Below are 167153 nucleotides of genomic sequence, written 5' to 3' on the forward strand. Positions count from 1 at the left end.
GCTGGCTATACAACTTAAACGAGGGCAACAGAGCCTCTCCAAAGGCGACTGCCTTCGCAGCGATCACATGCTCTAAAGGGCCGCCCTGAGTGCCGGGGAACACGGCTTTATCGAATTTCTTAGCGAACTCAGCATCACGGCAAAGAATTAAGCCGCCACGGGGGCCGCGCAATGTTTTGTGCGTGGTCGTCGTCACAACATCGCAATGGGGAACAGGGCTGGGATGAACACCCGCTGCTACAAGCCCGGCGATATGGGCCATATCTGCCAGCAGATATGCGCCCACCTCGTCGGCGATCGCACGAAAGGCAGCGAAATCGATGATGCGGGGATAAGCGGAATACCCACACACAATCAGTTTTGGCTTCTTCTCAAGAGCCAACGCGCGGATCGCCTCCATATCAAGGCGCTGGGTTTGCTTGTCCACGCCGTACTGAACGACGTTGAACCACTTACCGCTGACGTTGACCGGAGAACCATGGGTGAGATGGCCCCCATGAGAGAGGTCGAGACCCATGATCGTGTCGCCGGGCTGGAGCAGTGCCAGAAACACAGCAAAGTTCGCCTGTGCACCACTGTGAGGCTGAACGTTGGCCCAGGCTGCACCGAACAACTGCTTGGCACGCTCGATCGCAAGCTCTTCGACCGCATCAACATGCTCACAACCGCCGTAGTAGCGCTTGCTCGGCAACCCTTCGGCGTACTTGTTGGTGAGCACGGAGCCCTGAGCTTCCATCACCGCCCTCGACGCGAAGTTCTCGGAGGCAATCAGCTCGAGATGAGTCTCCTGACGCTTCTGCTCCTGATCAATCAGACCGGCAATGGCCGGGTCGGACGATGCCAGAGATGCATTGATCGGGGCCGAAGCGAAATCCGCCATGCGTCGCAATATTGCTTTGCCCAAATCGTAAGCAACGAGCCCTGCAGTGACGTGACATGACAGGACGTGAGCAAAAAAAAACTGCCCTGAGGCAGTTTCACAAACGCGCCTGGAGAGATTCGAACTCCCGACCCTCTGATCCGTAGTCAGATGCTCTAATCCGCTGAGCTACAAGCGCTTGCGTCACACCATCTGACCCCACGAAGGTGCCGTTCGTCAACTGCGGCACATCCGCGCGCCAGAATCGTTGCACTGCAACGACACTTCCCAATGCCCATCCGCTGGTACGGCACCGGTGACAACACAGATCCCTTGTACAGGCACTACAGCCGGATTGTGAATTTCACGCTGCATGCGGGGGCTTTCGTCGCACTCAGCAGCGGTCTGTGGTTTGTGCAGTCCATGCGACATCCCTGGAATCACCTGGATCTCTTCACTGAAATCTGGTTTGTCGCCCTGTTGATCCACCTAGCTGTAGTGGTCAAGCAACGTCCTCCTGCGGATGCGGACAGCCGTGAATCCTGACGGCACGATGGTTCAAGACACCTTCTCGCCATGACCCTGGATGCAGCTGACCTGAAAGACCTCTCTGCAGCCCTGAGTGAACGGCTCTATCTACAGATTGCTGGCTGGCATCTCTACCTCGGAGATGCTGGCTTAGCGGAGACTCTGGCGATTGAATGCAGTGCTCTGCTTGACCAGGGTCCAGCCGTCTGCGCTCGACGCGCACTTGAGGCCGTGCAAGTTCCCATCGGTGCTGGAAGCAGCCGACTGCCGTTGGCCCGCTTGTTGCCGTCCTCGCAACTTTCCGAGCTAGAGCAGATTCTCGAGGACCACTGCCGATAAGGTTGCTGACCTTCAGGGAGTGAGCGTGCTCATCATCGAGGTCACCAATGCCCGCGACGTGGTGCGTCAGCGCATCGGTCGCCTGGGTGAGCGCCTAATCGGCAAAGTGGTCGATCCGGAAGCACAAGTAGAAAAGGCTCTGATTCAGGAGATCGACACTGCTTTCCGGGAGTTCGGAATCGAGGCAAGGATTCTGTCCGTGCAAGGCCCTCAGTTGGTGGGACGCCAGCACATCGAGCTCCCCATCCAGGTTCGTGAAGAGCGAGAGGTACGTCTCAACGACGCCTAAAACGGCTGGCAATCCCACGGCTGATCTCGCTTACCTCAGGGACAGACAAGGCCTGAGCGCACAGCACAAACAGCAGCAATCCCAACGCACCGGAAAGACCCACCTGGAACAGTCGGCCAACGAAGTTCTCGGGCCAGGCAAAGCCAAGGCTGAGCGCCCAGGCCGCCAGTCCTGCGGCCACTGCCGCAAGGATGAGCTTGAGTGCGTCGAGCCCCCACTCACGCAGCGGCAATCCACCCAGTCGCTTCTGCAGCGCCAAGAGCAATGCAAGACAGGTGAGCAGATTGATCAGAACAGTGGCCAGAACCAACCCAGGAGCCCCGAGATTGATCGGGAACTGAGGCCCCCAAGGGGAAGGGCCACCCACAAGCGACCAGTCAAAAAGCACATTGAGGCCGATCCCCGCCATGGAGAGGCGGAAAGGGGTTGTTCCATCGCCAAGTGCATAAAAAACACGAACCAGCACATCCCGGCCGAGATAAGCCGGCATGCCGATCCCGTAAGCCATCAGCAGACCGGTCACCAGCTGCACTGCCTGCTGATCAAACGCGCCACGTTCATAGACAAGGGCGACGATGGGCGTCGACAGAGCCAGAAACAAGGCACCAAGCGGCAGCATCGAAGCGGTCGACAGCATCAGTCCCTGCCGGATCCTGGCGATCAGCGGCAGCCGATCTTCGGCAGCTGTGAGTCTGGAGAACGTGGGCAGCAATGGCACCAACAAAGCATTGGAGATCAGGCCCAATGGGGTCTGAACCAACAGATTCGAGTAGCTCAGGCCTGCTGCCGCACCAAGGATGCCTGAAGCAAAAAACATGTCGGTGAACACATTGATCTGCAGCATTCCCGAAGACAACGTGGCGGGTCCCATCACCCGCCAGACCTCGCGCACGCCGGGATGACTCCAGTCCCAGGACAGACGCAGGCTCGCCATTCCCTGACGGGCTAGGGCAGGCAGCTGCAGCAACCACTGCAGCAAAGCCCCGACCAGTGTGGAGAGTGCCAGGACCACGCCACCCCAGAGGGCATTCACAGGCAGGGCGATCTCGGCCCCGAGCTGCCACCACAGCAAGCCCACACCAAGAACGAGAGCCACGCTCGACATCAGCGGTGAGATGGCGGGGATCCAGAACTCATCGGCGGCATTCAGCGACCCGAAGCCAAGTCCGATCAGACCTGCCAGCAGTGCCATTGGAGCCATCACCTGCAACTGCGCCACGGCAATCTGATGGAGATCCGAGGGCAATCCAGGACCCACAAGCGTGATCAGTGGATCGGCAGCGAGCACCAACACCGCAGTGACCATGAGCAGCAAGGCACTCACGGTGGTGTTGAGGGTGGCCAGGATATGGGCCCCTTCCTCACGCGGCCGGCGGCTGAGCACACTGACCATGGCGCTGTGGAAAGGGCCGTTGATCCCTCCCAGAAGAATCAGCAGAAAACCGGGAAGGATGTAGGCGTAGTTGTAGGCGTCATAAGCCGCACCAACTCCGAACGCCGCAGCGATCACCAGCTGACGGATCAGCCCTCCAGCTTTGCTGAGCAAGGTGCCATAGGTGACCACCAGAGCGATGCGCTTGAGAGATCTCCCCATCGATGCCTGCTGAACCATGCCGTCAATAAAAGAGATCTTCGGACCATCGCCAGGCACCATGGCGCCAGTCAGCCCGCCTCCATGACCGGCACCCCTCTGCTTGAGTTCACTCCTTTAACGGAAGGAGTGCTGATCAAGCGATACAAGCGCTTTCTCGCCGATGTGGAACTCAAGGACGGGTCAGTGGTGACGGCGCACTGTGCCAACACCGGACCGATGACCGGCGTGCTCCACCCTGGAGGTCGGGTAAGGATGAGATACGCCCCTTCCCCCAAGCGCAAACTGGCCTGGACCTGGGAACAGGCGGAAGTACCAAGCGCTGATGGGACCTCCTGTTGGGTCGGAATCAATACGGCTCTCCCCAATCGGCTGATCAGAGCCGCCATTGAGGCCGGTTGCCTGCGCAACGCCCTTGGGCCGATCGCGGGGATCCGCGCTGAAGTGCCCTACGGCGAGAACCGCCGCAGTCGTATCGATCTGCTGCTCACTCCCGAAGAGGAGTCCCATGATCCAAGACCGATCTACCTGGAGGTGAAAAACACCACCTGGTGTGATGGTGCGCTGGCTCTGTTCCCCGACACAGTCACCGAACGGGGACAGAAACACCTGCAGGAGCTGATGGCTGTACTGCCTGATGCACGTGGGGTGCTGGTGCCCTGCCTGAGCCGCCCCGATGTGTCGTGTTTTGCCCCGGGGGACAGCGCTGATCCGCGCTACGGCGAGCTGTTCCGTGAGGCATCCAATGCAGGTGTTGAAGTCTTGCCCTGTGCCTTCAGCTTCGAAATCGATCGAATCCTGTGGGAGGGCCAGCGCCCTGTCCAGGCCAGCCAATCAGCGATTCGGTAGCAACGGCGACTCGGGAAGTGTTCACTATTGAGCAATTTGGCGAAGTCTGATGGTCTCTATCAAGACTGTCTGAACTGCAGTTTCGCTTTCTTTCTATGACAACTGCTCTGCATCCGCCATCGCGGCGGCGCAAAGCGCGCCTCCAAGAGGCAAGCCTGATCGAAGGCCCAATGCTTCTCCTTCAGAGCATTCGGGGCTTCAAATCCAATCGCTCAATGCTTTGGCTGGGCTGCGTGCCCTTGGCCTTATTTGGGCTTGGCATCTTCAACCTTTCGGCACGCGCCGCCGAGATGCCAGCACTCAGCGCTCAGTTTCTTGCCAACAATCTCTGGCTTCTGGTCGCGACCATTCTCGTGATCTTCATGAATGCTGGCTTCGCAATGGTCGAAGCAGGCATGTGTCGTCAAAAAAATGCCGTCAATATCCTCGCCAAAAATCTCTTTGTCTTCGCACTTGCGGTAACCGCTTACTGGTTCTGCGGTTATTCATTGATGTACGGAGATCCAGTTGCAGCCGGATGGCTTTACTTCAACAGCTTGTTTTTTGACCCAACTGTCACTCCCGAGATCATTGCCTCAGATGGTCTTGTCCCGACAGTTGATTTCCTGTTCCAGGCTGCCTTTGCCGGAACTGCGGCGACGATCGTTTCCGGTTTGGTCGCTGAACGGGTCAAATTTGGTGAGTTCGTGATTTTTGCGCTGGTTCTCACAGCGGTCATCTATCCGATCTCTGGCTCATGGCAGTGGAACGGAGGCTGGCTGTCTGAGCTGGGCTTCATTGATTTCGCAGGCTCTTCGATCGTTCACTCCGTTGGCGCCTGGGCAGGCGTGGTCGGAGCGATGTTGCTCGGACCCCGTATCGGCAAGTACGTGAACGGCAAAACCCAGGCGATGCCTGGTCACAACATGGCCATTGCCACACTCGGAGCTCTCATCCTCTGGATTGGCTGGTATGGATTCAACCCAGGATCCGAGTTGGCGATGGATCAGTACGTTGCCTATGTGGCAGTCACCACAACATTGGCTGCTGCAGGGGGAGCAATCGGGGCAACCGTGATCTCAACCCTGACATCGGGCAAGCCTGACCTCACCATGATCATCAACGGCATCCTTGCCGGCTTGGTGAGCATCACCGCTGGTTGCGGCAACATGACCATGGTCGGCTCCTGGGTGGCCGGTCTGATCGGCGGCATCATCGTGGTGTTTTCCGTTGCAGCTCTTGATGCAGCAGGAATTGACGATCCAGTTGGTGCATTTTCAGTCCACGGCGTTTGTGGTGTCTGGGGCACCGTTGTGGTCGGACTCTGGGGTATCAAAGGCATGTCTCCGGAAGACTTCACTGTGGGAATCGGCCTTTTCAATGGCGGCGGTTTCTCACAACTGGGCATCCAGGCACTCGGTGCAGGTGCTTATGCCATCTGGGCTCTGGTGACCTGCTGGATTGCCTGGAGCGTGATTGGCGCACTGTTCGGCGGCATCCGCGTGACCGAAGAAGAGGAAATCAATGGCCTCGATATCGGTGAACACGGTATGGAGGCGTATCCCGATTTCGCCTCTGCTGGCAACTGAAGTCCGCCTGAAGGACTCTGTACCCCGGTCCACAGGGACCGGGGTTTTTTCTTGGTTTGGTCAGTACGGGCATCAGCAAAAGACAGCTCCCACCCACAGCCCATAGAGTCACTGCCATGGATACCCACGCCTTCAAGCGCTCTCTTCATAATTCCGACCGCTACAACCGACGTGGCTTCGGGCGCGCTGAAGAGGTGGCTGGAAGCCTGGAACAGGCCTACCAGAGCAGCCTGATCGGATCCATCCGTGAAAATGGCTATCAACTCAGCCACGGACGGCTGAACGTTCGATTGGCCGAGGCCTTTGGTTTCTGCTGGGGAGTTGAGCGCGCCGTTGCCATGGCGTACGAGACGCGCAAGCACTATCCGAGTGAACGGCTGTGGATCACGAATGAAATCATCCACAACCCTTCGGTAAATGATCATCTCCGCAAGATGAATGTCCATTTCATCCCTGTCGACCAGGGAGTGAAGGACTTCTCTGGTGTGGAATATGGCGATGTGGTGATTCTTCCTGCTTTCGGGGCCACCGTGCAGGAAATGCAATTGCTCAATGATCGTGGCTGCCACATCGTTGACACCACATGTCCCTGGGTGTCCAAGGTTTGGAACACCGTGGAAAAGCACAAGAAGCATGTGTTCACCTCGATTATTCACGGGAAGGTGAAACACGAAGAGACTCTCGCCACCAGCTCCTTTGCCGGGACATATCTCGTGCTTCTGGATCTGGAGGAAGCTCAGTTCGTCGCTGATTACATCCTCGGGAACGGTGATCGAGACAGCTTCATGGCCCGTTTTGCCAATGCCTGTTCCCCTGGCTTCGACCCGGACCGAGACCTGCAGCGTGTCGGTGTCGCCAACCAAACCACCATGCTGAAAAGCGAAACAGAGGAAATCGGCAGGCTGTTCGAACGCACGATGCTGACCAAGTTCGGTCCTATCCAACTGAACGAACACTTTCTGGCCTTCAACACCATCTGCGACGCAACCCAAGAGAGACAAGACGCGATGTTCTCCCTCGTCGACGAACCCCTTGATCTGATGGTCGTGATCGGCGGGTACAACTCCTCCAACACCACCCACCTTCAGGAAATTGCCATCAGTCGTGGAATCCGTTCGTTCCACATCGACACACCGGAGCGCATCAGCGAGGACAACAGCATCGAGCACAAACCACTCGGCGAAGACTTAACCCGTGACACCGACTTTTTACCGAGTGGGCCGATCACGGTTGGCATCACGTCTGGAGCTTCAACCCCTGATCGGGTTGTAGAGCACGTGATCCAACGCATGATCGCCATCAGCGACGCAGATTGATCGCCGCGAAGCTTTAAATTGATTTATCACAGCAATACCCCCGATCGGGGCTCGTCCGTCCTGCTCTTGTCGAGACCATCCGACGAAGCCCTACGTCACCAGGAAGACGTGGACCCACAGGTGCGTTGCTATCGCAGCCACTTCAGTGACCGCATGGAAATGCGGGCGGATCCCGACACGATTGCGACATATCTGGATCAACACCAGGGTTGGTTCCGCAGGTGTGCGTCGCCCATGGAGGTCGAAACTCTCGATCCCCAGGCTTACGCGCTGACCCTTGGACGCTTTGGGAATTTCGGCTTCGAAGTGGAGCCGACCATCGGCCTACGACTGCTGCCGCGCCAAGAAAGGAGTTACGCGATTGAAACTGTTGCTCTTCCAGATCACGATCCAGCTCTGGCGAAGTTGTACGACGTTGATTTTCAGGCCAATCTGAGCCTGATTGACCAGCCCATAAACGACTTGAAGCATGATCAAACATGGGTGAACTGGTCTCTTGATCTCACCGTCTGGATTGCACTCCCCAAAGTGATCACCATGCTCCCCAACGGCCTAGTTCAGTCCAGTGGCGACCACCTGCTACGCCAGATCGTGCGCCAGATCTCACGCAGACTGACCTGGAAAGTCCAAGAGGACTTCCACGCCACTCATGCACTGGCATGCCCTCCACGACGAAGGGCTGCTTTCTAACAGTTGAAATACCATGATCAGCAGCAATTATTGACCAAACCGACGATAGATAATACGCACTAAATATTACCCGAGCATTCAAAAATCTTCATTCAAACACTTCAAGCTGCGCGACATTCACTGAATGCTATTCATTCTTAAAACATGCAATCGTCTTCGCCACTGAACGAAACCAATCGAGTATGAAGCCCTGAATCTCCCATAAAGGGCTCTCAACAATCCCTGGTTAGATGGCCTGATTTGTTGCAAAATGTGAAAACGGCAATGTGTTATCTTTCCTTTTCATCAGCCAATCAACAATGGCATTGTCAGGATTTGAGATTGCCGTGGGCGGCATCACTTCCATTCCAGTGTTGGGCGGCCTGGTATTACTCGGCTACAAAGCTTTTGGTGAGAAAAACCTTGATACATCCAAACTAAAACCCAAGAAACCAGCAGCTGCTGACAAAAAAGCCGCTCCCGCAGCTGACAAAAAAGCCGCTCCTGCTGCTGACAAAAAAGCCGCTCCCGCAGCTGACAAAAAAGCCGCTCCCGCAGCTGACAAAAAAGCCGCTCCCGCAGCTGACAAAAAAGCCGCTCCCGCAGCTGACAAAAAAGCCGCTCCCGCAGCTGACAAAAAAGCCGCTCCCGCAGCTGACAAAAAAGATGGTTCAACAGAGGAATGAATGCCATCCAGGCAATTCCTCCTTGGCTTATCCATGCAGTATCTTTTAAATCAGAAGACGCTGATTAAGGCATTAAAAAAAGAGATAAATTCATAAAAACTACGATTCAAGTCGCCATAAGTTTATAGCGATTTGCATTCTCCAATCTCCACTACCGATTAAGCCATTCACGGGACAACCGTGATCATTGGATCGCACTGAGGACAAAAAAGATGCATGAATGAATTCATTGGCGACTAAGATTAAAGTGCAATGATGCACAATCATGGGTGACTGGAGTCAGCAGCTTCTGGAGCTGAATTTCCAAAAAGAAAAAAAGGAAGATGGTTCGACCTCTTATACGCTCATCACTGGACATCGACGAGACTATTACTGGACAAAAATCACTGTGAAGCAGGTAGGCTCACCGACGCCCGATGCATGGCAAGTGACCTGCGCAAGATCAGAGATTAGAATTGGCCTCTGGAAAATTCATAATACGACTCAAGACATCAGCGTCGTCGTTCACACAAGTGCTCAAAAAATGATCGAAGACATCAATTATCAAATAAGCCTGAAGCCAAGCTTTTTGTCAAAAATCAGCAACTGATCCTAAACCGAGGCTTGATTCACCAAAGAGAACTCGATGATCGCGTGGCTTTTAGTTTGTCAAAATGACTGTGAATTAAGAATCAGTTCATACGGCCTGAGATAACGCTGGCTAAACACAATGAAAGGATGCCTGTTGATCCATGAACATCGCAAAACCAAACGAGAGGCCAACTCTCAATCCAAATGAGATCGATCAAGCCATCAGCCAGGCTGATCTCAGCGACATTGAATGTGAAATTCTTGAATACATACGGTATATCGGGGTCTTCAATGAACTCAGCCTGAAGAAGGCGTTATCGATGCCATCTAAGCCACCCGCTTTATATCGATTATGCAAGGCATGCGAAAAGATTGGCGATCAACTCCCTGATCAATTTAAAATGATGATGGCTTGGTCAGAAGAGCAAAGCGATGACAACATCGCTTGGCAGGGAAATTTAGTTTGCGCAATCGCGTATACATGCGACGGTACTAAATTACAACCCGAAAATGCAACGTCTCTTTATCATACTTTTGCAGTTCATCAAGAATTATTCAACGGACTAGAAGCTGATTGAATAAAATGCCATTCACAGGAGGCAGCTGTATAGTAAGTGACAATACATTGTTAAATACTATTTGATCAAAGCCTCAGGGCGAGAAAAAATAGTGTTGATAGGTTTCTCTATGAAATTTACGATTGTCTTTGCATCAGCGACTGGTCATACGGAAGACATTGCTGAGAGGCTCGACCAGCTGCTTCCAGATTCTGAGCTGAAAGAGCTCAGTGATTTGCAGGACATCAAAGATATTGAAGCCTGCGAGGCACTGATCTGCTGTACTCCAACTTGGAACACAGGCTCAGATGTCAAGCGGTCAGGAACAGCATGGGACGAACACATTGAACAGATCCCAACCCTCAATTGCTCAGGAAAACCTGTGGCTATCGTTGGTCTTGGAGATTCAGCAGCATTCAGCAAATTTTTCTGTGATGCAATGGAGGAGCTTTATACAGCCTTCCAAAAAGCTGGTGGCAAGTCGATTGGTCATGTATCAGGTGAAGACTATATTTTCGATGATTCAAAAAGCATGATCAACGGGATGTTTTGCGGGCTTCCGATTGACGAAGACAATGAATCAGAAAAAACGCAAGATCGCCTGGAATCCTGGTGCAAAACAATTTTAGAAGAGTCCAATAAGTGATATAACGAGCATTTGCTTTAAATATTTATCAATTACTTATACCGGCCAATTACATTACAAGATACAAGGTTGTTTTAATCTCGAAGTGTATAAAATCATTCAATTTGCTTACTCTGAAAAGACATACAATTCACTGGAAGTCCAGCAATGATGCTGACCAGTACAGGCGTCATCACCATGGCAACGATCAGAAGTCCAATCGGTTGCGGTGTTGATTCGCGCGTTGCCTGGAATAGTGCCAGCGCACAACTGCTCACATACAACAAAGATATCAAAAACGGCTTTAGCACTTGAACATTATTTCGATTGAAATCAATTCTATGACACCTGGGAAAGGGTGCGAGCTGTCGCCAATCCCAACCCTTAAACGACAATTGCCAAGCCCGGATGCATGGCTCAACTCAATTCGACTTCGACAGCAGGGGGAAAGTTAACTTTAATAAAGCGGCCTGAACTACACTTAGTCCCAAATCAAAAGAGTCCTAGGCTTAATCTTTTTACGGGGATTCAAGCAGCCGATTACTCCTTTGCCAATAAAGAATGGACAACCTTGCGGAGAAGAAGCCGCCAAAATAAATCAACCTCAAGTGACCAATGGTTGAACCGAATTGGGATTATTTCATCAACGCTCCATTGGACCAAGGAACCATTCGGTTTGAAACGAAAACCGAGAGAGCTCTGCACGCACGAGTTGTTGCAGCAGAAGCCAACTGGATGGAAACCAAAACCTGCGAACAACTCAGTATTTATTGGTCTGCCAGAAGAGATCTAGATGCTTTTCGAGAAGGGCGGCAACAAGCAAAGCAAAAGTGATTCCGCTCACCAAACGCAGATCAGCACGCCTTGGTTCAATTGAAAAAAAGAATTGAACCCATCAATCCATGTAATATAAATAACTTAAATGAACAGCATAAGCTACTTGACCTAGTTATTGTATAATAAGAAAATTACCTCAAGGCTTCGATGTATCAAGACTATACGGCAATTGCAATCCTGTTATTAACAGCAGTACCCCTACTGGCTGTTGCTACAACCGTTTTCTTTTACGTTAGAAGTAACGATAGAAAAACTCCTCTTACCCGAGAAGATTTTTATCGTTGATGCCATCAACATCAATCAATCTCTTCAGCGGTTAGTCCAAATTCTGTTCATAATTTGCATACCACTGACAGCTTGCCAGAGAAACAATGTGAGCATTCCCATGTTCAACCCGACATGAGCTTTGCGCGCCACAAGATTGCCACGTTGCATTAAGGGTGAAAGAGCGGAAGCTGCTGCAATCATTCCGGTCATCACAAGACCAACCAATAAATGCGGACCTACAAACAGCTTGCCGTTGTTCAGATAGGTCACCGCCATTCCACTCAGCGTCCCGAAAACCATCACGGCCATCAGAGCGCTGCCCCAGAGATAGTGCCTCTGAGCGAATTTTCCTTTAACGAGAGCCTTGCGTTGCTCGGAGGTCCCTGTACGCACCTTCTTGGCCTTGATTCCCAAGTACATGGCGTAACCGCCTGCGGCAAGCAACAGCCACATCATCAGCGGATGCACGAAGTTGAGGCCAAAAGACAGGGACTGAGGCATCAAAAATCACACGACTGGTCGAAGGCTAAAACTGCAGCCCTCAGGTCGTGGACTCCCTCAACCTCCCGACGGTTCAGGTCATCAGTGCAGGAAGTGACGACGCCCAGTCAGAAGCATCGACAAGCCGAGTTCATTGCAGGCCTGGATTGAATCCCCATCACGCTTGCTGCCGCCTGGATGGATGACAGCCGTAATTCCATATTCTGCAGCCAGGCGGACCGTGTCGTCGAAGGGGAAAAAGCCATCACTGGCCAACACCGCACCCCGGCTGCGCTCACCGGCGGCTTGGAGGGCGATCTGCGCCGAACCCACCCTGTTCATCTGGCCGGCTCCTACTCCGAGGCTCTGACCTTCGCTGGCGACGACGATCGCATTGGAACGAACGTGGCGTACTAATTGCCAGGCAAAACAGAGATCTTCGCGTTCCCTTGCGGTAGGAACTCGTTCAGTTGCCACGGTCCAATCATCCGCACTAACCGGCTGATCATCAAGATCCTGCACAAGGACTCCACCAAGAATGCTGCGCACATGGTCGTGGCCAGCGGAATCAATCGAATCTGGGGAGAGTTCGAGCAAGCGCAGATTGGCTTTGGCGGCGAGGATCTCCCGCGCTTCGGGCGAAAACGCCGGTGCAACGACACATTCCAGGAAAAGACCCGTGAGTTCACGGGCAGCGGTTGCATCAACACAACCGTTCAAGGCCACGATGCCTCCAAAGGCGCTGACCCGATCCGCATCTAAAGCCCGACTGAGTGCGGCAGCAGTGCCATCACCCATCGCCACCCCGCAAGGGTTGGTGTGTTTCACCACAACAGCTGCAGCGCGACTAGCGGGGTGACGACCCGTGGTGCCATAGCCAAATTCTCGGACCGTTGCCAAGGCAGCCTCCAGATCCAAGAGGTTGTTAGTGCTGAGTTCTTTGCCTTGCAATTGGATCGCTCCACCCCAGCCCGACTTGGCGCTGTACCAGCTGGCGTGTTGATGGGGGTTTTCTCCGTATCGCAGGCGTTGACGCAATGGCAAAGCTTCGAGCCAGGGAAGATCTGCCGCAGTTGGATCGTCTGTGTCACTCAGCTCCGGCCTGACCTGCATCCAACGAGTAATTGCAGCGTCGTAAGCCGCCGTATGCGCAAAAGCCTCCACGGCAAGCTGGCGACGAACAGCATCCGAAAGTGCCCCACCTGAAGCATCCAGCGCTGCCAAAAAGCGGTCGTACTGATCCGGGGCAGTGAGCACAGCGACATACGCGTGATTCTTGGCAGCGGATCGCACCATCGTGGGACCACCAATATCGATGTTCTCGATGGCGGTGTCCCAGCTCACCGCTGGATCAGCCACCGTCTCCCGGAACGGATACAGATTGACGACCACAACATCGATCGGTGCGATCTCCTGAGCGATCAGATCGGCTTCATGGCTGGGATCGCCACGTCGGGCAAGGATGCCGCCATGAATGCGAGGATGCAGCGTCTTCACACGTCCGCCAAGAATCTCGGGCGCGCCGGTGTGATCCGCCACAGGAGTTACAGGCAGACCAGCCTCCTTGAGGACCTTGGCTGTCCCACCGCTGGAGAGCAACTGGTAGCCGTAGCGGTGATGCAAAGCCTCAGCGAGAGGCACCAGTCCGCGCTTATCGGACACGCTCAGCAGCGCAGTGGGAGCCATGGCAGCAGGACAGGAATGAGACCTTGGGCCAACCTACGCAGCAGCAGGTCAACCAGTTGATGCCTGATTCAGTGATTCATGCCGGTCGGGAACCTGGACGCATTCGCCTGGTGCTTCTGCATGGCTGGGGGGCAGATGCCGAGGATTTGCTACCGCTTGGCGATGGGCTGGCGGCAGCAGCAACAGTTCCTGCGGAATGCATTGGACTGCAGGCACCCGAAGCTCACCCAAGCGGTCAGGGGCGCCAGTGGTACGGCCTATTCCCGTCTGACTGGCAGGCCGTGCCGTCAGCAACGCAACAGTTACGCCATCGCATCGAAGAACTCGACCTGGAGACGATTCCTCTCTCTCAAACGGTTCTGATCGGTTTCTCCCAGGGAGGTGCCATGGCCCTGCACGTGGGTTGCAACCTGCCACTAGCAGGCGTGATCAGCTGCAGTGGCTACCCCCATCCGGGATGGCAACCACCGTCGACCCGCCCACCTGTGCTGCTCCTACACGGCCAGAATGACGACGTTGTACCGGCTGCGGCAGCAGAGCGGCTGCTTGCACTCCTCAAGCCGGGATCCAATGAATGCACCCTGAAAACCTTCGCCGGTGGACACACCATTCCACTGGAAGCTCAGGAAGCCATGGCTGAATCGATCGTGTCCTGGCTGAAATAACCCAACCAGGACAACATCTCGCCTGATTAAACGAAGGCGTATTCGTACTCTTCCATCTCTTCCCAGTCGTCGGAAGACAGTTCCAGACCTTCAAAGATCACTTCTTCGCCGACGCGGTCGACGATCGTGCGCAGAGAAGGGAAGAGAAAGTGATTTTCCTCCGCATACTGGGCGCTGAACAAGCCCTTTTCACCCCAGAAAAAACGGTCGGTGGTGTGCTCATTGCGACGCACATTCAACAACGCTGGAGGAACAAGACAGCCTTCAGCGATGAAGCGGCGGGCCGCTGTCACGGGCTTGTGTTCACCGGTTTCAAGATGGAACGTGGCCACGTGGGCCAGAACACGCTGACCGGCAAGACGGCGGCGGCTAATCCGCTTGCGCTTCTTAGACATAAGGTTGCCTCCCGCAGACGGGAGCTGAGAGGTGGACTGAAGGGAGCTGTTGGGCTGAGCCGTTGGATGAGCAATGTCCTGATCGATCCGCAAGGGAAGAACTCAGGTCATCAGCGTTCGGACTGCGGAAATCCGGTGAAGGCCGGCTCGCAATAAGACACACTCCATTGCTCGCAACGACAAACGTCGACGTCAACAGGGGATCATCAACCTCTGCTGTAACCTTGGTGGCACGGAAAGCGCAACCTCAATTGGAGCAACGAAGGAGCAAGGCCTCCCAGGGGCCGTGCTATCGGTCGCATCTCCGATCTTAAGACTTTTTCCCAATTTGGCAAGCAGTCCAGATGCTGTACCGCACGACCGTCTGTATTCCGTGATGCAGTTCGGCTGATGCAACTGTCCGATCGGTTCCTAGAGCTGGCGCAGCAGCAGCTGCAGTCTCTTGCGGTCGAGACGGCCATGGCGCGTCTTGCCCTATATGTCACCGATCGTGAACAGGGCTCCACTCCGACCCTGACGCTTGTGGCTCAGTGGCCTCTCGACTCAGCACTGCCGCCAGCCATTACCGAAGACCCCAGCCTGCGCAGCGTGGCTCAGGAACGTCGCTGGTACCCCTTGCGCCACGAGAACATGCTTCTAGGCGTGCTGCGTGCCGAGCAGCAACCGCTACCAGGCAGGCCCGTCGACCATGACCCTCGCCTGCAGATCTGCGCGGAAACGCTCGCTTGCATTCTCGGTCTGGAACAAGATCGCCGAAAGCTTTACCACCAGCTGGACGAGCAACGCCAGCAACTGAACCTGGTGGTGCACCAGCTGCGCAACCCATTAACCGCTCTGCGCACTTACGCCCAGCTTCTGCTGCGTCGGATCGGCCCAGACGATCAGCAGCGCTCATTGGTGGAAAGCCTGATTCAGGAGCAGGATCAACTGAATCGTTATCTCCAGTCCCTGGACCGGATCGGCCAGGGCGAGCTCAGGTTGGAGGCTGATGCGTCCACACCTCTGCTGCTACCACCCGTTCCCGTAGATGCTCCTGACCTGACCGTGGCTGACGTGCTCAATCCTCTGATCCAGAGGGCTTCTGCCACAGCAACCCTGCAAAACAGGCCCTGGCATGGCCCTGATCAGTGGACTGCCTGGACCCAAGCCGCTCGACCGGCTGCCGATGCCGTGATGGCTGAAATCGTGGCCAACCTTCTGGAAAACGCCTTCCGCTACAGCCCGCCCGGCTGCGCACTAGGCCTGAAGCTCTTGAACCATGCCATCTGCGTCTGGGACGCAGGCCCAAGCATTCCCGCCACGGAGCATGAGCGCATTTTCCAGCAAGGAGTACGCGGCAGCAGCAGCACCGATCGTCCAGGCTCTGGACTGGGTCTTTCGCTGGCCCGTCGCCTGGCGGAAAACCGCGGTGGCTCACTGAACCTTCACACCGAACCGAAAACGCTGGATGCAGATCTGCCTGCGCAGGGCAATGCCTTTCTGCTCAAGCTGCCGGCAACAGAGCAGGAACAAGCAACGCAAAACCCAGCAGCGTGAGCGTTTCGCAGATCATCAATGTTGCGCCATAGCTGTCGCCGGTATGTCCCCCCAGACGCCGGCCCAGCCACTCAGCAGGACAAAGAGCTGCACAGGTCCCAAGCAACGCAACACCGGCCCAAGCGATGAGTAGCCGAGGCTCTAGCCCCCATACCAGCAGGCCTGTAGCAAGCAACAGCAACAGGGTCGGGTTGCCTTCACGCCAACCACCCCAGTTGCTGCGATGGAACGCCGCAGTCCCCGTGTCCTGCTGGCGTAGGTAAGGGAAGCGGCCCATGGCCCAAAGCGGCGAGACCCTCGCGAAAATCGCGGAGACCACCAGGGCCGCAGGAGCGAACCGACCCAGCTGAACCAGCGCTGAAAACTGAAGCAGCAGCGCGATGAACGCCGCCTGAACCCCACTGGCCCCGACACGGCTGTCATCCATGGCCTCGAGACAACGACTGTTCCCGGCAGCCAAACCGTCGGCCGTGTCCATCAGTCCGTCCAGATGAAGCCCACCTGTAAGCCAGAGACCAAGAGCCAAGACCGCAGGAGCGATCGCCACAGGTGGCCAGTTCAGAGCACTGAGCAACAGCCAGAGGGCTGCCATCAGCCCACCGATCACGGCTCCGATCCAGGGAGCAAAACGGGCAATGCGCTCGAAACGGGGTAAGGGCCATGGCCCGCCAGGGAGCACTGAATAAAACACCCAGGCACCGGCCAGATCACGCAACCAAGTGGGAGAGGCAGACCGCAGAGCAGCGCAGATCAGGGAGTTCACTCACCGTAGGGTCATAGGTCGGGCGGAGGTGCGCGTGTTCGACTTCAAGATCAGCGCTCACTGTTCGCGCACGGAAGCACGCTGTGCAACCTTCTCAACCCCGCATGGAGTCGTCGATACGCCGCGGTTCATGCCGGTGGGGACCCTGGCCACCGTGAAGGGGGTCAGCACGGACCAGCTGGCAACCACCGGTGCCCAGATGGTGCTGTCAAACACTTACCACCTGCATCTGCAACCAGGCGAGGCGGTTGTGGAGGCCGCGGGTGGGCTGCATCGGTTCATGGGCTGGAACGGACCGATACTCACCGATTCCGGTGGATTTCAGGTCTTCAGTCTTGGCGATCTCAATCGCATCGATGACCACGGCGTGGATTTCCGCAATCCACGCAACGGCAGCCGCATCCTGCTGACCCCGGAGCGATCGATGGAGATCCAGATGGCACTCGGGGCGGACGTGGCCATGGCCTTCGATCAATGTCCCCCTTATCCAGCAACTGAGAACGATGTGGAGGAGGCCAGTCGTCGAACCCATGCCTGGCTGGAGCGCTGCGTGAGCGCCCATCAGAAGTCCGATCAGGCCCTATTCGGCATTGTGCAGGGAGGATGTTTCCCACACCTGCGTGACGCCAGCGCCAGGGCGGTTGCCGGCTTCGATCTGCCGGGAATTGCCATCGGCGGAGTCAGCGTGGGCGAGCCGGTGGAAGACATGCATCGGATCGTGCGCCAGGTCACTCCCCTGCTGCCGAATGATCGCCCTCGCTATCTGATGGGGATCGGAACTCTGAGGGAAATGAGCGTTGCCGTCGCCAACGGGATCGATCTGTTCGACTGCGTCTTGCCGACACGGCTTGGCCGGCACGGCACAGCCCTGGTGGATGGGGAACGCTGGAATCTGCGCAACGCCCGTTTCCGCCACGACCACACACCGCTGGATCCAAGCTGCCCCTGCCAAGCCTGCCGTCAACACAGCCGCTCCTATCTGCACCACCTGATCCGCAGTGATGAGCTGCTGGGGCTAACCCTGCTCAGCCTGCACAACCTCACGCATCTGATCCGCTTCACCACCGCCATGGGGCAGGCGATCAAGGACGGCTGTTTTTCAGAGGATTTCGCTCCCTGGGAAGAGGACTCCCCGGCTCATCACACGTGGTAGCGTCCGCTCATTGACCGTTTTCCGCCGGGATGGCTGCTTTCTCACTTGATCTGCTGGCCCAACTTCCAGAGGCCTATCAGGCTTTCGGTCCGCTGGTCGACATCCTCCCGATCATTCCTCTGTTTTTCCTGTTGCTGGCCTTCGTCTGGCAGGCCTCCGTCGGTTTCCGCTAAAGCGTTCAGCGGTGTCGCTTTCCGCGACAGAGCACCGACCAGGCGAAGTGAGGCAGTGCGAGATAGCGCCTCCAGCGGCTTGGGTCTTGCAACAGTCTGTAAAGCCATTCCAATTGCAAACGGCTGGTCCAACCTGGGGCACGTTGCTTCAAACCTGACCAGACGTCAAAGCTGCCGCCGACGCCCATCCAAAGACCAGGCAGCTGGACGCGCATTCTCTGAATCCAAATCTCCTGCAGTGGCACCCCTAGTGCCACAAGCACCAGATCAGGGCTAAGTCGCCGCAACCTTGTTTCAAGCTCCGGCCAGGCACTGGCGTCCTGATATCCGTGTTCTGCGAAGACCAACTGCAGTTCAGGGCTCTGTTGAGCAAGGCGGTCACACAGCCTGTCCATCACTTCAGGCGACGCTCCGACCAGTGCAACGCGCCACCCATGGGCTTCGGCGTAATTGAGCAACGACCAGGCCAGCTCGATTCCTGGACTGCGTTTCACCCTGACGCCCTGGCGAGCGAGAGCCCAGACCACCCCTGCCCCATCAGGAACCACCAGATCCGCAGCGCGGATGACAGCACCCAGGTCGATGTTGCGGCGCGCAAGCATCGTCATCTCTGCATTCAGCGTGACGATCTGACCTCCACGCTCCGCATGCAGGCCGATGGCTGCGGCTGCGACATCCCTGCAGGCATCAACGGGAATATCGAGAACATGGCAACGACGTTGATCGCGCGGACCCGTTGTCAGTACTTCCATCCGCGTGTCCGCTGCACGAGAGAATCTAGATCCGGTCGCGTTAGCCACCATGGTTCTGTCGAACCCGACCCGTGAAGAGGATCAGCTGCGGGCGCAACGACTGACACAGCTCGACCGCTCCATCGAGCGAGTGGTGCTGCAGCGACAGAACCCGATCAGTGGGCTGCTGCCTGCCAGTACGGCCCACACCGTGCATGGCAATTACGGTGACGCCTGGGTTCGCGACTGCATTTATTCGATTCAGTGCGTCTGGGGGCTGGCGATCGCCCACCGGCGCCAACAAGGCAGCTGTCAACGTTGCTGGGAGCTCGAGCAGCGCGTCATCGACCTGATGCGCGGATTACTAAACGCCATGATGCGTCAGGCCGAAAAAGTGGAGCGCTTTAAAAGCAGCCTCGATCCCCTGGATGCTCTGCATGCGAAATACGACAGTGCCAGTGGATCCCCGGTCGTTCCCGATGATGGATGGGGGCATCTGCAGCTGGATGCCACATCACTGTTTCTGCTGCAGCTGGCCCAGCTGAGCTCCAGTGGTCTGGCTGTCATCCATAACCATCACGAAGCATCCTTCATCCAGAACCTGGTGTACTACGTGGCCAGGGCCTACCGCGTTGCCGATTACGGGATCTGGGAGCGGGGCGACAAGGGCAATCACGGCCTGCCGGAACGAAATGCCAGTTCGATCGGCATGGCCAAAGCCGCACTGGAGTCACTTGACGGGGTTGACCTCTGCGCGTCCCACGGAGACGGAAGCATGCAGGTGCTGATTCCCCACGGTGCTGTGGTGCGTCTGAGACGAGCCCTGACGGGGCTGCTGCCGCGTGAATCAGCCAGCAAAGAAGTCGACAGCGCCTGCCTCTCGGTGATCGGCTACCCCGCCTGGGCGGTGGAAGACCGGGCGCTGGTGGAGCGCACCAACAGGCGGATCAGGCGCGAACTGGGAGGTCCCTACGGCTACAAACGCTTTCGCAGGGATGGTCATCAAACGGTGGTGGAAGACATCACCCGGCTGCACTACGAGCGTGAAGAACTGGCCACCTTTGAAGGAATCGAATCGGAATGGCCACTGTTTCTCGCCTACGAATTGGTCACCGCCTGCTTCGAGCAGCGCTGGGACGAGGCCAACCTCTGGCGTGAACGTCTGCAGGCACTGCAGGTGGAACGCGATGGAGAACGACTGTTCCCAGAGCTCTACCTGGTGCCCGCCGAACAGCTGGAGCTGGAACGGCGGGCACCAGGGAGTCAGCGCCGCATTGCCAACGAAAACATGCCGCTGCTCTGGACCCAGAGCCTCGCCTGGATTGGAGAGATGCTGCTGGATGGACTGATCAAGGCGGAGGATCTTGACCCCTGCGGACGGCGACTGCCCGCCATGCTGGGAGCCGAAACAGTGTTGGTGTCGCTGGTTCCTGCAACTGATGCCGTCGCGCGACAACTCCAGACGCTCGGGTTACCGGTCAGCGATCCTGAAGCCGCTGACCTACCAGTGCTGCCATCTGAGGCCCTACGAGAACGGTTAGGCAACGTTGGCGCCGACGACGCCTTGGGTCTCAGCGGTCACCCACCACTGCGACCGGAAACAGCGGTGACGGCTCGCCTCTATCGCCAAGGCGAACAAAAACTGGCTTTTCTGCCGGCAGTACTGGAGGAGGGCACGTTCTTTCTCAGCCATGACCCACGACAGCTGATCGAAAGCATCATCAACGAGCTGCATCTACTCCAACGGCATTGGCAGGGCCAGGGAGCACCCCTGCTACTGATCCCCGTGCAAGCCGCTCTGCTGGAAAGACACCAAACGCTTCTGCTGGAACTCACCCAACGCCTGCAGAGCGGCAGCGTCGAAGACGTTGCTGTGGATTTCGCTGATCTTGAGACCCTGGCCAGCAAAGCCCAGTGGTTAACACTGCCGGATAAGAGAGAGAACACGACCGAGCCTGACAAGGCAGAACAGGCAGCTGAACTGCTGCAGGCCTCCACAGACCTGAGTGACCTGACAGCGGCCCAGGAGCAGGAACTGGATGACATTCCCCTGGAAGAGCTACGCCAGAGGCTGTGGAGCAGCCATTCGCTAAGGGAACAAGCGGAAGTCCTGGAGCTGTTGACGCAACGACTCGGTCAGCAGGCCATCCTCAGCGGACCCAAGGGAACTCCAGTTGAGCTGTCTACCCTGCTGCAGGAGATCTATCGCCGCGGCCTCAGCCAGGAGGACTGGAACGTGGCCAGACGCTGCGCCGGGGCAATGGGTCTGGTTCATCCTCAACTGGAAGACGCACTCACGGACCTGCTGAGCCGCCAGAAACAGGTCGTGATCGGCCGCAACTACAGCAGCGACTCCCGGCTAACCAGTCCTGTCTCCAGCCAGTCGATCGCAGCACTGATCGAGCGCACCTGTGGCAGTGACGGACGCGAACGGATGCTCCAGCAGGAGTTGTTGCTTGCACTGGACGGGATTGCCAGGCGCGAACCGAGCATGATCCGAGGCTCTCTGACCTTCCAGCTCGGGCAGCTGCTGCTGCTGCTGACCTCAGAGCTGGCCGCCGAGAAGCAGTGCAGTCAGGACGAAGCCTTCGAAGCCCTGTGCGATGAACCTCCTCACCGCATCAGCCTGCGCCTGCGCACGGTGCTGGCCGACGTTGACCATGCCAGAGCCGCACTGCAACGTCGGGAACTGTTGCACCTGAGCGGCAAGGTGCAATGGAACATCCCCGAACCCCTGGATGAAAGCCCCAGCGGTAGCGACTGGCTGCAACACCGGATCCGCCTGGGCTCACTGCAACAGGTGCCCAAAGAGTTTTATGCGGGGATCTGGTCACTGCTGCACCACTGCCGTGGGTTGGTGATCGGCGACAAACTGGAGCGCCGCAACCGTCTGACCAACGCGCTGGTTCGCGAGAAAACCCCGGGCGAACGCAACTTCGCCATTCAGGTGGAGCATCTGCTCAGTCGCATTGGAGCTCCGGAATACCGGCAGCTCTGCACGGAAAGCCTGCTCTCGCTGATGGCCTTTTCAACCGCCAATCCCGACATGCGCTTCGACGACGACATCGCCCTTGATGTGGTCATCGGCCACGCCGTGAGAGTGGGCTGGAGGAATCGTCATCCCGAGCAGAACACCGTGGACTATTCCCAGCACAAAGCCGCTGCCTGGGATCAGTTCTACCGGTCATCTCCGGCCGAATGTCGGCAGTGGCAGATCGAAGCCCTGAGGGAACTCGCGGATCAGGAAAGACTGCACTGATCCCAATCAGATGGGGGTCTCGATCGCAACACCAACGCCGGGCTGCTCCACAGCCTGTTCAATCAGATCAGCCAGTCGCAGGGCTCTCGAAGCCTGCTGACCATCGACAGCAGGAGTCTCTCGTCCACGAACACATTGCAAAAAGTGTTCGAGCTCGGCATACAGAGGCTCAATCGAGGTGGTGCTCACCTCCTCAATGAAGCCGTCGTTGCGGTAGAGCAGCTCTCCGTGATCCGCGGAATACCACTCGTGGGCCCGGCGGTGAATGTGCAGGTTGTGATTGAGGAAGTCGGTTTCAACAAGGCTGGCCCGGCAATGCGCACTGAGCGTTCGGATCTTGCGATGACTCATCTTGCTGGCCGTGAGACTGGCCACCACGCCGTTTTCAAACCCGAGCGTGGCGTTGACGTAATCGATCGGGCCCTCTGAGCTGCGACCACCCGCCGCCGCCAGTTGCACCACCGAGGAACTGGCCAGCTCGAGCACCAGATCCAGATCGTGAATCATCAGATCAAGCACCACGGACACATCGTTGGCCCGATCGGCATGGGGGCTGTGACGACGGGCTTCGAGCACCACCACCTCTTCGTTCGCCACCACCTTGGTGAGCTCACGGAACGCGGGATTGAAGCGTTCGATATGGCCCACCTGAAGCAAGCGGCCCACTCGGCTGGCAGCATCAATCAGGGCAGCGGCCTCCTCCTGGCTGGCGGCGATCGGCTTCTCGATCAGCACGTGAGAGCCGGCCTCCAGGCAAGCCAGACCAACGGAGTGATGCAGGAGGGTCGGCACCGCGATGCAGACCGCCTCAACCTGCTCGAGCATGGTGCGGTAATCAGAAAACCAGCGACATCCAAACTGCTCGGTGGCCAGAGCCCCACGTTGAGCGTCAGGGTCGGCAACACCAACCAGATCCGCGTCCTTGAGCAGGCTGAGCACGCGCGCGTGATGCCAACCCATGTTGCCGATCCCGATCACGCCGACCTTCACCGGAACCATGGCGTCGGTCATCAGTGGGCCTGCACGAACCGGCTGATTATCGGTGATCAGTGCAATGGGGAGTGAATTACATCAATCCCTGGTCTGGATTGTCGGGGTCAATCGGCGAATCCGGCTCCTCAATGAGGACCAAAAGCACCCTCACAATGCGGGGACCAGCCATAGCAACAATCTCGAACTGGATGTTGTGATGGCGCAATGCTTCGCCCGGTGAAGGGATGTGCTGGAGCCGTTCCAGCAGGAAGCCGGCCAAGGTGTGATGGTCACTGGCTTCCGGGAGATCCAGCTGCAGCTGGCGATTCAGCTCAACAATCTCCAGATCTCCGGCAACAAGCCAGGTCCCCGGCTGGCCCTCCATCGGCACCAGGTCTGGTTCATCGGTTTCATCGTCAGGTTCATCGCCAACGATTTCTCCGGTGAGGTCTGCTGCGGTCACCAGGCCCTCCGTTCCGCCATGTTCATCGACCACCAGCAGCAGCGGGTTACCCGAGCGGATGATGGCCAGCAGATCAGCAAGGTTGCTGGTTTCCGGCACCGTCTGCGCAGGCATCAGGTAGGGCTCAAGCCAGGAGTCTTCGCGCAGCTCCCCTCGAGCGATCGGCTCGGCAAGACGCCGCAGATCAAGAACTCCCCGCACATCATCCAACGACTGACCGATCACGGGGAAGCGCGCATGGCGGGTGCGATGCACCGCGTCCATCAGCTCAGCGAAACGCACCTCAACGGGGAGGGTGACCATGCCGGATCGCGGCACCATCACCTCACGGACTTGAGTGTCATGCAGAGCGAACACACCCTCGAGGATGTTGCGTTCGTCGGGTTTGAGACCGGTCACCGCGCCACTCTCGATCAGGGTCTCCAGCTCGCCGGCCGTGAGGGCAGGAACTGGTGCATCCCAGCGGTGGGTGAGCCCTACGAATCGCAGCAACAGCGAAGCCAGGCTGTCGAGTGCCGACAACAGTGGACTCAGCACCCGGATCGCGCCCTCGAGCACAGGTCCAAGCTGCAAGGCAGCGAACTCGGGACGGCTGAGCACCCAGGCCCGTGGAAGCAAGCCGGCAACCAGGGTGGCCAGCACGACCAGCAGCAAAAACCAGGCGAGATCCCACCAGCGGCCAGCAGTAACCTCCAGGGGCCACCAGCGCTGACCAAATCCACGACCGATCCAGCCCAGGGCTACCAACGACAGGCAAGCCCCGAACTGTGTCATCAGCAGAGCAATGCGCAGATGCCGCTGCAGTCGCTGCACCGACTGGGCACCAGGGCGGCCCTCCTCGCTGAGAGCCTGCACCTGACTTGGCCTGAGCCGCAGGAGAGCCACCTCAGCAGCTGAAAACAGAGCCGGAAGAACCAGCAGCGCGATCAGCAGCAGGGTGCGCATTGGAACCAAACGATGGGGGTCGCGGGGATCGAACCCGCCTTAGGCGAATTATGAGTTCGCTGCATTCACCAGATTGCTAGACCCCCCTGATCCGTGGATTTACCACAGGGCACGCACCGGCTGAAAGGCATCCTCGCCCTGAATGAGATCAGGGGATGGGCTGCCAATGTCTTCGGCAAGGCTGCCACTGAAGCCGTTGGGAATATCAACCGTGCGCCAGGGAATCGGATCACTTTGATCCTCAAGCAGCATCGTGTAGGTGTTCTCGACAGCAGTCCCGTCCCAAATAATCGTCTGATCAGGGAAACCGAATCCCATGAAGCGGTTGCCCTGAGGCCCGGCAACAGCAATGCCCAGCAGGTCCGTGACCTGGTGCAGGAGATCCACACCGCTGGCATAAGGAGCTGTCCAGCTGTAGAAGCGCTCTTCCATCAAGGCTGAAGTGCTCTGCACCGGCCCGCAACGGGTGACCTCAACCGGTGATGGAGTCACATCTCCTGCAGAGATCGCAGTCGAAGGAGCCTCCAATGTGGTGGAGCAGACCACCGGTCGAGCCACTGCAGCTGCCTGAAACGAACTCAGTGACAGAAGCAGAAGCAAAGTTCTGAATCGAAGCCTGTCCAAGGGAGGAGGCACCACTGAGCGCAAACTAGGCAGAGGATCCGCGAAGCACCAGCCCCATGCCCGTCAATTCCGACCCATCAATGGATCGCCAGGTCCTGCTGGACCGACTGGCCCGGGAGGCTTATCGGCACGGGCAGTTCACCCTCGCATCGGGTCGCAGCAGCGAACACTATGTGAATTGCAAACCGGTGGCCCTCAGTGGCAGCGGCCTGGCACTGCTCAGTCCCGCCATGCTGGCCCTGGTGGACAACGATGCCGCGGCCGTTGGAGGGCTCACGCTTGGGGCCGATCCCCTGGTGAGCGGGGTGGCCATGGCGGCAGCGCAGCAGGGCCGTGATCTGAATGCACTCATTGTGCGCAAACAGGCCAAAGGCCATGGCACTGGTACCTGGCTAGAAGGCCCATTGCCTGCATCAGGTGCCTTAGTCACGGTTCTGGAGGACGTCGTCACGACCGGTGGGTCCTCGATCCAGGCTGTTAACCAGCTGAAAGAAGCTGGATATTCCGTTCGGCGCGTGGTCACCATCGTGGATCGTGAAGAAGGTGGTCAGGAGGCCATGGATCAAGCGGGCCTGGAACTGGTCAGCCTGTTTCGACTGAGCGAGGTGGCTGCCAGAGCCAAGGAGCTTGAACAGTGATAAGCAGGGATCAGAACGCAACAGCATTGATCTGGGATGCGCTATTCCCCCTCATCCGTCTTGAGGGTCAAGGATGCAGCAGCTTTCTGCATGGCCAGACCAGCGCCAGGGTGGATGGCTGCGCCCACGGCGATCTGATCAAGGCCTGTTGGCTCAATGCCACAGGCCGCGTGCAGGCCCTGCTTGAAATTCGCCTGGATTCGGCTGGCGCCGATGTGCTCGTGCTCAACGGAGACAGCAGCAGCGTCGCTGGCGGGTTTGATCGGGTGATCTTTCCCGCAGACCAAGTGCGGCTGGGAGAGCAGCGCCAGCAACGCCGGATGCAACGCCTTGAGACTGGAAAGGCGCCCGACTTCACCCAAGTGATCTGGCTGAGTGAAGCCAGAGAGCCACCGACCTCCTGGGCAGAACTCAGAGCCTGCAACGCCACAGAACTGGAATGCTGGCGGAACAAGCAGGGCTGGCCGCTGGGAGATCAGGAGCTCACTGGCGACACCAATCCCTTTGAACTGGGTTTGTCCGATTGGGTCGAGCTGAACAAAGGCTGTTATCTCGGACAGGAAACCATGGCCAAGCTGGCGTCCCGCGGTGGTGTGAAACAGCAGCTGCGATGCTGGCAAAGCACCTCTGAGATTCAAAAGGTCCTGAAAAGCGGCGATCAGCTCAAGCTGAATAACTCGCGTGCCGGAATTATCACCAGCGTTTCCAAAGACACGGCAACAGGGAGCAGTTTCGGCCTCGCCCTGGTCAGGCGTCAGGCGCTCGGCGCGGAAACACTGCAAGCGGGAGACAGTGATGTCGAGGTCTCCATCGCACGACCCAGCGCCTTCTGCGACCCGCCCGCTCGAGGTTGAGAGCGACTATCGACTTCGAACATCCATGCAGCCACCGCCCAGGTGGCCAAACCATCATCGCGGTTGTAGGTGAAGATCCAGCGCAGAGCCTGGACATGCCCACGGTCTTGTGGTCCGGTGCCACGCCACTGCCTCCACCAGAGCAGCGCCCTTGCACCATCCACCCCAGCCTGACTCCAGCTGAATCCAAGCCAATCGGCGACTGTCTTCAACCCATAACTATTGAGGGGAAGTCGCCAGTGAGTGCGCAACCGGGCATGCACATCGACCAGCCTGCAACGCAGGGCCTGTCGGTCCTCATCACTGACGGCCTGGCGTTGGGCCATCTTGCACAAAGCCAGTGACTCCGTCTCGCCGTAGTGCAAGACGGGCCAGCCCTCATAACGGTTCAAAAATCGCTTGATGCGTTGCCAGCAACGCCTCTCACCATGCTCCTGCATCATCAACAGAGGGTGATAACTGGCTCGATCAAGAGCCCAGCGGCCGTCGGGATCCCGGGGTAGACAGACAAATCCATGCAGAAAGTCATCACGGGCATCCGGGTCTGATTCGATGTCATAGAGCAGTACCCCAGGCGCATTCCTTAGTTCTGGCAAGGCGAAGGAATCGGCCAGAGCCTGCGCCTGCCCATCCCGCTGGGCTCGAGCCTGAGCTACGAGGGGAGCCGCCACGGCTCCGTGTTGCTCTCCAAATCGCTGCAGCTGCTCCGCCAGACGATGCGGATCAGCATCAGCAAGTGCTTTTAGGCCATCAATCCCCAGCTCGAGGAGCATCTCCCGTCGCTTGGCGCCAATACCACTGACCTCACTTAGATGTCCAACCCGGCGGGCCTCGGCGTTGCACACACCTCGCCAGCTACACAACGAACACTTACGGCGGTCAGAGGCAAGCGGAGGTGGCTCGGCCCGCTCCAGATCAGATGCCAATTTGCGCAGTGCCTCATCCAGCTGACGCTGCAGGGACTCACCGAGAGCAACAGTTTCCTTCTCGAGGTAGCGGCCTGCTCCCGCCAGAGCCAGCCCGTCCTTGACAGGAGCGTCCTGAAACAGAGCGAGCAGACGAGCTGCCAATGCCAGCTGCAGTCGATGCTCCCTGGTGAGTCGTCGCCCCTGCCTGGCCAAGACGGGGCGATACATGTAATCACCCCAGCGACTGCGTCCGGGCTGGCGCTGCAGCAGAGCTGGATGCGCCTCGATGCTGTATCCCTCTGCAGTACGCCCACGCAGCCTCAGTCCCACCACACCGACTTCACCCCGCTCGCAGGCAGCGAGCCCATGTCCAGGCTTGTGCGGCAATAACGCAACAAAACTGCGTTGCTGATCATCAAGCTGGAGGGTGCGGTGGGCGGTGTAAACCCTCTTGCCCTGATCACCATGGCGATCGAGCCAGGCCCGACGCCGGCAGCGGGACCAGCTGCGCAGCAGTCGGTCGGTGAGTGGCTTGTCAGCAGAAGGGGTGTCACCCATGGCCCGAGGTTAAGGCGGCCAACTGCTAAATCCAGATGGACTGCAGGCATGCCATGGCGTCAGCTCCCCTCCCTCTGAGCGCAGCTCCGATCCGTTTCGGCACCGACGGATGGCGAGGAATCCTCGGGGTGGACATCACCGTGGAGCGGTTGCTGGCAGTGGCGGCGGCGGCGGCCCAGGAGCTCGCCCATCAAGCACCGGATCAACTCAACAGCAAGACGGTGGTGATCGGCTACGACCGCCGTTTCCTGGCACCGGAACTTGCGGAGGCGATCGCTTCTTCCGTGCGCGGGGTTGGCTTGGAACCCCTACTCACGAGCACTCCTGTTCCCACACCGGCATGCAGCTGGACCGTGGTGCAGCGACGGGCAATGGGAGCCCTTGTGATCACGGCCAGCCATAACCCGCCCGAATGGTTGGGTTTAAAGATCAAAGGACCGTTCGGCGGATCCGTGGACGGCACGTTCACTGCCGCGGTGGAGCGGCGATTGGCTGCAGGCAGCATCAACGTGCCGGTTGCGGGAGAGCTGCCACGCTTTGACGCCCGCAGCGAACACCTTGAGGGGCTGCGAACCCAGCTGAATCTGGGCGCCATCAGCTCTGGGCTGAAGGCCATGGGCCTGCGGGTGATCGTGGACCCGATGCATGGCTCTGCGGCAGGTTGTGTGTCTGATTTGCTCGGAACCGATGCCGAGGGCCTCGTTTGCGAGATGCACAGCCAGCGTGATCCTCTCTTCGGTGGCTGCCCTCCGGAACCGCTCGCTGCTCACTTGCAGGAGCTGATTGCTGCGGTTCAGACTTCCAGTCGAAACGGGCAGCCAGCAGTGGGTCTGGTCTTCGACGGTGATGGCGACCGCATCGCAGCAGTCGATGAGCACGGTTGTTTCTGCAGCACCCAGCAACTGATGCCACTGCTTATCGATCACCTCGCCGGAGCAAGGCAATTGCCTGGAACCGTGGTCAAAACCGTGAGTGGCTCCGACCTGATGCGTCTGGTAGCGGAGGACCATGGCAGGCAGGTGCTGGAGCTTCCTGTGGGCTTCAAATACATCGCAGCCGAGATGCTGGCGGGTGAGGTGCTGATCGGCGGGGAGGAGTCGGGAGGCGTTGGCTTCGGCATGCACCTGCCTGAACGCGATGCACTGTTCGCCGCCATGCTCGTGCTGGAGGCTCTCGTTCAGGGAGGCAAGCCACTGGGAGCTCGAATGCAGGCTCTGCGTCTGCGCTGCGGAGGTTCGAGTCATTACGACAGGCTTGATCTGCGCCTGGCCGATATGGAGTCCCGCCGACGCCTGGAGCATCTGCTGTCAACCCAGCCTCCGGCTGAAGTCGCAGGACAGACCGTATCGGAAGTGATCACGACGGACGGTGTGAAACTGAGGCTTGGACCTAGCCACTGGTTAATGCTGCGCTTCTCCGGCACTGAACCCCTACTCAGGTTGTATTGCGAAGCACCCGACAGCGATCGTGTAGAGGCTGTGCTCGCCTGGGCCCGCAGCTTTGCCGAGAGCGCTTGAGCATGCAGACGCAAAACCTGGTGATCGCCAGCGGCAACTCCGGCAAGGTGCGGGAATTCGAAGGTCTCCTCAGCGGACTACCACTGATTGTGAAAGCACAGCCTGAAGGGTTAGAGATCGAGGAAACCGGTAGCACCTTCACCGCCAACGCCCGCATCAAAGCGCTTGCCGTGGCTGCAGAGACCGGGGAGTGGGCTCTTGCAGACGATTCCGGTCTAAGCGTGGATGCTCTGGAGGGAGCTCCAGGTGTTCACTCCGCCCGCTATGCACCCAGCGATCCAGAACGGATCGCACGACTGCTGCAAGCGCTCGAATCTGAAGACAACCGCACCGCCCGCTTCTGTGCAGCCCTCTGTATGGCGGCACCGGACGGCACGGTTTTGCTCGAAGTGGAGGGCCAGTGCAAGGGATGGATTACTCGATCACCGAGGGGTGATCAGGGCTTCGGTTACGACCCGATTTTTGAAGTTGAAGGCACACAAAAAACGTTCGCGGAAATGTCTCTGAAGGAGAAAAAAGCCCACGGTCACCGTGGTCGTGCTTTCAGCTTGCTGGAACCACGCCTGCGCCAACTGCTTTCTCAGCAGTGAAACCCGTCAATGCACGGATTGTGACGAGGTGCTGACAAACAGTTCCTGTACGGTGTGATCTGTCGCTGACGAGGTCGATGGCCATCGCCATGACCACCGGTTACAGCGCACAGACTGAAGGCGCTCTGCTTTGCATCGAAGCCGCCTCAGACTGGGCCCTGACTTGTGTTGACCAACTTGCTGCCGCTGACAGCCATGTCCTGATCGATTACGGAGCTGCCGATGGCGGCACGGCCGTGGGTCTGTGGCACCAGGTGCTGGATCGCCTGCATGCCAACCAGCCCCAGGCCCACCTCACCCTGATCGGCAATGATCTGCCCAGCAACGACAACGTTGCCCTGGCTGAAAATCTGGCGCTGCAGATTCCGCGCACTCCCAAGCCCACCGTGTTGGTGAGCGCCCGCAGCTTCTATGAGCCATCGGTGGGTCCGAACACGGTGAGCTTTGGCTTTTCCGCCACCGCGATGCACTGGCTAAGCGAGTCGCCAGGACCGCTGAATACCCATACCCACGTGCTGGCATCCGGTGATGCCGATGCTCTGCAGCGTTTCAAGGCGCAGGCGCTCAAAGACTGGACTTACGTTCTGGAATTGCGCAGCAAAGAGCTGAAAGTGGGTGGACGCCTGCTGACGGTGAACCTGTCTCGCGATGGAGAGGGTCGTTACCTCGGCCACAACGGCGGTGAAACCCGCAATGTGCACGACCAGCTGCATCAGATCTGGAAGAGCCTTGCTGACGAAGGCGTGATCACTGAAGAGCAGTACCGCAAGGGAACGGTGCTGAACTTCTACAAGTCACCCGAGGAGTTCATGGCGCCGCTGAAAGATCAGAGCTCGGCGCCTTACCGCAATGGTCTGCGTCTGGTGGATGAGCGCACGGTGTACGTCAAGTGCCCTTACCGCCGCCGCTGGGAGGAGAACGGCGATACGACAGCGTTCGCCGCTGGACTGATGGCCACGATCCGCAGCTGGAGCCGACACAGCTTTGCCAGCACTGCTGGAGATGCCGTGGCAGATGAGGTGTACAAGCGCCTTGAACAACGCATCGCGGACGCCCCTTCTGAGTGGAGCCTGGATTACGTGGAGCACCACCAAATGATGGAGAAAGTGGCCTGATGACAACCACAACCCGACCCGCGCCGGATGTCTCGGTGCTAGCTGAACATGTCTCCGAGCATCTGTCGGTGTTCGTGGTGGCCGAGAACACCGATGCGCGCCGCCCGGCCAACGGCGGCCTGCGTCTGCTCAATTACCCCAGCGATGAGGCCTGCATCGCCGATGGACAGCGACTTGCTGGGCTGATGACCCACAAGCACGACCTCTATGGCACCGGTTTTGCCGGCGGCAAGATCGTGGCGCGCGCCGCCGAACCGGAGGCGGTGAAGGACGAACTGATCAGCATCACCGCAGAGCTTCTGGAGTCTCTCGACGGAGCCATGATCACCGGCTGTGATCTCAATACCAGCCTGGAGGATATGGAGCGCCTGACGGAGCTCACTCCCCACGTGCTTGCAGCCGTCGGGAGTCCTGTGGATGCCAGCGCAGCAACAGCTCATGGAACCCTCGGCGCCGTTGAAGCCGTGCTCGAATCGACCCTGGCTGACGCGAAACCTGGCCGCGCGCTGGTGCATGGCTGTGGCGCCGTCGGCGGCACCGTGGCTCGCGTGTTGGTTAAACATGGCTGGACAGTGTTCACCGTAGATCTCAGTCCAGAACGTGCAGGCTTCCCTGGTGCCACTCCTCTGCCTCAGGACTGTCCCTGGTGGGAGCTGAAGCTGGATTTGCTGCTTCCCTGCTCGATCTCAGGTCTGATCAATGCTGAAATCGCCTCTGCCCTGAGGGTCAAATCTGTTGTTCCAGCAGCCAATGCTCCGTTCCAGAGCACTCAGCTCGCCGACGACCTGCGTCGCCGCGGCATCCGTGTGCTGCCGGATCCATTGGTGAATGCCGGTGCCGTGATCGCTGACTCAATCGAGCGCTTCTCACCCGACGCCTGGAAAGGTGCAGGCGCGGAGGATGTCTACGCCTTCGTGCGCAGCGAGGTACGCCAAAGAGCAACTGACTACCTGAATCAGCGCGATCAGGGCCTCTCGGTTGGAGCAGCTCTTGTGGAAGTCACCGCCGAACGGGAGACCGATCCGATCGGGCTCAGCTTCGGAGACGTGGCATGAGCTCGGCCGCTCTTCCTTCCAAGGCCTCGGTGGTGATTGTCGGCGGTGGCATGGCTGGTCTCAGCTGTGCAGCATCCCTGGCTCGTCGAGGCATCACTGACGTAGTGCTGCTCGAGGCCAAAACTCTTGCGCACGCCAAGGCCAGCAGTTACGGCGAAACCCGGATGTTCCGGGAGATGTATTCCGATCCCGTGCTCTGCCGTCTGGCTCAGGAGGCCAACAGGCTCTGGCGTGAGGAAGAGATTCACGCAGGAGAACAGCTGCGCGAAACCCATGGGTTGCTGTTTTACGGCGAAAGCTGGGATGAGGAAACGATCGAAGGGTCGATCCCAGGGGCCCGCCGGGTGATGGACGAACAGGGCATCCCATATGAGGCACTGAATGCCGATCAGATTTCAACCCGCTTTCCTCTGAAACCGAAAAGCGATTTCACCGGACTGTTTGAGCCCACCGCTGGGGCAGTGCGCAGCGACAAGGTTGTTGCTCACTGGATCAGCACGGCCCGTCATGCCGGCCATCAACTGGTGGAACACTGCCCGGTGGCGAACCTGGATGCGGACGGTGGTGGCGTCACTCTCGAGGATGGCCACCACATCGCCGCAGAACAGCTGGTCGTGGCCTGTGGCATCTGGAGCCAGCTGATGCTGGCTCCGCTTGGACTCGCGCCAAAACTCGAGGTGTGGCCGATGCTCTGGGCTCATTACACCGTGGACCCTGCATTGGCGGATCGTTATCCGCAATGGTTCTGCTTCCAAAAGGAACGCGGCGATGACGGAGGCCTGTATTACGGCTTCCCGGTGCTCAGCCACACCAGCGACGGCCGGCCACGCATCAAGGCGGGAATCGACTGGGCACCCAGGGAGCTGCGTGTCGCAGAACCCAATGCCATGACCACCGAGCCACCGGCAAGGCTGGTCGAACTTCTCGATACATTCCTGTTCAACGAAGTCGAAGGCGTCCAGGAACGGGTCGAAACTGTGATCAGTCCCTACTCGATGGCCAGCGACGTCAATTTCGTGCTGGACCGTCTAGGCCCAAAGCTGAGCCTGTTTGCCGGTGGCTCAGGCCAAGCCTTCAAATTTGCGCCCCTGATCGGCGACTCGCTGGCACGACTGGCCAGCGGTGAAACCCCTGCTGTGGATCTTTCCTGCTGGAGTCACCAGCGCGAAGCCGTCAGCGCCTAAAGCCCCTCTCGCCCAGAGATCTCCCTTGCCCGACCCATCAACCCTCCAGGACGGCACGACTGAAACCAGCGCGTGGTGGCAACGCAAGCCCCTGTGGATCGGCGCAGGCCCGCTGCTGGTCTTTCTGGTGGTCGCAGCCGTTGACCTCAAACTGGCGCAGCATTTCACCAGCTCAGGCAAAGCCATTGTGAGCAACACTCTCGGCGGCCTCTGGCAGTGGATGGTGCTGCTGCTGTTTGTGATTGCCATCATGCTGGCCATTAGCCCGATCGGGAGCTTGCGCCTGGGAGGAGCTGAAGCCAAACCAAGCCTGAAGTTCTTCGACTGGTGTGCTGTGCTGATTTGCACGCTGCTGGCCGGTGGAGGTGTGTTCTGGTCTGCAGCCGAACCGCTGTTCCACTTCCGGGATCCCGCGCCCTATTTCGTTGGAGTCGAGGGATCGACCGCAGCTGCGGTTGATCCCTCTTTGGCCGTGAGCTTCCTGCACTGGGGATTCCTGGCCTGGGCTCTGGTGGCAACAACGGTGACGATCACACTCTCGATCCAGGAGCAACGCGGCGAAGCTTTGCGACCACGCACGCTACTGGTTGGCATTCTTCCCAGCCGCTGGGTGGAAGGTCCCCTGGGAGACCTCGCGGATGGCCTCTCCGTGGTGGCGGCCATCGCAGGAACCGTGGGACCGCTGGGGTTCCTGTCTCTTCAATTGAGCAACGCCGCAGGGATGCTGCCTGCTTTCACCGACAGCGCCGGGCTCCAGTCTTTGGTGGTGGTGCTGCTAACTGCAGTGTTTGCTACTTCCACCGTGAGTGGAATCCAGCGAGGCATCAAGTGGCTGTCTGAGCTGAACGTCTGGCTGACCCTTGGTCTTGCCGCAGCTCTGCTGCTGCTAGGCCCAGGGCTTTGGCTGATTCAGCACTTCATCAGCGCATTCGGGCTCTATCTCACCAACCTACCGCGCATGGCTCTTGCCCCCAACAGCAGTCCAGGCAACTGGGTGAATGGCTGGACCGTGTTCTATTGGGGCTGGTTCCTCGGCTATGCACCGCTGATGGGTCTGTTCACGGCAGGGGTGAGCCGCGGCCGCACTCTGCGCGAACTGGTGCTGGCAGTGGCCATCCTCTGCCCGATCGTGACCAACATCTGGTTCACATTGCTCGGCGGTTCTGGCATGCAACTGGAAGTCGCCAACCCCGGCTCCATCAGCGGCCCGCTCACAGCCAGCGGTGAGTCGGGAGCACTATTGGCGATTCTCGGCCAGCTTCCCCTGTCCTGGCTGCTGATTCCTGTCGGCCTTGTGTTGGTGGTCCTGTTCATGGCCACCAGTGCCGACTCCATGAGTTATGCCGCAGCCATGGTGGTCAGTGCGCAGCGGACACCACCAACCCTGCTGCGGTTGTTCTGGGCTCTAATGATCGGCAGCCTCACCCTGGTCTTGCTGCGCATCGGCACCAGCCTGGGCGACAACACCTCGATCAATGCCCTGCAGGCCTTCATTGTTATCACTGCTGTGCCGGTCACTCCCCTGGTTTTACTGAGTCTCTGGACGGCACCACGTCTGGCCTGGAAGGAATGGCGCCAGCGGCAGCCGGCTAAGAGCTGAAACTGATCCAGCTGGCCATCGCAACGCCAAACAGGGCCAGTGCGCCATAGATCAGCAGCACCAGCGACAGGTCTCCCTGAGGAGAGGCCTGAAGAATCAACCCAGACACGATCGTCATCAGCCCGCCCATCACTGTTCCTGAGGTGTTGACGATCGAAACGGTCATCGCCGTCTGCCCGGGAGGTGCAGACGCTTCCGCGATCGGGAAGGCCAGCACGGACGTACCGATGCCAACACCAAAGCTGAAGGCAGGAAGCATCAGAACCCCCTGCGGCAGCGAGGTCTTGATCAGCAGCAACAACGAGAGCAGCGTGATCACGGTGCCAGTTAGAAGCAGACCACCACGTTGCTGAGGGCGTCCGCCGAAAGCCCCGCTGGCCACCATCCCCACCACAAGGCCAATCGACATGATCAGGGTGAGACCTTCCATCAATGAATTGGGCCAGCCCCTCAGGCTTGAGAGCAGGCCGTACTGCGCCATCCCGAACACGAAGCCAAGCCCCCACGCGTAGAGCAAGCAGCACTGAATGAGGCGATTCACTCCTGCCCTGGTCCATCGCTGCACACGCATGTCCTGCTCTGCCGTTGGCAACTGAGCCGGCGCGCGCCGGCGGCCTCCGAGCAGAAGCATCGGCAGGGCCACCATCAGGGCCACTGAGAGCCCCTGAAACAACACCAGATCACGCCAGTCGGAGCGACCCAGTAGCAGGGGCACCACGGCCGCCAACGCGGCGCCGACGCCCAACAGGCCATCGGTGAATCCCATCGCCAGAGCGAAGCGATCTGCTGGCAGGCTGCGTCGTGCCAATACCGCCGATGCCGGGAACGCCACCGCACAGGCCATGCCTGTGCCGATCCGCGACAACAGCAGCCCCTGCAGGCTGTTGCTGCTGGCAAACACCAGACTGCAACAGGCAGCGGCCAATGCAGCCAGCAGCAGCCAAAGCTCGACCTTGCCCCGGTCAATCAGGCGACCAACGGGCACTTGCACCAGGCCATAGGGCAACAGAAAGCTGCCGGCCACCAGCGCCACCCCTCCTGAATCCAGACGCAGATCCGATCCCAGGGAACCCTCGAAATACTGAACGCTGGATTCCACCCACACCAGCCAGACTACGAACAACAGGCTCGTGACCCAGAGCAGTCGATCGCTGCGTCTTGCTTCCATGCCTGACTGCCGACAGCTCAACGTCAGTGTGGGTAAAAGGCTCAGTTAAGGCAGTAATCCAAGGCAAGACTGAGGCTGGCTTTGGGCAGCGGCGCTTCCTCCGGCCTGAACCGAGGTGAGGCATTGACACCCATCGCCGAGAGGCTTGGACTGGCATGACTGCGTTGATCGATGCGCAGCAATACAACGCGACGAAGCCCCAGGGCAGATGCTGTTCGCTCTGCCTGACTGTGACCGCGCTGCAGAGCTTTCTCAAGCAGTTGGGCTTGCAGACGATCCTGGCCTTCAGCGGATGTCAGGGACGTCATGCCCTGGAGTCGAACACCCGGCAAACGGCCTGCCCGCTGAATCAGGGTGTCGTAGTTGCTGCGACCAACTGTTCCAGTGATGGTCGTTGCAGCCCGGTAGCCGCTGGATGGCTGAGAACCGGTCATGGCATAGGTGCTTGGAGAGGGAATCACAAGCCGTCCGATGACCAGGAGCTTCAACTCCTTGCGCAGCGTGGCCAGACGCCCACCGAGCTGTTCCAGCCGGCGGCGCTGGTCGAGGCTTCTGCCTCGATGCGCAGATTGAAGCGAAAACGGTCCGTGCGGCTTTCACCGCTCTCGCGCACATTCAGCTGCAAAAGGGTGCCACGGCAGACAGGACCCTGAATCTCAGCATTTGCCATACGCGGAAACAGGGCAGCCGACTGCAACAGCAACAGTGCTGCGAATGACGACATGCCTAGTGGTTTCAGTGCAGAAGTGATCACAAACCTGAGAGCAGACAGACCTTGAGTCGCTGTCTAAGTCAGGCGCCGCCGCAGAACCTTTCCAAACCATAATCAGCGCCGCTTCAGACACCACCAAATCCGACTGATTCAGCGGGCATCCACCCAGCTGCCATGGAGGCCGTGGGGGATTGCCAACGGCAGCTCGAACAACGCAAGCTCACGCAGGTCTGCAGCGTCAAGGATCACAAGATCGGAACCTTCCCGATCACCGTTCCACACCAGTTCCAGCACCCAGCCATCGTCTTCAGCGCTGGCACCAGGCCTGGGAACCATCAGTGGCTCACTCACAAAGCCGTGGGGCACTGCGCTCCAGATTTGGCGCTCGCCGCTGACCAGGTCAAGCTTCTTGACCACCTGAAGCGGATCATTACCCTGCTCACGCGCTGCGGCGGCCATCCAGGCGAAGCGACAGGGCAACCCCTCTTTGTCGGGATTCACCATCGCGAACTCACAGCAGCGTTCGCTCAGACGGGTGGTCTGCACCGTGGCGTTCTGCAGGTTGATGCGGCACTGCTCAAGCAGCCCCTCAGGGATCAGATCGAAGTCAACAGCGGCAAAGTCGACATCGGGACCGATCGAGGGGAAATCGCTGTAGTAAATGCTCTCCACCACCACATCTCCCTCCTGTTCCCAGGCGTTGAGGTGGTGAAACACAAAGCCCTCGGGTGCATCCACAATCCGCGGGGCCTCGCCGGCATGGGCACCACTGTCACGTGGAATCAACCAGAACTTGGCCTGACCATCTGGCTTGGACTGCAGACACTGGGCCGCACCTTTCTGGCCAAGCACAAAAGGCAGAGGGTTGAAGTCGATCGCGTTCTGAAGGAACACCGCCCAGTTGGGTGTGATGGCGAAATCGTGCAGGAAGGCGAAGCCGTTGAAGCTGTCACGACGATCGCTGAGAAGATCTCCTGCCTTGATCCCGGCGGCAGAATCATCTTCGGTGGCGAATTCCATCAAGCGGATGGTGCTGCGAGGGCCGGTATTGACCCCGAAGGTGACCATGCGCGGCCGATCATGATGACCAGGATCAAAGCGAGGATGGGCACTGAAGGCCTCGCCTTTCTTCAAAACACCACCCAAAAGGCTGATGCCGTGGGTCTCGAGGGTTTGGGGGTCGAGTGCATGGGGTTCAGCAGCTTCCCAGAGCGCGAGCAGTTGGTCGCCAAGCTGCACAACGCCGGTATTGGCGATGTTTTTCAACCTCAGATCAAAGGCATTGGCCAGCGGACCTCCGGGTTTCTGGCTTCCAAACACCCCTCGGTAAAGCACCTTGCCGGCCGCTTCCTCGGCCTGCCAACCAGCGGTGCGCACAAACCGATTGGTCAGCGAAACCCCCTCAGCATTGAACTGAATCGCAGTGATCATGCCGTCACCATCAAAGGGATGGTGCACGCGCTGACCGTCACGCTCCAGCAGCCCAGGGCCATTGCGGTAAAGGGTTCCAAGTAGCTCGGAGGGCACCTCGCCCCTCGCCGGCTGAAGCGCAACATCGGTGAGCTCCTGCTCCACATTGCGGAAGGCGCTTGCCCATTCCGACCGGTTGAAACGTTCAGTGGCGGGAGCGACGGTCACGGAGAGCAACTGCTGTGGTCCCCATCCTCTCGTAACGGACTGTGAAGCGCGGCGAAGACTCAGTTCGCTCCAGCCTGCTCGAGCACACCCTTGCTGCTGGGAACCGCGCCAGCGCGCCGGGGGTCGATCTCCGTCGCCATGCGCAAAGCCCTTGCGAAGGCCTTGAAACAGGCTTCAACAATGTGATGGGAATTGGTTCCATCCAGCTGACGGATATGGAGGGTGAGGCCGCTGTTATTGACCACCGCAACGAAAAATTCCTTGACAAGCTCGGTGTCGTAGCGACCAATCTTCTCTTTCGGAATCGTGAGGTTGTACGAGAGATGGGGTCGACCGGAGCAATCGAGCACGACCTGCACCAGCGCTTCATCCAGCGGCGCGACGAAGTGACCGAAACGCACGATGCCGCGGCGATCACCTAAGGCCTGTGCCAAGGCCTGGCCGACAGCAATGCCCACATCTTCATTGGAGTGGTGATCATCGATATGAGTGTCACCCACCGCATTGATCTCCAGATCGATCAGGCCATGGCTGCTGATCTGATGGAGCATGTGATCTAGGAAGGGCACGCCGGTGCTGGCTTGGCACTTGCCACTGCCGTCTAGATCCAGGCACACCTTCACATCGGTCTCACCGGTGACTCGATGGATCTCACCCGTACGCATGCTGTTCAGCTCCGGAGGCGGCGACTTCGCTGTTCCGATAATGCCGAAACAGACGGCGCAGACCAAGGTCCATCAGCGCAGAGTCACATGCCGTTAATGCAGTAGCCGGCATCCACATAGATGGTTTGGCCGGAAATACCGCTCGACAACTCGCTCAGCAGGAATGCAGCGGTGTTGCCCACTTCCGTCTGTGTGACGGTGCGGCGCAGCGGTGCTTTCTCCTCCACGTTGTGAATCATGTCGAGGATGCCGCCAATCGCGGAGCTGGCCAGAGTTCGAATCGGACCTGCACTGATGGCATTCACCCGCACCTGCTTGTCGGGACCGAGCTCAGCGGAGAGGTAGCGAACGGACGCTTCCAGAGCGGCCTTGGCCACACCCATCACGTTGTAGTTGGGGATGGCTCGTTCAGCTCCCAGATAAGTGAGCGTGACCACGCCGGCTTTCTCACTGAACAACGGCTTGGCATGACGGCAAAGGGGAGCCAGGGAATAGGCACTGATCTCGAGTGCTCGGGCAAATCCCTCGGAGCTGGTGGCGCTGTAATCACCGATCAGCTCTTCCTTGCCGGCGAACGCAAGGCAATGCACCAATCCATCGAGGACGCCCCACTTCTGCTGAATCTCTGCAAAAACGGATTCCATCTGATCGGAATCCTGAACATTCAGAGGCAGAAACAAGGAGGGGTCAAGCGGCGCAGTGAGCTCACGCACCTTGGTCTCAAAACGACCTTTGTCGTCTGGCAGATAGGTGATGCCCAGTTCGGCACCCGCCGCTTTGAGCTGCTGCGCGATGCCCCAGGCAATCGATCGATTGTTGGCGATGCCGGTAACGAGGATCTTCTTGCCCGTGAGATCGAGAAGCATCGGACCGGATGTTGCTGAACTGTTGGGGGATTCTCCACCATCCCCGACCCGATCTCCCAGGAATGGTCGCGTTTGAGCCATTGGATCGACAGGATGACACCCTGAAATCCATCGTCCGGTGTCCCCGCAACCCAGCCCAACTTCTCTGCCATGGCCTGAACGGCCTGGAGACCTTCCCAGAGACCTTGCGGACCGCAAAGCCCTCGATCGCCTGCTAACTGAACAGTTTCGAGAAGCAGGAGGAAGGCTCAGCCCGCTGCGCGGAGGTCGAGACGCCGCAGAGACAACACTGAGCCGGATCGACCCCCGGCGTTACACCAAAAGCCGCAATCACCTCAAAGGCGCAGTAACAGGCCTATCCCCTTACATCCGCCACGGTGTGCTCAGCCTTGCGGAAGTGCGTGACGCCGTTTTCCAGCGCATTCGCAGCCGCGACGAGGGAAGCAAGTTGATCAATGAGCTGGGTTGGCGCGATTTCTGGCAGCGGATGTGGCGCGACCTCGGCGATGGCATCCACGACAGCCAGGAAGAGCTGAAAACCGGACATGATCCTGCCTCCTATGCCCGAGAGCTCCCTGAAGACATTCGCGCGGGACGAACAGGCCTGGCCTGCATGGATGGATTTCAAAGCGAACTCACCACCCGTGGCTGGCTGCACAATCACGCCCGCATGTGGATGGCGGCTTACGTGGTGCATTGGCGGAAAGTGCACTGGAAGGCTGGCGCAGACTGGTTTCTGGAGCATCTTCTTGATGGAGATCCTTCCAGCAACCATCTGAGTTGGCAGTGGGTGGCCAGCAGCTTCAGCCACAAGCCCTACTTCTTCAACAAAGGCAATCTTGAGCGGTTTAGCGATGGCCAGTTCTGCAGGAGCTGCTCCAGCATCGAACGCTGTCCATTTGAGGGCAGTTATGAGCAGCTGGAAGATCAGCTGTTCGCAAGCCAAGGCGCCATTCGTGATGTTCCCGCCAGACGCAACCGCAACCAGCAGCTACGGTCAGGCCGACAACAGGGTCTGATTCGAAGCGGTCACGCGGCCATGGCCCGACCCAAGCGATAAACCATGCCTCTTCAACGACCCGTCATCTGGGTGCACGAGGAAGCCCTCGGTACCAGCAACCCGGCGCTTCTGGAGCAGCCGGATAGCCCAGGCGTCTTTGTCTTTGACACTGAATGGATCAAGGAAGCCTGCATCAGCCGCAAACGACTTGGCTTTCTGTACGAAAGCGCCCTGGATCTACCCATCACCCTGCGCAAGGGCGATGTGGTCAAGGAAGTGATCGCCTTCGCCGAGCGTCACAACGCCGATGGCATCTTGAGCAGCCTGCCCGTCGACCCTCGCCTGGAACGCATCGCTGCAGCCATCGAAGAGCACTACCCACTGGAACTGCTTGAACCAGACCCGTTCGTGACCATGCCGCGACCACCACGGCTTGGACGTTTCAGTCGCTACTGGCGCGAGGCTGAACCTGTGGTCTGGGAAGGCTTCTGAGCGTCACCAAGGAGTTCCTCCTCAAGCCGCTTTTCTTCGGCGGGATCCCTCAGTAGATCGCGCCGCTCATAAGCCGGCAGCTCAACAGGCCTCAACTCCGATGCATCTGTGGGGGGGAGCGTCCAGCGCCAGCGGGCTTCTGGAGCACGCTGCTGACAGAGAGCTTTTAACTGCTTCTGCAGAGCGCGACGCACGTCGCTGCGACGCACAGCAGCGAAAAATTCCTCACGCGGCACTAGCCCTGCACTGAAAGGCGCTGTGCCGTTGCCGTTGAACAGACGTGCAGCATCGGGGAACCAGCGAGGTGAACATTCCGCTGGATCGTCCGTGTCGGTTTCCAGAAAGAAATGAAGACCGAAGCCGTCGGGCTGACTCACAACCGCCAGGCCGTCATGGGGCATCTGCCGCGGCAGCGGAAACACTTTCCAACTGGTTCTCTGTGGTCCCGAACAAGCCGTCAGCACCAGAACCATCGTGACACCTGAGATCCGACCTGCCTTGGCACGCCTGAGCACGCGTTCTTTGCACCGGGTGGCCGGAGTCTGAACCAGGATGAAAGCTGACGCACCATTTGTTGCTCGTTCGCCATGGCTCTCACTCCCTCGACCATGCTGCCCCTTGGCGAGGTGCTGCCTGCCTTCCAGTTGCCCGTGGTGAGCGGAAGCTTGAGGGATGGCACTGACGCAGCCACTCTCAGCAACAGCGAGCTGCCCGCACAACCGCTGCTGGTGATGCAGATCTGCGCACACTGCCCGTTTGTGAAGCATGTGGAGCCCGAGCTGAGCAGGCTCGCCGAGGACTACGGCCCAGCCGTGACCCTGCTGGCCGTCTCCAGCAACAGCCTCACCACCCATCCACAGGATGGTCCCGAAGGCCTGCGTCATCAGGCAAAACAGCAGCAGTGGCGTTTTCCCTATCTGCTCGATGAGCAGCAGAACCTGGCCAAAGCCCTCAAAGGCGCTTGCACGCCGGAATTCTATCTGTTCAGCCCCGATGAGGCAGGCCTTCAGACCTTGCGCTATCGGGGCCAGCTCGACGGCAGCCGCCCAGGAAACGAGGTGCCATTGGATGGCCGCGATCTGCGCAGGGCAGTGGATGCGGTCCTCAATGACCAGCCTGTTAACCAGGAACAACAACCATCTGTTGGCTGCAACATCAAGTGGCATCCCGGACAAGAGCCACCGTGGTTCGGGGCACCGGCTTAAGGTGCCACCCATGCAGGTGCCTCCCTTCAGCCTCAGTCAGCAGCTCGCCGACCTGGGGCCGGAACTCGATGAAGCCGCGCTGCGTGTGTTGCGCAGCGGGCAGTACATCGGTGGCACTGAAATCCAATCGTTTGAAACGGCCTTCGCGGCAGTGGTCGGAACTGCCCACGCTGTTGGCTGCAACAGCGGCACCGATGCCCTGATCCTGGCCCTGAGAGCCCTTGGAATAGGAGCCGGTGATGAAGTGATCACAGCCTCCTTCAGCTTCTTTGCCACAGCTGAAGCGATCAGCGCTGTAGGTGCGACGCCGGTGTTTGTGGATGTGGATCCACGCACTTACCTGATCGATCTCAATCAAATCACTGCTGCGATCACGCCCTCAACCAAAGCCCTGATCCCAGTGCATTTGTTTGGGCGGCCTGTCGACATGACGCGGTTTATGGCAATCGCCAAAGATCACAACCTTGTCGTTGTTGAAGATTGTGCTCAAGCCACCGGGGCGAGTTGGAACGGACGACCCGTCGGCAGCTGGGGCGATATTGGCTGCTTCAGCTTTTTCCCCACCAAAAACCTTGGTGCAGCTGGTGATGCCGGAGCTGTGACCTGCCACGACGCAGCTCTTGCTCAGCGCATGCGCGAGCTCGCGGTGCACGGCATGCCCCGCCGCTACCTGCACACGGAGCTCGGTTACAACAGCAGGCTGGATGCCATGCAGGCCGCAGTGCTCAACGTGAAACTGCCCCGGCTGAACCAATGGGTAGAACGCCGCCGGCAGATCGCCCAGCGCTACCGCGAAGGGCTGCAAGATGTGCCAGGCCTGCTCATCCCCGATTCATCCGCAGGCAACGGCGATGGCTGGAATCAGTTTGTGGTGCGTGTCACGGTTTGCCCAGCTGACATCTCCTCCAACGCCAACCATCCCCCCAGTGAGTTCGGACTGCCTAGCAGTCATTGCCGCGATTGGTTGAAACAGAGCCTGCAGGAGAAGGGTGTGAGCACGATCATCTACTACCCCATTCCCATCCATTGCCAACCGGCCTACGCCAATCAGCATCAAGGCACCCGTCTGCCGGTGACCGAACAGCTCTGTAGCGAAGTGCTGAGTTTGCCGATCTTCCCGGAGCTCTCCAGCGAACAGCAGGAACAGGTGATTGCCGTGCTTCGCTCGCTGCTCATCCAAACCGCTCCTCTGGATTCGCAAACCTGCAGTGTTGCGGCCTGAACTCAAGAACGGATGGTGGCGTACAGCTGCTTGAAGTGGGCCTGCTGTTTCTTGTGATCAATCAAGAGCTCCGGGTATCCGCGACGCTCCAGTGCACCGATCTCACCACTGAGCAGATCCTTGGTGTTCACATGGCGCAGCTCAGGTAACCAGTGACGGATGTAGTCAGCTTCAGCGTCGAACTTTGATGCCTGCGTCGCGGGATTGAAAATTCGCAAGGGCTTTGGATCCATCCCACTGCTGGCACTCCACTGCCAACCGCCATTGTTGGCCGCAAGATCGCCATCCACCTCCAGCTCCATGAAGGCCCGCTCGCCCCAGCGCCAGTCGCAGATCAGGTCTTTGACCAAAAAAGAAGCGACGATCATGCGACAGCGGTTGTGCATCCATCCGCTCTGATTGAGCTGACGCATCGCTGCATCGATGATCGGCATCCCTGTTTGGCCCTCTCTCCAGAAGCCAAACCACACTTCGTTGTTCTCCCAGGGGAAGCGTTGCCATTGCTCGCGGTAAGGACCATCAGCCAATTCGGGGAAATGGAACAAGGCCTGCTGGTAAAACTCACGCCAGCCCAGCTCCTGCTCCCAGACCGTGATCGCATGCTCCTGTTCATCACTGCGCACGATCTCCTTGGCGCTCTGGGCAGCACACCAGGCCTGCCTGGGACTGATCGTGCCGACACTCAAAGCCGCACTTAAGGATGAGGTCCCCTGCTGCCCAGGGAAATTTCGGTCAGGCTCGTAGCCAAGCAGAGGCCCTTCAGCAAACGTTGCCAACTGATCCGCTGCTGCGATTTCTCCAGGGCGACAAGGACACAAGTCGGTGCCAGCGAAGCCATGGCTGCTGCGCAGACGCTCAAGCTCGGACTGTCCCTGGGAACAAAGCCGACCAAGGTCTCCTTCTGCAGAGCTGATCTGCTGAAGCTGGGACTGGTTTAAATCCTGCAGGCCTTCTGGAGCTGGTGTAATGCGTGGGGCGAGCCTTTCGACCTGACCACGCCAATTGCGCAGAAAAGGTCCATACACGCGGTAAGGGTCTCCTCCGCCGGTTTTGAGAGACTCCGGCGCCACCAGCAGCTGGTCCCAGTCGACCAGCAGCTTGCGCCCATCGGCCTGCAGGGCCTTAGCCACCTGACGGTCTCGCTCGCGGGCATAGGGCTCAACATCACGACTCCAAACCATGGTGGGTGCGTCCAGGAGGGCCGCCAACTGAGGTAGCAGCTCAACCGGATCACCAGCCAGCACCAGCAGGCGACTCCCGGCCTGACGCCAGCGCTGTTGCAGTTCGACCAGGCTTTCCACCAGAAACCACAAACGAGCGGGTGCCATCGGCGGCAGCTGGGTTGGCGGCGTGATCAGATCCGGATCGAGCACATACACGCCCGTGACAGCCTGGCCCAGTGCCACGGCCGCCTGAAGACCTGAATTGTCCGCCAAACGCAGATCGCGGCGGTGCCAGAACAGCGTGCGAGAGGTATTCATCGGTGGTCGCGAATTCAGAAACCGAGCAACTGCTTGGCCCGATACCAAGCGGTCACGCTTTTGCCATCGAGCCACTCCTCGCCGGAACTCAGGCGAGCATCCAGTTCGGCAGGACTCATCTGCAGAACCTCGAGATCTTCATCGTCATCTCCTGCCGGGGGGTTCTCCAGCACCGTGAGATCTCTGGCCAGGAAGCAGTGAATCACCTCATCGGAATAGCCAGGGCAGGGGAGCATGGGACCAAGGGCATCCCAGCGAGCGGCGCTATAACCCGCTTCCTCTCCGAGCTCCCTCTTCATCGACTCCAAAGGATCTTCTCCTTCCTCCAGCGTGCCGGCCGGGAACTCCAGCAGCCTGGCCTGAACAGCAAAGCGGTACTGACGCAGCACCACCACCTTCCCCTCATTGGTGATTGGCACAGCCAGTGACGCGCCTGGATGCTTGATGATCCCAAAGCTGCCCTCCACCCCCATGGGCAACCTGATGCGGTTGCGCTCGAAGCGGACTTTGCGTGCATCCAGGGCATCGATGGTCTCCAGCAGCTCGTAGGGCTCTGGAGCCGGCAGCGGGGCCATGGCTTCTCACGACAGTGGGAACCAGCATGGCGGGTGAGCGTCAGGATCGACGGACGACTTTCGCTTGTTTCCGCATCGCACTGACTGATCAAGCACGGCTGGAGCAGCCGCAGCTCCTGAAGGCCTTCGCGCGGGAGGCGGTCTGGCGACATCTCGCCTTGCAGACCTTGCTGAGCGTGCTCAGCAGCCTGCTGGACATCGCCGGACTTGGGCTAGCCGTCAGCCTCTTGCTGAACTCATGAACGGAGTCCGCTGCATCGGCTAGGTCTCAGCCACCTACTGGAAAGACAGGAAGGCCTGGATACCCGCATGTCACTCGCCCAGACCCCCTTCTCCGGCGGTGAGATCCATCGACTTGGCTTGTTACGAGCCTGGCTGCGGAGCCGACCGGTCGAAGTGCTGGATGAGCCCACAGCATTTCTTGATGCCAGCGCCAGCCAGCTGGTGCGAGAGGTGATCGCTAAACGTTCGCGAGAGCGACTGGTGCTGATCAGCAGCCACGACCCAGCTCTGATCCAACAAGCTGATGGGGTGATCGACCTGAGCTCTTCATTGCTGAAGATCTGACGCAGGACACCAGTCAACTGATCGCTGCATGGCTGCCAGCAAGGGCTCCAGAACAAATTGGCGCAGGTGCAGACGAGGGTGAGGCAGTACCAGCTGCGGATGATCCAAACGCCATTCCCCCCAGAAAAGGAGATCCAGATCGAGAGTGCGCGGACCCCACAGCAGTTCCTGATCTCGATCACGGCCAAAACATCGCTCAAGCTGATGCAGCTCTGTGAGCAACTGCAACGCCGCAGCCTCGGAGGCGGAGCGCTGTACACCTGCGCAGAGCACCACGGCATTGCAGTAAAACGGCTGTCCGGGTGGCCCGCCCACTGGAGCCGTCTCCATCAGTGGCGACCAAGAGCAGCGCATCTCTGCTGATGCAGCCCTGCCCCAGGAGATCAAAAGCTGCTCCAATTGAGGACGCAGCGTGATCAGCGTCTGGCGAGGCACACCTGCGGCACTGGGCAGGTTCGCCCCAAGGGCAATGGCAAGAGACTGAGGCTGATCAGCGAGACTGGCGCTCACGCGCAGGGCTGGCAAACATTCATGGTTTCAGGTGGAGGGGTCGCTAGCGGCATGGCCAGCACAGCTGCTCAAGAACAGGCGAGCCGTGCCTTCCCACTGGCAGCCATCACTGGCCATGGAACGCTGAAACTATCCCTAATGCTGGCAGCGGTAGACCCCGGCCTGGGGGGCGTGATCATCGCCGGCGGCCGAGGCACCGGCAAATCCGTTCTGGCACGGGGCCTGCATGCCCTGCTGCCACCGATCGAGGTGCTGGATCAAGACAGTGCAGATCTCCCTGCAGGACCGGGGCTCAACCTCGACCCGACCCGACCCGAGGAATGGGATGCGAGCTGGCGAGAGCGGCTGAACAGCGAGCCTCCCTCCAAGGTGATTCCCGCTCCCTTTGTACAGGTGCCGCTGGGCATCACCGAGGATCGACTGGTCGGTGCCGTGGATGTGGCGGCATCACTGGCCAGCGGCAGCCCTGTGTTCCAACCGGGGTTGCTCGCAGAAGCTCACCGAGGAGTGCTGTACGTCGATGAGCTCAACCTGCTCGATGACGGCATCATCAATCTTCTGCTGGCCGCGGTGGGTGCCGGCGAAAACCAGGTGGAACGGGAAGGCCTCAGCCTCAGCCACCCCTGCAGGCCACTGCTGATCGCCACCTACAACCCCGAAGAGGGCAACGTCCGCGACCACCTGCTCGACCGCTTTGCGATCGCCCTCTCAGCCAATCAGTTGGTGAGCACCGAGGAACGCGTGGAAATCACCAATGCGGTGCTGAGCCATGGCCAGTGCAGCCGCAGTTTCTCCGAGCGCTGGAAAGAGGACACCGATGCTCTTGCCACCCAGCTTCTACTCGCTCGTCAGTGGCTGCCGGACGTGCGCATCAGTCGTGAGCAGATCGAGTACCTCGTGACCGAAGCAGTTCGCGGCGGCGTGGAAGGGCACCGATCCGAGCTTTATGCCGTGCGCGTCGCGAAAGCCCATGCGGCCCTCAGTGGCCGTGAACAGGTCGAAGCAGACGACCTGCAGGTTGCTGTGGCCTTGGTGATCGCGCCGCGTGCATCGCAACTGCCACCGCCAGATCAGCAGATGGAGCCACCACCGCCACCGGAACCCCCTCAAGATCAGAACCCACCGCCGCCGGAGGCAGGCGAGCAGAACCCGGAAAACCAGCCCCCTCCGCCACAAGGGACTGATCAGGATCAGAACGACCCGCCCGAGGAGGACTCCAACGACAACAGCGACGACGAAAACTCAGATAATGACGAGTCGGATCAGGACGAGGCACCGCCTTCGGTCCCCGAGGAGTTCATGCTCGATCCAGAGGCAGTCTCGATTGATCCCGACTTGTTGCTGTTCAACGCTGCCAAGAGCAAAAGCGGCAGCAGCGGCAGTCGTTCGGTGGTGCTCAGCGACAGCCGCGGCCGCTATGTGAAACCGATTCTGCCCAGGGGTCCTGTGCGGCGTATCGCCGTGGATGCCACGCTGCGCGCAGCGGCGCCTTATCAGAGGGCAAGGCGCGAACGCCAGCCTGGGCGCAACGTGATCGTTGAGGAAGCCGATCTGCGGGCCAAGCTGTTGCAACGCAAAGCCGGAGCTCTGGTGATCTTCCTGGTGGATGCCAGCGGTTCCATGGCCCTGAACCGCATGCAGAGCGCCAAAGGTGCTGTGATTCGGCTGCTGACCGAGGCGTATGAAAACCGCGACGAAGTGGCGCTGATCCCCTTTCGAGGCGACCAGGCCGAAGTGCTGCTGCCGCCTACACGCTCTATCACCGCAGCGCGCCGGCGCCTGGAATCGATGCCCTGCGGCGGCGGATCACCGCTGGCCCATGGACTGACCCAAGCAGCCCGGGTTGGCGCCAATGCCCTGGCCACAGGAGATCTGGGCCAGGTGGTGGTAGTGGCGATCACCGATGGGCGCGGCAACGTGCCGCTGAGCACCTCACTGGGCCAGCCTGAACTGGAAGGTGAAGAGAAGCCTGATCTCAAACAGGAAGTACTGGATGTAGCGACGCGTTACCGAATGCTGGGCATCAAGCTGCTGGTGATCGACACAGAGCGCAAATTCATCGGCAGTGGCATGGGCAAAGACCTGGCCGAAGCCGCCGGTGGCAAATACGTGCAACTACCCAAAGCCAGCGATCAGGCCATCGCTGCCATTGCTATGGATGCGATCAATGCAGTGACCTGACTCTGGACACCTACTTCGATCCACCGGTCTGTGCCGGGTAGACCTCCTCGAACAAGGTGCCGAGCCCGATCATCACGCTGCGCAAGCTCTTCATAAATCGCGGGTCATCGGTTAGCTGTTCGATGTCGCCACCAACCGAGTCGAGGCGAGCTGTGAGATCACGGGCATTGGTGACGGTCTGCTTCAGATCACTGACTGTTTCTGGGTTGTCGATCGCTCCTGCCAGGTTGTTGATGTGGGCAGCTGCATCGGCAGCCTCAGCCGTAGCCCTGTTGAGATTTTCAATGGTGGGCTTGGCTCTGGCCACTTCAGCGCGCAACTGGTGGACCAGCGTGTCGACATTTTCAGCCGCCACATCAGCTGTATTGAGAAACTTCGAAGCATCCTGACTGGTGATCCCAAACTGCTTGGTGGACTCCACCAGTGCTGGGATCAAGTTTGACTTCTGAGCTTCATTGAGCAGCTGCTCCAGGGAGGCTGTCACGGAGGAAAGACTCGATGCTGACTCTCCTGAGATTGTTGCGCCGTTACAAAGGATTCCGCTGTTGCGGCAACGGCCTGATTTCGGCTTTGGCGCATTCTTTGGAAGCGGTGCACCGCTGGTGACCAACTCGACCTGTGAATCACCTCCAAGAAGTGAAGCCGAGGAGACCGCCGCCTTGACGGGCAAGGGCAGCTGCAGATCGTCGGCATTGATCTCAAGCGTTGCCTTCACCGACATCGGAGTGACGTCGACGGATCGAACCGTGCCAACCATGATTCCGCGGAAAGTGACGGGCGAGCGGGCAGCCAGTCCTCCGGCATTGGCGAAGTCTGCGGTCACAGTCCAGGACTCCGACCCCAGACGCACTCCTCTGAGCCACAGCATGGTGCCTGCAAATCCTGCGATCGCTCCAACGATCGAAAACCCAACCAGGGCTTCACGGACACTACGTCGCATAGCTCAGTGGTCAGAGGGCTGCATCGGTCCGCGCAGGTTACCCGTCCTGAACTGAACGACGTAGGGGTTGTCGGTGGAGCGATACTCATCGACAGTTCCGTCCCACTGGAAACGGCCTCCATAGAGCATCACAATCCGTTCAGCTGAGCGCTCAATGGTGCTGTGTACGTGACTGACCACAACTGAGCAGCCACGGGCCACGGTGGTGGTCTTCACGATCAGATCTTCGATACGGGTTGATGCAACAGGATCAAGCCCTGCCGTCGGCTCGTCGTAAAGCAGCAGGGGCATCGCCCCCTCTTCGCGATCGGGATCATCAATAAGAGCCCTGGCGAAGCTCACCCGTTTCTGCATGCCACCACTGAGCTGGCCGGGATATTGATCCGCCACATCATTCAGCCCAACAGCCTCGAGACACTGCTGAACCCGCTCACGGATCTGGTCAGGGCTCATGCGCCCGAGGCGCATTAACAGAAAGCCGACGTTTTCCTCAACCGTGAGTGAGGCCAGCAAAGCAGGGTTCTGAAACACCAGTCGTACGTCGGCTGGACGGCGCTGATCGAGACGTAGGTATTCCTGCAGTTCGCCAAACAGGCGGAGCTCCCCGGTCGTCGGCAACTGAAGTCCTGCCAGCAGCCTGAGAACCGTGGATTTTCCCGCTCCAGAAGGGCCAACAACGGCAATGCGCTCTCCCGGCTGCATCGAGAGCGACACCTTGTCCAAAACCGGCTTAGAACCCCACTGCATCGTGAGGTCACGCATCTCCACTACTGGAGTCTGGGTTGCTGGAGATGTCGGTTCCAGCCTGGTCTGCACGGGGCTTTTGCGCGTTACGCGCCCATCTTGCCTCGTTTGCACCAATGAGGATGGCCATCGGGACCAACTTCCGTACAGTTCCCTCATCGCAAGGGAAGCGACGACCCTGGCCCCGGATTGCACTTGACCAGCCCTAGCCACCGCGGACGCCGTCAACGGATCCGGGCCATGCAGGCAGCACGGCAGCGTGATCTAGTGCTGCGCTCCCGCCGTGCAGTGCGTTGGCTGCAGCCAGGCCTGGTGGTGAAGCGCTGGCTGCTCACCTCAGGAATTGGACTGATGTTGGCGCTGCTGGGCGCTGCCGTCTGGGCCGATTTACAGCCGATTTACTGGATGCTCTGGGCCATCCAGGAATCCCTGAGCTGGATCACTCGCGTGTTGCCGAGGGGAATTACCGGGCCATTGGTGCTGTTGGTGGGCGTCGGCCTGCTGCTTTGGGGGCAGAGCCGCAGCTTCGGCTCCATCCAGCAGGCCCTGGCCCCAGAAAAAGACACCGTATTGGTGGATGCACTGCGGGCTAAAAGCCGCCTCAACCGAGGGCCAAACATCGTCGCCATCGGCGGCGGCACCGGGCTATCGACGCTGCTGAGTGGCCTCAAGCGTTACAGCAGCCACATCACGGCCATCGTCACCGTGGCTGACGACGGTGGCAGCAGCGGCGTGCTGCGCAGGGAACTGGGAGTGCAGCCACCCGGCGATATCCGCAACTGCCTGGCCGCTTTATCCACCGAAGAACCACTGCTGACCCGTCTGTTCCAATACCGCTTCTCTGCCGGAGGAGGCCTTGAGGGTCACAGCTTCGGCAATCTGTTTCTTTCAGCGCTCACCGCCATCACTGGCAGCCTGGAAACAGCAATCACCGCCTCCAGCCGGGTTCTGGCGGTTCAGGGCCAGGTGGTGCCCGCCACGAATGTGGATGTGCGGCTGTGGGCGGAACTCGAGGACGGTCGCCGCATAGAAGGCGAATCGGCGATCGGACAAGCACCGAGCCCCATCGTTCGTCTGGGCTGCCTGCCGGAAGGCCCACCAGCACTGCCGAGGGCTCTTGAAGCGATTGCACAAGCCGATCTGATTCTGCTGGGCCCAGGCAGCCTTTACACCTCACTGCTGCCCAATCTGTTGGTACCTGAGCTGGTGAGCGCCATCCAACGCAGCCGGGCACCCAGGCTTTACATCTGCAATCTGATGACGCAGCCCGGAGAAACGGATGGACTGGATGTGAGCGGACACCTCAGAGCCATCGAAGCGCAACTGGCCTCTCTAGGCATCAGTCATCGACTGTTTGACGCCGTGCTCGCTCAAGAGCCCATCGGGGAATCACCACTGATCAAGCATTACCGCTCACGCGGAGCTGAGCCTGTGACCTGCAACCGCCGCGAACTGGAGGTTGAGGGTTATGACGTGATGGAAGCACCACTTCAAGGGAGCAGACCCACCGCGACCCTGCGTCATGACCCTCGCAGCCTTGCCCTTGGAGTGATGCGCTTTTACAGAATGCACAAGACTGAAAAAACTTCGACGACGAGCTAACTCACTTCATTTAAATGTCTAAATTTAAAAATAAAAGTCTCTTGATTCGCGCTCAATAGGCGTCTTGCATCTCATAAAAATCAGGCTGGACGTAGTCCTTCCTTAAAGGCCAACCGGTCCAATCCTCAGGCATCAGCAACCGCTTGGGGTGGGGGTGTCCTTCGAAGTTGATCCCGAACATGTCGAATGTCTCACGTTCCTGCCAGTCGGCTCCTCGGAACAGTCCATAAAGGCTGGGAATACTGGGCTGTCCCTCTCTGGATAGGAACACTTTCAGGCGCACTTCGCGCAATTGATCCACACGTCCATCGGCAACTTCTGCCATAGCAATGAAGTGATAAAAGCTGACCAATTGTTGGCCGGGTCCTTCGTCATAGCCGCCCTGGCACTGGAGATGATCAAATCCGTGGCTTTTAAGAGCCGCGGCAATCACGGGGAGAAACAATGCCTCAACGCCGATTTGCTCAACTCCAATATGGTCGGGATCCAAAACAGCGTGGTCAAAGCCTTGCTCACTGAGCCATTGACTGACCGGGCCTGGCTCTGGACCAGTCGCAACTGGAGAATCTTTTTTGGTGTCTTTCTCTGGAGTTGGGCTCATGACTCCTCAGGGATCTGGACGGGTTCGGCTGTTTCAAGCGCGGGCATCGGTAGACCTGCGCCAGGCTTCAATGCAGCCACCTGGGTTTCAGCACGCAGGTAAGCCCCAGTGACGATGGGCTCAACCTGGGTCATCGCATGCTCAACCGTGCAATAGCGATGGGTCTGCATCAATAAACGACGGTCGGCGACAGATTCATTGGCCACTTTCTTGCGCAGCTTGATCACCGCATCGAAGATCGCTTCTGGTCTTGGTGGACAACCAGGCAAGTAGAGGTCAACGGGAATGAGCTTGTCCACGCCGCGCACAGCCGTGGTTGAGTCCGAACTGAACATGCCGCCGGTAATTGTGCAGGCACCCATGGCAATTACATATTTCGGCTCAGGCATTTGCTCATAAAGACGCACCAACGCAGGTGCCATCTTCATGGTCACCGTCCCAGCGACGAGCAAGAGGTCAGCCTGGCGCGGTGAACTCCGCGGTACGAGACCGAAACGATCGAAATCGAAACGCGAGCCCAGCAAGGCTGCGAATTCGATGAAACAACAGGCCGTCCCGTAGAGAAGTGGCCAGAGACTGCTCAGTCGAGCCCAATTGTGCAGATCATCCAAGCTCGTAAGGATGATGTTTTCGCTGAGGTCCTGGGTGACCGTCGGCACGCCATCGGCAGCTCCAGCCACAGGACCGCAGCTGGATTCCCTCAGGTCGCGGACTGCCTGAATCGAGGGGGCTTCTCCAGTTGTTGCAGGTCGTTCGATCGATGAGGTCATGGGATCAGCTCCACTCCAGGGCGCCCTTGCGCCAGGCGTACGCCAAAGCCACCACGAGGATGGCGATGAACACCAGCGCTTCTATGAAAGCCAAAATACCTAGTCGGTGGAATGCAACGGCCCAGGGATAGAGGAAAACTGTCTCCACATCGAAGATCACGAAGACCAGCGCAAACATGTAGTAGCGAATGTTGAACTGAATCCAAGCTCCGCCAATCGGCTCCATGCCCGATTCGTAAGTGAGTTCTCGCTCACCGACCTGACTCCGCGGCGAGACAAGCTTGTTAGTCACCAAGGCGAGCACGGGTACTGCCCCAGCAATCAACAGAAAGCCGAGGAAGGCGTCATAGCCCGGGAGCACAAACATTTGGGCGTAGCCGATCTACGTGCCAGTCTGGCATTTGCAGCCTCTGGCTGACGTTTGGCCAGCTGACGTCGATAGAGTGACCCCCCTTAAGGTCTTTCAGCGGTGAGCGACGAAATCCAAGCACCGCAGGACCCTGCGAATCCGACGATTGCTGCTTCAGAAGAGCAGCAAGTTCCTGAAGAGAATGGTTCAGATGAGACCTCAACAGAGGTCAAGGTGCGCACCCCAGAAAAAACACTGGCGGAACAAGCGAGTGATCCACTGACGCACCGTTTCGAGTGCCGAAGCTGCGGATTCGTCTACGACCCTGAAGAAGGAGTCAAAAAATTACGGATCGAATCTGGCACCGCGTTTCAGCAACTTGATGCTTTCACGTTCCGCTGTCCGGTGTGCCGCAGCAGAGTTGGTGCTTTCCGAGACATCGGACCCCGCTCGAAGGCCAGTGGTTTTGAGGAGAATCTCGATTTCGGTCTGGGTGTCAACCGTTTAACCCCGGGGCAGAAGAATGTTCTGATCTTTGGCAGCCTGGCTCTTGGATTCGCCTTCTTCCTCTCGTTGTATTCCCTGCGTTAATGACTGAATGATCGGCGCAGAGACTTTTGCGCTGAACTTCTCGTATTGCTCCAAGCCTGCATTCATTTTCAAATCGGCATGAATTCCCTGATCAAATCTCTGGCCCAATTGGCACTTGTGGTCTGCATTGGCTTCGGGCTTGGCGGCTGCGTGACCACCAAAGTTCCAACCGCCACTGCCAGCCCCTGGCAGGTGATTGATCTGAACACCCAGGCCAATCCCCTGGATATCGCTTTCACCAGCACCGACCACGGATTTCTGGTGGGAAGCAACCGCCTCATCCTGGAGACCAACGATGGTGGTGCGAGCTGGAACGAGCGCAGCCTTGATCTGCCGGAGGAAGAAAACTTCCGACTGATCAGCATCGCCTTTGATGGCGATGACGGCTGGATCGCCGGCCAGCCTGGACTGTTGATGCACACCACTGACGGGGGGCAGAACTGGACGCGCTTGTTCCTGGATACCAAGCTGCCAGGAGAGCCGTACCTCATCACAGCACTAGGACCGAACAGTGCAGAACTGGCAACCAACGTGGGCGCTGTGTACCGCACCAGCGACGGTGGTGGCAGCTGGGACGCCGAGGTGAGCGATGCAGCGGGTGCAACCCGTGATCTACGCCGCAGCCCTGATGGCTCCTACGTGAGCGTGAGCAGCCTGGGGAATTTCTACGCCACCTGGGATCCAGGACAACCGGTGTGGCAGGTTCACCAACGCGTGAGCAGCCAACGACTGCAGAGCATTGGCTACCAGCCCAACGGCAAACTCTGGATGGTGGCTCGTGGCGCTCAGATTCGCTTCAACGAAGACACCGCCGACAACGAAAACTGGAGCAAGCCGATTATTCCCATCACCAATGGCTATGGCTATCTGGACATGGCCTGGTCCGACGACGGAGCGATCTGGGCCAGTGGTGGCAACGGCACCTTGCTGGTCAGCCGCGATGAGGGCAACAGCTGGGAGCGTGATCCAGAAAGCGTTCAAGCCCCAACCAACTTCACGCGCTTTGTTTTCGACGACACGGACCTTCAACAGCATGCGTTCCTACTGGGTGAGCGCGGGTTGATGCTGCGCTGGTCAGCGTCGAGCTGAGAACGACTGTGGCCGCTTGGCGAACAACGCTCTGTAACCAACTGGTAGGTCCCGGCGCGGTCGCTGGACCCCTGCCCTTAAGATCACTGAGCTGTTACACCCGAAGTCATGGCCGCCGGCTCAACCGGGGAACGCCCGTTTTTCGAGATCATCACCAGTATTCGCTACTGGGTGATTCACGCAATCACGTTGCCTTCCATCTTCCTTGCTGGATTCCTGTTTGTGTCCACAGGCCTGGCCTACGACGCTTTCGGAACCCCACGCCCTGACTCGTATTACCAAGCCAGTGAGAGCAAAGCTCCTGTGGTTGGTCAGCGCTTCGAAGGCAAGTCGGATCTTGACTCACGCCTGAAGTAAGGATTTTTTATGACTCAAACCCCTACCTCTTCAAAGCCCCGCGTTTATCCGATTTTCACGGTGCGCTGGCTTGCTCTTCACACCCTGGGAGTTCCCGCGGTGTTCTTTATTGGCGCTTTGGCCGCCATGCAATTCATTCGCCGCTGATTCCCCAACAGTTCTGAGACACCATGGAGCGCAACAAAAATCCCAATACCTTGCCGGTTGAACTCAACCGGACCAGTCTTTATCTGGGTCTTCTGTTTGTGTTTGTCACAGGCATCTTGTTCTCCAGCTACTTCTTCAACTGAGGTTTGAATCATGAGTGGTAAGAAATCAGGTCTTCCCGACGGTCGTATTCCCGACCGTCTTCCCGATGGACGCCCAGCGGTTGCCTGGCGTTCACGCTGGACTGAAGGAACATTGCCTCTTTGGCTGATCGCTACTGCAGGAGGTATGGCTGCAATCTTTGTTGTTGGATTGTTCTTCTACGGTTCTTATACGGGTGTGGGCTCTGCTTGACAAGATTCCATACAAATACATTTTTCAACCGACTCTCGAGTCGGTTTTTTTACGCCCAAAAAATTAAGTCCGGGACTATTTAATATATAGAGAAAATCAAACTCCGTGATAAACCCGATACCACTGAGCAAAACGATTTACTCCTAATTCGATTGGTGTACTTGGACGAAAACCCACCCAATTCTCAAGGGCTTGAGTATCAGCGGCAGTAGCAACAACATCGCCAGGCTGCATGGGGTGAAAATCTTTGACTGCTTTGCGTCCGAGTGCCTCTTCCAGAACTTCAATGAACCGCAATAACTCTGTGGGTTGGCTGTTACCAATGTTGAAAACTCGATGGGGCGCTGCAGCTGTGGAGGGATCAGGCTGAAGAGGATCAAATTCGAGATTCGTGGTCGCAGGCTTATTGCAACAACGCATGACTCCCTCAACAATGTCGTCGATAAAAGTGAAATCGCGCTGCATCTTGCCGTGGTTAAACACCTTGATGGGCTCACCAGCAAGAATCGCCTTCGCGAACAGCATTGGCGCCATATCTGGACGGCCCCAAGGGCCATACACGGTGAAGAAGCGCAAACCAGTTGCTGGAAGACCATAGAGATGGCTGTAGGTGTGGGCCATAAGTTCGTTGGCCTTTTTGCTCGCCGCGTAAAGGCTCACCGGATGATTCACGGGCTGACGCTCATGAAAAGGCAGGTTGCGATTGCCTCCATAGACCGAGCTACTTGAGGCATACACAAGGTTCTCCACGCCGTGATGACGGCAACCTTCGAGGATGTGGCCAAAGCCAACCAGGTTGCTCTGGATATAAGCGGCTGGATTCTCCAGTGAGTAACGAACACCGGCCTGTGCCGCAAGATTCACCACTACACGCGGACGTTCTGCTGCGAAAAGAGCCATCAGCTCCTCACCAGACTCAAGTGCTAACTCCTCAAAACGCCAAGCGCCTGAAGGAGCCGCAGCATTGATGCGCGCAAGTCGGGATCGCTTGAGAGACGGGTCGTAGTAACTGTTGAGGTTGTCGATGCCGACCACCCTCTCGCCACACTCCAGCAGCCGCAAGCTGAGAGCCGCTCCGATGAAGCCAGCGGCACCAGTCACAAAAACAGTGCTGGTCATGGCTGTCCTTCACCCACACGCCAAAGGTTCAGACCGGCACCCTCTACTTCAGCTGGTGTCACCACCGAACGGGCGTCGAAGACCCAGGCTGGCTGACGCATCAACGACACTAGTGCAGACCAATCCAGACCTCGATACTGACTCCACTCCGTAAGGATGATGACGGCATCAGCGCCTTGAACAGCCGATGGAATTTCGTCAGCAGGCCACCAGGTGCCTTCACCACTCAGCGCTGCCCGCGTAGGGCCAGACTGCGCATCAGGTGCCGTACTCGCCGGCAAGTTCAGATCACGGGCTATTTGATCAGAATCAACCTTGGGATCATGGATAGCCAGCTGAGCGCCCTCTACCAATAGATCCTTAGCAATACGGATCGCCGGGGCTTCACGGGTGTCGTTGGTATCGGCCTTAAACGCAAAACCAAGAATGGCTAATCGTTTGCCAGTGACGGTGCCGAACAGTTTCTGCACCACCATGCGAGCAATGCGGTGCTGCTGCCAGCTGTTCAGCTGAACAACTGATTCCCAGTAGTTAGCAACATCGGGAAGCCCAAAATGTCTACAAAGATAAACAAGATTGAGAATGTCTTTCTGGAAACAGCTACCTCCAAAACCCGGGCCTGCCTGAAGAAATTTCGAACCGATGCGGCTATCACTGCCAATCGCGCGGGCTACCTCGCGAACATCGGCGCCAGTGGCTTCACAGAGTGCCGCAACAGAATTAATTGAGCTGATCCGTTGAGCCAGAAAGGCGTTGGCCGTGAGCTTTGAGAGTTCGCTGCTCCAAAGGTTGGTACGAAGAATGCGCTCTTGAGGCACCCATTGGCTATACACATAAGCCAGGGCGTCGATGGCCTCGGGATGTTCGCCTCCAATCAGAACCCGGTCAGGCGATTCAAGATCTGAAATTGCTGTGCCTTCCGCCAAGAATTCAGGATTGGAGAGCACTGAGAAAGTGCGATGAATACCATCGGCAGATTGCTCAGCAGCAGAAAGAATGGCCTTGATCGCTTCAGCAGTGCGGACCGGCAGGGTGCTCTTCTCCACCACAATTGTGTGGCCCGTTGACGATTTGGCCACCTGACGGGCACAAGCTTCAACCCAGCGCAGGTCGCTGGCCTGACCGGCACCAAGCCCTTTGGTCTTAGTCGGTGTATTGACCGAAATGAACACCATGTCTGCAGAAGCGATCGCTTCGTCAACACCCGTTGAGAAATACAGATTGCGGCCGCGAGCTCGCCCTACAACCGCATCAAGGCCGGGTTCATAGACCGGCAACTTGCTCAGATCACTGTTATTCCAAGCATCGATGCGGGTTTGGTTGATATCGACAACCGTGACCTGAACATCAGGGCATTGATCGGCAATCACCGCCATGGTCGGTCCGCCCACGTAACCGGCACCGATGCAACAGATCGAGCGAATTGAAAGAGCAGCCATCCAGTAGGAGGAGTTCAAGGCCATCGAGTGGTGGCAGGTTATCGCTGTTCCTTGGCATCGGATTAGCCCTAGGTGTTGGTCTGCAAGACGGCCACAACCGACGAAGGATCCTTCAAGTCCACTTGCTGCTCTTCAGCTTGAATCAAAAGAGGCTTGAGACGTATCTGACCCGCTTCGACCTCTTCATCCCCAATCACCGCAGTCCATCTGGCACCACTGCGATCTGCGCGTTTGAACTGCTTTCCGAAACCAGCACCGGAACCATCAAGCTCGACGGACACACCAGCCGTCCGCAACTGTCGAGCCAACACCAAAGCGGCAGCCTCAGCTTGCTCTCCTCGATTCACCAGATAAAGATCGGGAGCGCAAGTTGCCGTCAAGCTTGCAGCGGCTCCATCAGGATTAGCTGATGCTTCCGCTTCCAGAACCAGCATCAGCCTCTCCATTCCGAGTGCCCAACCGATGGCTGGAGTAGGGGGGCCACCCAGTTGTTGCACGAGGCCGTCGTACCGGCCACCTCCGCACACAGTGGCCTGAGCTCCGAGCTGATCACTGGTGATCTCAAAAGCGGTATGGCAGTAATAATCGAGCCCTCTAACCAAACGGGTATTAACCCGAAAAGGAATGTCCATGTCCGCCAGGTAGCTCTGCACGAGTTGTAGATGTTGAGTGCTTTCCTCAGAGAGAGCCCCCAACAAGGTGGGAGCTTCGGCCAGCAGCTTTTGAGTCTGAGGATTCTTGCTATCGAGAATGCGCAGTGGGTTGCTACTTAGCCGCTGCTTGGAGTCAGGGTCCAACTGATCGGAACGAGCCGCCAACCAATCCACAAGCTCCGATCGATAACGCTGACGGTCTTCTGACGTACCAAGACTGTTGATCTGAAGCTCAAGACCAGACACCCCAAGCACTTCAAGCAGGTCCCAGGCCAGGGCGATCACTTCAGCATCACTTCGAGCGGAACTCACACCAAGCCACTCAACGCCGATCTGATGGAACTGACGCTGGCGGCCAGCCTGAGGCCGTTCATAGCGAAACATCGGACCGCCATACCAGAGCTTCTGGGTGCCCTGGCTGAGAAGACCATGCTGAACAACTGATCGAACGACTGAAGCCGTCCCTTCTGGCCTCAATGTGCAGAAGCGATCACCGCGATCTTGGAAGCTGTACATCTCCTTTCCCACAACATCCGTGGCTTCACCGATGCCACGGGCAAAAAGATCAGTGACCTCAAGCAGTGGAGTACGGATCTCCTCGATTCCAGATCGACGGAAATGTGCACGGGCCACCGCCTCCACCGCTTGCCAACGGCGTGTCTGGACAGGCAGCAGATCCACCATGCCTCGCAGGCTCTGCAGCTGACTCACGCAATCCTCGATACCGCTAACCAGTCTGCCCCTCCACAGACACTCAAGCCCGACTGTTTGCCATAGGTTCTGAGCATGGCTCAATTACTTATCACTGGAGGCGCAGGCTTCATCGGCAGCCACACCTGCTTGGTGCTGCTGCAAGAGGGGCACAGCCTGATTGTTCTGGACAACTACAGCAACAGCTCTCCAGTTGCACTTGAGAGGGTGGCCGCGCTAGCCGAATTGTCGTTCTCTGCAAACGGTGAAAGAGAGCGTTTGGAGCTCGTCCAGGGCAACATCGGTGACAGAGAATGCCTTGAGCAACTGTTCAATACAGCCTGCAAGCGCGGCAAACCGATTGAAGCCGTCATTCATTTCGCCGGCCTGAAAGCCGTTGGGGAATCAGTGCGCGAGCCGCTGCGATATTGGAACGTAAATCTCACTGGGACAGGGTGTCTGCTGGCAGCTATGGACTCCCATAGCTGCCGCACCCTCGTCTTCAGTAGCAGCGCCACGCTCTATGGCTACCCGGACACCACACCCATCCCAGAGACAGCACCCATTCAGCCCATCAACCCCTATGGCCACTCCAAGGCAGCGGTTGAACAGCTGCTGCACGACCTTGCCGCCAGTGATCCCAATCAATGGCGCATTGCCTGCCTGCGTTACTTCAATCCCGTGGGAGCGCACCCCAGCGGCACAATTGGAGAAGATCCACTCGGTAGACCCAACAACCTCTTCCCATTCGTGAGTCAAGTGGCCGTGGGCAGGCGCGAATCTCTCCAGGTGTTTGGAGGCGACTGGCCCACCAGAGATGGCACCTGTATACGCGATTACATTCATGTAATGGATCTGGCGGAAGGCCACCGATCGGCCCTCGAGTGTTTATTCGCTGAACCAGCTCAAGTGCTTACCCTCAATCTGGGCAGTGGTCAGGGAGCTTCAGTGCTGGAGGTAGTGCAGGCCTTTGAACAGGCAAGCGGCCGCAAAGTGCCCTACGAAGTAGTCGGCCGCCGAGATGGCGATGCAGCCATCACGATTGCTGATCCCGCCTCAGCTCTACACCGACTCGGCTGGCGAACTCAACGCACGCTCGATGACATCTGCCTAGACGGCTGGGCCTGGCAATCAGCCAATCCGTCAGGCTACGGCGATCTCGGATGAGCAGTCTTGTGCTGGCTGGTGGTGGGCACAGCCATGCTCTGGCCCTACGCCGCTGGGCCATGCAGCCACGCAAGCGCCCAAAAGGTCGCATCTGCCTTATCGACCAACGCTGCAGCGCCCTTTACTCGGGCATGGTTCCTGGAGTTGTAAGTGGGATTTACAAGGAAACGGAAGCTTCGATTGACTTACGGCACCTTGCAAGTCAGGCGGGTGTTGATTTCATTCAAGCCAAAATTGAAAGCCTCGACTGGCAGAACAACAACGTTTACCTGAGTGAACATCGATCACTTCATTACGAGATTCTTAGCCTTAATCTCGGCTGCAATAGTCCTCACCCGGATGCACTAATTTATCAAAAACGGTGCATACCTATCAAACCGCTTTGGGGGGCTTTAAAGCTCATTCAAGAGGAGGTCGGAACAGCATCCAATGCCCCTGCAAGTCCCTTCAGTGTTGTAGGCAGTGGTCTGGCAGCTATTGAAATCTGTCTTGGCTTACGCAAACGCTGGCCGACACGATGTATCCAACTAGTGATTCACAACCGCAAAGGAAATCGCCATTTCTACCCAGCCCTGCGCAAAGCAAACATCCGACTGATTACCGAAGAGCAATTACCGGAGGAAGGACCTATTTTACTTTGCACTGGAAGCGTGGCACCCACATTCCTACAAGCGTCCGGCCTGCTCTGTAACAGCGCAGGCAGAGTACGCACCGAACCAACTCTGCAGGCGCTGGGTCATCGCAACATTTTTGCCAGTGGCGACTGCGCTGTCATCGACAAGCATCCGCGTCCACCATCTGGAGTTTGGGCCGTCCGCGCTGCCCTTGTTCTTGCTCGCAACCTACAGGCCGCAAGCTGCAAGAGACCATTGCAGAAATGGAACCCCCAACGACGAGCTCTGCAATTGGTTGGTCATCCAAGCAGCGCAAAACAAGGCAGCGCTTGGGCTCTTTGGGGCAATCTCTGCATAGGTCCTTATCCCTGGATCTGGCAATGGAAACAGCGACTCGATCGCCATTTCATTGCAATGTTCAAAACGAACATCAAGATGACCAGCGCTGATGAGCCCAGCATGGCCTGCCGAGGTTGTGCAGCCAAGCTTCCAGCGTCAACACTCCAAAACGGCTTAAGGGAGGCAGGGTTAGCTGCTCTTGGCAATGATCCAAACGATGCAGTCTTGATCAATGACTCTGTTGTTCAGAGCGTGGATGGCTTCCCTGCTTTGGTAAGTGACCCCTGGCTCAACGCTTACCTCACTACTCTGCACGCTTGCTCGGACCTTTGGGCAAGCGGAGCTGAGGTCGACAACGCACAAGCTCTCATCACATTGCCTGCAGTTGATGCAAAGCTTCAGCAAGATCTCTTGAGAGAGACATTGTCAGGAATTCGGGCAGCACTTAAAGAACAAGACGCTTGCCTTCTAGGAGGTCACACTCTCGAATCACGAGATCCCTCGAACATGCAGATCAGCCTTGGGATACAAGTCAGCCTGGTAGTGAATGGGCAACGACCTCCTAATCAACAACCCTGGAAAAAAGGTGGCCTACAAGCAGGTGATGCACTGCTGCTCAGTCGGGCGATAGGTAGCGGCGTTCTTTTTGCGGCAGCCATGACTGGGCAAGCCAATCCCCGTGACATAGAGCAAGCTCTTGTTTCAATGCAGACAAGCCAACACAAAATCGTGCAGCACCTACTGCATCTAGAAGCCATGCTTCCAGATGCCATTCATGCCTGTACTGATATCACTGGCTTTGGATTAATCGGACATCTTGGAGAAATGCTCGATGCCAGCGATCCAGGACTAAGACTCAGTTTGGATGTAGATGCAATTCCCATTTATAAGGGAACATTGGCCCTAATCAAAAAAGGTATCTGCAGCACGCTTGCTCCCTCGAACCGCATGGCTTGGTCTCGGCTGGATCCCAGGGCTGAGACTCCGGCCTGCATCCAGCTCACCAGTCAGCGCATAAGCAATCATGACCAGACGTCATGGCAGGCCATTAGAGAGATTCTCGTGGATCCACAAACCTGCGGCCCTCTGGCGCTGGCATGCCCAACAGAGTTGGGGAAAGAACTATGTCGCGCTGGGCCATGGACACGTATTGGCTCAGTTAGATAGGGACACAAATCAGCTAGATACTTTAAGCGACGATGAAAACAAACAAACCAATGCCTAAAAAACTAAATTTTAAATCCGCAATCAACCAAGGCTGATGACAACATATTACAGAAATATTCATTAATTCCCAGCTGAAGCTGGGCAACAGGCATGAGTTCTTTAAGCGGCCAAAAGAATCTCTTTAGCAGAAAACATTAAGTCGAAATTGTTGGATTGTAAATCAATGATTACCTCGCACTTTGACAGACAAAAATCCGGGTGAATGAGGGTATTTGCGGCTTGACTTGACATTGATAATCATTGGACTCCGCCAACGCATTTAATGGAAGCAATCGACTGCGCATGACAGTTTCTGGACCACTCGCAGCGATCCAGATTACATCTGGAAAAGGCTTTTTCTTGAGCAACTCCTCCAAATCATCCTCATCTCCCCAAGAGCCGCCCAACCTTGGTAAACGACTTGCTGCCTGCTCGATTTGATCGCTGAGATTAAACAAGCGAGGACGTGGCGCAAAGCGAAAAGGCTCTCCCGCAGTGACCTGACTGACGGCTCGGAAATTATCGGACTCTCGGCTGGCATCCAGTCCTCGAGCCTGAAGAGGTTCAAACCCTTGCCACCAAAACAAACCAAGAGCCAGCAACAAAGCGATCAGGCTGAACCGCTTACCACGTTGGTTGAGAGAAAGCTGCGCACCCTGAATCGCCAACCAGGGTAAAAACGCCGGCACTAAAACAATGAAGTAGCGACTGAAGGCCAACGGCTTCACAAATGACACCGCCACTACCCCGATCACCATCAGAGTCGAAGGAATCACTCCACTCCAGTCGAGCAAAGCCTGCTTGAGGGAAAACTCCTCATCCCGACACGCAGACTGACAGCCCCAGCGCCTCAGCACCCAGAAGAAGATGAGGATCACCCCAAGCTTGGGGAGCGGCCAGGGACCGAGCGCTCGCGCCAATGTGTCTTCCAGCAAAGCAAAATCAGGCCTGCCTATCCAGGACGCTGCAGACGAACCAAACAAGTATTTCCAGGCATAAGCAACCCAACCAACCGACGGCAATAAAGCCAAAACGGCTGCTGCAGAGAGAGAGGTGCGGTGACGCGCAGCATCCCAGCACGCCGTGGCCGCAAACAAAAACAAGCCATAAAAATGTGTCAGGCTGGCTAGAAGAACGGCCAGTCCGTAAAGCCCAGGCTGGCGGCGTTGCCGCCACCACCAAGCTAGGGCCACCAGAGCAGTTAGCAACGCGTAGCTCTTTCCCTCAATGGAGAAGCGGAGCGGGTAAGGACTGCAAAAGGCCATCAGCGCCGCCAGCAACAGTGCAGAACGATGCCGGGAAGGGGGAGCTAAATCCCATGCCTGTCGGGTCATCAACAAGCCGCCGGCGACATAGGCCAGCCAAGACAACAACCTGAGGCTCAGCCCACTCTGGCCAGCGACAACGCCCCACAGCCAGAGAAGGCTGTAATAGAGGGGGGGATGAGTGTCCTGACGCAGCTGGGCCAAAAGATCTACATAGCTGGGCTGAAAGCTCTTACCCACGCTGTAAAGCTCATCGCTCCAAAGGCTGGTGGCGTCAATTAACCCCAAACTGCGCAACGCAAAGGCCGCACAGGCCAGCACAACCGCCATCTCGATCCAACGTCGATTCATCGGCTCCTCTCCAGCACCTGTCGTCGTCGTCGTTTCAGTTCAGTTCCTAGTTGGGGCCCAGGACGCCAGCCCTCAGCGATCAGCGTTTTGGCCGACTTTGGTGAGGTCAGATGACGCCAACGTCCCCACCATCTGAGCAAGGGTCGCCAGTGCCGCTCAGATCCCGCCACCGCCAGAGCAACTGCCTCCGCACTCCAACCCTGAAGCTCAAGCGACTCAGTCCAATCCACTGGCGTCCAGGACAGTTCTGGAGCCTGCATCGCATCAGATCCCAACCACATGAAAATCTCCTGAACCTGCTCAAGCCAGCGGATCTGCTGCAAGGGAAGTTGAAGCCGCTCCGCAACTTGAAGAGGTGCGCCGGCACCAAGTAGGAGAGCCGGCAATAAAGGCAAGCCAAGACGTGCTGCCCGACGCAAGCGCAGCATGCGTCGGGGATCGTTTTGCAACTGCGGATCAAGTAGTGGGAAAGCCCCCCAGTCTTCAAGGAACTGCAGGGCGTGGGACCAGGGTTCCTTTGCGAATAACAGCTCAAGCTCCATGCGAAAGCGGGTACTCAGAGCAGGCGGTGCAGCATTGGCAGGATCACCAGAGCGCCAAGTCCATGGCCAATCCTGCACACCCCTGGCAACCTGAGCCAGTGCATCCGAACTAAGAGTGAAGCCAAGACGGGCCGCGTAGCGAGCAGCACGCACCACTCTGGTGGGGTCATCCGCAACGCTGCGAGGGTGCAGAAAGGCCAGCTCCCTGAACTCCAGATCTTGGCTGCCTTCGTGGAAATCGATCAGACCGGCTTCCATTGAAGACTCACCGAGAACCATCGCCATCGCATTGATGCTGAAATCACGCCGATCGAGATCCGACTCAAGATCTCCAAGCATGACCAGAGGATTCGCACCCGGCGATGGGTAAGACTCCCGACGCGCACTGGCGAGATCAAGAACCAGCCCATCTATTTCAAGCTCAGCGGTGCCATAAGCAGGATGGGTCTGGAGTCGTGGCATTCGCTCGGAACCCACTCTCAGCAGCAAGGCTTCGGCCAGGGCAACAGCATCTCCCTCAACCACGAAATCGAGATCAGGACAACCTCTCCAGGGATCGCGATGGACGTGATGAAGCAGACCATCACGCACAGCACCGCCCACCAAAGCCACCTTTGTAATGCCTAAGGCAGCCGCTTGCTCCGCAAGCAATGCGAGAAGTGATGGACCGATACCGGGCAGAGCCATCGCCAACACTGGCTGCACCGGAGGTTCCATCGGTGGCAGCGTGCAGGAGAATTCACCTAATTATCTCCATCAGCCGTTTGTCTGCACTCACTCGCTGCCTGCAGGAAGAGGCAGGAGCCATCTCCACTGCAGCGGATCGACTGCGCAGCGATCAGGTGGAACATGCCCTTCAACTCCTTGAACGCTGCGCTGATCGCAAAGCCAAGCTGGTGATCACCGGGGTCGGCAAGAGCGGCATTGTGGCCCGCAAAATCGCAGCCACATTTTCTTCCATTGGGTTGATGGCCCTCTACCTCAACCCACTGGACGCTCTCCATGGCGATCTTGGAGTCGTCGCACCCGATGATGTTTGCCTGCTGCTCTCCAATAGCGGCGAAACAAGCGAACTCTTAGCCATCCTTCCCCACCTGATTCGGCGGGGCACCGCCAGGATTGCACTAGTAGGCAAGTCCGACTCTTCTTTAGCCAACGGCAGCGATGTAGTGCTGGAAGCCAGTGTGGACAAAGAAGTCTGCCCCCTCAACCTCGCCCCTACCGCTAGCACTGCTGTCGCCATGGCAATCGGTGACGCTCTTGCAGCGGTTTGGATGGAAAGACGCGGCATCTCACCAGCTGATTTTGCCTCCAACCATCCAGCAGGTTCCCTCGGGAAGCAGCTCACCATGACCACTGCTGACCTGATGCTGAAAGCAGACCAGCTCACGCCTTTGGCTCCTGATACGCCACTGGATGCAGTGATCGGGACACTGACCCGTGGAGCCGTCGGCAGTGCTTGGGTGGAAGATCCCCGGCATCCAGGCCACTTACTTGGCCTGATCACCGATGGCGACCTACGCAGAGCCCTGAGGGATCAACCTTCCGCTCAGTGGCCTGGCCTCACGGCGGCCAATCTCATGACCCCCGACCCAATCACCACCACCACGACTGTGCTGGCGGTGGAAGCGCTGAAAGCCATGGAACACAACCGACGCAAGCCGGTCACAGTTTTGCCTGTGGTGAATGATGAGGGTCAGCTTCAGGGACTTTTGAGACTCCACGACCTGGTACAGGCAGGCTTGGCATGAACAACCCGCTGAGGAGCTTTCGGCGTCACCGACTCCAGAAAAAGCTGAAGACAATCGAACTGTTGGTTCTCGATGTTGACGGCGTGCTCACCGACGGAGGACTGTGGTTCGACTCCTCGGGAAATCTACAAAAACGTTTTGATGTGCGCGATGGCCTTGGCATCCGCCTGCTCCAACAAGCAGGATTGAGGCTGGCGTTTCTCAGCGGAGGGCAAGGTGGGGCCACGGAAGTGCGCGCCAAACAACTTGACGTTGAACACTGCCTCGTGGGGATCAAAGACAAACCGTCTGCCCTAAAGCAGTTGCAAAGAGAGCTCAATATTGACAAGGAGTACACCGCATTCATCGGCGATGACCTCAATGATCTGGCGGTCCGCGATCAGATCGGCTTACTGATTACTCCCGCTGATGCCTGTCAGGTAGTGCGACGGCAAGCTGACTGGGTGCTGAACCGATGCGGTGGCCATGGCGCTGTTCGAGAAGCAGCCGAAGCCCTGCTTCAAAGCCGTAGATGCTGGGAAGAACTCAGCCGCCGAGGCTGGCGCGATCGCAATGATTAAACGACACTCAAAACGTCTGATCTTCTAGCTGGCAAGGCCAACAAATAGACACCAACTGCTGAGCTAGTGAGCTAAATCGAGCATCAAGCAAATAACGATCTCGGATGGCCTGTTCAGCAGTTGTGATCTGGTGATGCTCGCCAAGAATATGAACGATCTGCTCAGCCCAGATTTGCTCCGATGCCAACAACGGCAGAGTCCAGCAGGCAGCTTGTGACAATTGGAGGTCATTGATGAACCCAGTAGGGACCGACGCCATCAGGCAACCGCAAGCCAGCCCCTCGATAAAAGAGACTGGTCCTCCCTCTTGACCAGCGACAGAACAAACCAGGCGGGTTTTTGCATAAATCATCCCGTATCTGTTGTGGGCCAAGTCCAGCAACTGAACACGAGGATCGAGAGAGTACTCACAGTGCTGCCAATCCTTACCAAGGAAAGCAACCGATAGGCCCTGCTGCACTAACCGCTCAGCCAGATTGACCTGGAATAGATAACGTTTGCGCTGGTGGTAATAGCCATTAATTCCCTGTCGATAGCGCCCAACAAACAACACATCAATTGATCTGGGACTTGACGAGTCCGGCAGGTGAAACAGCGCGGGATTGAAGCCAGCGGGAAAAAGGTGAATGCGCTGGCGCGGCACCTTGCGCAGGGCAACGAGCTCTCGCTCAAAGCCGTTGAGAACCAAGACGGCGTGCAAAAGATCCAGCTTTTGGAGCTCAACTCCTAGCCGCACATGAGTGTGATAAAAAATAATTCTCTCTGGCGGGAAACCTTGATCCAGCAAGGTCTTGAGATCATTAATACTCAGGGCAACCACATACACATCACGCCCACGGACAGCGGCTTTCAGTTGCTTGGAACTCGAGACCACTCCTGAGTCAATCTCAGGGATCTGCTTCAACTCCTGACATAAATCCCTCCACAGGAAATCCAGAATCCATCCCTGCTGCCTGGTAGGCATATAGGCAAGCAGACAGCGAGAAGAGCGCTGCCTTCGAACCATCCAGCCTCGGTAGCGCCGTAATTGCAGACGACGATAAACAGCTGAGACCAGGTGGGACAGACTGCGCATTCCGATCAGGTTGGGTAAGCACCGCGCAGGCCTGGATAAGAGCGCAGGAAATACTGGACCTGCCAGAGGAAGAACCAATACGCGATCCAGGCACCAACCACTACAGCCCAGAACACGCCGAAACGATTCCGTGTGCTCCGCACAATCCGCTCAAGCAGGAGCACCAGGCCCAGTGACAAGGGAACAACCCAGGTGATGGCGTGAATATCTGGGTGCTCCGCGACCGATTGATTGATCAGAACACCCCAGATCAATGGAGGTGCAGAAACAAGAGACACAGGCGCCAAATAAACCGACGCTCCACGATGCATCTGCCACAGAAGCAATCCAAGACCAGCTGCGGCCAGCAAATAGAACAACAAATGCTCAACGTTCTCAAGACCACGGAGTCGCCAGTCGGATCGAATCATCAGTTCCGACTGACGCCAGACAAAACCAAAAGCCTGCCAAACCGATTCGTAATCAAGATCCGACTGGCCCTTGCCCCGCATCTTGTGAATCAATCCGAAACGATCGAGTAACGAGGAGCCATCCAGGACATATCGACCTGTGAGATCCACAAGGCCCACTCGGATGTAATGAACAGCGCTGGCTCCCAGCAAAGCAAGCGCCATCGACCAAGACATGATTGCTCTCACTGCTCGGTCTCGTCTTGGCAGGCCATAGCGACCAATCAGAATCGTGATTGCGGTCATCACGCCCAGCCGAGGACAGCCCAGAGCGGCTGTTACGAGCAGGAAAGCAGCAATCCGGTGCCAGAGCGCCTTATGAAAACGCACCGCAAGCGCAAGACTCGCTGATGCCAGCGCTAGCAGCACCGATGAGAGAGCACGATCATCACTGTTCCAGACTCCGGCCCACAGGCCTTCACTCGGAAACGTGGCAGCAAAGGCCGCAAACAGCACCAGACCCTTCATGAAACTTGGAACCTTGGCCTGGTGAATCCGCTCTTCGATGATCAGCCAGGAGAGCATTGCAACCGCAGCGGCCATCGCACCAGCAGCCGTATAGACCGAGGTTCGGATCATCTGCCAGAACGCAGCCGCTCCGCCAAATTGATAAGCGAAGAAGTGTGGGACCACGTACAGAGTCGACTGTGAGGAATACAAATCGGTCGGCGGTGGCAGGGACGTCAAAGAAACGCGGAATGACATCAATCCGCCCAATTGCCAGAAACCCAGCTCTTTCCAACTGCGCACCGAATCCAGCAAGCGCAAATTGCAATGAGACAGGAGATTCAGGTCATCCAGAGAATTACCGCGGTGATCAAGCGCGCCGTTGAAGAGACCCAGGCACACCAGAATTCCCAGCAGCCAGGGGAGATAAAAAAGAATTTGAGTTAAGAGTGACCTTGCCCGAGTGGTCTTAATCACACAATGCTCCCTGCAGTGGCGATCTGCCGGGCTTGCTCTAGCTGGTCTGCTGTATCGACAGATAGGGACGTCCCCTCCACTAGAAAAGTGGCAATCGTGTAACCCGCCTCGATCAAGCGAAGCTGCTCAAGCCGCTCTAGATCCTCGAGTGGTGATGTTGGTAGCTGATCCCAGGCATCCAGTACATCACCGCGGAATCCATACATCCCAACATGGCCCCAATAATCGGTGTGCTGATGCCATTCCGAAGAGGGAACATCCCGCACATGAGGAATGGCGGAACGTGAAAAGTAGAGGGCGCGACCATCGTGGGCGAGCAGCGTTTTGACAACAGCTGGACTGTGAATGGTGTCGGGCTTGAGTCGATACACCGGCGTGATTACGGCGGGAGCGGGATCGAGTCGGGCAAATTCAGCCGCCATTGCCGTGATCACCTCAGGATCTAGGAAGGGCTGATCTCCCTGCACATTGATCACCGCGGTGCTGGCCAAGCGCTGAACACGGGTCACGTGATCCCATCGCTCAGCTTGTTCATCCCAGGCCCTAGCGACGAGCTGATCGGCCACTGAAGCAATCCGCTCACTCCCTGAAGTGCAGGCCTCGGAGGTCATCAACACAGGAAAACCCCAATGTTCAGCAAGCTCCTGCAAACGACTGCTGTCGGTACAGAGCACCACATCCCCAGGCCCCTTGGCTTTGGCGCACTGCTCAAGCACCCGCTGGATCATTGGCTTGCCACCGATGTCTGCCAACACCTTGTTGGGTAAGCGAGAGGAAGCCAGTCGTGCAGGTACTGCAACGACGGAGTGTTGAATCGTCATTAGTCCCAAAGCTTCATGGCGTCATCCCTGGCCGAAAACCACTCAGCAGCCATCGGACCACCCATCGTGCGCTGTTCTCTGAACCAGGGCCCACCCAGCGTCCAGTGCAGCATTGGTGAATCATCCTGGATCTCTGGTGGCGTCTGCACATCAACAAGGTGATTCCAACCACCATCGATGGCGCCGATTTCATGATCACCTTCGAGCCAGTGAAAACGGTGCAACTCCAAACCGCTCGCAGTATTGACGTAATCCACCGTGAGCTTGGTGCAGCGGCTGCAGTTGAGCAGCATCAGCGAACTCCAATTCTTCTTGGGGTAGGCGCTTTGCACCTCACCAAGAAACTTCACGGTCTCACCAGGCACATGCTCGTGCTGCACGCACATAGCCCCATAACGGTCATCGCGCTGATCCCAGAGACGCTTGATGTCCGCGCGACAAAGCATGTCACAGTCGATAAACAGGGCCCAACCCCGATAGCCCATGAGATGAGGCACTAAAAAACGGGTGAAAGAAAAAGCCGTGCTCTGTTTGGGATCCTTTTCACGTCGGTAGATGCCCTGTGACTCCAGCTGTGGTGTCACCAGAGGTGTGATTGCTAGAGGGATCGAGCTGTGCTGGTACAGGCTGTCAATCAGCACATTGGTCGCTGCTCGCTCACGAGGGTCGTAACCAATAAAGATCGGCAGCGGCTGGACGCTGGTCATCAGAAGCATCAGGTCACCAGAAGAGCGTAAGCCTGGCAGTCGCAACCGATGCGACTAGTGGATGTCCAAAGATGGCAACCCCTTCACAAGTGCATCCACTGCTTTCAGCTGACTCAGGAATGGTTCCAACTGATCCAGGGGTAAAGCACTTGGGCCATCACAGCGAGCCTGCTCCGGATCGGGATGCGCTTCTAAAAACAGACCGGCTAGGCCTACAGCCATCCCAGCTCTTGCCAAATCCAGCACCTGAGAGCGGCGGCCGCCGGAGGCGGCATCACCGGCATCACGACACTGCAGAGCATGCGTGACATCGAAAATCAGCGGCAGGTCGTCGCAATGGCGCTTCATGACCCCAAATCCCAGCATGTCGACCACCAAGTTGTCGTAACCGAAATTCGTTCCGCGCTCGCACAGAAGCAGCTGACCATTGCCACATTCACGAAACTTCTCAACAACATTGCGCATCTGGTCTGGGCTGAGAAATTGCGGCTTCTTGATGTTGATCACCCGACCAGTAGCGGCCATCGCCTCGACCAAGTCAGTCTGCCGAGCCAAAAAAGCGGGCAATTGAATGATGTCGGCCACCTTGGCTGCTTCCTTTGCCTCCTCTGGACTGTGCACATCAGTGATCACTGGAATGCCATAGGTGTCTTTCACCGCTTGCAGGATGCGAAGGCCATCCGTTAAGCCAGGCCCTCGGTAAGAGTGGATCGAAGAGCGATTGGCCTTGTCGTATGAGGCTTTGAAGACCAGAGGAATTCCTAGACGGCCGCACACCTGCTTGTAGTGGCCCGCGCAACGAAGCGCGAACGCTTCGTCTTCCAGCACATTCACTCCACCAAGCAAAACCATTGGCAAGGAATTACCAATCGTGATCTCACCAAGCTGTACCTGAGTCATCCGCATCATCTCCAGCGATAGCAAGAACCTAACTTCAGATGAATTGTCTGCCGCCATGAAATTTTTCGCCTTCCGCGACCGCCTGCGCTGGTGGGCGATTGGCCTAAGCCGAAGGCTGCTTGGTTCTCGTGTAGCTCGGGCCGAATGGAACGCTCTCTCCGCCTGGAGGGGATTAGTGCATCAGGGATACCAAGCAACACCCCTTCAACCCAATCTGTGCAGTGATCTCTGGCACCAGGGCAACTTCAGCGATCCGCACAGCAAAAAAAAATTCTTCACTCCAAACCGACGTGAAAGAGAATCCTCCTCGCATCATTACGGACATGACTTACAGCTGAAGCGCTTCGCGGGGCTGCCTTTGGTGGGGCCTCCACTGCCGGTGCTTCTGGAACACGGCCTCAAGGTGTCTCGTAGCTCTCGTTTCGAACTACCCAAGGCATGGGCCCGACGTGGATACTTCTGCATGGGCTCTCGGAGAGCCCAATGGTTGCGGGAAGAATACGGCGTGCCTGCGCATGCAATCGGCCCCTGGATCAATTTCGCAAAACCACTGCTGACTCCAAATCAAATTGCAGCTCAAAGGCAGCTTTGGGGGAAGACCCTGCTGGTCGTGCTGGCCCATAGCTGGGATCAGGTTGAACGATCAATGGATCTCGATGCCTGCATCAGTGCTGTCGAGGCGATCGCCCAAATCGAGAACTACCAGCAGGTGGTGTGGCTCCGCCACTGGAAAGACCCGGAAGAACTGCCCCTGCCCGAAAGCTGGGTCAAGGCCTGCAACGGCCACCGCTCTAACGCCTGGTTTCTGGATGCAATGCGCACACTGCTGGAACTCAGTGACGGCATGGCAAGCAATGCCTTTGGCACACACCTTGGCTATGGCACAGCCCTGAACAAGAAGCTGCATTGGATCGATGTAGAACCAATGCAGCACCTGCACCGACTCAACCAAGAAAAGGCGAGGGAGGAAGAAGCTGAATGGGCTGAGCGACAGCGACTCAGCCAAGAGCTACGACAGGCACTGACGCTCCCGCCTGAGTTACAGGAGACCACAGTCAACGCCTTGCTCGATCCTTATTGGGGACTGAGTGAACAACCTGACGCGAAAGCCCTGGCTCGTTTACTGAGTCACTGATTAATCAACAGGCTCGATTGGTGCCAATCGCGGATCGAGGATCTTCGGCCCCATCCCGGCAAATTTCACAGCGATCGACACCTTTTCACCAGTCCCGAATGTGTGCGTCACTTCGCCTTCCCCAAAGCTGCTGTGGATCACCCGGTCGCCCACACCCCAACTCTTACCAGGTGCAGGGCCGGCCTGACGGCGCCTAACGGCATTAGCCGGGGCACTACTGCTGTTGGGCTTGTCGCGATCCACACGGGTGAGCCGATCCAAGCGCTGTTCACGACGGATCGCTGCGCCCCCTGAGCGAGGGATCTCACCCTGCAAAAGAGCTTCTGGCAGCTCGGATAAAAACACGCTGGGCACTGCCGGTTCACGCATGCCACCCCAGAGACGGCGCTCACTGGCATGGGAAAGAAACAATCGTTCCTTGGCCCTGGTCATACCGACATAACAGAGACGTCGTTCCTCCTCCAGTGAAGCGGGGTCATCGAGTGATCGATAACTGGGGAATAGTCCCTGCTCCATCCCTACAAGACACACCACAGGAAACTCCAGCCCCTTGCTGCTGTGCAGGGTCATCAAAGTGACCCGATCGGCAGCGGTGTCTTTGCTGTCGGCATCACTGGCCAGAGCTGCCGACGCCAGGAAACCCTCGAGATCACCTTCATCGTTCTCTTCCTGGTATTGCAAACCGGCATTAACCAGCTCCTGCAAATTGCGGCGACGTTCCTCAGCTTCATCCGTGCCCTCAGTAATCAGCTCGCTCACATAGCCGCTCTGCTCCATCACCTGCTGAATCAGTTCCGAAGGCGCCGTGTTGTGAACACGCTCGCTCAGACCATTGATCAATTCACAGAACTGCAACAGCCCTTTGGCGGAGCGACCTCCCAAGGAGCGCACCGCTTCAGGGTCACTCACTACATCCCAGAGCGGGATGCCCAGCTGATTGGCCGCATCCGTCAGCCGCTGAATTGTGGTTTTGCCGATGCCGCGCTTCGGCACGTTGATCACCCGCAGCAGGCTGACGGTGTCAGCTGGGTTGATCATCAAGCGCAAATAGCCGAGCACATCCTTAATCTCACGCCGGTCGTAGAAGCGCAAACCACCCACCACCACGTAGGGGATCCGCCAACGCACCAGGGATTCCTCGACTGCTCGCGACTGGGCGTTGGTGCGATACAGACAAGCCATATCCCCCCAGCTCAGCTCGGGATTGGCAGCTTCCATCATGCGCAAACGATGCACAACGGCTTCGGCCTCGGCGATTTCGTCATCGCAGCGGGTGAGCGAGATCAATTCACCCTCGCCACGGGTGGGACGCAGCACCTTGTCGATGCGCTCGCTGTTATGAGCAATCAGAGCATTGGCAGCCTCCAAAATCGTGGCGGTGGAGCGGTAGTTCTCCTCCAGCTTCACCATCGTGCGCGTGGATTCATCAGGTGCCTGATCGCCGAAGTCGTCCTGAAAGCCCATCAAGATCGTGAAGTCAGCGGCGCGGAAGCTGTAGATGCTCTGATCAGCGTCTCCCACCACAAAGACTGAACGCCCCGACCAGTTGTCGTAACACTGGGGATCCTTGCCATCGGTCACCAACAGCTTGATCAGGTCGTACTGGGTGCGGTTGGTGTCTTGATATTCATCAACCAGCACATGCGCAAAGCGACGATGCCAATACCTGCGCACTTGCTCGTTCTGCTGCAGCAGCTGCACGGGAAGCAGCAGCAAATCATCGAAGTCAAGTGCGTTATTTGCAGCCAGCGCCTTGCGATAGCGGCGGTAAACATCTGCTGCAAGCTTGCCCCTCTGCCCTTCGGAATTGGCCTCCATCTGATCCGGAAGCCAGCCCTGGTTTTTGGCATTACTAATCGCCCAGCGCACTTTTTTAGGCTCAAAACGCTTGGGATCAAGCTGTAGCTCCTGGGTCACGATCTCCTTTACGAGGCTCTGGGCATCGGCCTCGTCGTAGATCGAAAATTGCTTCGTCCAAGTGAGTCCATCCTTGTCTTTGAACTTGTCGATGTCGTAGCGCAGCATGCGCGCAAACAGAGCATGGAAGGTGCCGATCCACAGCTCTTTGGTGACCTCGCGGAAAATGCGCGAGCGCAGCTGACGCTGCTCTACCTGCGGCAAGGTGCTCCAGGGCTGCCCGAACTGACTCTGGGCCAGCCGTTGAGCGAGGAGCAACTCCAGCCGCTCCTTCATCTCACGGGCAGCCTTGTTCGTGAAGGTCACCGCGAGGATCTCGGACGGATCAGCTCCGTGTTCCCCAATCAAATGTGCAATGCGGTGCGTGAGGGCACGTGTCTTACCGCTGCCAGCACCCGCAACCACCAATAAAGGACCCTCGTGGTGATCGACCGCCCGACGCTGGGCATCATTGAGGCCTGCAAGAAAACTCATGCGACGAGGCTACAAAGCCTCTGCCTGAATCTGGACGCGCGGGGTAATCTCTTTTTCCGAATCCAAGTTTTCAGCAAGTATGCGCCGGCTATCACTTCCTGAAAAATGGAAGGTGAGGGAATTGCCCTGGCTTTCGCTCATCACGATTCCCCTGTTGACAGCCTTCACCTATTGGAGATTGATCGACCAGGGACTCGCTGAGCACTTATTTGATTACGGGACAGAAGGCCTCAACGCAGTTCAAGCCTGGGAGAACCATGGCTTCTGGTCCATGGCTGGAATGTTCAGCTGGGGGCAGGGTTACATTCCGGCCGATGTGGAGCCAACGCGTTTATATCAAAGCAAAACTCCCCTTCATTTGCTGCATTTATGGGTTGCTTACAAATTCGTAGGCAGTGGTGGTTATCCAGCATTTAAGCTCTCCTATTCCCTCCTACTTACAAGCTTAAATGGTTTTCTACTTGCAGGAATAGCTCGACTATGTTTTCAAGCTTTCTCCACAGGAATACGAAAAAGTATCGTCAACGAAATAGTGGTGATCAGCACGTATGCAATCACGGTTACCAATGAATCCATGCTGCGGTTCTGCATGGTTGATGAACCCGACTATCTAGGAGTGACGTTCTGGCTCGCCACAATCTTGAGCCTAGGTTTTTGGCTGAGACGATCAGAACAAAAAAGAGTTCCAAGGCTAAGTCTTGCGCTTGGTTTCTTGACCTCCTGGATCTATCCCGTCTTCGGGGTGACCAATGTGATCACCTTGTTGATCCTTCAACTTTTTAAATCTGAACAACGCCTGAAATCTGCTCTTCGAGCACTGGTACCAGGATCTTTATTGGGCATCATTCTCTATTGGATTCAACGGTTAATTGCAAGGGCAATTTTGCCCCACAAGCTTTATGGAAGCCAACTGATGGACCGTATGGGCATGACCAACAGCATGGGCGCTCATGACGGGATTTTCGATGCTCTTGATTTCATTTACGACCAACGTTCAGGGGGTATTCCTGGCTTTCTCCAGCAGAGCCAGATCTACGTCGAACATTGCGCGGTTTGGATCCTCGGCATCGTGCTGTTCTTCATTGTGCTGGCACGACTGAGGTGCATCGAACGACAGATCCTGCTCACTCTTGCTGCAGGAGGGGCATGGTTATTTATTCCTTTACTGACTCAATCAGTCGCGCAGCATGGCTGGGTGTACGGCATTCATTTCATGCCTGCAATCGTGCTGGGATGGATCGGAGCTCTCACGACAGTGCTGCCAGGAAAACGATCGGCAATATTTGGACCTGGAATGCTCGGCTTTATCCCATTACTGATCTGGGCCATCCAACTGCGCTGGTTCATGGTGCTTTATCTGCGTTGAAAACTTCGTGCTGCTGAACGCAGTACATCTGCGACGGTACTGATGTGGTGAGCGACTGTAAAACGCGATCTCGCATAATTTCTCGCCTCGCTTCCCATTCGCCCTGCCACCTCTGGATCTTCAAGGAGCTGAGCCAAGCCACGACCTAACACTTTCACATCACCTTCTTCTGCAAGGAAAGCTGTGCGTCCTTCCAGGACGACTTCGGGAATTCCGGCATGACGAGTTGCCACAACAGGAAGTCCTGAAACCTGAGCCTCGAGCACCACCACTGGACAACCCTCGGAATCACCATCAGTCGCAACCCGTGATGGAAGCAGCAGACAACGGACAGATCTCATCCATTCAGCGACCTGGAATGGTGTCTGCAGTCCAAGCAGCATCACCTGAGACTCGAGGCCAAGTGCTCTGACCTTGGCTTCAACTGCCGTTCGGAGGGGTCCTTCCCCGATCATCACCAAACGAGAGGGAATCGAAGAGGAACGGCACGCCTCGGCAAATGCTTCAAGAGCATCGAGAGGTGCTTTCTTTTCCACCAGACGTCCTACAAACAAAACAGTGGGGGACGCAGCAGCAGGATCAGCCTTTTTGAAAAGCTCCTGGTCCGCTCCTGATGGACTGATTGTGATGCTTGCGAGGGGTGCTCCATAAGCCCCAAGGACCATTTTCATAGGCTGACTTTTTACGATGAAAGCCTCTGAAAGTTGCATGAGTCTTCGGTAGCGCTCACCCAACCACCTCACACGACGATCTGCAAAAGCATCTGCACCTCTGAAGTGCACCACAAGCGGAATACCGCTCCACTTCGCAGCATCCATCATGCGCACCGCATGGAAGCCAAACTCTGCAAGCACCACACCCGGGCGATGCGAACGGATCAACACCCATGCCACCAACGACGGACAAATGGTGGAGAGTCTCTGCCAGCCCAAGCGGGTGCAGATCTTGCTGATCAGAACTGACGTGCCATAGACCAGCTGACCCAGACGCTGTCCAAGGGGCAATCTGGAGCAAAGCCCGAACTCATCGCCGAAATAGGCAATCTGCTGGAGAGGCATGCTCTCCAGATTCGCTCGGACGAACGTTTCCGTTGGTGATCGCCTTGTCGGCGCAAACACCAACACCTTTGGTTCTAAACAGCTGTTCACAGCCGCTAGAAATCGCTCACGCACATTCACTTCAGAGAAGGAGCTACGCACTTCAGAAGCCTCACGCCCGAGCCGCTGACGCAGTTGAGGATCTTCCATCAATCGCCAAAGCGAACGCTCGAACTCTTGCTGTTGCTTGATTTCAGAAACCTCCAAATCGAGAAGCCAACCATTTTTTTGGTGCTCGATTAATTCACGGGGGCCAGTAGGACAATCAAAAGCCAAGCAAGCGCAGCCGGCCGCCATCGCTTCGAGCAACACATTGGGGAATCCTTCGTAGCGAGAACTGAGTATGAATAAATCCGCTCGCTCGTACCAAATCTGCAGGTTGCCGATGCGACCGGGAAGCAGCAGCCGATGTCGCCACGCTTTGGAACCAGGAATCTGTTCCAGAATTGCCTGGATCTGAGGATGATCTTCTGACACACCAGGCAGCACAAGCCACCATCCAGAAGCTTGGCTTGCGAGCCTTGAAAATGCGATCAACAACCGATCGAAGCCCTTCTGTTGCGGCTTCGTTCCAACCCCCAGCAGTAGATGTGCATCACTAGGCACCAGAGAATCGGGACTCAAGCGAGGTTCCTGCTCTGGCAAAGGCCAGTGAACCGAATTCGGTACACATGCCAGACGACGCGCCAAACCATGAGTCTCAAGCCAGGCCCCGATTCTCTCGGTCTGGACCAGATGCAGCCTCGCCTTTGGATAGAGACAACGACGTAATAAGACCCAAATGGCCGGGAGTGGCTTCGCTGGCGGAAAATTCCGTTCGGCCACAAGAACGGGCCATGAGCGACCTGCACTTGCGAGTAACAGATTCAAAGCAGGGCGTGCTGTCATCCCAATCGCACAATCCGGGCGAAGTTGATTGAGAAATCGCCTTAACCAAATTGCAGTTGAAACTGTGCCAAAACCAGATCCTGTTGGCGGTAACAACACAGTGACTCCCTCAGGAACTGAGAAGAATTCCTCCATCGATGCATCGCCAAGCAACAGCCAAACTTGATGTCCCTCTTGATGCAGCCAAATGAGCCAATTAAGGGCAACGCGCTCTGCGCCACCCAGGCCAAGATGATGAATATGCAAGACAATCTTTGCCATCGTCAACTACTTTCCAGTTGATAAGACCAGATCTCAGCACCCCGTCGCACGGCGCTGGCTTCACTATTAATAATCAGATCAAGACGCAGTGAAGCGGCAGCATTCAGTCGTTGATCATTCACCAACTTCAACACTCGTAAGGCTTGGGAAATCAGATTTTCATGGTTTTCTTGCGCGCGCCGGCGAGAACGCACAAAACGAGGATGATCAATTGTGCTCTGAAGTCGCTTGAGCTGCAGTTCCGCGCGCACTAATTCGGGAGACTGAAGTGGCAGAGCTAGCAAACCACGCACAAGATTACTGCTACTTCGATAAAGAACATCAGCAGACAATTGAGCCGAATCGAGTTGCTCAAGCAAGCGCAAGTTCGCCCTGCCAATTGCAGAAATGTAAGCCTTATCAGGGTATTTTTCCGCAAAGCAACACTGAAGCAAACAGCATCTTGCTGATACACATTGTTTAAAATGACTCTCCCTATTACGTACCAGACACTCAGATTCAAACGAGGCATTCAAAACGTCCAAAGCTGCAGCACTTTCCAACCAAGGGCGCAATTCGCCCAATCTGACATCATCTCCGACCAGAAGAGCTGAATGAGTCATAGCAATGCCGGCATAAAAGCTCTGATGGGCAAGCAGAAATTGAGATCTCCATAAGCATTCAAGTAACTCCAATGTCACTGACAAAGACTTAGGACGAGTATCCCGCTTGAACAACAGGCTTTCGATCTGAAAATGCCATTGATAACTCTGCAATTGTTCTTCCAACAAGACAACTGCGATGGCAATCTGCCCATCACTTAATGCAAGCCAAACATCGTCCTGCAACTGATTGATCCGATCCCGATTCCACCACCAGTGCCACCGCTGTCTGCAAAGACGAAAGGCAATCTTCGAATATTCAAACAGCGAAATCACTGGAATCGCCTCAAACCTCCTCGACAAGAAGCGAGCAGGCTCACAGGCAAACGCAGAAGACGCCGAAATGTATGCCAGTAGAGGCGATGCCACCAACGCACTTGAAAGCTGCCACCGTGATCAGGGGGCAACAACTTGACTGGCAAAACTTTGACATGCAGTTCTGGAAGTTCAAGGAAACGAGACCAGAACACCTGACGACGAAGACGATCGAGCTCTGCAGCAGCAGCCGGTTCCAGAACAGGTAAAGAAGACGATTCAGCCACCCAGCTTTGGTCTTCAAGCCGTTGATAACGAGTGGGCTGACGTTGAGAAGTCCACGGACAATGCGCAGCCGCAACACGATTGCTCATCGCCGTCGCCCGTCGCTGGGCAAAACTCAGAGACTCTTCATAGCCTGATGATTCGTGATGGAGAATATGGTCGCGACTCACACGTTCATGGATGGAATGCGCGATCACACCGATCGCATTCTTTGGTAATGCATTGAGTGAAAAACCCTGGCTCATGAGGCGAGCCTTCAGATCTTTGTCATCAAATCCATAACCCTGGAGCACCTCGTTAAAACCACCAACCGCTTCGAACGCTGCTCGAGAGATCAAAAACTGTCCAAGACGACCATCGGGGCCGGAGCCAAACCAACAAAGAGGATATTCCTGTGCGAACACCTTTAGGTCCAACTCTTCTGGCCAGCAATCAGCATCAAGCTTCAGCAGCAAGTTTCCTCGAGCCAGCCGTGCCGCCAGGTTGTAGGCCCTGCAAAGGTTCCAGCGGGGTTCTCCCTCCACACGTTCCAGCCTTAAACGAGAATCCCTTGGCAATTGCGAGCGATCGACAGCGGAGCGACTGCTCCAGTCCAGAACAAGATGCTCGGCGTGATGTGGCCACGCCGCGACCCGTTGAGCTGTCTGCAGCAAATGCTGCTGACGATTCATACAGACCGTGATCACGCTCAGAGAGGGTTGAATCAAGACGCTGTCTCCAATGCCATCAGCATCCGCCGGGTTCTGGCGGTGTAAGTGTGCTGTGCAGCCAGAGCCAGTCGCACATCCAGACTGGCTCCAGTGCTTGAAAGAGCCTGCTCCAAGGCCTTCGAAAATGCTTTTAGTTCAGGCTCACAGAGCAAAGCGACACCGGAAAACTGAACAAGTGAATCAATCGATGTCGCCACCACTGGTAAACCTGCAGCGAGGTATTCAAAGAACTTCATGGGAAACATCGACTGGGTGTATGGCGTAAAGCGAAGCGGAAGCCAGCCGCAATCGAAGCCAGCGCAATATTCGGGCAACTTCCCATAGGGCTTTGCGCCCAGCAAATGCACATTTGGCTCCTCACTAAGCAGGGTGATATCGGTATAGGGCTCCCCTTCTCCTGTGGGCCCAATGAACACAAACTGCCATTGGGGATGTGCACGAGCCACCGCTGCAATCAGGGTGAAATCAAGTTTGTAACTACTAACTGCACCCATAAACCCAATCCTGGGAGCAGGAATTTCTGCAAGATCAGTAGGTATGTCATCCATTGACAGAGTCATTGCCCGGGCGAAGTGATCTTGATCGGCCACATTGGGGTCAAAGCGGATCCGACGAGACCACAGCGAGAGCTGCCGCTCCAGCTCAGGTGAAGTCACAAATACCTGATCCACCGCAGCGCACAGTCGTCGTTCAGCAGTCTCAATCCTCTCCTTAGGCATGCAGGGCTGCTCATGCAGGGCATCAACAGCGTGATAGACGGTACGAGCGAATGGGCTGAGATCAAGAAGAGTGGTTGTGAGAGGGTTATAGGTCCATAACCAGGGCCGGCGAAAACGCAATCGCCACAGTGCAGTACGCAGCCCCAGCCGAAGACTTAATCGATTAAGAAGGAGACTCAATTTGTTGTAACCACCTGGAATCACCAGAGGGGAGCACACCCAGATTCCCTTTTGGACAAGCCTCGGAAGGCGGAGCCCTCGACGAAGACGTTTCAAAATTCGTTTTAGATCTCTCCCGGTCGGCTGTGCTGATCGCAAACCAAGCGATTCGACATACAAGACTCTGTTTCCCTCAGCTGCCAGGGCAACAGCAACATGCTGTTTGTTCGTCCAAAGGGGATGATCCCAGTCAGCTGTTGCCAGCAGCACCACATCAGCCATAACAATCTTCAGCGTCGCTGGAGATCGACCAGCTCCCTAAAACTGGCAGAACGTTGCTGCAATTGCTCATAGGTACCAGAGGCAACAATTTTTCCTTGATTGAATTCATAAATCCGATCGCAAAAGCGAATGGTGGAAAGCCTGTGAGCAATCACGATCGTCGTACAGCGACGACCGATCAGTTCCAGTGAATCCATGACCTCATTTTCAGTTTTATTGTCAAGCGCACTGGTGGCTTCATCAAGTACCAGTATCCGCGCCTGCTTATAGAAGGCGCGTGCGAGAGCTAATCGCTGGCGTTGCCCGCCTGAAAGCCTCATTCCGTCTTCGCCGATACGAGTAAAGGCTCCATAAGGCAGATCAGACACAAATTCTGCAAGCTGCGCCATCTCCAGGCATTCCCATAGCAGGTCCTCATCAATCGAGTCATCTTCAACTCCGAAAGCTACATTCCCTCGCACACTTGTATCCAATAAAGTGATCGTCTGGGGTACGAATGCACAACAGAGCTGCCAAGCCTGCACTTCTGCTTGGGTAAGTTCAACTCCATCAAGCAATACTTGCCCCTGAGAAGGCTGCAATAAACCCAAAAGAAGATGAGCTGCAGTGGTCTTTCCACCACCGGTCGAACCAACCAATGCAACACGAGCACCCACAGGAATTGCAAGGTTGACGTCCTTAAGGGCCCAGCTTGAAGTATCGCTATACCGATAAGAGATTTCAGAGAGCTTAATTGTCTGCCTGGGCATGATGCCGGCTGGTGAAAAAGACAGCTGAACTGAACTCACCAGACGACTAGGCTCGAGGTGCAACAACTCCAATGCATCCTCCAAATCAGGTAGAGACCCGCGCAGCTTGTTGATCGCCTTGAAAATATCCTGAATTGGTGCCGAAAGTCTAAGAGAAGCAAAGACAACTCCGATTAAAGACGGCAAAGCATCTCGAACAGCTGATACACCATCACCACTCATTAAAGCTGGCAATAGGCCAACAGCGAACAACACCGTGACTCCAGCAGGCTCAATAACGAACCTCGGAAGTTCCGGCACAATTTTGCTCAACCGATCATAACGCTTACCTTCAGCTCCAATCTTGCGAAACCGGTCAATAAAATAATTCTCAACTCCATGAAGATGAATATCTCGAATTGAACGAGTGGACTCCATCAGGACTTCGTTGACTCGCCTGCTGTAGATAAAACGCTGACGAGTCAGAAAACGCATCCGTGGCGTGATCAATATGGACGCGACGGTATAGGAGAAGAGAAGCAGGCCAAATACAACAATCGCGATCCAACCAAAAGCAACAACTACTCCAGTGATCAAAATGCTCGCAGAGAGAACATTGGAACAAATAGCGAGAAGGGGCATCACAACCCCATCCGATACTTTGCTGAGAACTCGATTGAGTCGAGTCAGAAGCATCATCGAACTACTGTCTTTGAAATAATCGAAAGATTGCAGGATTAGGTTGCTGTAGATCCTGTTACCAAGAACGGCCCAAATGCTTGCGCTGACGCGCGCCTGGACAATCTTTGTGGCGAACTTGAGTGCAGTAGAGAACCAGATCAGACCCAGCAGGATGGCAGCAATCCAAAGGCCACGATTTAAGGCATCACCACCGAAAACAAAGACAAAAGGAAGGTTGTCGGCAAGGCTGGAGCCACTGAATGAGCCAATGAGCTTGGCAAACAACCCCACAAACACCAGGTCTGCAAGACCGACGGCTGTGGAGATGAGGATCAGCAGCCAAAAACCACGATATTGACGCCTGGGCAGACATCGAAAGAGGGCCACAAGATGGGTAACCGTGGCACTGCGACCACTCAAAGCTGTGGTTCTGAATCGCGTCTTGGATTCCTTCAAGAACCAGCAGCAGCCAAGCTTTTCATGAATCTAGGGATCTTCAACGCACCTTTACCCTGCGCAAGGTCAGCCAAAAAAGCGATTGGCCACCCTTTGGCACTCTCATTTCATAGAGCGGTCATCGGATGACGTAATCAATCGACCAAGGCCAGCGGTCTGGAATACAGAGGAAATCATCATCCGAGCCACAGTTCAGCCCCTCAGGCCACATAACTCGATCGCCCCAGGCCAACAGGCTGAACACCAGAAGCGGAAGCACCATGAACAGAGCCTGACGGCGGCGCAGCCAAGCCAAAAAACTCAACAGGAGAAATATTCCAACTGTGTCGCCAAAGCGAAATGTGATCTGTGGAAAAAAGTGCCAAAACAAAGAGGCTTGAATCGTCACGTAGCAACCTAGATAAAGCAACAAGCAACAACCTTCCTGCTCGTCCAGGAAGTTACGCCAGCTGTGGCTCTGCTTCTGGCAGACCATGGCGACAGTCACGATCAGCAAAAACTGCGCTCTAAATACGTCTGTTCTGATCGGATAAGAACTAAAAAAGCCACCCTCTCCATAAGCGTTCAGCTTCGTCAAAAGTGGTGACAAAAGCACCACCAAGATCAAAACCAAAACAGACACCAGCAACCAGAAACTCTTTCGCCTTGCCAGCCTTTGCCATTGCACCAGCCTCAGTGCCGGCAACCCAGCAAGTACAAGCGTTGGCAACGCGGTGAGATGTACCCCTATCGACAACAAGGCCGGGCCGATCACCCATAAGGCCTTACCCCGTACAACTCCTATCCCCCAGAGAAACAGCGGGACTGCCAGCAGCGTTGCAAATGCCTGACGGGAATGCGAGTTCTGAAAAAAACCACGCAAAATCGGGCTTGTGCAGAGCAGCAGCAGCCACCAGCCAGCCCAAACTTGAAGATTCCAACTACGGGAAAGCAACACAGGCACTGCGGCGAATCCCGCCACGATCAAACCCTGCACCGCAGCCATTCGATAGGGCAACTGAATAATCAACGGTGCTAGTGACCACCAAAAAGGTTCAAATGGCAGCAGAGACTGCAGCGGAGGTCCGGTTTCTCTGACGGGATCAAAATAAAAATTGAGTTTGGCAATATCGCTTGTACCCCAGGAGGCAAGCGAGAAAAACAAAGCCGTGAGGCCGAGCAGACTGCAGATGGCTAACCACCAGCTGAACTGTCTTCTCCTCCGGATCGCCACCGTTGCGGCAGCAGCCAAAGCCAGCTGGACCGCAAACAGGAAACCCATCAGGAGTGGAGACGCCATCACCTGATTGATTCTGTACGGCGCCTCAGTGGGGAAGGTCTCAAGCATCAAGCACTAAGACATCAACTGATCGGTAGTCGACGGATAAACGCACGGATAAAGCGCTGCATGCACAGCCACCAAGTTGGTCTTGAGCGCAGAAGAAGTGCTTCAGAGGTGGAAGCAGTGAGTGCAAAAAAGTTGTCGAGATCTGCAAGCGTGATAATCCAACGCTTTAGCAAAGCCTCCTCGCCATAGGTCTCAATCAGGGCATACAACCGGGAAGACTCAAGCTTCCAGGACCTGGGGTTAGCAACAGCCGCCGCAATCCTCTCAACATCGTGACTTAATAAGCCCTGCCCAATCTGATGAGCACTCTCCCCAGGTGTCATGTTGTCAGCAAGAGCGGAATTAAAACTGCTGAACACCACACAACCGCAGGCCATTGCTTCGAGAGGGGGCAGTCCGAAACCCTCACTCACGCCTGCAGCACGCCAGTGCTCTGCAGAGTCATAGACGTACACCTTGGCGCTATTGAACAGGTCCACCAGATCGTCGACCCAGCCGTCCTGCACCTCCACCCGAAGGCCTCGAGCACGCAAGGCCGGAACTAACCGCTGGAGAACGTAATGACTGCTCTTGCGCTGCTGCACCAGAACATCAATCACTCTTGGGCCGCCTCTTCCATCACGATCACCGCGCTCCAGCCACTGTGGTTCCAGAGCATTCGGCAAGAAAAACAACGGGTTCCTGGGGGCACGATCCCCCCAATAGCCAAGGGTGTTACGGCTAACCGCCAGAACGGGAATACCTGGCGGCAAATCAAACCCATAGCCAGTGCTATGGGCTTGATAAACCACGAATCGTCCTTTGAGACGACGCAACAGCTGAGGAACGTGAAAGCCCCAACTCACCAACCAAAGCGAGCGGTCTTCAGATGCCGCAACTTGGAGAAGATCATCAAGAAAAGGATGATCAACCTGACGGTCTTGATAAGTGACGACCTCAGTGGAACGGATTTTGGAGAGCAGACGTGCGGTCTGCAGCGCCACACTCAATCCACCACAACGAAAACGGGTTCCGGTGCCCGGCACCAGAACCCGAATGGAGTTGAACCCCCCAAGCGAAGGCTCAGTCGATGACATCAAGCAGCGGCGGTTTCTGTGCTGCCACTGCGCTGACGGCGAGTCAGGAAACCAAAGAGCACCTTGCCGATGGCCGCCACCAGATTTCCTTCAAGCTCTTTGAACATGTGCATGTTCATGTGAAAAGCGTTGTTCGCTTCCTCAACGATGCGATCAGCGGTGTCCTGATCGATCGGAAGCTCATCCATCGTGGCGCGATAGGTCGTTTTGAAGGCCTTCTCGTCAGCGATTTCATCGAACACGTAGAAACGCAGACCGTCATCTCCATCCATGTTCATCGCTTTCTGAGCGATGTTCTTCAGGATCTGACCACCGGAGAGGTCACCCATATAACGGGTGTAGTGATGACCAACAAGCAGTTCGGGTGACTCCTTCGCCACTTCACGAATCCGCTCGACATAAGCCACTGCAGAAGGCGAGGGCTGGATCTCATCGTTCCAGTTTTCACCGAAGTAATAGACAAGATCCTTCTCAAGCGACTCACGTCGGTTCAACTGCTCCATCCCCACCGGGCCCACCACAGGGTGGTCTTTGAGTTGACCCACTTCTTCCTCCATGGCGGAGTAAACAAAGTAGAGGTCGGCAACGAGCTTGCGATAGCTGGATTTATCGACAACACCCTTAAGGAAGCAGCTAACGAAACCGGTGTTCTCGGCCATCGTGTGAGCTTTCTTGGTGCCTTCACGGAGCTGAGCAGCCAGAGCTACGGACATGGGATGGACATTTGATCGGTGTAAGCAACCATAAAATCGATCTTCGTTTGAGAGACCGAAGGGTTGCGAAGGGTTACGCCGCTGTGCCCGTCGCTGCCGGATTGGCGAACAAATCAAACAAGTCACGACAGATTCCACGCAGCTGCTGAACCTGCTCAGGCTGAGGCAGGTGCGAACCCTCAGGCTGCCAATCGCCCACGGTCACCAAACGCCAGCGTTCACCGTCGTAGGTCATACCGCGCATCAAGACCCCAAGCAGATCCGGGGCGGCGGGAGATTCAGCCGCATCAGCCTTCTGCAGCCGTAACTGCAACAAAAGACTTCGGCACTCCAAACGAGGACTCCAACCGGGGAAGTGAAAGGCCAGATCCAGGGTCTGATCCTCTTGCCAGCGGCGCGTCTGGGGATCATCGCGCCAGGGATTGAGATTGACGCTGGCGGCCGGGAAGCGATCTCTCACCAGGGTCACCGCCGAAGCCAAAGCCTGAGCGAGCTGCACGCTGTCAACCGCTTCTCCTGCGTTCACCAGTTCATCGTCGATGACCACAGGTTGAAGGTTGCCGGCCCGAAGCGCCAGCGGCCGTTACGGTTGCGTCCATGATTGCTAGCAATCTCAGCTCCCGACTCAGCCTCTACGGACTGGTGGGGGTGGTGGCCGCAGCTGTGCATGCCCTGGTGTTGTTGGGGCTGGGCCTGTTCATGCCCCTGTGGCTGGCGAATCCCCTGGCCTTTCTTGCCGCATCACTTGCCGGCTATCTGGGACACGCACGATTCACCTTCCGCCCGGAAACCGGTGGCAAAAGCTTTGCTCGACGCTGGCTGGTCATTCAATACGTGGTCAATCTCACGGTGAGCGGCGTCTTGCCTCTCGCCCTACCCAACGCGCTAGGCGAGCCAGTACGTGTCTTCGTCATGGTGTTCACCCCCACAGCACTGAATGCCCTGATCTGGTCCAGGGCTGCACAGTTCAGCCAGCGGCGGAAGGATTGCCGCGTCACCCCACGACGCCATGCCGATGACCTCGGACTCAGCCCTGCCACCAACCAGGCTATTCTCGAACTCGCCAGTCAAGGAAGGCTGGACAGCAGCAGCCTGCTGGTCAATGGCCCTGTGGCAGCCGACGGCTTTCACGCTTGGCAGAAGCTGAAGCAGACCCATCCTCAGCTGCAGATCTGTCTGCACCTCTGTCTCACCGAAGGACCGTCGAGCGCCGACCCAGGTTTGGTGCCTGACCTTGTGAATTCACACGGTTATCTGAAGCGGTCGTTCGGACAGTGGTTGTTGCTGTCGCTGCTACCGCGCCGACATCCCACCCGCCGCCGAATCGAAGACCAACTGGGCCTGGAATTAGACGCCCAGATCAAACGCTTCCGCGGCTTCTGCGGTGATGAACCCATTCATCTGGATGGCCATCAACACATTCACTTGGTGCCGATTGTGCTGAGGGCTGCTCTGGAGAGAGCTGGCGACAACGGCATCACCTGGATGCGCCTGACCGAGGAACCGCTGCCCACTGGTCTGCCCTTGCGTTATTGGAGGGCAGCCATCCGTCACTTCGGACTATTGAAGTGGCTGGTGCTGCAACTGCTGAGCCGCAGAGCTCGTCCCGCGATCCAGCGCTGCGGACTTGCCAGCAATCAGAGCTTCGCCGGCGTGCTGTTCACCGGCCAGATGGCAGGCGCTCCAATCCTCGCTGCCTTGAGGGAGCTCAGCAGCGTGCAACCACAACCTGGAGCCACCCCGCCGCTGCTGCTGGCCCACCCCGGTGCGCCACTCAAGCTCGATCTGGTGAAAGCAGGATTCTCCGTATCCCAGACATTCGCCGCTTCAAGCTGGCGACAGCGCGAATGGCGCGCTCTTCAGGACTTGTGAACCCGGCGTATGAAGTAGTGGGGCCGTGACTTCGCCTCCACATAAATGCGACCGACATATTCACCAAGCACCCCAATGCCGATCAGCTGAATTCCTCCGATGAACAGCACCGCCACCATCAAGGAGGCATAACCCTCGACATCCACACCAAACAGAGCCGTACGCAGGATGATCACCAAGGCATACAACAGGCTGAGGGAAGAGACCAAAACACCAATTCCTGTCCACATTTTGAGTGGCAGAACTGAGAACGAAAAAATTCCATCGAACGCATAGCCAAACAACTTGAGCGGACTCCAGGAGGTCTGCCCTCCCTGCCGGCTAACCCGCTGGTAAGGCAGCTCGACGCTCGAATAGCCCGTCCAGGGAAGAAGGCCTTTGGAGAAACGACTGGACTCGCGCAACTGGGTGACTGCATCAAGAACAGCCGCATCCAGCAGGCGGTAATCACCGGCTCCCTCCTGGAGCTCAATCGAATCGACCACTTTGTTGAACACCCGATAGAACCAGTGCGCGCTGGCGACCTTCAGGCGAGATTCCTGATCCTGGTCATCACGTACAGCCGTAACCACCTCAGCGCCTGCCCGCCATTGGCGGACCATCTCTTCAATCAGCTCAGGGGGGTGCTGCAGGTCAGAGTCAATCAACACGGCTGCGCCGCAACGACCGTTGACATGGTCCAGGCCAGCCAGCATCGCTGCTTCCTTGCCGAAATTGCGGGTGAGTTCCAGCAACGTCACTGGGGAGCATGCATGATCCTGAATCCAGGCGCGGATGCGTTCAACGGTTGCGTCGGACGATCCATCGTCAATCAGCACAAGCTGATCTACACCAGGCACTGCCAACACACGCTCAACAAAACGAGTGATCACCTCCTGTTCGTTGAAACAGGCCGCGACGACCCAGACACCCTCTGACTTCGGCATGGGATGGAGGTCGAATCGCAAATGACTGTAGGGATCACCCTTCAAGTCATAGGCTCGCGACAACGTGATGTCGCCCGGCGGCAACCCAGCCATGGCTCAGTTCGAGAAGCTCACAGCCCCCACAAAGGGAACGCCGATTCGCTTCGAGAACGGACAACCCGTGGTGGCCGACAACCCGATCATTCCCTTCATCCGTGGAGATGGAACGGGCGTTGACATCTGGCCAGCGACGCAGAAAGTCCTGGATGCTGCCGTAGCCAAGGCCTACACCGGCACCAAAACAATCGAATGGTTCAAGGTCTACGCCGGTGATGAGGCCTGTGATCGCTACGGCACTTACCAGTACCTACCTGAAGACACTCTCGAAGCAATCCGCACCTATGGCGTTGCCATCAAAGGCCCCCTCACCACCCCTGTTGGTGGAGGCATCCGTTCACTGAATGTGGCGCTCCGCCAAATCTTTGACCTGTACTCCTGCGTGCGTCCCTGTCGTTACTACGAGGGCACACCAAGTCCACATAAGCGCCCGCAGGATCTCGATGTGATCGTCTATCGGGAAAATACGGAAGACATCTACATGGGTGTGGAGTGGGAGGCCGATGACGTTGTGGGGCAGGAGCTTCGCAAGCACCTGAATGAAGTGGTGATTCCTGCCAATGGCAAACTCGGCAAGCGCCAGATCCCTGAAGGCTCAGGCATCGGAATCAAGCCGGTCAGCAAGCACGGCAGCCAACGTCACATCCGCAAAGCGATTCAACACGCCCTGCGCCTGGAAGGCGACAAACGCCACGTCACCCTGGTGCACAAGGGCAACATCATGAAGTTCACCGAAGGTGCATTCCGCGACTGGGGTTATGAGCTCGCAACGACCGAATTTCGCAACGTTTGCATCACTGAGCGGGAAAGCTGGATCCTCGGAAACCTGGATGAAAATCCTGGTTTAAGTGCGCAATCCAACGCGCGCATGATCGAGCCCGGCTACGACAGCCTCACACCCGAAAAGAAGGTTGAAATCGACTCAGAAGTTCAGAGCGTGATCGACACAATCGGGCCGAGTCATGGAGGTGGCAAATGGAAGCAGATGGTGATGGTCGATGACCGCATCGCCGACAGCATCTTCCAGCAGATCCAGACACGTCCTCAGGAATATTCGATCCTGGCCACCCTCAATCTCAATGGTGATTACATCTCCGATGCAGCCGCCGCAATGGTTGGTGGCCTGGGGATGGCCCCGGGCGCAAACATCGGTGAAACAGCAGCAATCTTCGAGGCAACACATGGAACTGCACCAAAACATGCCGGCCTCGACCGCATCAACCCTGGCTCAGTCATCCTGAGTGGAGTGATGATGCTGGAGTTTCTTGGATGGCAAGAGGCCGCCGATCTGATCACCAAAGGCCTCAGTGCAGCCATCGCTGACCAGCAAGTGACCTATGACCTGGCCCGACTCATGGACCCGCCGGTCGAACCTGTGAGCTGCAGTGGTTTTGCTGATGCGGTCATTCAACACTTCTGATCGCAGCAGAAGCCCTACGTCACAAACGATGATCAATGACGGGGTGAAGCTGCAACACGAGTCCTGCAAAAAATGAGACATGACCGCTTAGAAGAGCTGCGTGATGGCCTTATTAGAATCGTTGGGGAACAGCAGGTTCTAACCAGCCCCGAGCAAACGAAACCCTATAGAACGGGCATCCGTGTGGGCCAAGGTGCAGCCTCTGCAGTCGTGATCCCAAGAGATCTAATGCAGCTTTGGCAAACCCTGGAACTTTGCGTCAAGCTCGACAAAATCATCATTCTTCAGGCCGCAAATACTGGCCTAACCGGTGGATCGACTCCCGACGGAGACGACTACGAAAGGGATATCGTCATCATCAATACATTAAATCTGAATCGCTTAATTTTACTAAAAGGCGGAGCTCAGGTTATTGCCTTTGCTGGCTCAAGTTTATATCAACTAGAAGAAAAGCTCTCACCACTGGGCAGAGGACCTCACTCTGTGATTGGTTCATCCTGCATTGGCGCATCCGTCGTCGGAGGAATCTGCAATAACTCGGGCGGAAATCTTGTCAACCGTGGTCCTGCTTACACCGAATATTCACTCTTTGCACGTGTCAATCAAGACGGAATACTGGAGCTCGTGAATCATCTCGGTATCGAACTTGGTGCATGCCCTGAAGAGATACTGACCACTCTGCAACAAGCTGATTTCAACACAGAAGACTTAGCAGAATCTGAGCGACTGGCCTCTGACCACGACTACCAAGAACGCGTGCGAGAGATCACATCTCCCATCCCAGCACGCTTTAATGCTGACAAAAGACGCTTGCGCGAAGCCAGTGGTTGTGCAGGAAAACTGGCGGTCTTTGCGGTACGCCTCGACACTTTTCCAAAACCCAAGAAAGAGAAAGTTTTTTACCTGGGTACCAATAAACCTGAAGACCTAACCGAACTACGCAAACAGATCCTTACCAACTTCAAAGTCCTGCCAGATATGGGCGAATATCTTCATCGCAGCTATTTCGATGGTGCTGATCTTTATTGCAAGGATGCCTATCTAGCAATTAAATATTTCGGCACTGGATTTATTCCGAAGCTATTCGGAATCAAGCGAAACGTTGATCGAATCGTGTCCCAATGGCCAACAGCACTATTTCAGGAACACTTTTCTGACAGAACACTGCAATGCATCTCCCGGCTGACGCCCGATCACCTGCCACCCAAAATGAGAGCATTTCGCAACCAATACGAACATCATATGATTCTTCTTACAAGCGACCAGTCAATTAAAGAGACCCAAAAGTTTCTCGAAAATAGATGGCGAACCAATGAAAATCATTCCTATTTTGAATGCAACGAAACCGAAGGGAAAGCAGCCTTACTTCACCGCTATGTCGCTGGGAATGCGCCAGCTCGCTACCAGATCTTAAACAAAGAAGATTCTGGGGAATTGCTACCACTTGATGTTGCCTTGCCTCGAAACTGCGAAACGTGGCACGAGATTCTGCCTGAAGAGATTCTCTCACAAATGGCCGAATCCTTCCAAATGGCACATTTCCTCTGCATGGTCTTTCACTGGGACTTTGTCGTCAAGAAAGGAGTCGATGCAGGAAAACTAAAAAAGCAAATTTTAGATCTCCTCGATCAATCAGGCGCAAAATACCCTGCTGAACACAATGTTGGTCACTTATACAAAGCAGAAACAGATCTCTCAAATTTTTATAAAAAAATAGATCCTACCAACAGCTTCAATCCCGGAATTGGCAAAATGTCAAAGTCAAGAAACTACCAGCAACGCTCTACCCCAGGCTAATTCGAGAAAAAAGCAAATATGCAGAACTTCATCAGAAAATCTCTGATTCGTCATTAAGGGGTAAAATTACCAGACTTAATGTTATCCACTGCCTGGGATGAATCAAAACGTTTCCGCCCCACGAGTGGTCAATGTCTCGGACCTCCGCGATCTTGCCAAGAAACGTTTGCCAAAAATGGTTTTTGGCTACATCGACAGTGGTGCCGACAGAGAACAGACCTTGGCACAGAATTGCAGTGCCTACAATGAAATCCTGTTCAGGCCCCGATGTGCTGTTGCGACCCCTGAGGTTGAATTAAAGATTTCAGTACTGGGGCAGAATTTCAACTTGCCATTCCTGCTTGGTCCTGTCGGCAGCAGCAGAATGTTTTACCCTCAAGGAGAAGTTGTTGCTGCAAGAGAAGCAGGTAAAGCAGGTACTGGATATACCCTCTCGACGCTTTCAGGATGCCGACTGGAAGATGTGAAACAAGCCACTGAATGTCCAGCCTGGTATCAGCTTTACCTACTTGGAGGCCGAGACGTTGCTCTAAAAACAATTGAACGCGCAAAATCAGCTGGATTTTCAGCGATCGTACTCACGATCGATACACCGGTCTCCGGCTTACGTGAACTCGATGTTCGCAACGGAACCAAAGAACTGCTGTCTCAGAATCCTCTGACGATGTTGCCATTTCTCCCACAAATGCTGGCAAAGCCTTGCTGGTTAAGTCAATGGTTTGGAGATGGAGGGTTAATGAATTTCCCCAATGTGGTCCTTGAGAATGGACCGATGGGATACACCGAAATTGGACCAGCACTGGAGCAATCTGTTGTCACCTGGGATGATCTCAAATGGATACGCGAAGCCTGGGGAGGAAAATTAATCATCAAAGGAGTTCATATTGGTGAAGATGCTCGTAAAGCAGTCGACCTTGGAGTCGACGCAGTGGTTGTGTCCAATCATGGTGCTCGGCAATTAGACAGTGTTGCACCAACGATTCGTGTTCTTCCTGAAATCGTCAAGGCCGTAAACGGGGAGATCGATGTCTTGATGGATGGTGGAATCCGACGAGGTAGTGACGTTGTGAAAGCTTATTGCTTAGGAGCGAAAGGAGTTTTGATTGGCAGAGCTTATGCCTATGGGCTTGCTGCTGGAGGTGGTCCTGGCGTTGCTCGTGCTATCGAAATCTTGAAAACGGACATCATCAGGACGATGAAATTACTGGGCTGCGATTCAGTTCACAAACTTGACCGTTCATACATTCAAACCCCTCAATCTTGGGGGTGCTGAATAAGCAGCATTATCTAGCTTTAAGTTGTTCCATCATTCTCCAGGCTTGAGCGAGTGTTTGGCCATTACCAAGATTGCCGGGGAATGTGATCACAGGCAGACCACTCACATCAGCGTTGCCGTCTTCAGGCATGGGCCGCACCATCGAGAGCCCCGGCATCAGCTGGCCCTCCAGCAGCACAGTCCCCAGGCCCAGCCCATCAGCCAGCACGCTGCCGGTGGTGATCCCCCCTTTGCTGATCAGATAGCCCAGCTGTGGCACGAGCGCTGCCACCAACCGTGCTGTGAGCTGAGCAAGAGCCATGCCAAAACGCAAACGACGACGGTCGGCGGCCGGCCCCTCACCGAACTGCAACTCCCCACGACTGGTGTAGAGCACAGGTGTTTGTTGCCGATCCAAAACCAACCGAATCCAGTCCAGCCATTCCAGCTCCAGATCAGCCAACAACAAATCTGGGGTACTCCCATCAAGCACCCTGGCAATCCGGGCCACCGGCAGCTCAAGGCCAGTGGTCCCTGATTCGTTCAGCAAAACCTCCAGCTGCTGGTCTGCCAGAGGCACATGGGAGCCCACCACGACGAGTCCCGGAAGCAACGTGCCCCCTGAATCACAACGACGCAGCTTGACCAGATCATCAACCTTGAGAGGCTGCGGACCGAGGGGCTGTCTGCCCCCATTTACCAGCCCATTAATCAGGCTGGCAGCTGAGCGAAACAGGAATCTGCGCCTGCCCTGCAAGTGGTGCACTGCCGCCCCAAGTGCATCTAGTTGCTCTTGTCTCTCGGCATCCACAACCACTGAACAATTGCCATCCAGCGCCTCCAGCCAGCTCACCAGTGCTGTGAAACCGTTCGACCAATCAGCGCAGGGTTCGCCCTTCCTTTGAGCAGCAGCGCGGTCGAGCTGCTGCCCTTGCAAGCGCAGCACAGAAGCAGCTGCAATAGCGCCGCCACTCTTTTCCTCCAGCCAGGCATCGAGACAACTGGTGCTGAAACCAAAGCTGCGGTCGCGTGCGAAGGGGGTCGTATGGACCGGTTGACCATGGAGCAGGTGCACCCCGTCCACGGTGGTGCGTCCACCGGGCAGAAATGCAGGCACATGCAGCGTGGCGTGGACTGCACTGAAGCGATGACCAAGCTCCGCCGCCAACACAGCGGGCTCAAGCACCCCATGACCACGCAAGGTGGAGTCCCCCCTGCTGACCAGCAGCAACTGCTGGTCATTGATCCCCTCCGCTGCAAGAGCTTGCTCAAGCGAGGCAACGATCTCACGATTGCGTGCAGCCGCGGCCTCCGGCAACAGAGCACGGGTGTTCGCCAACACGAACAGCAGCGGAGAAGGGTGACGCAGTCCCTGACGCATGGTCTGTACATCCCAGCGCAGCAGCAAGGGACAGCTATGCACCGTTTGGGATCCGGTGGGATCGTCGTCGATCACCACAATCTTCCTGGCAACCTCAGCCACTGCAGCTTCGGCAACGCTCACGACAGCGTTTTGCAACTCGCCACTGGACTTTGCCAAAGCCTGTTCCTGTACATGAGCATGCTTCAGCTGACGCTGTAGCGGCAGGACAGCGTGGTGCTCTCGCCAACGCCAAGCTGCAGCCTTCGATCACCGCTGATCAGAGCCTGCCGCGGGCCTGTCCAGGGCTCAAGGCAGACCATGGCTCGAGGAGGCTCGGTCCAAACCACCGTGAGATCCATGGGCTCGTGATGATGAAGCTGCAACCGGGTGCCTGCTTGCTCATCCATCAGCGTCACCGCTCCGGCGGCGTGCGCGAGGAAGTCGACCCCCTCAGCCAGGCGACTCAATTGGACGGCAGTCTCAGCTTCAGCCATCTCCAAATGATTGAAACAACGGCCAGGCAGACCTTCTAAATCGATGCAGGAGAGATCAGTCACCTTGAAATAGGGGTGAAGCCCGAAGCTGAAGGGCATCGGCTCGCTTTCAGACTCGGAGGTGTTGCTGACCGTGATGGTGATCTCAAGCGCAGCACTGAGCGGCCTGATCTCCATCTGGATTCTGAAACCAAAGGGGTAGGCCTTCCAGGTGTCAGCACAGTCCTCGAGGCTGAGCATCACACCACTCTGATCAGCCAACAACGCAATCTGCCAGGGCAGGTCACGAGCAAATCCGTGCTGCTTGAGGGTGAAATCACCACTGGCAAGCGGCAAAGAATCATTCGGCAGATTGCCACAGATCGGAAACAACACCGGAATGCCACCTCTGATGCTCTTTGCTGGATCGGCGTAGCGGTCCCGATCGAAATAGAGCATTTCGCAGCCGTTGCACAGCCATTCCGTGACCAGGCCACCACGCTCGGGCACCACACGCAGGCGATCGCCACTGCTGGGATGCACATACTCCCAGTGGGCATAGGGAGCGGACTGTTGGCGAAAGGTCATGGCCACAGGACCGGGACACCCAAGATTGGCCAGAAACTACCGGGAAGGCTGCAGATCCTGCTTGTTTTCACCAGCAAGAGTCGACAACCACTCCAGCAATGCCGCATTCACCTGATCCGGAACCTCATCATGCGGACAGTGCCCGGCTTCAAGCACCACCTCAGTGGTGGCCGCAGGCGCATGGCGCTGGAAGCTGGCCCGACGACCTGCAGCATTGATCCATGGATCGCAGATGCCCCAGAGCAACAGCAAGGGCGACTTCAGACAAGCGAACAACTCATCCAACGGCTGTCCGCGGGGGATATCGAACACCGTGCGGAACACTCCGAAAGCACCGGCATCAAGAGAGGGGCGGCGAATGGACTCGACCAACCAGTCATCAACGTTGGTCTTATCGATGTACACCTGATTGAGGGTGCGGCGAATAGTGGCGGGTCGCCTGAGGTTCTCAAACAACAACCTCTGGAGGACAGGATTCTTCAGCAATGCTGTGCTGATCGAGCGCCGTGCATTCGGCCACCAGCCTTTGGTTTTCGCCGACTGCTCATCGCTGAAAGGGCCAGCCGCGTTCAGCAAGACAACGCCGGCCGCTTCATCCCCTAACTCAGCCCCAGCGGCAAGAGCAGCGAATCCACCCAGTGAATTGCCTGCGATCACCGTGGGCCGGCCAATGCGTTCACGCACGTAGGCCACCAACTGATCACGCCAGAGAGCACCGCCATAGGCCAGACCTTCAGGCTTGGCACTGCGACCAAAACCGAGCAGATCGATGGCATGAACCTCATGAGTGCTTGCCAGCACTGGGATGTTGTGGCGCCAGTGATCGGTGGAAGCCCCAAAACCATGCACAAGCAACACAGCAGGCCGCTCGAGATGACCCGACTCTGGATCAGGCCCAACACAGAGACCATGCACGGCATGACCTTGGAACTGCCACCAGGGCTGCTGAACCTCGCTCACCACGTCCTTTGCTTGAGGTGGCGATGCTAAGCATCCTTTTTCGCCATCGACCTGCCAGGCCGATATCGCCGCGATGCTCGATCAGACCACAGGCTTGCTTCTTCAAAGCAGCACACTCAGCGGTGGCCTGTTCTGGGCCATTGCCGTCTATCTGCCACTGAGTGCACCACTCAGCCGCTTTGAAGCGAGCCTCGAAAGCGGTCCCCTCAGCGCCCCATGGCGTCAGGCCGCGTTGGTGATCAGCAGCTTGCTGCTGGCCCTCACCGTTGGCGTGGTGATTCAACTGCTGCTGGGTTGGGCTCTGGGTCCGGGCTGGGCATCAAGCTTGGCGCTAATAACTATTGGCTGGAGTCTGTTTCTGTCCCTGGCGCGGAAGGACTGAGGCTCAGAGCAGACCCACAGGATCTGCGGCCACCTCGTCATCAACCTTGTCGTCATCATCTGGCTTGTCGTCGCCGATCACCAGACGCAGAAGCACAGGAGCGAGGAAGGTTGTGCCGATCACCATCAACAGGATGGCAGCCTCGAGAGACGGAGACAGCAGCTTGGCGCTGGTGCCAAGACCCAAGAAAATCAGGCCGACTTCACCGCGGGGCATCATCCCCAGGCCCACAACCAAGCGCCGGGTGGGTTGCTTGCTAACAAAGGCCCAGCCTGAGGCAATCTTGCCGATGATCGACACCACCAGCAGAAAGCCTGCAACGATCAGCGCCGTCTTGCTGGAGGGATCGGATGGATTGATCACAGAGAGATCCATCCCCGCGCCGACCAGCACGAAAAACACAGTGGCGAAGAGCGTCACGATCGGCAGAACCGCCTCCTGAATGGCACGGTTGTGCTTGGAGCTGCTGAGAATCAGACCGGCAGCGAAGGCGCCCAGAGCAGCCTCCAAACCGATCGCCGTCGCCGCGAAACAACTGATGGCCAAGATCACAAAGGAGGCCACCAGCACTTCCCCAGGGGCCTTCAGCTTGTCGATCAACCAGTCAAAGGCGGGCGCCGCCGTACGGCTAAGGCCAATAGCCGCCACAACGAACACGGCAGCAGCAGCGACCAGCTTCACGATCGGGCCGATCTCCAGGGAGCCCCCGCCAGCCAAGGCCACCACGATGGCCAGAATTACGATGCCGAGGATGTCATCGAGAACTGCAGCGCCGATCACAATCTGACCTTCACGAGTTTTGAGGTATCCCAGCTCACCAAACACGCTGGCGGTAATGCCGATGCTGGTGGCCGTCATGGAAGCACCGGCAAAAATCGCCGGAATCGCATCCACATGAAAAATCGCCATCAGACCCCAGGTGCCACAAGCAAAGGGCAGCACCACACCAGCGACAGCAACAGTGAAGGCCTGTGCGCCGACAGCAATCAGTTCCTCCAGCTCACTTTCCAAGCCTGTGAGAAACAACAGGGCATAGAGACCTAGCTCAGCCACCGACTCAAGCGAGGGAAAACTCTCGCTGTAAATCTCCGGAACCACTTCCGGGGGGACATTGACTAGCCCGCTGACCAAACCCACCAACCCTTGACTGAGCTCCACCTGGGTTTCTGGCGGCACCAGCAGATGCAGTCCTGAAGCACCAATCAGCACACCGGCCAGCAGCTCACCAAGGATCGTGGGCAACTGCAAACGCACCAACACTTCGGCAAGGACGCGTGCCGCAACGAAGATCAGCACAAATCGGGCCACCCCGATCAGGGTTTCCGCCATCTCCAGATCATGAGGCGAAATCTCAGCCAACAACGGCGTGAGTAAAGGCGGCATCGCAGCAGCGAGCATCAGAAATGTTGATTCCTCTCGGTGGGACCTTATCCCTAAACGGGTTTCCGCAATGCTCAAGCTGACGCTTCAGCGGGAGCATCACGCCCCGAACTGATCCTGAGAGTGCAGCTGCATAGCGCCAACGGTCGGCAAACTTCCGCCGAAACATATAAACGGTCTGACTGGAAACCCTGAATTTCCTGCATTACGGGTGCGATCCGAGCCACCCTCAAGTGATCTCCCGAGAAGCGATGAGCACCTCCGAGCCCCTCGACCTGCGATTACCGACTCCGGGATGTTCCGTGGATCCGGAACGAGCTGGGCTCGATGCCGATTCCGTTTTCGATGGAATGACCGAGCACCTGTTCTTCACGCTCGGCAAACTCGCACCATCAGCTAGCCCCCATGACCTCTACATGGCGCTGAGCTACGCAGTGCGCGATCGATTGATGACGCGCTTTCTGGCCAGCAAGGAAGCGATCCGCGCCAGACCCCAGAAAACCGTGGCCTATCTCTCGGCTGAGTTTCTGATCGGTCCACAGCTGGCCAACAATTTGCTCAACCTGGGCATCCAAAAGGAAGCGGAAGAGGCGCTCAAACGCTTCGGGATCGAATCGCTGCAGCCGATTCTTGAAGTCGAAGAAGAACCCGGTCTGGGCAACGGCGGGCTCGGCCGTCTTGCAGCCTGCTACATGGAATCGCTTGCCAGCCTTGAAATTCCTGCCACCGGCTATGGCATTCGCTACGAGTTCGGCATCTTCGACCAACTGATCCGCGATGGTTGGCAGGTGGAGGTCACCGATAAGTGGCTAAAGGGTGGATGGCCTTGGGAGCTGCCCCAACCCGATGAAGCCTGCTTCGTGGGCTTCGGCGGCCGTACGGAGAGCTACATCGACGACAAGGGCAACTACCGCTCCCGTTGGATCCCCTCGGAACATGCGATCGGCGTGCCTCACGATGTGCCGGTACTGGGCTACCGCGTGAATACCTGCGATCGCCTGCGTCTGTGGCGAGCCGATGCCACCGAAAGCTTCGATTTCTATGCCTTCAACATCGGCGATTACTACGGCGCCGTGGAGGAAAAGGTGGGCAGCGAAACCCTCTCCAAGGTGCTGTATCCCAACGACGGCACCGATGAGGGACGTCGCCTACGCCTGAAACAGCAGCACTTCTTTGTGTCCTGCTCCCTGCAGGACATGCTGCGCAGCCTCGACAGCCGCGGTTTGCCAGTGGAGGACTTTCCCCTGCACTGGACTGTTCAGCTGAACGACACACACCCCGCCATCGCCGTGGCAGAGCTGATGCGTCTGCTGATCGACGACCGCCACCTGGAGTGGGACAAAGCCTGGGACATCACAAGCCGCTCAGTGGCCTACACCAACCACACCCTCCTGCCTGAAGCGCTGGAGAAGTGGGATCTAGACCTGTTCAGCAGCCTGCTGCCACGCCACCTCGAGCTGATCTACGAGATCAACCGTCGCTTCCTGCAGCAGGTGCGCCTGCGCTATCCAGGCAATGACGCCATCCAGCGCAAGCTTTCGATCATTGATGAGGATGGTGGCAAAGCTGTACGCATGGCCCACTTGGCCACCATCGGCGCACATCATGTGAATGGCGTTGCTGCCCTGCATTCCGACCTGGTCAAACAGCAGCTGATGCCGGAATTCGCGGCGCTGTGGCCCGAAAAATTCACGAACGTGACAAATGGCGTCACGCCCCGTCGCTGGGTGGCCCTCTCCAACCCCGAGCTCTCGGCACTACTCGATCAGCATGTTGGACCAAAGTGGGTCACCGACATGGATCGGCTGCGCAACCTGGAAGAACGTCAGCACGATCATGGATTCCTCGAACAATGGGGCAACACCAAGCTCTCGGTGAAGCGCAAGCTCTCCAGCTACATCCACCGCAACACAGGCGTTCTGGTGGACCCCTCCAGCCTGTTTGATGTGCAGGTGAAGCGCATCCACGAATACAAGCGCCAACACCTCAATGCGCTGCAGATCATTACCCAGTATCTGCGCATCAAGAACGGTCAGGCCGACGGATTGGCTCCACGCACAGTGATCTTCGGTGGCAAAGCAGCGCCTGGTTACTACATGGCCAAGCTGATCATTCGCTTCATCAACGGCATCGCCGAAACGATCAACGCCGATCCCGATATGGACGGTCGCCTGCGTGTGGTCTTCCTGCCGGACTACAACGTGAAGCTGGGTGAGCAGGTCTATCCAGCCTCTGATCTCTCCGAGCAGATCTCCACAGCTGGCAAGGAAGCCTCCGGCACTGGCAACATGAAATTCGCCATGAACGGGGCGCTCACCATCGGCACCCTCGATGGGGCCAATGTGGAGATCCGCGATCGTGTGGGTTCAGAGAACTTTTTCCTGTTCGGCAAGACAGTGGAAGAGATCGCTGCGCTTAAGAAGAGCGGTTACCGCCCTCGCGAGGTGGTCAGAGCGATTCCGGAGCTGGCGGAAGCGATCCGGCTGATTGAAATGGGTCACTTCAGCAATGGCGACGGCGAACTGTTCAGACCGCTGCTTGACAATCTCACCGGCAACGATCCTTTCTTCGTGATGGCCGACTTCGCGGCCTATCTGAGAGCCCAGGATGCAGTCAGCCGCGCCTGGACCGATCGCATGCACTGGAACCGGATGAGTGTGCTGAACGTGGCTCGCACTGGTTTCTTCTCCTCTGATCGCTCCATCCGCGATTACTGCCGGGAAATCTGGAACGTGGAGCCGATGCCTGTGGAGATCACCTGCGACATCCGCTGAGGTCTCTCATAACAACAAGGCCCTGGCAGTTAACCAGGGCCTTCAAAAATGTCGTGTTCAGATTCGTCTTATTCAGATTCTCAGTTGTGATCTGGTAGATCTGGAGTTTGGTGGAGAAGCCGATTTAACCGCAGCCGGTCAGCATTGAGTGGATCAGGCGCAAGCTCGCCCGCCAATTCACGAAATTTCTGCTCAATATCCTCAGGAACGCGGACATCAAAAATACGTTCCATCAATGCCTCAATCGAGAAAAGATGCGCGTTGATGTTCTCCATATCAGCCATCGCCTGCTGACGAGCATCGGTGGGCTCATCGGCACTACCCACTGGAGTGGCATGCACCTGGCCATCGCTGGATCGAGGACCATGCTGCTTCTGTAGATCCTCAAGCACCCGGCCTGAAAGTGTGCGAAAAGCTTGAAGAGCTGCCCAGCTCAATTCCTGCTGCTGACGGAGCGTGGGGTTTTCGCGGATCAGCCTGTCGTGCTCCCTATAGAAGCGTTGACAGTCAGGACATTGGCAGGGTTCTTCTGGCACTAGGAACCCGAAGCTCGAGAACCATCATGACATCTGATCAAGCTGCAAGCGGAGGCTCAGATGAAAACCCACCGTCGTGATCCCCACCTCCATCAAAACGGTTGTCAGCGTCTCCTTCAGCGAGACCTGGCAAAGGGATTTCGATCGAGGTCACCACTTGGATGACATCTCTTAAGCGCATGGAATCTGCAAACCAACCCATGGCTTGCTCCGTATCGCCGCGACGCTCTGCATCACTGGCTTGATCGTCGTGGGCTTCAGCCAGCAGTGCCAACCAACAGAGGCAACGCGCCTGAACCACAGAGAGATCCAGCTCAGTGGGCTGCGAGTCTGCAATGCGCTCGCTTTCCTGTTGCACCAAAAGCTGAAGCCGTAAATCGTGAAGCTGGGTCATGGAGCCGGATTCACTACTACAACGCTAGCGAGGGCGTCGAGCCTGGCTACCCCACCAAATGTAGTGCTAACTACCGCTACAGGTTTACGCGAACCCAGGTCTAGCGCCCGAACAGCCATCAGAGCCCGAAGACCAGAGAAACAAACAACTCAAGATCTAGAGAAAAGGCACCTCAGTCGCGCGCAAGACCCGCATAGCAGGACTGAATCACGGGGCTGGCGGGACTCGAACCCACGACCTACGGTTTAGGAAACCGTCGCTCTATCCAGCTGAGCTACAACCCCTTCAAAGGTCATTATGGGGTTTGAAAGCAGGAGAGGTGATCGCAACCGAATTCCAGCCCAGTGCTGAGATCAGGTTGAGGAAAGTCCGGGCTCCCCAATGGCCAGGCTTGCTGGGTAACGCCCAGTGCGGGTGACCGCGAGGAGAGTGCCACAGAAACACACCGCCGATGGCCGGTTCGCTGGCACAGGCAAGGGTGCAAGGGTGCGGTAAGAGCGCACCAGCAGCATCGAGAGGTGCTGGCTAGGTAAACCCCAGCCGGGAGCAAGGCCAAGGAACGACGACTGGCCATTTGTCCCGTTCCGATGAGTGAGCCGCTAGAGGCCGCCGGAGACGACGGTCCCAGATAGATGATCACCCCCCTTTCAATGAAGGGGGAACAGAACCCGGCTTACGACCTGCTTTCACAAACCACCACGCAAAGCGTCGGGTCATCCAGACCCACGCCGGTGGTGGTGGTCCCAATCTTTGATTGAGCTGAAAAAGATTCAAACCGTCAACCGCCTAAGCAAAACTGAAACAAGCTGATTCACAAGAAAAGAGGAATCCCCGCCCGATCAGTGGAGACACATAAGGTCAATTTGAGACCAAAAACGGCGACAAAACTTTGCTGTTCGCTTGCCTGGCAATGCACTGCGAAAGTGACTCGATCATCTAAGCCAAAAGCAGCAGTTAGACCCTCCACAAGCGTGCAGACCTCTGGAACACATTCGCTCCAGAACTGGCTAAATCGACTCAATTCCGAGCACCGGCCTCGTCTAGTGTCGCAATAACCTTAGCCCCCCTCCAAGACATCAAAGAAGCCCACAATCAAACATTAATGCTCTTGATAGAGCGCCCTTAACTTTAAACCGATGACGCTGCTGATTTGATCCGCAGCGAGTTCGCTAACGAGCAGATTTAGACTATTGATGAGCTACAAGGGCTTCACTATGCTACAAACTATCGTCAACAGGCAAAGAAAACAACTCTCATACCATTAACATTGATCACAAATACTCATAATTGCCCTTATGGAAGACAAACACATTGATGCAAGCAGAGTCAGAGAAAAAATAGAAGAAGCAGTAAAAGAGATTACGCCAAAAAAAGAAGCTATCTTTTACAACCCCAATTATCGACACAATATAAAAATGATCTGGGAAAGCCCAAAATGGCGTCGTGCAAATAAAGCAAGCTGTGCTGCATCAATTGTTGAAACAAGACCACAAGAAACTCATAAACTAAAATTAACAATTTCGTCTCTGTCAAAGAAACTAAAGGTACCAATTCACATCTTTTGTGGCACAGAAAATATCAACGATGTTCTGAAAATTGCAGCAAGCACAAGAGAATCGCCTTGCAAGCTATTTCAAATCGAATCTGGCATTAAAAGCACCAAAGAATACAATCAATTATTAATGAGCTACGAGTACTGGGAAAATATTCAAAAGTGTGAGAAAATTTTGATATTTCAAACTGATTCTTCAGTTTGCAATAAAAGTGCGCATAAGCTTGAGGATTTTTCGGTATTTGATTACATCGGAGGCCAATGGGGAAATAAGCGACCTTCGGGTTTTCTTACTTATGGAGGCTGTGGAGGCTTTAGCTTAAGAGACTACAGGATGTCTATCCTTGCACTAAAAATGTTTGGCAATTCTGGTTGGCAATTTGGCGAAGATGGATTTTTTGCTTTTTTCATAGAAGTTCTTCACGGCAGAGTTGCAAATCAACAGGAAATGGATAAATTTTGCTCGCAATTATGGTGGAAAGAAGGATGTTTTGGGATTCACAAACTAGATCTAGCCAAACTCAGCAATACTGAACTTAAATCTGTCAAAATACATTGTCCAAACTGGATTTCAATGACAGACTTAGATTAAATATTCGATTACCAGTCAACACCTTTAGTACTCAAGTATCACAATATCAACAATAACCTTTGCAAGCTTCAGAGCTTATTGGATAGAAATTGAAAAATAATTCAACACTTTGACCTTCTTTAAAAGCCAAGCTTTTCGCAAGCGCGTACAGCAATCTAACACAAATCACACAACAATGTCCATTTTAGAGTCAAACCATCTTCACCTCGCTCAGTATTAGAATAAAACGATTGGTCCATAGCTCAGACAGCCTAGAAAATTAGAGTATTGAATGAAAATGGAAGGACATCTGAATTAAAAACTCAACAGCCTAAAACTTTTCAGGAATGCAGAATCTTCCCGCAGTCAATCAGGTAGCAACAAACGAATCAAAGAAAATGAATCAAGAACAGAGGCCAATGCAGCAGCTCTGGGATGCTCTAAACCAGCCTTCCAAGCCCCTCGAAAAGAGTGATAAGGCACTGCTGCAGGAAGCCCTCACCCACACTTCCAGCGGTCTAAATCCTCATCACGAGCAGCTGGAGTTTCTCGGTGATGCGGTATTGCGTCTCACCGCCAGTGAATTCATCGCCTCCGCCTATCCGCTCATGCCCGTGGGCGAACGCTCCAGCCTCAGGGCCCAACTAGTGAGTGACCGCTGGTTGGCGGAGCTGGGTTCAACAATTGAGATCGAGCGCTGGTGGCAGATCGGTCCAAAAGCAAGCGGCGACGCCACAGCTGCAGGCACCATCCGCGCAGAACTCAGCGAAGCCCTGATCGGCGCGCTGTACAGGATCAATGGTCTGACTGCCGTGCAGCAATGGCTGACGCCCTACTGGCAGCGCAGCGCTGAAGCGGTTCTCTCTGACCCGCACCGCGGCAACTGCAAATCCGCCCTGCAAGAGTGGAGTCAGGGTAAGGGCATGGGCCTGCCCGCCTACAGCAGCGAAGAGATGAACCAACGACATGGTGACCCGCGCCGCTTTCGCTGCAGAGTGACACTGCCGCCAAAACTGGCAGCGGAAGGATGGGGCCGCTCACGGCGTGAGGCAGAACAGCAGGCCGCCCGCGCAGCCCTGGATCAGCTGACTTGCAGCTGAGCGGAGCCCTGCAACTCAGTCCCACACTGATCGCGATGACCGCAGATTTGGCAGGCACGCCTGTCTTGCCGGGCCTACTAAATCGATTCCAACGTGACAATTCCAGTGGGGATGGCGATGATCCCGAATCAAAGCAACATCACCACCCCCGCCAGCAAGCGACCAAGCACGATCTGTGGCACGAAATCGCCGTAACCAACGGTGGTCATGGTCACGATGGCCCAATACACGCCCTGACCAACGGTCTAAAACTGGATGTTGGGATGACCGCTCTCGATCAACACCAGCAAATAACCCAGCACCACCTACGCCATCACTACAAAAAACAGAAACACGCCAGTACTGCGCGCACTGGCCCGCAGTGCACGGATCAACATCTGCGCCTCATCGATGAATCGCAGCAGCTTGAACACGCGCAGCACAGGGGCGAACTTGAAGATCCAAAGAACCAGGCCGCTGCGGATCTGAGGCTCGAAAAAATCAGGACGACCGAAAGATCAATCAGCCCTTACAAGCTTCGCGCGTAGACCAGAGGTGAGCGCATAATCCGCCATGAACACCAACAGGCAGAAGCGCTCAAGCGTGTGCATCCAGGAAGGGATCTCGCCAGGCATTGCCACGCACATCGGATGCGGTTCATCCAGGAGTCCTGCAATGCTGAGCAGCATCGTGCCGAAAATCACCAGGTTGTAGACCCTGCCCAGACGGGTATCGGAGTCAAGAGCGACTCGCCGGAGCCGCTGGAGCAGAGCGAGCTCCATCGGTGTCAGTCGGCGCTGAGATCTTTGAGGCGCAGGGTGACGAGCTTGTCCCAGTTGCCACCTTCAAACAACACGGCAGCCCGGTCCCCACTGATGCGCTGCACGAAACCGGTGTAGCCGTTGTAAATGGAACGCTGATCCACCACCGTCACCGTGGCACCGGGAAGGATTGGAGCGGCGGAAGCCATGAAATCGCAGTCAGTCGTGGAGCCATTATCGACAAGTGCCTCAAGAGCTGTCATCCGTGGCCTCAGACTCAAATTTCCAGACAGCATCAGCTGACGAAGAGTGGCTGGCCGTTGGCACGGTCGTGGGCGCTCAGGGACTAGGCGGTGAGCTTCGCGTTAACCCAGCAAGTGATTTTCCCGAGCGCTTCACCAAACCAGGGCTTCGTTGGCTTCAGCGCAAAGGGACAACACCACAGGAAATGATGCTGACCAGCGGTCGGCAACTTCCTGGCAGAAGTCTGTTCATCGTGCGCTTCAAGGGGATCGAGAACAGATCCGCTGCTGAAGCTTTAGTGGGCCAGACGCTTCTGGTGAGTTCCAACGACAGACCCGAACTGGAGGAGGGAGAGTTCCACCTACTCGATCTGGTGGGTCTGGAAGCCCGTCTGAATGCAAACGACAGCGATGCTGTCGGCACCGTGAGCGATCTGATCAGCGGCGGCAACGACCTACTGGAAATCAGCCGCAGTGATGGCCGCAAACTGCTGATTCCCTTTGTAGATGCAATCGTTCCAGAGGTCCACCTTGAGGAGGGCTGGTTGCTGCTGACACCCCCACCAGGATTACTCGACCTCTAGTTGCCAGGTAGCTACAGCACTTGATCAGCTGCGCAACAATGGGAATAAATCACCATGCGTGTGCCGTGACTACTCCTCTGATTCCGGTGATCCTTTGCGGTGGTACGGGCACGCGTCTCTGGCCTCTATCTCGGGCAAGTTATCCAAAGCAATACTGGGCATTAGGAGGAAAAGGCGACGAAACCCTGCTTCAGCAGACCCAACAGAGGCTGGAGGGCATCGAAGGGCTGGACTCCCCGCTGCTGATCTGCAATGAAGACCATCGATTCATCGTCGCAGAGCAGATGCGCCAGATCGGAATCGAACCCAACGCAATCCTTCTTGAACCGATGGGGCGCAACACCGCACCTGCCGTGGCCGTGGCAGCCCTACAGGCAACCGCACGTGGGGAGGACCCCTTACTTCTCGTGCTCGCGGCTGATCATGTGATCAAGGATGCCGATCGTTTCCGAGCTGCCATTGATGCTGGTCGCATCGCAGCAGAGGAAGGACGACTGGTAACTTTCGGAATTGTTCCGACGGCACCGGAAACCGGTTATGGCTACATCGAAGCGTCAGAATCGCTCGATGGCAGTGCCTTGACGCCACTGGCGATTGCCAGATTTGTTGAAAAACCTGACCAGGCCACCGCCAAACAGTTTTTGGCAAGTGGTCGATTCACTTGGAACAGCGGCATGTTCCTCTTTAAGGCCAGCGCAATGCTGGCGGAGCTGGAACGACTGGCACCGGAGGTAGTGAGCTGTTGTCGAGCCGCCCTCGAACAGGATGTGGAAGACCTGGATTTCCTGCGCCTTGAGCGCGAGGCATTTGCGAAATGCCCCAGCATTGCCATTGATGTTGCCGTGATGGAGAAGACACAACTGGGTTCCGTCCTACCCCTCTCAGCAGGATGGAGTGACGTCGGGAGCTGGAGCGCTCTCTGGGATACAGCTGAGCGGGATGAAGATGGCAACGTTTTACGTGGACGGGTGATCAGTGAGGGCAGCCGCAACTGCTATCTGAGAAGTGAACACCGTCTGGTGGTGGGCCTAGGTGTCGAGAATCTGGTAGTGGTCGAAACTGACGACGCGGTGTTAATCGCAGATCGCAGCCAGGCTCAGAACGTCAAGACCATCGTGAAACAACTGGAAGCTGACGGCAGTCGTGAAGGAAAAGCGCATCGCAAGATTTATCGCCCCTGGGGCCATTACACCAGTGTTGTGGAAGACAGCCGCTGGCAGGTCAAGCGCATCTCTGTGAAACCCGGTGCGAGCCTTTCGCTACAGATGCATCACCATCGTGCCGAGCACTGGATCGTTGTCAGCGGCACGGCTGTAGTCGAGCGTGATGATGAGACACAGCTTGTTGGAGAGAATCAGAGCACATACATCCCCCTGGGTTGCAAACACCGGCTAACCAATCCCGGTCGGATCCCCGTGGAACTCATCGAGGTCCAAAGCGGCGCGTACCTGGGAGAAGACGACATCGTGCGGTTTGACGACATTTACGGCCGTACTAGTCAGACCTTCAAAATCGCCTGACTTTTTGAAATGAGCGCTACTTCCATGCCTACTGAGGCAGAGCTCCTTAAAGGACGTAGTCGCATTCTGGTAACAGGAGGTGCCGGTTTCATTGGAGGTGCAGTTGTTCGTCGCCTCCTTCAGAAAACAGATGCGACGGTCTTCAACCTGGACAAAATGGGCTATGCCAGCAATCTCGACTCAATCGAGGCCGTGCTGGCTGATTTGGGTCCGACTTCACATACAAGACATCAGCTTCAGAAACTCGATCTGAGCGATCAAATGGCAGTGGACGCAGCTGTGGAAGCTGCTGACCCGGATCTAGTGATGCACCTGGCGGCAGAAAGCCATGTTGACCGCTCGATTTCAGAGCCGGGCGTTTTTATCCAAAGCAATATCAATGGCACGTACAACATCCTCCAAGCGGTTCTCAGCCATTACGACAGCCTCGAAGGCCAACGCAGAAAGCAATTTCGCTTCCATCACATCAGCACTGATGAGGTCTTCGGCTCCTTAGGCGCCACAGGCAGCTTTTCAGAAGCCACTGCTTACGACCCTCGCAGTCCGTACTCAGCCAGCAAGGCAGCCAGCGACCATTTGGTAAATGCCTGGCACCACACGTTCGGCCTGCCAGTCGTGATGACCAACTGCTCCAACAATTACGGCCCCTGGCAATTCCCTGAAAAGCTAATCCCATTGGTGACGCTGAAAGGAGCTGAAGGTGAGTCAATCCCGCTATACGGTGATGGGCTCAATATTAGAGACTGGCTCTATGTTGAAGATCATGTGGATGCTCTTCTGCTCGCAGCCTGCAGGGGCGAAGCAGGATCTAATTACTGCATTGGAGGCCATGGAGAAACAACCAATAAAGAGATCGTTCACGCAATTTGCTCTCAATTAGATGAACACCAACCATGGAACTCGCCTCACTCAAATCTAATCACAAAAGTCACTGATCGCCCTGGTCATGATCGTCGCTACGCAATTAATTCTTCTCTAATCAGTGCGAAACTTGGCTGGAAACCCCGTCACAATATTCAAGAGGGACTAAGAGCGACTGTGAAGTGGTATCTGGAGCACAAAGGCTGGTGTCATGCAGTGCGAAAACGCGCTGGCTACGACGGCAGCCGACAAGGTCTCACTCGACAGTGACGCTCTTGGCCAAGTTGCGTGGCTGATCAACATCCAGGCCTCGATGGGCCGCAATGTGATAGCTGAGCAGTTGCATCGGCACCACCGTGAGCAAAGGGCTGATCCATTCGCTCACCTGCGGAACCGGAAGCAATTCATCAAACAACTCCGTGTCTGCGCAGATCGGGGCAACACCGATCAACTGGGCATCGCGGGCCTTGGCCTCCTGGGCATTACTGAGCACTTTTTCGAACACCACTCCTGGTACGGCAATCGAGATCACCGGCACATGCTTGTCGAGCAAGGCAATCGGACCATGTTTCATCTCCCCTGCGGGGTAACCCTCCGCGTGGATGTAACTAATTTCTTTGAGCTTGAGTGCGCCTTCCAATGCGATCGGGTAGTTGATGCCACGCCCAAGGAAAATCACATCCTGGGTTTCAGCGAAACGATGGGCCATCGCCTCTGAACACTGGTCGTGCTGCTCCACAAGGGCGCTGAGCTGATCAGGCAAACCGCGCAGCTCATTCACCAGGGCAGCGATCTCGACTTCGCTGCGGGTGCCGCGCCGCGATGCAAAGGCCAGGGACAGGGCGTAAAACGCCAAAAGCTGGCCAAGGAAGGTCTTCGTGGCTGCAACACCCACTTCGATTCCTGCACCAATGTCAAGGATGTAGGGCACCTGACGAGCCAGAGAGCTCTCCACCCTGTTGGTCACGCCCAACTGCCGTGGGGCATAGGCAGGATCGTCATGAATCCGCCGCCGATCAGCATCCATGGCCAGAGCCGCAAGGGTATCAGCCGTTTCACCGGATTGGGTAACGCCAATCGTGAGAGTGTTGGCAGCCAGCGGCGGGGGCGCATAGCGGAACTCACTGGCGTAATGAACACTGGCTGGCACTCCCGCGAACTGCTCCAGCAGATGAGCTCCCACAAGCGCCGCGTGTCGACTCGTCCCACAGGCAAGGATCTGTATGCGTTCAATATCGGTATAAAACGCATCGTCAAAAGGCAATGCCACGGGGTTGGCAGCTTGCAAATTCAACGGCAGGTGCCTCTCGACCCACAGACGTGCAGTCTCCGGCTGCTCATGAATCTCCTTGAGCATGAAGTGGCGGAATTGGCGCTTATCTGCCACATGCTCCTGGCCGCTGAGCAGCGACGGACTGCGCTGCTGACGCTCACCGACATCGTTGTAGAGCTCAATGCCAAGCGGGCTGAGCAATGCCACCTCACCGTCATCCATAGGCAAGACGGTGCGGGTGAAACCAGCCAATGCAGGCGTATCGCTGGCACAGATAAATTCGCCCTCCCCCAAACCGATCAGCAAAGGCGCCGCCCTACGAGCCACCACAAGAGCCCCGGGGACCTCTGCCCACAACACCGCCAGGGCATAGGCACCTTGAAGCCTTGGCAACACGGCCTGCACAGATCGCAATAGCGTGTTGCCATCAGCAGGCTGGCCAGCGGCACACTGCAGCTGCAGCTCCGCGGAGACGAGATGCGGGATCACCTCGGTATCGGTGTCTGAGCGGAAGCTCACCCCTGCACTCGTGAGCTCTTCACGCAGGGCCCGATAGTTTTCGATAATGCCGTTCTGCACAACGGCCACATCACCAGAACCATCGCAATGGGGATGAGCGTTGTGCACCTCCGGCTTGCCATGAGTCGCCCAGCGGGTATGGCCGATTCCACAGAAACCGGGCGCACCATCCTGATCCACCCTTTCGGTGAGATTGACGAGCTTGCCCTTGGCTCGAATGCAGTGCAGCTTTGCAGTTACATCATTCTTCGACGTTTCAATCGTGGCAATTCCAGCGGAGTCATATCCGCGATATTCCAACTGCCGCAGCCCTTCAAGCAGGATCGGTGCTGCCTCTCTGGAACCAATCACCGCAACGATTCCGCACATACAAAAAGCCCGGCGATGCCGGGCCGAGCTTATGGGTTATTGAGCTAAAAAACGAACGTGACGATCAATATGCGAGGCCCATGCTTCGGGTGGTCTCATCACCGAGGTAGACACGAATGCTCAGGAAATCAGTTGGGCATGCGGTTTCACAGCGCTTGCAACCAACACAATCTTCCGTACGTGGAGAAGAGGCAATTTGGCCGGCCTTACAACCATCCCACGGCACCATTTCGAGCACATCCAGAGGACAGGCACGAACACACTGAGTGCAACCGATGCAGGTGTCGTAGATCTTGACGGCGTGGGACATGAATCCCTCTAGGAACAGGTGACTTCAAATCAAGGTACCGGGCCTTGGCGCCAGTGAGGCCGAGCTCACTCCCGGACGTCACCGTTGTTAACGCCAGGTGGTTCTTCAGGCCCAAAGTTGGAAACGCAGAGGCCAGCCCGTAAGATGCGGCGTCCCGTCTTCACGGCCATGTCCCAGGAAGCGATCCTCGAAAAAGTCCGTTCGATCGTGGCTGAGCAGCTCAGCGTCGATGCCGGCGAAGTCAAGCCCGAATCAAATTTCCAAAATGATCTCGGCGCCGACTCACTCGACACAGTCGAGCTGGTGATGGCACTGGAAGAAGCCTTTGACATCGAAATCCCAGACGAAGCCGCTGAAGGCATCGCCACCGTCGGCGACGCCGTTAAGTACATCGAAGACAAGCAGACCTGAGGATCGGCAGCATGGTTGAGGGTCTCCAACGCGTCGTGGTCACCGGCCTCGGCGCAGTGACACCGATCGGCAATAGCGTTTCCGACTATTGGTCCGGTCTCACCTCCGGAAGAAATGGGGTGGCATCAATTTCATTGTTTGATGCCTCTCAGCACGCCTGTCGATTTGCCGCAGAAGTGAAGGACTTCGATCCAACGGGATTCATCGAGCCCAAGGAAGCGAAGCGCTGGGATCGATACTGCAAATTCGGTGTTGTCGCGGCCAAACAGGCTCTTGCCCATGCAGGGCTGGAGATCACCGAAGCCAACGCCGAGCGGATCGGCGTCAGCATTGGCTCTGGAGTGGGCGGGCTACTCACGATGGAAACCCAAGCCCATGTGCTCGAGGGCAAGGGGCCGGGGCGAGTCAGCCCCTTCACGGTGCCAATGATGATCCCCAACATGGCCACGGGCCTGGCGGCGATCGCCCTCGGAGCAAAAGGGCCAAGCTCAGCTGTCGCCACGGCCTGTGCAGCGGGTTCGAATGCAATCGGCGATGCCTTCCGCCTCCTGCAAATGGGCAAGGCCGACGCCATGATCTGCGGTGGCGCAGAGTCCGCCATTACTCCTCTGGGAGTGGCCGGATTCGCCAGTGCGAAGGCACTGTCGTTCCGAAACGATGATCCAGCAACTGCCAGCCGACCGTTCGACAAAGAACGCGACGGCTTTGTGATCGGCGAAGGATCAGGCGTGTTGGTGATTGAAACCCTCAGTCACGCCAAGGCCCGCTGCGCCACGATCCTGGCCGAAATCGTTGGGTACGGAACCACCTGTGATGCGCACCACATCACCTCACCAACACCCGGTGGTGTTGGTGGAGCGGCCGCTATGCGCCTGGCCATCGAAGACGGAGGCCTCAGTGCTGACAGCATCGATTACGTCAATGCCCACGGCACCAGTACCCCAGCAAATGACAGCAACGAAACCGCAGCGATAAAGAGTGCACTAGGCCAACGCGCAAACAAAATTCCTGTGAGCTCCACTAAATCGATGACAGGACATCTCTTGGGTGGCTCCGGCGGCATCGAGGCCGTGGCCTGCGTACTTGCGCTGCAGCACAATGTTGTTCCCCCCACCATCAATTACACCAATCCCGATCCCGACTGTGACCTGGATGTGGTCCCCAACTCTGCCCGCGAACACACACTGGAAACAGTGTTATCCAACTCGTTCGGCTTCGGCGGCCACAACGTCTGCCTTGCCTTCCAGCGCATGAACTGAACCCCTGATGTCAGGTTCACCTCCGGTGACTCTGACCATGCTGTTTCAGACTGATCCAACTCCTTACTGCTTCTCGAACCTCACGCCATGGTCGCTGCGCCCGCATCTCTCGACACCCTCTGCATCAACAGCATTCGCATGCTGGCCGTTGATGCGATCAACAAGTCCAAGAGCGGCCACCCAGGTCTACCCATGGGTTGCGCCCCAATGGGGTACGCGCTCTGGGACAAGTTCCTGCACCACAACCCGAAGAATCCGAAGTGGTTCAACCGAGATCGCTTTGTGCTATCAGCCGGGCACGGCTGCATGTTGCTTTACGCATTGCTGCATCTCACTGGCTACGACTCGGTTTCGATCGATGACATCAAACAGTTCCGGCAATGGGGCTCCAAGACGCCTGGACACCCTGAAACCTTTGAGACCCCAGGCATTGAGGTGACCACAGGCCCCCTGGGTGCCGGCATCTCCAATGCTGTGGGTTTGGCCATCGCCGAATCTCACCTTGCGGCGAAATTCAACAAGCCCGACGCCACTGTTGTTGATCACTTCACCTACGTGATCATGGGTGACGGCTGTAATCAGGAAGGTGTGTCCTCCGAAGCAGCGTCCTTAGCTGGCCACCTGAAGCTGGGCAAACTCATTGCCCTCTACGACGACAACCACATCACCATCGATGGCCGCACGAACGTGTCCTTCACCGAGGACGTACTCAAGCGCTACGAGGCGTATGGATGGCACGTGCAGCACGTTTCTGATGGCAACACCGATGTTGATGCCATCGCCAAGGCCATCGAAGCTGCCAAAGCTGTCACCGACAAACCCTCGATCATCAAGATCACAACCACAATCGGTTTCGGCTCACCCAATAAGAGCGACACCGCTGGTGTGCACGGCGCTCCCTTGGGCGATGAAGAAACGGAACTGACCCGCAAGCAACTGGGCTGGAACTACGGTCCCTTTGAAGTGCCTCAAGACGCGTACGACCAGTTCCGCCAGGCAATCGATCGCGGCGCAAGCCTGGAGGCGGAGTGGAACCAAACCCTGTCGACTTACCGCTCCAAGTACCCAGCGGAATCAGCCGAGTTTGAGCGCATGCTGCGCGGCGAACTTCCCCAAGGCTGGGACAAGGATCTGCCTACCTACACAGCAGACGACAAGGGTCTGGCCACCCGCAAGCATTCCCAGATCTGTCTGGGTGCCTTGGGCCCCAATCTGCCTGAGCTGATTGGTGGATCTGCCGACCTCACCCACTCCAACTACACCGATATCAAGGGTGAAACAGGTTCCTACCAGCCAGAGACCCCCGAAAAGCGGTATCTGCACTTTGGCGTGAGGGAGCACGCCATGGCAGCCGTGCTCAACGGCATCGCTTATCACAACAGTGGTCTGATCCCCTACGGCGGCACCTTCCTCGTCTTCGCCGACTACATGCGCGGCTCGATGCGCCTCTCGGCACTGAGTGAACTGGGTGTGATTTACGTGCTAACCCACGACTCGATTGGTGTTGGCGAAGACGGACCCACCCACCAGCCGATAGAAACCATCCCTTCATTGAGGGCCATGCCAGGCTTGCTGGTGTTCCGACCCGGCGACGGCAACGAAACGAGCGGCGCTTACAAACTGGCGATCGGCAATCGTCACCGTCCCAGTGCGCTGTGCCTCAGCCGGCAAGGCATGGCCAATCAAGCCAATTCCTCGATTGAGAAAGTGGCACTGGGTGGTTACATCCTCGAAGACTGCGATGGAACCCCCGATCTGATCCTGATCGGTACAGGAACCGAACTTGACCTCTGCGTGCAAGCCGCCAAACAGCTCAGCGCCGAGGGCAAAAAAATGCGCGTGGTCTCCATGCCGTGCGTCGAACTATTTGACGAACAGAGTGACGCCTACAAAGAAGAAGTTCTTCCCGGCTCTGTTCGCAAGCGCATCGTCGTGGAAGCCGCCGAATCATTTGGCTGGCACCGCTTCATCGGCCTCGATGGCGACAGCGTCACCATGAACCGTTTTGGTGCATCAGCTCCGGGCGGCACCTGCATGGAGAAGTTCGGCTTTACCGTTGATAATGTTGTGAATAAAGCCAAGGCTCTCCTGAGCTAAGGCATTTGCTACAACCACCTTTCTGAGGGAGCCTAAAAACAAAAGCTCCCTTACTTCTCTTAATGGGATGACATTTAATTCCTCGTCAAGACTACTAATAACTGGCGGAACCGGAAGCTTCGGGAAAGCATTCATCGCGCAAGTTTTAAACGAATATCCCCAAATCCAACGAATTGTCATATACAGCCGAGATGAGTTAAAGCAATGGGAACTCCAGCAAGTATACCCTCAAGAAAAATACCCACAATTACGTTTTTTCCTTGGAGACATAAGAGACGAAGCAAGACTATCTTTGGCACTTGAGGGCATCGACATTGTTGTTCACGCAGCAGCCCTTAAACAAGTTCCAGCGGCTGAATACAACCCGATGGAATTCATCAAAACCAATGTTCTTGGAGCAGATAACTTAGTTAAGGCTTGCTTATCATCGAATGTCAAACGGCTTGTAGCGCTGAGCACGGACAAAGCAGCAGCTCCTATCAACCTGTATGGTGCGAGTAAACTCTGTTCAGACAAACTTTTCATTGCGGCCAACAATATTAAAGGGGATAGGGATCTACGCTTTTCTGTTGTTCGTTACGGCAATGTAATGGGATCCCGAGGGTCTGTCATACCCTTCTTTCTTAAATGCGCAAATAATGGAGTTCTCCCTATTACTGACAAAGCAATGACGAGATTCAATATTTCACTTCAAGACGGAGTCAATATGGTTTTATGGTCTCTCAAAAATGCAAAAGGTGGTGAAATCCTTGTCCCCAAAATACCTAGCTATCGTATTACCGACGTAGCAGAAGCAATTGGCCCTAACTGCTCAAAACCTGTAACAGGGATTCGTCCAGGAGAAAAAATACACGAAGAGATGATCACTCTTGCAGACAGTTGCTCAACGTACGACCTAGGTCAGTACTACTCAATTATTCCTGCCAACTTCACCGGCAGTGAATTTTATCAAGGAACAAAGCACCAGGCTATTCCGGTCGATGGCGGCTTTTCGTACAACTCAGGAAGTAATTCAGACTTTTTAAGTATTGATCAGATCAGGCAGTTAATCACTCTGCACGTAGACAAAAACTTTACGCCGGTCTAAATCATCTCGGCTATAACTTTAATCTCTTTATGAGGAAGCCTACACGGCAAATTTAGTGGCAAAACAGTACTGAACACAGGTATCTCACACGCAACCGCAGCAACCAGCGCTTGGGTCTCACATCCAAATGCCACATCACACTTAGCCAGGCTCTCGGCTAAATCCTGGTGATTCACGATCGACACCTCCCAATCTGCTTTATTTTTATTTATCCAATCATCATATTTATGCTGTTTTTCAGAAGGATGCAACCTCAAAAATAGCTCTGGTTTTTTTTCTTCGCACTTGATTACGCCTTTCTCAATCAGCTTTGGTAAGCATTGAAGCCAATAATCCAAAGCATTCAGTTCTTCTCCGTTCGGCTCTCCAGTTGTTCTGTCTCTAATTGGCTCCGAAAGATAAAGCAACCTTGACGTAGTAATTGCTCGTCTATTTGTGGCTTCCCCTTTTCGCCACTGAGTGACTTGTATTTTCAGTTCCTCCATCCATTCATTTGGAAGTTGATGAATTATTGCTTTTGGGAACTTTTTACTTGCTAAATTAAATGCAACTTCATCAGATACCCAGATTTCATCTGGCAACACAGTTATTGAATTTCTCTCAAATCTTTTGGAGTATTCTACCCAATGATCAATAACAGCAATACTCCTTATCCTGTATTTTTTTGCAAGTAATCTTGATTCAAATTCAAGATTACTTGCCCAACCGGTTCCGCTTATGACAATTTCACTGTTCGCTATACATTTTTCTAAATTATGTTCTTGGCAATAGGAGAATCTCTGAGAATCAAGTATTTTCTTTGCTGGACCGTCTACACAAAATACTAGTTCATCCTCAAACTCTTTCAGCCAGCTAAACAGCAATCTTGCAGCCCCCGCATCATGAGCTACCACTGCGATACTATTTTTCTTTGCTCCTCTCAATTGTTCTAGTGGGGTTGTTGTTGAATTACTTGTCATAGCCGTAAGAAATTTATTAAAGTTGATAGCGATATAAGCCATCGTTGGCTTTTTGGATAGCTTCTTGCTCAAGCTCCTTTGGCATGGGTCCCCATAGCTTTGCTACTTTTTCATTTTGCACTGTTGCGTCATTGCTAATTATCTGTCCGTTTTGTATTTTAGACAGAGAAATTGCCGCCAGTTGGCATCCCCTGGAATAAATAGTATTTCTAATATCGCAGTAGGATGATTGTTTTTCAAATTCATAGCACTCACTATTTAGAACTGGACCACTGTCGTAATCTGCATCCATTAAGTGGACTGTGTTGTATATTTTGTCATCATTCAAAATAGCCCATTCGACACAGCTACATCCTCTGTACTCTGGCAACTTTCCTGGATGAACATTTAAGATCCCGAACGGTATTGAATCAATTACAGCTTGAGTTAGTTTTCTTGGAGTGCCAGCATTATAGAGCATTTGAATATCAAGGCTTGAGTATAGATTTATTGCATCATCACTAGTGTGTGATTCAACAAAATAAAACGGCAATTTTCCATATTTATTACTTGAAAAACTTCTTTCTAGGCTTCGAGCAGGGTTGAAGTATCCATTCGTTCTTCTATTCCAAATAGCCCAATTTTTGCTAGAAAAAGTTTTTTGGTCCAAAAATACAACAATGTCTTTAATGCCGACCTCTCTTAATACCTTTAACTGAAATGGCAGCAAGGGGTGATCAATGGTCGACAGCAATCCTAACATCAGGGCTTAGTTTTAACTCTATTTTAACACAATCCTTTGATGCTGTTGATCAAATGCTTGTGGACGCTTGAACTTGCCATCTTGTTTGATAGCAATTCTCTTTTTTCGTTAACCAATCAAGGCCTTTTTCAGTGTAGAATTGAATCATTGATTTATTGGCTCTACTTCTTGCCATGAAAGTGCCTGAGTGGTTGCCCTATGGCAGGCAGACAATTACATCTGAAGATGAACAGATGGTTCTAGATTGTCTGCGTAGTGACTACCTCACTCAAGGTCCTCAAGTACCTGCATTTGAGAATGAATTGACTCTCAAATGTAATTCGACTCATGCCGTTGCTTTCAACAGTGCAACAAGCGCTCTCCATGCAGCATGCCTTGCTTTGGGTTTGGGGCCTGGGGATCTTCTTTGGACTAGTCCAATTTCTTTCGTGGCCAGTGCCAACTGCGGGCTCTACTGCGGAGCCAGTATTGACTTTGTCGACATTGATCCGGATACGGCTCTAATTAGCTTGTCCTCGCTGGAGCAGCGACTTCAGCAAGCTCAGGCAAACGGCACTCTCCCGAAGGTGTTGGTGCCAGTGCATTTGGCAGGGACTAGTTGCCCCATGGCTGAGTTGGCAATGTTGGCTGATCGCTACGGATTCCAAATACTCGAGGACGCTAGTCACGCTGTCGGGGCGTCGTATGACGGCTTGCCTGTAGGCAGCTGCGAGTTCAGCGCTATCACCGTATTTAGTTTTCACCCCGTGAAAATCATCACCACAGGTGAGGGTGGCGCGGCATTGAGCCGAGATCCAGAGCTCGTGGAACGGTTGCAGCGGCTGCGGTCCCATGGCATCAGCCGCGATGCGTTTGAGCAAAGCTCGCCTGGTCCTTGGTATTACGAGCAGCAGGAGCTGGGGTTTAATTACAGGCTCACTGATCTGCAGGCCAGCCTGGGGCTCAGCCAACTGCGGCGGCTCACCGAGATTGTGGACCGGCGCCAGGAACTTATGGCGCGCTACCGCCAATTGGTGCAGGGGTGGCCATCGAGCTTCTTGGATGAGCCCGCCAACTGCCGAAGCTCTTATCACTTGGCGGTGATAACCATTCCGGATGCATCTCCCAATCAGCACCGCGCTTTGTTTGAAGGCATGCGGGCTGCGCGGATTGGCGTGCAATTGCACTATTGGCCAATTCCGTTGCAACCGCATTACCGGCGCTTGGGATTCAAACCAGGGGACTTCCCTTTGGCCGAGCGCTATGCCAATACCAGTTTCAGCTTGCCCTTGTTTCCTGCCATGACCGAAGCAGATCAGGATCGTGTTCTGTCTTGCCTGGAAGCTCTGCTGAAACAGCAGGGTTTGGCATGACACTGATCAGAGCACTGCTGCTGGGACTAGGTCAGATGGGCTGTGGCTACGACCTTGATCAACCATTCCGTCGGAATCAACCCTGTTCGGGGCCGGTCACTTGGACGCATGCCCGGGCTTTGGTTTGCCATCCGCAGGTGGACCTGGTGGCAGCCGTGGATCCGTCTGCCCAAGCACGGGAGCGTTTTAGCACCGTGTATTCCTGTCCTGTGTTTGCCGATTTAGAGGCTTATTTCCAAGGCGCAGGGCCTCAAGAGGTTGATCTCGTGGTAATTGCTGTACCGCCGGCCCTTCAGCCATCCATGGTGGAGCAGTTGCTGGCGCGATGCAGCCCTCAGATGCTGCTGTTGGAGAAGCCGATAGCCGTCAATATTGAAGCGGCGGAGCGTCTGCGTCAAGAGTGCAAGCGCCACCCAAAGTTGGTAGTAGCAGTGAATTACATCCGTCGTTATTTGCCTGTGATATTGGAACTTCAGTCCGAGCTACAGCATGGATTATTAGGGAGGTTGTTGCATGGCCGTTTGGTTTACGGGAAAGGGCTACTTAGCAATGGGTCCCATTTTGTAAATCTGGCAGAGGCCTGGTTGGGGCCGTTGAGCAGCGGTGAGCTTTTGGAGCATGGTCCTACATTCGCAAGTTTTGATCAGGAAGCCTCGCTCACACTCAGAGCGTCAAGCCACAACGACGCCGTGCTGAATGTTCAAAGCATCGGTATGGCCGGGCTGCGAGCCGGTGAATTGGATCTTTGGTTCAGCCAGGGGCGTTTGCTCTGGAGCAACGACGGCCGCAGCGTGCAGCGTTGGCGCCTAGCTGAAGCAGGGGCAGGAGATAGCCATAGGCCATTGATGGCCGAGCCGATGCTGTTCCCTTCGGGCATGGAGCACTATCAGCACCACGTACTCCACAACTTAGTTCGCCACGGCCAACAGCCAACAGAACTGCCGATACACTGCGATTTGAATGCAGGGTTTAAGACCCTGCAATTGCTTGAGAGAACTCTGAATGCCTGCCGCTGACGCTCTAGCCATCAACGGTGGAACACCGGTAATTAGCAAAACTTTTCCGCCCTATCGCAGCCTGGGAGAAGAGGAGATCGCTGCTGCTAACCGTGTGCTGCGGTCCGGTGTGTTGTCGGCGTTCATTGGAGCGTCGGGTCCGGGGTTTTATGGCGGCCCTGAAGTCCAGGCACTTGAGCGGGAGGCGGCTGAACGTTTTGACGTCAAACACGTGGTATCGGTTAACTCCTGGACCTCCGGTCTCGTAGCGGCAATGGGTGCGATCGGATTGGAGCCGGGTGATGAGGTGATCGTCACACCATGGACCATGGTGGCAACGGCCACGGCGATCCTTCACTGGAATGCCATCCCTGTATTTGCAGATATTGATCCACAGACGTTCAACATTGATCCCGAAGCAGTAGAAGCGGCGATAACACCGCGAACTCGTGCCATCGCTGCTGTCGACATTTTCGGGCAGAGTGCTGATATACCTGCACTCAGGGCGATTGCCGATCGCAACGGCTGCAAATTAGTGACTGATACAGCTCAGGCGCCTGGTGCTCTTTTGAATGGCATTCCTGCCGGCACAGCAGCTGACATTGGTGGTTTTAGCCTCAATTATCACAAGCATATTCATTGTGGTGAGGGTGGTCTTCTGGTGACGAATGATGATCGCCTTGCAGAGCGTTTGCGGTTAATTCGCAACCATGGCGAGGCCGTGATTGCAAGTGATCAATGTGAAGATCTTGCGAATATTCTTGGGCATAATTTTCGCTTGGGAGAGATCGAAGCAGCGATCGCACGTGAACAGTTGCCTAAATTATCCGGGTTAATCAAAAGTCGCCAGCAAGCTGCTGCACGTCTAACCAAGGCTTTGTCATGTCTTCCAGGATTAAATCCACCGAAAGTAAGACCAGATTCTACCCATGTTTATTACATTTATGGCATGACTATTGATCTCGAGCGACTTAGGCGTGACAGGGATTGGATTGTGAAAGCTTTGAAAGCTGAGGGTGTGAGCGGTTTGCTCGAAGGTTATCAGAATATTCACCTAAACCCACTCTTCCGCCATCGCATTGCGTATGGCACTTCAGGTTTCCCATGGACAGGCTTGCGCTCTGGAGACAGCGATATTAGTTATGGTCCTGGTTTGTGCCCAGTAGCAGAACAATTGCATCAGCAAACTTTTATCGGCCTCAATCTCTGCGCGCATGCGTTCACTGATGATCAAGTAGATGCAGTGATTTACGCATTTAAAAAAGTTTGGGCTGATCTTTCCAAGGTTGCACTGCGATGAAGATCTGCTTAATTCCTGCTCGAGGAGGTAGCAAGCGTATTCCGCGCAAAAACATCCGCCCATTTCGTGGCAAGCCGATGATTGCGTGGTCGATTGCTGCTGCTCAAGCGTCCAAATGTTTTGATCAAGTGCTTGTGAGCACCGACGACCAGGAAATTGCGGAGGTGGCTCGTGCTCATGGCGCTGATGTGCCCTTCCTGAGACCTGCGCATCTGGCTGATGACAAAGCAAGTACGCAAGCTGTAATTTGTTATGCCCTCGAGTGGACGAACCACCAAGGTGAGGCGTGTGAAGCGCTGTGCTGTTTGTACGCCACAGCTCCTTTTGTTCAAGCTGATGATCTGCTTCAGGCGCAACAACGATTAATGGAATCAAGGCCGGGCACAGTGGTGTTCGCCGCAACGTCGTTTCCTTTTCCAATTCAACGAGCAATTCATCTGGATACGCAGGGCTATTCAGCCATGTTCCAACCGGAGTGCTTTAGCAGTCGTAGCCAAGACTTAAAGGAGGCTTATCACGATGCTGGTCAGTTTTATTGGGCGACACCGGAGACGTGGTCTAAGGTGAATAACTTGTTTGAGGGAATGCGCCCGCTGCTGCTCCCACGTTGGCGCGTCCAAGATATCGACACCGAAGAAGATTGGCAGCGAGCTGAGCTGTTGCAACAGTTGCTGACAGAACAGGGGCTAATCAACGTCTAATGCGTGTCTTAATCCGTGCCGATGCGAGTGCCGCGATTGGCAGTGGTCATTGGATTCGTTGTCGCAGCTTGGCAAGGGTCCTGCAGCGTGAAGGATCAGAGGTTCGTTGGTGTGGCCGTGCACCCGAGGGGAGTTTCTGCCAAGCGATTGAGCAGGAGTTTTCGCTCTTACTACTGCCACCTGGTCCAGAAAATGCAATTAATACCGCGAACGGCTCTTGGCTTCCTATTTCTGAAGCCGAGGATGCGAGTCTTTGTCAGACATCAGTCGAATCACAGGGGGAGTGGCGGCCCGATTGGATCGTTGTCGATCACTATGGGTTGTCTTCACTTTGGCATCAGCAGATTCGGGCCGCATGGCCAGCGGTTCGAATTGCCGTGATTGATGACCTAGCTGATCGAGCCCATGATGCCGATCTGCTGATTGATCACAACACCTTCGCCTGTGATTTGCCGACGCGCTATCGGCATTTACTGCCGCTTGATCGCGAGGTAAACCTCTGTTTGGGGCCACAGTTTGCGCTGATTGATCCTTTTTATGCCGGATTTCAGGGGGCTTTACCAGCACGCCATCGGTTGCAGCGTCTATTGATATCGCTAGGTGGTGCAGGTGATGCTCAATTGTTAGAGAAGATCCTTAAAGCCCTAGCGGCGTTACAAATTCAGGGCTTGCAGATCCAACTGGTGGAAGGGGGGTTTGCTCGCGAATCTCAAAGAATTCAAGCTCTTTGTAAGCAACTTAGCGTGAGGAGATTCAGTGCTCTTCCCTCTCTGGCGCCATTGATGGCGACTGCCGATGCAGCGATTGGCGCCGGTGGCACCACCACATGGGAAAGACTATGCCTGGGTCTTCCAAGCATCACCTATGCCCTGGCGGCCAATCAGGAGGAGTATTCACAGGTTTTGGATGATCGCGGGTTGATTAAATATCTAGGCCGCTCGGATGACTTTGATGAGCTTGTTTTCCAACAGGCCGTTATACGTTGGCAGGAAGAACCTGACTACCTCAAGCGCCAATCGTCCCAAGGCATGAGTCTCGTGGATGGGCAGGGTTGTGTCCGCATTGCCCGTTTGATGTCTGCACAGGTGGATACCAATCGCTGGTCGGCGTTGACACCCCAAGGCCTTCAGACTGAACCGATATGGCGCTGGCGAGACGGCCTCAGTCTTTTAGCTCGTGAGCATGATCAGGCAAGACCCTTGCGCTGTCTCGATCGCTTAGAGATCAATCGCCATTGTTCCAAGCCACCTGCCACTTACCTCCGCTCTCAGTTGGAGCATGGCGAGATGGCTTCAGAGATCCGCCGGGTCACATTGGTGAGCTCTCGCGGGTCCTGGATGAATCACTACATCCCTCTTTTGGCTCAGGAGGTGTTGCGCTGTGGTTGCTCGCTGCGCTGGGTTCATGACCATCAACAGTTGGTGCCTGGCGAAGTCTGTTTCTTGCTGAGTTACGGGCAAATCGTGTCTGAGGAGTGGCTCGCCCTTCATCGCCACAACATGGTGGTACATGCCAGCGCCCTGCCGCAGGGTAAGGGCTGGTCACCGATGTCTTGGCAGATTCTTGAGGGTGCTTCCACCATCCCTCTCACCTTGTTTGAAGCGGCAGCAGCATTAGACGCTGGCGCAATCCATGCTCAAGAGATGCTGCAGTTACGAGGACATGAATTGGCTCCGGAGTGGCAGCGGTTGCAAGCGGAAGCCACGATTCGGCTCTGCAGCCGTTGGCTGAAGGACTACCCTGCGAGTGCAGCCAGTGCGCAGCCCCAACAGGGTGAAGAGAGTTTCTACCGGCGTCGCCGCCCAAGCGATTCCTGTGTTGATCCCCTCAAGAGCCTTGAAGATCAATTCTCTCTTCTAAGAGTCGTCGACAACGAGTCTTACCCAGCTTTTTTCGAAAGAGATGGGCGCCGATATCGCCTGCGCATCGAGGCTTGGAGCTGAGAGCAGGATTACGCTAATCGACTCACGCAATGCCTGAAGCCCGGTGACCGCTTACACATTCATGATTGGTGATCGGCCCGTGGGGCCTGACCACCCACCCATGGTGATTGCTGAGATGAGTGGCAATCACAACCAGAGTCTTGATCGGGCTTTTGAACTGGTCGATGCAGCGGCAGAAGCAGGCGCCCACGCTCTTAAGCTGCAGACCTATACAGCTGACACCATTACGCTTCGACAGCGAGGTGGTGACTTTCAGATTAAGGATGAGGGGAGCCTATGGGCAGGTCAAAACCTCCACGATCTTTACACCAAAGCCCATACACCCTGGGAGTGGCACCAGCCGATTATGGAACGAGCCGCCAGTAAGGGTATGCTCTGCTTCAGCTCCCCATTTGATGAAACTGCGGTTGATTATTTGAATGATCTAAATGTTCCTGCATTCAAAATTGCCAGCTTTGAGAATAATCACCTTCCTTTAATTCAAAAAGCTGCGAGCACAGGCAAGCCGTTAATTATTTCTACCGGCATGGCTTCACTTGCTGATTTAGAGCGAGCTGTATCAGCTGCAAGGGAGGCTGGCTGCAAAGAACTGATTCTTCTTAAGTGTACGAGTACATATCCTGCGACGCCAGAGAACACAAACCTCCGGACGATCTCGCATTTACGAGATTTATTCGAAGTTCAAGTGGGACTATCTGACCACACTATGGGAGTAGGTGTAGCTGTTGCTTCGGTTGCCCTCGGTGCAACCGTAGTAGAGAAACATTTCACCCTTAGAAGATCTGATGGAGGGGTAGACAGTACCTTCTCCCTTGAGCCTGAAGAGCTGAAATGCCTTGTTGAAGAAACCGAGCGAGCATGGCTTTCACTGGGCAAAATCGCCTATGGAATCACAGAAAAGGAAAAGAAAAGCCTTGTGTTCAGAAGATCACTATACGTATCAAAGGACATCTGCGCAGGCGAACTCTTTACCGAAGACAATATAAAAATTGTTCGACCGGGGCATGGACTGGAGCCTTTTATGCTGGAAAAATTATTAGGAAAAGCAGCCAAAAAAAACCTATCAAAAGGCAATGCATTGACATTTGAAGATATTATTTGAAAGAAAGACAAATGGTATCACTCCATACCTTCTCAAAAATGCAAATCCAAGCCGCAAATCGAATACAGACAACCCTAGAAGCATTAAGAAGAAATCAATTACATTGGATTGAAAACCCCGACGCAAACGACTATAGCTTTATTGACAAGAAATATGGGGGCAAGCAATACGAATGCTATAAAGACAATCAACTTTACGGGAAAGGTGCTCTATTTAGACATGTAAACCAATTAAAGGCCGATAGACCCCTGCAAATACTTATACCACATGGTATAACACCATCAAACATTATTTGGTCAAAAGAAATCTATGCTGGACTGCCAATAGCGTGCTTTTCTGACCATTCGAAGTATATATACGAAATGATTGCGCACAAGCATAAAATCAAAGTCCAACTTTTCTCCAGCATTCACCCTTTTCTGAAAATCGCCAGAGAAAACTTACACTTTGCCCCCGCCACAAAAGGCTCAAGACGACAATGCATATACTTTCCCATACATTCAACAAAAGCAATCGCATCAAATATGCATAATTCACTTAGCAACTCAGGTAAAATGATCAAAAACTTAAGATCCAAGCACGGAAAAGTAAATCTATGCATTTATTACATTGATTACCAAAGGCTAAAGGAAGCTAATTGTTGGGATAACTATAAAGCTAATTTTGATGCTGTGTTCTGCTGTGGAAGTAGATATGAACCTGCTTTCTTAGTGAATTTGCTAGCAATTTTGCTGAAGCACGATACGATGATATCGGAGGGAGTTGGAAGCCATATTCTCTACGGAAGAATGGCAGGACTGAAAATCAAGCTGATAGAAAAAGAACAATCATTCAATCCATACTTATTTAATGATGCATCACAGAGACTACGAAAAGACAGCAAAGCTAGAGCAGAGAACCTAAAGTGCTTTGCAAACTTTCATGATGCAATTGACAGCACAGGAGAAGAATGCTCACAAATAATTGATCGATATATTAACTATCACTTAACAAAAAAAGAGCAAGATATTGAGAAGCAGATTTTAAACCAAAAAATGCCTGATTCACATATCGCATTCTCTAGCTCCTATGGGAAAAAAATATTTCCGCTAATAGGAGAATAAAGAACTCAACCAGATCCTACATGTCACATAACCGATGTAATGAGTTAGCAAAGGAGCTAAATTCAATTGAATTGCATTCTAATATATTTGTCAACAGCTTATTTGACAGAAGAGAGTCCTTGACCTCATATTGAGGGCTTAAATCACTTATCTTATAAGTAGCGTGAATGCCATTCTGCTCCAAAATGTTAATTACATCCAAGGCAGACAAACTAAACGCCGAACAGATATTAATAACTGGAGGTTGAACTGTTAATTGAGAAACCTTGAAAACAGAGTAGCAAAAGTCTCGATCTTCAATATAGTCTCTTTTTTGAAGACCATTTCCCCTTAAAATAATATTATTGCCAGACTTGGCACTAAGTAATAAAGCCTGAATCAAGCCCTTCCGCCTAAAGTAACGTTGCGTAGGACCATAAGGATTTGAAATCCTCAACACACAATAGTTGAATCCAAGCAACTCAGCATAAAACCTAAAAGTATCCTCTAATAATAAATTTCTTTTACCATAAATTGATTTAGGACAAGGTGCTGATGTCTCATCTTTTCTTATACTGTTACTATCACCATAAACTGCGCCAGCAGAACTGAAAAAGATAATTTTCCGAAAATGAACGGAATTTTGCCTAACTACCTCGAAAAATAATTTCATCTCAGACAAATGAGAGGTCAAATCAACATCAGGGAAAGACTGTGCTTTTTCAATATTTGTAGAGCCAGCCATATATATCAAAATCGATCCATTCTTTATCTGGTTGATATAATTTTGGCAGTCACCAACAGCTGAGACTATTCGAGTTTCTGCAGGTAGGTGTGAAAACTGAAATGACCTAGATATGTTGAGAATTTGCTGACCTTGATTTAAAAAATATTCAACAAGAATACTGCCCAGATAACCTCCACCGCCCAAGAGAACAATCACAACCTAGAAATCTCCTTCACTGACAAATTAGCATCAAGAAAGAAATTGAGATAATCCTTCGCAAACAAGATATTTTGACCTTCAAGCGAGCGTAGAAGACGATGCTGTCTGTCTGAAAGGTCAGAAAGAGCTTTAGGTGAACTGAGCAAAGTAGAAATATATTGTGCTACATATTCCAAATTATTAGTTCGTAAAGCACCTGGAGGAAGTTGGTCTCCAGGTGACACAGAAGATAAATAAGGCAATGCAGAAGATTCTCTATTGTGTTCAGAATCAAAAAGAATGGTTGGCACCCATACTTTTATTGCTTCTAATATAGTCAAACATGAGCCCCTAGGGAAGGAGTCCAAATATAGATCTAGGCACTGGCACCATTGTTTTGTATTGACCCAGCCAAGATGATGAAATGATTGCTTAAAAGGAGTTTGGCTCAAGCGTGCTTTCATAAAATCAGGGACCCAAGGAGCAGCTAAGGCAAAATGTACATTTTCATTCTCAATTAAAACTTTTTCTATTAAATCCCAAAAGGCAACATTATTCAACTTTTCGGAACGAACAAAACACCCAATTACAAAAGAACCTTCGGGAATTCCGGCAGAAGCCAATAGTTTCTGCTTGGTTTGATCGTTGATTTTTGGTAATACCAAGCTGGGAAATGCTCTTCCTCGGTACCACTCGACGTCATCATAAACAAAGCTGTTGCCACCAAAGCCTAGACCAGCGTACTTATCGAGTGAATCCATTATTACACTATGGTACTTCATAGACCAATAAGATTGGGTATGAGCATATTTATGCCCCATATAAAGACATAAATTCTGAACGCAAGCGACCCAAGATATATGACAAAATTGATTTGAAATCATATAACTTTTATAGGCCATCAACTTATCATAAGTCGATTGCTTGTTGGACAAGGACACAATATTAATATGATCTAATCCTCTGTTCTTGAGATGATGACTTTTTTCATCAATCAATAAAAGTGTTACTTCGACTTGATCAACAAAGTATTTAGCACCAACCAAAAACTCTTGAAAGAATTCTGAATGAGCAAGATGGAAGCCCCCTTTAAAAACAAAACATATACGTTTTTTCTTCTTGGTGTCAAAGTTTAGATCAGAATTAATCTGCTGAAAAGAATCATTTCCGGCCAAACGAGCGAGTCTTAAACCATAGTTGTTCACATTCCAAAAAGCTCTTCGAAAACGAACTGGATCTTCATCGCGCCTGATATAAGTACTAAACAAAAGGTGGTCAATTTTACTGTATAAATTAATTGCATGTGCGATATCAAAAGACAAAATCTGATCAAAAAGCGGGGCGAATATATGCAGAAAAATAAAATCATCCCAAAATTCATTTTTTTGGCCAAATGCCATCTCATCAATTAACTTCTGAACCCCCTTATTCGCGTCTAAAAGGAGATGACTGATGTAAATCTGTTTTGTCTCAACAAGCTTTTGCCCTATAAATGAGCCAGGGTGATAATCGAAAAATTTTTCTCTCAAGGCAGCAACTTTTGACATTTTACACTTAAGATAATGGATATTCTACAACGTTGAAATGGTCTCAGAAACGAAATGTACGAAAGGTTTCGAGATCGAATGCTAAGGCGATCCAATTGAAATGAAGCAAGGTAACAGTAATTTAATTAGATCTAGGAAGAAACAACCAAATGTGAAAGTATATTTTCTAGCTATGTTTTTATAATGTAAAATGAATAGCTACAAGCGTTAAGCCATGGCAGCCGATGATACCTTTGTACCAATCGCATGGAGAAACATAGACTTGCCATTGACAAAAATTCTGACAAGAAATTTTTGTTTGCCAAGAGAACTTCCTCACTACGATTTTTGCGAAGCATATTTTAAGTTTAGAAGTATAGAAGCATTAAACAAGTGTGCATATACCAAGTGGCTTCCGCGTAAGCATACAGACTATTTTATTAATTATCCATCAGACTTACAAAGAGAACCAATATGGTGGGAACTGCCGTGGGGTGGATTCAACAAAATAAATATCAACGTCAGAATAGAAGAATTGCGGAATTCCAGACTACAAAGCTGTCGTGATTACTTAAACTTACTCAATTCGATACAGAAAAATGGTTTTGACTTCGACAAAGGACCGCTTACGCCAATCCATCTTTTAATCAGTGGTAATAACTACATGGCAATACAACATGGTTCTCATCATCGACTCGTAGCCCTTCAATATTTAATCGATAAGAATTATATGAAGCTTATCAAAAATGTAACCTTTAACAAGAATGGGATTCCACTAGTTCCATGCTCAGTCAATTTGATCATCGACAAAGAGGATTTAAATCAAATGGAAACCGTAGGAAATAGTCCATCACAATTTTCCCTAAAAGATGCTAACAAATGGTTTGATCTTTGCTTTGATCTAATCAACCAAAATTCAAACGTTAATCAAGACTATAGTACTGATCAAATCCTTGACTCTTTGGAATCCTTATTAAATTAATTCTCTCATCTAATAGTAATACCAATCTCGTCGATGGCGTCTTCAATCAAAGGTCACAACAATTCAACCATTGCATGGAAACCATGTAGCGTGGACACCAAACTGATATGTACACGATCATTTCAAAAGTTAAATGAAACGGCTCACTATAAATTTTGCAAAACATTTTTTGAGAGTGGAGAAAAAGAAGCGTTAAAAATAGAAGAGTATTGTCCTGTTGATTTGAAATCGCACAAAGATCTGTTCATGAACTTACCGAAAGACCTTGAGCTAGAACCTATATGGTGGCTTATGCCTTGGGGTGGGACAGTGAGAAAGCCAGACTTCAATAAAGAAAGGCGAATTGAGATTAAAAAGCACTATACAGCGAGATTTCTGGATCTATTAAAGTCTGTTGAAAGAAACGGCTTTGTAGTAAGTGAAAAGTTTAGACCACCAGTTCACCAATTAATTAAGAACAAACAAACTGCGTTTATTTTGCAAGATGGTCATCATCGATCAGCAATTTTTAATTTTATTGTTGATCACGACCATCAAAATTTGTTAAAATTCACAAATGTTGAGCAGTGCGGCAAGATTAAAGTTCAGAATTCAATGATTATTCGCTATCAATTTTTACCACACCTTAAATATGTAAAAATTGGAGGCAATGATGGGCATTTTAGCCTTACAGATACCATTAAGTGGTTTGATCTTGCTTTTGAAGTATTAGGGTTAAGCACAGAAGAAACAGAAAAAACACTTGACTATCGTTTATCTTTGCTCCAAGATAAATTGTATAGGAAAGCAAGATTAATCTAAATAGTCAGCTGAGAGGCAATAGCAATAGAGCATGTACTTATAACTATAAAAAGAGTTGTATCATAGGTCGATGGCTTTAACTTTGTTATTTACACTCAAAGCAATCTCGAATTCAAGCGAATCAGATTCGGCAATTTTTGTCTGTATAAAAAAATTTTGAGTAGCAAATATAGCAAAAGTCGACTTGCTTGCGGATCTCTATAAGTAAGGATTGTCGCAATAGTCCTTCTCTCGCTCAAGATCAAATAGAAGCTCGAATCGCTCCTTCAAAGCAAAGCTACAACGAAACCGACTGAGATCTTCATAACGACCTGAGGCACTGGAGTGGTTACAGGCAATATCAGAAGCATACGCTGTAATCTTGAGAGCGATCAGTCAATAGAGCAAATCCTGTGCATTCAGCAGGTCCAAATACTCTTTGGGGTTGAAGTAAGAGAACATCAAACTTACATACCACCCAGCCACGGCAGCTCTCATCGATGAGGGGATGAGGGCATAGCCGAGAGATATCTATATCGGTGACCAAAGAAGCGAACACATAGAGGGAGGCCTCGGCCTTCTACTCCATCTAATTTTTCAAATTGAACCCGATCTGATCGAGCAGCACATGAACCGAACCTTCCACAGTCAAATACGTATCATGATGTCATGCGCGGCGAGTGAATTCACCCAAGGCATGCCGTTGAGCCAACTGAGCAGCATCAGAGCACCATGCTGGCCAGCAATAGACCCAAAGTAAAAAGTACAGTCGTAACGCTTGAAAAGCTTGCAGATGTCATAAAGGCGCAGGTGAAATGGGTTCTGGAAGTGGTGTTAAAGCATCCACTGAGAAAGGACCCCGCCGCTACGGCTGACGATCTCGATTATCCGCCCCCTTACATTGGATAGAAAGTTGAGCAAACTTTCCAGGTCCTAATAAATGAGTACAGTGCCGATCGGCACCTGTGAGGCACCAATGATCGTTGTGCACACATCATCATTGACCTCGCCAGTGGACAGAGCCTTCAGCATGTCGGCATTGCAATTCACAAGCAATTTGATCATGTTGATTAACTCAGCGACATCAGAAGCATTAGGAGACGTCCCGTTATTGCCATTAAATTTGCTATCAATATCAATACCGATCGCCATGGGCTCCAGAATGCCGTTGTTGATATAAGGCGGAGTCAACATGAGGCCCTTAGCCTCTTTGTCCATCACCACCGATTCAGGCAGATTATCTCTCCTGGTATCAAAAGCCAATTCCTTCATACCGAGCCCGGCCAAGCGCAGTTGATCTAGAAGACTGTCCTGCCCCTCCAGGACACAGCCAAAGAAGCGGACTTCATCGAAAGTCAGACGGAAGCCCTAAGAGGCGGGCAAACGAGCAGAGATAACTTTGGAAGCTTTCATGTACTGGCACGACCCGTATCAGCTGCGAAGGGTGTGATCTCTGTCAGAGATTTGTTAGGTGAGGCGTACAGGCCTGGTGGTCACCAATCCCTATCTGAAGCCCCACATATGAGGTTGCCCAAAGAAAAAGCAACTGATCTGACAAGATTGTTGCGACCAACATCTATAGAAAGTGCTGTGCTACGCCTGAATCCATCGACGCTCAGCCACGCCTTTGGGCAACAACTGCTGGATGGGGCTGCCCATCTCAAACCCGAGTTTGAGATGACGTTGCTACCGCTGATCTCTAATCGATTGCAGGACCCCAACCTGCAACGATCAAATTCGGGGAGCATCGGCCTGGGCAGCGCCCTGAGCCTGTTTCTGGCAAGTCAGAAACGCGCCCCAAAGCTGATCGGAGAAGTCGGCACCTACATCGGCAACAGTGCAGCAGCAATGGGATATGGCGCTGGAATGAACGGACATGCTGTGCAGCTCATCACATGCGACATACATCCCTGCACCCAACAGCCATTTGCAGGCATACAGCTACCTAAAGGGAGCAAAACCCAAGTAGTTCAAGGCAGCAGCACCCAAATGTTCGAGTTTCTCGCCTCCAAAGGAGCCAAACTCGACATGCTTCATCTCGATGGGAGGCTGATGCAGGAAGATCTTCCACTGCTGCGCAAGCTGCTGAAGGCAGACACTTTGATCGCACTCGATGATTGCGAAGCAGACGAAAAAGGACATATGAATCTGGATCTGCTAAGACGAGCAAGCCTAATAAAAGATCATGCATATGTAGAGCCATTTCCTCGACAACTGTTTCAGCGCTGGGGTCTAGAAACACGTTCTGTCACAGGCTTTCTCTTACCTGTTGAATCAATCAAGTTCACCCGCCAATAGATCTAAGACCATCTGAAATAATTGCGTAAACCCACACAAAGTAATGGCGTAAAATTAATGAGTATGATTACAGGAATAATATTAATAGGTTGATTAGTGGTTAAACCGCTTCCTGCAGTTACCCTGACCAACAATAGTTATGGATCGACCCCAAAAAACGTCTAAAATACGTGTGGTTTTCAACAGTGATGAGCATTGGGCGCCATGTCTAAGACCCGCAATTTGGTAACAGGCGGCGCCGGATTCCTCGGCTCTCACTTGACTGATCGCCTGATGCAAGCTGGTGAAGAAGTAATTTGCCTAGACAATTACTTCACAGGCAGAAAAGAAAATATTAGGCACTGGATTGGTCATCCAAATTTCGAATTGATTCGTCATGATGTCACAGAGCCAATCAAACTAGAGGTTGATCGAATCTGGCATCTAGCATGTCCAGCCTCACCAATTCACTATCAATTTAATCCAATCAAGACAGCCAAAACAAGCTTTCTTGGTACTTACAACATGCTTGGTCTTGCTAGACGCGTAGGAGCCAGAATCTTACTGGCAAGCACAAGCGAAGTTTACGGAGATCCAGAAATTCATCCTCAACCAGAAAGCTATAGAGGCTGTGTAAATACAATCGGGCTTCGCAGCTGTTACGACGAGGGAAAACGCATCGCCGAAACTCTCTGTTTCGACTATCAACGCATGCACAGAACTGAGATCCGGGTGATACGTATTTTCAATACTTATGGCCCACGAATGCTTCCAGACGATGGACGTGTTGTAAGTAACTTTATTGTTCAAGCTCTTCGGAAGAAACCACTGACTCTTTACGGAGATGGGAGTCAAACCAGATCTTTTTGCTATGTAGACGACCTGATAGAAGGCATGATTCGACTAATGAATAGCGGTAGCACTGGCCCAATTAATATTGGTAATCCAAATCAATTAACAATCCGCCAGTTGGCCGAACTTGTGCGCGATCGAATCAATCCCAACCTAGAGCTAATTAGTAAGCCGCTACCTCAGGACGACCCACTTCAGCGTCAACCTGATATCCAGCTTGCCATACAAGAACTAGGCTGGGAGCCAAAGATTCCATTTGAAGAAGGCCTTCAATCAACGATTAACTGGTTCCGAGAATCACTGAAAAAAGAAGCAGAATAAACCTAGAACTCGACATATCGTCACCAAAAGGCAAAATCAATCACCTTTGACTATCGTTTGAGCTGAAATTAATTCATTCAGCCTTATCCATCTTCACACCGGACAATTCAGCACCACCTTTCACTTCCAGCACCTTCTCCAACCCTTCAAGATCCTCATCGGTAATCTTGGTCTGCATCGGACAGTGCTTGGGGCCACACATCGAACAGAATTCAGCCTGCTTATAAATATCGGCAGGCAGAGTTTCATCGTGATACTGCTTAGCTCGCTCAGGATCTAAAGACAACGCGAACTGCTTGTTCCAATCAAAGGCATAACGAGCCCGACTGAGCTCATCATCGCGATCACGGGCACCGGGGCGATGCCGGGCGATATCAGCTGCATGAGCTGCAATCTTGTAGGCAATCAAGCCCTCACGCACATCGTCGGCATTGGGAAGCCCCAGATGCTCTTTTGGTGTCACGTAGCAAAGCATTGCCGTGCCATGCCAGCCGGCCATGGCCGCACCGATCGCCGAGGTGATGTGGTCATAACCAGGCGCGATATCCGTCACCAGGGGGCCCAGAACATAGAAAGGCGCCTCATTGCACTCCTCCATCTGTTTCTTGACGTTGAACTCGATCTGATCCATCGGCACATGGCCTGGACCCTCAACCATCACCTGAATGTCTTTCTCCCAGGCACGACGCGTCAGTTCACCAAGCGTGTGCAGCTCGGCCAACTGAGCCGCATCCGAAGCATCGTGCTGACATCCCGGACGCAGTGAATCACCCAGGGAGAACGTGCAATCGTAGCGCTTGAAAATTTCACAGATGTCGTCGAAACGGGTGTAGAGAGGGTTTTGACGATGGTGATAGAGCATCCACTGGGCAAGGATGCCGCCGCCACGACTGACGATCCCGGTGATGCGACCCTTCACCTTGACCAGATGTTCGATCAGTAGGCCAGCGTGAATCGTCTGGTAGTCGACACCTTGCTGACAGTGCTTCTCGATGATGTGGAGAAAATCATCCTCCGAGAGTCGTTCAATCGAACCATGCACACTTTCCAGCGCCTGATACACAGGAACAGTGCCGATTGGCACGGGTGAAGCCTTGATAATCGCGGTGCGTACATCATCAAGATTGACGCCGCCAGTGGACAGGTCCATCACGGTGTCGGCACCGTATTTCACAGCCAGATTCAGCTTTTTGACCTCTTCCTCAGCGTCCGAGGCATTGGGTGAAGCGCCGATATTTGCATTCACCTTGCACTTGCTGGCGATCCCAATCGCCATGGGCTCAAGATTTTCATGGTTGATGTTGGCGGGGATGACCATGCGGCCCCGTGCCACCTCCTCCATCACCAAGGTCTCAGGAAGGTTTTCCCTTCTGGCCACATAGACCATCTCCTCGGTCACCACGCCCTGACGGGCGAAATGCATCTGGGAAACGTTGGACTGTCCGCGACGGGACTGAACCCAGGAAGCACGCATGATCCATTCAGCGAAGGAACTGCCAGGGGCCAGCCAACTAACTGAGGATCACATTGGTCACTTCCCTATCGCCGGAATGACCCGGATCAGGTTCAGAGGGTGTGATCTCAGCCAGAAGGATCGCGAACGATCCAAGGCACCCCTAGTGGTGCCCAATTACTAGCAACGCCATTGAGAACACACCGTCAACGCAGCTGCAATCCATTCAGTGCAGCTGCCACAACCCGGTGGTCTCCGTCTTGCTGCAGTGGGATCAGCAGAGCTCTGGCTTGCTCACCAATCGGTTGGTCACCCCTTTCACGAACAATCCGGCCCAGAATTTCAGCCCCGCTGACACGAACCGTTCCGTCGTCATCAGTGATCGCGGCACTGGCCAGGTCAAGCAGCCAACCGAAATCGATCTCCGGCTGTTCCGCCAGAGCCGAAAGAATGCTGCAACGCACAAGCCATGCACTGTCAGCGTCGAAGGCTGCCTTGAGTAAGGGCCAGGCGCGGGCAACGCCATAGCTGGCAAGGGCATTGGCGGCTTCAGCCCGCACATTGGCATCACCGTCACTGCGCAAAAGCCGCTCTAAGACAGTCCAACCCTGCTCGGTGTGCTTGTAGCCCAAACCGCTGCAGCTCAAGGAGCGCACGAGAAAAGCCTCCTGCTCACTACCGAGCACCAACAGAGGAACAGCGTCCTCATCACTGCAGAATCGCAACTGGGTGAGGGCCGGCATGGCTCGTAATGGATCACCAGAACCGATCGCTTCTCGAAGGGCATTGAGATCAGGTTCACTGCCCTGCGGCTGCTGCGGTGTAGACGCCATCAACTCAATCCTCCTGAAAACGACTGCTTCGCAAGGCCACCAGCAGCTTGTGCCGCCGTCGACGACGACCCACCACTGCGTGAATCACTAAGCCAGAGCCAACCAGGATGGCAGGAACAGACTGCCAACGCTCGGTGCCCTCTCGCTGGACAAGCGCCAGAACCCCAAGGCACACAAGCAGAGGCGCTGCCAAGGACAACAACACATGAAGACGGGTACGAGGCGGACGATTCATGTCGTCGGTTCCCAGGCCAGCATCGCTGCTGTGAGCACCCGGATTCCAACGCCTAAACAGCGTTCATCAGGCAGAAAGTGGCCGTTGTGGAGTGGGGCACATCCCTCAGGGCCTGCAACACCGAGCCGAAACATCATGCCCGGCACATCCCGGATCAACTCTGCGAAATCCTCAGCACCCAAAGAGGGCTGTTCCAAGCGCAAGACCTGATTCGGGCCAAGCTGCTCGATGGCACAGCGCTCAAGCAGAGCCGTGAGTCTGATGTCGTTATCAACCGGAGGAGCAATACAGCGATAGCGAACCGTTGCTGTTGCACCGAAACCTTCGCAAAGAGCTCGCACGGTCTCCTCGATCCAACGGGGCAGATGATCGTGCAGATCGTTGGACAGACAGCGCACCGTTCCCAGGAGTGTGACCCGATCGGCAATCACGTTGAACGCCTTGCCCCCTTCGATACGCCCGAAGCTCACCACAACTGGGTGCAAGGCATCAAGCCTGCGACTGATGGCCTCCTGGAGGCCAGTGACCACCCTGGAGGCGATCCAGATCGCATCCACCGACTGATGAGGCCTGGCACCGTGGCCAGCCTGGCCATTGATCTCGATTTCCAGCTCGCCAGCCGCCGCTGTGAGGCTGCCGCTGCGCAAACCGACGCTGCCCACAGGCAAGGAGGGGAACACATGCAAACCAAACAACGCTTGAAGGCCATCGGTTGCTCCTGCCTCGCGCATCCAGCGCGCCCCTTGAGCGATTTCCTCTGCCGGCTGGAACAACAAGCGCATTCCAACAGGTAGGTGCGGCTCAGCCGCCAGCAACTTGGCCACGCCTAAACCAACCGTGCTGTGCAGGTCATGCCCGCAGGCATGCATCACGCCCTGCCGCAAGGAGGCATAGGGCAAGTCCGTTTGCTCCTCAATCGGCAGTGCATCCATATCCACGCGCAAGCCGAGTTTCGGACCCTGCTCAGGGCCAAGATCAGCCACCACACCCGTGCGCCCAACGCCTTCGCGAACACGCCAACCGGCCTGGCGCAGATCACCCGCAATCAGTGCAGCGGTTTGATGCTCTTCGCCACTGAGCTCAGGATGGGCATGCAGGTGACGACGCAACTCAATCAACTCCGGCAACAGCGCGTCCAAACGCTCGGACCAGGTAGCAGTGAGGTTCATGACACCTCCAGAGCGAGAAAGCGCTCGAGATCGGCAATCGGCCGTGGCGGCCAGCGACGCACCTCGGCCAGCCAGGCGGCATCGCGATAACTGGGATCAAGACCTGAAGCAGCGGCCCAATGGCTTTCCGCTTCACCGCGCGAACCTTCACTCCAGAGCAAAGCACTCAAAGCTGCTCTGGCATCGGCGAACAAGGGGTAGCGCCGGATCAGATTGCGCAAATTTCGTTCTGCTTCTTTCAGATCATTGAGTTGGTAGAGAGCCAGAGCATCACTGGATCGCGCCATCGCGAATCCTGGCCTTGCATCAGCGGCTAAGCGATAAAGACGCTGGGCTTCCTGCCATTCTCCCTCTGATCCACGCACATTGCCGAGGTTGTAGAGGGCTGAGGCATCACTCGGATCTCGTTTCAGAATCCAGTCGTAATCGGCTGCGGCCTCAGACCAGCGCTGCAAGGCCTCTTCAGCGGTACCGCGATTGAGATGGGGGTCAGCATCGTTGGGAGCCAGCTCCATGGAGCGGGATTGATCGGCGATGGCTCCCTCTGGATCACCCAACATCAGACGTATGTTGCCGCGGTTGCTCCAAGCCGCCGCATCGTCAGGAGCGATTTCCAAAACTTGATCCCAGACCGGAAGTGCCTGCTGCGGATCGCCTGCACGGCTGAGAGCAAGAGCACGATCGAACAGCTCCGACAAGTGATCAACTTCAGCTGCCCATGCCGAGACAGGAGAGGCGATAAACCAAAGCGGTAGGAACCAACCGATCAGGCCCTGCATCCAACTCAACCACCATGACGCTCTCGTCTTCATCACAGTGAACACGCTGTGCGTTGAAGACAATCAAGCTGCGACCAAAAAAGCAGCGTCACCGTTTCTTGGATCGTCGAAGTCTTTAGTAAGCGTATCGAGCATGAACAGCTCTGTGAGAGAGCTGAACAACACCCAGCACAGTTTTCAAGCAGAAGTTGTCAAGCAGCAGCGAGATGGTCACGACCAGCAGCCGTCACCACCCGGCCACGCGGAGTGCGTTGCAAAAAGCCGAGCTGAAGTAGATACGGTTCAACCACTGACTCCAAGGTGGTGGGATCTTCTCCAAGGGCCGCCGCGAGGGTATCCAGTCCGGCGGGACCGCCTCCGTGGGATTGGAGCAGCAGCTCCAGCAACCTGCGATCACTAGCGTCCAGACCGCGGCTATCCACCCGATGCAAAGTGAGAGCTTCATCGACCAATACGCGGTCGATCGCTCCGGAGCAGTCACGAACACACGCCACATCTCGCACCCGACGCAACAGTCGGTTGGCAATGCGAGGGGTCCCCCTGCAGCGGAGTGCAATCTCAGCGCAAGCATCAGCCGTGAGATCGAGGTCGAGCAAACCGGCGGCCCGCTCGACAATCGACTGCAAGTCGTCCAGGCCGTAGAACTCGAGACGCTGAATCAAGCCAAAGCGATCGCGCAAAGGTGAGCTCAACGCACCTGCGCGGGTTGTGGCACCGACCAGTGTGAACGGCGGTAAGTCCAGTGCACGCGTTCGCGCAGTGCTTCCCTTGCCCACGGTGAGGTCGAGTCGACGATCCTCCATAGCCGGATAAAGCAGCTCCTCAGCCACCCGACTGAGTCGATGAATCTCATCGATGAACAAAAGCTCACGAGCCTGCAGATTCACTAAAAGACCAACGATGTCGCGGGGGCGCTCAAGCGCCGGTGCGCTGGTGATGCGGCATTTCACCCCCAACTCCTCAGCCAGCACCATGGCCATGGTCGTTTTGCCAAGACCAGGCGGGCCGTAGAGCAACACATGATCGAGAGCATCGCCGCGGCCCAGCGCGGCTTGCACCGCAATGCCAAGCACCTGCTTGAGCTCACGCTGACCGATGTAATCCTGCAGACACTTGGGCCTTAAACCGTCGTCGCGAGAGGCCAGCGCCGCTGGATCGAGATCGTCTCCTGGTTGCCGGGCCGAATCGACCACTCGGTTGGGCTCACGCTCCTTGCGTGGACGTGGAGATCCTGCGCTTGAGGAAACAATGGCCATGTTGGAAGAGTACCGAGACCTGGATAGGGTCGGAGCATCAAGCGGCCGAAAGGCCAAACAGGCAATGGCCAAAGGTGGAGGCAAAAAAAACGCGGCAGCTCGCGCAGCGGCCAATCGCTTACTAGCCGACAACAGGCTTGCCAGGCATCAATACGACATCCTGGAAACGCTGGAAACCGGCATTGAACTGGTTGGCACCGAGGTGAAATCCATTCGAGCCGGCCAAGCCAATCTCCGGGATGGTTTCTGCCTGATCCGCAAGGGTGAAATGCAGCTGCACAACGTGCACATCTCACCCCACACCCATGCAAGCGGGTATTACAACCACGACCCGCTGCGCGTGCGCAGGCTGCTGGCCCACCGACGCGAAATCGACAAGCTGCGTGGACAACTTGATCAAAAAGGGCTGACGCTAATCCCGCTCAACATGCATCTGCAGGGCTCCTGGATCAAACTCACCATCGGTCTCGGCAAAGGCCGCAAGTTGCATGACAAGCGCGCTGCCGAAAAGGACAAACAGATCAAGAAAGAGACACGGGCTGCCATTGCCCGCTATTGACCACCCTCATTGGGTCCTGCAGTGGAATCAGGGGTGGAGTCATTGGTCAATGGATTGGCTGCATCAGCCCCTTCACCGGGAAGATCCTCAGCACCTGCAGGCCGGGGACCGGGGGGTTCCGGAAGCGCCTCGACAGGGCCCTCAGCCCCAGTGGCCGGATCGGGAAGCGGGTTGAGATCAACCTCCGGCAACGGTTTCGGTGCTGGCGCATCGGCGCGGCAGGAGAGCGTCAACAAACCGGACGACACGCCGTCGTTGGTGACCAGCACCTGCACAGGCGAACCTGCTTCCATAGGCAAGATCACAACTCGCAGCGGTCCGCGATCGGCAGCGACCTCCCCATCGGCGCCATAAACAGTCATCTGCATCAAAGGAGTGCCGTTGATGCCCAACACCAGGCGACGACCAGCTGGCACTGAGATCGAGATCAGGCGTGCACCACCAGCGGAGACTCGGCTGGACAAAACCGTGGGCGCCTGCGCACGCGCTTTGACCTGTTCAATCCGCACATCCTCAAGGCTGCGCAATGCGGCAGCGATCCACAGCTGACGGAAAGGCTCAGGCGGCTTCACGCCTGCCGGAACTCCTGGAAGCAACGCCTGAGCTGAAGCGCTGACCAGCTGCTCCACCACCTTGTTATTCACACCCTGCGACACAAGGTCCTGCCGTTGCCTTTGCCAGTCGGCAGGCTTGAGCTGTCCGAGTCGACTGCGCAGCACCGGCGGCAGTTGCTCCACCCTGGCCAACCACTCCTCGGCGAGTTCGTTCCAGACACTCCTCAAAGGAGCGTCTTCAAGAGAATCACTGGGCAGGCGACCGCCACGCTCAGGGAAACGGGCCATCAGGCTTGCATCCACCAACTGCAGAAACCAACTGCGATCAACCTGCAGGGCTCGTAGACGACTGAGCAGCTGCTGACGTTGATCAACCTCCGCAGGAGGAAGGCTTGCGGAAGGGGAACGCCCAATCACATCGCGATCCGTGGAGGGGGCACCAGAGGGAGGATTGCCGCGAGAGAGCAGAAACCAACCGATGGCTGTTCCCACCAGAGCCGAAACCAACAGGGCACCGACAACGGGCCAGAGACGGCCTTCCGCGGCAAGCTGTCGCTGCTCCGCCGAAAGTCGGCGCCGTGCTTCCTCACGAGCTGTGGCGCGAGATGGGTTGAACGACGGCAAATCCGGAGGCTCACACGCCGCAGGCGGTATGTCATCCGAAACACTTGGAGCCAGAACCAGGGTGCGCTCAGCCCGCGCCTGAGGCCCTGTTGTTTCAGGCATCGACACAGCCTGCAAAGCCTGGAGGGCATCAGCAGCCACCTCAAAACGGTGCCCGGGCTGTTCAGACAGCAATCGTTCCAATACCTCTCGATAGGAAGGATCCAGATCGAGATCGTTGGGGAACAACCATGCCTCCGCATCTGCCTGCAACAACTGCGCAGGGGGACGGCCGGTGAGCAGGGTCAGAGCCGACACACCGAGACCATGGAGATCCATCCACCCAGCTGCAGGGTCCTGCCGGACCTGCGAGCGAGGCGCATAAGCCGGCGAGGCTGCGATGAGAGGCTGCTGACCACAGCGCTGCAGCAACCCGAAGTCCAACAGCACGGGCAGACAATCCTGATCGCGCCGCAGCAGATTGCGGGGATTGAGATCGCCATGGACCAGATCCTGACCGTGCAGCACAGCCAGAGGTGGCAACAGCTGCCTCATCAGCAGCAGCACCTCACCGGGGCCGAACACCAACTGGCGCTGAAGTCGTTGAATCTGGATCTGACTCAGAGTTGAGCCCTCCTGCCACTCACGCACCAGCCAGAGACTGCCCTGTTGCTCAAGCAGGCCTCCAAAGCGTGGAATCTGGGGATGCAGCAGGGACTGCATGGACGGCCACAGACTGCGAAAGCGATCCTGAGTCGGCTGATTGTTGAGTTGCCGCAATGCAACGGGTGCATCACCCGCCAACTGATCAGCGGCACGCCAGAGAGTCCCCTGGGGATGGTCTGGATCAGACGACAGACAGCGGTCTAGGCGATACCGGTCGGCCAACAACGCGCCGATCACAAAGGAGTTGCGATTTGGGCCGATGGTAGGGGCAGTCTTGCGCTGACACCCGACGGGGATCCCACTAACGTCACCGCCAGCATGATTCCCTTCCATGGCTTCCGGCTCACTCCTGAATCGACTGATGGAGGTGCGTCGTACCAGTGAGGCGTTGATTGAGCCCCTCAATACCGAAGACCTCAACCTGCAGGGCATGGCCGATGCCAGCCCTCCCAAGTGGCACCTGGCTCACACCACATGGTTCTTCGAAACGTTCGTGCTGAAGCCCAACCATCCGGACTACGTCCCCGCGGACCCGCGTTGGAGCTATCTATTCAACTCCTATTACGACGCTGTTGGCCCACGCCAACCGCGTCCTCAGCGAGGGTTACTCAGCCGACCACCGATGGAGGAAGTCTCAGCCTGGCGGAAGCGGGTGAATCTTGCTCTGGAAGAGCTTTTGAAGCGCCACAGCGAAGCACCTTGGCTGAACCTGGTGGAACTGGGCCTTCATCATGAGCAGCAGCATCAGGAACTGATGTTGATGGACCTGCTGGATGGATTCAGCCGTCAGCCGCTCGAACCGGCCTATCGCAGCGACTGGACTGAACCGTTTGATGATCAGCCGATCACAACCGGCAAAACGACAGGCTCCCAACCGCACGAACCCTGGCTCGACTGCCGTGGGGGCCTGGTGGAAGTGGGCCACAGCGGTGATGCCTTCCACTTCGATAACGAAGGACCGCGGCATCGAACCTGGCTGGAGCCCTTCAGCATTGCGTCTCGGCTGGTGAGTAACGGTGCTTACCGGTGCTTCATCGACGATGGCGGTTACCAACGCCCTGAGCTCTGGATGAGCGAGGGCTGGGCTGAGCGTAGTCAGCGCAACTGGGAAGCACCCCGCTACTGGAGACGTGATCCCGATGACCAAGGTCCCTGGCGTTGGGAGTTCACCCTCGCTGGCCGCTGCCCACTGGAAGATCGCCTGCCGGTTCGACACCTCAGTTGGTTCGAGGCGGATGCATATGCGCGCTGGGCCGGCGCCCGGCTGCCCAGCGAAGCGGAATGGGAATTAGCCAGCCATGAGCACGGCACATCACTTCAACAGAGCCATGGCCAGCTATGGCAGTGGACTTCGAGCCCCTATCGCCCATACCCAGGCTTTCAACCTGCAGCGGGAGCTGTGGGCGAATACAACGGCAAATTTATGACCTCCCAGTTCGTGCTGCGGGGCAGCAGCCAGCTCACACCCAGAGGCCATTCCCGCGACACTTACCGGAACTTTTTCACCCCGGCCAGCCGCTGGATGGCGGCAGGTCTACGCCTGGCCCAATGACAACCCAAACGCCTGCGCGTCTTCAACTGATCGATCTGCATCCGCCCAGCGAAGACATCCGCCGATTGGTGCAGGACGGTCTGCAGCGCGAGCCCCGTCAGCTACCAGCGTGGTTCCTCTACGACAACAAGGGTTCGCGCCTGTTTGATCAAATCTGTCAGCAACCGGAGTACAGCCTCACCCGAACGGAAATCGCCCTACTGGAATCAGCAGCAGCGGACATGGCCCGTGCCATTGGATCAGGGGTGATCGTTGAATTCGGCGCAGGCAGTGCCCGCAAGGTGGGGCCGCTGCTGAAAGCGATGCAGCCTTCCGCGTATGTGGCCCTCGACATCAGCGCCGAGCACCTGCGCCGGTCAACGTCGGCACTTCAGACTCAACATCCCGGGGTGCCGATGCTGGGAATCTGCTGTGATCACAGTCAGCTTGATGTGCTTCCAGACCATCCGTTGATCCGTGGGACAAGGCGTGTGGGGTTCTTTCCTGGCAGTTCCCTCGGCAACTTCACTCGTGACGAAGCAATTGCGCTGCTGCGCAGATTCCGGGACCTGCTCGATGGAGGACCGATGTTGCTGGGACTTGATCAGCCCAAATCAAGGTCCAGGCTGGAGGCCGCCTACAACGATGCCGCAGGTATCTCCGCCGCCTTCGCCCATAACCTGCTGCAACGACTGAACAAGGATCTGGGCGCAAACTTCAACCCAGACATGTTCCGTTATGAGGCCGTCTGGCAGGAAGCAGAGAGCCGAGTGCGCATGGCCCTGATCAGCGAAAGCAACCAAACGGTGTCGGTGGCTGGTGAACCATGGACCTTCAGCGCAGGACAACCGCTTGTGACCGAATACAGCGTCAAATACTCAGTGAAGATGGCCCGTGAGCTGGCCGAGGACGCAGGCTGGCGCTGGTGCCAGCGCTGGCATGATCCTGCTGATGACCTTTCAATGCACTGGCTGGAAGCGGCAGACTAAACAGAGACATGTTCAGCCCTGATTTCATCATGAGCATGAGCAACGCTGCCAGGGCTGATTGATGTCGCCGACTTGGCTGGATCAGCTTGAACAGAACCTGGAAGAGCGGTTGGATGCCTTTCTGCACTCCAATCCCGATCAAGACCGCCTGCTGCAGGAGCAGCATCTGCAGGACCGACAGCGCGATCTCCGCAGCCGGCGAGATCTGATGCAGATTCAGGCCAGAGACCTGCGACGGCAGCTGCTGTCACTGGCAGAGCAAGTTCAGGCCTGGGGAGAACGGACAAAGAAGGCACGCGATGCTGGAGCCGATGACCTGGCATTGCGAGCGGAACAGCATGTCAAAACCCTGATGGATCAGGGCAGAGATCTCTGGAATGAGCTTGACGAGCTGGGTCGGAATTTCCGAGATCTGGATCAACAGATTTCCCGTCTCAATCAGAAGGCGTCACAACAACGAGGACATCGCAGCCTGGATGAGGACTGGGCCTTGTTTGAAGCCCAGCAAGAATTAGAGGACCTCAGACGTCGCCAAGGGCTCAGCTGATTCCTGGGTCAATCAAGCCTTGGGAGCAGGAGGCTCAAGGCTGACGTTCTCGGGCGGTGGGGTCGGATCAGGATCGGCAATCAGCATGTGCTGAAGCACGATCTCAGGACGCTCGCTATCGCGCCAGCGGATCCGATAAGCGGGCATCTTGGTGCCTCGGCTGGTGGTCTGCTCAACGGGCTCCATCACCCAGCCGCGGCGGGAGCGCCCCTGGGGATTGCGCTTGACCACCGCATCGGCGTGCTTGAAGCGGAAACCTACGCGCTCACCACTCATTGGAAAGGGACCATGCCACTGTGCTCCATTATCCACCCTGAGGGCACAAGGCAACCTCCCAACACACTCAAACCTCAGGGCGAAGCAGCGGGAAGGCAATCACGTCGCGGATGGAAGGGCTGTCTGTGAGCAGCATCACCAATCGATCGATGCCGATGCCGAGGCCACCTGTGGGAGGCATGCCCACCTCCAGAGCATTGACGAAATCCTCATCTAAGCCCTGCGCCTCCAGATCGCCAGCGGCTTTGCGCTCCTGCTGTGCTTCCAGGCGCTGACGCTGATCGACTGGATCAGTGAGCTCACTGAACGCATTGGCATGCTCTCTGCCAACGATGAACAGTTCAAAACGTTCAACCAACCCTGGCTTGCTGCGATGAGGACGAGCCAGGGGCGAAATGTCCAGGGGATAGTCCATCACGAATGTGGGCTGGATCAAAGTGGACTCCACAGCCTGTTCAAACGCCTCATTCAGAAGCCGTCCCACGGAATCGGCCAACACAGGAACGTGCAAACCCTTGGCTGCCATGGCCGCTGCGGCTTCCTCCCGAGTGCTGAAGGCATGGAAATCCAGGCTGGTGGCGTCGTGGACCAGCTCATGCATGGTTGCCCGCCTCCAGGGAGGGGTCAGATCAATCTCGGTGCCTTGATAGGTGATGGTCTGACCACGGCAGACCTCCTGGCAGACGGAACTGATCATCTGCTCAGTGAGCTCCATCATCCCCAGGTAATCGGAATAAGCCTGGTACACCTCCACGGACGTGAATTCAGGGTTATGTCGAGTGCTGATGCCCTCGTTGCGGAAGATCCTGCCGAGCTCGTACACACGCTCGAAGCCCCCCACAACCAGTCTCTTGAGGTGCAATTCGGTGGCGATTCTCAACGTCAGCGGCAGGTCCAAAGCGTTGTGATGCGTTTCAAAGGGCCGAGCATCAGCACCACCCGGCTGGCTCTGGAGAACGGGTGTCTCGATCTCCAGGAAGTCGCGATCATCCAACCAGCGCCGGATTGAGCTCACTGTTAACGCACGCCGCCGGAAGGTTTCCCGCGACTGAGGGGTCACGATCAGGTCGAGATAGCGCTGCCGGTAGCGCTTTTCCACATCGGCGAGACCATGCCACTTATCGGGCAACGGCTGCAACGCCTTGGTGAGCATAATCCACTCTGCCACTTTCACCGAAAGCTCACCGCGATCCGTTCGGCGCAGGATGCCGCGCACACCGATGAGATCGCCCGCATCCACAAGCGACGTGATCTGGGCAAACGACTCGCCCAAAGTCGACTTCTCCAGAAACAGCTGGATCGTGCCCGTCTCATCAGACAGGGTAAAGAAAGCAAGTTTGCCCATCACCCGTCGCGTCATCACCCGACCGGCGACGGCCACGTTGAGGTCCCGCTCTTCCCCATTGGGCAGATCAGCGTGGAGGTCCTGCAACTGAGCCATCCGATCGGTTGGATCGAAATGGAGGGCATAGGGGTCTATACCCTGCTCCCTGAGTGCATTCGCCTTCTCTAAGCGGGTCTCTCGCAGTTCTGACACGGAAAAGAACTCACATGGGCGCCATCCTGCCGGTCGATGGTGCCATCAAGTGAGAAATCGGCGTCAGAACGTCAGCAGGACGATCTCAACTGGCCACTGCTGCAGGTGCGTTATCGCCCATTCGCTGAGAGGAATAGCCGATACCGCGCACCGTGAGAATCAATTCAGGATTCCGCGGATCCGGTTCAAGTTTGCCGCGCAGGCGAGCCACATAAACATCAACCACTCGAAGGTCCGCAGCACGGCGAGGTGGATAACCCCAGAGCTGCTCAAGGATTTCTGCACGAGGAACGACACGCCCAGGTTCCCTGAACAAGAGCTCAAGCAAGCTGAATTCAGTGTAAGTCAGTGAAATGCGCTCACTGCCTCGCGTGACTTGACGACGGTTGGTGTCCACCACAAGGTCACCAACACGAACGACTCCTTGCCCAGTCGGCAATTCACGAGGCTCAGCTGTGGCTGAACCTCTCCCTACGCGACGGAGAATCGTGGCAATTCTGGCTTCCAGTTCTTTGGGACTGAAAGGTTTGGGCAGGTAGTCATCTGCACCGAGGTCAAGGCCTGCTACTCGTTCAGAGATGGCTTCAAGGGCCGACAAGAAAATGATCGGAACACAGGATTCGGCCCGCAGACGCCGACAAACTGCGAAACCATCCAGCTTCGGCAGCATGACGTCGAGGACTACGAGGTCTGGCGATTCGCGATGGAACACCTCAAGGGCCTCCTCGCCATCTTCTGCACAGACAACGCGATAACCAGCTAACTGAAGTCGCATCACCAAGACACGACGTACTGCAGGCTCGTCGTCGACGACAAGCAATGTGGCCTTGACTGACTCTGGAGCTCCCTGGAGAGACCCATCGCCATCAAGTTGGTGGGATGGGCCTTCGGGCATACACTCCATCGGGTAAGAATTGCAACCCTACAGTTCGACGTGAACCGATCGAGCTCCGCGATCCAAACCGGGAACAGGTTTTGGCTTCTTTTAAGAATTGAAGCAGTCGCTCAACAAGGGGTTCAGGGCCATCGGGCACTGGCATAACGGTTCCATTGCTGCTCTGCCTCAAGCACGGCCTGATCACTGTTGATCTGACCCAACATGGCCCGCTGCAACTGTGTGTAGATGATGCTCTGCAAGCGCTTCACCCCCGGAGTCGCAGGCACAAGCACCCGGGCAGTGTTCAAGGTCTCGGCCGACAACAGACGTGCATCACGGATCTGAGCCTCGGAAGAATTGGATGGCTGCTCAGCCTCAAGCTCGGCACGAATCGCAGACAGCGCTTCAAGAGAAGAAGGCAGCACTTTCGCCTCTCTCGCGAAACGAGCTTGATTGGTTCCGTTGGTCAAAAACAGGGCCAGTTGAACAGCATCGCCAGCCTGCTGACTCTGCCGAGGCACGGCAAGCGTCATCAAGGCCACATTGGATGTGCCGTCCGAACCAGTCAGAGGTGGCTGAGGCGTGGTAACCGCAGCCACACCGGGGGCATTGGTCTGAATGCTGCGCAGAAACTCAGCGCCGCTGGCAAGCAATGCAAGCTCACCACTCTGGTACAGCTCAATGGCCCGGCGCTGCCCCTGACTCACCACTTCGCGAGGCAATAAACCTTCGCGATACAGATCAGTCCAAAACGCAAAGGCCTTGCGACCTGCAGGCGTGTTGAATGCGGCTCTCTGACGTGCATCAAGAAGACTGACGCCCATCTGCACGAACGACTCCAAAAGCTCTGCGGAATCGTCTGGAACCACAGTCACAAAGAGGCCGTAACGACCCGTTCGCTCGCGGATGCTGCGGGCATAAGCAGGCACTTCATCCCATCGACGAGGAGCCCTGGAGAGACCCGCCTGACGTAGAAGGTCACCGTTCACCAAGCTCAGACGGACCGTCAGATACCAGGGGATGGCGATCTGACCTGCCTCAGGATCCCTGGCTGCCTCCCAGACCGATGGCAAGTAGTTCTGCTCTGCACCAGGCGGCAAAAGAGCTGTGAGGTCAGTAAGGCCACCCTTGCTGGCCAGATTGGCGGCGAAAGGAGGATTGAGGTTCACCACATCAGGTGCGGTGCGTGCAAACACAGCCGCTAGCAGCTTGCGCTCTACCGACCCCCAGGGGAGGTCTGTCCATCGCACCGGTGCCTCTGGATGGAGCTTGCCCCAAGAACCAAGCACGTCTTCCATATAGGGATTGAACTTTGGGGCCAACTGCAGCGTCCAAAGCTGGAGAGTTCCCTCAGGAACCGAACCCGGACGACACCCCCAGATGAACACCGCCAAACCGGAGAGAGCCAGGCCGGACAGAAACCGGCGTCGTCGCAAAGACACAATCATGCGGGTGCTCGCCGTCGCCACCAAAGCAGCTGCCAGGATCCAATTAACGGTGCCAGCAGTCCAGTTATCAAAGCCTGGGCGAGCGTGGTGTGCAGCGCCCACGACTGGGTCAGTCCATCGAATGCTCCCAGCACCAGCCACTGGAGCCATAGGGACAAACCCAGAACCAGCGCGCCGATCCAGGCCAGCAATCCCAGATTAAGGCTGCGCTGAATCGGCGGGCCGCGGCGTCCCAGCCGTCCCCACCACCAACCCATCAAGACCAGAGCGGGCACCTGACTGACATCCCCGAGGCTCAGACCATCCAGCACAAGTCCAATCGCTGCTCCTGCAATCGCACCGGCAAGCGGACCATCCACCAATGACCAGGGCAGCAACCAGAGGATCGCCCAGCTGGGCGGAACACCATCCAGGTTGATCCAGGACGGTGACGCCATCTGCAGGATCGGCACCAAGAGGACAGAAGCCACGCAAATGGGTTGTCGATGCAGGCGCGTCATCCGTCAGCGCACCTTGACCTGGACCCAATCGATGGCATCAGGCGGAGCGATCAGCTGCACGAGAGCGGTTGGCGCCGGGACCGATCTGGCATTAAGCGACTGCACCACTGCCACGGGCAAATTGGGTGGCAGCAGAGTGCTCGCGGGTGAGGTACTCACCAGATCACCTGGACGGGCCTGGATGTCCTTATCGAGAAATTGCAACTGTGGCCGAGCTGTTCCAATGCCCACCAGCAGCCCATGCTGCTGGATGCGCGGCAACCAAACGCCGATGCGACTACCAGGGGCCGTGAGCAAACGGACGCTGCTGGTGGTGGTTGTCACGCTCTGAACCCTGCCAACCAGGCCTCCAGGACCGATCACTGCATCATCCTTGCCCACACCATCAATCGAACCTTTGCCCAGCAGCAACTGTTGCCACCAACCTGATGCTGTGCGTGAGATCACCGCAGCCTGAAGCCAGTCTCCCGACGACTGCTGATCCAGCGCCAACAAACCCCTCAGGCGTGCATTGTCTTGCTCCAGAAGCTCCAGCCGGGAGAGCTGCTCCTGCTGTTTGGCAGTTTCAATCCACTCGCGCTGAGCAGCCCCTGGCCAGAAGGGACGACTCAGCAAGGCAAAGCCATCAGCAAAGCCAGCTCCTTTGCTGAGACGGACCAAACCAAGAGCTAGCAACAACACCAACCACGGCCATAGCCGCTGGATGGAGCGCAGCCTTAAGCGCTGGGGCCTCTGGGAGGAACCCATGGCGATTAGAGAGCGGAAGCAGAGCGAACAAATTCAGGTGTGTCGAGCACCCTCTGCAGACGCTTGTAATCCTCAAGGACCTGACCACAACCCTTAACCACGCAAAGGAGTGGCTCCTCGGCGATGTGGGTGAAAATCCCCGTTTCATGGCTGATCAGATCACTGATGCCGCGAACCAACGCTCCTCCACCGGCCAGCATGATTCCACGATCGACGATGTCGGCGGCAAGCTCGGGCGGAGTGCGCTCGAGGCTGCGCTTCACAGCCTCCACAATCACGTTCAAAGGCTCAGCAATGGCCTCACGCAGATCGCCTGCCTGCAACTGAATGGTGCGCGGCAGCCCAGACAACAGGTGAAGGCCGCGCACATCCATCACCGTTTGATCGAACTCGTTATCAGGAAACGCCGAACCGATGCGGATCTTGATCTCTTCAGCGGTGCGCTCACCCACGACGAGGTTGTGCACTTTCTTCAAGTAGACGCCGATGGAGTCACTGATCTCATCTCCAGCAACACGCACCGATTCACTGAGAACGGTGCCACCAAGGCTGAGCACCGCCACCTCGGTGGTGCCGCCGCCAATGTCGACAATCATCGTGCCAACAGGTTCCGTGACCGGCAGACCGGCGCCGATTGCAGCAGCGACAGGCTCATCAATGAGATGAACTTCCCGTGCTCCGGCAAGGCCGGCCTCGCGTACAGCACGTCGCTCCACGCCGGTGACCCCACTGGGGATCCCCACAACAAGACGAGGGGCCACGATGCCGCGGCCTTCATTGCCTTTTTGAATGAAGGTTTTCAGCATCTGCTCAGCCGCGTCGAAATCGGCGATCACACCATCGCGAAGGGGGCGAACAGCACGAATATTTCCAGGCGTGCGACCCAACATCAGCTTGGCCTCGTCACCAACGGCCATGGTCACGCCGCGTTCGAGATCCAGGGCCACCACGGAGGGTTCCTGCAACACGATCCCCTTGCCAGAGACGTAAATCAAGGTGTTAGCAGTACCCAGATCGATGCCGATATCGCGGGACAGCTGGAAACGGCGGAACAGCACTGGCGAGAACACATTTCGGCGAATCATAGGGGCAGTGTCAGGCCCCATCTGTTACAGATTCGTTTGAAGGTGGAACTTCTAGAAGGCAGCCACGACAACCGTCAGTTTTGACAATCGTGGCGCATCATTGACCCACAAACAGGAGAGATTCAATGGGTGTCAACTCCGTGACTTTGGTCGGCCGTGCCGGCCGTGATCCAGAAGTCAGGTATTTCGAATCAGGCAGCATGGTGGCGAACCTCACCATCGCCGTGAACCGCCGCAGCCGCGACGACGAGCCCGATTGGTTCAATCTAGAAATTTGGGGAAAACAGGCTCAGGTGGCAGCGGACTACGTGAAGAAGGGTTCCCTGCTCGGCATCATCGGCAGCTTCAAGCTGGACCGCTGGAACGACCGCAACAGTGGTGAAGAGCGCTGCAAACCCGTGGTTCGTGTTGATCGACTGGAACTTCTGGGCTCGAAGCGAGACAACCAGGAAGCAGGCGGCAATTTCGGAGGCGGAAGCCCCAGCGACGAGGAAGTGCCCTTCTGATGTTGGCCTGATCGCTCAGTCCGCCATCAATCGGCGGACTGACGTCTCCTCCAAATCCGAAGACCCAACCAGATCCCCCCAGCGAGAACGGCGACCACCAACATCACCTTGATGACCTTGCTGACCGGATCGATCCAGGCCTCCACGTTGCTGTAGCCCTCGCCAAGGACCATGCCGGCGACAGTCAGCAACAGGGTCCAGATCAAACTGCCGGCCGTCGTCCAGATCAGGAAAGGCGTGATCGGCATCAACTCGATGCCAGCAGGGACTGAAATCAGAGTGCGAATGCCTGGCACCAGTCGCCCCCAGAACACCAGGGCAGTTCCATAACGGCTGAACCAACGGCGGCTGCGAGACAACTCCTCAGGGCTGATACCGATCCAGCGACCATGTCGACTGAGCCACTGCTCAATGCGTTCTTCATTAATGAGGCGGCCAATCCCATACCAGGGCAAAGCACCAAGGACGGTGCCCAACAGACCCGCGATGACGACTGGAACCAACTGCAGCTGGCCTTGCTGAACATAAAAACCTCCCAGAGGCATGATCAGCTCGGAGGGAATCGGAGGGAACAGGTTCTCCAGGAACATGGCCGCAAAGATTGCGGCGTATCCCGCCCAGGGATTGGCCTCGACGGCTTGGCCAATCCAATCGGGCAGTTGGGTTACAAATTCGGTGAGCCCCATGGAGCATGCTGAAGTCGTGGCAAGTCTTCCATGAAGCAACCCTGAAAGCTCAGATTGAGACCATCAGAGCTTTCATTGATGTCTTCATCCAATAAAAAAGCCAGATCACAACAGTGACCTGGCTGAAGAAAACAAGCGAAAAAACTTGTTCGGCCGATAATTTAGTAGCGGTAATGATCAGGCTTGTAAGGACCTGCAACCGGCACATTGATGTAATCGGCCTGATCCTTACTGAGCTCAGTGAGCTGGGCACCGATACGACCAAGGTGTAAACGCGCCACCATCTCGTCGAGGTGTTTCGGCAGGACGTAAACCTCCTTTCCGTACTCTTTACCCTTAGTGAAAATCTCAATCTGAGCCAACACCTGATTAGTGAAAGAGTTACTCATTACGAAGCTGGGGTGACCTGTGGCGCAACCCAGATTCACCAGACGACCTTCTGCGAGCAAAATGATCTTGTTGCCGCTGGGCAGGGTGATGTGATCAACCTGAGGTTTAATGTTTTCCCACTCATAATTCTTGAGTGAAGCAACATCAATTTCATTATCGAAATGACCAATGTTGCAGACGATCGCCTCATCCTTCATCTTCACCAGGTGCTCATTGCGGATCACCTGGTAGTTGCCCGTGGCAGTAACGAAGATGTCCATGTCTTCGACAACATCTTCCAGACGGACGACGCGATAGCCCTCCATAGCTGCCTGTAAGGCACAGATGGGATCGACCTCAGCAATGCAAACGGTTGCGCCCAGTCCACGCAAGGACTGAGCGGAACCCTTGCCCACATCGCCATAGCCGATCACAAGCGCCTGCTTGCCAGCAACCATCACGTCAGTAGCACGCTTGATGCTATCAACCAGTGATTCGCGGCAACCGTAGAGGTTGTCGAATTTGCTCTTGGTGACCGAGTCGTTGACGTTGATGGCAGGGAAAGGCAACTCGCCACTCTTCTGCATCTTGTAGAGACGAGCCACACCCGTGGTGGTTTCCTCAGTGACACCCTGAATCTGCGCTTTGGTGCGGCTGTAGAAACTGGAATCCTGAGCAAGCTTCTTCTTGATGGACGCGAAGAGGTAGGTCTCTTCCTCATTCGAAGGGTTGTCGAGAACAGTGATGTCCTGCTCTGCCTTGCTGCCCAACATCACCAGACCGGTGGCGTCGCCACCGTCATCGAGAATCATGTTGGGTGAACCACCATCACCCCACTCGAGGATGCGGTGGGTGTATTCCCAGTATTCCTCCAGGGTTTCGCCCTTCACCGCGAAAACGGGGATTCCCTTAGCTGCAATCGCAGCTGCTGCGTGGTCCTGCGTCGAGAAAATATTGCAGGAAGCCCAACGCACGTCAGCGCCAAGCTCAACCAGCGTTTCAATCAGAACCGCGGTCTGGATCGTCATGTGCAAAGACCCGGCGATGCGGGCGCCCTTCAGGGGCTTTTCGCTGCCATATTTTTTGCGCAATGCCATCAGGCCAGGCATCTCGGTCTCGGCGATATCGAGTTCCTTGCGGCCGAAATCAGCCTGGTTGATATCAGCAATTACGCAATCGACGCCAAGCTTTAGCTCAGCCGCGGACGTGGGCGCTGCCACCATGGTTTGTGTGCTCCCTAAAAGAGTGTGGATTTGAATATCTGCGGAGACGCCGAGGCTTCGGGCTCGCTGATCAAGCAATCTACCGATTGGAGCTGGATCCTGAAGGACCTGGAGGCCACACGAGCCCTGGGTAGGTATCTGGTGCAACACCCTGAACGTCCATCACTACTACTGCTCGAGGGCACTCTCGGTGCAGGCAAAACCTCACTGGTGCAAGGCATTGCCTCTGCGATAGGCATCGACGAACCGATCACCAGCCCAACCTTTGCCCTTGCTCAGCACTACACCCAGGGGCAGCCACCACTAGTTCACTTGGATCTTTACAGGCTGGAGGTACCAACAGCGGCCGATGACCTATTCCTTCAGGAAGAGGAAGAAGCGGTGGGTATGGGAGCCATCCTGGTGGTGGAATGGTCGGAACGACTCAGCGTTGCCCTGCCGGAAGCCTGGCGACTGAAGCTGACACACCGGAGCGAGGGAGGCAGGCTGGCAACACTGAACAAAAGCGATCAGATCAGAACACAGACCCATCAGGAGTCGAGTTGATCGAGAAACTCCACAACCATGCTGGGCAAAGGTTGCGGATCGATCGCCCCGGCACCGGAACAGACCAACGCTCCGCAGGCTGCCGCATAGCGCACAACCTGTTCCACCACAGCTGCACTCAGCTGAAGTGGCTGGCCAGTTGAAGGGGTCAGTGTCACCAGTTGATGCAGCAGTCCTGCCGTGAAAGCGTCTCCAGCTCCGGTGGTATCAACAATCTGAGCAGGTGCCAGAGCCGTCATCGAACCCTTGTGGCCGGCCATGAACCACCGCACCGGATGACCGCCATCAGTCACCAGCACATCCGGCTGCTGAGGCAACGCAGCGCTGATCTCTGCGGGATCACTGCTGCAAAACAGCCACTCCGCTTCTTCCCTCGCCAGTTTGATCAATCCAGCTTTCTCAAGAAAGGGTTGCATCAGAGCCAGCGCATGCGGGGAAGGACCTGCAACCGGGTCCGCTGAGGGATCCCAGAACGTGGGCCGCCAGTTCACATCGAGGGCAATCTGCACTCCATTCCGCTTGGCCTGACTGACCGCAGAGCGCAAGGTTGCCGCAGAGTCCTCTGTGGCCAGAGGAATGGTGCCGATCAACAGCCAGCGAGCTTCCGCTGCCAAAGCACACCAGATCGGATCAAGACTGCTCTGATTCAAAGCCTGATCGGCAAAGCCCTCGCCACGGTCGCCCGCAAATCCCTGAAAGACACGCTCTCCAGTGGAATCACGGCGCACAAGCACCACGCGGCTGGGGCGTTGCGGATCAATTTGAAGACCACGCAAATCAACACCACGATTGCCCAACATCTCCTGAAAGTTTTTCCCGATAACATCTGCACCTAGTCGACCGATGAAGGCGACCGAAGTTCCAAGCCGGGCCAACGCGCAAGCCACATTGGCAGGAGCGCCACCAAGACGGTCATCACAATCCACTGGAGCAGCCAAGGCAGGGTCACACCCCAGTGGTCCGAGCCGATCAACGAGGGCTTCACCAAGACACAGCACCTGCGGAGCGGAATCAGACATCAGAGCTGCTGCGGCTATCAGCAGCGTGGCCAGAAATTCCGCAGACGTCAGGCAGCGCAATCGCTGTTCAGCTTCAAAGCACGTTCAGTCATCATTCAAAGAATGGACATGCGATGAAACACACTTCAAGCAAGCCGCTCAAGCAGGGCCGCGATGATGCGCCCATTCGCAGCAGGGAAGGGGTAATCAGCGAGGTTGGACGGCTTCACCCAGCGCACCTGCTGACTGGCTAGAGGTTGGGGATCTCCTGAAATCCAACGACAGAGATAAACCTCAAAGCGAAGCTTTTTGTGGCTGTAGGCGTGATCCACCGTGATCAGCTTGTTGTCAACGTTGACTTCAATGGCCAGCTCTTCCCGCAACTCGCGTCGGATGGTATCTGTGATGACTTCATCAGGCTCCTGCTTGCCCCCAGGAAATTCCCATAGACCGCCCAGCAGGCCATCATTCAGGCGCTGATCGATCAGAACCTCAGCTGCGTCGTTGAGGACCACACCCACACCAATCACTTGAAAGGGGATGTCACGTGGTGCCTCTTTCACGGGGTACTGCTGAGGAGAACCGGCAGCGTAAGCAGCACAGTGCGCATCCCAGGGACAAAGCTCACAGGAAGGACGACGTGGGGTACAGACAATGGCACCAAGATCCATTAAGGCCTGATTGAGATCACGGCTGAGGCCTGGAACGGCATCAATCAACTCTTCGCTCCAGGCCCAAAACTGAGCCTGCGCTCGGATTGGAGGCACTGGATGGGCATGCAACCTGGCCAGCACCCGACGCACATTGCCGTCGAGGATCGCCCGAGGGCTATTGAAGGCCGACGACAAGATGCCACCCGCTGTGCTGCGGCCGATACCGGGCAATGCCAGCCAGATCTCCGGGTCGAAAGGCCAATCACTGAAAGGCATCGGATCGTTTCCATCCCGTTGATGTCGCTGCAATTCAGTGAGCAGCAACCGAGATGTTGCGTGCAAACGACGGGCACGTGAGTAATAACCAAGGCCCTGCCAAAGCAACAAGACCTGCTGCTCCGACGCCGCAGCAAGCACCTCAAGCTTGGGGAAAGCCTGCATCCATCGCTGCCAATATGGGAGGACCACCTGCAACTGCGTTTGCTGCAGCATCACCTCAGCAATCCAGATCGGGTAAGGATCAAGACCTTCCTCAGCCGCAGGCCAGCGACCATCGGCCCTGAACATCCAGGGCTTCTGCTTTGGATCGCATCGTCCATGCTGCTGCCACCAGCTCAACAAAGACCGCGCAGCACATTCAGAACTTGTCGGAGACAACAAAAGTTCGCTGCACCGCTCAAACAGTGCTGTGGATCGATCCTTCACAGCGTGCAGGACTCCTCCCAACAAAACAGACCGCCGAAATGATGACGCACCAGCAAGAGGTCTTTGCAACCGTGCTGAAACACGAATCCTGCAATGTCTGCCTGCATCAAACGATCGTGATCCCACTGGGGATACTTTTCAATAAAAATCTCCAGGCGCGATAAAGATCTTCTCCTAACTGATTTTCCACACTGACTTGAGCGGAGATCGCATCCAGGGTCTCGTGCAACTCAGGCCGTTGACTGTCAACCCACCCATCAGGCTATGCCAATCATCGGGCTGCCAAAACAGCGAATTCTTGGCAAACAAAAACCACTTACCGCAAGAAACGAGTGGCGAAGAGGCTTTTGCCTGCTTGCAAAAGCAAGTTTTCACTGGTAAGGACAACTTTTGCACCTTCCATTAAGAGGTTAAGGGCTTTTCCCCTGCTGCAACCAAAAGCCACTCCCGCAGTTGAGGTCTATCCAAATAGCCCTGTGGAAAAACTGTGCAAAAACCCCCAATCAATCCGTAAACGATCGTTGTTCAGGGCTACTGATCCATCCAAATCGGAACAGCAGAATCACCAATTTCTGCGTCCCCGATCGCCGTCCAACAGAAATATTCACGCATGCTCTCTGATGCGGTGCGGTCTGAAAAAAACCGGTAACGTCCGCCCTATCTGAGTGAATTTCTGTGCGGCGAACCGTGTTGTGCACTCTTGCCGCCGCTGCACTGCTGACGGGCTGCGGTAAGAGCAAACAGGCAGCGCGGATGATGACCGTGCAGACGGCAACGATCTCCGAAACCACCTTTGAGCCCAATATCCAGGCCATCAGCGTTTTGGAGTCCACAACCAATGTGGCCTTAATGCCAGAGACCGATGGTCGAGTGGTCCAGGTGCTGGCCAAAGACGGTCAGAAGGTCAAAGCCGGGCAGCCAATTCTTGTCTTGGACAACGTTCAGGAAAGCGCTGCCCTCGATGCCGCAAAAGCACAGGCAGTCACCGACAAGCTCAACGCTGAGCGATACGAATTCCTTTATCAGAACGGGGCGGCCTCAGCCAAACAGCGTGATCAGTACGCCACCCAGGCCATTGCCTCCCATGATCAGGCGCGCACCGCAGCAGCCAACCTCGGGTACAAATTCGTTCGCTCGCCCATCGACGGCGTCATCGGCGACCTCGACAAAGTGAAGTTGGGGGATTACGTCAAGACCGGGCAAGCGATCACGGGCATCGTGAACAATTCCAACCTGTGGACCTTGATGCAGATTCCTGCAACACAGGCGGGAGATGTGGCAATCGGCCAGGCCGTGAATGTGGTCTCGCAGGGAAAACCTCCGGTGCAGGGAGAGGGGTCGGTGGTGTTCATTTCCCCCTATTTCGGAATAAGCGGCAACTCCACTGCCCCCAACACCTTGATGGTGAAGGCAGAGTTCCCCAATCTGACTGGAAAGTTGAAAACTGGTCAGTACGTCAAAAGCGCCATCATCACCGGACGCAAACAGTCGCTCGCGGTGCCTGTTCAGGCAGTGATGATGCAAGCGGAACAGCCTTTTGTCTACAAATTGATTCCTTTGAGCAGAGCTCTGCCGAAAATTAAGGCCTCCACAACTGTGACTGCGGCAACGAAGAAAAAACTCGAAAAACTTCCCTCCAGCACGCCAATCGTGATCCAGACACCCGTGCAGCTGGGTCCATTGCAAAACAATTTTTATCTCGTCAAATCAGGGCTGAATCAGGCTGACGTCGTGGCAATCAGCAATACCAGCCGCCTGCGCAGCGGCATGCCGGTGAAAGTGGCGCCAGCCAGTTCTGCCACAACATCCAAGGACTGAATCAGCGATGTCCTTTTCCGACAAGTTCATCAAACGGCCGGTGCTGACAACCGTCTGCAGCATCATGATCGTGCTGGTGGGCCTGATCAGCATTCCCAATCTGCCGATCGCCAACCTGCCGAACATTGCCAATCCACTAATTCTGGTTTCAGCCGTGTATGGCGGTGCCAATGCGGAGGTGACCGAGCAAGCGGTAACCAATCCACTGGAACAACAAATCAACGGCGTCCCCGGGATCAGTTACATCTCCTCCAACAGCGACATGGAGGGGAACAGCGCGATCAGTGTCTATTTCGATGAAACGACTGACATCGACATCGACCAGGTCAATGTGCAGAACAGGGTCTCCCTGGCGATGACCCAGTTGCCATCACAGGTTTCAGAGACGGGCGTCTCGGTGAAACAGAGCAACCCTTCCATCTTGCTGGCCTACGAGGTGGGTTCGAGTGAAGGCCAATACGACGCCGGTTACCTCAATGGCCTGATCTACGAGCAGCTGTATTACCCGCTATCGAGAGTCGAAGGCGTGGCAACGGTGACCGTCTACGGCGGCGCCAATCCAGCCTTCTGGCTGTTCGTGGATCCCGACAAGTTGGCTGCGAATGGTCTCACGTCCGAGAATGTGATCTCAGCAGTGAAATCCCAGAACAGCATTGCTGTTGGGGGCCTAGTCGGTGGACCACCGGCCTCAGGCGATCAGGTCTTCACCTACCCGATTCTTGTTGAAAACAACGGCAATCTGATCTCGATCGAGCAGTTCGAAAATCTGATCATCAACCGGAGCGAGACCGGCAATCTCCTCAAGTTGCGTGATGTCGGAGAGGTGCGCTACGGCACCAACACCTACTCGGTTCAGGCCACCGATAAGAGAAGCAACCCCGCCCTCACAGTGGCGGTTTACCAGACGCCATCCAGCAATGCACTGGACGTCTCCAACGCGGTGGTGGAACAGATGGAACAGTTCGCAGCAAACGTTCCGCCAGGCGTTCAGGTCAATCAGATCTACAACATCGGCCAGTTCATCGAAGCCTCAGTCGATGGCGTCATCGATGCGCTCGGTCTGGCAATCGTGCTGGTGCTGGTGATCCTGTTCCTGTTCCTCCAAAACTGGAGAGCAACCATCGTGCCAAGCCTGGCGATCCCGATCTCGCTGGTGGGCACCTTCGCCTTTCTGAACGTTTTCGGCTTTTCGATCAACCAGCTCACACTGCTTGGTCTTGTGCTGGCAACGGGCCTGGTCGTGGACGACGCCATTGTTGTGATTGAAGCCGTCTCGAGCAACATCGAGAAAGGCATGAAACCCCGTCAGGCAGCACTCGAGTGCATGGGAGAACTATTCGGGGCCTTAGTCGCAACCGCTCTGGTGCTGATGGCCGTGTTCGTACCAGTGGCCTTTTATCCAGGCGGCATCGGCATCATCTACAAACAATTCGCGCTGACGATCGCTTTCTCGATTGCCATCTCAGCCTTCAACGCCCTGACGTTTTCACCCATGCTTTCCGGGCTGATCCTTCCAAAGGAGCAGCCGAGGCAACCCAAAGGCTGGGGATGGATCGTCGCCGGAGTGATTGTTGGACTCGCCTTCGGGAAGTTCAGCGCTAACTCTTTTGGCAACTGGACTTACATCGCCGGCGTGCTGATCGGCGGCTTTGCCGGTGCCAATCTCATGAGGATCTTCCGCAGCTTCAACGCCGGATTTGACCGACTGCAAAAGGGATACGCCAATCTGCTGGTGCGATTGATCAAAGCAAGAAAGCTCGTGATGGGAGGGCTGGGAGCAGGCATCCTGATCACCGTGCTGGCCTTCGGCACAATCCCCAGTGCCTTCATTCCTGAAGAAGATCAAGGCTATGGACTCGGCGTTTTCCAGCTGCAGAACGGTGCCTCCCTGGTCGAGACTAAAAAGCTCGGCACGCAAATTGCTCAAGTTCTCAGCAAGGAAGACGATATTGAGAACGCATCAATCATCAGCGGATCGGGCTTCAACGGTTCCAGTCCAGACCAAGGTCTTTTCTTCTTCGGACTCAAACCGCTATCGGAACGCAAGGGAAGTGAGCACGCTGCCGATGCCATCATCGATCGCCTGAATTCCCAGCTGATCGAATTGAGTGGAGGACTGGCATTTGCCATCGGTCCAGCCGCTGTGCCGGGCTTTTCACCCCAAGGCGGCTTCTATTTCCAGTTCAATGACCTCAGCAATGGCGCATACAACTTCAACGAGCTTTCCGCGATGGCTGGCGAGCTGATCACAACAGCCAACACCAGCGGCGATTTCTCCAAGGTCTACACCCAGTTCAATCCCAGCTCCCCTGCAATCGGTCTCTCCATCGATCGTGACGTGATGGGTGCTCTGAACGTCGACTACCAGGAGGCGATGGACACGATCGCTGTTATTGCAGGTAGCAACTACTCAGGCCTCACCTACGAGAGCGGTCAGGTCCGCAACATCTATGTGCAGGGGCAAGCCGATCAACGCAAGAGCGTTGAAGACATCCTCGATATCTACGTGCGCAGTCGAGATGGTGGCTTGGTGCAGGTGTCTCAGTTCGCCAGTGCTGATCTGAGCAGTGCTCCCTCCGTGATTAGCCACTACAACCTGTATCGCACGATTCTTATTCAGGGTGCCGAGGCCGTTGGTAAGAGCAGTGGTCAGGCGCTCACAGCCATTCAAGAGATCTTCAAGAAGCAAAATTTCACCAACATTGGCTCCGCCTTTACAGGCCTTGCCGCCCTTCAGCTCTCCGCAGGCAGTGCCAGCGTGGTGGTGTTTGGTCTTGGCGTACTGATCGTTTATCTGGTGCTCTCTGCGCAGTACGAAAGCTACGTAACGCCTGTGGTGATCCTTGCCACGGTTCCTCTGGCAATGCTGGGGGCACTGGCGTTTCTGGGAATGCGTTCGATAGATCTCAACATCTACGCACAGGTCGGTCTCGTGACCCTGATCGGTCTAGCAGCCAAAAACGGAATCCTGATCGTTGAAGTGGCCGAGCAACGGCTGGAACAGGGCATGTCTGCTACTCAAGCCGTAATCGAATCAGCCGAGTCGCGGCTACGCCCGATCTTGATGACAGCAATCGCGGCCCTCGCTGGTTTTCTACCACTAGTGGTGGCCAACGGGGCTGGTGCCCACAGTCAGCAGTCACTGGGAACCGTGATTTTCGGTGGCCTCGTCGTCGCCACGGTGCTGTCTCTGGGTGTAGTTCCACCCTTTTATGTGGTGATCAAGGGCCTTGAGGCACGTTTGTTCAACCAAAAGCAGCAGGATGGCAACGACGATGCCTTAATCGCTGGTGCCAGCTGACTCAATCTGGACCTGGAAACAAGCTGATGGCAGCAGCCTTGAGGTCGCCTGGCAATGCCATGCAGACACTCCAGATCATGGGCAAAAGAGCAGTGTTCCCTCTGTCGTCCTGGTGCATGGTTTCGGCGCCAGCGGCAATCACTGGCGGCACAATCTGCCTGTTCTGGGGAAGTACACCCGCACCTATGCCCTCGACTTGATCGGCTTCGGTGACAGCAGCCAACCTCAGGCTTTGCTGCCAGGGGAACAACATGGTGTGGATCGCGCGAAGAGCAGTCAGGCCCTGGTCTACAGCTTTAATCTTTGGGGCCAGCAGGTTTCCGACTTCTGCAAAGAAATCGTGCAAGGTCCGGTGCTTCTAGTCGGCAACTCCATCGGAGGAGTCGTCGCGTTACGCGCCGCGCAGCTGCTTGAAGACCACTGCAAAAGAGTGGTGCTGATCGACTGCGCTCAACGGCTGATGGACGACAAGCAACTGGCGACTCAACCTGCCTGGATGGCCTGGATACGCCCGCTCTTGAAGAAATTGGTCAGCCAGCGCTGGCTGAGTACAGCCTTGTTCCGTAATGCTGCACGGCCAAGGGTGATCAAAAGCGTCCTGAAACAGGCCTACCCCAGTGGCAACAACATTGATGATCAGCTGGTGGAACTTCTCTACAAGCCAACGCAACGATCTGGAGCAGCAGAAGCATTCCGCGGCTTCATCAATCTGTTTAACGATCACCTCGCGCCAGATTTACTGGACAACCTTCAACAGCCCGTGGATCTGATCTGGGGCAAGAGAGACCCCTGGGAACCTGTTACTGAAGCCCAAGAGTGGGCAAAACGCTACAGCTGCATTCAGTCATTAAAAATATTGACCAACGCAGGTCACTGTCCCCATGATGAAAGCCCAGAGCAAGTTAACCTCGAATTGATCAATATAATCCAAAGATATTAATTTACCCATAAAATATCACCTATTGCTCTGAGGTAAATTGAAAATTGTTGACTGCTAAAAAATTAGCAGGCGACATAAGCCTCAACCTGATCACTGAGGCGACGCAGTCCAGCCAAACCATCACGCTCCAAATTACGGACCCGATCGCGGCTGATTCCGATCACTCGACCGATGCCCGTGAGGCTCATCGGATCTTGCCCGTCCATCCCGTAGCGCATCCGCAGCACACGCT

The 167153-nt window shown here is 55.6% G+C and carries 163 protein-coding genes, 3 tRNA genes, 1 other RNA gene and 1 riboswitch (1 of these 168 only partly in view); of the genes, 81 read left to right on the forward strand and 86 right to left on the reverse strand.

Going from position 1 to position 167153, the window contains the following annotated elements; translation table 11 throughout:
• Positions 1-880, reverse strand: the 5' portion of a protein-coding gene (glyA, locus tag DXY37_RS12170; protein ID WP_115126920.1) for a serine hydroxymethyltransferase. The gene continues 410 nt to the left of window position 1, outside the view; the window shows 880 of its 1290 coding nt (coding positions 1-880); it begins with the start codon at positions 878-880; its stop codon lies off the left edge, out of view.
• 104 nt (positions 881-984) lie between these two features.
• Positions 985-1058: transfer RNA gene (locus DXY37_RS12175), tRNA-Arg, on the reverse strand.
• Positions 1059-1150: 92 nt separating this feature from the next.
• On the opposite strand from DXY37_RS12175, the gene DXY37_RS12180 reads away from it, so the two are divergent.
• Genes DXY37_RS12180 through DXY37_RS12190 form a run of 3 tightly spaced genes read left to right on the forward strand, consistent with a single transcriptional unit; the run spans position 1151 to position 2015 of the window.
• The gene (locus tag DXY37_RS12180) at positions 1151-1405 is read left to right on the forward strand and encodes a hypothetical protein (RefSeq protein ID WP_115126921.1); all 255 of its coding nucleotides are present in this window, start codon (positions 1151-1153) and stop codon (positions 1403-1405) included.
• Between the two features lie 30 nt (positions 1406-1435).
• The gene (locus tag DXY37_RS12185; protein WP_067098460.1) at positions 1436-1726 is read left to right on the forward strand and encodes a DUF3181 family protein; all 291 of its coding nucleotides are present in this window, start codon (positions 1436-1438) and stop codon (positions 1724-1726) included.
• 25 nt (positions 1727-1751) lie between these two features.
• On the forward strand, positions 1752-2015 hold the full coding sequence (locus DXY37_RS12190; protein WP_115127034.1) for a cytochrome-c oxidase: 264 nt from the start codon (positions 1752-1754) through the stop codon (positions 2013-2015).
• On the opposite strand, the gene murJ is transcribed toward DXY37_RS12190, so the two are convergent.
• A complete protein-coding gene (gene murJ, locus DXY37_RS12195; RefSeq protein ID WP_115127033.1) occupies positions 2002-3609 on the reverse strand; it encodes a murein biosynthesis integral membrane protein MurJ in 1608 nt (535 codons plus the stop codon). The genes DXY37_RS12190 and murJ overlap by 14 nt on opposite strands.
• Positions 3610-3690: 81 nt before the next feature.
• On the opposite strand from murJ, the gene sfsA reads away from it, so the two are divergent.
• From sfsA to DXY37_RS12240, 9 genes are all read left to right on the forward strand, one after another.
• Entirely contained in the window at positions 3691-4455 is a 765-nt protein-coding gene (gene sfsA / locus DXY37_RS12200; protein WP_115126922.1) for a DNA/RNA nuclease SfsA, read from the forward strand.
• A gap of 95 nt (positions 4456-4550) precedes the next feature.
• Positions 4551-6023 (forward strand): ammonium transporter, encoded by a 1473-nt coding sequence (locus tag DXY37_RS12205; protein ID WP_115126923.1) that lies wholly within the window; start codon positions 4551-4553, stop codon positions 6021-6023.
• A 116-nt stretch (positions 6024-6139) separates the two neighbouring features.
• On the forward strand, positions 6140-7339 hold the full coding sequence (locus tag DXY37_RS12210; protein WP_115126924.1) for a 4-hydroxy-3-methylbut-2-enyl diphosphate reductase: 1200 nt from the start codon (positions 6140-6142) through the stop codon (positions 7337-7339).
• Positions 7340-7405: 66 nt separating this feature from the next.
• Complete coding sequence (locus DXY37_RS12215; protein WP_244277134.1) at positions 7406-8029, forward strand: DUF1997 domain-containing protein; 624 nt, start codon at positions 7406-7408, stop codon at positions 8027-8029.
• Between the two features lie 299 nt (positions 8030-8328).
• A complete protein-coding gene (locus DXY37_RS12220; RefSeq protein WP_115126926.1) occupies positions 8329-8694 on the forward strand; it encodes a hypothetical protein in 366 nt (121 codons plus the stop codon).
• Positions 8695-8959: 265 nt separating this feature from the next.
• Positions 8960-9283 carry a hypothetical protein gene (locus DXY37_RS12225; protein ID WP_115126927.1) on the forward strand — a complete coding sequence of 108 codons (324 nt, stop codon included), beginning with the start codon at positions 8960-8962 and terminating at the stop codon, positions 9281-9283.
• 142 nt (positions 9284-9425) lie between these two features.
• Positions 9426-9842: a hypothetical protein gene (locus DXY37_RS12230; RefSeq protein WP_115126928.1), complete on the forward strand. Its 417-nt coding sequence runs from the start codon at positions 9426-9428 to the stop codon at positions 9840-9842.
• 61 nt (positions 9843-9903) lie between these two features.
• Positions 9904-10467: a flavodoxin FldA gene (gene fldA, locus DXY37_RS12235; RefSeq protein WP_371638185.1), complete on the forward strand. Its 564-nt coding sequence runs from the start codon at positions 9904-9906 to the stop codon at positions 10465-10467.
• A gap of 594 nt (positions 10468-11061) precedes the next feature.
• Positions 11062-11280: a hypothetical protein gene (locus DXY37_RS12240; RefSeq protein WP_067093183.1), complete on the forward strand. Its 219-nt coding sequence runs from the start codon at positions 11062-11064 to the stop codon at positions 11278-11280.
• Between the two features lie 312 nt (positions 11281-11592).
• On the opposite strand, the gene DXY37_RS12245 is transcribed toward DXY37_RS12240, so the two are convergent.
• Complete coding sequence (locus DXY37_RS12245; RefSeq protein WP_115126930.1) at positions 11593-12051, reverse strand: DUF4079 domain-containing protein; 459 nt, start codon at positions 12049-12051, stop codon at positions 11593-11595.
• A gap of 81 nt (positions 12052-12132) precedes the next feature.
• Entirely contained in the window at positions 12133-13716 is a 1584-nt protein-coding gene (gene purH / locus DXY37_RS12250; RefSeq protein WP_115126931.1) for a bifunctional phosphoribosylaminoimidazolecarboxamide formyltransferase/IMP cyclohydrolase, read from the reverse strand.
• Positions 13717-13775: 59 nt separating this feature from the next.
• On the opposite strand from purH, the gene DXY37_RS12255 reads away from it, so the two are divergent.
• Positions 13776-14381 (forward strand): alpha/beta hydrolase, encoded by a 606-nt coding sequence (locus DXY37_RS12255; protein WP_115127035.1) that lies wholly within the window; start codon positions 13776-13778, stop codon positions 14379-14381.
• A 26-nt stretch (positions 14382-14407) separates the two neighbouring features.
• Here the strand turns inward: DXY37_RS12255 and DXY37_RS12260 are convergent, their stop codons facing one another.
• A complete protein-coding gene (locus tag DXY37_RS12260) occupies positions 14408-14776 on the reverse strand; it encodes a DUF3155 domain-containing protein (RefSeq protein WP_067093332.1) in 369 nt (122 codons plus the stop codon).
• Between the two features lie 390 nt (positions 14777-15166).
• Here DXY37_RS12260 and DXY37_RS12265 point away from each other — a divergent pair, with 390 nt between their 5' ends.
• Positions 15167-16312 carry a sensor histidine kinase KdpD gene (locus tag DXY37_RS12265; RefSeq protein WP_115126932.1) on the forward strand — a complete coding sequence of 382 codons (1146 nt, stop codon included), beginning with the start codon at positions 15167-15169 and terminating at the stop codon, positions 16310-16312.
• Here the strand turns inward: DXY37_RS12265 and DXY37_RS12270 are convergent.
• Complete coding sequence (locus DXY37_RS12270; protein ID WP_244277135.1) at positions 16260-17075, reverse strand: adenosylcobinamide-GDP ribazoletransferase; 816 nt, start codon at positions 17073-17075, stop codon at positions 16260-16262. The genes DXY37_RS12265 and DXY37_RS12270 overlap by 53 nt on opposite strands.
• 34 nt (positions 17076-17109) lie before the next feature.
• On the opposite strand from DXY37_RS12270, the gene tgt reads away from it, so the two are divergent.
• Both tgt and DXY37_RS12280 read left to right on the forward strand, forming a co-directional pair.
• Positions 17110-18228 (forward strand): tRNA guanosine(34) transglycosylase Tgt, encoded by a 1119-nt coding sequence (gene tgt / locus DXY37_RS12275; protein WP_115127037.1) that lies wholly within the window; start codon positions 17110-17112, stop codon positions 18226-18228.
• Positions 18229-18257: 29 nt separating this feature from the next.
• The gene (locus DXY37_RS12280) at positions 18258-18401 is read left to right on the forward strand and encodes a photosystem II reaction center protein K (protein ID WP_067093186.1); all 144 of its coding nucleotides are present in this window, start codon (positions 18258-18260) and stop codon (positions 18399-18401) included.
• 5 nt (positions 18402-18406) lie between these two features.
• Here the strand turns inward: DXY37_RS12280 and DXY37_RS12285 are convergent, their stop codons facing one another.
• On the reverse strand, positions 18407-19153 hold the full coding sequence (locus DXY37_RS12285; RefSeq protein WP_115126933.1) for a WecB/TagA/CpsF family glycosyltransferase: 747 nt from the start codon (positions 19151-19153) through the stop codon (positions 18407-18409).
• A 49-nt stretch (positions 19154-19202) separates the two neighbouring features.
• On the opposite strand from DXY37_RS12285, the gene DXY37_RS12290 reads away from it, so the two are divergent.
• Positions 19203-22391 carry a glycoside hydrolase family 15 protein gene (locus tag DXY37_RS12290; protein WP_115127038.1) on the forward strand — a complete coding sequence of 1063 codons (3189 nt, stop codon included), beginning with the start codon at positions 19203-19205 and terminating at the stop codon, positions 22389-22391.
• Between the two features lie 6 nt (positions 22392-22397).
• On the opposite strand, the gene DXY37_RS12295 is transcribed toward DXY37_RS12290, so the two are convergent.
• The 4 genes from DXY37_RS12295 to DXY37_RS12310 all read right to left on the reverse strand — a co-directional run bounded on the left by DXY37_RS12295 (position 22398) and on the right by DXY37_RS12310 (position 25395).
• On the reverse strand, positions 22398-23402 hold the full coding sequence (locus DXY37_RS12295; protein ID WP_115126934.1) for a Gfo/Idh/MocA family protein: 1005 nt from the start codon (positions 23400-23402) through the stop codon (positions 22398-22400).
• Positions 23403-23457: 55 nt separating this feature from the next.
• Positions 23458-24771 carry a hemolysin family protein gene (locus tag DXY37_RS12300; protein ID WP_115126935.1) on the reverse strand — a complete coding sequence of 438 codons (1314 nt, stop codon included), beginning with the start codon at positions 24769-24771 and terminating at the stop codon, positions 23458-23460.
• Positions 24772-24784: 13 nt separating this feature from the next.
• A tRNA-Ile gene (locus tag DXY37_RS12305) sits at positions 24785-24857 on the reverse strand.
• 13 nt (positions 24858-24870) lie between these two features.
• Complete coding sequence (locus tag DXY37_RS12310; RefSeq protein WP_371638190.1) at positions 24871-25395, reverse strand: occludin/ELL family protein; 525 nt, start codon at positions 25393-25395, stop codon at positions 24871-24873.
• A gap of 56 nt (positions 25396-25451) precedes the next feature.
• Between DXY37_RS12310 and pyrE the strand changes: the two genes are divergently transcribed.
• A complete protein-coding gene (pyrE, locus tag DXY37_RS12315) occupies positions 25452-26033 on the forward strand; it encodes an orotate phosphoribosyltransferase (protein WP_115126937.1) in 582 nt (193 codons plus the stop codon).
• Positions 26030-26887 carry a folate-binding protein YgfZ gene (locus DXY37_RS12320; RefSeq protein WP_244277137.1) on the forward strand — a complete coding sequence of 286 codons (858 nt, stop codon included), beginning with the start codon at positions 26030-26032 and terminating at the stop codon, positions 26885-26887. The genes pyrE and DXY37_RS12320 overlap by 4 nt, the downstream gene beginning before the upstream one ends.
• On the opposite strand, the gene DXY37_RS12325 is transcribed toward DXY37_RS12320, so the two are convergent.
• Complete coding sequence (locus DXY37_RS12325; RefSeq protein WP_115126938.1) at positions 26788-28353, reverse strand: TM0106 family RecB-like putative nuclease; 1566 nt, start codon at positions 28351-28353, stop codon at positions 26788-26790. The genes DXY37_RS12320 and DXY37_RS12325 overlap by 100 nt on opposite strands.
• A gap of 53 nt (positions 28354-28406) precedes the next feature.
• On the opposite strand from DXY37_RS12325, the gene DXY37_RS12330 reads away from it, so the two are divergent.
• From DXY37_RS12330 to DXY37_RS12355, 6 genes are all read left to right on the forward strand, one after another.
• On the forward strand, positions 28407-29870 hold the full coding sequence (locus DXY37_RS12330; RefSeq protein WP_115127040.1) for a phosphoglucomutase/phosphomannomutase family protein: 1464 nt from the start codon (positions 28407-28409) through the stop codon (positions 29868-29870).
• A gap of 2 nt (positions 29871-29872) precedes the next feature.
• Positions 29873-30460, forward strand: coding sequence for an RdgB/HAM1 family non-canonical purine NTP pyrophosphatase (rdgB, locus tag DXY37_RS12335; protein ID WP_115126939.1), 588 nt, complete (start codon positions 29873-29875; stop codon positions 30458-30460).
• Between the two features lie 77 nt (positions 30461-30537).
• Entirely contained in the window at positions 30538-31575 is a 1038-nt protein-coding gene (locus DXY37_RS12340) for an SAM-dependent methyltransferase (protein WP_115126940.1), read from the forward strand.
• Positions 31575-32630 (forward strand): Glu/Leu/Phe/Val dehydrogenase dimerization domain-containing protein, encoded by a 1056-nt coding sequence (locus DXY37_RS12345; RefSeq protein ID WP_115126941.1) that lies wholly within the window; start codon positions 31575-31577, stop codon positions 32628-32630. The genes DXY37_RS12340 and DXY37_RS12345 overlap by 1 nt, the downstream gene beginning before the upstream one ends.
• Complete coding sequence (locus DXY37_RS12350; RefSeq protein ID WP_115126942.1) at positions 32627-33814, forward strand: FAD-dependent oxidoreductase; 1188 nt, start codon at positions 32627-32629, stop codon at positions 33812-33814. The genes DXY37_RS12345 and DXY37_RS12350 overlap by 4 nt, the downstream gene beginning before the upstream one ends.
• Before the next feature lie 25 nt (positions 33815-33839).
• On the forward strand, positions 33840-35414 hold the full coding sequence (locus DXY37_RS12355; RefSeq protein WP_244277139.1) for a BCCT family transporter: 1575 nt from the start codon (positions 33840-33842) through the stop codon (positions 35412-35414).
• Here the strand turns inward: DXY37_RS12355 and DXY37_RS12360 are convergent.
• The 6 genes from DXY37_RS12360 to fabI form a co-directional block, all read right to left on the reverse strand.
• On the reverse strand, positions 35404-36582 hold the full coding sequence (locus tag DXY37_RS12360; RefSeq protein WP_115126943.1) for an MFS transporter: 1179 nt from the start codon (positions 36580-36582) through the stop codon (positions 35404-35406). The genes DXY37_RS12355 and DXY37_RS12360 overlap by 11 nt on opposite strands.
• 41 nt (positions 36583-36623) lie before the next feature.
• The gene (locus DXY37_RS12365; protein WP_244277141.1) at positions 36624-37070 is read right to left on the reverse strand and encodes an SIMPL domain-containing protein; all 447 of its coding nucleotides are present in this window, start codon (positions 37068-37070) and stop codon (positions 36624-36626) included.
• The gene (locus DXY37_RS13630; protein WP_244277143.1) at positions 37067-37306 is read right to left on the reverse strand and encodes a hypothetical protein; all 240 of its coding nucleotides are present in this window, start codon (positions 37304-37306) and stop codon (positions 37067-37069) included. The genes DXY37_RS12365 and DXY37_RS13630 overlap by 4 nt, the downstream gene beginning before the upstream one ends.
• Before the next feature lie 138 nt (positions 37307-37444).
• A complete protein-coding gene (locus DXY37_RS12370) occupies positions 37445-38932 on the reverse strand; it encodes a carotenoid oxygenase family protein (protein WP_115127042.1) in 1488 nt (495 codons plus the stop codon).
• 59 nt (positions 38933-38991) lie between these two features.
• Positions 38992-39597: an imidazoleglycerol-phosphate dehydratase HisB gene (gene hisB / locus DXY37_RS12375; protein WP_115126944.1), complete on the reverse strand. Its 606-nt coding sequence runs from the start codon at positions 39595-39597 to the stop codon at positions 38992-38994.
• Between the two features lie 83 nt (positions 39598-39680).
• Complete coding sequence (gene fabI / locus DXY37_RS12380) at positions 39681-40463, reverse strand: enoyl-ACP reductase FabI (RefSeq protein WP_115127043.1); 783 nt, start codon at positions 40461-40463, stop codon at positions 39681-39683.
• A gap of 118 nt (positions 40464-40581) precedes the next feature.
• On the opposite strand from fabI, the gene DXY37_RS12385 reads away from it, so the two are divergent.
• Both DXY37_RS12385 and DXY37_RS12390 read left to right on the forward strand, forming a co-directional pair.
• A complete protein-coding gene (locus DXY37_RS12385) occupies positions 40582-41523 on the forward strand; it encodes an FAD-binding domain-containing protein (protein ID WP_170951898.1) in 942 nt (313 codons plus the stop codon).
• 3 nt (positions 41524-41526) lie between these two features.
• Positions 41527-41955 (forward strand): hypothetical protein, encoded by a 429-nt coding sequence (locus DXY37_RS12390; RefSeq protein WP_115126945.1) that lies wholly within the window; start codon positions 41527-41529, stop codon positions 41953-41955.
• On the opposite strand, the gene DXY37_RS12395 is transcribed toward DXY37_RS12390, so the two are convergent.
• Positions 41913-42428 (reverse strand): hypothetical protein, encoded by a 516-nt coding sequence (locus DXY37_RS12395; protein ID WP_115127045.1) that lies wholly within the window; start codon positions 42426-42428, stop codon positions 41913-41915. The two genes, DXY37_RS12390 and DXY37_RS12395, sit on opposite strands and share 43 nt — an antisense overlap.
• Before the next feature lie 114 nt (positions 42429-42542).
• Here DXY37_RS12395 and DXY37_RS12400 point away from each other — a divergent pair, with 114 nt between their 5' ends.
• Both DXY37_RS12400 and DXY37_RS12405 read left to right on the forward strand, forming a co-directional pair.
• Positions 42543-43160, forward strand: coding sequence for a thioredoxin family protein (locus DXY37_RS12400; protein ID WP_115126946.1), 618 nt, complete (start codon positions 42543-42545; stop codon positions 43158-43160).
• 10 nt (positions 43161-43170) lie between these two features.
• Complete coding sequence (locus DXY37_RS12405; RefSeq protein WP_115126947.1) at positions 43171-44382, forward strand: DegT/DnrJ/EryC1/StrS aminotransferase family protein; 1212 nt, start codon at positions 43171-43173, stop codon at positions 44380-44382.
• 2 nt (positions 44383-44384) lie between these two features.
• On the opposite strand, the gene DXY37_RS12410 is transcribed toward DXY37_RS12405, so the two are convergent.
• A complete protein-coding gene (locus tag DXY37_RS12410; protein ID WP_115126948.1) occupies positions 44385-45863 on the reverse strand; it encodes an FAD-binding domain-containing protein in 1479 nt (492 codons plus the stop codon).
• Positions 45864-45877: 14 nt separating this feature from the next.
• Positions 45878-46438, reverse strand: a complete 561-nt coding sequence (locus DXY37_RS12415; RefSeq protein WP_115126949.1) for an NUDIX hydrolase — start codon at positions 46436-46438, stop codon at positions 45878-45880.
• 26 nt (positions 46439-46464) lie between these two features.
• Between DXY37_RS12415 and DXY37_RS12420 the strand changes: the two genes are divergently transcribed.
• Positions 46465-46680, forward strand: a complete 216-nt coding sequence (locus DXY37_RS12420; RefSeq protein ID WP_136975615.1) for a hypothetical protein — start codon at positions 46465-46467, stop codon at positions 46678-46680.
• A 67-nt stretch (positions 46681-46747) separates the two neighbouring features.
• Positions 46748-47005 (forward strand): hypothetical protein, encoded by a 258-nt coding sequence (locus DXY37_RS12425; RefSeq protein ID WP_244277145.1) that lies wholly within the window; start codon positions 46748-46750, stop codon positions 47003-47005.
• Here the strand turns inward: DXY37_RS12425 and folK are convergent.
• Positions 46988-47515: a 2-amino-4-hydroxy-6-hydroxymethyldihydropteridine diphosphokinase gene (folK, locus tag DXY37_RS12430; protein ID WP_115127046.1), complete on the reverse strand. Its 528-nt coding sequence runs from the start codon at positions 47513-47515 to the stop codon at positions 46988-46990. The genes DXY37_RS12425 and folK overlap by 18 nt on opposite strands.
• Before the next feature lie 51 nt (positions 47516-47566).
• Here folK and DXY37_RS12435 point away from each other — a divergent pair, with 51 nt between their 5' ends.
• The gene (locus DXY37_RS12435; RefSeq protein ID WP_371638196.1) at positions 47567-49696 is read left to right on the forward strand and encodes a magnesium chelatase subunit D family protein; all 2130 of its coding nucleotides are present in this window, start codon (positions 47567-47569) and stop codon (positions 49694-49696) included.
• 10 nt (positions 49697-49706) lie between these two features.
• Here DXY37_RS12435 and DXY37_RS12440 read toward each other — a convergent pair whose 3' ends face one another.
• Together DXY37_RS12440 and DXY37_RS12445 are read right to left on the reverse strand one after the other, a co-directional pair.
• Positions 49707-50636 (reverse strand): MlaD family protein, encoded by a 930-nt coding sequence (locus tag DXY37_RS12440; RefSeq protein WP_115126952.1) that lies wholly within the window; start codon positions 50634-50636, stop codon positions 49707-49709.
• A 3-nt stretch (positions 50637-50639) separates the two neighbouring features.
• Complete coding sequence (locus tag DXY37_RS12445; RefSeq protein WP_115127047.1) at positions 50640-51383, reverse strand: ABC transporter ATP-binding protein; 744 nt, start codon at positions 51381-51383, stop codon at positions 50640-50642.
• 237 nt (positions 51384-51620) lie between these two features.
• Between DXY37_RS12445 and yvcK the strand changes: the two genes are divergently transcribed.
• Positions 51621-52982 (forward strand): gluconeogenesis factor YvcK family protein, encoded by a 1362-nt coding sequence (yvcK, locus tag DXY37_RS12450; protein ID WP_115126953.1) that lies wholly within the window; start codon positions 51621-51623, stop codon positions 52980-52982.
• A gap of 52 nt (positions 52983-53034) precedes the next feature.
• On the opposite strand, the gene DXY37_RS12455 is transcribed toward yvcK, so the two are convergent.
• From DXY37_RS12455 to DXY37_RS12465, 3 genes are read right to left on the reverse strand one after another with little or no spacing between them, the layout of a single operon-like run.
• Complete coding sequence (locus DXY37_RS12455) at positions 53035-53583, reverse strand: NAD(P)H-quinone oxidoreductase subunit J (RefSeq protein ID WP_115126954.1); 549 nt, start codon at positions 53581-53583, stop codon at positions 53035-53037.
• Positions 53580-54353 carry an NADH-quinone oxidoreductase subunit NuoB gene (gene nuoB / locus DXY37_RS12460; RefSeq protein WP_115126955.1) on the reverse strand — a complete coding sequence of 258 codons (774 nt, stop codon included), beginning with the start codon at positions 54351-54353 and terminating at the stop codon, positions 53580-53582. The genes DXY37_RS12455 and nuoB overlap by 4 nt, the downstream gene beginning before the upstream one ends.
• A 4-nt stretch (positions 54354-54357) precedes the next feature.
• Positions 54358-54720: an NAD(P)H-quinone oxidoreductase subunit 3 gene (locus DXY37_RS12465; protein ID WP_066905075.1), complete on the reverse strand. Its 363-nt coding sequence runs from the start codon at positions 54718-54720 to the stop codon at positions 54358-54360.
• 102 nt (positions 54721-54822) lie between these two features.
• On the opposite strand from DXY37_RS12465, the gene DXY37_RS12470 reads away from it, so the two are divergent.
• The 6 genes from DXY37_RS12470 (at position 54823) to DXY37_RS12495 (ending at position 57240) form a co-directional block, all read left to right on the forward strand.
• On the forward strand, positions 54823-55293 hold the full coding sequence (locus DXY37_RS12470; RefSeq protein WP_115126956.1) for a rubredoxin: 471 nt from the start codon (positions 54823-54825) through the stop codon (positions 55291-55293).
• Positions 55294-55371: 78 nt separating this feature from the next.
• Positions 55372-56382, forward strand: coding sequence for a photosynthesis system II assembly factor Ycf48 (locus DXY37_RS12475; RefSeq protein WP_115127048.1), 1011 nt, complete (start codon positions 55372-55374; stop codon positions 56380-56382).
• Between the two features lie 108 nt (positions 56383-56490).
• The gene (gene psbE / locus DXY37_RS12480; RefSeq protein WP_115126957.1) at positions 56491-56739 is read left to right on the forward strand and encodes a cytochrome b559 subunit alpha; all 249 of its coding nucleotides are present in this window, start codon (positions 56491-56493) and stop codon (positions 56737-56739) included.
• Positions 56740-56748: 9 nt separating this feature from the next.
• On the forward strand, positions 56749-56886 hold the full coding sequence (gene psbF, locus DXY37_RS12485; RefSeq protein ID WP_074160697.1) for a cytochrome b559 subunit beta: 138 nt from the start codon (positions 56749-56751) through the stop codon (positions 56884-56886).
• 23 nt (positions 56887-56909) lie between these two features.
• Positions 56910-57029, forward strand: coding sequence for a photosystem II reaction center protein L (locus DXY37_RS12490; RefSeq protein ID WP_066904825.1), 120 nt, complete (start codon positions 56910-56912; stop codon positions 57027-57029).
• Between the two features lie 10 nt (positions 57030-57039).
• The gene (locus DXY37_RS12495) at positions 57040-57240 is read left to right on the forward strand and encodes a photosystem II reaction center protein J (protein ID WP_115126958.1); all 201 of its coding nucleotides are present in this window, start codon (positions 57040-57042) and stop codon (positions 57238-57240) included.
• A gap of 96 nt (positions 57241-57336) precedes the next feature.
• Here the strand turns inward: DXY37_RS12495 and DXY37_RS12500 are convergent, their stop codons facing one another.
• From DXY37_RS12500 to hisS, 3 genes are all read right to left on the reverse strand, one after another.
• Positions 57337-58359 (reverse strand): NAD-dependent epimerase, encoded by a 1023-nt coding sequence (locus DXY37_RS12500; protein WP_115126959.1) that lies wholly within the window; start codon positions 58357-58359, stop codon positions 57337-57339.
• Entirely contained in the window at positions 58356-59798 is a 1443-nt protein-coding gene (locus tag DXY37_RS12505; RefSeq protein ID WP_115127049.1) for a nucleotide sugar dehydrogenase, read from the reverse strand. The genes DXY37_RS12500 and DXY37_RS12505 overlap by 4 nt, the downstream gene beginning before the upstream one ends.
• A 68-nt stretch (positions 59799-59866) precedes the next feature.
• A complete protein-coding gene (gene hisS / locus DXY37_RS12510) occupies positions 59867-61162 on the reverse strand; it encodes a histidine--tRNA ligase (protein WP_115127050.1) in 1296 nt (431 codons plus the stop codon).
• A 75-nt stretch (positions 61163-61237) separates the two neighbouring features.
• Between hisS and galE the strand changes: the two genes are divergently transcribed.
• Both galE and selD read left to right on the forward strand, forming a co-directional pair.
• Entirely contained in the window at positions 61238-62308 is a 1071-nt protein-coding gene (gene galE, locus DXY37_RS12515) for a UDP-glucose 4-epimerase GalE (protein WP_115126960.1), read from the forward strand.
• Positions 62305-64428: a selenide, water dikinase SelD gene (selD, locus tag DXY37_RS12520; protein ID WP_115126961.1), complete on the forward strand. Its 2124-nt coding sequence runs from the start codon at positions 62305-62307 to the stop codon at positions 64426-64428. The genes galE and selD overlap by 4 nt, the downstream gene beginning before the upstream one ends.
• Before the next feature lie 227 nt (positions 64429-64655).
• Here selD and DXY37_RS12525 read toward each other — a convergent pair whose 3' ends face one another.
• Positions 64656-66083: a hypothetical protein gene (locus DXY37_RS12525; RefSeq protein ID WP_115126962.1), complete on the reverse strand. Its 1428-nt coding sequence runs from the start codon at positions 66081-66083 to the stop codon at positions 64656-64658.
• Positions 66080-67312, reverse strand: a complete 1233-nt coding sequence (locus DXY37_RS12530) for a CCA tRNA nucleotidyltransferase (RefSeq protein WP_115127051.1) — start codon at positions 67310-67312, stop codon at positions 66080-66082. Before DXY37_RS12530 ends, DXY37_RS12525 begins: the two co-directional genes overlap by 4 nt.
• 77 nt (positions 67313-67389) lie before the next feature.
• Here DXY37_RS12530 and DXY37_RS12535 point away from each other — a divergent pair, with 77 nt between their 5' ends.
• Together DXY37_RS12535 and DXY37_RS12540 are read left to right on the forward strand one after the other, a co-directional pair.
• The gene (locus DXY37_RS12535; protein ID WP_115126963.1) at positions 67390-68376 is read left to right on the forward strand and encodes an SIS domain-containing protein; all 987 of its coding nucleotides are present in this window, start codon (positions 67390-67392) and stop codon (positions 68374-68376) included.
• Entirely contained in the window at positions 68373-68936 is a 564-nt protein-coding gene (locus DXY37_RS12540) for an HAD family hydrolase (protein ID WP_115126964.1), read from the forward strand. The genes DXY37_RS12535 and DXY37_RS12540 overlap by 4 nt, the downstream gene beginning before the upstream one ends.
• Positions 68937-68943: 7 nt before the next feature.
• Here DXY37_RS12540 and DXY37_RS12545 read toward each other — a convergent pair whose 3' ends face one another.
• From DXY37_RS12545 to kdsA, 5 genes are read right to left on the reverse strand one after another with little or no spacing between them, the layout of a single operon-like run.
• Positions 68944-70011 carry a glycosyltransferase family 1 protein gene (locus DXY37_RS12545; protein WP_115126965.1) on the reverse strand — a complete coding sequence of 356 codons (1068 nt, stop codon included), beginning with the start codon at positions 70009-70011 and terminating at the stop codon, positions 68944-68946.
• Positions 70012-70016: 5 nt separating this feature from the next.
• Positions 70017-71384: a hypothetical protein gene (locus DXY37_RS12550; RefSeq protein WP_136975616.1), complete on the reverse strand. Its 1368-nt coding sequence runs from the start codon at positions 71382-71384 to the stop codon at positions 70017-70019.
• Positions 71381-72205, reverse strand: a complete 825-nt coding sequence (gene kdsB, locus DXY37_RS12555; RefSeq protein WP_115126967.1) for a 3-deoxy-manno-octulosonate cytidylyltransferase — start codon at positions 72203-72205, stop codon at positions 71381-71383. Before kdsB ends, DXY37_RS12550 begins: the two co-directional genes overlap by 4 nt.
• Complete coding sequence (locus tag DXY37_RS12560; RefSeq protein ID WP_115127052.1) at positions 72205-72912, reverse strand: hypothetical protein; 708 nt, start codon at positions 72910-72912, stop codon at positions 72205-72207. The genes kdsB and DXY37_RS12560 overlap by 1 nt, the downstream gene beginning before the upstream one ends.
• Before the next feature lie 54 nt (positions 72913-72966).
• Positions 72967-73818, reverse strand: coding sequence for a 3-deoxy-8-phosphooctulonate synthase (gene kdsA / locus DXY37_RS12565; protein WP_115127053.1), 852 nt, complete (start codon positions 73816-73818; stop codon positions 72967-72969).
• 49 nt (positions 73819-73867) lie between these two features.
• Between kdsA and DXY37_RS12570 the strand changes: the two genes are divergently transcribed.
• A complete protein-coding gene (locus tag DXY37_RS12570) occupies positions 73868-74947 on the forward strand; it encodes a hypothetical protein (protein ID WP_115126968.1) in 1080 nt (359 codons plus the stop codon).
• On the opposite strand, the gene DXY37_RS12575 is transcribed toward DXY37_RS12570, so the two are convergent.
• Positions 74948-77338 (reverse strand): UvrD-helicase domain-containing protein, encoded by a 2391-nt coding sequence (locus DXY37_RS12575; RefSeq protein WP_115126969.1) that lies wholly within the window; start codon positions 77336-77338, stop codon positions 74948-74950.
• A gap of 79 nt (positions 77339-77417) precedes the next feature.
• On the opposite strand from DXY37_RS12575, the gene DXY37_RS12580 reads away from it, so the two are divergent.
• Positions 77418-78704, forward strand: a complete 1287-nt coding sequence (locus DXY37_RS12580; protein WP_115126970.1) for a hypothetical protein — start codon at positions 77418-77420, stop codon at positions 78702-78704.
• On the opposite strand, the gene DXY37_RS13815 is transcribed toward DXY37_RS12580, so the two are convergent.
• From DXY37_RS13815 to DXY37_RS12625, 9 genes are all read right to left on the reverse strand, one after another.
• A complete protein-coding gene (locus DXY37_RS13815) occupies positions 78692-80950 on the reverse strand; it encodes a glycosyltransferase (protein WP_115126971.1) in 2259 nt (752 codons plus the stop codon). The two genes, DXY37_RS12580 and DXY37_RS13815, sit on opposite strands and share 13 nt — an antisense overlap.
• Before the next feature lie 2 nt (positions 80951-80952).
• A complete protein-coding gene (locus DXY37_RS12590) occupies positions 80953-81867 on the reverse strand; it encodes a hypothetical protein (RefSeq protein ID WP_115126972.1) in 915 nt (304 codons plus the stop codon).
• Positions 81864-82817 carry a glycosyltransferase family 2 protein gene (locus DXY37_RS12595; protein WP_256377382.1) on the reverse strand — a complete coding sequence of 318 codons (954 nt, stop codon included), beginning with the start codon at positions 82815-82817 and terminating at the stop codon, positions 81864-81866. Before DXY37_RS12595 ends, DXY37_RS12590 begins: the two co-directional genes overlap by 4 nt.
• 17 nt (positions 82818-82834) lie before the next feature.
• Positions 82835-83779 carry a glycosyltransferase gene (locus tag DXY37_RS12600; protein ID WP_244277147.1) on the reverse strand — a complete coding sequence of 315 codons (945 nt, stop codon included), beginning with the start codon at positions 83777-83779 and terminating at the stop codon, positions 82835-82837.
• Between the two features lie 230 nt (positions 83780-84009).
• Entirely contained in the window at positions 84010-85866 is a 1857-nt protein-coding gene (locus DXY37_RS12605; protein WP_244277149.1) for an ABC transporter ATP-binding protein, read from the reverse strand.
• Between the two features lie 118 nt (positions 85867-85984).
• Positions 85985-87145 (reverse strand): hypothetical protein, encoded by a 1161-nt coding sequence (locus DXY37_RS12610; protein ID WP_170951900.1) that lies wholly within the window; start codon positions 87143-87145, stop codon positions 85985-85987.
• 62 nt (positions 87146-87207) lie between these two features.
• Complete coding sequence (locus DXY37_RS12615) at positions 87208-88269, reverse strand: glycosyltransferase (protein WP_115126976.1); 1062 nt, start codon at positions 88267-88269, stop codon at positions 87208-87210.
• The gene (locus DXY37_RS12620; protein WP_067093284.1) at positions 88269-88982 is read right to left on the reverse strand and encodes a heme oxygenase (biliverdin-producing); all 714 of its coding nucleotides are present in this window, start codon (positions 88980-88982) and stop codon (positions 88269-88271) included. Before DXY37_RS12620 ends, DXY37_RS12615 begins: the two co-directional genes overlap by 1 nt.
• A gap of 73 nt (positions 88983-89055) precedes the next feature.
• Positions 89056-89508, reverse strand: coding sequence for a hypothetical protein (locus DXY37_RS12625; RefSeq protein ID WP_115127056.1), 453 nt, complete (start codon positions 89506-89508; stop codon positions 89056-89058).
• 71 nt (positions 89509-89579) lie between these two features.
• Between DXY37_RS12625 and DXY37_RS12630 the strand changes: the two genes are divergently transcribed.
• Positions 89580-90854, forward strand: a complete 1275-nt coding sequence (locus tag DXY37_RS12630) for a ChbG/HpnK family deacetylase (protein WP_115126977.1) — start codon at positions 89580-89582, stop codon at positions 90852-90854.
• Here DXY37_RS12630 and DXY37_RS12635 read toward each other — a convergent pair.
• The gene (locus DXY37_RS12635; RefSeq protein ID WP_115127055.1) at positions 90842-91780 is read right to left on the reverse strand and encodes a glycosyltransferase family 2 protein; all 939 of its coding nucleotides are present in this window, start codon (positions 91778-91780) and stop codon (positions 90842-90844) included. The two genes, DXY37_RS12630 and DXY37_RS12635, sit on opposite strands and share 13 nt — an antisense overlap.
• A 91-nt stretch (positions 91781-91871) precedes the next feature.
• Here DXY37_RS12635 and DXY37_RS12640 point away from each other — a divergent pair, with 91 nt between their 5' ends.
• The 3 genes from DXY37_RS12640 (at position 91872) to DXY37_RS12650 (ending at position 96366) form a co-directional block, all read left to right on the forward strand.
• Positions 91872-93296, forward strand: coding sequence for an NADP-dependent isocitrate dehydrogenase (locus tag DXY37_RS12640; protein WP_115126978.1), 1425 nt, complete (start codon positions 91872-91874; stop codon positions 93294-93296).
• Positions 93297-93368: 72 nt separating this feature from the next.
• Positions 93369-95093: a D-lactate dehydrogenase gene (gene dld / locus DXY37_RS12645; RefSeq protein WP_115126979.1), complete on the forward strand. Its 1725-nt coding sequence runs from the start codon at positions 93369-93371 to the stop codon at positions 95091-95093.
• A gap of 97 nt (positions 95094-95190) precedes the next feature.
• Complete coding sequence (locus DXY37_RS12650) at positions 95191-96366, forward strand: alpha-hydroxy acid oxidase (RefSeq protein WP_115126980.1); 1176 nt, start codon at positions 95191-95193, stop codon at positions 96364-96366.
• A gap of 10 nt (positions 96367-96376) precedes the next feature.
• Here DXY37_RS12650 and DXY37_RS12655 read toward each other — a convergent pair whose 3' ends face one another.
• From DXY37_RS12655 to DXY37_RS12665, 3 genes are all read right to left on the reverse strand, one after another.
• On the reverse strand, positions 96377-97852 hold the full coding sequence (locus DXY37_RS12655) for a four-carbon acid sugar kinase family protein (protein WP_244277151.1): 1476 nt from the start codon (positions 97850-97852) through the stop codon (positions 96377-96379).
• Positions 97853-97914: 62 nt separating this feature from the next.
• Positions 97915-98772, reverse strand: a complete 858-nt coding sequence (locus DXY37_RS12660) for a galactose mutarotase (protein WP_115126981.1) — start codon at positions 98770-98772, stop codon at positions 97915-97917.
• A gap of 36 nt (positions 98773-98808) precedes the next feature.
• Positions 98809-99735 (reverse strand): alpha/beta fold hydrolase, encoded by a 927-nt coding sequence (locus DXY37_RS12665; RefSeq protein ID WP_115126982.1) that lies wholly within the window; start codon positions 99733-99735, stop codon positions 98809-98811.
• Between the two features lie 70 nt (positions 99736-99805).
• Between DXY37_RS12665 and DXY37_RS12670 the strand changes: the two genes are divergently transcribed.
• Entirely contained in the window at positions 99806-100114 is a 309-nt protein-coding gene (locus DXY37_RS12670; protein ID WP_115126983.1) for a hypothetical protein, read from the forward strand.
• A 3-nt stretch (positions 100115-100117) separates the two neighbouring features.
• Here DXY37_RS12670 and DXY37_RS12675 read toward each other — a convergent pair whose 3' ends face one another.
• On the reverse strand, positions 100118-101512 hold the full coding sequence (locus DXY37_RS12675; protein ID WP_170951901.1) for a cation:proton antiporter: 1395 nt from the start codon (positions 101510-101512) through the stop codon (positions 100118-100120).
• Between the two features lie 233 nt (positions 101513-101745).
• Between DXY37_RS12675 and DXY37_RS12680 the strand changes: the two genes are divergently transcribed.
• The gene (locus DXY37_RS12680; protein WP_115126984.1) at positions 101746-104268 is read left to right on the forward strand and encodes a glycogen/starch/alpha-glucan phosphorylase; all 2523 of its coding nucleotides are present in this window, start codon (positions 101746-101748) and stop codon (positions 104266-104268) included.
• An 80-nt stretch (positions 104269-104348) separates the two neighbouring features.
• Here DXY37_RS12680 and DXY37_RS12685 read toward each other — a convergent pair whose 3' ends face one another.
• The 3 genes from DXY37_RS12685 to DXY37_RS12695 form a co-directional block, all read right to left on the reverse strand.
• Entirely contained in the window at positions 104349-104804 is a 456-nt protein-coding gene (locus tag DXY37_RS12685; protein WP_115126985.1) for a hypothetical protein, read from the reverse strand.
• A 37-nt stretch (positions 104805-104841) separates the two neighbouring features.
• Complete coding sequence (locus DXY37_RS12690; protein ID WP_115126986.1) at positions 104842-105198, reverse strand: hypothetical protein; 357 nt, start codon at positions 105196-105198, stop codon at positions 104842-104844.
• 210 nt (positions 105199-105408) lie between these two features.
• Positions 105409-105482: transfer RNA gene (locus DXY37_RS12695), tRNA-Arg, on the reverse strand.
• 22 nt (positions 105483-105504) lie between these two features.
• Between DXY37_RS12695 and rnpB the strand changes: the two genes are divergently transcribed.
• The 3 genes from rnpB (at position 105505) to rnc (ending at position 108421) form a co-directional block, all read left to right on the forward strand.
• Positions 105505-105890, forward strand: an RNA gene (rnpB, locus tag DXY37_RS12700) — RNase P RNA component class A.
• Between the two features lie 603 nt (positions 105891-106493).
• Positions 106494-107342 (forward strand): DUF5672 family protein, encoded by an 849-nt coding sequence (locus tag DXY37_RS12705; RefSeq protein ID WP_115126987.1) that lies wholly within the window; start codon positions 106494-106496, stop codon positions 107340-107342.
• Between the two features lie 377 nt (positions 107343-107719).
• On the forward strand, positions 107720-108421 hold the full coding sequence (rnc, locus tag DXY37_RS12710; protein WP_244277154.1) for a ribonuclease III: 702 nt from the start codon (positions 107720-107722) through the stop codon (positions 108419-108421).
• A gap of 128 nt (positions 108422-108549) precedes the next feature.
• Here rnc and DXY37_RS13820 read toward each other — a convergent pair whose 3' ends face one another.
• From DXY37_RS13820 to DXY37_RS12720, 3 genes are all read right to left on the reverse strand, one after another.
• Positions 108550-108651, reverse strand: coding sequence for an ion channel (locus DXY37_RS13820; protein ID WP_371638206.1), 102 nt, complete (start codon positions 108649-108651; stop codon positions 108550-108552).
• A 267-nt stretch (positions 108652-108918) separates the two neighbouring features.
• Positions 108919-109182: a hypothetical protein gene (locus DXY37_RS13825; RefSeq protein WP_371638208.1), complete on the reverse strand. Its 264-nt coding sequence runs from the start codon at positions 109180-109182 to the stop codon at positions 108919-108921.
• Between the two features lie 5 nt (positions 109183-109187).
• Positions 109188-109370 carry an NAD(P)H dehydrogenase subunit NdhS gene (locus DXY37_RS12720; RefSeq protein ID WP_066910270.1) on the reverse strand — a complete coding sequence of 61 codons (183 nt, stop codon included), beginning with the start codon at positions 109368-109370 and terminating at the stop codon, positions 109188-109190.
• 47 nt (positions 109371-109417) lie between these two features.
• Between DXY37_RS12720 and rimM the strand changes: the two genes are divergently transcribed.
• The 3 genes from rimM (at position 109418) to rfbB (ending at position 112638) form a co-directional block, all read left to right on the forward strand.
• Positions 109418-109987, forward strand: a complete 570-nt coding sequence (rimM, locus tag DXY37_RS12725; protein ID WP_115127059.1) for a ribosome maturation factor RimM — start codon at positions 109418-109420, stop codon at positions 109985-109987.
• A 65-nt stretch (positions 109988-110052) separates the two neighbouring features.
• The gene (locus tag DXY37_RS12730) at positions 110053-111507 is read left to right on the forward strand and encodes a mannose-1-phosphate guanylyltransferase/mannose-6-phosphate isomerase (protein WP_305791079.1); all 1455 of its coding nucleotides are present in this window, start codon (positions 110053-110055) and stop codon (positions 111505-111507) included.
• A 24-nt stretch (positions 111508-111531) separates the two neighbouring features.
• Positions 111532-112638 carry a dTDP-glucose 4,6-dehydratase gene (gene rfbB, locus DXY37_RS12735; RefSeq protein WP_115126989.1) on the forward strand — a complete coding sequence of 369 codons (1107 nt, stop codon included), beginning with the start codon at positions 111532-111534 and terminating at the stop codon, positions 112636-112638.
• Here the strand turns inward: rfbB and glmS are convergent.
• Entirely contained in the window at positions 112625-114529 is a 1905-nt protein-coding gene (glmS, locus tag DXY37_RS12740; RefSeq protein ID WP_115126990.1) for a glutamine--fructose-6-phosphate transaminase (isomerizing), read from the reverse strand. The genes rfbB and glmS overlap by 14 nt on opposite strands.
• A gap of 64 nt (positions 114530-114593) precedes the next feature.
• Entirely contained in the window at positions 114594-114839 is a 246-nt protein-coding gene (gene psaC, locus DXY37_RS12745; protein ID WP_006850103.1) for a photosystem I iron-sulfur center protein PsaC, read from the reverse strand.
• Between the two features lie 168 nt (positions 114840-115007).
• Here psaC and acpP point away from each other — a divergent pair, with 168 nt between their 5' ends.
• From acpP to pseB, 4 genes are all read left to right on the forward strand, one after another.
• Positions 115008-115250 carry an acyl carrier protein gene (gene acpP, locus DXY37_RS12750; protein WP_115127060.1) on the forward strand — a complete coding sequence of 81 codons (243 nt, stop codon included), beginning with the start codon at positions 115008-115010 and terminating at the stop codon, positions 115248-115250.
• An 11-nt stretch (positions 115251-115261) separates the two neighbouring features.
• Positions 115262-116509 carry a beta-ketoacyl-ACP synthase II gene (fabF, locus tag DXY37_RS12755; RefSeq protein WP_115126991.1) on the forward strand — a complete coding sequence of 416 codons (1248 nt, stop codon included), beginning with the start codon at positions 115262-115264 and terminating at the stop codon, positions 116507-116509.
• Between the two features lie 87 nt (positions 116510-116596).
• Positions 116597-118606, forward strand: coding sequence for a transketolase (gene tkt, locus DXY37_RS12760; protein ID WP_115126992.1), 2010 nt, complete (start codon positions 116597-116599; stop codon positions 118604-118606).
• Between the two features lie 67 nt (positions 118607-118673).
• Positions 118674-119693: a UDP-N-acetylglucosamine 4,6-dehydratase (inverting) gene (pseB, locus tag DXY37_RS12765; protein WP_115126993.1), complete on the forward strand. Its 1020-nt coding sequence runs from the start codon at positions 118674-118676 to the stop codon at positions 119691-119693.
• On the opposite strand, the gene DXY37_RS12770 is transcribed toward pseB, so the two are convergent.
• Positions 119690-120694: a hypothetical protein gene (locus DXY37_RS12770; RefSeq protein WP_136975618.1), complete on the reverse strand. Its 1005-nt coding sequence runs from the start codon at positions 120692-120694 to the stop codon at positions 119690-119692. The two genes, pseB and DXY37_RS12770, sit on opposite strands and share 4 nt — an antisense overlap.
• Positions 120669-121394, reverse strand: a complete 726-nt coding sequence (locus DXY37_RS12775; protein ID WP_115126995.1) for a formyltransferase family protein — start codon at positions 121392-121394, stop codon at positions 120669-120671. Before DXY37_RS12775 ends, DXY37_RS12770 begins: the two co-directional genes overlap by 26 nt.
• A gap of 173 nt (positions 121395-121567) precedes the next feature.
• On the opposite strand from DXY37_RS12775, the gene pseC reads away from it, so the two are divergent.
• The 7 genes from pseC (at position 121568) to DXY37_RS12810 (ending at position 129890) form a co-directional block, all read left to right on the forward strand.
• On the forward strand, positions 121568-122746 hold the full coding sequence (pseC, locus tag DXY37_RS12780; RefSeq protein WP_115126996.1) for a UDP-4-amino-4,6-dideoxy-N-acetyl-beta-L-altrosamine transaminase: 1179 nt from the start codon (positions 121568-121570) through the stop codon (positions 122744-122746).
• On the forward strand, positions 122743-123762 hold the full coding sequence (locus tag DXY37_RS12785; protein WP_115126997.1) for a Gfo/Idh/MocA family protein: 1020 nt from the start codon (positions 122743-122745) through the stop codon (positions 123760-123762). The genes pseC and DXY37_RS12785 overlap by 4 nt, the downstream gene beginning before the upstream one ends.
• Positions 123749-125041: a DegT/DnrJ/EryC1/StrS aminotransferase family protein gene (locus DXY37_RS12790; RefSeq protein ID WP_115126998.1), complete on the forward strand. Its 1293-nt coding sequence runs from the start codon at positions 123749-123751 to the stop codon at positions 125039-125041. Before DXY37_RS12785 ends, DXY37_RS12790 begins: the two co-directional genes overlap by 14 nt.
• The gene (gene pseF / locus DXY37_RS12795; protein ID WP_115126999.1) at positions 125038-125742 is read left to right on the forward strand and encodes a pseudaminic acid cytidylyltransferase; all 705 of its coding nucleotides are present in this window, start codon (positions 125038-125040) and stop codon (positions 125740-125742) included. The genes DXY37_RS12790 and pseF overlap by 4 nt, the downstream gene beginning before the upstream one ends.
• Positions 125742-127685, forward strand: a complete 1944-nt coding sequence (gene pseG, locus DXY37_RS12800) for a UDP-2,4-diacetamido-2,4,6-trideoxy-beta-L-altropyranose hydrolase (protein ID WP_115127000.1) — start codon at positions 125742-125744, stop codon at positions 127683-127685. The genes pseF and pseG overlap by 1 nt, the downstream gene beginning before the upstream one ends.
• Before the next feature lie 100 nt (positions 127686-127785).
• Positions 127786-128787 carry a pseudaminic acid synthase gene (gene pseI, locus DXY37_RS12805; RefSeq protein ID WP_244277156.1) on the forward strand — a complete coding sequence of 334 codons (1002 nt, stop codon included), beginning with the start codon at positions 127786-127788 and terminating at the stop codon, positions 128785-128787.
• Complete coding sequence (locus DXY37_RS12810) at positions 128784-129890, forward strand: hypothetical protein (RefSeq protein ID WP_136975619.1); 1107 nt, start codon at positions 128784-128786, stop codon at positions 129888-129890. The genes pseI and DXY37_RS12810 overlap by 4 nt, the downstream gene beginning before the upstream one ends.
• A gap of 16 nt (positions 129891-129906) precedes the next feature.
• Here DXY37_RS12810 and DXY37_RS12815 read toward each other — a convergent pair whose 3' ends face one another.
• Together DXY37_RS12815 and DXY37_RS12820 are read right to left on the reverse strand one after the other, a co-directional pair.
• Entirely contained in the window at positions 129907-130800 is an 894-nt protein-coding gene (locus tag DXY37_RS12815; protein WP_206749762.1) for an NAD-dependent epimerase/dehydratase family protein, read from the reverse strand.
• Positions 130801-130808: 8 nt separating this feature from the next.
• A complete protein-coding gene (locus tag DXY37_RS12820) occupies positions 130809-132341 on the reverse strand; it encodes a hypothetical protein (RefSeq protein ID WP_115127004.1) in 1533 nt (510 codons plus the stop codon).
• A gap of 214 nt (positions 132342-132555) precedes the next feature.
• On the opposite strand from DXY37_RS12820, the gene DXY37_RS13120 reads away from it, so the two are divergent.
• Positions 132556-133302: a hypothetical protein gene (locus DXY37_RS13120; protein WP_136975620.1), complete on the forward strand. Its 747-nt coding sequence runs from the start codon at positions 132556-132558 to the stop codon at positions 133300-133302.
• 90 nt (positions 133303-133392) lie between these two features.
• Complete coding sequence (locus DXY37_RS12825) at positions 133393-134103, forward strand: hypothetical protein (RefSeq protein WP_115127005.1); 711 nt, start codon at positions 133393-133395, stop codon at positions 134101-134103.
• 912 nt (positions 134104-135015) lie between these two features.
• On the opposite strand, the gene DXY37_RS12830 is transcribed toward DXY37_RS12825, so the two are convergent.
• On the reverse strand, positions 135016-135369 hold the full coding sequence (locus DXY37_RS12830) for a phosphomethylpyrimidine synthase ThiC (RefSeq protein ID WP_136975621.1): 354 nt from the start codon (positions 135367-135369) through the stop codon (positions 135016-135018).
• A gap of 240 nt (positions 135370-135609) precedes the next feature.
• On the opposite strand from DXY37_RS12830, the gene DXY37_RS12835 reads away from it, so the two are divergent.
• Together DXY37_RS12835 and DXY37_RS12840 are read left to right on the forward strand one after the other, a co-directional pair.
• Entirely contained in the window at positions 135610-136380 is a 771-nt protein-coding gene (locus DXY37_RS12835; RefSeq protein ID WP_170951902.1) for a class I SAM-dependent methyltransferase, read from the forward strand.
• Between the two features lie 204 nt (positions 136381-136584).
• Complete coding sequence (locus DXY37_RS12840; RefSeq protein ID WP_115127008.1) at positions 136585-137532, forward strand: UDP-glucuronic acid decarboxylase family protein; 948 nt, start codon at positions 136585-136587, stop codon at positions 137530-137532.
• Positions 137533-137605: 73 nt separating this feature from the next.
• Here the strand turns inward: DXY37_RS12840 and thiC are convergent, their stop codons facing one another.
• The 6 genes from thiC to ruvB form a co-directional block, all read right to left on the reverse strand.
• Positions 137606-139006, reverse strand: a complete 1401-nt coding sequence (gene thiC / locus DXY37_RS12845; protein ID WP_115127009.1) for a phosphomethylpyrimidine synthase ThiC — start codon at positions 139004-139006, stop codon at positions 137606-137608.
• 45 nt (positions 139007-139051) lie between these two features.
• Positions 139052-139160: riboswitch (TPP riboswitch) on the reverse strand.
• 31 nt (positions 139161-139191) lie between these two features.
• Entirely contained in the window at positions 139192-139818 is a 627-nt protein-coding gene (locus tag DXY37_RS12850; RefSeq protein ID WP_115127061.1) for a HEAT repeat domain-containing protein, read from the reverse strand.
• A 4-nt stretch (positions 139819-139822) separates the two neighbouring features.
• Positions 139823-140053, reverse strand: coding sequence for a DUF3188 domain-containing protein (locus DXY37_RS12855; RefSeq protein WP_115127010.1), 231 nt, complete (start codon positions 140051-140053; stop codon positions 139823-139825).
• Positions 140050-141222, reverse strand: a complete 1173-nt coding sequence (locus DXY37_RS12860; protein WP_115127011.1) for an amidohydrolase — start codon at positions 141220-141222, stop codon at positions 140050-140052. The genes DXY37_RS12855 and DXY37_RS12860 overlap by 4 nt, the downstream gene beginning before the upstream one ends.
• Positions 141219-142034, reverse strand: a complete 816-nt coding sequence (locus tag DXY37_RS12865; RefSeq protein WP_244277158.1) for a tetratricopeptide repeat protein — start codon at positions 142032-142034, stop codon at positions 141219-141221. Before DXY37_RS12865 ends, DXY37_RS12860 begins: the two co-directional genes overlap by 4 nt.
• Before the next feature lie 158 nt (positions 142035-142192).
• Positions 142193-143257 (reverse strand): Holliday junction branch migration DNA helicase RuvB, encoded by a 1065-nt coding sequence (gene ruvB / locus DXY37_RS12870; protein ID WP_115127013.1) that lies wholly within the window; start codon positions 143255-143257, stop codon positions 142193-142195.
• 64 nt (positions 143258-143321) lie between these two features.
• On the opposite strand from ruvB, the gene smpB reads away from it, so the two are divergent.
• Positions 143322-143816 (forward strand): SsrA-binding protein SmpB, encoded by a 495-nt coding sequence (gene smpB / locus DXY37_RS12875; protein ID WP_067093316.1) that lies wholly within the window; start codon positions 143322-143324, stop codon positions 143814-143816.
• On the opposite strand, the gene DXY37_RS12880 is transcribed toward smpB, so the two are convergent.
• Positions 143810-145972, reverse strand: a complete 2163-nt coding sequence (locus DXY37_RS12880; protein ID WP_170951903.1) for a protein kinase — start codon at positions 145970-145972, stop codon at positions 143810-143812. The genes smpB and DXY37_RS12880 overlap by 7 nt on opposite strands.
• On the opposite strand from DXY37_RS12880, the gene egtB reads away from it, so the two are divergent.
• From egtB to DXY37_RS12895, 3 genes are all read left to right on the forward strand, one after another.
• A complete protein-coding gene (egtB, locus tag DXY37_RS12885; protein WP_115127014.1) occupies positions 145971-147191 on the forward strand; it encodes an ergothioneine biosynthesis protein EgtB in 1221 nt (406 codons plus the stop codon). The genes DXY37_RS12880 and egtB overlap by 2 nt on opposite strands.
• Positions 147188-148159 (forward strand): L-histidine N(alpha)-methyltransferase, encoded by a 972-nt coding sequence (gene egtD / locus DXY37_RS12890; protein ID WP_115127015.1) that lies wholly within the window; start codon positions 147188-147190, stop codon positions 148157-148159. The genes egtB and egtD overlap by 4 nt, the downstream gene beginning before the upstream one ends.
• 61 nt (positions 148160-148220) lie before the next feature.
• Positions 148221-148706: a hercynine metabolism protein gene (locus DXY37_RS12895; protein WP_115127016.1), complete on the forward strand. Its 486-nt coding sequence runs from the start codon at positions 148221-148223 to the stop codon at positions 148704-148706.
• A 12-nt stretch (positions 148707-148718) separates the two neighbouring features.
• On the opposite strand, the gene DXY37_RS12900 is transcribed toward DXY37_RS12895, so the two are convergent.
• From DXY37_RS12900 to DXY37_RS12930, 7 genes are all read right to left on the reverse strand, one after another.
• Complete coding sequence (locus DXY37_RS12900; protein ID WP_006042532.1) at positions 148719-148982, reverse strand: hypothetical protein; 264 nt, start codon at positions 148980-148982, stop codon at positions 148719-148721.
• Between the two features lie 67 nt (positions 148983-149049).
• Positions 149050-150519, reverse strand: a complete 1470-nt coding sequence (gene lysS / locus DXY37_RS12905; RefSeq protein WP_115127017.1) for a lysine--tRNA ligase — start codon at positions 150517-150519, stop codon at positions 149050-149052.
• 85 nt (positions 150520-150604) lie between these two features.
• Entirely contained in the window at positions 150605-151414 is an 810-nt protein-coding gene (rpaB, locus tag DXY37_RS12910) for a response regulator transcription factor RpaB (protein WP_067093321.1), read from the reverse strand.
• Between the two features lie 122 nt (positions 151415-151536).
• Positions 151537-152844: a sugar ABC transporter substrate-binding protein gene (locus DXY37_RS12915; protein ID WP_170951909.1), complete on the reverse strand. Its 1308-nt coding sequence runs from the start codon at positions 152842-152844 to the stop codon at positions 151537-151539.
• Entirely contained in the window at positions 152841-153344 is a 504-nt protein-coding gene (locus DXY37_RS12920) for a rod shape-determining protein MreD (protein ID WP_115127018.1), read from the reverse strand. The genes DXY37_RS12915 and DXY37_RS12920 overlap by 4 nt, the downstream gene beginning before the upstream one ends.
• A gap of 3 nt (positions 153345-153347) precedes the next feature.
• Positions 153348-154091, reverse strand: a complete 744-nt coding sequence (mreC, locus tag DXY37_RS12925; protein WP_115127019.1) for a rod shape-determining protein MreC — start codon at positions 154089-154091, stop codon at positions 153348-153350.
• A 5-nt stretch (positions 154092-154096) separates the two neighbouring features.
• The gene (locus DXY37_RS12930) at positions 154097-155149 is read right to left on the reverse strand and encodes a rod shape-determining protein (RefSeq protein ID WP_115127064.1); all 1053 of its coding nucleotides are present in this window, start codon (positions 155147-155149) and stop codon (positions 154097-154099) included.
• Between the two features lie 152 nt (positions 155150-155301).
• On the opposite strand from DXY37_RS12930, the gene DXY37_RS12935 reads away from it, so the two are divergent.
• Entirely contained in the window at positions 155302-155682 is a 381-nt protein-coding gene (locus tag DXY37_RS12935) for a single-stranded DNA-binding protein (RefSeq protein WP_067093324.1), read from the forward strand.
• A 26-nt stretch (positions 155683-155708) separates the two neighbouring features.
• Here the strand turns inward: DXY37_RS12935 and DXY37_RS12940 are convergent, their stop codons facing one another.
• Positions 155709-156368: a DedA family protein gene (locus DXY37_RS12940; RefSeq protein WP_115127020.1), complete on the reverse strand. Its 660-nt coding sequence runs from the start codon at positions 156366-156368 to the stop codon at positions 155709-155711.
• A gap of 161 nt (positions 156369-156529) precedes the next feature.
• A complete protein-coding gene (gene ahcY / locus DXY37_RS12945; protein WP_115127021.1) occupies positions 156530-157960 on the reverse strand; it encodes an adenosylhomocysteinase in 1431 nt (476 codons plus the stop codon).
• 24 nt (positions 157961-157984) lie between these two features.
• Here ahcY and tsaE point away from each other — a divergent pair, with 24 nt between their 5' ends.
• Positions 157985-158506: a tRNA (adenosine(37)-N6)-threonylcarbamoyltransferase complex ATPase subunit type 1 TsaE gene (tsaE, locus tag DXY37_RS12950; protein WP_170951905.1), complete on the forward strand. Its 522-nt coding sequence runs from the start codon at positions 157985-157987 to the stop codon at positions 158504-158506.
• Here tsaE and DXY37_RS12955 read toward each other — a convergent pair.
• The 3 genes from DXY37_RS12955 to DXY37_RS13645 form a co-directional block, all read right to left on the reverse strand.
• Positions 158491-159525, reverse strand: a complete 1035-nt coding sequence (locus tag DXY37_RS12955; protein ID WP_115127066.1) for a carbohydrate kinase — start codon at positions 159523-159525, stop codon at positions 158491-158493. The genes tsaE and DXY37_RS12955 overlap by 16 nt on opposite strands.
• A gap of 125 nt (positions 159526-159650) precedes the next feature.
• Positions 159651-160724, reverse strand: a complete 1074-nt coding sequence (gene mutT / locus DXY37_RS12960; RefSeq protein WP_115127067.1) for an 8-oxo-dGTP diphosphatase MutT — start codon at positions 160722-160724, stop codon at positions 159651-159653.
• 134 nt (positions 160725-160858) lie between these two features.
• On the reverse strand, positions 160859-160969 hold the full coding sequence (locus DXY37_RS13645) for a hypothetical protein (RefSeq protein ID WP_244277159.1): 111 nt from the start codon (positions 160967-160969) through the stop codon (positions 160859-160861).
• A 580-nt stretch (positions 160970-161549) separates the two neighbouring features.
• Here DXY37_RS13645 and DXY37_RS12970 point away from each other — a divergent pair.
• From DXY37_RS12970 to DXY37_RS12980, 3 genes are read left to right on the forward strand one after another with little or no spacing between them, the layout of a single operon-like run.
• The gene (locus DXY37_RS12970; RefSeq protein WP_244277161.1) at positions 161550-162680 is read left to right on the forward strand and encodes an efflux RND transporter periplasmic adaptor subunit; all 1131 of its coding nucleotides are present in this window, start codon (positions 161550-161552) and stop codon (positions 162678-162680) included.
• 7 nt (positions 162681-162687) lie between these two features.
• The gene (locus tag DXY37_RS12975; RefSeq protein ID WP_115127022.1) at positions 162688-165981 is read left to right on the forward strand and encodes an efflux RND transporter permease subunit; all 3294 of its coding nucleotides are present in this window, start codon (positions 162688-162690) and stop codon (positions 165979-165981) included.
• Entirely contained in the window at positions 165968-166921 is a 954-nt protein-coding gene (locus DXY37_RS12980) for an alpha/beta fold hydrolase (protein WP_371638225.1), read from the forward strand. The genes DXY37_RS12975 and DXY37_RS12980 overlap by 14 nt, the downstream gene beginning before the upstream one ends.
• A 62-nt stretch (positions 166922-166983) precedes the next feature.
• Here the strand turns inward: DXY37_RS12980 and DXY37_RS12985 are convergent.
• A partial coding sequence (locus tag DXY37_RS12985; RefSeq protein ID WP_305791080.1) for a sigma factor-like helix-turn-helix DNA-binding protein occupies positions 166984-167153 on the reverse strand: 170 nt, incomplete at its 5' end.

Source organism: Synechococcus sp. GEYO, assembly GCF_900473955.1.
Taxonomy (GTDB): Bacteria; Cyanobacteriota; Cyanobacteriia; order PCC-6307; family Cyanobiaceae; genus Synechococcus_C.

Excerpts from the sequence above, each read along its gene's own strand:
- DXY37_RS12840 (WP_115127008.1), top strand. The coding sequence starts at position 136,585 with ATGTCTAAGACCCGCAATTTGGTAACAGGCGGCGCCGGATTCCTCGGC.
- DXY37_RS12285 (WP_115126933.1), bottom strand. The coding sequence starts at position 19,153 with ATGGAAGTACTGACAACGGGTCCGCGCGATCAACGTCGTTGCCATGTT.
- DXY37_RS12955 (WP_115127066.1), bottom strand. The coding sequence starts at position 159,525 with ATGTCTGATTCCGCTCCGCAGGTGCTGTGTCTTGGTGAAGCCCTCGTT.
- DXY37_RS12255 (WP_115127035.1), top strand. The coding sequence starts at position 13,776 with ATGCCTGATTCAGTGATTCATGCCGGTCGGGAACCTGGACGCATTCGC.
- DXY37_RS12185 (WP_067098460.1), top strand. The coding sequence starts at position 1,436 with ATGACCCTGGATGCAGCTGACCTGAAAGACCTCTCTGCAGCCCTGAGT.
- pyrE (WP_115126937.1), top strand. The coding sequence starts at position 25,452 with ATGCCCGTCAATTCCGACCCATCAATGGATCGCCAGGTCCTGCTGGAC.
- DXY37_RS12300 (WP_115126935.1), bottom strand. The coding sequence starts at position 24,771 with ATGCGCACCCTGCTGCTGATCGCGCTGCTGGTTCTTCCGGCTCTGTTT.
- DXY37_RS12775 (WP_115126995.1), bottom strand. The coding sequence starts at position 121,394 with ATGTTAGGATTGCTGTCGACCATTGATCACCCCTTGCTGCCATTTCAG.
- DXY37_RS12400 (WP_115126946.1), top strand. The coding sequence starts at position 42,543 with ATGGCTCTCACTCCCTCGACCATGCTGCCCCTTGGCGAGGTGCTGCCT.
- pseB (WP_115126993.1), top strand. The coding sequence starts at position 118,674 with ATGACATTTAATTCCTCGTCAAGACTACTAATAACTGGCGGAACCGGA.
- DXY37_RS12415 (WP_115126949.1), bottom strand. The coding sequence starts at position 46,438 with ATGGCCCCGCTGCCGGCTCCAGAGCCCTACGAGCTGCTGGAGACCATC.
- DXY37_RS12820 (WP_115127004.1), bottom strand. The coding sequence starts at position 132,341 with ATGTCAAAAGTTGCTGCCTTGAGAGAAAAATTTTTCGATTATCACCCT.
- DXY37_RS12265 (WP_115126932.1), top strand. The coding sequence starts at position 15,167 with ATGCAACTGTCCGATCGGTTCCTAGAGCTGGCGCAGCAGCAGCTGCAG.
- DXY37_RS12445 (WP_115127047.1), bottom strand. The coding sequence starts at position 51,383 with ATGCAGTGGGGTTCTAAGCCGGTTTTGGACAAGGTGTCGCTCTCGATG.
- DXY37_RS12395 (WP_115127045.1), bottom strand. The coding sequence starts at position 42,428 with ATGGTTCTGGTGCTGACGGCTTGTTCGGGACCACAGAGAACCAGTTGG.
- DXY37_RS12525 (WP_115126962.1), bottom strand. The coding sequence starts at position 66,083 with ATGAATCGACGTTGGATCGAGATGGCGGTTGTGCTGGCCTGTGCGGCC.
- DXY37_RS12350 (WP_115126942.1), top strand. The coding sequence starts at position 32,627 with ATGAGCTCGGCCGCTCTTCCTTCCAAGGCCTCGGTGGTGATTGTCGGC.
- DXY37_RS13815 (WP_115126971.1), bottom strand. The coding sequence starts at position 80,950 with ATGGCAAAGATTGTCTTGCATATTCATCATCTTGGCCTGGGTGGCGCA.
- DXY37_RS12855 (WP_115127010.1), bottom strand. The coding sequence starts at position 140,053 with ATGAATCGTCCGCCTCGTACCCGTCTTCATGTGTTGTTGTCCTTGGCA.
- DXY37_RS12540 (WP_115126964.1), top strand. The coding sequence starts at position 68,373 with ATGAACAACCCGCTGAGGAGCTTTCGGCGTCACCGACTCCAGAAAAAG.
- DXY37_RS12210 (WP_115126924.1), top strand. The coding sequence starts at position 6,140 with ATGGATACCCACGCCTTCAAGCGCTCTCTTCATAATTCCGACCGCTAC.
- DXY37_RS13645 (WP_244277159.1), bottom strand. The coding sequence starts at position 160,969 with ATGCAGGCAGACATTGCAGGATTCGTGTTTCAGCACGGTTGCAAAGAC.
- DXY37_RS12240 (WP_067093183.1), top strand. The coding sequence starts at position 11,062 with ATGGTTGAACCGAATTGGGATTATTTCATCAACGCTCCATTGGACCAA.
- rnc (WP_244277154.1), top strand. The coding sequence starts at position 107,720 with ATGAATCAAGAACAGAGGCCAATGCAGCAGCTCTGGGATGCTCTAAAC.
- DXY37_RS12490 (WP_066904825.1), top strand. The coding sequence starts at position 56,910 with ATGGAGCGCAACAAAAATCCCAATACCTTGCCGGTTGAACTCAACCGG.
- DXY37_RS12675 (WP_170951901.1), bottom strand. The coding sequence starts at position 101,512 with ATGCTCGCTGCTGCGATGCCGCCTTTACTCACGCCGTTGTTGGCTGAG.
- DXY37_RS12245 (WP_115126930.1), bottom strand. The coding sequence starts at position 12,051 with ATGCCTCAGTCCCTGTCTTTTGGCCTCAACTTCGTGCATCCGCTGATG.
- DXY37_RS12570 (WP_115126968.1), top strand. The coding sequence starts at position 73,868 with ATGAAATTTTTCGCCTTCCGCGACCGCCTGCGCTGGTGGGCGATTGGC.
- tkt (WP_115126992.1), top strand. The coding sequence starts at position 116,597 with ATGGTCGCTGCGCCCGCATCTCTCGACACCCTCTGCATCAACAGCATT.
- DXY37_RS12295 (WP_115126934.1), bottom strand. The coding sequence starts at position 23,402 with ATGACCGACGCCATGGTTCCGGTGAAGGTCGGCGTGATCGGGATCGGC.
- DXY37_RS12785 (WP_115126997.1), top strand. The coding sequence starts at position 122,743 with ATGACACTGATCAGAGCACTGCTGCTGGGACTAGGTCAGATGGGCTGT.
- DXY37_RS12360 (WP_115126943.1), bottom strand. The coding sequence starts at position 36,582 with ATGGAAGCAAGACGCAGCGATCGACTGCTCTGGGTCACGAGCCTGTTG.
- DXY37_RS12650 (WP_115126980.1), top strand. The coding sequence starts at position 95,191 with ATGAATCAAAACGTTTCCGCCCCACGAGTGGTCAATGTCTCGGACCTC.
- DXY37_RS12495 (WP_115126958.1), top strand. The coding sequence starts at position 57,040 with ATGAGTGGTAAGAAATCAGGTCTTCCCGACGGTCGTATTCCCGACCGT.
- DXY37_RS12865 (WP_244277158.1), bottom strand. The coding sequence starts at position 142,034 with ATGAAGACGAGAGCGTCATGGTGGTTGAGTTGGATGCAGGGCCTGATC.
- DXY37_RS13630 (WP_244277143.1), bottom strand. The coding sequence starts at position 37,306 with ATGTCGTCATTCGCAGCACTGTTGCTGTTGCAGTCGGCTGCCCTGTTT.
- DXY37_RS12260 (WP_067093332.1), bottom strand. The coding sequence starts at position 14,776 with ATGTCTAAGAAGCGCAAGCGGATTAGCCGCCGCCGTCTTGCCGGTCAG.
- kdsB (WP_115126967.1), bottom strand. The coding sequence starts at position 72,205 with ATGACGATTCAACACTCCGTCGTTGCAGTACCTGCACGACTGGCTTCC.
- DXY37_RS12630 (WP_115126977.1), top strand. The coding sequence starts at position 89,580 with ATGATTGCTAGCAATCTCAGCTCCCGACTCAGCCTCTACGGACTGGTG.
- egtB (WP_115127014.1), top strand. The coding sequence starts at position 145,971 with ATGGCTTCCGGCTCACTCCTGAATCGACTGATGGAGGTGCGTCGTACC.
- fabF (WP_115126991.1), top strand. The coding sequence starts at position 115,262 with ATGGTTGAGGGTCTCCAACGCGTCGTGGTCACCGGCCTCGGCGCAGTG.
- selD (WP_115126961.1), top strand. The coding sequence starts at position 62,305 with ATGAGCAGTCTTGTGCTGGCTGGTGGTGGGCACAGCCATGCTCTGGCC.
- DXY37_RS12770 (WP_136975618.1), bottom strand. The coding sequence starts at position 120,694 with ATGGCTTATATCGCTATCAACTTTAATAAATTTCTTACGGCTATGACA.
- yvcK (WP_115126953.1), top strand. The coding sequence starts at position 51,621 with ATGCAGGCAGCACGGCAGCGTGATCTAGTGCTGCGCTCCCGCCGTGCA.
- pseF (WP_115126999.1), top strand. The coding sequence starts at position 125,038 with ATGAAGATCTGCTTAATTCCTGCTCGAGGAGGTAGCAAGCGTATTCCG.
- DXY37_RS12850 (WP_115127061.1), bottom strand. The coding sequence starts at position 139,818 with ATGGCGTCTACACCGCAGCAGCCGCAGGGCAGTGAACCTGATCTCAAT.
- pseG (WP_115127000.1), top strand. The coding sequence starts at position 125,742 with ATGCGTGTCTTAATCCGTGCCGATGCGAGTGCCGCGATTGGCAGTGGT.
- psbF (WP_074160697.1), top strand. The coding sequence starts at position 56,749 with ATGACTCAAACCCCTACCTCTTCAAAGCCCCGCGTTTATCCGATTTTC.
- DXY37_RS12405 (WP_115126947.1), top strand. The coding sequence starts at position 43,171 with ATGCAGGTGCCTCCCTTCAGCCTCAGTCAGCAGCTCGCCGACCTGGGG.
- DXY37_RS12205 (WP_115126923.1), top strand. The coding sequence starts at position 4,551 with ATGACAACTGCTCTGCATCCGCCATCGCGGCGGCGCAAAGCGCGCCTC.
- DXY37_RS12420 (WP_136975615.1), top strand. The coding sequence starts at position 46,465 with ATGGCGGGTGAGCGTCAGGATCGACGGACGACTTTCGCTTGTTTCCGC.
- DXY37_RS12220 (WP_115126926.1), top strand. The coding sequence starts at position 8,329 with ATGGCATTGTCAGGATTTGAGATTGCCGTGGGCGGCATCACTTCCATT.
- DXY37_RS12680 (WP_115126984.1), top strand. The coding sequence starts at position 101,746 with ATGAGCACCTCCGAGCCCCTCGACCTGCGATTACCGACTCCGGGATGT.
- DXY37_RS12575 (WP_115126969.1), bottom strand. The coding sequence starts at position 77,338 with ATGAGTTTTCTTGCAGGCCTCAATGATGCCCAGCGTCGGGCGGTCGAT.
- nuoB (WP_115126955.1), bottom strand. The coding sequence starts at position 54,353 with ATGACCTCATCGATCGAACGACCTGCAACAACTGGAGAAGCCCCCTCG.
- DXY37_RS12500 (WP_115126959.1), bottom strand. The coding sequence starts at position 58,359 with ATGACCAGCACTGTTTTTGTGACTGGTGCCGCTGGCTTCATCGGAGCG.
- ruvB (WP_115127013.1), bottom strand. The coding sequence starts at position 143,257 with ATGGCCATTGTTTCCTCAAGCGCAGGATCTCCACGTCCACGCAAGGAG.
- DXY37_RS12410 (WP_115126948.1), bottom strand. The coding sequence starts at position 45,863 with ATGAATACCTCTCGCACGCTGTTCTGGCACCGCCGCGATCTGCGTTTG.
- mreC (WP_115127019.1), bottom strand. The coding sequence starts at position 154,091 with ATGGGTTCCTCCCAGAGGCCCCAGCGCTTAAGGCTGCGCTCCATCCAG.
- egtD (WP_115127015.1), top strand. The coding sequence starts at position 147,188 with ATGACAACCCAAACGCCTGCGCGTCTTCAACTGATCGATCTGCATCCG.
- DXY37_RS12225 (WP_115126927.1), top strand. The coding sequence starts at position 8,960 with ATGGGTGACTGGAGTCAGCAGCTTCTGGAGCTGAATTTCCAAAAAGAA.
- DXY37_RS12640 (WP_115126978.1), top strand. The coding sequence starts at position 91,872 with ATGGCTCAGTTCGAGAAGCTCACAGCCCCCACAAAGGGAACGCCGATT.
- DXY37_RS12915 (WP_170951909.1), bottom strand. The coding sequence starts at position 152,844 with ATGATTGTGTCTTTGCGACGACGCCGGTTTCTGTCCGGCCTGGCTCTC.
- DXY37_RS12390 (WP_115126945.1), top strand. The coding sequence starts at position 41,527 with ATGCCTCTTCAACGACCCGTCATCTGGGTGCACGAGGAAGCCCTCGGT.
- rpaB (WP_067093321.1), bottom strand. The coding sequence starts at position 151,414 with ATGCCCGAAGGCCCATCCCACCAACTTGATGGCGATGGGTCTCTCCAG.
- DXY37_RS13825 (WP_371638208.1), bottom strand. The coding sequence starts at position 109,182 with ATGGAGCTCGCTCTGCTCCAGCGGCTCCGGCGAGTCGCTCTTGACTCC.
- mutT (WP_115127067.1), bottom strand. The coding sequence starts at position 160,724 with ATGTTCAGGGCCGATGGTCGCTGGCCTGCGGCTGAGGAAGGTCTTGAT.
- DXY37_RS12900 (WP_006042532.1), bottom strand. The coding sequence starts at position 148,982 with ATGAGTGGTGAGCGCGTAGGTTTCCGCTTCAAGCACGCCGATGCGGTG.
- DXY37_RS12425 (WP_244277145.1), top strand. The coding sequence starts at position 46,748 with ATGTCACTCGCCCAGACCCCCTTCTCCGGCGGTGAGATCCATCGACTT.
- pseI (WP_244277156.1), top strand. The coding sequence starts at position 127,786 with ATGGTGATTGCTGAGATGAGTGGCAATCACAACCAGAGTCTTGATCGG.
- DXY37_RS12435 (WP_371638196.1), top strand. The coding sequence starts at position 47,567 with ATGGCCAGCACAGCTGCTCAAGAACAGGCGAGCCGTGCCTTCCCACTG.
- DXY37_RS12545 (WP_115126965.1), bottom strand. The coding sequence starts at position 70,011 with ATGCGCAGTCTGTCCCACCTGGTCTCAGCTGTTTATCGTCGTCTGCAA.
- DXY37_RS12860 (WP_115127011.1), bottom strand. The coding sequence starts at position 141,222 with ATGAACCTCACTGCTACCTGGTCCGAGCGTTTGGACGCGCTGTTGCCG.
- DXY37_RS12560 (WP_115127052.1), bottom strand. The coding sequence starts at position 72,912 with ATGACCAGCGTCCAGCCGCTGCCGATCTTTATTGGTTACGACCCTCGT.
- DXY37_RS12670 (WP_115126983.1), top strand. The coding sequence starts at position 99,806 with ATGCTCGATCAGACCACAGGCTTGCTTCTTCAAAGCAGCACACTCAGC.
- DXY37_RS12530 (WP_115127051.1), bottom strand. The coding sequence starts at position 67,312 with ATGGCTCTGCCCGGTATCGGTCCATCACTTCTCGCATTGCTTGCGGAG.
- DXY37_RS12340 (WP_115126940.1), top strand. The coding sequence starts at position 30,538 with ATGGCCATCGCCATGACCACCGGTTACAGCGCACAGACTGAAGGCGCT.
- smpB (WP_067093316.1), top strand. The coding sequence starts at position 143,322 with ATGGCCAAAGGTGGAGGCAAAAAAAACGCGGCAGCTCGCGCAGCGGCC.
- acpP (WP_115127060.1), top strand. The coding sequence starts at position 115,008 with ATGTCCCAGGAAGCGATCCTCGAAAAAGTCCGTTCGATCGTGGCTGAG.
- rfbB (WP_115126989.1), top strand. The coding sequence starts at position 111,532 with ATGCCTACTGAGGCAGAGCTCCTTAAAGGACGTAGTCGCATTCTGGTA.
- DXY37_RS12635 (WP_115127055.1), bottom strand. The coding sequence starts at position 91,780 with ATGCCGAAGTCAGAGGGTGTCTGGGTCGTCGCGGCCTGTTTCAACGAA.
- hisB (WP_115126944.1), bottom strand. The coding sequence starts at position 39,597 with ATGCGTACGGGTGAGATCCATCGAGTCACCGGTGAGACCGATGTGAAG.
- dld (WP_115126979.1), top strand. The coding sequence starts at position 93,369 with ATGAGACATGACCGCTTAGAAGAGCTGCGTGATGGCCTTATTAGAATC.
- psbE (WP_115126957.1), top strand. The coding sequence starts at position 56,491 with ATGGCCGCCGGCTCAACCGGGGAACGCCCGTTTTTCGAGATCATCACC.
- rdgB (WP_115126939.1), top strand. The coding sequence starts at position 29,873 with ATGCAGACGCAAAACCTGGTGATCGCCAGCGGCAACTCCGGCAAGGTG.
- DXY37_RS12940 (WP_115127020.1), bottom strand. The coding sequence starts at position 156,368 with ATGGGGCTCACCGAATTTGTAACCCAACTGCCCGATTGGATTGGCCAA.
- DXY37_RS12465 (WP_066905075.1), bottom strand. The coding sequence starts at position 54,720 with ATGTTTGTGCTCCCGGGCTATGACGCCTTCCTCGGCTTTCTGTTGATT.
- DXY37_RS12620 (WP_067093284.1), bottom strand. The coding sequence starts at position 88,982 with ATGTCCGTAGCTCTGGCTGCTCAGCTCCGTGAAGGCACCAAGAAAGCT.
- pseC (WP_115126996.1), top strand. The coding sequence starts at position 121,568 with ATGAAAGTGCCTGAGTGGTTGCCCTATGGCAGGCAGACAATTACATCT.
- DXY37_RS12345 (WP_115126941.1), top strand. The coding sequence starts at position 31,575 with ATGACAACCACAACCCGACCCGCGCCGGATGTCTCGGTGCTAGCTGAA.
- fabI (WP_115127043.1), bottom strand. The coding sequence starts at position 40,463 with ATGCTTCTCGATCTCACGGGCAAGAAGATCCTCGTTACCGGCATCGCC.
- DXY37_RS12455 (WP_115126954.1), bottom strand. The coding sequence starts at position 53,583 with ATGAGCCCAACTCCAGAGAAAGACACCAAAAAAGATTCTCCAGTTGCG.
- DXY37_RS12895 (WP_115127016.1), top strand. The coding sequence starts at position 148,221 with ATGTCGCCGACTTGGCTGGATCAGCTTGAACAGAACCTGGAAGAGCGG.
- glmS (WP_115126990.1), bottom strand. The coding sequence starts at position 114,529 with ATGTGCGGAATCGTTGCGGTGATTGGTTCCAGAGAGGCAGCACCGATC.
- DXY37_RS12180 (WP_115126921.1), top strand. The coding sequence starts at position 1,151 with ATGCCCATCCGCTGGTACGGCACCGGTGACAACACAGATCCCTTGTAC.
- DXY37_RS13120 (WP_136975620.1), top strand. The coding sequence starts at position 132,556 with ATGGCAGCCGATGATACCTTTGTACCAATCGCATGGAGAAACATAGAC.
- DXY37_RS12280 (WP_067093186.1), top strand. The coding sequence starts at position 18,258 with ATGGCTGCTTTCTCACTTGATCTGCTGGCCCAACTTCCAGAGGCCTAT.
- DXY37_RS12290 (WP_115127038.1), top strand. The coding sequence starts at position 19,203 with ATGGTTCTGTCGAACCCGACCCGTGAAGAGGATCAGCTGCGGGCGCAA.
- kdsA (WP_115127053.1), bottom strand. The coding sequence starts at position 73,818 with ATGCGGATGACTCAGGTACAGCTTGGTGAGATCACGATTGGTAATTCC.
- murJ (WP_115127033.1), bottom strand. The coding sequence starts at position 3,609 with ATGGGGAGATCTCTCAAGCGCATCGCTCTGGTGGTCACCTATGGCACC.
- thiC (WP_115127009.1), bottom strand. The coding sequence starts at position 139,006 with ATGCGTGCTTCCTGGGTTCAGTCCCGTCGCGGACAGTCCAACGTTTCC.
- DXY37_RS12580 (WP_115126970.1), top strand. The coding sequence starts at position 77,418 with ATGCGCCGGCTATCACTTCCTGAAAAATGGAAGGTGAGGGAATTGCCC.
- DXY37_RS12690 (WP_115126986.1), bottom strand. The coding sequence starts at position 105,198 with ATGACCCAGCTTCACGATTTACGGCTTCAGCTTTTGGTGCAACAGGAA.
- galE (WP_115126960.1), top strand. The coding sequence starts at position 61,238 with ATGGCTCAATTACTTATCACTGGAGGCGCAGGCTTCATCGGCAGCCAC.
- DXY37_RS12920 (WP_115127018.1), bottom strand. The coding sequence starts at position 153,344 with ATGACGCGCCTGCATCGACAACCCATTTGCGTGGCTTCTGTCCTCTTG.
- DXY37_RS12330 (WP_115127040.1), top strand. The coding sequence starts at position 28,407 with ATGGCGTCAGCTCCCCTCCCTCTGAGCGCAGCTCCGATCCGTTTCGGC.
- DXY37_RS12610 (WP_170951900.1), bottom strand. The coding sequence starts at position 87,145 with ATGGCGTCTCCACTCCTGATGGGTTTCCTGTTTGCGGTCCAGCTGGCT.
- DXY37_RS12440 (WP_115126952.1), bottom strand. The coding sequence starts at position 50,636 with ATGCGACGTAGTGTCCGTGAAGCCCTGGTTGGGTTTTCGATCGTTGGA.
- DXY37_RS12230 (WP_115126928.1), top strand. The coding sequence starts at position 9,426 with ATGAACATCGCAAAACCAAACGAGAGGCCAACTCTCAATCCAAATGAG.
- DXY37_RS12720 (WP_066910270.1), bottom strand. The coding sequence starts at position 109,370 with ATGGCTTCCGCCGCTCCAATCCTTCCCGGTGCCACGGTGACGGTGGTG.
- DXY37_RS12705 (WP_115126987.1), top strand. The coding sequence starts at position 106,494 with ATGGAAGACAAACACATTGATGCAAGCAGAGTCAGAGAAAAAATAGAA.
- DXY37_RS12790 (WP_115126998.1), top strand. The coding sequence starts at position 123,749 with ATGCCTGCCGCTGACGCTCTAGCCATCAACGGTGGAACACCGGTAATT.
- DXY37_RS12615 (WP_115126976.1), bottom strand. The coding sequence starts at position 88,269 with ATGTCATCGACTGAGCCTTCGCTTGGGGGGTTCAACTCCATTCGGGTT.
- DXY37_RS12660 (WP_115126981.1), bottom strand. The coding sequence starts at position 98,772 with ATGACCTTTCGCCAACAGTCCGCTCCCTATGCCCACTGGGAGTATGTG.
- DXY37_RS12880 (WP_170951903.1), bottom strand. The coding sequence starts at position 145,972 with ATGGAAGGGAATCATGCTGGCGGTGACGTTAGTGGGATCCCCGTCGGG.
- DXY37_RS12935 (WP_067093324.1), top strand. The coding sequence starts at position 155,302 with ATGGGTGTCAACTCCGTGACTTTGGTCGGCCGTGCCGGCCGTGATCCA.
- psaC (WP_006850103.1), bottom strand. The coding sequence starts at position 114,839 with ATGTCCCACGCCGTCAAGATCTACGACACCTGCATCGGTTGCACTCAG.
- sfsA (WP_115126922.1), top strand. The coding sequence starts at position 3,691 with ATGACCGGCACCCCTCTGCTTGAGTTCACTCCTTTAACGGAAGGAGTG.
- DXY37_RS12975 (WP_115127022.1), top strand. The coding sequence starts at position 162,688 with ATGTCCTTTTCCGACAAGTTCATCAAACGGCCGGTGCTGACAACCGTC.
- DXY37_RS12475 (WP_115127048.1), top strand. The coding sequence starts at position 55,372 with ATGAATTCCCTGATCAAATCTCTGGCCCAATTGGCACTTGTGGTCTGC.
- DXY37_RS12325 (WP_115126938.1), bottom strand. The coding sequence starts at position 28,353 with ATGGGTGACACCCCTTCTGCTGACAAGCCACTCACCGACCGACTGCTG.
- DXY37_RS12505 (WP_115127049.1), bottom strand. The coding sequence starts at position 59,798 with ATGGCTGCTCTTTCAATTCGCTCGATCTGTTGCATCGGTGCCGGTTAC.
- ahcY (WP_115127021.1), bottom strand. The coding sequence starts at position 157,960 with ATGGTGGCAGCGCCCACGTCCGCGGCTGAGCTAAAGCTTGGCGTCGAT.
- purH (WP_115126931.1), bottom strand. The coding sequence starts at position 13,716 with ATGGCTCCCACTGCGCTGCTGAGCGTGTCCGATAAGCGCGGACTGGTG.